The sequence below is a fragment of the Endozoicomonas sp. genome (assembly GCF_965196975.1).
GTDB lineage: Bacteria > Pseudomonadota > Gammaproteobacteria > Pseudomonadales > Endozoicomonadaceae > Endozoicomonas.
Genome location: NZ_OZ239981.1, coordinates 2,732,219 through 2,962,904, shown reverse-complemented (window position 1 = coordinate 2,962,904; position 230,686 = coordinate 2,732,219). Strand labels below are relative to the sequence as shown.

At 47.2% G+C, this 230,686-nt stretch carries 208 protein-coding genes, 5 tRNA genes and 1 pseudogene (2 of these 214 cut by a window edge); 101 read left to right on the top strand and 113 right to left on the bottom strand.

Features of this window, described 5'->3' with window-relative positions; all coding sequences use genetic code 11:
• The 3 genes in view from sctV to ACOCLE_RS13390 are tightly spaced (at most 45 nt apart) and all read right to left on the bottom strand, a layout consistent with a single transcriptional unit that may run on beyond the window.
• On the bottom strand, positions 1 to 153 hold the 5' portion of the coding sequence (sctV, locus tag ACOCLE_RS13400) for a type III secretion system export apparatus subunit SctV (RefSeq protein ID WP_419537104.1). Its footprint begins 1,929 nt before the window's first position; the window shows 153 of its 2,082 coding nt (coding positions 1-153); its start codon is at positions 151 to 153; the stop codon falls past the left edge of the window.
• Positions 154 to 198: 45 nt separating this feature from the next.
• Positions 199 to 492, bottom strand: coding sequence for a hypothetical protein (locus tag ACOCLE_RS13395; RefSeq protein ID WP_419537103.1), 294 nt, complete (start codon positions 490 to 492; stop codon positions 199 to 201).
• Positions 493 to 503: 11 nt separating this feature from the next.
• The gene (locus ACOCLE_RS13390) at positions 504 to 902 is read right to left on the bottom strand and encodes a hypothetical protein (protein WP_419537102.1); all 399 of its coding nucleotides are present in this window, start codon (positions 900 to 902) and stop codon (positions 504 to 506) included.
• A gap of 274 nt (positions 903 to 1,176) precedes the next feature.
• Here ACOCLE_RS13390 and sctC point away from each other — a divergent pair, with 274 nt between their 5' ends.
• Genes sctC through ACOCLE_RS13375 form a run of 3 tightly spaced genes read left to right on the top strand, consistent with a single transcriptional unit; the run spans position 1,177 to position 5,818 of the window.
• Positions 1,177 to 3,285: a type III secretion system outer membrane ring subunit SctC gene (gene sctC / locus ACOCLE_RS13385; protein WP_419537101.1), complete on the top strand. Its 2,109-nt coding sequence runs from the start codon at positions 1,177 to 1,179 to the stop codon at positions 3,283 to 3,285.
• Positions 3,286 to 3,304: 19 nt separating this feature from the next.
• Entirely contained in the window at positions 3,305 to 4,846 is a 1,542-nt protein-coding gene (gene glpD / locus ACOCLE_RS13380) for a glycerol-3-phosphate dehydrogenase (RefSeq protein ID WP_419537100.1), read from the top strand.
• Between the two features lie 54 nt (positions 4,847 to 4,900).
• Positions 4,901 to 5,818 (top strand): gluconeogenesis factor YvcK family protein, encoded by a 918-nt coding sequence (locus ACOCLE_RS13375; RefSeq protein WP_419537099.1) that lies wholly within the window; start codon positions 4,901 to 4,903, stop codon positions 5,816 to 5,818.
• A gap of 7 nt (positions 5,819 to 5,825) precedes the next feature.
• Here the strand turns inward: ACOCLE_RS13375 and ACOCLE_RS13370 are convergent, their stop codons facing one another.
• The 11 genes from ACOCLE_RS13370 to ACOCLE_RS13320 form a co-directional block, all read right to left on the bottom strand.
• Positions 5,826 to 6,467, bottom strand: coding sequence for a sugar transferase (locus ACOCLE_RS13370; protein WP_419537098.1), 642 nt, complete (start codon positions 6,465 to 6,467; stop codon positions 5,826 to 5,828).
• 32 nt (positions 6,468 to 6,499) lie between these two features.
• On the bottom strand, positions 6,500 to 7,696 hold the full coding sequence (locus ACOCLE_RS13365) for a glycosyltransferase family 2 protein (RefSeq protein WP_419537097.1): 1,197 nt from the start codon (positions 7,694 to 7,696) through the stop codon (positions 6,500 to 6,502).
• On the bottom strand, positions 7,693 to 8,787 hold the full coding sequence (locus ACOCLE_RS13360) for a glycosyltransferase (protein WP_419537096.1): 1,095 nt from the start codon (positions 8,785 to 8,787) through the stop codon (positions 7,693 to 7,695). The genes ACOCLE_RS13365 and ACOCLE_RS13360 overlap by 4 nt, the downstream gene beginning before the upstream one ends.
• The gene (locus ACOCLE_RS13355; protein WP_419537095.1) at positions 8,784 to 10,292 is read right to left on the bottom strand and encodes a GumC family protein; all 1,509 of its coding nucleotides are present in this window, start codon (positions 10,290 to 10,292) and stop codon (positions 8,784 to 8,786) included. The genes ACOCLE_RS13360 and ACOCLE_RS13355 overlap by 4 nt, the downstream gene beginning before the upstream one ends.
• Positions 10,279 to 10,791 carry a hypothetical protein gene (locus ACOCLE_RS13350; protein WP_419537094.1) on the bottom strand — a complete coding sequence of 171 codons (513 nt, stop codon included), beginning with the start codon at positions 10,789 to 10,791 and terminating at the stop codon, positions 10,279 to 10,281. Before ACOCLE_RS13350 ends, ACOCLE_RS13355 begins: the two co-directional genes overlap by 14 nt.
• A gap of 218 nt (positions 10,792 to 11,009) precedes the next feature.
• Positions 11,010 to 12,140 carry a glycosyltransferase gene (locus tag ACOCLE_RS13345; RefSeq protein WP_419537093.1) on the bottom strand — a complete coding sequence of 377 codons (1,131 nt, stop codon included), beginning with the start codon at positions 12,138 to 12,140 and terminating at the stop codon, positions 11,010 to 11,012.
• The gene (locus tag ACOCLE_RS13340; RefSeq protein ID WP_419537092.1) at positions 12,133 to 12,816 is read right to left on the bottom strand and encodes an acyltransferase; all 684 of its coding nucleotides are present in this window, start codon (positions 12,814 to 12,816) and stop codon (positions 12,133 to 12,135) included. Before ACOCLE_RS13340 ends, ACOCLE_RS13345 begins: the two co-directional genes overlap by 8 nt.
• 4 nt (positions 12,817 to 12,820) lie before the next feature.
• A complete protein-coding gene (locus tag ACOCLE_RS13335) occupies positions 12,821 to 14,311 on the bottom strand; it encodes an O-antigen ligase family protein (RefSeq protein ID WP_419537091.1) in 1,491 nt (496 codons plus the stop codon).
• Between the two features lie 12 nt (positions 14,312 to 14,323).
• On the bottom strand, positions 14,324 to 15,754 hold the full coding sequence (locus tag ACOCLE_RS13330) for a lipopolysaccharide biosynthesis protein (RefSeq protein WP_419537090.1): 1,431 nt from the start codon (positions 15,752 to 15,754) through the stop codon (positions 14,324 to 14,326).
• A 6-nt stretch (positions 15,755 to 15,760) separates the two neighbouring features.
• Positions 15,761 to 16,855: a glycosyltransferase family 4 protein gene (locus ACOCLE_RS13325; RefSeq protein WP_419537089.1), complete on the bottom strand. Its 1,095-nt coding sequence runs from the start codon at positions 16,853 to 16,855 to the stop codon at positions 15,761 to 15,763.
• Positions 16,848 to 18,953: a putative bifunctional diguanylate cyclase/phosphodiesterase gene (locus tag ACOCLE_RS13320; protein ID WP_419537088.1), complete on the bottom strand. Its 2,106-nt coding sequence runs from the start codon at positions 18,951 to 18,953 to the stop codon at positions 16,848 to 16,850. Before ACOCLE_RS13320 ends, ACOCLE_RS13325 begins: the two co-directional genes overlap by 8 nt.
• A 353-nt stretch (positions 18,954 to 19,306) precedes the next feature.
• Here ACOCLE_RS13320 and ACOCLE_RS13315 point away from each other — a divergent pair, with 353 nt between their 5' ends.
• Genes ACOCLE_RS13315 through ACOCLE_RS13300 form a run of 4 tightly spaced genes read left to right on the top strand, consistent with a single transcriptional unit; the run spans position 19,307 to position 23,688 of the window.
• On the top strand, positions 19,307 to 19,639 hold the full coding sequence (locus ACOCLE_RS13315; RefSeq protein WP_419537087.1) for an STAS domain-containing protein: 333 nt from the start codon (positions 19,307 to 19,309) through the stop codon (positions 19,637 to 19,639).
• A complete protein-coding gene (locus tag ACOCLE_RS13310) occupies positions 19,605 to 20,177 on the top strand; it encodes a hypothetical protein (protein ID WP_419537086.1) in 573 nt (190 codons plus the stop codon). Before ACOCLE_RS13315 ends, ACOCLE_RS13310 begins: the two co-directional genes overlap by 35 nt.
• Positions 20,174 to 22,984, top strand: coding sequence for an SLBB domain-containing protein (locus ACOCLE_RS13305; RefSeq protein WP_419537085.1), 2,811 nt, complete (start codon positions 20,174 to 20,176; stop codon positions 22,982 to 22,984). Before ACOCLE_RS13310 ends, ACOCLE_RS13305 begins: the two co-directional genes overlap by 4 nt.
• Positions 22,981 to 23,688 (top strand): CpsD/CapB family tyrosine-protein kinase, encoded by a 708-nt coding sequence (locus tag ACOCLE_RS13300; RefSeq protein WP_419537084.1) that lies wholly within the window; start codon positions 22,981 to 22,983, stop codon positions 23,686 to 23,688. Before ACOCLE_RS13305 ends, ACOCLE_RS13300 begins: the two co-directional genes overlap by 4 nt.
• Before the next feature lie 15 nt (positions 23,689 to 23,703).
• Here the strand turns inward: ACOCLE_RS13300 and ACOCLE_RS13295 are convergent, their stop codons facing one another.
• Positions 23,704 to 24,306 carry a substrate-binding periplasmic protein gene (locus ACOCLE_RS13295; RefSeq protein ID WP_419537083.1) on the bottom strand — a complete coding sequence of 201 codons (603 nt, stop codon included), beginning with the start codon at positions 24,304 to 24,306 and terminating at the stop codon, positions 23,704 to 23,706.
• On the opposite strand from ACOCLE_RS13295, the gene ACOCLE_RS13290 reads away from it, so the two are divergent.
• Complete coding sequence (locus tag ACOCLE_RS13290) at positions 24,305 to 25,585, top strand: ISKra4 family transposase (RefSeq protein WP_419532972.1); 1,281 nt, start codon at positions 24,305 to 24,307, stop codon at positions 25,583 to 25,585. The two genes, ACOCLE_RS13295 and ACOCLE_RS13290, sit on opposite strands and share 2 nt — an antisense overlap.
• Here ACOCLE_RS13290 and ACOCLE_RS13285 read toward each other — a convergent pair.
• The 14 genes from ACOCLE_RS13285 to hemA form a co-directional block, all read right to left on the bottom strand.
• Positions 25,580 to 25,879, bottom strand: coding sequence for a hypothetical protein (locus ACOCLE_RS13285; RefSeq protein WP_419537082.1), 300 nt, complete (start codon positions 25,877 to 25,879; stop codon positions 25,580 to 25,582). The two genes, ACOCLE_RS13290 and ACOCLE_RS13285, sit on opposite strands and share 6 nt — an antisense overlap.
• A 36-nt stretch (positions 25,880 to 25,915) precedes the next feature.
• Positions 25,916 to 26,587 (bottom strand): SanA/YdcF family protein, encoded by a 672-nt coding sequence (locus ACOCLE_RS13280; RefSeq protein WP_419537081.1) that lies wholly within the window; start codon positions 26,585 to 26,587, stop codon positions 25,916 to 25,918.
• 88 nt (positions 26,588 to 26,675) lie between these two features.
• Positions 26,676 to 27,854, bottom strand: a complete 1,179-nt coding sequence (locus ACOCLE_RS13275; RefSeq protein WP_419537080.1) for a hypothetical protein — start codon at positions 27,852 to 27,854, stop codon at positions 26,676 to 26,678.
• A gap of 83 nt (positions 27,855 to 27,937) precedes the next feature.
• The gene (gene trmA / locus ACOCLE_RS13270) at positions 27,938 to 29,035 is read right to left on the bottom strand and encodes a tRNA (uridine(54)-C5)-methyltransferase TrmA (RefSeq protein ID WP_419537079.1); all 1,098 of its coding nucleotides are present in this window, start codon (positions 29,033 to 29,035) and stop codon (positions 27,938 to 27,940) included.
• 93 nt (positions 29,036 to 29,128) lie between these two features.
• On the bottom strand, positions 29,129 to 30,436 hold the full coding sequence (locus ACOCLE_RS13265) for an NCS2 family permease (RefSeq protein WP_419537078.1): 1,308 nt from the start codon (positions 30,434 to 30,436) through the stop codon (positions 29,129 to 29,131).
• Between the two features lie 580 nt (positions 30,437 to 31,016).
• Positions 31,017 to 32,006 (bottom strand): GIY-YIG nuclease family protein, encoded by a 990-nt coding sequence (locus ACOCLE_RS13260; RefSeq protein WP_419537077.1) that lies wholly within the window; start codon positions 32,004 to 32,006, stop codon positions 31,017 to 31,019.
• A gap of 268 nt (positions 32,007 to 32,274) precedes the next feature.
• Positions 32,275 to 32,742, bottom strand: a complete 468-nt coding sequence (gene rimI / locus ACOCLE_RS13255; protein WP_419537076.1) for a ribosomal protein S18-alanine N-acetyltransferase — start codon at positions 32,740 to 32,742, stop codon at positions 32,275 to 32,277.
• Positions 32,743 to 32,789: 47 nt separating this feature from the next.
• Positions 32,790 to 33,794, bottom strand: a complete 1,005-nt coding sequence (locus ACOCLE_RS13250; RefSeq protein ID WP_419537075.1) for a hypothetical protein — start codon at positions 33,792 to 33,794, stop codon at positions 32,790 to 32,792.
• Positions 33,795 to 33,832: 38 nt separating this feature from the next.
• A complete protein-coding gene (locus ACOCLE_RS13245; protein ID WP_419537074.1) occupies positions 33,833 to 35,386 on the bottom strand; it encodes a 2-isopropylmalate synthase in 1,554 nt (517 codons plus the stop codon).
• A 441-nt stretch (positions 35,387 to 35,827) separates the two neighbouring features.
• Complete coding sequence (hemH, locus tag ACOCLE_RS13240; RefSeq protein ID WP_419537073.1) at positions 35,828 to 36,850, bottom strand: ferrochelatase; 1,023 nt, start codon at positions 36,848 to 36,850, stop codon at positions 35,828 to 35,830.
• A 213-nt stretch (positions 36,851 to 37,063) separates the two neighbouring features.
• Positions 37,064 to 38,239 carry a Na+/H+ antiporter NhaA gene (gene nhaA, locus ACOCLE_RS13235; RefSeq protein WP_419537072.1) on the bottom strand — a complete coding sequence of 392 codons (1,176 nt, stop codon included), beginning with the start codon at positions 38,237 to 38,239 and terminating at the stop codon, positions 37,064 to 37,066.
• 212 nt (positions 38,240 to 38,451) lie between these two features.
• Positions 38,452 to 39,327: a peptide chain release factor N(5)-glutamine methyltransferase gene (gene prmC, locus ACOCLE_RS13230; protein WP_419537071.1), complete on the bottom strand. Its 876-nt coding sequence runs from the start codon at positions 39,325 to 39,327 to the stop codon at positions 38,452 to 38,454.
• A 3-nt stretch (positions 39,328 to 39,330) separates the two neighbouring features.
• The gene (gene prfA, locus ACOCLE_RS13225) at positions 39,331 to 40,416 is read right to left on the bottom strand and encodes a peptide chain release factor 1 (protein WP_419537070.1); all 1,086 of its coding nucleotides are present in this window, start codon (positions 40,414 to 40,416) and stop codon (positions 39,331 to 39,333) included.
• A gap of 46 nt (positions 40,417 to 40,462) precedes the next feature.
• Positions 40,463 to 41,767 (bottom strand): glutamyl-tRNA reductase, encoded by a 1,305-nt coding sequence (gene hemA / locus ACOCLE_RS13220; RefSeq protein WP_419537069.1) that lies wholly within the window; start codon positions 41,765 to 41,767, stop codon positions 40,463 to 40,465.
• Between the two features lie 635 nt (positions 41,768 to 42,402).
• Here hemA and ACOCLE_RS13215 point away from each other — a divergent pair.
• The 7 genes from ACOCLE_RS13215 (at position 42,403) to ACOCLE_RS13185 (ending at position 49,836) form a co-directional block, all read left to right on the top strand.
• Entirely contained in the window at positions 42,403 to 44,229 is a 1,827-nt protein-coding gene (locus tag ACOCLE_RS13215) for a tetratricopeptide repeat protein (protein WP_419537068.1), read from the top strand.
• Between the two features lie 122 nt (positions 44,230 to 44,351).
• Positions 44,352 to 44,951: a lipoprotein insertase outer membrane protein LolB gene (lolB, locus tag ACOCLE_RS13210; protein WP_419537067.1), complete on the top strand. Its 600-nt coding sequence runs from the start codon at positions 44,352 to 44,354 to the stop codon at positions 44,949 to 44,951.
• A gap of 154 nt (positions 44,952 to 45,105) precedes the next feature.
• Positions 45,106 to 46,029: a 4-(cytidine 5'-diphospho)-2-C-methyl-D-erythritol kinase gene (gene ispE, locus ACOCLE_RS13205; protein ID WP_419537066.1), complete on the top strand. Its 924-nt coding sequence runs from the start codon at positions 45,106 to 45,108 to the stop codon at positions 46,027 to 46,029.
• A gap of 69 nt (positions 46,030 to 46,098) precedes the next feature.
• Positions 46,099 to 46,173 (top strand) — tRNA-Gln (locus tag ACOCLE_RS13200).
• Positions 46,174 to 46,317: 144 nt separating this feature from the next.
• Complete coding sequence (locus ACOCLE_RS13195; protein WP_419537065.1) at positions 46,318 to 47,259, top strand: ribose-phosphate pyrophosphokinase; 942 nt, start codon at positions 46,318 to 46,320, stop codon at positions 47,257 to 47,259.
• Between the two features lie 172 nt (positions 47,260 to 47,431).
• Positions 47,432 to 48,097, top strand: coding sequence for a helix-loop-helix domain-containing protein (locus ACOCLE_RS13190; protein WP_419537064.1), 666 nt, complete (start codon positions 47,432 to 47,434; stop codon positions 48,095 to 48,097).
• Positions 48,098 to 48,510: 413 nt separating this feature from the next.
• Entirely contained in the window at positions 48,511 to 49,836 is a 1,326-nt protein-coding gene (locus tag ACOCLE_RS13185; protein ID WP_419537063.1) for a sodium/glutamate symporter, read from the top strand.
• A gap of 63 nt (positions 49,837 to 49,899) precedes the next feature.
• On the opposite strand, the gene ACOCLE_RS13180 is transcribed toward ACOCLE_RS13185, so the two are convergent.
• Entirely contained in the window at positions 49,900 to 50,208 is a 309-nt protein-coding gene (locus tag ACOCLE_RS13180) for a PadR family transcriptional regulator (protein WP_066013070.1), read from the bottom strand.
• Between the two features lie 54 nt (positions 50,209 to 50,262).
• Here ACOCLE_RS13180 and ACOCLE_RS13175 point away from each other — a divergent pair, with 54 nt between their 5' ends.
• The 4 genes from ACOCLE_RS13175 to pth all read left to right on the top strand — a co-directional run bounded on the left by ACOCLE_RS13175 (position 50,263) and on the right by pth (position 53,174).
• On the top strand, positions 50,263 to 50,967 hold the full coding sequence (locus ACOCLE_RS13175) for an ABC transporter ATP-binding protein (RefSeq protein ID WP_419537062.1): 705 nt from the start codon (positions 50,263 to 50,265) through the stop codon (positions 50,965 to 50,967).
• Positions 50,967 to 51,764 (top strand): ABC transporter permease, encoded by a 798-nt coding sequence (locus ACOCLE_RS13170; RefSeq protein ID WP_419537061.1) that lies wholly within the window; start codon positions 50,967 to 50,969, stop codon positions 51,762 to 51,764. The genes ACOCLE_RS13175 and ACOCLE_RS13170 overlap by 1 nt, the downstream gene beginning before the upstream one ends.
• Positions 51,765 to 51,935: 171 nt before the next feature.
• Positions 51,936 to 52,553: a 50S ribosomal protein L25/general stress protein Ctc gene (locus ACOCLE_RS13165; RefSeq protein ID WP_419537060.1), complete on the top strand. Its 618-nt coding sequence runs from the start codon at positions 51,936 to 51,938 to the stop codon at positions 52,551 to 52,553.
• A gap of 21 nt (positions 52,554 to 52,574) precedes the next feature.
• Complete coding sequence (pth, locus tag ACOCLE_RS13160) at positions 52,575 to 53,174, top strand: aminoacyl-tRNA hydrolase (protein ID WP_419537059.1); 600 nt, start codon at positions 52,575 to 52,577, stop codon at positions 53,172 to 53,174.
• Positions 53,175 to 53,194: 20 nt separating this feature from the next.
• On the opposite strand, the gene ACOCLE_RS13155 is transcribed toward pth, so the two are convergent.
• Both ACOCLE_RS13155 and ACOCLE_RS13150 read right to left on the bottom strand, forming a co-directional pair.
• Complete coding sequence (locus ACOCLE_RS13155) at positions 53,195 to 54,196, bottom strand: D-alanine--D-alanine ligase family protein (RefSeq protein ID WP_419537058.1); 1,002 nt, start codon at positions 54,194 to 54,196, stop codon at positions 53,195 to 53,197.
• Positions 54,197 to 54,786: 590 nt separating this feature from the next.
• Positions 54,787 to 55,986 carry a hypothetical protein gene (locus ACOCLE_RS13150; RefSeq protein ID WP_419537057.1) on the bottom strand — a complete coding sequence of 400 codons (1,200 nt, stop codon included), beginning with the start codon at positions 55,984 to 55,986 and terminating at the stop codon, positions 54,787 to 54,789.
• Between the two features lie 247 nt (positions 55,987 to 56,233).
• On the opposite strand from ACOCLE_RS13150, the gene trpR reads away from it, so the two are divergent.
• From trpR to ACOCLE_RS13115, 7 genes are all read left to right on the top strand, one after another.
• Entirely contained in the window at positions 56,234 to 56,506 is a 273-nt protein-coding gene (gene trpR / locus ACOCLE_RS13145) for a trp operon repressor (protein WP_066013060.1), read from the top strand.
• Positions 56,507 to 56,579: 73 nt separating this feature from the next.
• Positions 56,580 to 57,842: an amino acid permease gene (locus ACOCLE_RS13140; protein ID WP_419537056.1), complete on the top strand. Its 1,263-nt coding sequence runs from the start codon at positions 56,580 to 56,582 to the stop codon at positions 57,840 to 57,842.
• Positions 57,843 to 57,989: 147 nt separating this feature from the next.
• Positions 57,990 to 59,081: a redox-regulated ATPase YchF gene (gene ychF / locus ACOCLE_RS13135; protein ID WP_419537055.1), complete on the top strand. Its 1,092-nt coding sequence runs from the start codon at positions 57,990 to 57,992 to the stop codon at positions 59,079 to 59,081.
• Between the two features lie 166 nt (positions 59,082 to 59,247).
• Positions 59,248 to 59,324, top strand: a tRNA-Met gene (locus ACOCLE_RS13130).
• A 102-nt stretch (positions 59,325 to 59,426) separates the two neighbouring features.
• A tRNA-Gln gene (locus tag ACOCLE_RS13125) sits at positions 59,427 to 59,501 on the top strand.
• A 91-nt stretch (positions 59,502 to 59,592) separates the two neighbouring features.
• Positions 59,593 to 59,669 (top strand) — tRNA-Met (locus ACOCLE_RS13120).
• A gap of 31 nt (positions 59,670 to 59,700) precedes the next feature.
• Positions 59,701 to 59,775 (top strand) — tRNA-Gln (locus ACOCLE_RS13115).
• Between the two features lie 34 nt (positions 59,776 to 59,809).
• Here the strand turns inward: ACOCLE_RS13115 and ACOCLE_RS13110 are convergent.
• Positions 59,810 to 61,027: a dipeptidase gene (locus ACOCLE_RS13110; protein WP_419537054.1), complete on the bottom strand. Its 1,218-nt coding sequence runs from the start codon at positions 61,025 to 61,027 to the stop codon at positions 59,810 to 59,812.
• A gap of 238 nt (positions 61,028 to 61,265) precedes the next feature.
• Here ACOCLE_RS13110 and ACOCLE_RS13105 point away from each other — a divergent pair, with 238 nt between their 5' ends.
• Positions 61,266 to 62,138, top strand: a complete 873-nt coding sequence (locus ACOCLE_RS13105) for a hypothetical protein (protein ID WP_419537053.1) — start codon at positions 61,266 to 61,268, stop codon at positions 62,136 to 62,138.
• Between the two features lie 33 nt (positions 62,139 to 62,171).
• On the opposite strand, the gene ACOCLE_RS13100 is transcribed toward ACOCLE_RS13105, so the two are convergent.
• Entirely contained in the window at positions 62,172 to 62,651 is a 480-nt protein-coding gene (locus tag ACOCLE_RS13100; protein WP_419537207.1) for an Lrp/AsnC family transcriptional regulator, read from the bottom strand.
• Positions 62,652 to 63,014: 363 nt separating this feature from the next.
• The gene (locus ACOCLE_RS13095; protein ID WP_419537052.1) at positions 63,015 to 64,220 is read right to left on the bottom strand and encodes an OmpP1/FadL family transporter; all 1,206 of its coding nucleotides are present in this window, start codon (positions 64,218 to 64,220) and stop codon (positions 63,015 to 63,017) included.
• Between the two features lie 202 nt (positions 64,221 to 64,422).
• On the opposite strand from ACOCLE_RS13095, the gene ACOCLE_RS13090 reads away from it, so the two are divergent.
• The 4 genes from ACOCLE_RS13090 (at position 64,423) to brnQ (ending at position 69,531) form a co-directional block, all read left to right on the top strand.
• Positions 64,423 to 65,346 carry a LysR family transcriptional regulator gene (locus tag ACOCLE_RS13090; RefSeq protein ID WP_419537051.1) on the top strand — a complete coding sequence of 308 codons (924 nt, stop codon included), beginning with the start codon at positions 64,423 to 64,425 and terminating at the stop codon, positions 65,344 to 65,346.
• Between the two features lie 226 nt (positions 65,347 to 65,572).
• Positions 65,573 to 66,349 (top strand): TSUP family transporter, encoded by a 777-nt coding sequence (locus tag ACOCLE_RS13085; protein WP_419537050.1) that lies wholly within the window; start codon positions 65,573 to 65,575, stop codon positions 66,347 to 66,349.
• A gap of 12 nt (positions 66,350 to 66,361) precedes the next feature.
• Complete coding sequence (gene cls / locus ACOCLE_RS13080) at positions 66,362 to 67,906, top strand: cardiolipin synthase (RefSeq protein WP_419537049.1); 1,545 nt, start codon at positions 66,362 to 66,364, stop codon at positions 67,904 to 67,906.
• Between the two features lie 293 nt (positions 67,907 to 68,199).
• A complete protein-coding gene (brnQ, locus tag ACOCLE_RS13075) occupies positions 68,200 to 69,531 on the top strand; it encodes a branched-chain amino acid transport system II carrier protein (protein ID WP_419537048.1) in 1,332 nt (443 codons plus the stop codon).
• 49 nt (positions 69,532 to 69,580) lie between these two features.
• On the opposite strand, the gene ACOCLE_RS13070 is transcribed toward brnQ, so the two are convergent.
• Entirely contained in the window at positions 69,581 to 69,871 is a 291-nt protein-coding gene (locus ACOCLE_RS13070; RefSeq protein WP_419537047.1) for a PA4642 family protein, read from the bottom strand.
• 287 nt (positions 69,872 to 70,158) lie between these two features.
• On the opposite strand from ACOCLE_RS13070, the gene ACOCLE_RS13065 reads away from it, so the two are divergent.
• From ACOCLE_RS13065 to ACOCLE_RS13055, 3 genes are all read left to right on the top strand, one after another.
• The gene (locus ACOCLE_RS13065; RefSeq protein WP_419537046.1) at positions 70,159 to 71,472 is read left to right on the top strand and encodes an amino acid permease; all 1,314 of its coding nucleotides are present in this window, start codon (positions 70,159 to 70,161) and stop codon (positions 71,470 to 71,472) included.
• 155 nt (positions 71,473 to 71,627) lie between these two features.
• Positions 71,628 to 73,355 carry a hypothetical protein gene (locus ACOCLE_RS13060; protein WP_419537045.1) on the top strand — a complete coding sequence of 576 codons (1,728 nt, stop codon included), beginning with the start codon at positions 71,628 to 71,630 and terminating at the stop codon, positions 73,353 to 73,355.
• A gap of 245 nt (positions 73,356 to 73,600) precedes the next feature.
• Positions 73,601 to 75,220: a hypothetical protein gene (locus tag ACOCLE_RS13055; protein WP_419537044.1), complete on the top strand. Its 1,620-nt coding sequence runs from the start codon at positions 73,601 to 73,603 to the stop codon at positions 75,218 to 75,220.
• Between the two features lie 96 nt (positions 75,221 to 75,316).
• Here ACOCLE_RS13055 and ACOCLE_RS13050 read toward each other — a convergent pair whose 3' ends face one another.
• Positions 75,317 to 75,874: a hypoxanthine-guanine phosphoribosyltransferase gene (locus ACOCLE_RS13050; RefSeq protein ID WP_419537043.1), complete on the bottom strand. Its 558-nt coding sequence runs from the start codon at positions 75,872 to 75,874 to the stop codon at positions 75,317 to 75,319.
• Between the two features lie 494 nt (positions 75,875 to 76,368).
• Between ACOCLE_RS13050 and upp the strand changes: the two genes are divergently transcribed.
• Positions 76,369 to 76,995, top strand: coding sequence for a uracil phosphoribosyltransferase (upp, locus tag ACOCLE_RS13045; RefSeq protein WP_419537042.1), 627 nt, complete (start codon positions 76,369 to 76,371; stop codon positions 76,993 to 76,995).
• Positions 76,996 to 77,018: 23 nt separating this feature from the next.
• The gene (locus ACOCLE_RS13040) at positions 77,019 to 78,308 is read left to right on the top strand and encodes a uracil-xanthine permease family protein (protein WP_419537041.1); all 1,290 of its coding nucleotides are present in this window, start codon (positions 77,019 to 77,021) and stop codon (positions 78,306 to 78,308) included.
• Between the two features lie 84 nt (positions 78,309 to 78,392).
• Here the strand turns inward: ACOCLE_RS13040 and ACOCLE_RS13035 are convergent, their stop codons facing one another.
• A complete protein-coding gene (locus ACOCLE_RS13035; protein WP_419537040.1) occupies positions 78,393 to 78,716 on the bottom strand; it encodes an STAS domain-containing protein in 324 nt (107 codons plus the stop codon).
• A 663-nt stretch (positions 78,717 to 79,379) separates the two neighbouring features.
• Here ACOCLE_RS13035 and ACOCLE_RS13030 point away from each other — a divergent pair.
• On the top strand, positions 79,380 to 80,408 hold the full coding sequence (locus tag ACOCLE_RS13030; protein WP_419537039.1) for a hypothetical protein: 1,029 nt from the start codon (positions 79,380 to 79,382) through the stop codon (positions 80,406 to 80,408).
• Positions 80,409 to 81,256: 848 nt separating this feature from the next.
• Here ACOCLE_RS13030 and ACOCLE_RS13025 read toward each other — a convergent pair.
• Both ACOCLE_RS13025 and ACOCLE_RS13020 read right to left on the bottom strand, forming a co-directional pair.
• Positions 81,257 to 82,537: an ISKra4 family transposase gene (locus tag ACOCLE_RS13025; RefSeq protein WP_419532972.1), complete on the bottom strand. Its 1,281-nt coding sequence runs from the start codon at positions 82,535 to 82,537 to the stop codon at positions 81,257 to 81,259.
• Positions 82,538 to 82,601: 64 nt separating this feature from the next.
• Positions 82,602 to 83,942: a PhoPQ-activated protein PqaA family protein gene (locus ACOCLE_RS13020; protein ID WP_419537038.1), complete on the bottom strand. Its 1,341-nt coding sequence runs from the start codon at positions 83,940 to 83,942 to the stop codon at positions 82,602 to 82,604.
• 178 nt (positions 83,943 to 84,120) lie between these two features.
• Here ACOCLE_RS13020 and ACOCLE_RS13015 point away from each other — a divergent pair, with 178 nt between their 5' ends.
• Positions 84,121 to 85,152: a threonine aldolase family protein gene (locus ACOCLE_RS13015; protein WP_419537037.1), complete on the top strand. Its 1,032-nt coding sequence runs from the start codon at positions 84,121 to 84,123 to the stop codon at positions 85,150 to 85,152.
• 141 nt (positions 85,153 to 85,293) lie between these two features.
• Positions 85,294 to 86,721 carry a Na+/H+ antiporter NhaC gene (nhaC, locus tag ACOCLE_RS13010; protein WP_419537036.1) on the top strand — a complete coding sequence of 476 codons (1,428 nt, stop codon included), beginning with the start codon at positions 85,294 to 85,296 and terminating at the stop codon, positions 86,719 to 86,721.
• A 42-nt stretch (positions 86,722 to 86,763) separates the two neighbouring features.
• Here nhaC and ACOCLE_RS13005 read toward each other — a convergent pair whose 3' ends face one another.
• On the bottom strand, positions 86,764 to 87,768 hold the full coding sequence (locus ACOCLE_RS13005) for a phospholipase A (protein ID WP_419537035.1): 1,005 nt from the start codon (positions 87,766 to 87,768) through the stop codon (positions 86,764 to 86,766).
• Between the two features lie 127 nt (positions 87,769 to 87,895).
• Positions 87,896 to 88,936 carry a hypothetical protein gene (locus tag ACOCLE_RS13000; RefSeq protein WP_419537034.1) on the bottom strand — a complete coding sequence of 347 codons (1,041 nt, stop codon included), beginning with the start codon at positions 88,934 to 88,936 and terminating at the stop codon, positions 87,896 to 87,898.
• 97 nt (positions 88,937 to 89,033) lie between these two features.
• On the opposite strand from ACOCLE_RS13000, the gene ACOCLE_RS12995 reads away from it, so the two are divergent.
• Entirely contained in the window at positions 89,034 to 90,314 is a 1,281-nt protein-coding gene (locus ACOCLE_RS12995) for an ISKra4 family transposase (protein ID WP_419532972.1), read from the top strand.
• Here ACOCLE_RS12995 and ACOCLE_RS12990 read toward each other — a convergent pair.
• The 3 genes from ACOCLE_RS12990 to ACOCLE_RS12980 all read right to left on the bottom strand — a co-directional run bounded on the left by ACOCLE_RS12990 (position 90,309) and on the right by ACOCLE_RS12980 (position 92,655).
• Positions 90,309 to 90,572, bottom strand: coding sequence for a hypothetical protein (locus ACOCLE_RS12990; protein ID WP_419537033.1), 264 nt, complete (start codon positions 90,570 to 90,572; stop codon positions 90,309 to 90,311). The genes ACOCLE_RS12995 and ACOCLE_RS12990 overlap by 6 nt on opposite strands.
• A 341-nt stretch (positions 90,573 to 90,913) precedes the next feature.
• On the bottom strand, positions 90,914 to 92,236 hold the full coding sequence (locus ACOCLE_RS12985; RefSeq protein WP_419537032.1) for an MFS transporter: 1,323 nt from the start codon (positions 92,234 to 92,236) through the stop codon (positions 90,914 to 90,916).
• Positions 92,236 to 92,655, bottom strand: coding sequence for a nuclear transport factor 2 family protein (locus ACOCLE_RS12980; RefSeq protein WP_419537031.1), 420 nt, complete (start codon positions 92,653 to 92,655; stop codon positions 92,236 to 92,238). Before ACOCLE_RS12980 ends, ACOCLE_RS12985 begins: the two co-directional genes overlap by 1 nt.
• A 386-nt stretch (positions 92,656 to 93,041) precedes the next feature.
• Between ACOCLE_RS12980 and ACOCLE_RS12975 the strand changes: the two genes are divergently transcribed.
• Both ACOCLE_RS12975 and ACOCLE_RS12970 read left to right on the top strand, forming a co-directional pair.
• Complete coding sequence (locus ACOCLE_RS12975; protein WP_419537030.1) at positions 93,042 to 94,415, top strand: hypothetical protein; 1,374 nt, start codon at positions 93,042 to 93,044, stop codon at positions 94,413 to 94,415.
• 48 nt (positions 94,416 to 94,463) lie between these two features.
• Positions 94,464 to 95,129: a metallophosphoesterase gene (locus ACOCLE_RS12970; RefSeq protein WP_419537029.1), complete on the top strand. Its 666-nt coding sequence runs from the start codon at positions 94,464 to 94,466 to the stop codon at positions 95,127 to 95,129.
• An 8-nt stretch (positions 95,130 to 95,137) separates the two neighbouring features.
• On the opposite strand, the gene ACOCLE_RS12965 is transcribed toward ACOCLE_RS12970, so the two are convergent.
• The gene (locus ACOCLE_RS12965) at positions 95,138 to 95,806 is read right to left on the bottom strand and encodes an NAD(P)H-dependent oxidoreductase (RefSeq protein WP_419537028.1); all 669 of its coding nucleotides are present in this window, start codon (positions 95,804 to 95,806) and stop codon (positions 95,138 to 95,140) included.
• Positions 95,807 to 95,963: 157 nt separating this feature from the next.
• Here ACOCLE_RS12965 and ACOCLE_RS12960 point away from each other — a divergent pair, with 157 nt between their 5' ends.
• From ACOCLE_RS12960 to ACOCLE_RS12950, 3 genes are all read left to right on the top strand, one after another.
• A complete protein-coding gene (locus tag ACOCLE_RS12960) occupies positions 95,964 to 96,332 on the top strand; it encodes a winged helix-turn-helix transcriptional regulator (protein ID WP_419537027.1) in 369 nt (122 codons plus the stop codon).
• Between the two features lie 49 nt (positions 96,333 to 96,381).
• Positions 96,382 to 96,885, top strand: coding sequence for an 8-oxo-dGTP diphosphatase (locus ACOCLE_RS12955; protein WP_419537026.1), 504 nt, complete (start codon positions 96,382 to 96,384; stop codon positions 96,883 to 96,885).
• A gap of 143 nt (positions 96,886 to 97,028) precedes the next feature.
• Positions 97,029 to 97,493, top strand: a complete 465-nt coding sequence (locus ACOCLE_RS12950) for an Hsp20 family protein (protein ID WP_066012993.1) — start codon at positions 97,029 to 97,031, stop codon at positions 97,491 to 97,493.
• Positions 97,494 to 97,496: 3 nt separating this feature from the next.
• Here ACOCLE_RS12950 and ACOCLE_RS12945 read toward each other — a convergent pair whose 3' ends face one another.
• On the bottom strand, positions 97,497 to 98,312 hold the full coding sequence (locus tag ACOCLE_RS12945; RefSeq protein ID WP_419537025.1) for a TatD family hydrolase: 816 nt from the start codon (positions 98,310 to 98,312) through the stop codon (positions 97,497 to 97,499).
• A gap of 69 nt (positions 98,313 to 98,381) precedes the next feature.
• Here ACOCLE_RS12945 and ACOCLE_RS12940 point away from each other — a divergent pair, with 69 nt between their 5' ends.
• The gene (locus ACOCLE_RS12940; RefSeq protein WP_419537024.1) at positions 98,382 to 98,924 is read left to right on the top strand and encodes a hypothetical protein; all 543 of its coding nucleotides are present in this window, start codon (positions 98,382 to 98,384) and stop codon (positions 98,922 to 98,924) included.
• A 46-nt stretch (positions 98,925 to 98,970) separates the two neighbouring features.
• Positions 98,971 to 99,522: a copper chaperone PCu(A)C gene (locus ACOCLE_RS12935; protein WP_419537023.1), complete on the top strand. Its 552-nt coding sequence runs from the start codon at positions 98,971 to 98,973 to the stop codon at positions 99,520 to 99,522.
• Positions 99,523 to 99,616: 94 nt separating this feature from the next.
• Here the strand turns inward: ACOCLE_RS12935 and ACOCLE_RS12930 are convergent, their stop codons facing one another.
• Entirely contained in the window at positions 99,617 to 100,009 is a 393-nt protein-coding gene (locus tag ACOCLE_RS12930) for a DUF2750 domain-containing protein (protein ID WP_419537022.1), read from the bottom strand.
• Between the two features lie 123 nt (positions 100,010 to 100,132).
• Between ACOCLE_RS12930 and ACOCLE_RS12925 the strand changes: the two genes are divergently transcribed.
• Both ACOCLE_RS12925 and ACOCLE_RS12920 read left to right on the top strand, forming a co-directional pair.
• Entirely contained in the window at positions 100,133 to 100,597 is a 465-nt protein-coding gene (locus ACOCLE_RS12925) for a methyltransferase family protein (RefSeq protein ID WP_419537021.1), read from the top strand.
• Positions 100,598 to 100,680: 83 nt separating this feature from the next.
• Positions 100,681 to 101,292, top strand: coding sequence for a hypothetical protein (locus tag ACOCLE_RS12920; RefSeq protein ID WP_419537020.1), 612 nt, complete (start codon positions 100,681 to 100,683; stop codon positions 101,290 to 101,292).
• A 20-nt stretch (positions 101,293 to 101,312) separates the two neighbouring features.
• Here the strand turns inward: ACOCLE_RS12920 and ACOCLE_RS12915 are convergent, their stop codons facing one another.
• From ACOCLE_RS12915 to ACOCLE_RS12895, 5 genes are all read right to left on the bottom strand, one after another.
• Complete coding sequence (locus ACOCLE_RS12915; RefSeq protein WP_419537019.1) at positions 101,313 to 101,903, bottom strand: hypothetical protein; 591 nt, start codon at positions 101,901 to 101,903, stop codon at positions 101,313 to 101,315.
• Positions 101,904 to 102,014: 111 nt separating this feature from the next.
• Positions 102,015 to 103,520 (bottom strand): IS66 family transposase, encoded by a 1,506-nt coding sequence (gene tnpC, locus ACOCLE_RS12910; RefSeq protein ID WP_419532963.1) that lies wholly within the window; start codon positions 103,518 to 103,520, stop codon positions 102,015 to 102,017.
• A gap of 85 nt (positions 103,521 to 103,605) precedes the next feature.
• Positions 103,606 to 103,833, bottom strand: a complete 228-nt coding sequence (locus ACOCLE_RS12905) for a TetR/AcrR family transcriptional regulator (protein WP_419537018.1) — start codon at positions 103,831 to 103,833, stop codon at positions 103,606 to 103,608.
• A gap of 249 nt (positions 103,834 to 104,082) precedes the next feature.
• Positions 104,083 to 104,277 (bottom strand): DUF4250 domain-containing protein, encoded by a 195-nt coding sequence (locus tag ACOCLE_RS12900; RefSeq protein ID WP_419537017.1) that lies wholly within the window; start codon positions 104,275 to 104,277, stop codon positions 104,083 to 104,085.
• Between the two features lie 106 nt (positions 104,278 to 104,383).
• Positions 104,384 to 105,412: a rhodanese-related sulfurtransferase gene (locus ACOCLE_RS12895; RefSeq protein WP_419537016.1), complete on the bottom strand. Its 1,029-nt coding sequence runs from the start codon at positions 105,410 to 105,412 to the stop codon at positions 104,384 to 104,386.
• A 142-nt stretch (positions 105,413 to 105,554) separates the two neighbouring features.
• Here ACOCLE_RS12895 and nfsA point away from each other — a divergent pair, with 142 nt between their 5' ends.
• From nfsA to ACOCLE_RS12870, 5 genes are all read left to right on the top strand, one after another.
• Complete coding sequence (nfsA, locus tag ACOCLE_RS12890; protein ID WP_419537015.1) at positions 105,555 to 106,292, top strand: oxygen-insensitive NADPH nitroreductase; 738 nt, start codon at positions 105,555 to 105,557, stop codon at positions 106,290 to 106,292.
• A 159-nt stretch (positions 106,293 to 106,451) separates the two neighbouring features.
• A complete protein-coding gene (locus ACOCLE_RS12885; RefSeq protein ID WP_419537014.1) occupies positions 106,452 to 106,577 on the top strand; it encodes a hypothetical protein in 126 nt (41 codons plus the stop codon).
• A 62-nt stretch (positions 106,578 to 106,639) separates the two neighbouring features.
• Entirely contained in the window at positions 106,640 to 107,845 is a 1,206-nt protein-coding gene (locus ACOCLE_RS12880; RefSeq protein WP_419537013.1) for an MFS transporter, read from the top strand.
• Between the two features lie 136 nt (positions 107,846 to 107,981).
• Positions 107,982 to 108,626: an IS66 family transposase gene (locus ACOCLE_RS12875; RefSeq protein WP_419537012.1), complete on the top strand. Its 645-nt coding sequence runs from the start codon at positions 107,982 to 107,984 to the stop codon at positions 108,624 to 108,626.
• A 33-nt stretch (positions 108,627 to 108,659) separates the two neighbouring features.
• Positions 108,660 to 108,968, top strand: a complete 309-nt coding sequence (locus ACOCLE_RS12870; protein WP_419537011.1) for a LysR substrate-binding domain-containing protein — start codon at positions 108,660 to 108,662, stop codon at positions 108,966 to 108,968.
• A gap of 79 nt (positions 108,969 to 109,047) precedes the next feature.
• Here the strand turns inward: ACOCLE_RS12870 and ACOCLE_RS12865 are convergent, their stop codons facing one another.
• The 5 genes from ACOCLE_RS12865 to tnpC (ACOCLE_RS12845) form a co-directional block, all read right to left on the bottom strand.
• Complete coding sequence (locus ACOCLE_RS12865) at positions 109,048 to 109,755, bottom strand: hypothetical protein (protein WP_419537010.1); 708 nt, start codon at positions 109,753 to 109,755, stop codon at positions 109,048 to 109,050.
• Positions 109,755 to 110,156 carry an SMI1/KNR4 family protein gene (locus ACOCLE_RS12860; RefSeq protein ID WP_419537009.1) on the bottom strand — a complete coding sequence of 134 codons (402 nt, stop codon included), beginning with the start codon at positions 110,154 to 110,156 and terminating at the stop codon, positions 109,755 to 109,757. The genes ACOCLE_RS12865 and ACOCLE_RS12860 overlap by 1 nt, the downstream gene beginning before the upstream one ends.
• A gap of 112 nt (positions 110,157 to 110,268) precedes the next feature.
• Complete coding sequence (locus tag ACOCLE_RS12855) at positions 110,269 to 111,609, bottom strand: DEAD/DEAH box helicase (RefSeq protein WP_419537008.1); 1,341 nt, start codon at positions 111,607 to 111,609, stop codon at positions 110,269 to 110,271.
• A gap of 7 nt (positions 111,610 to 111,616) precedes the next feature.
• Positions 111,617 to 112,975 (bottom strand): DEAD/DEAH box helicase, encoded by a 1,359-nt coding sequence (locus ACOCLE_RS12850; RefSeq protein ID WP_419537007.1) that lies wholly within the window; start codon positions 112,973 to 112,975, stop codon positions 111,617 to 111,619.
• 375 nt (positions 112,976 to 113,350) lie between these two features.
• The gene (gene tnpC / locus ACOCLE_RS12845) at positions 113,351 to 114,856 is read right to left on the bottom strand and encodes an IS66 family transposase (protein ID WP_419533942.1); all 1,506 of its coding nucleotides are present in this window, start codon (positions 114,854 to 114,856) and stop codon (positions 113,351 to 113,353) included.
• 350 nt (positions 114,857 to 115,206) lie between these two features.
• Between tnpC (ACOCLE_RS12845) and ACOCLE_RS12840 the strand changes: the two genes are divergently transcribed.
• Positions 115,207 to 116,250, top strand: coding sequence for a transposase (locus ACOCLE_RS12840; RefSeq protein WP_419533005.1), 1,044 nt, complete (start codon positions 115,207 to 115,209; stop codon positions 116,248 to 116,250).
• Here ACOCLE_RS12840 and ACOCLE_RS12835 read toward each other — a convergent pair.
• The 4 genes from ACOCLE_RS12835 to ACOCLE_RS12820 form a co-directional block, all read right to left on the bottom strand.
• Positions 116,139 to 116,630, bottom strand: coding sequence for a LysR family transcriptional regulator (locus ACOCLE_RS12835; RefSeq protein WP_419537006.1), 492 nt, complete (start codon positions 116,628 to 116,630; stop codon positions 116,139 to 116,141). The genes ACOCLE_RS12840 and ACOCLE_RS12835 overlap by 112 nt on opposite strands.
• Positions 116,631 to 116,935: 305 nt before the next feature.
• On the bottom strand, positions 116,936 to 118,300 hold the full coding sequence (locus ACOCLE_RS12830) for a nucleobase:cation symporter-2 family protein (RefSeq protein WP_419537005.1): 1,365 nt from the start codon (positions 118,298 to 118,300) through the stop codon (positions 116,936 to 116,938).
• A 24-nt stretch (positions 118,301 to 118,324) separates the two neighbouring features.
• Positions 118,325 to 118,489, bottom strand: a complete 165-nt coding sequence (locus ACOCLE_RS12825) for a hypothetical protein (RefSeq protein ID WP_419537004.1) — start codon at positions 118,487 to 118,489, stop codon at positions 118,325 to 118,327.
• A 61-nt stretch (positions 118,490 to 118,550) separates the two neighbouring features.
• Complete coding sequence (locus tag ACOCLE_RS12820) at positions 118,551 to 118,838, bottom strand: amidohydrolase family protein (protein ID WP_419537003.1); 288 nt, start codon at positions 118,836 to 118,838, stop codon at positions 118,551 to 118,553.
• Between the two features lie 139 nt (positions 118,839 to 118,977).
• Between ACOCLE_RS12820 and tnpC (ACOCLE_RS12815) the strand changes: the two genes are divergently transcribed.
• Positions 118,978 to 120,483, top strand: a complete 1,506-nt coding sequence (gene tnpC, locus ACOCLE_RS12815; RefSeq protein ID WP_419532963.1) for an IS66 family transposase — start codon at positions 118,978 to 118,980, stop codon at positions 120,481 to 120,483.
• On the opposite strand, the gene ACOCLE_RS12810 is transcribed toward tnpC (ACOCLE_RS12815), so the two are convergent.
• Entirely contained in the window at positions 120,450 to 121,328 is an 879-nt protein-coding gene (locus ACOCLE_RS12810) for an IS66 family transposase (RefSeq protein ID WP_419537002.1), read from the bottom strand. The two genes, tnpC (ACOCLE_RS12815) and ACOCLE_RS12810, sit on opposite strands and share 34 nt — an antisense overlap.
• A gap of 467 nt (positions 121,329 to 121,795) precedes the next feature.
• On the opposite strand from ACOCLE_RS12810, the gene rsuA reads away from it, so the two are divergent.
• Positions 121,796 to 122,497, top strand: coding sequence for a 16S rRNA pseudouridine(516) synthase RsuA (gene rsuA / locus ACOCLE_RS12805; RefSeq protein WP_419537001.1), 702 nt, complete (start codon positions 121,796 to 121,798; stop codon positions 122,495 to 122,497).
• A gap of 66 nt (positions 122,498 to 122,563) precedes the next feature.
• On the opposite strand, the gene metG is transcribed toward rsuA, so the two are convergent.
• Positions 122,564 to 124,609 carry a methionine--tRNA ligase gene (gene metG, locus ACOCLE_RS12800; protein WP_419537000.1) on the bottom strand — a complete coding sequence of 682 codons (2,046 nt, stop codon included), beginning with the start codon at positions 124,607 to 124,609 and terminating at the stop codon, positions 122,564 to 122,566.
• A gap of 527 nt (positions 124,610 to 125,136) precedes the next feature.
• On the opposite strand from metG, the gene ACOCLE_RS12795 reads away from it, so the two are divergent.
• Positions 125,137 to 125,574 (top strand): DnaT-like ssDNA-binding domain-containing protein, encoded by a 438-nt coding sequence (locus ACOCLE_RS12795; RefSeq protein WP_419536999.1) that lies wholly within the window; start codon positions 125,137 to 125,139, stop codon positions 125,572 to 125,574.
• Positions 125,480 to 126,283: a replication protein P gene (locus tag ACOCLE_RS12790; RefSeq protein WP_419536998.1), complete on the top strand. Its 804-nt coding sequence runs from the start codon at positions 125,480 to 125,482 to the stop codon at positions 126,281 to 126,283. Before ACOCLE_RS12795 ends, ACOCLE_RS12790 begins: the two co-directional genes overlap by 95 nt.
• 80 nt (positions 126,284 to 126,363) lie before the next feature.
• Here ACOCLE_RS12790 and ACOCLE_RS12785 read toward each other — a convergent pair whose 3' ends face one another.
• Positions 126,364 to 126,984 (bottom strand): LysE family translocator, encoded by a 621-nt coding sequence (locus ACOCLE_RS12785; RefSeq protein WP_419536997.1) that lies wholly within the window; start codon positions 126,982 to 126,984, stop codon positions 126,364 to 126,366.
• Between the two features lie 117 nt (positions 126,985 to 127,101).
• Positions 127,102 to 128,400 carry a ferric reductase-like transmembrane domain-containing protein gene (locus ACOCLE_RS12780; RefSeq protein ID WP_419536996.1) on the bottom strand — a complete coding sequence of 433 codons (1,299 nt, stop codon included), beginning with the start codon at positions 128,398 to 128,400 and terminating at the stop codon, positions 127,102 to 127,104.
• Between the two features lie 192 nt (positions 128,401 to 128,592).
• Between ACOCLE_RS12780 and apbC the strand changes: the two genes are divergently transcribed.
• A complete protein-coding gene (apbC, locus tag ACOCLE_RS12775) occupies positions 128,593 to 129,684 on the top strand; it encodes an iron-sulfur cluster carrier protein ApbC (RefSeq protein WP_419536995.1) in 1,092 nt (363 codons plus the stop codon).
• Here the strand turns inward: apbC and ACOCLE_RS12770 are convergent.
• A complete protein-coding gene (locus ACOCLE_RS12770; protein WP_419536994.1) occupies positions 129,681 to 130,256 on the bottom strand; it encodes an NAD(P)H-dependent oxidoreductase in 576 nt (191 codons plus the stop codon). The two genes, apbC and ACOCLE_RS12770, sit on opposite strands and share 4 nt — an antisense overlap.
• Positions 130,257 to 130,388: 132 nt before the next feature.
• On the opposite strand from ACOCLE_RS12770, the gene ACOCLE_RS12765 reads away from it, so the two are divergent.
• Positions 130,389 to 131,072 carry a class I SAM-dependent methyltransferase gene (locus tag ACOCLE_RS12765; RefSeq protein ID WP_419536993.1) on the top strand — a complete coding sequence of 228 codons (684 nt, stop codon included), beginning with the start codon at positions 130,389 to 130,391 and terminating at the stop codon, positions 131,070 to 131,072.
• A 117-nt stretch (positions 131,073 to 131,189) separates the two neighbouring features.
• Positions 131,190 to 131,678 carry a CBS domain-containing protein gene (locus ACOCLE_RS12760; protein ID WP_419536992.1) on the top strand — a complete coding sequence of 163 codons (489 nt, stop codon included), beginning with the start codon at positions 131,190 to 131,192 and terminating at the stop codon, positions 131,676 to 131,678.
• Positions 131,679 to 131,930: 252 nt separating this feature from the next.
• Here ACOCLE_RS12760 and ACOCLE_RS12755 read toward each other — a convergent pair whose 3' ends face one another.
• The 3 genes from ACOCLE_RS12755 to ACOCLE_RS12745 all read right to left on the bottom strand — a co-directional run bounded on the left by ACOCLE_RS12755 (position 131,931) and on the right by ACOCLE_RS12745 (position 134,579).
• Positions 131,931 to 132,503, bottom strand: a complete 573-nt coding sequence (locus tag ACOCLE_RS12755; protein WP_419536991.1) for an OmpA family protein — start codon at positions 132,501 to 132,503, stop codon at positions 131,931 to 131,933.
• 210 nt (positions 132,504 to 132,713) lie between these two features.
• On the bottom strand, positions 132,714 to 134,081 hold the full coding sequence (locus ACOCLE_RS12750; protein ID WP_419536990.1) for an MATE family efflux transporter: 1,368 nt from the start codon (positions 134,079 to 134,081) through the stop codon (positions 132,714 to 132,716).
• 72 nt (positions 134,082 to 134,153) lie between these two features.
• Complete coding sequence (locus ACOCLE_RS12745; RefSeq protein WP_419536989.1) at positions 134,154 to 134,579, bottom strand: MarR family winged helix-turn-helix transcriptional regulator; 426 nt, start codon at positions 134,577 to 134,579, stop codon at positions 134,154 to 134,156.
• Positions 134,580 to 134,904: 325 nt separating this feature from the next.
• Here ACOCLE_RS12745 and ACOCLE_RS12740 point away from each other — a divergent pair, with 325 nt between their 5' ends.
• Complete coding sequence (locus ACOCLE_RS12740; protein ID WP_419536988.1) at positions 134,905 to 135,294, top strand: nuclear transport factor 2 family protein; 390 nt, start codon at positions 134,905 to 134,907, stop codon at positions 135,292 to 135,294.
• 148 nt (positions 135,295 to 135,442) lie between these two features.
• On the opposite strand, the gene ACOCLE_RS12735 is transcribed toward ACOCLE_RS12740, so the two are convergent.
• Positions 135,443 to 135,574: a hypothetical protein gene (locus tag ACOCLE_RS12735; protein ID WP_419536987.1), complete on the bottom strand. Its 132-nt coding sequence runs from the start codon at positions 135,572 to 135,574 to the stop codon at positions 135,443 to 135,445.
• Between the two features lie 87 nt (positions 135,575 to 135,661).
• On the opposite strand from ACOCLE_RS12735, the gene ACOCLE_RS12730 reads away from it, so the two are divergent.
• Positions 135,662 to 136,942, top strand: a complete 1,281-nt coding sequence (locus ACOCLE_RS12730) for an ISKra4 family transposase (protein WP_419532972.1) — start codon at positions 135,662 to 135,664, stop codon at positions 136,940 to 136,942.
• Positions 136,926 to 137,063 (top strand): hypothetical protein, encoded by a 138-nt coding sequence (locus ACOCLE_RS12725; protein WP_419536986.1) that lies wholly within the window; start codon positions 136,926 to 136,928, stop codon positions 137,061 to 137,063. Before ACOCLE_RS12730 ends, ACOCLE_RS12725 begins: the two co-directional genes overlap by 17 nt.
• A 718-nt stretch (positions 137,064 to 137,781) precedes the next feature.
• On the opposite strand, the gene ACOCLE_RS12720 is transcribed toward ACOCLE_RS12725, so the two are convergent.
• The 3 genes from ACOCLE_RS12720 to tnpC (ACOCLE_RS12710) all read right to left on the bottom strand — a co-directional run bounded on the left by ACOCLE_RS12720 (position 137,782) and on the right by tnpC (ACOCLE_RS12710) (position 140,977).
• Positions 137,782 to 138,642: an IS3 family transposase gene (locus ACOCLE_RS12720; RefSeq protein WP_419533453.1), complete on the bottom strand. Its 861-nt coding sequence runs from the start codon at positions 138,640 to 138,642 to the stop codon at positions 137,782 to 137,784.
• Entirely contained in the window at positions 138,639 to 138,947 is a 309-nt protein-coding gene (locus ACOCLE_RS12715; protein WP_419533454.1) for a transposase, read from the bottom strand. The genes ACOCLE_RS12720 and ACOCLE_RS12715 overlap by 4 nt, the downstream gene beginning before the upstream one ends.
• Before the next feature lie 524 nt (positions 138,948 to 139,471).
• The gene (gene tnpC / locus ACOCLE_RS12710) at positions 139,472 to 140,977 is read right to left on the bottom strand and encodes an IS66 family transposase (RefSeq protein WP_419532963.1); all 1,506 of its coding nucleotides are present in this window, start codon (positions 140,975 to 140,977) and stop codon (positions 139,472 to 139,474) included.
• A 132-nt stretch (positions 140,978 to 141,109) separates the two neighbouring features.
• Here tnpC (ACOCLE_RS12710) and ACOCLE_RS12705 point away from each other — a divergent pair, with 132 nt between their 5' ends.
• Entirely contained in the window at positions 141,110 to 142,387 is a 1,278-nt protein-coding gene (locus ACOCLE_RS12705) for a GntP family permease (protein WP_419536985.1), read from the top strand.
• 74 nt (positions 142,388 to 142,461) lie between these two features.
• Here ACOCLE_RS12705 and ald read toward each other — a convergent pair whose 3' ends face one another.
• A complete protein-coding gene (ald, locus tag ACOCLE_RS12700) occupies positions 142,462 to 143,583 on the bottom strand; it encodes an alanine dehydrogenase (RefSeq protein ID WP_419537206.1) in 1,122 nt (373 codons plus the stop codon).
• Between the two features lie 364 nt (positions 143,584 to 143,947).
• Here ald and ACOCLE_RS12695 point away from each other — a divergent pair, with 364 nt between their 5' ends.
• The 3 genes from ACOCLE_RS12695 to ACOCLE_RS12685 are packed head-to-tail and all read left to right on the top strand — an operon-like array spanning position 143,948 to position 146,913.
• Entirely contained in the window at positions 143,948 to 144,640 is a 693-nt protein-coding gene (locus tag ACOCLE_RS12695) for a hypothetical protein (protein ID WP_419536984.1), read from the top strand.
• Between the two features lie 47 nt (positions 144,641 to 144,687).
• Entirely contained in the window at positions 144,688 to 146,193 is a 1,506-nt protein-coding gene (tnpC, locus tag ACOCLE_RS12690) for an IS66 family transposase (RefSeq protein ID WP_419532963.1), read from the top strand.
• Positions 146,194 to 146,244: 51 nt separating this feature from the next.
• Positions 146,245 to 146,913: a hypothetical protein gene (locus ACOCLE_RS12685; RefSeq protein WP_419536983.1), complete on the top strand. Its 669-nt coding sequence runs from the start codon at positions 146,245 to 146,247 to the stop codon at positions 146,911 to 146,913.
• A 225-nt stretch (positions 146,914 to 147,138) separates the two neighbouring features.
• On the opposite strand, the gene ACOCLE_RS12680 is transcribed toward ACOCLE_RS12685, so the two are convergent.
• The gene (locus ACOCLE_RS12680; RefSeq protein ID WP_419536982.1) at positions 147,139 to 148,485 is read right to left on the bottom strand and encodes an 8-oxoguanine deaminase; all 1,347 of its coding nucleotides are present in this window, start codon (positions 148,483 to 148,485) and stop codon (positions 147,139 to 147,141) included.
• A 597-nt stretch (positions 148,486 to 149,082) separates the two neighbouring features.
• Between ACOCLE_RS12680 and ACOCLE_RS12675 the strand changes: the two genes are divergently transcribed.
• The 7 genes from ACOCLE_RS12675 to ACOCLE_RS12645 all read left to right on the top strand — a co-directional run bounded on the left by ACOCLE_RS12675 (position 149,083) and on the right by ACOCLE_RS12645 (position 157,714).
• The gene (locus tag ACOCLE_RS12675; RefSeq protein ID WP_419536981.1) at positions 149,083 to 149,538 is read left to right on the top strand and encodes a hypothetical protein; all 456 of its coding nucleotides are present in this window, start codon (positions 149,083 to 149,085) and stop codon (positions 149,536 to 149,538) included.
• Between the two features lie 119 nt (positions 149,539 to 149,657).
• On the top strand, positions 149,658 to 150,959 hold the full coding sequence (locus ACOCLE_RS12670) for a TolC family protein (protein ID WP_419536980.1): 1,302 nt from the start codon (positions 149,658 to 149,660) through the stop codon (positions 150,957 to 150,959).
• On the top strand, positions 150,956 to 152,500 hold the full coding sequence (locus tag ACOCLE_RS12665) for an efflux RND transporter periplasmic adaptor subunit (protein WP_419536979.1): 1,545 nt from the start codon (positions 150,956 to 150,958) through the stop codon (positions 152,498 to 152,500). Before ACOCLE_RS12670 ends, ACOCLE_RS12665 begins: the two co-directional genes overlap by 4 nt.
• Positions 152,501 to 152,511: 11 nt before the next feature.
• Positions 152,512 to 155,640 (top strand): efflux RND transporter permease subunit, encoded by a 3,129-nt coding sequence (locus ACOCLE_RS12660; protein WP_419536978.1) that lies wholly within the window; start codon positions 152,512 to 152,514, stop codon positions 155,638 to 155,640.
• A gap of 54 nt (positions 155,641 to 155,694) precedes the next feature.
• Entirely contained in the window at positions 155,695 to 156,141 is a 447-nt protein-coding gene (locus ACOCLE_RS12655; RefSeq protein ID WP_419536977.1) for a DUF411 domain-containing protein, read from the top strand.
• A 158-nt stretch (positions 156,142 to 156,299) separates the two neighbouring features.
• Entirely contained in the window at positions 156,300 to 156,893 is a 594-nt protein-coding gene (locus ACOCLE_RS12650; protein ID WP_419536976.1) for an HAD family hydrolase, read from the top strand.
• Between the two features lie 29 nt (positions 156,894 to 156,922).
• Positions 156,923 to 157,714, top strand: a complete 792-nt coding sequence (locus ACOCLE_RS12645; protein ID WP_419536975.1) for a sporulation protein — start codon at positions 156,923 to 156,925, stop codon at positions 157,712 to 157,714.
• A 14-nt stretch (positions 157,715 to 157,728) separates the two neighbouring features.
• On the opposite strand, the gene cueR is transcribed toward ACOCLE_RS12645, so the two are convergent.
• The 3 genes from cueR to ACOCLE_RS12630 all read right to left on the bottom strand — a co-directional run bounded on the left by cueR (position 157,729) and on the right by ACOCLE_RS12630 (position 160,077).
• Complete coding sequence (gene cueR / locus ACOCLE_RS12640; RefSeq protein ID WP_419536974.1) at positions 157,729 to 158,115, bottom strand: Cu(I)-responsive transcriptional regulator; 387 nt, start codon at positions 158,113 to 158,115, stop codon at positions 157,729 to 157,731.
• A 160-nt stretch (positions 158,116 to 158,275) separates the two neighbouring features.
• Complete coding sequence (locus ACOCLE_RS12635) at positions 158,276 to 158,680, bottom strand: fatty acid desaturase family protein (protein WP_419536973.1); 405 nt, start codon at positions 158,678 to 158,680, stop codon at positions 158,276 to 158,278.
• Positions 158,681 to 158,796: 116 nt separating this feature from the next.
• The gene (locus tag ACOCLE_RS12630) at positions 158,797 to 160,077 is read right to left on the bottom strand and encodes an ISKra4 family transposase (RefSeq protein WP_419532972.1); all 1,281 of its coding nucleotides are present in this window, start codon (positions 160,075 to 160,077) and stop codon (positions 158,797 to 158,799) included.
• Here ACOCLE_RS12630 and ACOCLE_RS12625 point away from each other — a divergent pair.
• The gene (locus ACOCLE_RS12625; RefSeq protein WP_419536972.1) at positions 160,076 to 160,516 is read left to right on the top strand and encodes an NAD(P)/FAD-dependent oxidoreductase; all 441 of its coding nucleotides are present in this window, start codon (positions 160,076 to 160,078) and stop codon (positions 160,514 to 160,516) included. The two genes, ACOCLE_RS12630 and ACOCLE_RS12625, sit on opposite strands and share 2 nt — an antisense overlap.
• 20 nt (positions 160,517 to 160,536) lie before the next feature.
• On the top strand, positions 160,537 to 161,838 hold the full coding sequence (locus ACOCLE_RS12620; RefSeq protein WP_419536971.1) for an NAD(P)/FAD-dependent oxidoreductase: 1,302 nt from the start codon (positions 160,537 to 160,539) through the stop codon (positions 161,836 to 161,838).
• A 107-nt stretch (positions 161,839 to 161,945) separates the two neighbouring features.
• Here the strand turns inward: ACOCLE_RS12620 and ACOCLE_RS12615 are convergent, their stop codons facing one another.
• Positions 161,946 to 162,437 carry a hypothetical protein gene (locus ACOCLE_RS12615; RefSeq protein ID WP_419536970.1) on the bottom strand — a complete coding sequence of 164 codons (492 nt, stop codon included), beginning with the start codon at positions 162,435 to 162,437 and terminating at the stop codon, positions 161,946 to 161,948.
• Positions 162,438 to 162,549: 112 nt separating this feature from the next.
• Between ACOCLE_RS12615 and ACOCLE_RS12610 the strand changes: the two genes are divergently transcribed.
• Positions 162,550 to 162,942 carry a hypothetical protein gene (locus ACOCLE_RS12610; protein ID WP_419536969.1) on the top strand — a complete coding sequence of 131 codons (393 nt, stop codon included), beginning with the start codon at positions 162,550 to 162,552 and terminating at the stop codon, positions 162,940 to 162,942.
• Between the two features lie 35 nt (positions 162,943 to 162,977).
• On the opposite strand, the gene ACOCLE_RS12605 is transcribed toward ACOCLE_RS12610, so the two are convergent.
• Positions 162,978 to 163,742, bottom strand: coding sequence for an SDR family NAD(P)-dependent oxidoreductase (locus ACOCLE_RS12605; protein ID WP_419536968.1), 765 nt, complete (start codon positions 163,740 to 163,742; stop codon positions 162,978 to 162,980).
• A 304-nt stretch (positions 163,743 to 164,046) separates the two neighbouring features.
• Between ACOCLE_RS12605 and ACOCLE_RS12600 the strand changes: the two genes are divergently transcribed.
• Positions 164,047 to 164,565 (top strand): porin family protein, encoded by a 519-nt coding sequence (locus tag ACOCLE_RS12600; protein ID WP_419536967.1) that lies wholly within the window; start codon positions 164,047 to 164,049, stop codon positions 164,563 to 164,565.
• A gap of 50 nt (positions 164,566 to 164,615) precedes the next feature.
• Here the strand turns inward: ACOCLE_RS12600 and ACOCLE_RS12595 are convergent, their stop codons facing one another.
• The 4 genes from ACOCLE_RS12595 to cutA all read right to left on the bottom strand — a co-directional run bounded on the left by ACOCLE_RS12595 (position 164,616) and on the right by cutA (position 166,868).
• Positions 164,616 to 165,200: a DJ-1/PfpI family protein gene (locus tag ACOCLE_RS12595; RefSeq protein ID WP_419536966.1), complete on the bottom strand. Its 585-nt coding sequence runs from the start codon at positions 165,198 to 165,200 to the stop codon at positions 164,616 to 164,618.
• A 30-nt stretch (positions 165,201 to 165,230) separates the two neighbouring features.
• The gene (locus tag ACOCLE_RS12590) at positions 165,231 to 165,548 is read right to left on the bottom strand and encodes a DMT family transporter (RefSeq protein WP_419536965.1); all 318 of its coding nucleotides are present in this window, start codon (positions 165,546 to 165,548) and stop codon (positions 165,231 to 165,233) included.
• 149 nt (positions 165,549 to 165,697) lie between these two features.
• On the bottom strand, positions 165,698 to 166,492 hold the full coding sequence (locus ACOCLE_RS12585; RefSeq protein WP_419536964.1) for a hypothetical protein: 795 nt from the start codon (positions 166,490 to 166,492) through the stop codon (positions 165,698 to 165,700).
• A gap of 40 nt (positions 166,493 to 166,532) precedes the next feature.
• Positions 166,533 to 166,868 (bottom strand): divalent-cation tolerance protein CutA, encoded by a 336-nt coding sequence (gene cutA, locus ACOCLE_RS12580; protein ID WP_419536963.1) that lies wholly within the window; start codon positions 166,866 to 166,868, stop codon positions 166,533 to 166,535.
• A 351-nt stretch (positions 166,869 to 167,219) separates the two neighbouring features.
• Here cutA and ACOCLE_RS12575 point away from each other — a divergent pair, with 351 nt between their 5' ends.
• On the top strand, positions 167,220 to 168,605 hold the full coding sequence (locus tag ACOCLE_RS12575) for a DEAD/DEAH box helicase (protein ID WP_419536962.1): 1,386 nt from the start codon (positions 167,220 to 167,222) through the stop codon (positions 168,603 to 168,605).
• A 52-nt stretch (positions 168,606 to 168,657) separates the two neighbouring features.
• Here ACOCLE_RS12575 and ACOCLE_RS12570 read toward each other — a convergent pair whose 3' ends face one another.
• Entirely contained in the window at positions 168,658 to 169,035 is a 378-nt protein-coding gene (locus ACOCLE_RS12570; protein ID WP_419536961.1) for a YybH family protein, read from the bottom strand.
• Between the two features lie 157 nt (positions 169,036 to 169,192).
• On the opposite strand from ACOCLE_RS12570, the gene ACOCLE_RS12565 reads away from it, so the two are divergent.
• Positions 169,193 to 170,236, top strand: coding sequence for a transposase (locus ACOCLE_RS12565; protein WP_419533005.1), 1,044 nt, complete (start codon positions 169,193 to 169,195; stop codon positions 170,234 to 170,236).
• A 24-nt stretch (positions 170,237 to 170,260) separates the two neighbouring features.
• Here ACOCLE_RS12565 and ACOCLE_RS12560 read toward each other — a convergent pair whose 3' ends face one another.
• The gene (locus tag ACOCLE_RS12560) at positions 170,261 to 171,004 is read right to left on the bottom strand and encodes an NYN domain-containing protein (protein WP_419536960.1); all 744 of its coding nucleotides are present in this window, start codon (positions 171,002 to 171,004) and stop codon (positions 170,261 to 170,263) included.
• A 259-nt stretch (positions 171,005 to 171,263) separates the two neighbouring features.
• Here ACOCLE_RS12560 and ACOCLE_RS12555 point away from each other — a divergent pair, with 259 nt between their 5' ends.
• Entirely contained in the window at positions 171,264 to 171,647 is a 384-nt protein-coding gene (locus ACOCLE_RS12555) for a group II truncated hemoglobin (protein ID WP_419536959.1), read from the top strand.
• Positions 171,648 to 171,663: 16 nt separating this feature from the next.
• Here the strand turns inward: ACOCLE_RS12555 and ACOCLE_RS12550 are convergent, their stop codons facing one another.
• The 6 genes from ACOCLE_RS12550 to ACOCLE_RS12525 form a co-directional block, all read right to left on the bottom strand.
• Complete coding sequence (locus ACOCLE_RS12550) at positions 171,664 to 174,003, bottom strand: hypothetical protein (protein WP_419536958.1); 2,340 nt, start codon at positions 174,001 to 174,003, stop codon at positions 171,664 to 171,666.
• A gap of 173 nt (positions 174,004 to 174,176) precedes the next feature.
• Positions 174,177 to 174,755: a lysophospholipid acyltransferase family protein gene (locus ACOCLE_RS12545; RefSeq protein WP_419536957.1), complete on the bottom strand. Its 579-nt coding sequence runs from the start codon at positions 174,753 to 174,755 to the stop codon at positions 174,177 to 174,179.
• Between the two features lie 109 nt (positions 174,756 to 174,864).
• Positions 174,865 to 175,902, bottom strand: coding sequence for a 2,3,4,5-tetrahydropyridine-2,6-dicarboxylate N-succinyltransferase (gene dapD, locus ACOCLE_RS12540; protein ID WP_419536956.1), 1,038 nt, complete (start codon positions 175,900 to 175,902; stop codon positions 174,865 to 174,867).
• A 23-nt stretch (positions 175,903 to 175,925) separates the two neighbouring features.
• Complete coding sequence (locus tag ACOCLE_RS12535; protein WP_419536955.1) at positions 175,926 to 176,369, bottom strand: ArsC family reductase; 444 nt, start codon at positions 176,367 to 176,369, stop codon at positions 175,926 to 175,928.
• 66 nt (positions 176,370 to 176,435) lie between these two features.
• Positions 176,436 to 176,870: a DUF1499 domain-containing protein gene (locus tag ACOCLE_RS12530; protein ID WP_419536954.1), complete on the bottom strand. Its 435-nt coding sequence runs from the start codon at positions 176,868 to 176,870 to the stop codon at positions 176,436 to 176,438.
• An 87-nt stretch (positions 176,871 to 176,957) separates the two neighbouring features.
• The gene (locus tag ACOCLE_RS12525; protein ID WP_419536953.1) at positions 176,958 to 177,638 is read right to left on the bottom strand and encodes a type 1 glutamine amidotransferase domain-containing protein; all 681 of its coding nucleotides are present in this window, start codon (positions 177,636 to 177,638) and stop codon (positions 176,958 to 176,960) included.
• A gap of 164 nt (positions 177,639 to 177,802) precedes the next feature.
• Here ACOCLE_RS12525 and ACOCLE_RS12520 point away from each other — a divergent pair, with 164 nt between their 5' ends.
• Positions 177,803 to 178,780, top strand: a complete 978-nt coding sequence (locus ACOCLE_RS12520; protein WP_419536952.1) for a pentapeptide repeat-containing protein — start codon at positions 177,803 to 177,805, stop codon at positions 178,778 to 178,780.
• A gap of 21 nt (positions 178,781 to 178,801) precedes the next feature.
• Here the strand turns inward: ACOCLE_RS12520 and ACOCLE_RS12515 are convergent, their stop codons facing one another.
• Positions 178,802 to 179,302 (bottom strand): aminoacyl-tRNA deacylase, encoded by a 501-nt coding sequence (locus tag ACOCLE_RS12515; RefSeq protein WP_419536951.1) that lies wholly within the window; start codon positions 179,300 to 179,302, stop codon positions 178,802 to 178,804.
• Positions 179,303 to 179,677: 375 nt separating this feature from the next.
• Here ACOCLE_RS12515 and nhaD point away from each other — a divergent pair, with 375 nt between their 5' ends.
• Positions 179,678 to 181,009 (top strand): sodium:proton antiporter NhaD, encoded by a 1,332-nt coding sequence (nhaD, locus tag ACOCLE_RS12510; protein WP_419536950.1) that lies wholly within the window; start codon positions 179,678 to 179,680, stop codon positions 181,007 to 181,009.
• 27 nt (positions 181,010 to 181,036) lie between these two features.
• Here the strand turns inward: nhaD and ACOCLE_RS12505 are convergent, their stop codons facing one another.
• From ACOCLE_RS12505 to gatC, 6 genes are all read right to left on the bottom strand, one after another.
• On the bottom strand, positions 181,037 to 181,636 hold the full coding sequence (locus ACOCLE_RS12505; protein ID WP_419536949.1) for an acyloxyacyl hydrolase: 600 nt from the start codon (positions 181,634 to 181,636) through the stop codon (positions 181,037 to 181,039).
• Between the two features lie 163 nt (positions 181,637 to 181,799).
• Complete coding sequence (locus ACOCLE_RS12500) at positions 181,800 to 183,008, bottom strand: phosphatidylinositol-specific phospholipase C1-like protein (RefSeq protein ID WP_419536948.1); 1,209 nt, start codon at positions 183,006 to 183,008, stop codon at positions 181,800 to 181,802.
• Positions 183,009 to 183,083: 75 nt separating this feature from the next.
• On the bottom strand, positions 183,084 to 185,696 hold the full coding sequence (locus tag ACOCLE_RS12495; protein WP_419536947.1) for a parallel beta-helix domain-containing protein: 2,613 nt from the start codon (positions 185,694 to 185,696) through the stop codon (positions 183,084 to 183,086).
• A 259-nt stretch (positions 185,697 to 185,955) separates the two neighbouring features.
• Entirely contained in the window at positions 185,956 to 187,404 is a 1,449-nt protein-coding gene (gene gatB / locus ACOCLE_RS12490; protein ID WP_419536946.1) for an Asp-tRNA(Asn)/Glu-tRNA(Gln) amidotransferase subunit GatB, read from the bottom strand.
• Positions 187,405 to 187,415: 11 nt separating this feature from the next.
• Positions 187,416 to 188,867, bottom strand: a complete 1,452-nt coding sequence (gatA, locus tag ACOCLE_RS12485; RefSeq protein ID WP_419536945.1) for an Asp-tRNA(Asn)/Glu-tRNA(Gln) amidotransferase subunit GatA — start codon at positions 188,865 to 188,867, stop codon at positions 187,416 to 187,418.
• Between the two features lie 130 nt (positions 188,868 to 188,997).
• Complete coding sequence (gene gatC, locus ACOCLE_RS12480; protein ID WP_066014381.1) at positions 188,998 to 189,285, bottom strand: Asp-tRNA(Asn)/Glu-tRNA(Gln) amidotransferase subunit GatC; 288 nt, start codon at positions 189,283 to 189,285, stop codon at positions 188,998 to 189,000.
• A gap of 440 nt (positions 189,286 to 189,725) precedes the next feature.
• Between gatC and ACOCLE_RS12475 the strand changes: the two genes are divergently transcribed.
• From ACOCLE_RS12475 to ACOCLE_RS12445, 7 genes are all read left to right on the top strand, one after another.
• The gene (locus tag ACOCLE_RS12475) at positions 189,726 to 190,763 is read left to right on the top strand and encodes a rod shape-determining protein (RefSeq protein ID WP_419536944.1); all 1,038 of its coding nucleotides are present in this window, start codon (positions 189,726 to 189,728) and stop codon (positions 190,761 to 190,763) included.
• 320 nt (positions 190,764 to 191,083) lie between these two features.
• Positions 191,084 to 192,019 (top strand): rod shape-determining protein MreC, encoded by a 936-nt coding sequence (gene mreC / locus ACOCLE_RS12470; protein ID WP_419537205.1) that lies wholly within the window; start codon positions 191,084 to 191,086, stop codon positions 192,017 to 192,019.
• Positions 192,016 to 192,501 carry a rod shape-determining protein MreD gene (mreD, locus tag ACOCLE_RS12465; RefSeq protein WP_419536943.1) on the top strand — a complete coding sequence of 162 codons (486 nt, stop codon included), beginning with the start codon at positions 192,016 to 192,018 and terminating at the stop codon, positions 192,499 to 192,501. The genes mreC and mreD overlap by 4 nt, the downstream gene beginning before the upstream one ends.
• Before the next feature lie 158 nt (positions 192,502 to 192,659).
• Positions 192,660 to 193,292 carry a Maf family protein gene (locus ACOCLE_RS12460; RefSeq protein WP_419536942.1) on the top strand — a complete coding sequence of 211 codons (633 nt, stop codon included), beginning with the start codon at positions 192,660 to 192,662 and terminating at the stop codon, positions 193,290 to 193,292.
• A gap of 68 nt (positions 193,293 to 193,360) precedes the next feature.
• Positions 193,361 to 194,641 (top strand): ISKra4 family transposase, encoded by a 1,281-nt coding sequence (locus tag ACOCLE_RS12455; protein ID WP_419532972.1) that lies wholly within the window; start codon positions 193,361 to 193,363, stop codon positions 194,639 to 194,641.
• Between the two features lie 399 nt (positions 194,642 to 195,040).
• Complete coding sequence (gene rng, locus ACOCLE_RS12450; RefSeq protein ID WP_419536941.1) at positions 195,041 to 196,528, top strand: ribonuclease G; 1,488 nt, start codon at positions 195,041 to 195,043, stop codon at positions 196,526 to 196,528.
• Between the two features lie 233 nt (positions 196,529 to 196,761).
• Positions 196,762 to 200,730, top strand: coding sequence for a YhdP family protein (locus ACOCLE_RS12445; RefSeq protein WP_419536940.1), 3,969 nt, complete (start codon positions 196,762 to 196,764; stop codon positions 200,728 to 200,730).
• Between the two features lie 66 nt (positions 200,731 to 200,796).
• On the opposite strand, the gene ACOCLE_RS12440 is transcribed toward ACOCLE_RS12445, so the two are convergent.
• From ACOCLE_RS12440 to ACOCLE_RS12420, 5 genes and pseudogenes are all read right to left on the bottom strand, one after another.
• Positions 200,797 to 201,405, bottom strand: a complete 609-nt coding sequence (locus ACOCLE_RS12440) for a YceI family protein (protein ID WP_419536939.1) — start codon at positions 201,403 to 201,405, stop codon at positions 200,797 to 200,799.
• A gap of 145 nt (positions 201,406 to 201,550) precedes the next feature.
• Positions 201,551 to 202,249, bottom strand: a pseudogene (locus tag ACOCLE_RS12435) (efflux RND transporter permease subunit); the annotation flags it as partial.
• 6 nt (positions 202,250 to 202,255) lie between these two features.
• Positions 202,256 to 203,761 (bottom strand): IS66 family transposase, encoded by a 1,506-nt coding sequence (tnpC, locus tag ACOCLE_RS12430; protein ID WP_419532963.1) that lies wholly within the window; start codon positions 203,759 to 203,761, stop codon positions 202,256 to 202,258.
• A 47-nt stretch (positions 203,762 to 203,808) separates the two neighbouring features.
• Complete coding sequence (locus ACOCLE_RS12425) at positions 203,809 to 206,208, bottom strand: efflux RND transporter permease subunit (RefSeq protein ID WP_419536938.1); 2,400 nt, start codon at positions 206,206 to 206,208, stop codon at positions 203,809 to 203,811.
• Between the two features lie 3 nt (positions 206,209 to 206,211).
• Positions 206,212 to 207,327 carry an efflux RND transporter periplasmic adaptor subunit gene (locus tag ACOCLE_RS12420; RefSeq protein ID WP_419536937.1) on the bottom strand — a complete coding sequence of 372 codons (1,116 nt, stop codon included), beginning with the start codon at positions 207,325 to 207,327 and terminating at the stop codon, positions 206,212 to 206,214.
• A 272-nt stretch (positions 207,328 to 207,599) separates the two neighbouring features.
• On the opposite strand from ACOCLE_RS12420, the gene ACOCLE_RS12415 reads away from it, so the two are divergent.
• Together ACOCLE_RS12415 and tldD are read left to right on the top strand one after the other, a co-directional pair.
• On the top strand, positions 207,600 to 208,199 hold the full coding sequence (locus ACOCLE_RS12415; protein WP_419536936.1) for a TetR/AcrR family transcriptional regulator: 600 nt from the start codon (positions 207,600 to 207,602) through the stop codon (positions 208,197 to 208,199).
• A gap of 124 nt (positions 208,200 to 208,323) precedes the next feature.
• Complete coding sequence (gene tldD, locus ACOCLE_RS12410) at positions 208,324 to 209,763, top strand: metalloprotease TldD (RefSeq protein ID WP_419536935.1); 1,440 nt, start codon at positions 208,324 to 208,326, stop codon at positions 209,761 to 209,763.
• Between the two features lie 25 nt (positions 209,764 to 209,788).
• Here tldD and ACOCLE_RS12405 read toward each other — a convergent pair whose 3' ends face one another.
• The 5 genes from ACOCLE_RS12405 to ACOCLE_RS12385 all read right to left on the bottom strand — a co-directional run bounded on the left by ACOCLE_RS12405 (position 209,789) and on the right by ACOCLE_RS12385 (position 217,600).
• Positions 209,789 to 210,439: an NUDIX hydrolase gene (locus ACOCLE_RS12405; protein WP_419536934.1), complete on the bottom strand. Its 651-nt coding sequence runs from the start codon at positions 210,437 to 210,439 to the stop codon at positions 209,789 to 209,791.
• 28 nt (positions 210,440 to 210,467) lie between these two features.
• A complete protein-coding gene (locus ACOCLE_RS12400; RefSeq protein ID WP_419536933.1) occupies positions 210,468 to 211,523 on the bottom strand; it encodes an AI-2E family transporter in 1,056 nt (351 codons plus the stop codon).
• Between the two features lie 97 nt (positions 211,524 to 211,620).
• On the bottom strand, positions 211,621 to 213,114 hold the full coding sequence (locus ACOCLE_RS12395) for a carboxypeptidase M32 (protein WP_419536932.1): 1,494 nt from the start codon (positions 213,112 to 213,114) through the stop codon (positions 211,621 to 211,623).
• Positions 213,115 to 213,234: 120 nt separating this feature from the next.
• Entirely contained in the window at positions 213,235 to 216,363 is a 3,129-nt protein-coding gene (locus ACOCLE_RS12390) for an efflux RND transporter permease subunit (protein WP_419536931.1), read from the bottom strand.
• A gap of 1 nt (position 216,364) precedes the next feature.
• On the bottom strand, positions 216,365 to 217,600 hold the full coding sequence (locus ACOCLE_RS12385) for an efflux RND transporter periplasmic adaptor subunit (protein WP_419536930.1): 1,236 nt from the start codon (positions 217,598 to 217,600) through the stop codon (positions 216,365 to 216,367).
• 999 nt (positions 217,601 to 218,599) lie between these two features.
• Between ACOCLE_RS12385 and ACOCLE_RS12380 the strand changes: the two genes are divergently transcribed.
• Genes ACOCLE_RS12380 through ACOCLE_RS12365 form a run of 4 tightly spaced genes read left to right on the top strand, consistent with a single transcriptional unit; the run spans position 218,600 to position 222,002 of the window.
• Positions 218,600 to 219,313, top strand: coding sequence for a response regulator (locus ACOCLE_RS12380; RefSeq protein ID WP_419536929.1), 714 nt, complete (start codon positions 218,600 to 218,602; stop codon positions 219,311 to 219,313).
• Positions 219,314 to 219,324: 11 nt separating this feature from the next.
• Positions 219,325 to 220,716 carry an ATP-binding protein gene (locus tag ACOCLE_RS12375; RefSeq protein ID WP_419536928.1) on the top strand — a complete coding sequence of 464 codons (1,392 nt, stop codon included), beginning with the start codon at positions 219,325 to 219,327 and terminating at the stop codon, positions 220,714 to 220,716.
• Complete coding sequence (gene nfi, locus ACOCLE_RS12370) at positions 220,709 to 221,410, top strand: deoxyribonuclease V (protein ID WP_419536927.1); 702 nt, start codon at positions 220,709 to 220,711, stop codon at positions 221,408 to 221,410. Before ACOCLE_RS12375 ends, nfi begins: the two co-directional genes overlap by 8 nt.
• Before the next feature lie 22 nt (positions 221,411 to 221,432).
• A complete protein-coding gene (locus ACOCLE_RS12365; protein WP_419536926.1) occupies positions 221,433 to 222,002 on the top strand; it encodes a hypothetical protein in 570 nt (189 codons plus the stop codon).
• 154 nt (positions 222,003 to 222,156) lie between these two features.
• Here the strand turns inward: ACOCLE_RS12365 and tnpC (ACOCLE_RS12360) are convergent, their stop codons facing one another.
• Positions 222,157 to 223,662, bottom strand: coding sequence for an IS66 family transposase (tnpC, locus tag ACOCLE_RS12360; RefSeq protein WP_419532963.1), 1,506 nt, complete (start codon positions 223,660 to 223,662; stop codon positions 222,157 to 222,159).
• A 129-nt stretch (positions 223,663 to 223,791) separates the two neighbouring features.
• Here tnpC (ACOCLE_RS12360) and ACOCLE_RS12355 point away from each other — a divergent pair, with 129 nt between their 5' ends.
• Entirely contained in the window at positions 223,792 to 225,024 is a 1,233-nt protein-coding gene (locus ACOCLE_RS12355; protein WP_419536925.1) for an AMP-binding protein, read from the top strand.
• Between the two features lie 88 nt (positions 225,025 to 225,112).
• Here ACOCLE_RS12355 and ACOCLE_RS12350 read toward each other — a convergent pair whose 3' ends face one another.
• The gene (locus ACOCLE_RS12350; RefSeq protein ID WP_419536924.1) at positions 225,113 to 226,726 is read right to left on the bottom strand and encodes a glycosyltransferase; all 1,614 of its coding nucleotides are present in this window, start codon (positions 226,724 to 226,726) and stop codon (positions 225,113 to 225,115) included.
• 618 nt (positions 226,727 to 227,344) lie between these two features.
• The gene (locus ACOCLE_RS12345; protein WP_419536923.1) at positions 227,345 to 228,052 is read right to left on the bottom strand and encodes a hypothetical protein; all 708 of its coding nucleotides are present in this window, start codon (positions 228,050 to 228,052) and stop codon (positions 227,345 to 227,347) included.
• A gap of 278 nt (positions 228,053 to 228,330) precedes the next feature.
• Between ACOCLE_RS12345 and ACOCLE_RS12340 the strand changes: the two genes are divergently transcribed.
• Entirely contained in the window at positions 228,331 to 229,548 is a 1,218-nt protein-coding gene (locus ACOCLE_RS12340; RefSeq protein WP_419536922.1) for an acyl-CoA dehydrogenase family protein, read from the top strand.
• 5 nt (positions 229,549 to 229,553) lie between these two features.
• A protein-coding gene (locus ACOCLE_RS12335) for an acyl-CoA dehydrogenase family protein (protein ID WP_419536921.1) crosses the window boundary here: on the top strand, positions 229,554 to 230,686 show its 5' portion. It continues 58 nt past the right edge of the window; only the first 1,133 of its 1,191 coding nucleotides appear in the window; the start codon lies at positions 229,554 to 229,556; the stop codon falls past the right edge of the window.

Here is a 230,686-nt window from a genome sequence, read left to right as displayed (position 1 = left end):
AATGGTTGATATCCCCATGTTTAAAGCAATGAGAAAATCCACCAAGGGTGTTGGCATGGGCAGAATAATGAGCCCGATGATTGACACCAGCAAACCCGCCAGTACCAGATCGTTTCTACCGCCTAAGTTCAGCCCGGGTAACAGTTGTGACATGAGAGGTGTGCCGCCGCTATGGTGGGGCGGCTATGATCTTGAAGATCAACGGCTAAGCGCCGCTTTTTTCTTCTTGAGCAGGGCTCGCCCCTTAATCCATTTAATGGCCCGGATATCAGTGCCGGGCCTCGCATATTTTAGAAAATTATCGGCTGCACGAATCGATTCTTCAGGTTGCTCTGCCTGCAAGTAGGCATAGCTTAGCATGCGATAAATATCGGGGTTTTTCTTATCGATGGATTGGAGTGCTTCCAGTAAAGCAATGGACTTTCTGGGTTGTAAATATTCCAGATAATAAGAGGCCTGGGACAGTAACCAGGTTTGCAGTGACTTTTCCATACAATTATTCCTTAACTGGCAATTAGAACATTGCGGCACATCATCAAATATTCACTATCTGATTTTGCCTTCTCAATAACTGCAAGTGCTTCTTTAACCGCTTTCGACTTAGCGCTGTTTTCGGGTTGCTGTTTCAAAAAGGATGAGAGAGAGTCAATTGCTTCCTGTGTAAAGCGATAATGCTCTTCTGGACTGGAATAAATATTCTGGCCGGAAATGTTAGTGGCAAACTTCAGTTCACGGTTTTGGAAATTTCTGCTCATATCCAGAGCTTTCCATGTGTAATCAACAACTTTATCACCGGAAGGTTTGAAGTTTGATTTAGACTTTGGGAAATCAGAATCAACTAATCCACTGTGTATTCTTGAAATACCAGAAATACCATTGTCAAATGAAACCGATCCTGCCATTCCCTAGCCCTCCTGATGATTTATTCCTTTAGTGCGTTCGGCGGAAAAATTGAATGGTTAAATTATTTTTTTAACGCAAACGTTTTTTTTGACGAAATACTGGTGAATTCAGTTTGTTTTCCGATAAACTGGTATGTAACGAATTTTTATTGACACTTTCGAAATCACAAGGCATCTATTCATTAAGGGCTGTTGAATAAGCTGGAGCAGACATGAGCATGGAGGCACGCGTCTGATGGGCTTTATAAGAAATACCCTGATAATCCTGTCCCTTTTGCTGGCGCTTACTTTTCAAGCGCTGGCGAACTGGTCATCCGAGGAGCCTCAGACACGAAAGCATGTAGTGCGTCCTAAGGAAACTCTGGAAGTCATTGCGGGCAGTTATGGGTTTGAAGTGAATGAACTGGCCCGCTACAACAAGCTTGATACCTCGCAGGATTTGCGGGTTGGGCAGGTTATCTATTTTCCATCGGACATTGTGCAGGATCAGCCTGATCTTCCTTCTGTGGATCAGGGGAGGCCGATTGATGCCAGAGTATTTCCCAATGCAGTTGGTGCCAATGTTGATACAGAAAGCGCACGATTAATGCCTCTGTTGGACGCAGAACAGTTAACCGGTAAAGAATCGGATGTATCCAGATATAGTGATCAAGTTCACTACGCAGCCTCTTCTGATTTTGATTACAACTTTTCTCAGAAAAATACCCGTCAAATTGAAACACAAGACGGACGTTACCCTTCAAAGCTTTATATGATGCAGTCCCAGACACAGTCTGGTAATAGCATGGTTATTTCTGCAGAAGAGGCCATCAGGGATGCTATTGACGACTTTGAGGGAACTATTGGTGATGATGAGTCACCAGCATTGGCCGCTTTTGGGGTTCGTCCTTATGCTTATTTTGGTAATGGGGACAGCCTGAAAGAAGTATTACAGAACTTTGCTGCCAGTTATTACATGCCAGTTATTATTGCAGATACGGTTGAAGGCCAGGTCAATGGCAAGATAGGTCCTATGACGCCAGTAGATTTCCTGGATCACTTGGCCAATATTTATGGCTTTATCTGGTATTTCGATGGTCATACTTTATTTGTTTATGATGGTAGCGCCTCCAGCCAGCAGATTATCAGCTTGAGTTATTTGCCTATCAAAGAGCTGAAGAAAACGCTGAAAAAAATTGGTATCTGGGATGGTCGCTTTTTCTGGAAAGAGCAACCGAAAGAGGGGCTGGTCTTTATCTCAGGACCTCCACGCTATATCGAACTGGTTTCACAAACAGCCCTGTTATTGGATGCAAAAGAGGGCGAACGTCAGAAGAGTAAACTTACTGTGCGCACTTTCCCTCTCAAGTATGCCTGGGCGACGGATAAGTCATTTACGTTCAGAGGACAGCAGCTAACAGTCCCAGGCATTGCAACAATCCTTACCAGAATCATTAAAGGAGGAGGTGTTGCTCAGGTAACAAAACAGGGATTACCTAACCCTTCAGTGACACCAGCTGAGAGCGTAAGTACATCTGGTGAGTCCAAGCCAATGGATAACTCAGAATCTGCCGGTGGAATGGAGCAGCTAAATGCCGGAGCAGTGGCCGATGATGTGTATATCAATGCGGACCCAAGGTTGAATGCAATCATTGTGCATGACCTTGAGTCAAAGATGCCTATGTATGAAGAGCTGATTGCTTCACTTGATAAGCCAACGTCTCAAATTGAAATCAGTGTTTCGATAATTGATATTAATACACAGGACCTGAAAGCTCTTGGTGTTGAATGGGATAGTTCGGGAAGTACCAGTGATACTACCTTTGATTTTAGTCCCAGCATATCATCAAACTACACTACCATTGTTTCCAGTAACCTTGGCTCATTTAATGCCCGGCTGAGGCTACTGGCGGATGAAGGAAAAGTCAAAGTTGTTTCAAGACCTTCCATCCTGACGCTTGATAATATTGAAGCAATCCTTGATAACAGCAGCACATTCTACGTATCGGTTGCGAGCAATGAGGATTCTGAATTATTTCCTGTGACTTCAGGCACAGTTGTTCAAGTTACTCCGAGAATTGTGCGTGAAGACCAGGGACGGCGTATTCACATGAGTGTCAATATTCAGGATGGCACTGGTAGTCAAGGCACAGAAGAAGTCGGTCAGAAACTACCTGAAGTGACGAATAGTTCTATCAACACTCAAGCTATTATCAGTGAACAGGAAAGTTTATTGATTGGTGGTTTTTATAAAGAGCAGGATGAGCAAAAGCTATCTAAGGTACCTCTGCTTGGAGATATTCCGGTCCTTGGCCATCTGTTCCGAGCAGAATCAACGTCCAAGATTAAACAGGTGCGTTTATTCCTGATAACGCCACGGATCATTGGCACTACCGAGACCTAATTGATATTCAGGAGAGATCATGGTGGGATTGGCTAGACAGGCAATAGACTATGATCTCCTCGTTATCGGTGGCGGTATTAACGGCGTTGGTATTGCTTACGATGCTTCAGGACGTGGACTCAAGGTTTGCTTATGTGAGATGGGGGATCTGGCTGGAGCCACGTCTTCGTGCAGTAGCAAATTGATTCACGGCGGTCTTCGCTATCTTGAGCAATATGAGTTTCGACTGGTCAGAGAGGCGCTTGCAGAGCGTGAAACGCTACTGAAAATGGCGCCTCACATATCCTGGCCTCTGAGTTTTCATCTCCCTCATCAATCGGAGCTACGGCCAGCCTGGATGGTTCAGCTTGGGTTATTCCTTTATGACCATCTAAGTCGAAGAAACACATTGCCTGGTAGCCGCCGAATCAGCCCTAATGCCAATAGTCCTCTACAAGACACATTTGAAACAGTGTTTGAATACTCAGATGTCTGGGTTGATGATGCACGCCTTGTACTACTGAATGCGCAGGGTGTTCGAGAGCGTGGTGGTGTGATCTATACCAGGACCAAAGTTGTATCAGGCTTTCGTAGCAATAACGTGTGGCACATTACTCTTGAAGATTTACTAACTGGAAAAATTACAGAGGTAACTTCAAAATCACTGGTCAATGCTGCTGGTCCATGGGTTGCGGATGTTCTTACAGGGCTTTCAGTAACGTCAGAAAAGAGGGTTCGCCTTGTGAAGGGCAGCCATATCGTTGTTCCTGCTGTGTACCAGGGGGCTCAGGCGTATATCCTTCAGAATAAGGATAAAAGAATTGTTTTTGTTATTCCTTTCCTTGAAAACTACTCCCTGATTGGTACAACAGAAGTTGAATATTCTGGCAATCCGTTATTGGCTGCTTGCTCTGAACATGAACGGGAATATCTTTGTCAGATAGTGAATGATCACTTTAAGAGCACGACGTCAGTCAAAGACATCATTTGGGAGTATTCAGGTGTTCGACCACTGTTTGAAGATGATTCAAGCGATGCTCGAACTGTTACCAGGGATTACTCTTTTGAGCTCAATGATGACAATGGAATGACCCCCTTGCTTTCTATTTTTGGGGGCAAGCTGACAACTTACAGAAAGTTGGCTGAACATGCCATGAATCGGTTGGCAATTTATTTTCCAAAGGCGACGGGAGAGTGGACGAAAGAAAGCCTCTTGCCTGGAGCGGTAAAGACTGAAAAATACTTAGTGAACGTGAAAGAGTCTTTCCCATGGCTCCCTGAGCAGATAGCCACACGTTATGTGTATAGCTATGGAGCTCTTGTTCATGAACTATTGGATGGAGTGACATGCATTGGAGATTTGGGAATCGACTTTGGGGCAGGTCTGTTTCAATGTGAAGTTGATTACCTGATCAACAAAGAGTGGGTCATGGAAGTAGATGATTTGCTGTGGCGAAGAAGTAAGCTGGGACTTTCTCTGAGCCCCCAAGAATCTGATGTGCTGGCCGATTACATTCGAAGCAATGTTCAGCGTGCTTTGTCCACTGGAATGTTAAACAGGATCAATCAGGCCCATGTTTAAACATGATACGGTGGTCACGCTAAAGCATATTATGAACTCACAGAAGAATTTACCATGTATTCTGTAAAAACACTTTATCAGTGTCGCCGGATTGTTGCTATTGGTGGTGGTCATGGCCTTGGACGTGTCATGGCAAGTTTGGGCTTTCTTGGTGAGCGTCTGTCAGGAATCGTTGCGACAACTGATGATGGGGGATCAACAGGTCGGCTCAGGGACGCCAGTGGCTGTATTGCCTGGGGGGATCTCAGAAATTGTCTTAACCAACTCTGCTCGGATAGTCCAAACCTTGCACGCATCCTGTTTGAATATCGCTTTAAAAACAGCGGAGATATCAGTGGACATAACCTGGGAAACCTGATTCTGTTGGCAATGGATCAAATGTGTGTTCGCCCACTGGATGCAATAAACCTGATTCGCCAGATGCTGCAGGTCGGTGCAGAGTTGATTCCTATGTCAGAAGAGCCAGCTCGACTGGGTGCAATTGTAAATGGTCAGGAAGTTGTTGGTGAAACGGCTATTGACTCATTGGAGCAGTGTCCCGAGAAACTAATGATTCTCCCTGAAATACAACCAACGGATGAAGCTGTTGCCAAGATAAAAGAGTCAGATATGATTATTCTCGGGCCTGGTAGTTTTATGACCAGTGTTTTGCCCGCGCTTTTAATGCCTGAAGTTGCTGAAAGCATTGTTGGAAGCAGCGCCTTGAAAGTCTTTGTTGGTAATATCAATCAGGAAATGTCGGTTGTTGGTAAAATGTCCATTAGCGATAAACTGTCATGGATGAATGAAATGACAGGTGTGTATCCAGACGTATTATTATGGCCTGCTGAAAATGAGCAATCCGAGAACTTACAGTGCAAGGTCTATACAATGCCATTGGCGGATACCTTCCAGTCAGGTGTCCATAGCCGAGAGGCTTTAAGGCAGGGGCTGGATGAGATTGCTGGTGTTCTGTTTCATCAAGTGACTTAAAGCAGCTCTACTGTCCCCTGCCTGTCACCATAACGAAAATGGTTTTGAACATCACGTAAATGTCCATTTTCAACCATTCCCATGGGTTGCTCAGGGCCAGAGCATAGGCATGGTCATAGGCAACTTTATTCCTTACATCATTCAATGTTTCATCATAACCCATATTTACCTGGGCAAGACCAGTAATACCAGGAACCACATCAAATGTTCTTTCACTGTAAAAGGGAATGTTGGTTTCCAGTTTATTATACATGCCGGGCCGCTCAGGTCTTGGGCCAACTATAGACATGTCACCTACCAGTACATTCCAGAGTTGTGGGAGTTCGTCAAGACGCGTTTTTCGCAGGAAATTACCAATTTTGGTAATTCTCGGGTCGTTTTTCTGAGCCCAAACGGGGCCAGTTCCTGACTCGGCATCATTGCGCATGGTTCTGAATTTTTTCATCATGAATAAGCGAATGTAGTTTTCCTTTTGATAACCAATACGCATCTGCTGATAAATAATTGGACCTGGGCTATCCAGACGAATAGCCAGTGCGATAAATGGAAACAAGGGCAGGGTAATTAATAACCCTGTCAGTGCGATGAGAATGTCCATTACTCGTTTTCCCGCTGAGGCGAGAGGATGGACATAAGTTGACTCTTTCATAAGTACACTCCTTAAGTACGTGGTAAATATCCTTATGTTTCAGTATTTACTCTTTTCCATTGGCCCTTACTTTGACCGGATAGATAGTTAATCAAGCCGATAGCCATGGCCATATGGCCGGATACCAGATAAAAAAGAACTCTTAATTTTTTCTGAGCTGGCTGTGAGCGTCGGAGAATATAAACAGCAGTTACTCCATAAACACCCAGCTGAATGAAAAGAATAATTTGAAAAAGGGTGTATGACTGAGCCAGCAAAGCGGAAGACATCAGCGTCATGAACAGGAATACAGGCATGAATGGGCGCAGAAATTTACCTGAGAAAAAGTTGAATGCAATCTTTCCATACTTTGGATGAAGCAAGCCCGCGTGACGAATAGCCTGTTGCACATTGCCAGCAGCAATTCGCTTTCTTCGTTGAAAGTCCATTTCATTACAAGCCTGTTCCAGCTCCATGGCAATTATTCTTGGATCATATAGACAACGGTAGCCTTTCATAATTATTTGAACAGGAAGGGTGAAGTCATCGTTGATGGTATCTGCGGGGATCAGGTCGAACAAATCGCGCCGAAACGCATAAAATGCACCATGAACACCCAGTGTTGCACCGAGTGTGCTTTCCCGCGTTTTAATGCTTCGTTGATACTGCCAGTATGCCTGTTCTCCAACACTGAGTGATTGCAAAAAGTGATAGCTGCCACAAATTACCCCGGTATCTTCATTGCTGAGATGGGCAGCAACGATTAACAGGCTATCAATGGATAAAAGTGATGAAACATCAGAGAGGGCAACTACACTGCATCGGGATAAACTGATGGCCTCATTCAAAACCGCTACTTTTCCACAGTTTTCAGGTTTTTCTACGATAGTAAGGTTTAAATGGGAGCATTCGGGCTCATTAAGTGCCTCTTTTGCCAGCTGGGCGGTATTGTCTGTGCAGCCATCGCAAACCAGAATAACTTTTAACTTATAGTCGGGGTAATCAAGGGCGGCGAGGTTTCTTATTTTCTCCTGAATGGTGTCTGCTTCATTATGGGCTGGCATGATCAAACTAATGCTTGGCAGCATGTGATCAAGTGGTGTGACCTGATAGTTTCGGTGATAAAAGGAGGGTAATGTGTTTTCAAGGCCCTGTGTTACCAGCTTAAGAATCAATGGATAACCAATATGATGATAAACAATCACCATACCAGCCATAAAAAAGATAATTAAGGTCAGCCAATCAATCATATTGGCCTCCCGGAATACAGGTTATTGTATTGCCTGGTCATTCTCTCCAGATTGCAATGATTGGCCACAAAGTTACGTGCAGATTTCTGCTTCTGAGGATTGATACCTGAAGTGAGCTGTGTTTTGAGGGCTGCTTCCAGCTCCTGAGTACTTCCAGCTTTTATCAGGATCCCACTGTCTGGATCAACAGCTTCACGACACCCGCCGACATCCGTCATGACAACAACTCTCTGGCATGCCTGAGCTTCCAGTGGCGAGAGTGGGAGTCCTTCTTTTTTCGATGCAAGACAGAAAATATCAATGGCATGATAGAAGTTGGGCATGTCATCAATGACACCTAAAAAGTGTATCCGCTCCTCTAGGTTAAGCCGTGTGGTTAAACTTCTCAGCTCATGCTCAAGTTCTCCTCCACCGGCAAGGGCAAGGTGCGTGTTTTCAGGTAGCTTTGAGAAGGCATGAATCAAAAGATTATGGCATTTAACCTCGGTAAAACGAGCTGCACAGCCAATAATGGGAACCCCTGTAGGTAAGTTCAGATTCATCCTTGCTGTTACCTGATTTGAAGGCTGGAACTTGTCCGTATCAATTCCATTAAGAATTACTGATGGCGTAAACAGTGGAATATGTTGTCGAATACTGGTTGCAACCAGCTCTGCATCTGCAGCAACGGAAGGCTTTAGCAGATGGAAGCAGGCTGCTACCAGCCAGCGTCGTTTTTGATTGTTAAGGTGCCATGCATCGTGTTCAGTATGTACATGGCCACAGCCAGCCAGTTTGGCAGCAATACCGCCATAAAGCAGGGGGCCGACATGGTGAGTATGAATCACATCGATATTGAGCTGTCGTAAAAGTTGCGATAGCTTTGTAATGGTTGAAAAGCTTAATCCCGGAGGTTTAGTAAGAAAGTGAACTCTTTCCAGTTTCTGAAGTCTTGACCAATGCTTAACAGCTTCAGACAGTTTTCCCTCAAGACTGATTATGTGAACATTCTCTGGGTATTCAGCTTTGCGCTGTAAATCCAAAGCCATTGTCTCAATACCACCCGGGGCAAGGTGTTGGACTATCTGTGCCACGATGAGAGGGGCTGTCATGATGGTACTCCTCCCTCATCGAACCAGTCCTTTTCTGGGTCGTAAATCAAAGACGGCGCTTTAGGCATTGATGGTATTCTTGCCAGAACAGGGACACCCGCAATTCGCTCAATACTGTCCTGAAGTCGTAAAGTGGTATCGGAGATTTCCGAAATGGCCGCCAGCCCAGTGCCGATACCCAAACCTGCAAATATACCAGCAATAATAAATAACGATGCGGGAAGCTGATTAGGGCTGCTGGGAGTAAAGGGTTCATCGATGATTTTGACTTGCTCTGATTCTTGATAAGAACTGAGATCCTCCGTTACTTTTGCCATGACGTATCGATTAAGAAAATCATCATACAGTTTCTGCTTAATACCAAAATCGCGCTGAAGCTCTACCAAGGTCCTTTCTACTTCTGCAAATTGCTGTACTTTATTCTGAAGCTGATCGGTTTGTTCTTTTATATTTTTTACTTCGTTCTCAAGACTGTTTACTTTGGCCTTGGCATCCTGAACCGCCTGAAGCTGAGAGGCCAGTATCGTGGTCTGTCCTCCCTGAGGGTTATCCATTGAGACGGAGGGAGTTGATGATGCAAGATTCCAGAGGCGTTGAACGTCTTCAGTTTTTAGCTGGCGACTTTCTGTAATCATTCTCTGTCGTTCAGCTTTCATTCTGTCCAGCTCTCTTACCAGCGTCTGAACTTTACTGTGTTTTTCGGTATAACGAGAGCGAAGCATGCTCAGAGTGGCACGGGTATTAATAATGCGCTCTTCTAATTTTCCGATTACGGGGTTGGTTTGCGCCAGATTACCATTAAACTCTTCCATGGCTGCTTTGGCTCCAGCGAGCTCTGTCTCTTTTTCCATGAGAAGCTGGCGGAGTTCTGCAAGCCGGGTAACATTTGCCTTGTGGAGTTCAGGGAGCTCCAGGGCGAATCTCGCCTTATATTCAGAAAGTTTCAATTCAGCCTCAGACAGCTCCTTGTGTCTGCGGTCAACCTGATCCTTGAGAAACTGGGTAGAGGCTACCTGCCATGATTTCTGTGGTGCTTGCACAAGGGTAAGGAAATGTTTGGTAACTTTAGTTAATAACTCCTTAATATCGGTTTTGTTTTCACTGCGATAATAAATTTTAACCAGGTCACCACCAAAGACGATGGATAATGAACGTGAAAGTTCGTCAATGGCCTCATCGATTTCCTCTTCAGAGGATTTATGGTCGATAAACCCAACGGCTTTGGCTACCCCTTTTAAAACCTTACGGCTCTTTAGCAGTATCTTAAGAGCCAACTGCCTTTCTTCCAGATTGGTAGAAATCGTAAAGTCTTCCAGAATTGGGTTAAGCTCGGTAGTGTTTTGCAGGAGTATGGTGGTGTGTGCTTCATAATATTTTGGAGCCATAAAGCTGGCAATAAATCCAACCACAGGCATGATCAGAATAGGCACACAAATGGTATAGCGTCTGCGCCAGGCTGCGCTGAGAAGTCGAAACAGGTTTCTCAGGATTTCACTGGACACCATAATCTCCTTTGATATTACTTCCCACCGCATGAATAGTGGCTGAATCAAGTTCAAGTTCAGGCTGGTAAACCAGTTCTATTTCTTTGCTGTATTGCGCCAGAATTTTTTTCAGACTCTGTAGCCTCGTCCATGAGTCATTAAGAGTTTTGAATGGCTCACCGGCAGAAGAAGGGGCAACTGAAATAATAATGTTAAGTTGCTGGCTTTCCGGAAGTGACTTAAAAAATAGGTCGATGATTTGTTTATGCTGGCCGTTAGCCTGCAGCTCCTGCTGAGTAAAATTAATAGACAGTTGGCGACGATACATGTTTTTAGAAATGGGCAATGATTCTTCAGCTTGATTCATCCGGGAAATAGCTTCAGAAATCTGTTGCGCTGATTGTTCCTGCTCTCTTTCCATTATCGTCTTGAAGTTCAGATTTGAATTACAACCAGAAATCAGGAGCGTACTGACAAACATCGCTACGACAAGGGTATGGAGTCCATATCGCTTAATCACGGTGACTTCCCTGTTATCAACCTTAAATCTTAGATTGCCAATTACTCCGAGAGATCTTTGTCATTGATTGACAGTTTTTTGTCTTTCTGCGGGTAATTGATTTCCTGATCAGCAAAAATGTTTATTTTTATGACATTTTTTATAATAAACACATGTGCTTATACGTTATTACTATTAAGTGTAGCTGTTGTTTTAGGAGGTAATGGGGCGAGGTTTTATTATCGAGACAGGTGGTTAATTAGAGCCTCCAGTTGAGTGGCTCTGTGCTGCCAGGATTCATTTGATACCGTATCCTGACGTATACTTTTTTCTTTCTGTTGCTTGTTGGCCCTCAAAATAACTCGGGAAAACGGCTCTTTGGGGGACTGAATAGCAACCAGATTCTCATATTCTCTGACTGCCGGGAAAGGCGTTGCCGCAATGGGGGTACCGGATGCCAGATATTCTCTGAGTTTCAGAGGGTTGCAGGCTTCTATCTGCTTGTTGCCGAGGAAGGGAAGCATGGCCACATTCCAGTGTTGCACATAGGAAGGCAACTGGTTATGGGGTCTTGGCCCCAGAAAATGGACATTGGGCAGAGCCTGCAGCGAGGAGACATTCGTTTTGATGTCGCCAATAAAAACAAACTGCCAACTGGGTAAGGCAATGGCTGACTGAGCAAGCATATCGGTATCCAACCAGGGAGAAATACTGCCGTAGAAACCTGCTATTGGCGCATTTTCAGGCAAGTCATGGGGCTTGATTGTTGGCGATGAAAAGAGTGGGTAATCAACACCATGAGGCAAAATAATGGTGTTAGGGTTGGTGAATTTTCTGGCCAGTGTTTTACTGACGACAAGGATCAGGTCAACCTTTTTCGCCAGTTCCTGTTCTAAGGGTTTGACCGTTTTATGATCAACTCCGTCAAGGCCTTCAAAATCATCACCACAATAATAGATAGAAGCACGCTCACTTAAGCTGCCTATCATATCAACGGCAGTCGGTAATGAGAGCCATAGAATAACCTTTTCAAAACCCTCCTGCTCTATTGCTCTGTTAATATCCCTGAGCAGCAGTCGTTTGTTGAGTTGACGAATCAGTTTAGAACTATGGAAAGGAAGCACTTTTGGATTAATGATGATCGGTGTTATTTGCTCTGAAGACTGTTGAGAGGGTTTATCAGAGCGCTTCAGCATGGCCATGATCTTTTGATAGACCCTTTTCATATCACTGAAAGAAAGTCGTGGTGACCTCATTCCTATGGAATTTACCCAGATTACTCGATGCCTTTTCATTAAATGGCTGATAAGGTGCTGGGTGCTGGACGGTAAGCCTCCCCAATCTTCTCCAAATACAATCAGATCAGCCATTGTTACTCTCCGATGGCAAATCCAGCGATTTGATGACCCTGGCAGGAATACCTCCAGCAAGAACACCAGGAGGTAAGTCTCTGGTTACAACACTGCCTGTGGCCACAATCGTTCCGGCGCCAATAGTTACTCCACTCATAACCGTTACTCCAGCTGCCAGCCATACATCGTCTTCGATAATAATGCTGCCAATCTGATCATCAGTATCTGGTTCTCCCCGGGCTCTGGCTGCCGGGTCAACGGGGTGCCCAGGGTAACCAACCAGTCTGACTTTCACGGCCAACCGAACGTTGTTGCCAATTTCAATTCGGTTGCCGACAAAAATTTCATTTTGCCAGCTGATGCCTACATTGTTACCAATTTTCAGCTCTGGTTTTGTTTGGGCTGAGGCTCTTCCACTGATGGTGGTATGGCCAGACAGTCTGCAATCGTCACCCATGGTGATGCTTAATGGTCCCAGCAGAAGAGGCATGCCGGAATAGAGATAGAGCTTTCTGGGAGTATTGGCAAGTCGGGATTTGAACAGTGGTGTCCAGTATAAAATACGACACAGGCTGCTGATGATACCGGTAAGCATTTTATGCTGGTGGTAAAGGTATCCATGAACAGGCTTTATTACCGGCATTTCAATGTTTCGAATGGATTTTAAGAGAGAGAACAGAGCTCTTCCCGCCACAGAATCACTGTTTTTTATTCGAGCCTTTAGGCTGTCTAACATTTGGCAAACCCTTGCCGTGTCTGGTTTCTCCTGATCCATTAACTATAGACGTTTTTTGTAGGTCTGCTTTCTCAGGTGGGTAGTGATTGTCCATATAGTTGGCAATGGCAATACTGATGGATGTGATTATATAGACCGGCCATAGAAAGCCCTGGCTCAAGAAGGTTCCCGATACGCAAAAACCAACCAGCCCTGCGTAGGTGCCCACTGCAATGGCCGTCATGTGTGGATCATACTCCGGCGAACCTTTATTTCGATCCAGCCGTCTCAGCGAGCTCAGTATGGACATGAAAATAGTGAAAATCATAAAACCAAACAGGCCAAAACCGACAAACCCCGACTCTGACATGACCTGGAACCAGGTGCTGTGGGTAACGTGGGCCTGGCCCTCCGCTCGACTATGGGTCGCATAGTCCCAGTAATTATCGAGGAAGAGAGATAAGCCCACACCGGTCATTGGGTTTCTCAGTGCCATATTAAATGCAGCCTCCCAGGCATGGATACGTCCCATGGCTGATTCATCAACACCATCCTCAGCTGCTCCTCCCGATTTGCGGTCACTGATTCCTGCAGCTGCGACCAGAATCATCAATGCAAAACTGCCAATACTGATGAGTAACAGCTTTGATTTGATGATCCGTAACCCGAAGATACCAAACACAGCGACGGTAGCCAGCAAGCCACCACGACTTTGAGTCGCAATGATGGAGGAAACGAAAACAACAACACCAATCAAGCCCAGAAGTGTTCGTATTTTTCCTGTTCCTCTGGTTGTCGCGAAGGCTACGGCATAGCTCATGGGAAAGCTGAGAACCAGCGACAGGTCATTGGGGTCCCCCAAACTGGTGCCCGGGATGGTGACACGAGTTTCTTCTACCATACCTATACCGTTGGCATTGTTGTAAAGCGTGACGCCACCCACTGCGAGACCTGAGCAGATAATCAGAAAGTGAGCCAGTTTGAAGTGCCAGTGTTCGGTCATCAGCCATGAGATGGCTAAAACCATAATGCCGATCTTCATATATACACTGGTAAAACTGCTGAAGGCTGAAGGAGGATAACTGGAAAATGCAATACCAATGACGACCCAGCCGAAGAAACGGGCAAAAATAGTATGCTCATGTCGCCAGTAGACCTGAACTTTCTGAGTCAGGATGATATGCCAGGCCAGAACAAAGTAGGAACCAAGTGCTGTGAGCAGTGGAATTTTGATGGGGTCCAGTTGTGGGAATACCTCATGAAGCCTGAAAAAAGAGAAGAGTATGAAGGTTAGGCAAACCACAAATGGTTTTCTGAGGATAAACATCAGTCCTAACGGGATCACTGCCAGCGGCAGTAAGGCTATCGGGTGTGGAAATATTAAGCTTGGAAGAGCTGCAAGAGCACAATACGCAGCAACAGTTACCGTCTGGTAGCGATTAATAAACAGTCGTTCAATGTTTGGTAGCTGCATATTGTACAACCCCTAGTGCCTTAAATACCTGAGGGTTGTAAAAAGCTGACGTCGAAAGAGAAGTAACTGGACCACTGAAAAAATCATGGCCCCCGTCAAAATCATCATGAACAGTAACGTCGCTTCATGAACCTGACCAGCCAGTTGATTACGAAGTAACATTAGGCCTACTAACATAAGAATAGAGCTGCAGAAGCTGGGTAGAAGGGCACAAAGAAACGATGAAATTTTCAACTCAAAGGCGGGTAACATGAATTTCAAATGAATAGTGAAACTGATCAGGTTAATGGTTAACCATGCCCAGCAAGCGCCTTCTACTCCATATTGGATGCCAAAGAAAAAGATTGGTAGTGTAAGGACTGTCAGGAGGAGGGCACGACTGTTTTTCCCTGGTTCTCCAACCGCAGTGATGCCAGTAGCCATCATTTCCGATAACATTCGGAATGGGCTGGTTAGACATAGAATTTGAAACGGAACAATGGCTGCAGCCCACTTTTCCGAGAGTATCAGTGTGATCAATTCGGGTGATATGGCACACATGCCGAGGTACATTGGAAAAAGTACCAGACTGGCGAGTTGAACAGACTTATGCAGATACTGGCCGGCAACCGCGCGTTCATTTTGCAGTTTGGCAAAGGATGAAAGCCCCAGATGGTTGAGAAGCTCTCCTATCTTGTCACTTGGCAGGTTGGCCAGGTTCCTGGCAACGGAGAATACCCCCAGATCGGCTTTAGTAAGCAGGCGACCTATGCTGATGTTTCCAAATACATTCACAAAATAGCGTAACACATCGTTGACTGTGGCTATGCCACTAAACCCCGCCATTTTGGAAAAACCATGAAAGCTTAATGCTGGCCAGACCCAACAGGGGGCTATGCAGTTATAACCAATAGCCAGAGCCAGTCGCATGAACAAGTGCCCCAGAATCAAGGACCATACACCGAGACCGGAAGCTGCCATGGCAATGGTAACAACACTGGTCATCAGTGCCGTATAAAACTGAACCTTTTCCCGTTCTTTGAACAGCATCCGGCGGCTGGCCATGGCATATGGCAGTGTATGGAACACCATCATAAGGTGCTGACAGGCAACAGCCTGCACCAGAACGGTTACCCTGGGTTCATCGAAGAAACTGGCAATAACCGGAGCCATGGAAAAGAAAAAACTGAAAAATATCAGGCATGAAACAATGTTAATGGTGAATGCCTGCCTGAGTTGGATTGTGCTGAGTTCCTCTGCCTGAATGATTGCTTTGCCAATACCAAAGTCACCCATCAGGGCAAATATTCCAATAAATGCCATGGTCATGGCCATAAGGCCATAATCATCAGGAGTCAGGAGACGGATCAGAATCAGTGTATTGAGCCAGGTAAAGACCTGTGCGGCAAAGCGCAGTACAGCCCCAACTTTTAATCCTTTAATAACATTCTGGCCAAGTTCCATTTCGTTTCATCCAACTGGTTGGGAGCGTTCCTGTGTTTTGTTGCCTGAGGCTGATACTTGTTTGGGCGTATTTGGCCAATCGTACCCTTTTGACAGCACAGCCTGTTGGTAAACCTCAAGAACCTGCGGGAGGATAGCTCGACTGGAGTAGGTGTTGATGATGGTTGCAACACAAGCTTCTCTGAGTTGCCATTTCACTGCTTCGGGAAGGGAAAACCAGAACTGGAGCAGATTACTCATGCCGTTAAGATCACCAGTCGGAGAAATCCAGCCATTGAAACCCTGAACAATGAGGTCGGGTAACCCCCCCAGAGGAAAACTGAGAACAGGTATACCGTGAGCCATGGCTTCAAGCGCTACCATGGGCAAGCCCTCAAAACGAGACGTGATACATAACAGACCAATTTCACGCCAATGCGCATCCATGGAGTTAACCTGCCCCATGAACATGACATTATTGACTCGCTGTTTTCGAAGTAGATTTTCCATTGGCCCGCTTCCATAGAGCCTGAAGGGAAGCAATGGTTGATGCTTGGCCAGTTGCAGGAAGAGGTCAGGGCCTTTCTCGTGACTTAACCGTCCAACAAAGGCGATTGCTTTTCCAGAATATGAGTGATTTTCTGGGACATCCACAAAGTTATTGATGCGATGAGGTGCACTGATGTAACGCTTGGCAATATCGTCACTAACCGCAATATTTATGGAGAGTGGGCTGCTCAACTGATCCAGAAGTGTATACAGACGAACAATACCCTCGCCAGGGTCGCCATTATGAAAGGTAGAAACGACAGGCGTTCTAGTTAACAAGGCCGCCAGGCGACCAAAAACACCGGCTTTGTACCCATGGGTGTGAAGTAAAAGGGGCTGTGTGGATTTGAGTGTTGAAATCAGTTGAGGCAAGTTCCCATTAAGGTAGCGGAATCTGATTTCAGAATCTTTTAAAGCCTGTATAAGAGGATGTTCTGTCTGATATTGCTGGTAAAACCAGATTTCTACAGGCCAGCCACCATTTTTCAGTGCTTTACCAAGTTGATAAACATGGGTCTCAATACCGCCGGCCTGCCGGGAGTCCAATAATATGGCTATGGGGTGGTCAGTCATGGCTACCTCCCTGATGATCATCACCTTCGCTTTTTTTATTAGCGTTATGTGGTGAGGTATGCTGGTTTGATATGTGATCAATGAAGCCTTGTGCGGATAATGGCTTTCCATAGTAATAGCCCTGGCCTTCCAAGCACCCTTTTCTGGCAAGATAGACTGCCTGTTCCATTGTTTCTACACCCTCAGCCAGTACTTTCAGGCCGAAACTCTTGCCAATCTGAACAATCGCTTCGACGATGCCACAGTTTTCCCGGTTATCAGGAAGTCCTTCAACAAAAGACTTATCAATTTTGATTTTGTCGAATGGAAACTGTTTGAGGTAACCCAGTGAGGAATAACCGGTTCCAAAGTCATCCAAAGCCAGTGTTACCCCTATTGCTTTGATTTTTTGCAGCTGTGCTTTTGAGGTTTCCAGATCATCAATAATGGACGTTTCGGTAACTTCCAGCTCCAATGTTTCTGGTGGGATTTGATACTTTTCCAGAAGAAACGCAAGACGATCGACGATACCTTGATCCTGAAGCTGAACGGCTGAGAGGTTGATCGCCATCCGAAGATCTTGATACCCAGACAGGTGCCACTGGTGTAACTGCGAACATGCATTTTCCAGAACCCAGTCTCCGATGGGAATGATATCCAGACTGTGTTCTGCCATGGGGATAAACATATCCGGAGAAATCAGCCCCTTCTCAGGATGGTTCCAGCGAAGGAGCGCTTCTGCACCGATTAGCTTGCCTTTCTGGTAATTAAACTGTGGTTGAAAGGCAAGACTGAGTTCCTCATGCTCCAGAGCCTGGTGCAGGTCCATCTCCAGTCGTTTACGCTGACGAATCTCAGTATCTATGGTGGCTACATAGAATTGATAACGATTGCGGCTTCTCGATTTTGCCATAATCATGGCAAATTCGGCCTGTTGCAGAAGGGTGTCTACATCTTCACCATCATCCGGAAACAGTGTAATCCCGACTGTGGCACTTATGGTCAGCTGTTCTCCATTGATTTCAAAAGGCCGATCTAACTGTTTTATAAGGGCTTGCGCCATTTCAGCGGCTTCGTATGGCTGTTCGATCTGCGACTGAATAATGGCAAATTGATCCTCACCCAGTCGGCCGATGTAAGCTTTGTTTCCAATATGGTTTCTAATACGGTCAGAGACTTTGACCAGAACATGCTCGGCAGCATTAAAATTTACCTGGGCATTCAGTGACTTAAAGTCATCGAGCCCCAGGCAGAGCAGAGCGATATTTTCGTTTTTTTGGGCGGCTTTTTTGATCATCGTACTGATCTGGTTTTGTATGGTGCGTCGGTTTGGCAGTCTGGTCAGGTAATCATACTGAGAGAGCCTCATAATACGGGCTTCTGCTTTTTGGCGTAGCGTGTGGTGATAGTCAATGGACGTTAATAATTTATTGGCTGTTTTCACCCAGAGTCCTAACTCATTATTTTCATTGCCTTTAGGCATTGGTAATTGCTGCTGCCCTGGCTCCTCCGGATCAATACTTGATAAATGACGAATCAAACGGTTCAGGGGTTTGGTTAGAAAAGTTGAGTATATAAGATACAGCAACAGAGCCATGGCTGTGGCTCGAATGATTCCAGCAAAGACAACAACAATGGATCTTTGAATAAAATCCTTGCCTTCATGAGCCGTATCAATCGAAAGAATCAGCTCTCCAAAGTATTCTTCTTTGGGTTCATGGCCATACAAAGGCTGACGGTATATGCGAATGGGAGCAAACAGGTAGTCTGACAGCAGGCGGTATCTAGAAGCAAAAATGGGCCTTTCTACCATGGCTAGATCAGATGCACCATCAAGTCGAATCGCAGCCACCTGAACGGATCTCATTTCCAGCAAACCATTAAGTACTTCCTGACCCATGCTGGTATCCAGACGATAAGCTGCTCTGCTGGCGGGCTCGTGAATCATCGCCAACATTTCTAATGCTTTTTGGTCTATCGCTTTGCTGGACAAACGAGCGTCCAATAATACCTGGAAGAGGCTTAATAGAATTCCTAGTAGGCAGGCGCAGAGAAACACCGCTTTGAGCAGTTTGATGGACAAGTGTTCTTCAGAATGAATGCCCTTCTGTGTATCCATAAAATGACTTCGAATGTTAGCCATTGATTCAGAGTCATTTGGATACTGCATCATGTCTGAATGCGTTTAGGCATATTGACTGGTCTAATACTGATTTTAATCAGCTCTGTTAATTAACTATAGGGTTTTGTGTGGTTTGTGTTTTATAAAAAAATGGAATGTTTATTTTTTTTTAATTTCTAATTTATTATTTTTGGTTTTTTTCTTATTTTTTATTGGGTTGTTTTTTTTTGTTTGTTTTAAAAGGATTGGCTGTTCTTTTAACTAGTCTAATTAAATGTGTCTTCTTAAAATTTCTGCTTCACTTTATTTGATAATTAATAAAAAGTGCAGGAAGTTGGGAGTAGTGAGTAATGGATTACGCGACTTATCAAGCCAGTAGCTGTGATGTTATTGAATTGCATAATAAATTCAATGCGGACACAGTTAATGAGGTTAGAGGTCATTTTGATCATTTAATTAAAGACTGTGCGGGTGACGTGCTTGTTGATATGAGCTCAGTTAATGAGCTTGATTCTTCAGGTATTGGTGCACTGGTTTTTCTTTATAAGCGACTGAAGATAGAAAGTAGAAATCTTGGATTGCTTGGTGTTAATGGAAAGCCTGACGAGTTATTGACAATGCTCAGGATTAACCAGACGATCAAGCAATATGAGAGTATTGAAGAGTATCTGTCGAAAAAATAAGATATTTTTATTTTTTTCTGCTTTAAAACCGGATGGTAAACTCGTCGGTTGCCTATTGCTGTATCTTTTTTTTCCTTTTTTATCATCCTGTGTGATTCTCTGGCCGTTACATGCTGATCGTGATTACAGTCTTTCGGAAGATCAGAAACGGAATATTAGAGATGTTGACCGTAATTATGTCATCAATTTATTTGAGCTGAACAAATCAAGATACCTTGATCTAAAGAAATCAGGTGGTGAATATTGCCTGCCTGGACAGATGAAAATCATTAAGGATCAGCATCAATTAATTATTTTTGAGATAGATGGGGATCTTCTTGGTGATGCCAGTAATACGTTGAGTGAATCATTCCGGACTCTGGAGAAGATTCGCTTAATGATGGAAGGGATGGCGGAGGAGGGAGGATGTCCCTTGAGGTATGCCGCAGGGCTTATTGAGCAGGAGAATAACGCCCTAAGTGCTGAAGATTCTGTCCTAGGATTGCCGGACTGGCCAAGGCCCGTAAATTTAAGAACCATTATGCGGGGGGCGAAATGAATATCCCTGTTCCAAGCTCATTTGCCAGCAGGCATATCATTAAGAGCCTGGTTCTTATAATGCTGACTGCCATGTCTTGTGTTTCTGTTCTGGCGGACTCTCCTATCGATAAAGGCGGTGCTTTTCATATAGAACTGGCCACTAAAGAGAAGACGTTGCCTTTTCTGGTGATTAATGAAGGCATGGAAGTCCAGTTATCTGATGAGCTTGTTATTAACCTCTCAGGTATGGGAAAGGATGAAGCTTTATCACAAATACGTGCGGCCGTATCAAATTTATATGATGTTAAGGCCGTTCACTATTATGAACCAAAGAATTTGGCTGCTATTTCTGTCATAGGTGATATTCAGAACCCAGGAAAGTACCCGGTTCCTTTGGCGCTACCCTTAGACCATCTTAATTCTTATCATGCTATTTTCGACAGCGCTCACTTTGATGCTGATTTCACGTTGATCAGAGGTAATCAACGTATTTCTGTCTCCTCGGAAAAACTATCTGAATGGGTTCTAAATGCAGGTGATGCTGTTTTAATTACTTTGCACGAAAAAGAGGCAGAAAAAACGAACGATCAACAGGAAAAAGAGGCTCTTGATGAGGACCGCTTAGATCCACTCAGTGAGTCCGAAACCCTGAGTTCAGAAGCAGAGTCTCAGAATCCTGAAAGTAATACCAGTGAGGTTTCACAGCGGGAATCGGGAACAGCGGATAGGTCCGATGTTGATGTGGATATGTCATCAGTTCGTATGAGGGATCCAGGGAACTATCAGCTGCAGTCTGGAGACATTCTGGTCATTGGCCTCCCCGGAGAGGAGGGCTTTAACAAGAATTTCCTGATTGGTAGAGATGGTACGATTCACCTCCCAGAAATTGGCCAATTGAGAGTGGCAGACCTCACCCTCAGAGAGGCTGACAAGGCCATTTACACGGCTTTATCCGATGTTTTTCTCGGGCTTGATAAACTGACCATCCATTTAAAAGAGAAACGATTACTGATTACCGTGTTGGGTTTTGTGAACAAACCTGGAGAGGTTGAACTGCCCAGCACTGGTAATATTCAGATGGCAATTACTGAAGCAGGAGGTTTTGTTGACGGTGCTCAGCTTGATAAATTGCAGCTGCGAAGGGATGGTAAGAAAAATGTGTTCAACTTTAAACGTTACCTTGATTCGGGTGATCCCACAGTTCTCCCTGAGATAAAGTCGCTGGATGAAATCTTTGTGCCTACCTCTCCCGGTCTGAGCAGTGTCCACGGAGAACCACGAAAAGTTGATGACAAGGCACTTGACTCTGTTTCTGACAGAACCGTGATTAAAGTATTTGGTGAAGTGCTTAAACCGGTAAGTTTTCCTTATCTGGATGGCATGAATATTGTGGATGCCATTCTGAAAGCAGGGGGGGTTACCCGATATGCCAATGTGGAGCAGATTCGACTACTTTCCGGTTCAGAGCCAAAACTGTTTAACTTGAAACAGTTTCTCGATAGCGGAAAAGATGAGGATCTACCGATGCTAGAGCCGGGCGCAACCATTTATGTTGCCCAGCAGGTTGACTCTGTTTCGGGTGGGGCGCGCAAAGTGTATGTGATGGGCCAGGTTCAGAAACCGGGCGCTTTTGAGACCTCAGAAGGTGTTGGCTTCCTTGATGTTATCGCAAATTCAGGGGGGCCGACCCAATACGCCGACATTCGTTCAGTAAGAATTCTTAAAAGAGACGGTGCCGTTATTCCTTTTAACTTTCAGGATTTCACTGAAGGGCGTACCAGCACTATTCCTTCAATTGATTCAGGGGATGCCGTGTTTTTCCCTGAGAAAGGCCCTGAGGATGATAAGTCCTGGCTGAAACTGGGAACCGATAGCTCGCTAAAAATCATTGGTGCAGTCAGAAAGCCGGGGCGCTACGAATGGGCACCTGGTGTGGATTTTATGGATTATCTCAGTAATGCGGGGGGGCCTACTGAAAAGGCAGATCTGGCTCATGTGAAAATTATTAAACCAGGCCCTAATAACGAACGCATTAACATTGAGTTCAATATGCAAGATTTTATTGAATTTGGTGGTCAGTGGTCTGATATGCCAACGCTTTCCGGTGGGACAACCATTGTGATTCCCGAGTTGCCAGAAAACCCAACATCCAACACGTCAAGCTGGGTCAAGCTGCCAAAAGAAAGTGCCATTTATGTGATGGGAGCCGTGATCACGCCGGGAAGATACGCATTCAATGATGAGATGGGGTTCCTGGATATTCTAACGGCAGCTGAGGGGCCGTCTGAAGAAGCAGATTTGAGCCAGATTCGAGTGGTCCATCGTAACGAGGGAGCGCCTAAGGTCAGCAAACTTAATCTGCTCAGATACTTTGAAACAGGGGATGATACGCTACTGCCCAAAGTGAAACGAGGTGACACTATTTTTGTGGCATCACGAGCTCGCAAGTGGGTTGAGAAAAACCCTGAAGACACTGTCAGGATTATGGGGTCGGTGTTTAAGTCCGGTCGTTATGAATTTACTAATAACATGACCATACTGGACTTGCTTGCAGAAGCCGGGGGTCCTAAAGAAACGGCCTATATCGAGAAAATATTGATCGTGAATAATTCGTGCTGCGAGAACAGGGCGACCACTTTCGATCTTGTGGATTTCATGAAAGACCCTGATACAGCACGATTACCCGTTTTAAGAGCGGGGGATACGGTTTTTGTTCCGGAGCTTTCTCAGTCTAATTGGAATGCTTTTAATGATCTGGTGGCTGACACGGCGGGTATACTTAATGTCCTAATGATGCTGACGAACCTGGGGTGGCTGAGACCATGATTAAGCTACCCATTAATTATCTTGAGATTGAGGAGATATACAGCAACAGTATCGGTAAGGGGATGCGCTCTGTTGCCATTACTTCTGCGAATTCAGAAGAGGGGTGCAGTACACTGGCTTATGCTCTGAGCCAGCGTAGCGAGGTGGATGGCAAGCGAACACTGCTGGTGGAAGTAAATATGCTGCACCCTGAGTTAGGCGATATCTCTGGTCATCTTCATACGGACTGGTTACCTAATCCTCAGTCTGCTGACGGTTGTATTATGCGAACCGATGACGTCAATCTTGATATTCTTCCTGCTCCCTGCGATACCGATGTGCTCCGGTTCCGGAATATTACCAATATGAGTAAGCTTATGGAGCACTGGCTGGAAAATTATGACGCCGTTATTTTTGATACTTCCCCAGTCAATGCCAGAAACCGCAACAACATTCCAGCCGAATCCATTTGTGCAATGGTTGATGGCACCATCATGATGGTGATGGCTGGAGTAACCCGGCAGACACAGTTCAAGGCAGCACTGGATAGATTGAATCAGAATGATGTTTCATTGATCGGAGTCGTATTTAATGACTATCGAAATCCTCGGCTTGCTGATGAGATTTGCCGGGAGACCCATCGATTAGATAACTGGTTTCCTAATTTCATGCATAAAATCAGGCGTCATATTAAAAAGTCACCATTCTTTAATATAGATCTCTAAAGGAGTTGGGCCGTTTTATTCATATTTTTTCAGTATGCTTTCAATAACGCCATCTCTTTTTAACCTTTGCAAGACCTTGTCTATCTCCTTTCCCTGCTGATTTTTGTTGATGTTAAACATGAACGAGACTGGGACACAGTCAAATACAGAGCCTGTTTCAAATTGATCCGGGAACTGGTTGTTTAACAAATAATCAGCAACGGTTCTGTCCATAAGCGCTAGATCTGTGCGTTTATAGGCCAGCATTTTTAATACACCCTGCTCATTACTACCGTCAGCACGATAGATACTTTTGTTGGCAAAGAAAGGTTCAAAGCTTGGAAAGGTAAAATTTTGGACAACCCCAAGGCGCTTGCCAACTATTGAGTCAGGTGAAGGGGTCTTGAAGGATTCATTTTTGCGAAAAATGGTTATTTCGCAATGCTCTGCAATAGCGTTTGTAAAGTAGGTTTGCTGTTTATACGGCGTCCGCCATGCCGGTGATGTCCATGCTTCTACATCAAGTTCATTGTTAATGACTTTGCTGATTAGCCGGGTGCTCTCTCTGAATGATTGAAACAATAGTGCTCTATTTTCACAGCTACTATGGGAACACCACTCATAATAGTTAACTGTCATGCCCGCTTCTGTTATTTCCAGCTCTACCAAAAGCATCGTTTTGCAAATTGAAGTTTCTATAGATTCAGGCAACATGCTGAATCTTGAAGATAGTTTACAGCGTGCACTCAATGAAGCCGGGCAGCTTGGAACAAAAGAGTTATTGGGGCTATTTGAATCACCCAATAAAGAACCTATCGTCGTTAATCAGCAGAAGTGGAACTACAAAGGAAAGGTTCTTAAGCACTATGAAACCTTATACGGTCGTATACCTTTGGAGCGCTCCGTATATCAGGGTGTCAGAGGTGGCAGTACTCTGGCAGCACTTGATCTTCGTGCCGGTATTATTGGTTCAGCTACCCCCAAATTTGCCAAGTCTATCGCCTGGAAATACAGCCAGATGCCAGCGCCTGCGGTAAAAGAAGATTTTGAGACCAACCATCAAAGGACGCTTTCAAATTCTTATATCAAGCATTTATCGGACAGAGTAGGTGCATTAATTGAAGACCAGCAAGACACTCACTACCACCTTCCTCCACTAAAAGAGCCTGTTGAAACAATAGCCATTGGTCTGGATGGAACCTGCATGCTGCTTTGTGAAGAAGGCTGGAGGGAAGCCATGTGTGGGACATTGAGCCTATATTCTGCAGATGGAGACAGGCTCCACACGATATATACAGCCAGTTCGCCAGAGTATGGTAAACAAAGCTTTATGAGCAAGCTCGACGAGGAGATTGCAGATCTAAAACGACTCTACCCAAATGCCACATACATCGGGGTAGCTGACGGGGCTAGAGAAAACTGGAGTTATTTGAAACAACATACCTCTGGGCAGATACTCGATTTTTATCATGCATCTGAATATTTAGCTGGAGCAGCGGAAGCACTGTTTCCAACCAGTAAGGCGAAGCGACACCAGTGGCTTGAAGACAGGCTACATAGTTTGAAAAACAAGCGTGGAGCAGCCAAAAAAATCCTTCAGGAAATTGAATCAGCCGAGCTCCCGAAAAAGACAATCGCACTGACAGAGAAGCGCTACAAAGCTGTGAGCTATTTTACAAACAATCACCAGTTAATGAATTATCATCAGGCGCTTAAACGCCATTGGCCAATAGGTTCAGGAGTTACTGAAGCGGCTTGTAAGACTCTGGTAAAGCAACGATTATGTGGTTCTGGAATGAGGTGGAAAGCAACAGGAGCGGAAGTGCTTTTGACAACAAGAGCACTGATCCAGAGTAAGGGGCGCTGGGAACAACTTTGGTCTGAGTTCATGACTGGAAAGGTTGAAGCTAACCTATGAGTCAGTTATCAAATTGAGAGAGCACCCGATTAGCCGGTTAAATGGGTAATACGAATATTCAAAGGTAAACCTGCTATTTTCACTGACTGCTTTCAAAACCTCTTTAACTATGCCCTTATCTTCATCTCTCCAGAAAAGAGGAGGGTAGTTTTCTGATAGCAGGCCAACCCGAATAACTTCTTCCTTGACTGTGTGAGACTGGGCATGCATCCCTAAAGAAAGTGTGAAGAACAAAAAAATGTTAATAACCTTATTGGTTGCTTTAACATCAGGGGACTTAATATCTCTATCCATGAGAGCCACTCTGTTATTCTTGAATAGTAAGTATGGTTACGTGGGAGGCGTGACACCAATCTCAATGGTAGGGCCAAGGAATTTAGGACCAGTATTGAGAAAATGTACTTCGAGAACTGCCAATACTCTGGCAAGCACCTCTCTGGCTTTATTGCTGATATCGGTGTTGTACCCTTCGCCTGCATTGTAGGCAATCGCATCAATATCATGGTTCATGGCAATGTAAAGTGCCCGTTTATTATGTGGAGCCTGAGAAATAATGGTGAAGCTTTCCAGATCAAAGACGTGATGAGCTCTGAGTACAGAGTCGAGGGTTCTGAAGCCAGCATAATCACGGTATATTCTTTCCGGAGGGATGCCTTTCTTTAAAAGGTCACGCCTGATCGTACTTGGTTCATCATAGAAGCGAGTACTGTTATCGCCACTGATAAGTATGTAATCAATTTTTCCTGCTTGATAGAGTTGATAGGCTGCATCAACCCTCAGGCGGTAATGATCATTGAAACCACCGAGGCGAGAGTATTTGCTGGTACCCAGTAAAACCCCAACCTGGTTATAGGGAAGCGTTTTCAGACTGGAATAAACAGCATTATCTGTGGCTCTGGCTACCATGAAGTTACACAGCACTGTGAATGACAGTAATGCTAACGTCGAGAGTGCAGCCAGCCGGGTAAACATCAGTAAATGGGGTAATCGGGCACCCATCATCAACCTTCAACAAGAGTCACATCATGTTATGAGTAGACCATATTGTTTGGCTGCCATAAAGCAAATGGGTGAAAATTCTTCCCCTTTTTTAATCAGACTTTCGTCTTAACCCATCAATCATCAGCTTTGATATGGTTTTACTGGGAGCATCAGGAATACCGAGTTTTTCTGCGATAGCGGGTGGTCTGTAACCCAGAATGTGAGCCCTGATCATGACTGCCAGAGGTTTTGATGTTGATGCCCTGATGGCGAGATGCTCTGTTAACATGAGATTTTGATAATTTTGATCAGTAACATAAACCACAGGCTTGCCTCTGTAGATGGCTTGCTGAGCTACTGATGACTTGTGCACGATAACAGCTGAAGCAATCGTACTTAGCGTTGCTGTTGAATAGGTACCATAGCGCAATAAATGGACATTGCCAGCTGAATGAGAGTCAATAATCCGCTTTTCCAAACCGCCATCAAACTTAGGGTGGTGTGTGACCAGGAATAGGATGTCTGGTAGCATTTTTGTTGCTTCAATAAAGGTCTGAAATGCCCTTGGGTAGCCTTTACTGTAATCGCCAGCAAATAACACTACTGCCTGATTAGGGTGAATATTGAGTGTGTTGCGCAATAAAAAAGTATCTGTTTCGGCATAGATCCTGTCCCAGTCTTCCATTGTCGGCTGACCGGTAACCGTTATCTTTGCTCCCAGAGATTGTGCAATATTCTCAAAGCTGGTGGCCGTTCTTTTACTGGGTACGTGAAACTCATCTATATAACTCAGCTCTTCGAGAAAAGGTTGTACATAATTGACAGAGTCGACGGGCTCAAAGTTATCATAAAAAGCGATGACTCTAGCGCCCCTTCTATCCCATATGTTGGCAATTTGAGCCTGAGCCCTGCTGGCCATACCGGTATACACAATTTTTGCAGAAATCCTCTCGGTGAGTCGATACACCAGAGTTTGATTCAAGGGGTGGTTGCGGTTATCAAAAAGTGCTTCGTTATGGGTCAGGTCATCAATCTGAATCAGAGCTGGGTCATTTTTAAATACCTCGGCAGCCCTGCCCATGGCAAGTATTCGGTAGGGTATATTGGCGCCTTTTAATTTTTCCTGAACTCGAATAAAGGCGTTGCTCTCTCCCTGATCGTAGGCCACAAAAAGAATAGCGGTTTTAATATAGCTTTCTTCACTGCTATGTGACATGGGAGTAAAGAACAGCCAGAGAAAGGAAAGAATGATTGATACTGGCAGGTAATTAAACTGGTCGTTTTTCACGTGATACTTCCCCGGTGAACTTCCTTAAAACTTTTTCTTCCTAAGAATTAAAGTAGGAGTCCCACCGGGGAGTGTAAATCGGACTACTTCCGAATCAGATGAACGCCCATTTCAGCATGATGAGTGTATGGAAACTGGTCAAAAAGGGCTATTTTTTCAACTTTATGAGTCTGGCAAATGGTTGACAGATTTTTCTTGAGCGTTTCAGGATTACAGGAGATGTACAGAATATTGTCGAAATTCTGCACCAGCTTTTCTGTTCCTTCATCAAGACCTGCTCGGGGCGGGTCAACCAGAATGGTTGAGAAATGGTAGCTGTCCAGATCGATTTCACTCAGGCGGCGAAATGCACGTTCCTTGTTCATGGCTTGAGTAAACTCCTCACTGGATAGACGGGCGATTTCAACATTCTCCACATCGTTCAGCTTAAAGTTTTCCCGGGCCGAGTTTACAGAGGTTTTGGCAATTTCAGTCGCCAGCACCTTGGTAAAATGTCTGGCTAGTACACAGGTAAAATTACCATTCCCACAATAGAGCTCTAAAAGATCACTGTTACTGGCGGACGTAATCTCTTGTGAGGCACGACTGGCCCAGGCAAGCATAAGCTCATTAACACTGGCATTAGGCTGGGTGAAGCTGTTTTCTACTTGGGTGTACTGAAATGGTTTGCCTTCCACGGTCAATGTTTCAGTGACGTAGTCTTTGTCCAGCACCAGTTTCTGCCTACGGGCACGCCCAATAATACGAATGCCAAACTGTTCCTGAAGTGCGGTTGCTTCCTGTCTCCACTGATCATCCAGCTGCCGGTGATAGATCAGTGAAACCAGGGCTTCCTTTGTCTGGGTGGTGAGAAATTCAACCTGAAAAAGCCGTTTCTTCAGGTGACTGCTGGCAATGATCGCTTCCATTAAAGGCATCATTAACCGGTTGATGGTTTCGGAACCGCTGGGAAAGGTGGTTACTTCAAAGGGCTGCTTGGTTTGTGGATCGAACATCCGGTAGTAGCAGTGATCTCCCTCATGCCAGACATGAAACTCTGCTCTCATCCGGTAATGTTCCGGCCTGGAACGGAAAAGTTCCAGCTCAGGAATGCCAAAATCGGCAAACTCGCTGCAAATGCTGCTGGCCTTTTCTGCCAGCTGCTCTTCATACCTTTCGGGTTGGACTGTTGGTAGGGACATAGCACTAGTGATCAAATAAAAACGGCCCATATTATGGGCCGTAATAGCATGCGGGTGAAGCGTGGTTTATGACTGGGCGCTTAATCGATGTGTTTACATAACGATCTTGGCCAGACACAGTGCGCCAACGATGTAGGAAGCAACAGATACCTGACGATAGTTACCACTCAACAACTTCAATATGATGTAAGAGAGCATACCGATAATAATGCCTTCTGCAATGCTGTAAGTCATTGGCATAAACAGCAGTGTCAGGAATGCCGGGATGGACTCACTGTAGTCATCAAGGTCGATGTCCTTGATAGGTGACATCATAAACAGACCGACCAGCACCAGAGCTGGAGTGGTTGCTGCTCCGGGCACCATCAGGAACAGTGGCGAGAGGAACAGGGCGACCAGGAACAGGCCTGCTACGACCAGAGCGGTCAAGCCAGAGCGACCACCTGCAGATACACCAGTGGCGCTTTCCACGAAGGTGGTTACGGTGCTGGTACCAAGGCATGCACCCGCGGTAGTCGCAACAGCATCAGCAAACAAAGCCTGCTTACAGTTAGGTACTTCGCCTTTTTCGTTCAGCATGTTGGCTTTGGTGGATACGCCCACCAGAGTACCTACTGTGTCGAACATATCCACAAACAGGAAGGTAAACAGGATGATGGCCATGTCTGTAGTGAACACCTGGTCCCACTGAAACTGGAATAAGATCGGTGAAATATCAGGAGGTGTCAGGCCGTTGCTGAAGTCTGGCATGGAGGTCACGCCCAGTGGGAAGCCGATCAGGGTGGTAGCTACGATACCAATCAGCAAAGCGCCACGGACATTTTTAACCAGCAGGACACCGGTAACCAGAATGCCGATGAGAGCCAGCAGTGGTTTTGGGTCAGTCAAAGTGCCAACCGTTACCAGCGTTGCAGGGTTAGCTGCGACAATACCGGCGTTCTGAAGACCGATAAAGGCAATGAACAGGCCGATACCGCAGGAAACGGCTTTTTTCAGGCTAAGTGGAACGCTGTTAACAATGGCCTCACGGATATTGAAAGCGGTCAGAATCAGGAAGATGATGCCTTCGAGGAAAACCGCAGTCAGCGCCATTTGCCAGGAGTAACCCATGCCAAGCACAACACCGTAAGCAAAAAAGGCATTCAGCCCCATGCCTGGAGCCAGGGCAAAAGGCAGCTTTGCCCATACCGCCATTACCAGGGTACCGATAATCGCGGAGATGGTGGTGGCTGTAAACACGGCACCAAAATCCATGCCGGCATCTTTAAGAATCAGAGGATTGACCACGAGAATATAGGCCATGGTCATGAATGTGGTGAAGCCTGCAATCACCTCGGTTTTGACATTCGTGCCATGAGCTTTCAGGTCAAAATAATTCTCTAGAAAATCCCTGCCGGACATAAGTTACCTTTAGTGTTTACATCAGCATTGTGTTCTTTCAATCAGAAGAGGCGTTCTAAATATTTGCCTGTTCCGATGGTCGGAAAAGTGGCGAAATATATATTCTTTTTTGATCTTTAATAATACGTATTTATGTCGTCATGAGGCTGCTGCATACAGTGATATAAGTGGTTAATTAATGATCAGTTTGCGGTTGTGGCCATGCTTAACAGTCTGGGAGATGTTTTCCTGAAGGGATTAACAGAGTTATCCACAGATGCTGTGGTTAACTGGGCGCTCTATGGCTCTATGGCTCTATGGCTCTATGGCTTTTTGAGAGGATTGTGTTGAGGGTGCGAACTTTGGATGAGTTTTCGAGCTTTTTGCATTCTTAATACAATCTGGTCACTTTGATGACAAATCAGGATCATTCTTTGCTCAAGTTGCTGAAGAGCGCAACTGGCTTTTCGAAGCCTGTGGGTCAGTGCTCGCTGAAAGTATTCTTGTGAGTGAGGTTTGGGTTTGTCCATAATCCCAAGTATAGATGTGTGCGAAATCTTGCAATAGGCACTCTCAATAAAGAAAGTGCTGAAGCTCTGTGTCAGGCTACTGCGCTCAGGCTCTGGCTGTTCATGCTCGTAGCTCTCGTATAAAGCTCTGTCAGCAATTGTTCAATTTGTTGGCGATCGGATGCCTGACTGTCTGAAGTTTTTTGAGCTCTGGCTTTTCTATGTCGCTCAATAGCCTCACGGATGCGTCTTTCCCTTGGGTCGAGTTCAATAATGATCTCTTCGGGCTCTACTGCTGTCACTGTAACCGGCTCAGGCTGTTCAGTGATTTCAATCTCGGCTGGTTCTGGTCTGGCTGGCTTGCTATTAAGCAGCTCTACAGCGCTGCTGTCTCCAGATAGAACGGCATTGGCTGCAGCCTGAATGGCTTCCAGCTGAGCAGAGATATCATCACTCAGACAGATGTTGTTCATTTGCACAACAGCGTTTACCTGAGAGCAATTTTCCGGTTTTACTGCAAGCCTGTCTTTCTGTGTTTCGGTTGTTTTTTCAGCTGGTTGATCGGTAGAAACTTCCAGTCTGACTTCCGTCCTCCTAATGCTTTCACCAGAGTTCGGAGTGCTGGTTAACGGTTTCACAGGGCTCGGTTGCTGTGGTGTTGCCGTTTTTTCTTCAGTCTGCTTTTTAGACTCTGGTGCAATATCATCAAAGTCATCCATGTCACCATCGAACTCGGCAAAGATGTTGGCAAGCTCTTTTTCCAGATTGGACTTACGGGTCCGAGTCTTCTTTTTAGGTTGGATCTTAACGGTGCTGGTTTTGTAACCTCTGAGGCTGCGAGCGTCCAATGTTTCAATCGCTTCCTGCTCAAGTCCGTTAAGCTCATTGCGGTCTTCTACGTAATCCCATTCTTCAACGACAAAGCCATCCCGGCCATGTACACGAATCTCCTGGTATAACGGATAGTCAAGATTCTGCTCGGCTGCAGCCACCATTTTTTCCCATTGGTCAACCAGGTCATTGCGGGTGGACCCAACATAGACTTGAGAGGTGGTTTTGTTGGTGACGGTGAAGATAATCAACGCTTAAGACCTTGCTATGACTGAAACAGGGGCGCGATTATACCTATCAATTTCTCAGTGTGCAGGGGGGGAAAGCTCGTATTTTGTAGTTTTTTTTAACAATGTCTGGCTCGATTTTGGAGCTTGGCTGGTTGCTTTGTCGTTTGGGCGAAATCCCATTGCGGGAGTACGATTAAATTGTCGTTTAATGTATTGGATTGATGATTGTCTTTAGGAATAATTCACTTTTATGGAATCTATTATTATTAGTTTTAGTTATTTTTTTAAGCTAGCTGAGGAACGTTTCAGGTTCCATTGCCATGACGATGGCATCTTCCCAGCCCTTGCCCATGGGATAGTAGTTTTTTCTGATTCCAATCTCTCCGAAACCTTCGTCAAGATAAAGGTTGAATGCTTTGATATTTGAGCGGCGAACTTCTAATAGTATGGTGTTGCAGTCAGACTGTGATGCTTTTTGAATCATATGTTGCAACAGTTGCCGACCAATGCCTTGTCTCTGAAACTTTTTGTCTACGGTCAGAATTAGGATGCTGGCTTCACCGGCAGCCATCATCATGATGCAATGCCCTACAATTTGGCTGTCCAGTACTGCCAGTTCGCAGGTGTAGCCTGATTTTAGGCTGTCAGAAAAGTGTGCTTTTCGCCAAGGATGCTCTGCTGATTGCTGTTCTACGGTATAGACCTGCTCCAGGTCTTTCTCCAGCATGGGGCGAAAAGTAAGTGAGTGTTGTGTCATGGCTGATGATTTGTCTGAATCGTTTGATCTGTAGGGCTGGATGATTCTCAGGCGCTTCCGGGTGTGTTTGGTATTTTAGCGAGTAAGGGAGCCAGGTCCTGCCATGCTTCTCTTTTGAGTATGGACTGCTTCATAAGTTCATTCAGCCCATGAGTTACGGCAAACCATTGGCCAGTATGAGTACCCTGTTGGATACCTCGGAGTTGCTCGAAATCTTTCTCTGGGTCCATGACAAACCTGGCGGCTGACTGGCCAAATAAAAGAATAACCTTTCTGCGGGAAAGACCGTATTGATTGCTCAGATAAGCACAGACTGCATCGGCAGCAGCGTAGTCATCCTGACTCAGCCGGCTTAAAAGACCGCGGCTTTCTGTCATTGGCCAGACAAACTCACGAAATGCCTGGGATCCTTCAGAATTGAGCTTGAGTGCTCTCAGGATGTCATCTAATAATCGTTGATGGTAGCGACTGAATTGATTGAGCCCGGAGTGTGGCATTTCGGCAACCACCAGGCAGTCATCGCTGACTGGTTTTATCACCAAACGGAACTTACTGGCGGAACCTGTCAGCTGTTTTACGGGCTCTGGCGAAGGTTGGGCTTCCTGTTTGGTTTCCTCAGCAGGTTTTGAGGGCGTAATAAACTGCCCAAGGATATCCGCTGGCTTTGTCGGTGAGTATCCTGCCTGAGAATGTTTTCTTGCTTCATGTTGGTTTAACACTGAGCTGCTTTCAGAGCCAGAAACAGAGTTTACTGATTCTGTTTCAGTAAGTGCCCGGGCATCCTCTTCAATCCAGTCAAAGGGCCTGGCTGGTTGAGCGTTGGTCAGCTGGTATCTGGGAAACCAGGTCTGTATTCCCATCGCTCCCAGGTAGTTTTGCCTGATTTTCTCACGCCGGGCAGTCTGCATCTTTACAGCAGAAGTGTCGACAGCCTGATCACAGCTGGATGGTGAAGGTTGGTCAACGGTTTCGCCCTGCATGTTTGCTCTCAAAGGTTGTCGCTCTTCTCGAGAGTAAGAGCAGGAGGAAGGGTAAAATGCCAATAGTATCACTGAAAGATTCTGTTGGCATTTTAATCAAACCAAAATGATCAAACATTGCCTCCCGTTTGTGGGTTGGCTTTGGTTAAATCTGCTTCCAGCAGGTTAAGAGCATGTATATAGGCTTTGGCAGAAGCAATAACGATGTCGGTGTCAGCCCCGGAACCATTGACTATCTGCCCGTTTTTCTCAAGCCGGACAGAGACCTTACCCTGGGAGTCAGTACCTGTTGTGATGGCGCTGACGTTATACAGTGCCAGTTTAGCCTGGGAGTTTGCCGACTTTTCGATGGCTTTGAAAATGGCATCAACAGGACCATCACCACTGCTGGAAACAATCCGTTGTTCTCCGTTGATTTCCAGAGTGAGTGTTGCTTCCGGTGTTTCGCCAATTCTTGAACCAGCGTTCAGGTCAATCAATTTGTATTTTTCAACCAGCTCAATGCTGCTTCGGGCATCGCTCACCAGTGCCTGAAGGTCATCGTCGTAGATTTCCGATTTTTTGTCCGCCAGAACTTTAAACCTCTGGAAGGCATCGTTCAGCTCTTCCTGACTGTTAAACGAAATGCCCAGTTCTTCCATTCGGGTTTTGAAGGCGTTGCGGCCAGACAGTTTGCCGAGTACCAGTCGGTTGGTATTCCAACCCACTTCTTCTGCACACATAATTTCATAGGTTTCCCGGTGCTTCAGAACCCCATCTTGATGTATTCCGGACTCGTGGGCAAAAGCGTTGGCTCCCACAATGGCTTTATTGGGTTGAACCGGGAAGCCGGTGATGGATGAAACCAGTCGTGAGGCCGGTACGATCTGGGTAGTGTTGATGCCGGTGGTTACCCCCAGGCAATCCGAACGGGTTTTCAGGGCCATGACAATTTCTTCAAGAGAGGCGTTACCAGCTCTTTCCCCTAATCCATTGATGGTGCATTCGACCTGACGTGCCCCATTCACAACTGCGGACAGAGAGTTCGCTACTGCCAGACCAAGATCATTGTGGCAGTGTACGGAGAAAATGGCTTTATCAGCGTTTGGGATGCGTTCGATCAGGGTTTTGATGGTTTCTCCAAACTGGTGTGGCAGGGCATAGCCAACGGTATCCGGAATGTTGATGGTGCTCGCGCCTGCATCAATGGCGGCTTCAATAATACGACATAAAAAGTCTATTTCTGAACGGCCGGCATCCTCACAGGAGAATTCAACATCATCAATCTGGTTTCTGGCTCGCTTTACTGCAAATACTGCCTGTTTGATTACATCGTCCGGGCTCATGCACAGTTTGTGTTGCATGTGGATGGGAGAGGTTGCAATAAACGTATGAATTCGGCCTCGTCTGGCTGGTTTCAGAGCTTCGGCAGCACGGTCAATGTCTTTCTCCAGAGCTCTGGAGAGACTGCATACGGTGCTCTCTGTGATATTGGCAGCAATGGCTTTAACGGCTTCAAAGTCGCCTGGGCTGGCCATGGCAAAACCGGCTTCAATCACATCTACCCTCAGTTTTTCCAGAGTTCTGGCGATGCGCAACTTTTCATCACGGGTCATTGCTGCGCCTGGGCTTTGCTCTCCATCGCGCAGGGTGGTGTCAAAAATCACAACCTGATTGTTGTTCATGATGTATCCCTTGCCTTTGCTGGTCGAAAGGCTGATCAATTTTTATTGGCTATGCTGCTTTAGTCGGTTTTAAGTACGCAGCATTCTGGTTCAGCAAAGCCACAAACTGAGTAAGCTGGCTTGCTGTCTGGCCATTAGAGCCATGTATAGGGGGAGATAGAAATAATATGCCCTAAGGCAGTAGTAGGAGTAGCAGGCGAGCGGGGGCAAAAAAGGTTTTGGGCAGGTGAATAAGGCCTGCGTCGTGAGAAGCCTTTGTTTCGTTCTTTACATCGATATAATTTCTTTGCCAGTTTATCACGCTATTCATTGCGCCCATCTCTTGAGGGAGAGTTATTTTTACGTAAATCGGCTAGGTAGTTGTACTATAAAGGCAGACATTGTTGGATACAAGACGGATTTGGAGGGGTGGGCATAATTAATGCCCATCTTTATTAGTAATCAATAAGTTAGAGGGTGCTCTGTCCATTGTTGTAACAGGTTTATCCAGGCAGGATGGTCATTCAGGCAGGGGATCAGCTCCAGAGATTCGCCACCGGCTTTAATAAATTCTTCTTTGGCGCCAATGCCGATTTCTTCCAGTGTTTCCAGACAGTCGGAAACAAAAGAAGGGCAGATGACCAGTATTTTTTTGGCGCCTTGATCGGCCAGCTGTTTTATGACATCCAGTGTGTTGGGCTCCAGCCACTTGGCTTTTCCAAGTCGGGATTGAAAACCAACGCTGTATTTATCTATCTGAATGCCTGCTTTTTCAACAAAGGCTTCCGTTGTCTGATATACCTGGTGGCGATAGCAGGTTTTGTGGGCAATCGAGGTTTTTTGACAGCAGCTCTTGTCTTTCAGGCAATGACTGCCGGTAGGGTCATCTTTTGTAATGTGGCGTTCTGGAACACCATGATAGCTGAAAACCAAGTGGTCGAAATCTTTTTCCAGCCAGGGTTTTGCGCTTTCGACCAGAGCTTCAATGTAGCCATCGTGATCATAGAAAACCGGATGGATACGAAGCGGAATGGTGATCCCCATCTCCTGCATCAGGCTTTTGGCCCGCTCGATCACCGTTTTTACCGATGACATAGCGTAGTGAGGGTAGAGTGGAAATAGCAGAATTTCTTCAATGCCTGGCTGCTGTGAAAGTCTTTTGAGGGCTTCTGCCATATCAGGCTTCCCATAACGCATGGCCAGCTCGATAGGGATGGTGGTTTGTTCTCTGAGTTTTTCCGTAAACTTTTCACTGTTGACGATCAGTGGTGAGCCTTGCTCTGTCCAGATTGCGCTGTAGGCTTCAGCAGATCTTGCGGGGCGAGTAGGTAGGATAAAAAGGCTGAGGATCAGCCTGCGAATAACCCATGGCAGGTCAATCACATGCTTGTCCATCAAAAATTCATTGAGATAGTTTCGAACATCTTCAACAGATGTGCTGTCCGGTGACCCCAGGTTAACCAGTAAAACGCCTCTGTTTTCCATAGGCTAGTGAACTCTCTGTATGATTTGTCAGAAGTACCGCCAATTCCTTTTCATTGTTCAGGTTGGGCTATATGGTGGAGTACTTCAGGATTGATAAATTGAAAGCGAGTTTAACAGCTTTAGAGAGACTTTGGTGAGAATGGTTTCATTTCTTGTTCATTGTCAATCCCGGTCTCTGTCCAGAGGCCGGGAACTGCATTTTGCTCGAGAAACTCAGGCTTTTTTGCGTCCAGCCCAGTAAAGGATGGCAAAACCAAAGGTGGCAGAAAGTATGGAACCAGCCAGTACGCCAATACGATCTGAGATCAGATAACTGGTGTTTACGTTTTCAAAGGCCAGTGAGCTGATAAACAGGCTCATCGTGAAACCAATGCCGCAGAGTATGGAAAGGCCATACATTTGTATCCAGTTGGCACCGGTGGGTAGTTTTGCCAGTCCTGATTTAACGGCCAGCCAGCAGAAGCTGAACACACCAATCTGCTTGCCCAGGAAGAGGCCGGTTACAATGCCCATGGGGATTGGGGTGAACAGACTTTTGATCTGTTCGGCATTAAGCTCAAGGCCTGCGTTGGCAAACGCAAAGATGGGAAGGATGATGTAGTGAACACCGCTGTGCAGTTTGTGTTGCAGGGCTTTAAGAGGTGAGCGGCCTCTCCGGTCAACGGCTTTCAGTGGAATAGTAAAAGCCAGGAGTACGCCAGCCAGGGTGGCATGAACACCAGATTTTAATACGCATATCCAAAGCAGTGCGCCCACAACCATGTATGGTCCGATTTTAGTGACTCCCCGATAATTAAAGAAAGCCAGGATCGCGAGCAGTACACTGGCGATACCCATTGACATCAATGAAAGCTCTTCAGTGTAGAAAATGGCAATGATGATAATGGCGCCAAGGTCGTCAATAATGGCCAATGCCAGAAGGAATGTCATCAGTGATGCAGGTGCGCGTTTGCCAAGTAAGGCAAGAATACCTACGGCAAAGGCAATGTCTGTCGCGGCGGGTATTGCCCAGCCCTTAATGGCGATGGGGTCTGAGTAGTTGAAAGCCACATAGAAGAGTGCTGGAACCAGCATTCCGCCGATGGCGCCAATGCCCGGGAGCATAACCTGGGCAGGGGTGCTGAGCTCTCCGGCAAGAACTTCCTGTTTGACTTCGAGGCCGATCAAAAGAAAGAAAACGGCCATCAAACCATCATTAATCCAGAGAAGCAGAGGTTTGTGAATATCCAGAGGCCCTACGGTAAAGCGGATAGGGGTGGATAGCAGTAAGTCGTAATACTTTGCAAAAAAAGTGTTGGCAGCAAGCATCGCCAGTGCCGAGGCGATAAAAAGCAGTACGCCGATGGCGTAGTCCTGCTGCAAAAAGCTATGAAATCGTCTGGCAAACATGTTTTCTCCAAGTGCCCGTAGCTAACCGCCCGTAGCCCATCAATTACACTAGTGTGCCCGTAAGAATTTTATGCCTGTTTTTGATTAAAAAGTATACGTTGGCATAGCGGGCAAAAAATGGCACTCAGTTTATATGCACTGAATGCCGCTTGGTATTAAGGGCTACTACTTATGACGGCAGTATGGAGTAAGCCTGTAGTGGTATTGGTATTTCAGGCAGCAGGTTTACGGGCAAGGGTCACGCGGTCATGTCCGGCCAGATCAGTTTCTGTACGAATTTGTGTGAAGCCTGCTCTGGAAAGGATTGCCTGGACGGGACCGCCCTGGTCATAACCGTGTTCCAATAGAAGCCATCCTTCATGCTTCAGGCTTTGAAGTGCCTGTTCTGCAATAGTGCGGATATCGTCAAGCCCGTCAGCGCCAGAGATCAGTGCTGACCTGGGTTCGTATCGGACATCGCCATCGTTCAGGTGGGGGTCATTGCTGCGGATGTAAGGGGGGTTGCTGACGATCATATCCATTGAACCCTTGGCCAGTGGTGAGCACCAAGAGCCTTCTAGAAATACCGTGTTCCGAATATTGTTGATCGCGGCATTTTCTGTGGCAACAGCAAGAGCCTCTGGACTTTTGTCGATGGCTGTTACTTCCCAGTCTGGTTGCTCTTTTGCCAGTGCAAGGGCTATTGCTCCGGTTCCGGTCCCGAGGTCAGCCGCTTTTACTTTTGGCGCTTTCATTTGGCCTGGCTGGCTCGCATGGTTAAGCGCCAGGCCCAGTGCCAATTCAACGAGGAGTTCGGTATCGGGTCTGGGAATCAATGTGGCTTCGGTGACTTTCAGCTTAAGACTCCAGAATTCGCGCTGCCCTGTCAGATAGGCGACGGGGTGTCCTTCTTTTCGTTGATTGATAAGCTTCAAAAAACGATCCATCTGCTCACCGGTCAGCAGGGCTTCGGGCCAGGTGAAAATATAACTTCGTGGCTTGTCGAGCACATGTGACAGCAGTATTTCTGCATCAAGTCGTGGGGTAGGGCTGGCAGAAAGCATGCGGGATGCTTCTGCCAGAGAGGTGTCTATTCGGGATTTTTCCATGATTTATTCACCGGCCAGGCTGGCAAGCAGTTCAGCCTGGTGCTCCTGCATCAGTGGGTCAATCACTGGATCCAGTTCGCCTTCAACAATTTCTGGCAGCTTGTAAAGCGTCAGATTGATACGATGGTCGGTAACCCGACCTTGTGGATAGTTGTAGGTACGAATGCGTTCAGAACGGTCGCCACTTCCTACCAGGCTCTTGCGGGTATCGCTGATTTCTTTTGCTGCCGCTGAGTCCTGGGCATCCTGGAGCTTGGCTGCCAGCCAGGTCATTGCTTTTGCCTTGTTCTTGTGCTGTGAGCGTTCATCCTGACATTCAACCACAATGCCGGTTGGCAAGTGGGTGATTCGAATGGCTGAATCGGTCGTGTTGACGTGCTGGCCACCTGCCCCAGATGAGCGGTAGGTATCGATTCGCAAATCTTCCTTGCGAATCTCAATAGCCTGTTGTTCATCAGGTTCTGGCATCACCGCAACGGTACAGGCTGAGGTATGGATTCTTCCCTGGGATTCAGTCTCAGGAACCCGCTGTACGCGATGGGCACCCGACTCAAACTTCATTCGGCCGTAGACGTCGCTGCCAATAACACGGGTGATTATCTCTTTGTAACCACCATGTTCACCATCGCTTGCACTGATAACCTCAATGCGCCAGCCACGTTTTTCAGCGTACCTGGAGTACATTCTGAAAAGGTCGCCAGCGAATATGGCCGCTTCATCGCCACCCGTTCCAGCACGAATTTCCAGGAAGGTGTTCAAGCCGTCTCGTGGGTCTTTGGGCAGCAGCAGAACTTCGAGGTTCTTTTCCATCTCTGGCAGTTGCTCTTCGCAACTGGCCAGTTCCTCACGAGCCAGCTCCACCATGTCAGGGTCACCTTCTGTCATCATGGCTTCTGCTTCGGCTTTGTCACTGAGTAACTGGTCATACTCTTTGTAGGCTTTAACTACTGGTTCCAGTTCCGCATATTCCTGGGAGAATTTGCGGAATTGGTCCTGATTGCCAATAACCCCAGGGTCGCTTAGCAGTGCGGAAAGCTCTTCAAAGCGTTCACCAAGGTTTTCCAGTTTAACGAGAATGGACTCTTTCATGATGTCTACAAAAGGTGTCTATAAAAGGGGTGGATTCAGAATACCATCAGGCATCCTGTGTTGAGTCGGTCTTGTGACTGGAGTTTAGGCCCAGAAGTTTCTCTGCCCACTCCAGCTTTTCCTGCTGTCCCTTTGCGGCAGCATTTTTCAGCTGTACGCTGGGGGTGTGCATGAGTTTGTTGGTCAGGGAACGTGCAAACTGCTGCAGTACTTCCTCTGGTCTGGCTCCTCTGGCCAGCCACTGCATCGCTTTTTCCAGCTCCAGATCTCTTATCGCTTCAGTACTCTGGCGATAGTTGCGCAAAAGGCTGACGGCATCCAGAGCTCGCAGGCGTGTCATGAATTCAAAGGTGTCAGCCTCGATCATGCGCTCAGCCTGTTGTGCTGCATCTTTTCGTTGCTGAAGATTGTCTTCAATAACGTCCTGTAAGTCATCAACTGTGTAGAGAAAGACATCAGCCAGCTCACTCACCTCGGGTTCAATGTCCCGTGGCACAGCAATATCCACCATAAACATTGGTTTGTGCTTTCTCTGTTTCAATGCGCGCTCAACAGCGCCTTTGCCAAGAACAGGCACAGGGCTGGCAGTAGAGCTGATAACAATATCACTTTCATGCAATATTTGAGGCAGGTCAGAAAGCAGTACAGGCTTGCCCCCAAAAATATCCGTTAACCGTTGTGCTCGCTCTAGCGTCCGGTTAGCCACGATAATATTAGCAACTCCTTGCTGGCACAGGTGGCGGGCTGTCAGCTCAATGGTTTCGCCAGCACCAATAAGTAACGCTGTGTTTTCACTGAGGTCAGAAAAAATTTGCTTTGCCAGCCGGGTAGCAGCATAAGCTACTGAGACTGGCTGCTCGTTAATGGCAGTTTCTGTTCGGATCTGCTTGGCGGTAGTAAAGCTATGTTGAAAAAGGCGGTTCAGGCTCGGGCCCGCAGTGTCCGCTTCCTGCGCACTGGCATAAGCAGATTTAAGCTGCCCCAGGATCTGGGGTTCTCCGAGCACCATGGAGTCAAGCCCGCAGGCCACTCGCATCAGGTGTCGAACAGTCTCTTCATCATGGAAGAGGTAGCTGTGTTGTGCCAATAGCTGATTGCTGGTTTGATGATAATGGGTCAGCCAATCAATCAGTTTTTCGTAGCAAAGCCTGATAACCTCAATCTCAGAACTGTGGATGGCACAGTAGATTTCAGTCCGGTTACAGGTAGACAGGATGGCAATTTCTTCAATGCCAGTGTGCGTTCTGGCATTTTGAAGAGCCTCAGGCAGCTGGTCAGCAGAAAAGGCAACCTGTTCCCTCAATGTGATTGGCGCTGTCCTGTGATTAATGCCAGCGGTAATATACCCCATCAGACCTCTGTTGCTGTCCTGGTTCACTGCTACTATAGGTTGGCTGACACATCAGCACCCTGAATATGAAGTATTTTACGCCATATGGATGGGTGGTTGTGCAGCTCAATTTTTAAATTTGAAAATGTCTCGGGTAACTCCTTCCAGCTGACGGGAGGTAGTACCTGACATTTTCCGCCCATGGTTTTTTTGCTGGGAAGCTCTTGTTGGTTGGAGCGTTCTGCAAATCCTGCTCATGGTTTTTCTGGCTTATGCCATGTCCGATACCTCAATCGCAGTTGTCAGATTCAGGCTCAGGCCACCGTTGGGGGGAGAGAATCTTTTCAGAAGGTTGCTGGATTGATGGGTATTTCGGCCGATCAATTCTGCAATGGAAAGCGTGTAACTGCAAACTCTCTTCACGTTTTTAATGGATATTTTGTAATGTTTGCTGGTCTTTGTTGAGGGTGATGGTTCTTGATGTGAGAGAACTGCGTCGGTTTGTCGATAGGATTACACCTGAATGGCAACAGCATCTATATCTGAAAGATCCAAAGTTGTCAGGCTGCTGAAAATGAGTGGATGTAGCCAGCGAAATGGCTGCTTTATATATGACGGGTATATCAACCAGAATTAGGGGAAAGGGCATACCATCCATGATTAGAATGATTGCCGGGGCTGAATCTTTCATCATCGGGGCGGGAGTGGGTAAGGGCAGTAAAACACTTGCTCTTGTTTTTGCTATGTTTCTGGCGGGTTGTGCCAGTCAAGGTGTTCGGCAAGTCGAAAGTGGGGTTGAAACCGCAGGGGACAGTCAATCACAGATTCACGCTGACGAGCCTGTTACCCCGTTTGAAGCTGAGACGCTTTATGATTTGCTGGTTGCTGAAGTGGGTGGTCAGCGCCAGCGCTATGACCTGGCCTTGGGTAATTACTTGAAACAGGCTCATAAGACCAGAGATGTCGGAGTGGCTCAGAGAGCCTATCAGATCGCAGTTTATGTAGGGGCCAGACAGGCTGCATTGGATGCTTCGTTGCTGTGGGTTGAGTTGCAACCTGAAAACCTGGATGCATTGCATGGTTCGTCTCTTGAGCTGGTATACGCAGGTCAGTTTGACCGGGCATTTGCCCAGATGAGTACGCAGCTTTCTCTGGGAGGAAGCCCAGCCTTTGATGTGCTTGCCAGTGCAGCCGGTAACCATCAGGCAACGTCGGTAGCAAATGGTCAGCCAGATCTTATCAGTCAGTTTGACCAACTGTCTCAAGCTTATCCGGAATATCGTTTGCTGAAGTTGGGTAAGGCGATTCTGCTTCAGCAAACCGGTGAGTTTGAGTCTGCCCTTACCCTTGCTGATGAGCTTCTGAAACAGGATCAAGGGTTTGTGCCTGCCATGATGGTAAAGGGGCGGGCTTTAAATAAATTAAAGCGGGACGCTGAAGCTGAAGTGATGCTCTCTGAAGCGGTGCAGCGTTATCCGGATAAAAACCAGCTTCGTCTTCTTTATGGCAGGGTTCTGGTTCATGCCGGTAAGCTGGATCTGGCAAAGAAACAGTTTGAAGTCCTGCTTGAGAGAGCGCCTGATGAAAGTGATATCGTCTTGTCGCTGGCGCTTATCAAGCTGGAAAATAGTATGATGGAGGAGTCTGAACAGTATTTTCAGCAGCTGTTAGCCATTGGTGAGCGGAACAGTACAGCTCACTATTATCTTGGGCGTTTAAGTGAAAAGCAGCAAAAGTATGCTGTTGCCAAAGAACACTACCTTTCAGTTGGTCCGGGAAAGGAGTTTATGGCTGCACAGGTGGCGTTGACCCAAATGTTGGTCGGGCAGAATAAGCTTGATGAAGCGCTGGTTCATGTTGGAGAAGCGAGAAACCGTAATCCTGCGCGAATGGAGTCGCTTTTTTTGCTGGAAGGGGAGCTTCTGGTTAGTGATCGCCAGCTGAGTAAGGCACTGATATTGTTTGAGCGGGCGCTTAAAACAAATCCTGAGTCAGCCAACCTCCTTTATTCAAGAGCTATGGTTTATGAAAAGCTGAACGATCTGTCAGGATTGGAGAAAGACTTGCGTGCCATTCTTGCATTTGACCCTGAAAATGCTGCAGCCTTAAATGCTCTGGGATACACCCTTGCCGATCGGACCGACCGATATAAAGAAGCGGAAGAGCTTATTCTGCAGGCATATGAACTGAACAGTGATGATCCGGCCATTCTGGATAGTATGGGGTGGGTTCAGTTTCGTCTTGGGAACTATGATCAAGCTGAAAACTATTTAAGGATGGCATACGCTCAGTTTCCAGATGCTGAAATCGCAGCCCATCTGGGAGAAGTGCTTTGGGTAAAAGGTGATAGGAATGCTGCCAGGTCTCTTTGGGCAGAAGCGCTAAAGAAAAGCCCTGATAGTCAGATTTTGAAGAATACAATGGATCGGCTTACTGGCGCAGGTCTGGAAAAACCGGCAGAGACAGTCAGCACGGCGCAGTGACATTAAACCACTGAGTGTCACTGCTTCCGTTATACCGTTATGTTAATGGCCCGGGTTGTGCAATTCTTCCCTCTCAAGACAGTTTGGTGTTCTTAGGTATGGATGTTAATAAACCTTTTTTAGTGTTGAAGGCTGTATTGGCTCTTTCTTTTTTTATTCTTGCCGGCTGTGCTTCCCGAACTGTTGATACAGGCAGGGAGGTGAGTGACGAAGTAAAAGAGCAGCGCTGGGAGCTTCATCGCGAACGCTTAAGCCAGCTTCGAGCCTGGCATATGACTGGACGTCTAAACCTCAAGGTACCGGGCCGATCTGGCACGATGTCTCTTGACTGGCGACAGCAAGTTGATCAATACAAGTTGATTCTCGATGGCCCTTTTGGAACGTCAGTTGCCCGTATCTCTGGGGATCGTGATGGGGTGTCGGTCACTGCATCCGATGAAACCCGTTATGGCCCATCGCCCGAGCTACTGCTTTACTCCATGACTGGCTGGCAGTTTCCAGTCAGTAATCTAAGGTATTGGGTCAGGGGGCTTCCGGCGCCGGGAAGTGACGCAAAGATTCAACTGAATAACCTCGGTTATCCTGAGCAAATTGAGCAGCAGGGTTGGACCGTGGACTATCAACAATACGGATTGAATCACTCTGTGCGCTTACCAGCAAAGCTGACTGTGAGTCACGGAGATGTTCGCCTGAGCCTGATGGCCAATAACTGGAAGTTCTAGGGGAGCTATTTTCGAATAGCTTACCAGTAAATGTTTCTGGCATTTATTGTGCAGATTCTGCTCATGATTCCTTTTGAAGGATTTGCCGCTGCAGGACGTTACAAGTCATTATTAGCAGTTTCTTAGCGTAACCGTATTTTTTGGAGTCTTCTGGATGCTGACAGAACTGGTGTTGCCAGCCCCTGCCAAATTGAACCTTTTTCTGCATATTACTGGCCGTAGACCCGACGGCTATCATAACCTGCAAACGCTCTTCCAGTTTCTGGACGTTGGTGATCAATTAACAATTACCAAATCTGACTCAGGTATTGAGCTGGTTTCCAATCTTGAAGGGGTTGAGCCAGAGGATAATTTAATTGTTAAGGCCGCCCGTCTTCTGCAAAAGGAGGTGGGGTGTCAGCATGGTGCAGAAATTCTTCTTCATAAGAAGCTGCCGATGGGGGGAGGCCTTGGAGGTGGGAGTTCCAATGCAGCAACCACCTTGTTGGGACTCAATGCTTTGTGGGGGTTGAATCTCACTATTGATCAGCTGGCTGCGCTTGGTTTGAAATTAGGGGCAGACGTGCCAGTTTTTGTGCGGGGTCACAGTGCTTTTGCGGAAGGTGTTGGTGAGATTCTCACGCCTCTGGATCCTCCGGAAGATTGGTTCCTTGTTGTAGCTCCGGATGTTCAGGTAAATACCGCAGCGATGTACGGACATAGTGATTTGACAAGAGATTCATTGCCGATTAAAGTTTGCGCCGCTCTTGATCAGGGCTCGGAGCAACAGAGGCGAAATGATTTCGAACCTCTGGTTCGTTCGCTGTATCCCGAGGTTGATAAAACGCTCTCTCTGTTGGATAATCTCGCAGATTCGAGCATCGGACGGGCCATGATGAGTGGTTCCGGGGCATCAGTGTTTGCCCGGTTTGCCAGTCGTGAACAGGCGTTGACGGCACAGGCTGAACTGACTCTCAGCGTTACTCGTCCTGAGATTGCAGATGATACATCAAAGCTACACAGCTTTGTGGCGCACGGCATTAATCGTTCGCCCCTGCATACAGCTTTGCAGCAGGCAGGTTTCACGCTTACAGCGTAATCCTGCAAACTTTGATGTTAACTACGATAAATCGGCCTGGATTGTGCACGGATTGATAAAGAGATTTACTGGGGTGTCGCCAAGCGGTAAGGCATCAGGTTTTGATCCTGACATGCGGGGGTTCGAATCCCTCCACCCCAGCCAGTGTTTTGTTCGTGTGCTCAATGGCATCGAAAGTCGTCTCCTGCCATCTATTGATGCTGATTTTTCAGGCAGTGCTCTGTCTGAACCCTCTCTAGTTACTCGATTTTTCCACCTACGCCCAGTATCCAAGCAAGGTAATTTCCCGTGTCGAAAATGATGGTGTTTGCCGGCAACTCAAATCCGGATTTGGTTCACAAAGTTGTCAATCACCTGCATATCCCACTTGGCAAGGCTTACGTTGGCCGTTTCAGTGATGGCGAGTGCGCCGTAGAAATCCAGGAAAATGTCCGTGGACGGGATGTATTTATCATCCAGTCAACCTGTGCGCCAACCAACGATAACCTGATGGAACTGCTGGTGATGGCGGATGCCATGCGCCGCTCTTCTGCGGTTCGTGTTACTGCAGTTCTTCCATATTTTGGGTATGCCCGTCAGGATCGTCGTCCTCGTTCCAGTCGTGTGCCCATCAGTGCCAAAGTTGTAGCGGATATGATTGCTGGTGTGGGTGTGGATCGTGTCTTGACGGTTGACCTGCACGCGGACCAGATTCAGGGCTTCTTTGATATTCCTGTGGATAACGTCTACGGTTCACCAATCCTTCTTGATGATATTGAGCGTCGTGATTACAGTGATGTCATGGTGGTTTCACCTGACCATGGTGGTGTGGTTCGTGCCCGTGCCGTGGCCAAGCGTCTTAACTCTGATCTGGCTATTATCGACAAACGTCGTCCAGAGGCTAACAAGAGTGAAGTGATGAATATCATTGGTGATGTTTCTGGACGCACCTGTATTCTTGTTGATGATATGGTGGATACTGCAGGTACTCTGTGTCAGGCTGCAGCAGCCCTGAAAGAGAAGGGCGCAAAGGCCGTTTATGCATACTGCACACACCCAATCCTCTCTGGTCGTGCTCTGGAAAATGTAGCTAACTCTCAGCTGGATGAACTGGTGGTAACCAACACCATTCCTCTGAGCCCGGCAGCCCAGGCTCTGGACAAGATTCGTCAGCTGGATATGTCTCCTCTGCTGGCTGAGTCTGTGCGCAGAATCAGTAATGCAGAATCCATCAGCGCAATGTTTCAGTAAATCCTGAGCGAGGCCTGATGTTAAAAAAGGATGCCAGAAATGTGCATCCTTTTTTTGTGTCTGCTTTTTCTTATCAGCAGGTTTTATCTTTCTCGATAGCTATTTAAAACCATCCAGTTCTACAATCACACTATAATAAACGTGTTTACTACGGAACTGGCAGTGATCATGCATGAGCAATGTTAAACCAGTCATACCCAGCATCTCAGCCATACTTGACCAGGTTGTTGCAGATGGTATGCAAGAACCAAAATCACCACTTTCACCAAATGCTGAAAGTGTACTCTACTTAGGAAGAAAGATAGCACCATCCTCGCCATCATCCACAGCCACTGTTTTTAGTGATGAAACAAACCCGCCCCCACAAGAAACTAAAGTAAAAAAGCGCAAAGCCTCCAAAATAACCAAACGACGAAACGCCGGATTATCAGCGGGCGATAAAAAGCGTAGAAGGCTGGAAAGTAATGATAGAGAGCGTGCAAGAATGCATACCCTTAATAAGGCTTGTCAGTCTCTAAAGGGGGTTATTCCCCCGAAATACTTTGAAAGTCTTTCGCATCTTCGAAGGCCGGATTCCAATTTAGCCACAATACTGGCCGCAACAGAAGCAATAACTGACCTTCTATCATCAAAAAAAGATGCTGTTGAGAAACACTTGCCATCATTACTCTGCGAATCAAGGGAGGAAGAAATAAAACCAGGCCCTTCAGACAGCTGTTTACATTCAGCTAATGCTTTGGAAGCAGCACAAATCAAAAGAAATGTTCAGAAGGCAACCGCTACGATGACACCTAAATTAGTTCCTTATGAGCAAGTGCTGATCAGCTGGGAGAAGTAAAGCTCGTTTGGAATAAAATAATTTCTAAGATTTTTGGTAGTTTGTTAGTTTTTATGCATAAAACAGGGTTGTGTGATTTTCTAGAGTTCATGAGATAGATGCTGTGTTGTGAAATACTGCCGCAGTCGATTCGGTTTTATTTTGTTGCAGTGAGTATGTCTTGTGTTTTTAGGAGGCAGATTTCGTAGATTACAGGGGTAGGTTAGGTATTAATCATTAGGTTATAAAATTGCCAGCCTGTTATTATTCAGGCTCAAACCTGTTCGGCCTTAATTCTTCTAAGGCTTTGTCTGGCATCCCATGGCCAGATGCACGTCATCAAACTGATGGCATCAATCACTTCAGGCGTGTCCTGCACGCACTGCAATCGAAAAATTCAATTCTATAAGGACAGTGTAATGACAAAATGGGTCATGCTTACTGACTTTGCCCTTGTTGGCGCTCTTCTGCTTCTTGGAAAAATACTGAGGGTTCATTGTCGGCCATTGCAGCGTATTTATATGCCAGTTGCTGTGCTTGCCGGGATGGTTGGCCTGATACTTGGGCCATCGGGTGTTGATATTCTTCCCTGGGGAAGGGATTTTGCTTCCAATGCCAGCCTGTTGACGGCAGTGCTGTTTGCAGCATTGGGTCTGGCAACAGATCTCCCTTCTCCCAGGTGTGTTGCCCAGCGTGCGGGGAGTCTTTGGGCTTTTAACCAGGTTGCTACCGTTTCTCAATGGCTGTTTGCGGCGATGCTGGGGTTGTTTCTGGCAACGTTTTTCTGGCCTGGGCTGAATCCGGGGTTTGGTCTGATACTATCAGCTGGCTTTATGGGGGGGCATGGTACTGCCGTTGTCGTTGGAAATATATTCAGTGACCTGGGGTGGGCAGATGCCTTAACGCTGGGGCTGACATTTGCCACCGCTGGTATTTTTATCTCCATTTCTGTTGGAATGTTGATTTTGCAGCTTGCTGTAAAGTTGGGAGTTATTCGAAATTTTACCTGTTTTAACAGGATGGATGATTACCAGCGTAAAGGATTGATCGCACCAGACAAGCAGCAGGCCGTGTTAAAGGAAACGCTGTCTGCTTTGTCAGTAGACTCGTTTGCTATTCATATTGCACTTATTGCTGTCGTCACCGCATTTGCATATCACAGTGCGAATTATCTCTCTTCATTTTCAGAGCAGATCCAGATACCTAATTTTGTTACGGCGTTTATCGGTGGAATGATGGTTCGCCTGGTGGCCCAAAAGACTGGCTGTAGACGCTACCTTTGTGAGAATGTGTTTAATCATGCAGGTGCTACCACGACTGATTTTCTGATTGTTTTTGGTATCTCTTCGATCAAGGTAATGGTGCTGGCCAGCTATCTGCTGCCGATGCTGATTCTGCTTGTTTCTGGAACGTTGTTTACCCTGTTTCTGGTGCTTTGGGTTGCTCCGAGGATGCTTGGTGAGGAGTGGTTTGAAAAAGGGATTTTTTCATGGGGCTGGCTGACAGGAACAGTGGCCATGGGCATTGCACTGTTGCGAATCATTGATCCAAGGATGAATGGGGGCGTTCTGGATGATTATGCCATTGCGTATGTGCCAGGCAGTATTACTGATGTGTTTATTATCTCGATGATGCCGCTGGCGATGGTGCATGGTTTTTATATGGAAGCGGTAATGGCGTCTGCAGTTTATCTTCTGCTGGTCCTGTTTGTCTGGAAAGTCTTTCTTTGTAGATCTCAAGGCCAGCCCGTCATGGAGTAAGTGCAGGTCAACCTGCTGTTTGTCGGCTTTCGCTGGTAAGAAGGCAAACAGCTTTTTGAGTATTCAATCTCTTGTTTTTTCTGCCAGCTCCAGAATTTTGTTATTCGCTTCGAAAAGCACCTCTTTGCCGAGCTGGGTGATGAAGTAGTACTTACGTTGCCTTCCTTCGCTGACCATGACTTCTTTTTTGATCAGACCTTCTTCTTCCATTTTGTGCAGAAGTGGATAGATGGTTCCCGGGCTTATCCTATAACCATGGTCGTTCAAATGGTCGATCAGCCAGGCACCAAAAAAGGGTTCCTGGTTTGCATGCCTGAGAACGTGTATCTGGATAAAACCCAGAAAAAGTTTTCTTAAAATCTTTTCTTTCATAAAGGATTCAAATAACGTTTGCAAATATCAACTTCTGATATTTGGGTGAGCGCGATGTGTGAACCAGTCATGCTTTGTCAATTGAAAGGGGCATTTATTGGCAGCGCCTCAACACCTTTGCTTTCTGGTGTGGATTTAACCATAGCAACGGGGGAAAGTCTGGTTTTTCATGGCCCTTCGGGCGGTGGCAAAAGCTCGTTACTTAAGTCTCTTTTGGGAGGGGTTCATATCTTCCGTGGAGAGTACCGTTTTCGAGGTCAGTCTGTGGATGTTCGCATGTTGAAAGAGATTCGGCAGGCCATGGCTTATATACCTCAGCAGCCTGATATCGGTAAGGAGGCTGTGACTGACTATCTGCAGCGGCCGTTTTCCTGGAAGGTATCGTCTGGCAAGTCTTTTAACCAGAGAGAGGCAGCTGACTGGTTTGACCGGTTTGGGCTGGAAAATGCACTGCTTTCATCATCCTGTGATCGACTGTCAGGTGGTCAGAGGCAGCGACTGGCTATTGTTCGTGCGCTGATGACCGGTAGAAAGATTGTGCTGGCTGATGAGCCGACCTCTGCGCTGGATGATGAGGCGTGCCAGAAAGTGGTCTCGACGCTTTTGGCGGGAGAGTTTACCGTTATTTCAGCGTCCCATGACCCTCGTTGGATGAATCACTGCAGCCGCCGGGTGCTGGTTGCTGCTGGCCAGGTTGGTGAAGGTCAGAATGGTGCAGATAACTGCAAAGCCGGTCGTGATGAAAAGGTAGGTGTGTGATGAATGAGGGGGAAGTAGGCCTGATTCAGCTGTCCTTGTTTTATGGCATTCTTATACTGCCATTGGCTCTGTTGTGGTGGCTTGGGCTCAGGCAGCTGGTCCGCGGACTTATCGTTGGTGTGGCCAGAATGACTCTGCAGCTGGGCCTGATCGGAATATACCTTAAGTTTCTCTTCGATCAGGACAGTCTCTGGCTTAATGTTTTCTGGCTTCTGGTCATGGTTACGGTTGCTAATCTGCACATTTTGACCAGGGCGGGTATATCTAAAAAGCATTTGTTCTGGGTGTCCCAGTTCAGCCTTCTGGTTGGGGTGGGTATTGTGCTGTTCGGGATGATTCTGGTTGTGCAGCCTGAGCCCTGGTATCAGACCCGCTATCTTATCCCGCTGGCGGGTATGCTGCTTGGTAACTGTCTGACAGGCAATATTCTGGTGCTTGATCGTTTTTACAGCGCTGTTAGTGAGCGCTATGAGCAGTTTATGGGTGACCTGCTGCTGGGTGCAGGCGTGTACGAAGCGCTGCAGCCATTTGTCCGAAATGCTTTGCAGGCGGCATTGAGTCCAATCGTTGCAACCTTGACCACATTGGGGGTGGTGGCTCTGCCCGGGATGATGACGGGACAGATTCTGGGAGGGGCAGAGCCGGTTGAGGCGGTCATCTACCAGATAATGATTATGCTTGGGATTGCCAGCAGTATGGTGGTTTGTGCAGTATTGAATATTATGCTGAGTATCCGTCTCGCATTTGATGGTTATGGGCTATTAAATCGATCGATTATGCTGTCGCCGGAAAGATAATGCAGAAAGAATGGATTTTCAGTAAATACCCAGTCTGATGCGGGAAACATATTTTGCTTTTTTACGTCATGCCGGTATGATATCGCACCTTTGAATCCCTTTGTGGGGTTCTGTTTGAAAAGCCTGACTCTGCCTGGTCGCAAGGTGGTGGCAGGTATATTGGAGATAATCATGTCTGAAGCAATCGTTTTAAACGCAACAGCGCGTAAGGATATCGGGAAAGGTGCGAGCCGCCGCCTCCGTCGTGCTGACCTGGTTCCAGGTATCATCTACGGCGGTGAAGCTGAGCCTGTACAGATCACTCTGGAAGGTAAGGCTATTCGTAAGGCTCTGGAAGTTGAAGCTTTCTACTCTCAGGTTCTTACCCTGACTGTTGACGGTACCAAGCAGCAGGCTATCCTGAAGGATCTGCAGCGTCATCCTGCTAAAGAATTCGCTATGCACATGGACTTCCTGCGTGTTGATGCTGACCATGAGATCACTACTAATGCTCCTCTGCACTTCATCAATGAAGAAGAGTGTGTAGGTGTGAAGGCCGGTGGTGCGATCGTACACAACCGTGTAGATCTCGAAATCAAGTGTCTGCCAGGTGATCTGCCAGAGTTCATCGAAGTTGATATGGCCAAGGTTGAATTGGGTGGCCACGTTCACCTGAGCGATCTGACCATTCCTGCGGGCGTTGAAGTTCTCGCTCACGGTCAGGATCTGGACATTGCCAGTGTTCAGGCTACTCGTGGTGGCTCTGAAGAAGAATCCGAAGAGTCTGCTGAAGAAGCTGGCGAAGAGTAAGCATAAGGAGGCTGAGGCATTATGGCAAAATCTTCGGAACAGTCGATTCGACTGGTTGTGGGGCTGGGAAATCCTGGAGCACAGTATGAAGACACCCGCCATAATGCCGGCTTCTGGTACGTTGAGCAGTTAGCAAGAAGCCATGGTGCAATCCTGCAGCCAGAAAAGAAGTTTTTTGGCATGACTGCCAGGGTACAGATTGGCGGACAGGAAGTTCGCCTGCTTAATCCTACAACGTTTATGAATCGAAGTGGTCAGGCTGTTGGTGCCATGGCGACTTTTTTCAAAATCCCTCCTGAATCTATCCTTGTCGTTCACGATGAGCTTGATCTGCCTGCAGGCGTTGGTCGCTTGAAGCAAGGCGGTGGCCATGGTGGTCACAACGGTCTCAGAGACATTATTTCTTCTCTTGGAAACAGTCGTGAGTTTTTGCGGCTTCGTCTTGGTATCGGTCATCCCGGAAACAGTAAAGATGTGGTGAACTATGTGTTGACCAAACCATCGGTTGCAGAACGGCAAAAGATTGATGCTGTCATTGATGAATCTATCCGGGTAACACCTGAAGCTTTGAATGGCAAACGATCCAAAGCGGTTCAGGAATTGCACACTTTCTCTGCTTGAGATTTTTTCTCTGGTGCCTGCTACTGAATTGATACATTCAACTCAGGGATTGGCCAGTAATCATTTTTATTAACCTGTTTCTCCTTTCTAAGCATGGCGTTGTCGATCAAGCGGCATATTAGGTCTTCGAACTCTATTCCGGCATGCCTTGCTCCATCAGGAAACAGGCTGGTCGGTGTCATTCCGGGTAGATTATTAATTTCTGAAAAGATGGGCTCCCCATTTTCTGGGACAATGAAATCCGACCGACTGATATCGCGGCAGCGAACCAGTTGGTGTGCCTGCAGAGCAATCTCCTGAACTCTTTTTCTCTGATAATCAGTAATGCGGGCGGGAATAATGTGTTCACTCAAGCCTGGTGTATAGCGGTGGGTATAGTCGTACCAGGCATTATCAGGCGTAATGATTTCCGTGGTTGGAAGCACCTGTGTGGTATCCAGCTCAAGTACTCCGGCGGTGACTTCTCTACCCTGAATGAATGTTTCCACCAGTAGTTGCTCATCTTTTTCAAAGCCGCTTCTGAGCCGTTCTGATAGCTCTTTCTCTCCCTGGGCAAATTGAATGCCGATACCGGAGCCCTGGGCGAAGGGCTTGATAATAACCTTCTCACCTAGAGCTTCAAGGCATTGATTGACGGACAGGTTTAACGGGTCTGTACGAGAAACGACACAGTCTTTTGCCATGGGAATACCCGCAGCCTGTAAAATACGCTTGGTTGTGACCTTGTCCAGAGCGCACGCACTTCCTAAGACCGTTGAGCCAACGTAAGGGATGCCCATGATCTCAAGAAGCCCCTGCAGACAGCCATCCTCACCCATTGGGCCGTGGGCGACTGGAAAAACAACATCGACCTGATGAAGAGTCAAGTTAGCAGGCAGCATTTCATCCAGCTCAAGAGTTACTACTTTTTGATAGTTTCTCTCTAACGGAGGGCTGATACGCCCAGCTGACAGTCTGGAGACGTTGGCTTCAGGGGATAGGCCGCCGCAAATTATTCCTACGGTTATACTTCTGTCTGGCATCTAGTGATCCATAGCTTAAGAATACTGTTCATGAAATGTAGTTGTTTTTGTAAGACAGCATATTGATTATTTATTTCTGATCTTATAAGGCTTTGAAAGGGGGCTTAGTAATCAGAGGACCACCAGTCGTAGAAGCCTTTAACTAACAGAATGGTCGAGAATACCCCTGCCGCAGTCATGTAGTGCTTGAAAAAAATACTTTTATTTGGGTCGCTGGCATGTAATCACAGGTATCCTATAAGAGAGTCCATATAGTCCTGACCCGATATTAGTAACAACATGATTGAAGAAATAGGTGCCTCGTGTTCAGCATCAACAAATTTCCAAGAGTGGTCCGACTTGTCTTTTACTGGAAAGTTCCTTGTGAAAATGTTGGTAATGCTTCCGGATTGGTGCTCAATTAAAAAGAATGAAGGAACTTTCTGTTTATAGAGCGTTTATTGTGATGTCCCTTTGACTCAGGCGTAGCAAGTTTAGACGTATGTGGTGGTTATCCAGCAAACAGCGTTTCTTTTGTTTGTGAATAACCGATTGATTGATCAATATTTCTTATATAAATCCACTTATAAAGTAGGCTGGCCTCATGATGACTAATATTCAGAGGTTGCCCAGCGATAAAACCCATTTGCCAATATTCCTCCGAATATTAGCTTCATTATGAATGGGCTATAACTTGGCGTGGCCTTACTGAGAAGGAAACTGATGAGTCCTGTTGTACCTGCTATACCTAAGCCTGTTATTGTGCCAGAGGCAAATGCTTCTGCGCTGGTGGGGGTGCTTGCCATGCCCAGCGTATGGCCTATTGTGCCTGTTGCAGGGCTTAAGGCTTTCCAGAGAATGCTGATGTTTGGGTGTCGCTGAGAGTAGTCCGGAAGGTTTTGTAATGGGGGGATTTCGTCGATTAGCTGCCAGTCATTGATTATTGCGTGAAGGGTGTGTTTATTATCACTCTTACTCAAAAACGCGCTGGGTTGAATATCAAAGTATTTATTGCCATTGCTGTTTTCAGCATGCTGCAGCTGCTGTGCAGCTTCCATTAATTGAAGCATGCTGTTTTGATCTGGTTCCGTTTTTATTGTGGAGCTTTGAAAAAACTTATTGTTTCTCAGGGGGATAGAGATTGAGTTAATGAATGTATTTTCATCGTAAGAGTGCTCTTTCTCCTTAATTTCTGCTACCGCTAAGTTATCAGGCAAGGCACTCACCGCTCTTTCGCTTAATGAAAGTATTGCTAAAGCAGGATGTGGGCTGAAATGTCCATTCTCGACTTTATGACACAATATGGCATCAATAGTATTGCTTCCATCGAAATTAAGTTCATTGAAAACTCGGGTCGTAACTAATTTGGCCAGCATGGTGTATTGTTGAAGTTTCTCTACTTCAGGATTGGATGCATTATGAGAAATAAGAGAAAGATAGGCGATTTTTTTGATTCTCTGATCATGGCAGAAATAGTTTCCCGATGTTTTAACTACTTTTTTAGGCAGTGATATGGGAGGAGCACAAGGATCTACGAAATAATCTGCAGGGGCAACAATTTTATTTTTATCAAGCAAAATGCCTTTTGTCATTCTTTTTTCTCGGGCTAAGGGGGATCCCGGGCAGTGGTCAAAGTGGATGCTTACAACAGGTGGAGCTTCCATGTACTTTTCCAGGTGATATCCGAAGGCTTCAAAAACGGAAAAATCGGGTTGTCCATTTTGATGGCCCTCGTCTCCAAAGGAGAGTAGGGGGATTGAGAATAATAGGAGTGTGATTTTAAACAGCGAAAGTTTGGTAAATCGATTCACAGGTTCCCTACCTTATTTGAAATGCGGTGTCGTGAAAAATTAGATGTATCCATCAAACAGAGTTTTAGTTATTCATATTTAATGTTTAAGTTCTTTTGACATTTTTTTTGTCGAAAAATTCTATTTGCGACTGGGGGATATTTTAGTTATTTAATTTTTTCTTGTTAGTATTTTCCGCAATATCGACAACGTGTGTACTTTTGTACTGTTACATCAGTACAGGTGGCTGAGATAAATTGAACACGGCATGAAGACTGAGTCCTGGTTTCAGGTAATCAAACTGCTGAAGGGACAGCAGGATGTGGACGCGCTCCATGAGGTTATGGGGGTGTTACTGACTCGAGAAGAGCGGGAGGCAATTGGCTCAAGGTTGGCCATTATGCGGGCCCTGCTTTCGGGAGAAGAGTCTCAACGGGAGATCGCCAGGCGGATCGGGGTGAGCATCACCAAGGTGACCCGCTGTTCAAATTATCTCAAAACGCTGTCTGATGCTGAAATGTCTATGATTGAACAGATCTAAATAGTCAGTGTCTTATTAGAAAACAGACTTGAGCTGAATAAACAAACAGTTCCATAAAGCAGTAGGAATAATAATGTCTGAAGCAGTTATAACGGAAAGTTCTTCGGACTCTGCCAGGAAGCAGGGTTCGGTTCTTGGAGGAACGGTGATCGTTGCCGGAACCGCGATTGGTGCCGGAATGTTTTCACTGCCGGTAGCCACCAGCGGTCTCTGGTTTGGTTACTCAATGCTGCTGATGGTCTTTACCTGGTATTGCATGTACAGTGCCTCACTCTACCTTCTGGAAGCCAATCTGCGTTTCCCGCTGGGTGCGAGCTTCGATTCTATTGCCGAGGGCACCATTGGTTCTGTTGGCCGTGTTGTTAACGGGGCCTCTGTTGCCTTTCTTTGCTACATCCTGACTTATGCCTACATCTCGGGTGGCAGCTCCATCATTACGTATTCTCTGGAAGCTGTAGATGGCATCTCACTCTCCCCGCCGATGGCCAGCTTTGTTTTTGCCTTGGTGCTATCGGCTATTGTAATGACCGGAACCCGTGCGGTAGATCGTGTGAGTACGGTGCTGATTGGCGGAATGGTAATAACCTTTCTATGGAGTATCAGCGGCTTATTGGGCAATGCTTCGTCTGACTATTTGATGCCGGGTCTGTCCTTTTCTGAGGTTTTTCCTTTTTCATTCGGAGCATTGGGCTTTCTGACGGTCAGCTTTGGTATGCAGACTGCGGTACCCAGTATTACCCGTTACCTCAATAAAGATGGAAAGCAGGTAAGGTTTGCTCTTTTGACGGGCTCTCTGCTGGCTCTGGCGTTTTATGCTCTGTGGCAGTTCAGCTTCTTCGGAAATCTGCCTCGTGAAGCGTTCCCTGCCATTATTGCTGCTGGAGGCAATATTGGCGATATGCTGGGTGCACTGTCCGAGTCTGGTCTTGATATGAATATTTCGAATGTGCTGCAGTGGTTTGCCAATATGGCGGTGGCCAGCTCATTCCTGGGAGTAGCGCTGTGCCTGTTCGATTACATCGCTGACCTGTTTGGCTTCGACAATAGCTTTGTCGGTCGTTTAAAAACCGCTGCGATTACCTTTATTCCACCAACCCTGCTGGGGGTATTCCTGCCAAATGGCTTTATCACCGCCATTGGCTTTGCCGGGCTGGTACTGGTTGTATTCTGCATTCTCTCTCCAGTAGTCATGGCCTGGGTTGGCCGTCAGCGAGGAGAGGGTGGCTATGAGGTACCTGGTGGGACCTTGCGAATGGCCCTGATCTTCCTGTTCGGTATTGCGGCGATGGTGCTGGCGGGGCTGGATTTGATGGGGGCTCTGCCAAAGTTTGGCTGACTCTTCTTTTATGTGATTTTATTGATCGCCCAGAGAGTAACTCTCTGGGCGTTTTTTTATCTGTGGGCACTAAAAGTTCTGAAATTTTTTCCCCCAGTCTTTATAATTCGCCTCCATTAGATATCTTCAGGAGCGAGCAGAAGCGCTATGGGTTTCAAATGTGGCATCGTTGGATTGCCAAACGTTGGTAAATCAACGCTATTTAATGCCTTAACCAAGGCGGGTATTGATGCAGAAAACTTCCCATTCTGCACCATCGAGCCCAATGCCGGTGTTGTTGCCATGCCAGATCCCCGTCTGGATAAGCTGGCGGCAATCGTTAAACCTCAGCGAGTGTTGCCGACCACCATGGAGTTCGTGGACATCGCGGGTCTTGTAGAGGGGGCTTCCAAAGGGGAAGGTCTGGGTAACAAGTTTCTGGCGAATATCCGTGAAACGGATGCGATTGCCCATGTGGTTCGCTGCTTTGCCAATGACAACGTCATTCATGTGGCCAACAAGATTGATCCCCGTGCTGATATTGAAATCATCAATATGGAACTGGTGCTGGCGGATCTTGAAAGCTGTGAAAAGCAACTGCAGCGTGTTGCCCGTTCTGCCAAGGGTGGTGATAAGGATTCAGTAGCCCAGAAGGGGCTGCTGGAAAAAGTCATTCCTCACCTTGAGGCGGGTAGCCCAGTTCGCTCTCTTGAAATGAGTGATGATGAGCGGAAGCTGGTTCGTTTATTCCACCTGTTGACCATCAAACCCACCATGTATATTGCCAATGTGGATGAGGATGGTTTTGAGGATAACGAATACCTGGATACCGTTCGGGAAATTGCGGCCCAGGAAGGGGCGGTGGTGGTGCCGATCTGCAACAAGCTGGAATCGGAAATCGCGGAACTGGATGATGAAGAGCGTGCGGAGTTCCTGACCGATCTGGGGATGGAAGAGCCAGGTCTGGATCGTGTAATCCGTGCGGGTTATGAGTTGCTTGGTCTGCAAACCTACTTTACTGCTGGAGTAAAAGAGGTGCGGGCCTGGACTGTGAAGATTGGAGCAACGGCCCCACAGGCTGCCGGTGTGATTCACACTGATTTTGAGCGTGGTTTTATTCGTGCGGAAGTCACCAGCTATGATGATTTTATCAAATACAATGGTGAGCAGGGTGCCAAAGAAGCAGGCCGTCTGCGCGTAGAAGGCAAGGCATATATTGTTCAGGACGGTGATGTTATGCACTTCCTGTTTAATGTCTGAAACTTGCTGAAAAAATGCTAAATGAAGGCATGCGAAAGCGTGCCTTTTTTCGTTGTGCTACCGAATCGCCTATTTGCCGGTCGTCGTATTATGAATCTGCTTTGCTTATATGCTTTTTGCTTGACAGGTTCGGGTGAAATCACTAAAGTGCGCACCATCTTTCGGCGGCTAGGTAGCTCAGTTGGTTAGAGCACAGCACTCATAATGCTGGGGTCGGCAGTTCGAATCTGCCCCTAGCTACCATCTAATCTTTTCACTAGATACATGATGGTTGCTAAAACGAGTTTTCGTATAGTAGCATCGGAAGTCCTTTGTGAGCGAAGAGTTAACTGTTCGCTTCTTTGCTGGGGTGTCGCCAAGCGGTAAGGCATCAGGTTTTGATCCTGACATGCGGGGGTTCGAATCCCTCCACCCCAGCCATTTATCCTGTTGTTGTGAAGTCGATGTAACAAAGGCTGGCATGTTTCTTGACATGAACGTTCGGAATCACGACAATAGCGACCGATTTAGTGGCTAGGTAGCTCAGTTGGTTAGAGCACAGCACTCATAATGCTGGGGTCGGCAGTTCGAATCTGCCCCTAGCTACCACTTATTCGGATATGCATCCTGCATAAATAATTGGGGTGTCGCCAAGCGGTAAGGCATCAGGTTTTGATCCTGACATGCGGGGGTTCGAATCCCTCCACCCCAGCCATATCAAACCTTCCTGATTGCTCAGGAAGGTTTTTTTATGCCTCTGTTTTTTCTTCTGGAAGGTGTTTCATCAGAAACTTCTGAACATTCTCACCCATTACTTTTCTGATTTCTGTTTCAGAGAAGCCTTTTCTCATCATCAATTCTGTCAAAACAGCCAGCTCAGAAGCGTCCAGGCTAACCTTTGTTCCTCCATCAAAATCTGAGCCCAGGGCAATATGATCCTCTCCCGCCAGATCAATCGCATAACGCAGAGTATTAACAATCCCTTCTGGAGAGGTGTCGCAGATGGCGTCCCAGAATCCAATGCCAATTAATCCGCCTTTCTCGGCGATACGCTGGATCAAGTTATCTGAAATGTTTCGGGGGGAGTCGCAGGTGCCGAGAATACCGGTGTGAGAGATCACCACAGGACGTTTTGCCAGCTTCAGAACTTCATCAACCACGGATTCTGAAGAGTGGGCCAGGTCGACGATCATATTTAACGCTTCCATTCTGGCCAGAGCCCGGCGGCCAAAGAGGCTCAGACGGGAGCCGCTGACGCCGTGCAGAGAGCCGCCCAGTCGGTTGTCAAAGAAGTGGTGAAGACCAATCATGCGGTATCCAGCTTCGTAAAGGCCTTCCAGGTTATCAAGGTTGCCTTCAAAGGCGTGGGCTCCTTCCAGTGCCAGCAGTGCTGCAACTTGTTGGCTGCCTTTTTGGCGAGCAGTAAGAACCATTCCCAGATCCGACTGATTGCGAATAATTTTCAGGTCTTCAGGATTGCTCTGTTCGAGTTTATGCAGCTTTCCAGACTGGTAAAGAGCCCTTTGATAAAGACTGTTCCAGGTGGCCGGTGGCCAAGCTTGAATCATTGCCAGCAGGGTGATGCCGTCGGGTGCATCACTTTCATTTCGACTGTAATTCTGCCCTCTTGGGGATTTGGTCGGGACGGCAAATGTCTGTATGGCCACATTACCTTGCTGGAGCCTTGGGAGGTCCACGTGTCCATAGTTTGCTTGCTGACTCAGGTCTCGATTCCATAGCAGGCTGTCTGCATGTAGGTCCGCAACGGTCAGCTGCTGATGGAGCCTGGAGGCTTCCTGAGAAATGGGGTAAGGGGGGTGGGCGTTAATTTGGTTGGTGCCTTTTTCAATGGCGGCGGGGGCAAAGATCAGGGTGAATCCCAGCGCGATAATGATGAATATAGAAGAGATGGAGGCGGTGAGTTGCCACCCTTTGCTGATGCGGCGGTTTTGGTTTTCTTTCGTCATAGCCTGAAGCCTGTATACGACAAGTTGTTATTTTTATTAAGTGGTGTCAGGACGCGCAGTCAGTGTATCAGTGGAGTACCAGGGATAGCTAATGGAAAAACTGTGTTTTGGGTTAATAAACTCTGTATAGATAACCGCCTTTTTAAATTGATTTGAGATATTAAAAGGCGATTTTTTTAATCCCTAAATACACTGATAGCTGTGCATATAGTTTTGTCTATTCAGTTGGAGTCGTCTGATGCGGACATTGATATACCAAAAGAAGATTTTCTGGGCCATGGCCTTTCTATGTCCTTTCCTGGTCGCCAGTGCTTTTGCTGGTCATCATGGTAAGGGGCCTTTAACGTTGCCAAAAGAGCGAACACTGTCGGAAAGGGTTGAGGCTCTGCAAAAAGTCAGGCTCGCTGAAAGGCCTCAGCGCTATGCTGAAGAGCTGTTTATGATGCAGGCACCTGATTACAGTAAGCGGTTGTTTGTAGACAGTGGCAGCTTTGTTGCAGTCTCTCAGCATGTAGGTCAGCAGGCGACGGAAGATGTTATTAACTCCACACTGTTTGCACAGTTAGCTGCCAGCCATGACTACGACAAAAATACCCAGCTGACCCAGTGGTATGAAAGGTACACAGATGTTATGAGTCTACAGGGCTGGGATATCAGTGATTTTGAAGAAAGTTCGCTGTCTTCTGCTTCCACTGATCTAAGCGTCAGTGAGGTCATTTTCGATATATTGAAGGCAGCGCTGAAAGACCCTTCTGAACAGGCAATGGTGAATGCTGCTGTGGCTGCATTGAAAAAACTGGAGAAAGAGGGGCCGTTTATTTCATTGTTTAATCATTCTGCCATTGGTGCCAACCGGGCAAATTTTCAATCATCTTTTGTGACTCATGATGAGCATGGGTTGGTCAGTATGAACCTGGGGTATTTTGTGGTGGGCTTCAAAGACATCAGCTCTACCATTCTGTTTCTTCGAGTCAAGGAAGGCGAGTCCTGGATAAAGAGCCACAGTGAAACGATAAAGCTGGATTATGATGTCTTTAATCAGATACGTGGTCAGATCATTGAAAAGCTGGGTGATAATGCGCGGTCTCAAGTAGCTGGTATTGATATATAGGGCTTGAATATCCTTTGCTCTTAGACCTTGTTATTAAGGTCTGAGATGGTTCAGAGGGAAAGCTGTTTTTCTAATCGGTTGCCGGAGAACAAAGCTGGAATGTACGCCGGTAACGCCCTGAATTCGTGTCACCTTGTTAAGTAGAAAATCCTGATAGTAGTTCATGTCAGGCACCATCACTTTGACCATATAGTCTGCTGATTGTCCGGTAATCAGCAGACATTCAATCACTTCGTCATAACTGTTGATGGTTTCTTCAAAGTGCTCAAATCGCTCTGGCGTGTGTCTATCCATACTGATATGAATCAGTACGGTAAGGTTTAGTCCCAGCTTTTCCGGGTTTAGCAGTGTTACTCTGTCTTTTATTAATCCAGACTCCTCCAGCTGCCTGACCCTGCGTAAGCATGGGGAAGGCGTCAGTCCAATCAGGTCCGCCAGGTCCTGGTTACTGATGTGGGCGTTTTTCTGCAGTTCCTGAAGTATCCGGATATCGTAGCGATCGAGCTTCATGATATTTTCTTTTAATAATAGATAAGTTGTTGGCAAATTATTGCGCTATTTCGGGGTTTTATCCATTAATTCGCAATCTTTTGCCAAGCCGTTTTTTCTATACTTATCCCGTACTAAAGAGTGTCGCCAAAAGTGACACCCAGTCATCCTGGCCAAAAGCCTACGATGAAATAAGTATTCCCAATCAGGAATGCGGGTCAGAGTAACTCACAAGGTTCGATGATAGAGAGTAGAGAGCGTATTAACAGGCTAGGTGTTATGAGCTCAAACAAGATTACAGACCGCTGATTATCTGGGGAGATGATCAGCGGTTTTTGCTTTTTGATATGAATACTTCTTTATTCTGGGCGTTGCCAGATATATGGATCAGAAGCGATAGTTGTACTGAAGGCTCAGAATATGAACGTCTGCAGCAGGTACTTCGGCGTGCATCATGCCCACTGGGCTGTGTTCATTGATGTCGACTTTCTGGCTTTTCAGATAGGCGTAACCGAAATCAATACTCTGTGCTCTATCTACTTTGTAGCTTCCGCCTACACTCAGCCAGATGCGGTCTGCATCGGGAATCCGGAAGGTACGGTACTCATTTCGAACCGGGCTGTTATCTCTGGCAATACCGGTTCGCCAGGTCCATTGGTCGTTGTGCTGGTAAGTCATACCCACCGCGTAGCGCCAGCTCTCTGTCCACTGTTCCTGAATGGTGGGAAACGCCTGGCCATTGTCCAGATCGGTTGCCAGCTTATCAAAACTGGACCAGCCGGTGTGTAATGCACTGGCGTGGATCGCCAGCTGGTCATTGAGCTGATGGTGAACCGACAGTTCTGCGATAGAAGGCAGTGTCAGATCAACAGAGCCACCAGTATTCCAGCTTGGATTGATATCGGATGAGACTTTTCCTTCCAGTGTCATTTTGACTTCAGAGCGATAACTCAATCCCATCCGGGTGGCTTCAGTAGCCTGCCAGAGAATGCCGGCATTCCAGCCATAGCCCAGGTCATCGCCGGTCAGTTTTGACAACGTCATGGGGCCATGGGTTGATGTCAGTGTTGCATCGGCATAAACAATGTTTACACCAAACCCAATACTCAGGTCATCTCTAACCTGGTAAGCAACGGATGGATTCAGATTGTAGGTCATCAGCTCGGTTTTATCCGCTGCTGGAGTGATACCGGAGGCGCTGCCGTAATGGGTTGCCAGACCGAAATTGCTGAAGCCTCCAATGCCAACTGTCCAGCGCTCATCTATCGGGCGTACGTAATAAAATGTAGGAACCACTGCCTCATCAGCAACATGCTTTGCTATTTCGTAGCCATCCCGCCTCACATCCACTTCTGGTTTGATATAACTGACCGCTGCCGTAAAAACCTGCTTGTCCAGCAGGGACATGCCTGCTGCATTTCTTGCAATGACGGATGCGTCGTCAGCTATCGCTGCTTCACCTGCAAATGCGCGGCCCAGGCCTGCAGCACTGTGCTCATTGACCTGGAAGCCGGCGGCATTGGCGAGCATGGGGAGTGCTGCCAGTACTGCTGTTGAAAATGATGTACGGCTAAAATGTGTTCTGCGTGACATATAGGAATGGTCTTTTAGATGTATGTCTGCTCCTGCCGAGTTTTGTCGCCGATGGCAGGATGCTTGAAGGTGCAGGCACTTTACCCAGACAAAGGTTTTCTTCCTATTGATTTATCTGGCTACCAGATTTGCGTTTTATGCATATCTCAAATGATGTCCGTTTTGCTTATACTGTCGCTCCCTTTGCCGAACCGGCCGCTCTATGGATATCGATGAGCTAAGGCGCTATGACCTGAACCTGCTGGTTCACCTGCATGTCCTGCTTGAAGAGTGCAGTGTGAGCCGTGCTGCCCGACACCTCAACCTGAGCCAGTCAGCCATCAGTCGCTCCCTCCAGCGTTTGCGCGAGCATTTTCAAGATGAGCTCTTTATTCGCCGCCCTCACGGACTGCAGCCCACTGCACGGGCTCTGGCCTTACAAAGTGAGCTTGCAGCCTTGCTTAAGCAGCTCTCACTGCTGGTGCGGCCGGGTCACTTTGAGCCCGCGCTCTGCAAGCGCCAATTTACCCTCAGCGCCATGGATCACATCGCTATTCAACTGATCCCGGGCCTTCTGGCCTGGCTTGGACGAGTGGCGCCGGATGTACGTTTAGGGCTGCACCCCTGGAATAACGACAGTATTCGAGACATGGCTTCTGGCCGTCTCGACCTGGCGATCAACTTTGTTGCCCAGGATCGACCCGACCTGTACCAGCGAATACTCTGCCCAGCAACACCGGTGGGTATGGTCAGTCATGATCATCCTCTGGCCAGCAGGCAGGCGCTGACAATGGCAGAACTGATTTCGGTGCCGCACGTGATGGTGGATATCGCTGAATTTTCCGAAATGGGGCGATTTGATCGTGAGCTTGCCCGTAAGGGGCTATCGAGAACCATTATTCTGGAAACCAGTGATATCCAGCTTGGTCTGGAAGTGGCAGCGAGTAATCAGGCGCTGATGATCGGTACTCGCGAAATGTCAAAGACACTGACCAGAAGACACAGCCTGGTGTTACTGGAGCTACCCGCGGGGGTTACCTTCATGCAGTTGAACTATCTGCTGACCTGGCACCGGTTACAGCATCAGGATCCTGCCCAGTGCTGGTTTCGGCAGGTAGTATACGATCATTGTCTTGCATTGCGTTGAAGCACTATAGCACTTCAATTTCCTGAACCTGCTATGAGATCTTGAGTCTTTCGGCCTATCACTTATCTGGCCATCAGTCCTACTTATCAGAAAGGTCATGAAGTGAATTGATTATAGATAATGGGATTTTGTTGATTACCGATTCAATTTTGTCTGAATATTTTTTCCTGGACGTTCTATTATTACGCCTCCACGAATCATCACCCTTTATTTGCAAGGATTCACCTTGGACGCAACCATCACTCTGGATCTTGTTATTTTCCTTTTTGCGGTAGCTACTGCTGCCGGTTTTGTTGATTCCATTGCCGGAGGCGGTGGCTTGATAGCAATGCCAGCTCTTCTGGCGGCAGGACTTTCACCGGTTCAGGCTCTGGCCACCAATAAGCTTCAGGGCACCGGAGGCACTCTCTCAGCCAGCTTCTATTTTATCTCCAGAGGAGCGGTCAATCTCAGGGAGATGCGTCTGGCGATAGTGATGACATTTATTGGCAGCACCATGGGTACGTTGCTGGTGCAGAGGATTGATGCGGGAGTGTTGGAGCAGGCCATTCCGTTTCTGCTCATTGGTATCGTTCTCTACTTTCTCTTTTCTCCACGACTGAGTAGTGAGCAATCAGGACAGATGATCTCTTTGTCAGTATTCTCATTTACCGCAGCTGTGGCGATTGGCTTTTATGATGGTTTTTTTGGTCCCGGTACTGGCTCGTTTTTTACGATCGCGTTTGTCAGCTTGCTGGGTTATTCCATTACCAGTGCCACTGCTCATACCAAAGTTCTGAATTGCACCAGTAATTTAGCGTCCCTGTTGTTTTTCATCATTGGTGGGCACGTGGTGTGGACTGTTGGACTGGTCATGATGCTTGGTCAGGTTCTTGGAGCCCGGCTTGGTTCCGGGGTGGTGCTCAGTCGAGGGCAGACATTAATTCGTCCAATGATCGTCTGTGTTTCGCTGGCCATGACCGCGAAACTTCTTTGGGGGAATTATGGACATTTGTTGCAGTGAAAGGCATCTTGTTTGAAACCATTGCCCTTTTTCCCTGAAGAGGTTGCCAGTTGTCGGGCAGTCTTTCAGGAAAGTTCGGAACCTTTATTCATGGAAACAACCTGGTATAGCTGGCTGTTTGGTGCCGCTTATTTGAGCGCCATTGTTGCTTTTGCTGTTGTGGTGATCATGACACGAAGACCCGTGGGCGTTTCTCTGGCCTGGCTGGTGCTGCTGTTTGCACTGCCCGTTGCAGGGTTTGTTCTTTACCTGCTATTTGGTTCTCCCCGACTGGGAACCCGCCGGTTAAAGCGCATGCGTGCACTTTATCCCGATTATGCGCAATGGTATCAGCACTTGTCCCGGATTATCTCAGGCAATGAGCCATCCCGCTGTCCGGTGACTTTGCATAGTGGGATTTTCTCGTTGGCAGAAAAGAACATGAGTGTTCCTTTGCTTCCAGGTAACCATCTGCAGTTATTTTCTGGCTTTGAAAGTATCATTGAGCATCTGTTGCGAGATATAGAAAATGCGCAGCACAGTGTGGTCATTGAGTTCTACATATGGGAGCCAGTCGGTCGTGCGGAGGATGTGGCTGAGGCAGTTATTCGTGCTGCCAGGCGAGGTGTTGATTGCCTGGTTGTGCTGGATAATGTTGGTAGTCGGGGCTTTTTGAATGGTTTGTGGGCTCGTCGTTTTCGTCTGGAGGGAATCAGTGTTACGGCTTCCATGTCGGTAGGCCCATTCCGGATGCTGGTTGAGCGTATTGATATACGTAACCACCGGAAAATTCTGGTTGTGGATGATCAGGTAGCCTGGACAGGTAGTTTCAATCTTGTCGACCCCTCACTGTTTAAACAGGATGCTCAGGTGGGGCAGTGGGTAGATGCCATGGTCAGAATTGATGGTGTGGCTGCCCATGTTTTGGGTGCCATTGTTCAGTGGGATAAGGCTCTGGAAACCGGTCAGGGGCATCCATCGTTCAATCGGCAGTATGAGTACCCTTCAGCGGCGCATCGTGGGCGGGAAGGTGCATTTGTGCATGTTCTGCCTTCTGGTCCGGATGTGGACCGGGAGATGTTGCAACAGGTTCTGTTGACCGCTATTTATGAAAGTCGAGAAGAGCTCCTGATCAGTACACCGTATTTTGTGCCCGATGAGTCATTGCTGACGGCGTTGAAATCGGCAGCAATGCGCGGTGTTGATGTCCAGTTGCTGGTTCCAGCAAAAAATGACTCGAGAATGGTTCACCATGCCAGTCGTTCCTATTATCAGGAGCTGCTTCAGGCCGGGGTTACTATTCAGCAGTTTAATGGGGGGCTGTTGCACACCAAGTGTGTTCTGGTAGACCGTGAAACGGCATTGTTCGGTACGGTAAATCTGGATATGCGGAGCGTCTGGCTAAACTATGAAGTGACCTTGATTGTTTATGATGACGGTTTCGGTCAGCAGATTTTCCATGTTCTGCAGTCGTATATGAAGCAGGCCAGTCAAGTAGATATCAGCCTTTGGGCAAAGAGACCCTTTCGACGAAAGCTGCTGGAAAATACTCTGCAGTTACTAAGCCCTCTTTTGTAATGCAATTATGCGAGCAGCGCTAACAGTGATTACTGTTGACGTTTCATGATTCTTGCAGGAAATGTTCCTATATTGTTGTTTAGATCTCAATAAATCCTGTCTTTTTCTATTTTTTAGGTGAAAACACTGATACGGCTAAGGCCTTATATGTGAAATAAAGGCTTTAATCGGGAGGCCATTATTTCGCCTCTCCAAGCTCACTTCTAACAAAATATTCTTTCTGATCATTGGGTTAACCTGTGTCGCAGGGTTGGCCAGTGCTATTCATTAAGAATGGAAACAGGGGACAGGTTTTGCCGCAGACGTTAAAAGCCACAGACATCATGGCCACAGGCCTGATGACGTTTGCTCTCTTTCTGGGAGCAGGAAATATTATCTTTCCTCCATTTCTGGGGCATATGGCAGGTACTGAGCTGATTGTCGCTATGCTCGGCTTTCTCCTGACGGGCGTTGGCCTGCCACTACTGGGTGTGATTGCCTGTGCCCGTGCTGGTGGTGGTTTGGAAAAGCTGACGGCTGTTTTCCCTCCAAAAATTGCCTTAACGTTTGCAGTTATTCTCTTCCTGGCTATTGGACCTCTGTTTGCTTCTCCAAGAACCGCCGTGGTTTCTTATGAGCTGGGTCTGCTGCCCTTTATTGGTGAATCCGGTACCCTTTCACTGGCCCTGTTTTCTATCGCATTCTTTGCTGTTGCACTTTATCTGGCGTTGTTTCCAGGCAGGCTGGTTGAAACGGTTGGTAAACTGATCACACCTCTACTGGTGGTTGTTCTGGCAGTTATTGCCGTGGGTGCTTTCCTTTATCCACAGGGCGAGGCTGGCACTGCTACTGAGTCCATGATCAGTCAGGGGTTCTTTAATGGGTTCCGCGAAGGTTACCAGACCATGGACACTCTGGGTGCTCTGGTTTTTGGTGTGGTCATAATCAATGCCATTCAAAGTAAAGGTGTAACAGATACACGACAGGTTGCGCGTTATACATTTATTGCAGGCCTGATTGCTTCTGTTGGTTTATCACTGGTTTATCTGGTGCTGGGTTACATCGGTTCCACCAGCCATCAGCTGGTGGCCGCCCCACAAAATGGTGCGGAGATTATCAGCCTGTTTGTTAATGCGGTATTTGGTTCCTGGGGTAAAGTGGTTCTTGCTATCACGGTTATTCTGGCCTGTTTGACTACGGCCATTGGTCTGCTCAGTGCTTGCGGTGAGTATTTCTCCCGTGTTTTCCCTGCTTTAAATTATCGTAGCTGGGTCATCCTCTGTGCTCTGGCCAGTGCACTGATTGCCAATGTTGGATTAAATACGCTGCTGAAAGTTACCATTCCAGCGCTGCTGATTATCTATCCTATAGCGATCGCCCTGATTGTTGTGACCCTGTTAACATCGTGGCTGGCGAAACCAGAGCGGGTAATGACATGTGTGCTTATTCCGGTTGGCCTGATTAGTATCGTCGAGGGCCTGCATGCTGCTGGCCTGTCTTTTGTTGAGCCAGCCTACGCATTGCTTGCGTATCTGCCTCTTCAGAAAGAAGGTCTGGTGTGGTTGTTGCCCGGTGTTCTGGGTGGCGTTCTGGGGATGCTAACGTCCGTTCGCTCTTCTGATGTGGTAGAACCGGTTAACAATTGAGCGTTCTTTGATAAAGCTACCTGAATTTGGTTTCAGGTAGCTTTTCCGTTCATTTGGCCCCTGCTTCGACCAGTGTGTTGAGGTAGGGTTGGCCATGGTGATGGTGAGCAATGATCTCTGCTAATGTTTTCCCATTGCTATCCCTGGCGTCGAGATGGAAACCTGCGTCGAGAAAAAAAGGAACAAAACGGGCGAAATCATCTGGCCGCAGGTAGCGGTATGCCCTCAGAAGAATGTGATGGTCTCTATTCCCCCCATCCGCCGGCTGGAGTGCCAGCAGGTTTTTTAAGCGCTCATCACTTAACTCCTCACCAATAACTTTTTGTTTGTCTTTTTTCATTACACTCTCAGCCTTAATTCTTTTTTATGGGTGCTTCACTGTTGTGTGATAGTGGTTGAGCCAAAGAAGCGGGTAATGACGTCATTTTACAGAGGCAGGAATAAAGTTATATAACTTGAATAGGATATTTTTTTCTTATTTTAAATCTAAAAAGAATATAAGAGAAAAGAGCATTTGCTCAAAAAACTCTAAATAAGCGCCTGCTGACTATAATAGTTTCTGTAAAAATGGAAATTTTGACATAACTGCCTGGATGCACCGATTTTACCAGTAGTTTGGGGCATTGTATGTCGGATAGCTCAGTAGACAGTCTTGAAAACTTGGGGTCCATGCAGGATAAAGAACCGGATCAAACTTCCGTTATGAAATGGACATCCAGGGATACAGGATGGATGCTGAACCTGTTTGGCACCGCAATTGGTGCTGGTGTTCTTTATCTTCCAATTACTGCGGGATCGGGTGGAATCTGGCCGCTGATTATCATGGCCGTTCTGGCGGGTCCGATGGTCTTGCTGGCTCATCGTAATCTTGTCCGTTTCTGTCTTTCTTCATCCAACCCTGAGGGGAACATTACCAGTACCGTTCGAGAGCATTTCGGTGAGCGAACCGGACGTTTGCTGACGCTCGCTTATTTCCTATCTGTCTATCCAATTTTGCTTTTGTATGCCATTGGCATAACTAATGTCGCCATCAGTTACATGGAACACCAGTGGCAGATGGTGCCTCCAGATAGAAGTCTGCTGAGTCTGGGGCTGGTTAGCCTTCTGATGCTCGCTATGCACACTGGTGAAACCTGGATGCTTCGAGCGGTAAAGCTGATGGTTTATCCGCTGGTTTTTACCCTGATCGCCGTTTCTATTTATCTGATTCCCCAATGGAACAGCGCTGTTTTTGATCAACCGGTCAATCTTAAAGATTCATTGTTGACACTGTTCATTACCACGCCGCTCTTGATATTTTCATTTAATCATTCGCCTGCCTGTTCTGCGTTTGCGCATGCCTACCAGGGGCGACTTGGCAACAGTCGTGCATGTCACGAAAAAACCGATCAGGTGTTAAAGCGAAATGTGCTCTTATTACTGGTGGTTATACTGCTTTTTGTTTTTTCCTGCGTATTGAGCTTAACGCCTCAAGAACTGTTGCAGGCCAGGGAAGAAAATTTACCGGTGCTTTCTGTACTGGCTTATCGATCTGATAATATGGTCTTCTCCATTATTGCTCCTGTGATTGCGTTTCTGGCCATTGCCAGTTCTTTCTTTGGTGTATACCTGGGAGCCTTGGAAGGGCTTCAGGGGTTTATTACCCAGCAATGGGTTCGTCATAATATTCAGCGTCCATTACCTCATGGGGCTGTGCATAGGGGGAGTATCCTGTTTATTCTTCTGACCTGCTGGGTGGCAGGTTATGCCAACTGGGATGTCATTGATATGGTGGAAATGCTGGTCGTACCAGTGTTGGCGACCATTCTCTACTTGATGCCGGTGTATGCGTTTTATCGTATCAAATCGCTTAAACCGTTTCGAAATCTGATTCTGGATGCCTTTATTTTTCTGGTGGGGGTCATGGCGATTACCGGTTTTCTGGTTGGTAAAATTATCTGACTGTTTTTTGACAAGTGATATTTTTATCATTAAAACAATGCGTTGCTTTGATTTGAGTTTTTGTATCTAAAGTCCTTTGTCTTCCCTCCTTTATTGAAGTGCTGAAAAGCTAAAATGAAATTATTCAAAACAAAAAGGAATTTGGAGGGAACCAAATGGCCGGTTCAGGTCCCGTTAATAATCAAACGCCATTTACCACTCAAACAACCTTACCTTCCGCCAATGCGGGTGGAGCAGGCCAGGCTCAGGAGGGAACTTGGAATTCGGTAAAAGTAACCACTTCGAATTTTAAGGGAGAGCCTGTTTTCAGGGAAGGGACTGATTTTAAACCAACTTCAATGTTTACCAGAGCAGTTCGGTCATTTAATCAAGTTAACCTTTTACCGGGTAAAGGGAATGGAGTGTTCACTTCAAAAACATGGGGGGCAATTCCTAAAGAAGCAGCTCTTGCACAAGTCAGCGGTGCGACTAAGGAAAGCGTGGATACGCTGGAAGGGCTAATTGATAGGCACAACAAACTAGCGGCAAAACTGGAAACACTTGAGACTGATAAGAATGCATTTCAAGGGAAAGTGGATGAATTTAAAAAGGAATGGGGTAGCACTCTGAAATTCCTCGACAAGGTAAAAGATGGTAAGGATTTCAAACAGGGAGCTAAGGTAACTATTCCTGATGAACAGGGTAATCCTAAAACTGGTCAGTTACTTTCAAGATCAAAGGGAGCCAATTTCGATAAGGCTCAACAGATGGCGAATGAGGTCCGCAGTCGACCAGAGTTTAAAACACATTTTGATAATAAACACTTCCTTGGCCAAGTTAAAGATGAAATAGCTCAAATTAAAGAAGAGTTGCATCAGTTGAAAGATCAACACTTATCCGCTTTCAAGAAAGCCCGTTCTGAAGTTCATGAAGGTAATAAAGATTTACTGAGAAATGCCAGGGATTTAAATAAGCAGCAGGTTAAGGCTGATTACAGTTACAAAAAATCAGAAGCCAAAGAAAGTTATCAGGAAACTAAACAGAATATTAGAGATACGGCTCAAAAAACAGACGAAAGACTTACTGAGGTAAGACAAGGTAAGAAAGAGAATAATGACCTTATCAAGGGTGATAAAAAGAAACTATCTGATGCCAATAGCAGGTTAGGCAGAGGTCTTGCATGGCTTGCCAAAAAAGCAATGCCAAAAGTTCAAGAAGAAGCATACTTTACGGGTTCTGGAAAAGACTCGATGGATACTTATAAGGAGGCTGTAGGCAAAGAGCTTAAGACTCATGAAGATACTCGGGCATCACAGAAAGAGGCAACTGCGGCGCTTAAAAAAGGGAAGAAAGAAGCCAAAAAACTTGAATGGGAAGCTCATACCAGGCATAAGGGAGCCAGCCCGTTTGCTGAGACAATGGCTGAAATGGGGATTTATACCAAGGCAGGCATTGGTACCGGTGGTGAGCTCGAAAGGCTAAAGGATGAGAAAACAGAGGCTTTGAAACAAGAGAAGAAGAATTACAAAAAGAGTAGGGCTGCTGCCAGAAAAGAAAAGAAAGCTGATACTGCTGCATTTAATGACTTGGTGAGTGGTAGAGCAAAACAGACTAAGCAAGCATCTGAAGTTGCAACTTCTAAAGAGCCAACGGCACCTGTAAGCAGTCAGGGAGTTGATCGTGATTCTGGTGTGGGGGATTTAGTTGATCATGGCACGGTACTGAATAAGTTCAATAATAATTTATACAGCACTCCCGAAGAGTGGCAGGCTGATATTAGCCAGATTGATAATCCTGGCTCATTAAATGCCCTTGAAGACGTGGTACAATCTTGGAATACCCAACAGGATGGCTGGGGAGAGATTCTTGAATTTATACAAAAACAGAGAGGCATCCAACAGTAGTGTATGCATTTGTAAATGTTTTCCTGACATAAAAAAGGCTCCTGATTTGGAGCCTTTTTTATGCTTGTTATTTTCTGACTTTTTAAATATTTGTCTGTTTTTTGACAACTGTTTTTTTAATAAAAACATCATCTTATTTTTTTGTTTTTTGTTTTATAGAGATGATTAAAGTATTTCAGATTTGTTGAGTTGGAGTGGCTAGAATTAAAATAACGTCAATCCAAGGAGTGGAAGGAGTAAGCGAAATGATGCAGGTTCAAAATCAATCTTCAGTTGGGGTTTTTTCTCCCGAACCAAGACTAACAAAACAAGAACAGGCTCAGCTAGAAACCGTAAAGGGATATTTAGCCCCACTAGGTTCAGTAGAGTCAGTTGAAGTAAGTCCAAAGGTTTCCGGGGTAAGAATTGACGAGAATAAAAAATCGAAAGAATTTGCAAAAGTTCCCTTGGGAACCAGAACAGCAAAGTTGTCTAAAAATATTGAGGCTAAAATCAAGAAAAGTAAGCATAGCTGGGTTGCTGAAAAGATTAAACATTTTGCTGCAACGGTGTGGAAGAAATTAACTGGCCAAAGATGGAAAAAAGTACCAGAAGAAAAAATGGCTAGAATTCTTGATACTTTAAGCGATAAGAAAGGGCCTGATGGTGTATCACCAAAAGATCAGGTAAAAGGGAAGTTGGAAGAGTATAATGCTGCTATTAAGGAGCGTAAGGCGTTAAAAGAGGAATGGCGCCAGCTAACAAAAAGTACTCTTGAGTATAAGTATGACTTCCGTGAAGCTTTACAGATGTTTAAGGCAACAGCAGGAAAAGGTACTGAAATACCACACCAGAAAGGCTTGATTTTTGCTGTACCCACTTCTGATGATGGTAAACAGAAAAAATACGTACAGCTGGATGCTGGTTCTGAAGCGGGTAATTTGAAAGTCGCTGAGCAGATTGGTAAAGAGCTTGGTGAGCATCCAAGTTTTCAGAAGTATACATCAGAGAGAAAAAGGATAGAGGGTATTCTCGAGGAAAGGGATAAGCTTCTTGAAAAGCTTGAAAGGTTGGAAGGTGAAATTCCTGGACTCGTCAAGAAAGATGCCAAACAGCGTCGAGACACCAAGGTCATTGCTGAGGCTCGCACTGCATCTGAGGCAAAGCAAGCCAAATTTACAGAGATTGATGATCAAACTCGTAAAGACTATGACGCAAAAGAAACAAAGCTCAAGTCTGATAAGGCAATGGTTGCAAAACGTAAAGATTTGAACACCGGCGCAGAGCAAAAGCTTGAGAAGGTTCGGGAGAACCTTGAGCAGTTCAGGTCTGAGTTGAAAATGGTTAGCACAGATCTGGAGCAGCTTGAGAAAACTCAGGGTAAGGTTTCAAAAGACTCTGCTGCAGATATCCATATTGAGCGCCTCGTCAAGCAGAAGAAGCATCTTGAGAAAAGCATTAATGACCTTGAGAAAAAACAGGATCACCTGCTGAGTCAGGTTAAGAATCGCTCCTCAAGAATCAAGACTGAAGAGAAAGTTATAAAAGAAGAACAGCGTGAGCTGGATGGCGCATACAAGAGAGCTGACGCTGAGAAAAAGAAAGTGGCTAAGGATAGTGTGGCTGCTCTCAACAAGGAAGTAAAACGTCACAAAAAGAATTATAAAGATGAGGTCGCTGATGTTCGTTCAGTGGTATCAGGGAGACCTGGTGCAGAGAAAGACGCGGGTAAGGCTACCGGAAAACTACCAGCAGGCGATGTGGTTGAGGTTTCCGATATGGATCCATTATTGGCGGATGATCAGCTTGATCAGTCTCATCAAGAGGCTTTACTTAGAGAGCAAGAGGTAAAGGACAAAATGGATAAGTGGGAGAAGTTTGAATAGCCTAGTCCTTTAACCAGTCAGGTATTGATTTATCTGATCTGAATAAAAAAGCCTCCAATACTGGAGGCTTTTTTATTTTAAAGGCATATAAGTTTATCAGTGGCCTTTCAGCGCGTAGATGCCATTGGCGTTCCGCCAGTAGCCCTGGTAGTCCAGACCGTAACCAAAGATATAGCGATCTTCGATTTCAAGGCCAGTAAAGTCAGCCTTCAGGCCAGGACGGGCTTTGCGGTCGTGCTTCTTATCCACCAGAACTGCTGTCAGCACGCTTGCGGCGCCTTCTTCCTTGCAGAAGTCGACAATAGCGTCCAGAGTATGACCTTCATCCAGGATGTCGTCGATAATGAGAATGGTACGTCCTTTGATGCTCTGAGTTGGACGAACCTTCCACTCAAGACGTCCACCGGTCAGCTGATCCCGGTAACGGGTTGCGTGTACATAAGAGGCTTCCAGTGGAAACTGCATATGAGTGAGCAGTTTGCCGGTAATGACCAGGCCGCCATTCATTACGCAGAACACCAGCGGATTGCTGTCAGCCAGCTTTTCGGTGATGCTGTGGCCCATGGTGGCGATGGCGTCTTCAATCTGCTGTTCGTTATAGAGGCAGTCGGCTTCATCCATCACTTGCCGGATATGGTCGAGATCAACAGACATGTTGTGCAAACCCTGATCGTATGATTGGCTGCCGGCCATTCCAGTAGATACTCTTTTCAGAGATAAGACACTGTCGCGTTCGGCGTTCCGTTTCTGGTCAAAAAACTGTTCTGCACTCCCCAGTGGAGAGTTGGAAACAATTTTCATGAAAAGCAAAGCAGGAAAAAATACCGTTGTTGCCGTCAATGGGCAAGTGAAAACTACACGGTCGTTATGGTTGTAAAAACCTATGGGCAGGTTATGCATCCTGTGGGACAATAAGAAGGTTTAGGCTGCAGCCACTGATTTATAAGGTCTTCATCTTCCCATGAACTGAAGGTGAACCCTGAAGGTATAGCAACGAACCCTGTTCAGTTCGCACTATATCATGTTCAGCAAAAGCGATAGTTGAAAGCTTTTGAATGATCGTTTTCTCAATGAGTGCTTCCTCAGAGACGTTGTTGTCTCAGCCATTCACTTTCTTGATTCATTCTTCACCATAGTTGAGGTCATGCATGAGCGTACAGGAAATCAAGCATCCGCTGGTACAACACAAGCTGGGACTGATGCGTTCCCACGATATCAGTACCAAGGGGTTCCGAACCCTGGCCAGTGAGGTTGGCAGCCTGCTGACGTATGAAGCAACCAAAGACCTTGAGCTGGAAGATACGGTGATTGAAGGCTGGAATGGTCAGGTGACTGTTCAGCAGATCAAGGGTAAGAAAATCACTATCGTACCTATCCTCCGTGCGGGCATCGGTATGATGGATGGGGTTCTCGATATGATCCCAAATGCCAAGGTCAGTGTAGTGGGGCTTTACCGCGATGAAGAAACGCTGGAGCCTGTGCCTTACTTTGAAAAGCTGGTCAGCAACATTGATGAACGTATTGCCCTGATTCTGGATCCGATGTTGGCAACCGGTGGTTCCATGCTGGCGACGATTGATATGTTGAAAAAGGCAGGCTGTAAGGAAATTCGCTGCCTGGTTCTGGTCGCAGCACCAGAAGGCATTGATAAGATTCAATCTGCTCATCCGGATGTGAAAATTTTCACGGCATCTGTTGATCAGGGGCTGAATGAAAACGGTTATATCATCCCAGGTCTGGGTGATGCCGGTGACAAGATTTTTGGTACAAAATAAATAACGTATAAGGATATTCAGGAATGAATCATTCAGCAGAGTTGGGGGAAACTCTCCAGTCAGAGGTGTCGCTCTGGCGGCAGGCACTGATGGGGGGGCAGATGCTGTTTGTTGCCTTTGGTGCACTGGTTCTAGTGCCGTTACTGACAGGGTTGGACGCCAACGTAGCGTTCTTTACCGCGGGTATCGGGACTCTGATTTTCCAGTTAATCACCCGTCGGCAGGTGCCTGTTTTTCTGGCATCGTCTTTTGCATTTATTGCGCCGATCACCTTCAGTATTCAGTCCTGGGGACTTGCTGCCACCATGGGCGGTATTATGGCAGCGGGTCTGCTGTATGCGGCATTGAGTATCCTGGTCAGGCTTCGGGGATCCGGTATTCTTTATCGGCTATTTCCACCCGTGGTGGTCGGGCCGGTGATTATGGTGATTGGTCTTGGCCTGGCGCCTGCTGCGGTTGGGATGGCGACATCACCCGTTGAAGGGTTGATTTCTGCCGATCAGGCTCTGTTCCTTGCTGCAATCTCATTGCTGGCAACCCTGTTGGTAGCGACCATGGCGGGTGGGATTCTCCGACTGATCCCTATCATCTGTGGTATCGGTACAGGTTATGTTGCTGCTCTGATGATGGGCGTTGTGGATTTTCAGCCACTGATTGACCGTCCCTGGTTTGCTATTCCAAATTTCACGACACCGGAATTTAACTGGAATGCTGTGCTTTACATGATTCCGGTTGCGATTGCCCCAGCGATTGAACATATTGGTGATATGCTGGCAATCAGTTCAGTAACCGGGAAAAAGTACCTGGAAAAACCGGGGCTGAAAAACACACTTCTTGGTGATGGTCTGGCGACAACGGCAGCAGGTATGCTTGGTGGGCCGCCCAATACCACCTATTCAGAAGTTACCGGTGCGGTGATGCTGACTAAAGCCTACAACCCAGTGATTATGACCTGGGCGGCGGTGATTGCCATTGGTGTGGCATTCATTGGAAAGATCGGAGGCTTCCTGTCTACCATCCCAGTGCCTGTGATGGGTGGTATTATGATGTTGTTGTTTGGTTCTATAGCCGTTGTTGGGCTCAATACACTCATTAAGGCGAAGGTAGACCTCAGTCAGCCTCGAAATCTGGTCATTGTCTCTATCGTGCTGGTGTTTGGTATTGGCAATATGGGCATTTCTCTGGGTGAGTTTTCATTGAAAGGTGTTAGTCTTTGCGCCTTGACTGCAGTTATTCTCAACCTGTTGTTACCTCACCGTTCAGGAGAAGACCGCTATCAATCTTCTGAAGTGGGTAAAGAAGACCCCGCATAAGTTTTCTAGAGCTACTTACTAAAAAACCGATATCGATTATCCGATATCGGTTTTTCTTTGCCACTATTCGAATTAAGCAGGTGGCTATGCACTCTCAGCCTGGGTACTCATTTGAATAAAGTGAATAATTCCGCTCAGCTCTATCAATGAAGCGACCTCATTGGACACGTTATAGAGCGATAGATAGAAGTGTCCTGCCAATTGTACCTGGCAATGAAGCAGTAGCCTCAATCCATCACTATTAATACTTTTGAGTAAGGTACAATCAAGCACGATATGGTTATTATTGAGTCGAGTTGCATTTCTTATAGCATTTTCTAATATCTGAATCGTGCTGGTATTGATATCACCATCCAGTACCAGTAAGGTGCAGTTTTGATGACTTTCGAGATTAATGGTTAATTCCATACTCCTTCTCCCGGCTCAGTCCCTTAATTGGGGAGATATTAAGGGAGGAGGCGCTGATATTGAATGACATTCTGGTTAGTAAGTCTGACAAACGAGCCGGGCTTGGGTTCAATGGGGTGATGTAAAGCTTAGAGGCGGTAATAACCAAAGTTCAAAGGTCTATTCGTACGTATGCTCTATAATTAGAGGAATCAGTAAATTACTCATTTTAAGGGGATATATTATTAATCCCTGATATTGGTTAATTTATGGCTGCTCAGGATTTTCAGGGTCAATGTCACGGATGAGATTTTTAATTAATTGATAAATATAAAGTTTATCTTGTTAGTTGCCCTAACTGAGCTGTCATACAACGTTGAAGCTGATCCCCATAAAATAATTGGAACTTCTGATTGGCAAGGATGTCGCTATGTTCCAAAGAATGCGAGCGGGGATGAGGGTGTTTTTTACTCTGATGGGCTTCTTTTGTAGTTATGAAGTGAATGTCGCTTCCGAATTTGCCCTGGCTGCACAGTATCGGTGCCTACAGTACAGGAGCATTTCCAGCAGTGAATGTGAGCCAGATATGTATTCACTGTGTGAATGAACTCTTCAGAAACATGAATTGAATTAAATTCAATAGCTAATATTAAGACAATTATATTTAAATGGACTTAGGGAGTAATGGCCATGGCGGTTGAGCGCGGTGACAATAACCAACAAGTGAATACAGGGGCTTCTCAAGGCTGGGGCGCTTATTTTGGAAATGCCGCAAAAACATTTTATGGTTTTGCTTCTGCATCAATAAAATCAACTTTTAATTACATGACTTCGCCATCACCTGATTCCAATTCGCAGAGTTCTGAGCCCATTTCAGGTAAAAAGGTTAGCGTTATAGAAAATGATGATTCTAATAAATATAAAGAGTTAGAAAATCAAATGAATGAGATGCACGGTTCCGAATATTTTACCCAGAATTTTGTGGATGATCTAAGCCGTGAAATTGATCTTCAGCTAGGTGAAGAAACTGGGGTCGATCAAACTGCTTCCGATGACGATAGCATTTCCTTTGCTGATGAAGATGAGCTGAGTCGCGAAACTGACCTTGCATTAGCTGAAGACGTTGCAGGCGGTCGAACTGTTTCCGAGGAAAGTGGGGTCTTTGATTTAGATTTATCTGTTGGAGATGATGATGTGTTCATCAACGATGATCATGGGAGTTCTAACAGTGAAAATACTATCAAAGCTGTGAAACGTCCACGCTCTGATGACGCTTTTGAGTCGTCGATACCTCTAGAAAAGGCAAAAATGGACCCCCCAATGTGGGATAGAGGCGGCAAGCAGCCTGAAGCTTTCAGACCTATCCAGAGAACCGGTGGCGAGCTGGGGGAGATTGGCCAGTTTAATGGGGATAGAGAGGATCATAACAAACGTTGGGAGGCACTTAAGGAGCGGTATGTGAGTAGTGATTCCAACGCTGACAGGGCGCAGGGCGTTGATTCTGAGAAAGTTATGCCTCCCCAGACTGAGGTTGCGTCAGAAAATAGTACAGAGCAGATCACAGGAAAAGAAAAGAGCCCGCTGGAAATGACTTTTATGGAAAGACAGGAGAAAGCTGCAGATAAAAGGAAAGACAGAGAAGCTCAATATACAACACGAGCAGAGTCAGAAAAAGAATGGATTGAAAGTTTCCGGGGGAATAAGAAAAAATAAGGTAGATAGGATTAGTACCAAGAGAAATAATCCGAAGAAAGAGTGAATGGAATACTGAAAAAAGTGTAGAGCGAAAACTATACGCTAATGGATGTACTAACCAGTAAGAACTGAGTAAATATTCAACGGTATTCCATTCAGTCTCTAATATTTTGCGCAATTGCCTATCGATGGCAACACTACAATGATCGCCTACCTGAAGAGTAGATGAACAGGCTGCCATGACTCCTGAAGATTGATCTAAAGACTGATACAAGAAATCTGACATTCTTTCACAATCATAAAAATAATTTCAACGGGTAAAGTATTCCATTCGAGCTTTCTGACTACACTGCTGTGCTGGGGATGTGGACGCCAGCACAGCGTTGCAATTTAATGCAATAATCCCACTATTGCTCGTTGTTTCGCCTCACTCTGCTCTTCATCACCATACTTATTCCGGTAATTGGAAAGCACGGCTGGTCATAAACCAAAGGCTTCTAGCAGTATTAGAGTTGCGTAGAGAAGCAGAAAGCCTCTGGTATGAACAATTATCCTGAAATAGATTAGTGCAGAACCTAAGGGGATAAATTATCTTGAAGCATCATGGCCAAATTCGTTGGAGTGCAAAACATAATTTAATTGCTGAGTTAAATACCCTTTGATTCAGAGACAACCTCCTTATGTGCATTTGGGTACTTGTCTGGAGTTACCATAACTCTGGTGGTAAATACCAGGTCTGAAAATGGTGCATTGTTAAAATGCATTTCAACAAAGCTGGCAGTCCATCCTTTCACTGCTTGAGGAAGCTTTAAATGACTGCTGCAGATTCTGCCATGGCAGGGTGCTCTCTCAATTTGATAACTGACTCATAGGTTAGCTTCAACCTTTCCAGTCATGAACTCAGACCAAAGTTGTTCCCAGCGCCCCTTACTCTGGATCAGTGCTCTTGTTGTCAAAAGCACTTCCGCTCCTGTTGCTTTCCACCTCATTCCAGAACCACATAATCGTTGCTTTACCAGAGTCTTACAAGCCGCTTCAGTAACTCCTGAACCTATTGGCCAATGGCGTTTAAGCGCCTGATGATAATTCATTAACTGGTGATTGTTTGTAAAATAGCTCACAGCTTTGTAGCGCTTCTCTGTCAGTGCGATTGTCTTTTTCGGGAGCTCGGCTGATTCAATTTCCTGAAGGATTTTTTTGGCTGCTCCACGCTTGTTTTTCAAACTATGTAGCCTGTCTTCAAGCCACTGGTGTCGCTTCGCCTTACTGGTTGGAAACAGTGCTTCCGCTGCTCCAGCTAAATATTCAGATGCATGATAAAAATCGAGTATCTGCCCAGAGGTATGTTGTTTCAAATAACTCCAGTTTTCTCTAGCCCCGTCAGCTACCCCGATGTATGTGGCATTTGGGTAGAGTCGTTTTAGATCTGCAATCTCCTCGTCGAGCTTGCTCATAAAGCTTTGTTTACCATACTCTGGCGAACTGGCTGTATATATCGTGTGGAGCCTGTCTCCATCTGCAGAATATAGGCTCAATGTCCCACACATGGCTTCCCTCCAGCCTTCTTCACAAAGCAGCATGCAGGTTCCATCCAGACCAATGGCTATTGTTTCAACAGGCTCTTTTAGTGGAGGAAGGTGGTAGTGAGTGTCTTGCTGGTCTTCAATTAATGCACCTACTCTGTCCGATAAATGCTTGATATAAGAATTTGAAAGCGTCCTTTGATGGTTGGTCTCAAAATCTTCTTTTACCGCAGGCGCTGGCATCTGGCTGTATTTCCAGGCGATAGACTTGGCAAATTTGGGGGTAGCTGAACCAATAATACCGGCACGAAGATCAAGTGCTGCCAGAGTACTGCCACCTCTGACACCCTGATATACGGAGCGCTCCAAAGGTATACGACCGTATAAGGTTTCATAGTGCTTAAGAACCTTTCCTTTGTAGTTCCACTTCTGCTGATTAACGACGATAGGTTCTTTATTGGGTGATTCAAATAGCCCCAATAACTCTTTTGTTCCAAGCTGCCCGGCTTCATTGAGTGCACGCTGTAAACTATCTTCAAGATTCAGCATGTTGCCTGAATCTATAGAAACTTCAATTTGCAAAACGATGCTTTTGGTAGAGCTGGAAATAACAGAAGCGGGCATGACAGTTAACTATTATGAGTGGTGTTCCCATAGTAGCTGTGAAAATAGAGCACTATTGTTTCAATCATTCAGAGAGAGCACCCCCATGGCAGGTAAATTTCACTTTGGTACGGGTATAAGGCGAAAGATCAGTATTTGATGCCACCCTGCGAAAGTCTCTTCCTGACGAGTTGGTCGCCTGCCAGAGCCAGGCCTCTTTTGGTCGCCTTGACGTGTTTACATTGAGAAATTTTCCTTCCTGCTCCCAGGTAACTCGGGGTAATTTTCGGCCTTGAAGAAAAGCACCGTAGAAAGATTCGGTCAGATCGGTTATCAAGCCTGGATTATCACGGTTGATGTAATGCCCCTGGTTTGGGAGAACTCTTATCCATTTATCACCCGGTAAATCGTCAAAAAACACTTTGCTTGTGTCGGGTGGAATGAAGTGGTCGCCGGACGCAGTGACAAAGAGCATGGGAAGTTTGAGAGATTGTCTGTACTGGTAAGGGTCAACGATAGAAATCAGTTGAGCCATTTCGGGCTTTTCGAACAAAGCCTTAAGAGGTAGATAAGGCGATATCGCTGGGTTGCCTTGTGGATAAACCTGAAAAATATGATCAATCATCTTTTTCAGGTTCATAAAATCGGCAACCTGGGGAATCAACCCAACAATCCGTTTATCCTGAGTGGCCGCTAACGAGGCTGTCCAGCCCCGTTTCGAGCCGCCTGCAATAACGAAACCATCGAGGGTCACTTTTTGCTGTTGCAGAATTTCTTCACTGGCGTTCATTCCGTAAATTGCAGCTTTGACCATGGGAAGCCGAAGAAGCCAATTGTAGTTTTCCTGCGGATTGCCCAGAAATTGCTTCCAGGTAAACACGATCAGATTATCTTCTTTTAATGGGGGAGTATCCTTAAACTGCAAAAACTGGTTTGGAACATCTTTCAGGTCAATAACAATGGATTTGGTTCGAGCGGCTATTCGGGCGAAATCCAGTTCAGGCTCTTTTTGAGTTTGCTGTAACTCGCTGGGCGCGTGAATGATTCCATCATTGATGTATAGCAGTGCTATATCGTGCTTCAGTTGTTCAGGCTTAAAGATGGTTAATCGATGTTGCCACAAAGGGAAATCAACGGAAGCCTTCTCTCCCTGCTGCCAACGAAGGGAGACCAAGTCAGCATGGATGACGTCCACTTCAGTGGATAAGTCTTTATGCTTGACGGTTTTTGACCCGGTCTGGGTTATCGTCCATCCAGATTCAGACTCTTCTTTAAGAAGATAGCAGGGAAGAACATGCTCCATATGATTGGTCAGCCATTTATGATCACACTTTAAGGGAGACTCCCTAAGATGATTTCCGGCCGAGATCTCTGCCATCAAGACCATCAGGATACTGAGTAATGAGCAGCGTATTATTTTTTTCATTCCATGTATTTCTTACAAAACCAATTGAGCCAAGCGCTGAGAGTTGCAATGTATAAAATAGCGTAATTCTGGCTTAGGCGTAGCTGGATAATGATATATGGCTATTTGCCCGCTAAGGCGGTTTCAGTACTATTGGTTTCTTCCTTGATCAATGTTTAGAAAGCAGGACCTAAGCTCCATGGCACGATTCTTTACCAGTGATAACGCTTCCGGGGTTTGCCCGGAGGTCATGAATGCTTTGATGGAAGCCAATGCTGGTCATACCGGAGCCTATGGCAATGATGCCCTGACCCAGGAAGCGATAAGTATGGTCAGCCAGGCTTTGGACAGGCCATGCGAAGTATTCTTCGTTTACAACGGAACGGCTGCGAATACTCTGGCCTGCAAGGCGGTTCTGCGAAGCATTGACAGCATTATCTGTCCGGATACCGCCCATATAGTAACCAATGAGGTTGGGGCACCGGTTAACGCTACGGGGAGTCGGATAATCACCGTTGAATCCTCTCATGGAAAAATTACACCTGAGCAGATTCGCAAAGCCAACCAGAATGAACGCTGGTGGGGAATGCATGCAACTCGTCCAAGGCTGGTCAGTATCTCCCAGTCGACCGAATGGGGGACGGTATATTCCCTGAGTGAGCTGGCAGCGATTAAAGCGGTTTGTACAGAGCTGGGCATGTTGCTGCATGTTGATGGCTGTCGTATTTACAATGCTGCAGTAGCGCTGAATTGCTCTCTCGTTGAAATGTGTGAGCATATAGACATCCTCTCCCTTGGAGGGACAAAAAACGGCTTGATGTTTGGAGAGGCTCTCGTATTTTTCAATGCTGAAGCTGCTGATGGCTTTCTGCATTTGCGGAAACAGGGACTTCAGCTCCACTCTAAAATGCGTTTTATCAGTGCCCAGTTCAAAGCGTTGTTTACCAATGAGTTATGGAAGAGGAATGCGGCTCAGGCCAATCGCATGATGGGCCTGTTGGTTGAAGGATTAAGTGAATGCCCGGACATTGAGTTAGTCTGTCCCGTACAAACTAATCAGGCATTTTTCTCGATTCCGACCGATCTGGCTACTCAATTACAGGCCTTTAAAGACTTTTATCAAAATGGACCACAGCCTGGTGTGTATCGAATGGTCACGTCATTCGATACCACTGAGGAGGATGTAGAGTCCTTTGTTCAGGAAGCTAAGGCACTGAATAAACAGAAGTGAATAACCCGATTTTTATGCCTTATATTGGCATGATTTTGACCATATAAGGCATGCTCCAGCAGGTGAAGCGATGCGTACAAACCGCTATTATTGCTCCCCTGTATTTCAGGATCGTTGCCCCGAATCCAAAGGAGTTTTGGTTTGACTGTATCGACACAGCCAGAAGCGTCATGGAAAGAGCCCAGTTTCCTTCATGCTTTTGTCACCCTTGCTGCCATTATTGGCGTCATTAGTACTGGCCTGTTTTTTCTGGAAACCAGCCTGCACAGCTTGATTCTGGTCTCTTTGATGATCGCCTCCATCAGTGCATTTTCCCTTGGCTACGATTTTCGAGCTATTCGGCATGCCATGAACTCCGGTATTACCGGTGCTCTGACGGCTATTTATATTTTCATTCTCATTGGTGTACTGATAGCGGCTTTTATTCAAAGTGGTACGCTGGCGACGCTGATTTATTATGGTATTGAGTTTGTCAGTCCCGCCATTTTTCTACCTGCCGGGCTGGTTCTCTGTAGTCTGATGTCTCTGGCCACTGGTACCAGTTGGGGAACGGTTGGCACTATCGGGGTTGTCCTGATGGGAATTGGAACCACCATGGGGATACCGGCTCCTCTGGTTGCCGGTATGATTATTTCCGGTGCCTGCTTTGGGGATAAAATGTCTCCAGTTTCTGATACCACGAACCTGGCCTCGATGACGTCCAGAGTTGACCTCTACTCCCACATCCGGAGCATGCTGTTTACGACAGGGCCTGCCTATATTCTGGCACTTGCTGTCTTCTCTTTTATGGGGCTGAGTTACGCTGAAAATCAGTTGCCGGCTGATCAGTTGGCAGCAATGCAGAGCGCTTTGGAAGAGACTTTTCACATCAATCTGGTCACTCTATTACCTCTGGTTGTCATGCTGGCTCTCAGTATGGCTCGTGTAGCAGCAGAGCCCAGTATGGTGATGGCATCTTCTGTTGCGGTGATGCTGGCTGTCTTTATGCAGGATCAGAGTCTGGCGACGGTACTCAACAGTCTTTATGGTGGGGGCACTGTCCGTACTGGCCTGGAAAGCATGGACTCATTGCTGGGAAGAGGGGGGATCACTTCGATGATGTGGACTCTGTCATTATCCCTGATGGCGCTGGCATTGGGGGGCATCCTTGAGCGCTGCCGCTTTCTGAGGGTGCTGATTCATACGATAGTTACCCGAATAAAGAAGACATCCGCTCTGGTTGCTACTACCGTCATTGCCTGTTTCACCGGAAACATGACCATGGGTGAAGCATACATGTCAATAATATTGGGTGGACAGCTGTTCAGCGATGCTTATGATCGAAAGGGTGTGGATCGTCGTGTATTGTCACGCTCTCTGGAAGAAGGGGCCACACTGACCACTGCACTTATTCCATGGACGACCGGAGGTGCTTTTTTTGCCTCGACCCTGGGCGTTTCGGTGATTGAGTATGCTCCCTGGGCTCTTTTGAACTGGCTTAGCCCGATTCTTGCCATTGCATTTGCGATGCTGGGTTTTGGTCTATTCCGTAAAGATCCAGAGCTTCAACAAACCAGCCCTGCTGTTTGATCAGTAAAAGGGAAGCGCTGATTTCTTCCCTTGTTCTCCAATCTATAACCAGTCGGTCAACATGACACCAACGCTCAGTCGATTAGCACTGTCATTGTAATCAATCAGGCTTTCACCGTAGCCATTGAAATATTGAATATAACCCCGGAACCTTTTGTTGATAGGAAAGGACCAGTCCAGCTGAACTGCACCTTTGTTATCACTGCGCAGGTTGTTTCTTAAGGTCATACCCAGGTTATGCTCCTGAACCTGATAGCCCAAGTGGAGTTCTCCATAACCCATGTATTTTTCAATATCAGGGTTATCATCTCCTTTGGAGCTGTTCTCCTGACCTGGCTCTTTTTCTGATTCGGGAATTCGCCACCAGGGTTTGATGCTCAATGCAAAATTGTTTTTTGAAAAAACAAACTGGGCATAGATGCGGTTCCAGCTGCGGGAGAGTTCGCCACTGCGCCCATTGGACTGATGCGTTATGCCTGCAGCAATGCCATTCAGGTCAAATCCCCAAAGCTGATACTCGGTGGGGAATACCATAAATACTTCCGGTTCGTGATTGGTTTCCCGAAAGGGGGCAGAGTTACTGTTGTATGCCTGCCACCATGAAGTGTTGGTGTAAGCTACATACAAGTCCCCATAACCATTGAATATCCCCTGAGCCAGAGGAGCCTTAACACTGAGTTGAAACTTGATCTCAGTGCTGGAGAAGTCATCAATATTCCGAACTTCAAAGGGGGTTTCATTAGGACTTTTATTGTAAGAAACAGGTAGCAGATAGTTTGGGCGGTGGGGGGTAATAGCAAACCGGTTATCCAGGGTTTCTTCTTCTTCCTGAACCCGCTGTTCAACGACACTGTCTATTTCTACAGGTTCTTCTTCCGTACTTATTTGGCACTGTTGACGGATCTCTGCCAGTGTAAGTGACCCATCACCCTCTTTGAGTTGTTTGAATAAACAGTCTTCATAAGTGTCAGAGTAAGCAGTTACTGGGAGCAGGCACAGTGTGAGTACTGAAAGAACAGTACCTTTTTCCCGGGTCAAAGATGTCATTCTGAAACCTTATATTTATTATTCAAGGCAGTGTATGTATTTGTGTAATTATTATCAGGCCATGGTTGTGTGATTACAATAAAAGAGTTAGTCCGTTTCTGGCGCACCCCTTTAGTATAAATGTTGGTTAGAGTACAGTTTTACTCAGTTTTTCTGTTAATAGTGTCGTTATTACTTTTTCCGGAACATTTGGGATCTCTTCATCGTTGCCGGCACTCTCTGCTTTAAGAATACCTAAATCCAGTTCGTCGTCTCCATGGGGAATTTCCTGTAAGTTAGTTGTGAATTGAATATTCTGCTGATCCACTCTTTCTTTGCACTCATTCAGACATTTGAACCAGTGACGTGGGTTCGTGACAGGGCTATTTTCGCTGCCTTCAAAGTACGGACAGCCGGCAACATTACTACGAATGACACAGGGAACCCCATTTTTCCGTACTGAGACAGTGATTTTTGATGCATCACCCTCATCCCGGGTATGGTGAACATTAAATCCAGCTTGATAGTCTGGGTTTTCCCGCTCCCAGCAGGCAGTTAAGAAAGCAGACGTTGTCTCAAAAAGAAGTTGGTTTCTAAATACCCCAAATTGTTCCTTTAAACATACAGGTAACTGCAGGGATAACTCATCATCCTGTCCCTTCCAGGTAAGACTAAATTCTACATAAAGGTTTGATGGAGAAAACTCGTGAGAGTTTCCAGCTGGGTACATGTGAATTGCTGGCATAAACGGTCCAACATCCATACCTAACTCGTTGAAGCACTCAGTCATTATCGTTAAAACTTTCATTTGCTTTTCAATATCAACCTGATTTGTAAATATCTCTAACCACTGAGTTAAATCTAACTCACATAAACTAGGCTCCGTTACTCCAAGTCTATCGAGTTGACTTTGTTCTCTGATAAAGAATGCTTTCAACTGTCTTATATTGTCCACCCACTGCTCAAAGGTAAGATCTTCATTTTCCTCCGGATTAATAAAATTACTAAACACCTGTTCACAGTACTCGGTAAATTCTTGCTTCTCATCATCAGATGCTTTATCAAACTCCTCCTTAAAGAAGTTAAAAAACTCTTCTACAGCACCAATATTTTCAAGAAAAAGACTTGAGCTATCCGATTCATGCTCATTATCAAGGATTTCAGGATGGGGATGCTCCGGCTGGCTCATTTTTACATCCGGGGGGGTGCTCTCTCTGAATGATTGAAACAATAGTGCTCTATTTTCACAGCTACTATGGGAACACCACTCATAATAGTTAACTGTCATGCCCGCTTCTGTTATTTCCAGCTCTACCAAAAGCATCGTTTTGCAAATTGAAGTTTCTATAGATTCAGGCAACATGCTGAATCTTGAAGATAGTTTACAGCGTGCACTCAATGAAGCCGGGCAGCTTGGAACAAAAGAGTTATTGGGGCTATTTGAATCACCCAATAAAGAACCTATCGTCGTTAATCAGCAGAAGTGGAACTACAAAGGAAAGGTTCTTAAGCACTATGAAACCTTATACGGTCGTATACCTTTGGAGCGCTCCGTATATCAGGGTGTCAGAGGTGGCAGTACTCTGGCAGCACTTGATCTTCGTGCCGGTATTATTGGTTCAGCTACCCCCAAATTTGCCAAGTCTATCGCCTGGAAATACAGCCAGATGCCAGCGCCTGCGGTAAAAGAAGATTTTGAGACCAACCATCAAAGGACGCTTTCAAATTCTTATATCAAGCATTTATCGGACAGAGTAGGTGCATTAATTGAAGACCAGCAAGACACTCACTACCACCTTCCTCCACTAAAAGAGCCTGTTGAAACAATAGCCATTGGTCTGGATGGAACCTGCATGCTGCTTTGTGAAGAAGGCTGGAGGGAAGCCATGTGTGGGACATTGAGCCTATATTCTGCAGATGGAGACAGGCTCCACACGATATATACAGCCAGTTCGCCAGAGTATGGTAAACAAAGCTTTATGAGCAAGCTCGACGAGGAGATTGCAGATCTAAAACGACTCTACCCAAATGCCACATACATCGGGGTAGCTGACGGGGCTAGAGAAAACTGGAGTTATTTGAAACAACATACCTCTGGGCAGATACTCGATTTTTATCATGCATCTGAATATTTAGCTGGAGCAGCGGAAGCACTGTTTCCAACCAGTAAGGCGAAGCGACACCAGTGGCTTGAAGACAGGCTACATAGTTTGAAAAACAAGCGTGGAGCAGCCAAAAAAATCCTTCAGGAAATTGAATCAGCCGAGCTCCCGAAAAAGACAATCGCACTGACAGAGAAGCGCTACAAAGCTGTGAGCTATTTTACAAACAATCACCAGTTAATGAATTATCATCAGGCGCTTAAACGCCATTGGCCAATAGGTTCAGGAGTTACTGAAGCGGCTTGTAAGACTCTGGTAAAGCAACGATTATGTGGTTCTGGAATGAGGTGGAAAGCAACAGGAGCGGAAGTGCTTTTGACAACAAGAGCACTGATCCAGAGTAAGGGGCGCTGGGAACAACTTTGGTCTGAGTTCATGACTGGAAAGGTTGAAGCTAACCTATGAGTCAGTTATCAAATTGAGAGAGCACCCATCCGGGGTTTCAAGTACATCAATGCTATGAGCTTCTACATGAGTATTGTCAGATAAAGTAACCCCTTCCAGTTTTTCAGAAAGCCCTTTTGTTGGTATAGGATCGTCCACAGAACTTTTCCGAAAACCAAATGCCATTTCAGCCTGCTCATTATGATCTTTTGGAGGCTGTGTTGGCTCTGGGTTACTAACAACAAATCCGGATTTGCCACTCTGGTTTGTGGATTCCATATTTTTTACCAAATTTTTTATTAATACTGAGCTTTGGACAGCCTTTTGCCTTGTCGGTTTCTTAGGAATCAGAAAAGCCTGGAATTTGGAAAAATACCCTGTATTACAGGAGAGAGTGAAGCGATTTTCTGATTAATATTTTATTGAGGCTTTGATAAATACATCAATACTCAAGATATTAATGTCCTCCAGGCTCCTGAGGGAAGAGTATCAACTGATTTCTTCAAAGTCAGAGCCTATTTATCCTAATCTGAATAACGTCGTCTAAAGTATGAATTTCAGGGGGGCTTTTCTTAGATGAAACTGATTAATTTCTCACCCCCTGTAATTTAAAAGACGATTTACTGACTGGACTTGGTTTCGTCAGCCTCATTATCAGTAACCAACTGAACATTTGGCCAGGGAATAAATAAGGCTATCAGGCTGATTACCGCAATGATAGAAAGATAAATAGCAGGCCCTGATGAATTATCAGAGTATTTAGCTAACAGTGTTGATGTAAATGGCGCAATACCACCGAAAATAGCAAATCCTATATTGTAACAGGTAGCAATGCCTGTATAGCGAACTTCTGTTGGAAAGAAGCTGATCAGTAGTGGTGGCAAAGCTCCTGATGCTGTTGCAGCTAAAAGTCCGCAGATCAGCATGATCTTATTAAGCTCGGCGGCTGGTGAAGAAAAGTACTGGAATGCAGGCCAGGATATAGTGGCAATAACAACCGCCATAACCCCAAGAATAAGCTTGTGATTAACCAGGTCGGATAGCATTCCGAATATCAGGCAGAGCGGTGACAGCATCAAAAACGCCAGGGTGGTGTGCCATGCAACGGCTTCTTTGGGGAAGTTCAACAGCGAAGAGAGGTAGCTTGGCATATAAATGCCATAGATGGTTACGGCTGCCCCACACAGTCCAATGGTCATGAATCCACAGATAACCCCTCGGATATGCTGCTTAAAAAGAAGAGCAATGGGGATGGAGGTCTGTGCCTTGCTCTGGTTCAGAGCTTCAAATAAACCGGATTCGGAAAAATGCTTGCGGATGTGATAGCTGATGACTCCAAGAGCACCGCCAACCCAGAAAGGGACACGCCAGCCCCATTCTCTCATGTCTTCGGCCGAGAGGTGCATTTCCAATATACCATGAATGAATGTACCAAATGATACGCCAATCATATTTGCAAGAAATAGAATGCCTATTACCAATCCACGCCTTTCTGGCGTACTTTCACTCAGATAGGTGATAGCCCCAGGAATTTCTCCTCCCAGTGAGAAACCCTGAAGCAGGCGTAATAGGATCAGTGTGATTGGGGCTGCTGCGCCGATACTGTTCCACCCTGGTAGGCAGCCCATTAAGGTTGTAGTTACCGCCATCAAAAAGATGGAAAACGTAAAGGTTTTTTTACGGCCATAGCGGTCACCAAAATGACCGAAGATGATACCGCCCAACGGGCGGGTAAGATAACCAATAGCAAACGTTGCAAACGTGCTGAGTAATGACGCGATATGGGTTTCTGCGGGGAAAAAAATATCGGCAATATAACTGGCCATCAAACCATATATCAGGAAATCATAGATTTCCAACATGCCTCCCAGCGAAACGGAAGATGCAAGCTTGTATTGGCTGGAAGAGGCTGAAATACATCGTTTGGGGATGGTTTGAGTCATTAGTCCGGTAAAAAGTGGGTTGGTGAAACGTGCAGATGACTGATAAACCACCTGCCATTGTGTTGTTTTAGCAAATGAGTGGCTCTCAGGGACTGTTCTTCTTCAAGCTCTTCCTCCCCCAGCTTTCTTAGCGTTGATAGCACCCATAGGCTGCCAGAAACGATGGTACTTTCATCTGCATAAACTTCTTCAACCCGGAAGTTGACTGACTTGATATCAAACAGCCGGAACAGCTCTTCATACCAGAGTGTCAGCTGATCAATTGACGTGATGGTGTCACCTTCAGCGTTCCAGAATAAAAGGCTGGAATCACGGTTGTAATGACCAATGATGGAGTCCAGATCCTTATTGCAATAGCTGCGGGCTATCTCCGTGAAATACTGGTCTATCAGCTTGGTGGCCAGGTTGAGGTCAGCCATGGCTGTTTTCCCCCCTGTCTATTGATTCAATGCCAAATGGTTATCGGGATTGGAATATCGATTAAGGATAGCCCTCGTTTTGAGTGCCGCTTTAAAAAAAGCAATGTGGTTATGAATTTAAAAATGGTCGAGATCACTGCGGATGAGGGCAGACATTATATATCTTTACGGAATAATGACGCTTTCATGTGGCTGACTAAACCCGCAGCATCTATCTTTCTTAGCATCCCTGAGGCCTGTTGCTGCATGCTTTGGAGACAGATATTGGTGTTGGTCATGTGGCGGCAGGTGTAATCAATCTCCTGTCTGATTGAGGCTACTCATTCCCACGGAGTCTACCTGTATCCGTTTTCGATCGGAGCAACCTCCAGAAAAGAAAACTCACCATGAGAACAAAGACCTTTTCCTGGGTTTCGCTGGTTTTTTTGCTGGTGGCCAGCCTGTCGATTGTGGCTGAAAACCGGCTGGACCCTATAAGGCAGTATATCCAGAAACATTTTGAAGGCCGTCTAGACATTACGCAGGAACAGATAGAGCAACTCTCATGGGTGTTGGACAATCCCATATCTACACCTGAGCTGTCTGAACAAATACCGTCAATACCAATCCATCGGGAAGTGCCAAGAGCGTTATCCCGGTTGTATTGCCTGCAACTGTTGAGAAGAGGGTCACATGAAGACTATGAGACCTTTATTAGGCCTCAGGTCAATCCTGAAGCTCCCAAGCTGACTGAAGCGTCATTTCGTCAGCTTTCTAGGGAGATTGCCAGGCTGGATTCTGTCTCTTATGAAGTAATTCAGGCGGCAGCCATTCTGGATGCGGTCACGCTATCTCCAGAGGCTCGCAAGCGTGCAACTAACGTTCTGGGTAAGCCTTTTCCTGAAGATACGGTGGACTTTCTCTCTGTCACTGCACCCTATGCTGAGAAGATTTACCCGCTGGCTCGCTCGATTATTACAAAGCACCCCTCTGCAGCCCGGTTATTCGAAATTGTCTATCTGCCCCATAGCCACCTTCGCCATATGATGTATAACGAGGGCTCTTTGTCCATGTATACCGTGCTTAACACCGGGATACAGAACAAGAGCATCAGCAAAAATGACCTGAACTTATGGTACGACCATTGGGTCGTCAATATTGCCGGGTTCCGCGGTCATTCAGAGCCTGCAGGATCCGTTTACCTTACCCAGAATACCTGGCGCTCCATGAATCAACTGAAGTTACTGCTGGATAGACTCTTCCGGGAGCCGAAGATGAACCCCATGCAGGCCTATCTGCAAAAGCGGGGACAGTGGCTGCACCTGAATACGTTGACCAGGAACCCTAATGAATTCCTTGCCCTTGCCTCACTGGGGGCTTCTGCAAGGTTGTTTACTCCGGCCGAAGGAAGAGAGTTGTATGCCAGTTTTAAAGGTCTGCCAGAGAATGAACAAAAACAGTGGATTCAGCACAGCAGGCATCAGTTAACCGCTTTGGATACGCCATCTCCAACCTACGGGCCGGCAGTCTATGCCAATGCCATTGCGGTTGCCGGGTTGCCGGAAACCGTTCGTAAAGTGTTGCCAGTGATGCTCAGGGTTTATGAAGCAGCGGACCATATGAGGGCGGAAGGCCGGTTAGCAGCTAATGTGCCATTGTCCTTCCGTGAGCTGGCCCGGGAGCCAATGCTAACCCACATTTTGACCAGTCAGCGCCAATTTACCACCTCCATCAATCCTGATGATGGAGTGGCTAAACTGGTAATGAGGGCTGAACCATAAACTTGGACGTATAAACCTAAACTCTAATCAGAAATCCAGGGAGGATTTATGTTTTACCAGCACTTTCGTCAGAATGAAGTTGGTCGTGATTTTGTTATTGGCGATTTGCATGGAATGTATGATCTCCTGTTGTCCCTATTGGCCAACGCCGGCTTTGACCGGCAAAAAGACCGTTGTTTCAGTTGTGGCGACCTGATTGACCGGGGACCCGCTTCTGAGAAATGCCTTTCCCTGATGGATGAGCCGTGGTTCCACTGCGTCCGTGGCAATCATGAGCAGTGCATGATTGATACGGTAAGACACCCATCATCCCGTGAGATTGCAAAATGGGTGCTTTGTGGCGGTGACTGGCACCTGCAGGTTTCATCAGAAAAAATGAATCGGTATGCGGACAGGGCCTCAGAGCAGCCGGTTCTGATCTCGGTTGACCTGCCTGGAGACAGGCTGGCGGCAATTTGTCACGCAGAATACCCGTTGCCTGTCTGGGATCCGGGGAAAATAGAATCTGACCCGGAGCTGGTATGGGCGATGCAATGGTCCAGGTCCCGGATTCAAAGTGGTGACGAGTCAGCGGTTAAAGGCATTGACCACATATTCTGTGGCCATACCATTGTTGATCAACCCGTCACTCTGGGAAATACCCATTTTATTGATACGGGCGGATTTGAGAGCAACAATCTAACGCTGCTATGCCTCAGCGAACTTGCTGAGTGAGCTGGCGCTCAGTGCCATTCGACAACGGCTTCCTGCCCGTGACGAGTTTTTGGGTAAGGCTCGTTTTCCCGGTAGCCGAAAGCGACCATGACACTGACGCCAAACTCGCGGCTGTCCAACAGGCCTTCCTGTGCCATTAGTGGCTCCAGCTTTTCCCGGTCAAAACCTTCAATCGGGCAGGAGTCAATGCCAATCTGAGCAGCTACGCTCATCATATTACCGAGTGCGATATAAGTCTGTTTACAGGCCCAGTCAAACATGGCTCTGGGAGATTCGGTCAGCCGGAAGTCACTGTTTTGAAAGTCACGGTAGAACTCGCTGATCATATCCACAACATCTTCAGGCAGCTGTTTCACATGACGCATATGGTCCAGGATATATTCAGACTCATAATGCATGCTGTTTTCTTTGCGGGCCAGAATGATGACAAAATGACTGGCTGTTGGTAACTGTCCCTGGGCCCCCCAGCTGACGGTTTTGATCTTTTCCCTCAATTCCGGATTCTGGATCACCAGAAACTTCCAGGGCTCAAAGCCAAATGAACTGGGGGAAAGGCGTCCGGCTTCCAGAATGAAATCAAAATCCTCATCGGATATTTTCCGACTTGCATCAAAGCTTTTGCAGGCGTGACGGAAGTTGAAAGCATCCAGAATTTGTTTACGCAGGGCAGTGTTCATTGTTCAGACCATATACAACAGTAGTCGAGGGCTGCATTCTATTGTCGTCAGGATAAAATAGGAAGAAAGCACAAAAATGATAGGTAGTATATTGAATTGTATTTAAGTACCAATTTTATACTATTGAGTGGCTTTATCGACATCAGGAGTATCAGGGGTGCGTGGAGAACAGGAATATCTTGCGGGTGGCAAACCCTGTCCAGTGGAAGTGACGCAGGAAATTATTGGGGGTAAGTGGAAGGGCGTGATTCTCTATAAGCTGTTGGAGTCTGGCTGTCTGCGGTTCAGCGAGCTGAAGAGACGCCTGCCACGAATAACGCAGAGGATGCTGACTCTTCAGTTGCGAAGTCTGGAGGACGATGGGCTGGTGACACGAACGATTTATCCGGAAGTACCACCCAGAGTGGAGTATCAGCTGACGGAACTGGGCAAAACCCTCAGGCCGGTTATCGACAGTCTGATGCAGTGGGGGTTGTTTTACGAGGAGGCAAAAGCTGCCACAGATAGCAATAATGCTGCCTCCTAACGTGAAGCTGAGGTATGTTAAATATCTTTAAACAGGCAGGAATTGATTCATGCAAACATTGCAGGATATTGACTGGGACTCCTGGCAGGCCAAAGACCCCGCTACGCTGACGTTTGTTATCAAGGATGAGCAAATTCTGCTGATTCGTAAAAAGCGTGGATTAGGGGCTGGAAAAATCAATGGGCCAGGAGGGCGGCTTGAGTCTGGTGAAACCCTGCTGGAGTGTGCGATCCGTGAAGTGCAGGAAGAGCTGTGCATCACTCCGGTTAATCCTGAGTTCTGTGGGGAGAGCCTTTTCCAGTTCACTGATGGTTACTCCATTCATGTGCATACCTATGTGGCAAGAGATTTCACCGGCTCACCGGAAGAGACGGATGAAGCCATACCGTTGTGGTTCTCCCTGGATCAGATCCCCTATGACGAGATGTGGGCAGACGACATTATCTGGATACCTGAGATGTTGAAGGGGAACACGTTCAAAGGACGCTATCTGTTCGATGGTGACCGGATGCTGGACCACCATCTGGACGTTTTTTTAAAAAAGATGGGTTAAAAAAAATCTGTCTGCAGGGTTGAAATTGGAATAAACGTACACATATTAGAGTTAACAGTGGCTCAAAGCAGCACTGTGAACCACGGCTTGTTCATTATGAAAAGCCGACTTAATCAACATATTGCTCTATTGAGGATATGACTATGCGTACTTTCGATTTTGATTTCACTCCCCTGTACCGCTCTGCTATCGGCTTTGACCGGATGGCTCACCTTCTGGAGTCCATGAACGCCGGGCACTCTCAGACTCCCAAAAATAATGGTTATCCTCCTTACAACATCGAACTGCTGGATGAGAACGAATACCGTATCACCATGGCGGTTGCCGGCTTTGCGGAAGATGAGCTGGAAATAGAAAGCCGTGAGGGCGTACTGATTGTTCAGGGTAAGAAAAAGCCAGACGATGCAGAGCGAAAATACCTGTATCAGGGCATTGCCGAGCGTAACTTTGAGCGCCGTTTCCAGCTGGCCGACTACGTTCGTGTAACCGGTGCGACCATGGACAATGGTCTCCTGCATATCGATCTTGAACGTGAAATTCCAGAGGCGATGAAGCCAAGAAAAATCAATATCGGCCAGAACAAGTTACTGGAAGCCGAAGGCGCTTAAACGTCATATTCTGAATAGCGTACGACAGTTATGAGAGGTGGCTTCTGCCACCTCCATTAAAGAGATTCCTCTCAGCTCTGCCAGGCACTCAGCAACCTGCTTCACTCTTCCTGGCTCATTTCTTTCTCCCTGATAGCCATTCAATGGCATATCCGGTGCATCGGTCTCAAGAACAATACTGTCGATTGGCAGGGTAGCTGCCAGATGTCTTGTTTTGCTGGCTCTTGGGTAGGTTATGCCACCACCAAATCCCAGTTTAAATCCCAACTTCAGGTATTCTTTAGCCTGTTGTTCACTGCCGGAAAAGGCGTGAATAATTCCGGTGCTCTCGGGTTTGAATTTTCGCAGTACTTTCAGTATCTCATCATGGCTTTTCCGGCTATGAATAATCAGCGGCATCTGGTGTAGACAGGCCAGTTTTACATGACCAGTAAACAAAGTGAGTTGTTTGTTCTTTGCCTGTGGGGTGATGTTACGGTCAAAAAAATCCAGCCCCGTTTCTCCTATGGCAACAACTCTTGAGGGACGTTGTTTTAGCAGCTTATCCAATACGTCAAGTTGCTCGAGACTGTGCTCAGCAATAAACCAGGGGTGAAGCCCAAGGGCCGTTACGACGCTTACAGAGCTCTCTTTAGAAATCACTTCTGATTCTTTGATGAGAGAGAGCCATTCTTGGTGTTTTGTCGCGGGAATACAAAGGTGACTGACGCTTTCCTTTTTTGCCTGACTCAATACCTTTGCACGATCAGTATCAAAATCCGAAAAATTAAGATGGCAATGGCTATCAAAAAGTGAGAGTTGATCGTTCCCTTGTGCCACGGTCTGTGCTTCCTCAAAAAGTGATTTCAGGAGAACGTTCTTCTGTTCTCTATAAGTAAAAAGCCTATAATGCGTACCTGCAAGTTAATTTTGATTCTAATAATGATGAAAAACGTGTCAAAGCACCTATCCCAGTTTCTCCTCTCGATAGCACTATTGCTCGGCTTACTGCTGGTATTTTATGTATCACGTTCGCTGAATAAGAGTGACACGCCTGTTGATAAGGCCGCGTTCCAAACCGTCAGTTACTGCAACACGTTCAAAGGGTGCCAGACCAGGGTAGGGGATGGTTCGATAACGCTTAGCATTTTGCCCGCGTCAATGCCGACGGGGCAGCCACTGGATATAAAGGCAGAAGTTTCCGGGCTTGCTGCTGAAAAGGTCAGCATGGAATTTGTCGGACGTGATATGCCCATGGGATTAATGCCCTTCAACTTGGAGAAACAATCTGGACACTTTTCAGGCACTGACCTGTATACTGGCACCGGCAGTATCACTTTTTGTACAACTGACAGCAAAATGGTCTGGGTCGCAAGGTTGAAAATTGAAACCAGAGAAGCGGTTCATACCATTTTTTTTGAGCTGGATAATGTAGAAGCAAGCTCACAGTAGATTGCTATTCTCCCATAATACTTCTAATGACGAGTGGAGTTGAGTAATGGAAGGTGGAACGATTTTGTATTCCAGAGTAGTCAGGGCTATGCGAACAGCCGTCAATAGTATGATGGCTCTGATGGTGCTAATAACGGCGCACACTGCTGTGGCTGCACAGAATGGACACAGTCATTCGCATTCCCATGCTCACTCAAAAGAGCATTCTAAACAAGAGTTGCAGTTACTGAATGCCAGTGCCCGTGCGACCAAGCCTGGGATGTCTTCATCGGCGGCTTATATGACCATTCAAAATGGCACTGATAAGGCAGTTCAGATTCGATCACTGACTAGCCCTGTAGCCAAGAAAACCGAGCTTCATACCACAGAAATGAACAATGGTATGATGAAAATGCGTCGTGTGGATAACTTAACTATCAATCCAGGCGATGAAGTCGAGCTAAAGCCGGGTGGCTATCATGTTATGCTGATGGGGCTTAAAAAGCCCATCGCAACCAACAGTAAAGTCCCGGTGACGATCACCTTCAGTAATGGCGATAAAAAGACCGTCGTTGCTCATGCAATGGATGAAATCAAAGGCCAGCATATGGCGCATTGAGTTTGGTTAATAAGTGGGGGATATTCCTTGCAGTTTATTTCAAAGGCACAGGAACCAATGTGTCTCTGTGCCTTTGAAGTTAATAAGAGCAAGATTATCCCTGCTCTAACTCTCCAAGAATGGCATCCTGCAATTCAGAAGGAGTTACAACAAGCCCCTCTTCTTCATCCACTGGGAATACTGCCAGCATGGTGTTATCGCGTTCCAGGCCTGGAGTCCAGCGCTCCAGCCATACTTCCAGAGTAATGGCCTTTGGCTGGCAGTCAGACCAGTCATCCACCGCCCAGGCTTTTGCGAAATCCGGATGGGGCCAGACAGGCAGACACTCTTCACCATCACTGGATGACAGCTCTACCCAACCCTCCGGGCTGTGCAGGCTCCAGATCTCTTCCCAGTCAGCCACCTTTTTCAGAAAGTAGTCATAACGCTCATGGTCAGGCAGTTTCTGAATGGATTCAAACTGTTTGTCGTTGAGTTTGTAAGTCATCAGTCATCAACGCTAGTGCAGTAAATAGTGGGAGGAGTGTATTACCTGCGTAGGATTGAAAGCAAATGGTGCGGTAGAATGGAGTTCTAAATTCTGGATAAAAGATAAGACAAGGAATATCCCGTGAAAAGCCTTGAACTGAAAATCCCCCCATTACTATTGGTTTTACTGTTTGGGGCTGCCATGTGGCTTGCCAGAAAGCATACCCCTCTGGGGTTTGATCTGAGTCGTGATATTCGGTTGGGGCTTTTTATACTGTTTTCCATGCTGGCATTTGGTGTGGCATTGGCCGGAGTGATCAGTTTCAGAAAACAGAAAACGACGGTTAACCCAGTCAGTCCTGAGGCGGCATCATCCCTGGTAATTACTGGTATCTATCAGTATACGAGAAACCCCATGTATCTTGGGTTTGCTATTTTTCTTATTGGCTGGGGGCTTTGGCTGACCAATATTCTAGCGCTATTACTGGTTCCGTTTTTTGTCCTTTACATGACCCGTTTTCAAATAATGGCAGAAGAAAAGGCTTTGGAAGCACTATTTGATGAACGTTTTCTCAGTTATAAGAAGTCTGTCAGACGTTGGTTGTAGGAATATCATGCTTCCAGCTGGCCATTGCACGTCTAATGAGGGTATAGTCGGCTCCCAAATTTATTTGGCTCGTTTTTTGAACTATGAAGTTGTATGGTCCTCCGCTAGTAGGTTTTTTATTAGCGGCAGTCGTTTTTGTGGTCAGGGAGCTTTGTCCATTCTGGTCAACTGTGGCTCTGACAGGTGAGATTCTTTTTTTCCTTTCTGGCTTGATCGCGGGTATACGATTACCAGACTTGGATTTATTGGCACCTGGTCTATCTCATCGCTCTGGAATCACCCATTCTTGCATACCAGCCCTTATTTTCTGGTACTTTGGGCTTTCACCTATAGCTGCTGGTTTAGCTTTGGGTATTGCTTTTCATCTGTCATCAGATCTGCAGCCAAAGTCGTGGACTGGTGGTGCGCTGATCAAGTTTCCTCTTATTGGCAGTATCGGTATGCTTTCGCCGTTTTGGTTGATTGCCAATGTGATTGGTTGTCTGGCGATTGCCATGGAGGTCGTTTTAGGTGAGCCGGTTGATGCCCGGCAAATGATATTAGCGCTTTGTATTGCAGGTGCTGGCTGGTATTTCTGGCGTGAAGAAAAGCGTCCGTTGCTACCTTTAATGATCTTGGGCTTTGGTATTTTACTGGTTCATGCGGTAAGGGGAGGAACATTATCCGTAAAGCTGGTCTGGCAGTATTTTGCTTAGTCATACTGCCGTCGTAAATTTTATGGCCCTATCAATTCAGGTTTGAATTCATAGAATTCAAGACCTGCCTGCTCGGATAAATTGCACCAGGTTGATGTGGCAAAATATATTCTATTGCCGAGTTCTTCGGCATTCCGTATACCGTTTACACAGGGGTTGCCAAAGCCATTATTCGTGAGCGTGTGTGGGATACCATCATTATCAAAATAGATCAGGTCTCCACCGGCAATAAACTCGTGGAGTCTGCCATTTCGCGTCATTTCTTCTCTTGCCCAGCTAAACAGGCTGGATGTCGGGCTGCTATCCCGGGAATGCTCCCAGAATGGAACGGGAACAGAAAAACCAGGATAGAGTAACATACGACTGGAGTCAGCTTCTCCCAACAGGTCGTGAACACCACTGAAGGCATCAAAAAAACCCCAGAAAAGGCGACCCTCTTTACTGAGTGACGTCCAGGAGTAAATATTGCCGGGATTTCCCATTCCGGCTTTGCCAAAGAGGGGTTTTACCCCCATATTGTTGGGTACGCTTTGCCACTTACCGTATTCATTGGCGATTTGAAAATGCTCGTAACCGTAGAGAAGCTCAGGTTCTGTTTCTCCTGAGGCCATTTCATCCAGTTGCTGGAGTGGGATTCGAAAGATGGAGGTCGCACGCCATTGGTTTTGTAAGAAGGTCTGTTCTTTACTCCGGGTTTCTGTGAGCTGATTGTAGAGTTGTAACTATTCAGCACCCAGCAAAGGCGTATTGTTGTAATTTCGAACCGCTTTAAGAAGCGCCTGAAATATGTTCAACCCCTGCTTTTTAGCAGATGATAAATAGCTTCGGATTCGGGTAAACATGGTACCTCCGTCTTCGCTTCTGAAGCAGCCTGAGATCTTCTGCTTAAGTTTGGCCATCCTGGCATCACGTTCACTGCCATTGTTATCGAAGGGAATTGAAAAGTCCGACATGAAGCGCAACGTTTCAACCTTAAACTCAATAAGCCTTTTGAACAGGTTGTAGGCCTTGGTATTCCTGACCTTCTTACGTCCAAGCACCTGTCGTTGTTTTTCCATATAAGCGGTTTCCTTCGTGAGAGCCCTTTGAAGGATTTGGTCGTATATCGTCTCAATGCGAAGCTGTATTGCACCAGGCATTTGAGTCAGACCGGCTGCTTTGTATTTCTTGCAGAAGTGCCAGGAGAGCGTAAGCAATTTCATCAGCCGCAGAGCCAGCTTATTCGCATCCCTATCGACAACTCCCTGAAGCTCTCTCAGATGATGGGCATTACAAAGCACATGCACTGCCGCATAGGCAAAGTAGGACTTCCAATGATCGTGAACCAGAATGCCTGCAAAAGTCAGCAGGATGCCCATTGCATCCATTGCTTCACAACCTCGCCTTTCTGAGAGGTAGTAAAGCGTCCATTGGTCATCTCGCATAATGTGTAACCACCACAGTGAACCGTCAACCCGCATGCCAGTTTCATCCGCTCCTGCAACCGGACTTTCTTGTAAAGCATCGCGGATACTCTGCTCAGTAGAGGCCAGGTTCTCATGGGTATAGGCAACAAAATTGGCAACAGAGCCTGCGCTGACACTCATGCAATAAATAGTATTGAAATACTCAGACACCCGGTGATATGGGATGAAGTGATACTGGTTTAAATGAACAGCCATTGCCTGAGTCACTTCTCCGTATTGAGCAGCGGCTTTCACTCCTTGGGGAAACTCAGCGGTGTTCCGTTTACCACAAGGACATACTTTAACGTCTGCCCAGTACGCGGTAACTTCAAATTCTCCGGGTCTACCTGGATCAAAAACCTGTCGCTCAATGTATTTGGTGGGTTTAATATCGATAAGCGAAGACTGGCAACAGCAACATTTTTCAACCTTCAGATGCCTGACATAATCGGGTAAGGCGACACGTCTCAAACAAGAGCCTTGATGACCTTTCTGGCCACCTGGTTTATTGCCTGAAGATGGTCTAAGGCTTTTGGGGTTCGGTGTTTCCTGTGAGGAGCAGGGGGCTTCTTTGGAAGATGTATCACCTTTATCACTCCCTTTTTTACTGGGCTTTTGATAACCATCTGACGATGGTGGCTTACTACTGTTTTGACTGTTTTTATTAACCCTTTCTTCCAGTTCGCTGCAACGTTCCCGTAAAAGCGCATTCTCGGTCCGAAGCTCTTCATTCTCTTTAAGGAGAGCTTCGGTAAACGGAGTAGCTGGGAAGTCTGGTTCCATACTGGAGATTTGTTAGAAAAATTGAGTATAAGATGATGGTCGAAAAATCAGAAAATTCCAGATTTATATGAAGGGTGCTGAATAGTTACAAGAAAAGAATACTGTCTACCAGTGTGCTGGCCAGGTTGTTGTGGTAACGCATAGCCTGCTCACATTCCGTTAGGCGCTCACCGGCATCTCGAATGAGTACCTGGTGTAACAGGTCGTCACCGTTTTTTATATATCGATAGAGAGTCGTCCGACTGACATTACCCTTTCTGGCAACATCATCCAGTGTCGTTCGGTTAACCCCCTTTGCAAGATAGCAGACCATGGCACTATCCAGTATATGGTGAAAGGTTTGCTGTGCCTTTGGACTCATTGTTGGCTGGAACTCTAACTATCAGGTTATGAAGACATTGTATTCGCTATTTATTGTTTCTATATCATCCAAAAATATTACAAATCATCTTTTTTTGTAATATTTTTGGAAGGTCGAATAGGGGAATCGCAATATTGGTAAAGAGGAAAGAGGAAAGAGGAAAGAGCTTATTGGCAAACAACAAGCTCTATAGAGCATCTGTTAGTCTTGAACAAACTGATTATTGACCGGCTGATAATGAAAACGGATTTTATGAAGCTGGTTCTCGATTTCCTGTTTGCTCATGTCCATCTCATCGGCCAGCTGATCCAGCGAGTTACACGTAAGCCTTAGCTTTTCGTTGACAATACCCAACAGGATAAAAGGGTTGAGATGCTCGGGGTGTCCGAGTTCCATGGTGACTCTCCGTTCAAGTCAGCTGTTGATAAAAAATACCACTCTCTTCATTGCCTAATGTGGGGTGGTATTTTTAGTTCGTGGCTGTCCTTAAACCATAGCTTAGCTAGTCAGTTTTGCCTGCCTGGGTTCTCAGCTGTTGTTGCCGTCGTTCGTCTTCCTTTACCTGACGACGGTGAACAACGGTTTCGGCAACCTCTGCCCCCATATGGGCTTCACCTCGAGATCTGGCCAGCTGCATCTGCTTTTCACGCTCCATAAACCGCGCTTTCTGCTTTTCGGTCAGCTTGTCAAAACAGTGTGGGCAGCTGACACCCTGCTGAAACTTTTCACTTTGTTTGTCTGCTTCAGTAATGGGTAAGCGACAGGCGTTGCACTGGTCGTAGGAGCCCGGCTCAAGGTCATGGTTAACCGTTACCCGGTCATCAAAGACAAAGCATTCGCCTTCCCAGAGTGACTCCGCCTTCGGTACTTCTTCCAGGTATTTCAGGATGCCGCCTTTCAGGTGGTAAACCTCTTCAAAGCCTTTTTCCTTGAGCAGGGCAGTGGACTTCTCGCAGCGTATGCCGCCAGTGCAGAACATGGCCACTTTTTTATGAGTCCCGGGATTCATGTTGGTGTCAACGTATTCCGGAAACTGCCGGAAAGAGTCTGTTTTTGGGTTGATGGCGTGCTTGAAGGTCCCGACCTGTATTTCGTAATCGTTCCGGGTATCCACAACAATGACATCCGGATCACTGATCAGGTTATTCCAGTCTTTGGGGTCGACATAGGTCCCCACGACTTGCTTAGGGTCGATGCCTTCTACTCCCATGGTGACAATCTCATTCTTGAGTTTGACCTTGGTTCTTTTGAAAGGCATGGATGCGCTCAGGGATTCTTTGAATTCAATGGGGTTCAGGCGGGTATCCTGATTAAGCCAGGCCAGCAGTGCATCAATGCCTTCCCGTGTACTGGCTACGGTGCCGTTAATGCCTTCCTGAGCCAGCAGCAGCGTTCCTCTGACATGGTTTGCTTCCATGGTTCTGAGCAGCGGTTCCCGCAGGCTGGTGAAATTCTTCAGGGTAACGAATTTATAGAGGGCACAGACCACAATGGGGGCGTCTGTTTGAGCGTCTTTTGGAGCGTGAGTCATTGTCTTTATTGTCCTTTAATCAGCGATCCGGAGCGTAAATCCAGAGCCAGGCTGGGAAGTCTAGCAGAGGCTTAAAGCCTTGAAAAATCCAGCCACTGCTATGATAGTGCAGAATAATAATGACCGGATAAAGAATAACACCATGACTCAACCCGTACTTGAACTGCTCCGATCACACCGCTCCATTCGCAAATTTACTGAGCAGCCGGTTGAAGAGAGTTTGTTAAGAGACTTAATTACCGCAGGGCAGAGCGCTGCCACATCCAGTAACCTGCAAGGGGTGAGCGTTATTCGGGTTCGCAACCCTGAAACCCGCAGAGCAATGGCAGAACTGGCGGGTGGACAGGCCTATGTTGAGGAAGCCGCCGAGTTTCTGGTGTTTTGTGCCGACCTGAAGCGTGCTGACTGGTGCTGTGAACAGTCAGGAAAAACCATGGCGGATGGGATGACCGAGCATTTTATTATTGCCACGGTTGATGTTGCTCTGTTTGCTCAGAATGTGGTGGTTGCTGCTGAGTCAGAAGGGCTGGGCATCTGCTACATTGGTGGCCTGCGCAATGACCCACAACAGGTCAGTGATCTGCTGGCGCTGCCGGAAAATGTCTATCCCGTTTTTGGGCTCTGTCTGGGCTACCCTGATCAGGATCCGGAGCGTAAGCCCAGATTGCCGCTGGATGCTGTGCTGATGGAAGAGCATTACCAGCCAGTGAATAAGGCACTATTGGCTCAGTACGATGACACCATGAGAGCCTATTACCAGCAGCGAACTGGAGGTAAGTTGGATCGGGTCTGGTCTCAGGATATATCGTCTTTATTGGAGGAAAAATCCCGGCCTCATATGAGGGAGTTCCTGAAGAAAAAAGGGTTTAAGATGAATTGACCTCCAATGGTCAATCCAGATAGGTATATGCTACATCTCCGGGTGAGCCAATTCGCAATGGTTTACCCATACCGGTAGCGATAGACTGCGCGATCTTTTTTAATCGCTGCCGGCCATTCCAACATGTTCTCTCAATCCATCCGGGCTCAGCTCTGTCGTATGACATTGCTGCTGGCCGTAACCCTGCTTGTGGTTCATAACACGCCCGGTCTGATTGATCTGCTGGCAGGTCAGGCTGCTTCTTCTGGCTGTCATCAGCACTCAGATACCTCATCCAACCCTTAAACTGACTGTCAGGGATTCTTACGCATTGCTGGATTCCCTTACTACTGAATATTGAGACCTTTATGAGTATTTTCCGGTTTCCCCTACTGGTATGGCTGGGTATAGGGATTCTGATTATCTGCCTTGGCATACGTCAGTCGTTTGGTATTTTCATGCTGCCGGTTTCAGAGTATTTTGGCACCGGGCGGGAATTTTTCAGTTTTGCCATTGCATTGCAAAACCTGATGTTCGGCGTGTTTCAGCCCTTTGTTGGTATGGCGGCGGATCGCTTTGGTGCTAAAAGAGTGGTTTTCCTGGGTGCGATTGCCTACGCGCTTGGACTTTATCTGACGTCTATTGCAACAGCTACGGGCATTCTTTACCTCTCCCTGGGGACACTGGTTGGTCTTGGGCTGAGTGCCACCAGTTATGTGATTGTGCTGGGTGCCGTTGCCAAGGTGGTTCCGGCAGAGCACTCGGCCAAGGCATTTGGTTTGACGACGGCAGCGGGTTCGTTCGGTATGTTTGCCATGATACCGGGTGCCCAGTACCTGCTGAGTGAATTTGGCTGGCAGCAGGCGCTGGCGGTGTTTGCAGCACTCTGCTCAATCATGGCGGCTTTTGCCCTGTTTATGAATACGGCCAGAGGGCAGCAGGCCGCCACCCAATCAGATCAGCCTGAGCAAACTTTGAAGCAGGCACTGAAAGAAGCGCTTGCCCACAGAGGCTACTGGCTGATACATGCCGGCTTCTTTGTCTGTGGTTTCCATGTGATGTTTATTGCGACACATCTGCCCAGCTACCTGGCCGACAAACACCTGCCGGCTTCCAGTGCCGCCATGGCGCTGGCTTATGTTGGCATCTTCAATATTTTCGGCTCTTACTTCTGGGGTGTGATGGGTGATCGCTTCAGTAAACGACATGTGATGTCAGGACTCTATCTGATGCGTACGCTGGTGATTGGCGCCTTTGTTGTTCTGCCGGTAACGGTGGATACCGCCGCTATATTTGGCGCAGCGATTGGTTTCTGCTGGTTGGGCACGGTGCCGCTGACCTCCGGGCTGGTTCGACAGATCTTTGGTTCCCGCTATATGTCGACATTGTACGGTCTGGTGTTCTTTACCCATCAGGTAGGCAGCTTTCTGGGCGCCTGGGCTGGTGGAAGAATCTATGACTTTACCGGCTCCTATGAACCAATCTGGTGGTCTACAGTGGCACTTGCCTTTCTGGCAGCACTGATTCACTTGCCAATCGATGACAGGCCTGTGGTTCGACTGGCAACCGCGTAATAACTCATGCCTGTGAACCTATCGGCCCAGTCGATAGGTTCTATCAAATCTTCACAATAAATATCGTCAATAATCCCTTCCGACTTTCCAATAAAGCTGAATAACAACCCTCTCAGAAAGGCGAGGTTGTGAAGCAATGGATGCAATGGGCATCCTGCTGACTTTTGCAGGCATTCTGGTTCACGATCATTGGAAGTCCTACTTTGCCTATGCGGCAGTGCATGTGCTTTGTAATGCCCATCATCTGAGAGAGCTTCAGGGAGTTGTCGATAGGGATGCGAATAAGCTGGCTCTGCGGCTGATGAAATTGCTTACGCTCTCCTGGCACTTCTGCAAGAAATACAAAGCAGCCGGTCTGACTCAAATGCCTGGTGCAATACAGCTTCGCATTGAGACGATATACGACCAAATCCTTCAAAGGGCTCTCACGAAGGAAACCGCTTATATGGAAAAACAACGACAGGTGCTTGGACGTAAGAAGGTCAGGAATACCAAGGCCTACAACCTGTTCAAAAGGCTTATTGAGTTTAAGGTTGAAACGTTGCGCTTCATGTCGGACTTTTCAATTCCCTTCGATAACAATGGCAGTGAACGTGATGCCAGGATGGCCAAACTTAAGCAGAAGATCTCAGGCTGCTTCAGAAGCGAAGACGGAGGTACCATGTTTACCCGAATCCGAAGCTATTTATCATCTGCTAAAAAGCAGGGGTTGAACATATTTCAGGCGCTTCTTAAAGCGGTTCGAAATTACAACAATACGCCTTTGCTGGGTGCTGAATAGTTACTTGCAGACTTAAGTAATTATCGTCAGCTGGTGTTCAGTCCCCACGGCGATAATCTGATTACCTCAGAATACCTTCGCTCTTCCCAGCGCATTTATATTGATAACTACACTACGTTGATCCAAATGACATTGGCGGGGTTCGGCTGGTCCATCCTGCCCAGGCCGATTGTGAATGACTATGTTGCCAGAGGGCAGATGGTAGAATTGCCATTGGAGTCTTACCCATATACAAAATGGGAAGTTGGCGTTGATTTGCTATGGAACGTAAGAGCTCGGCTTGGACCTGCTGCTGAGTGGTTGAAAGAAATTTTTTCTACCCAATGTTTTCACACAAAGTGAAGAGAGTATTCAGTTAAGTTTCATTTTATGGGGAAGATTGGATGCAGATGCTACTGCATCAAATCAGTTCTCCCTTGTACTAATCGATATTGACTAATACCTTTATCAATGTTTCGCTCAGCTTATTACTGGCCTTGCTCAGGTTGTTAAGGAACTGCTCAACATTATCCAGTTCGATATCAATATGATCGGTTACGGATTTAATGGGCAGGAAATCGATGCCGTAAAGGTGGGCAGTTGAAGCAACGGCGGCACACTCCATCTCTTTGGCCATACCCCGGTTTTGAATAATCCACTGCTTGTCTACATCGGGCATATCGAGGGAGTTGCCAGTCGTTACCACGCCAAGTTTATGCTCAATACTTTGGAAGTATTTGGGGCGGTAAGCGGTTGGATAAGAGCCCATGGCAAATCGGTCAAAGCCCTCCAGTGGCACCCGGTGGTCATGATACACCACGGGCTGGTCGGAAGTGATGATATCAGCGATGTCAGCATCGGCTGAAAAAGCACCACAGGTTCCCGCGTTAATAATCAGGTCCGGAGCAAACTCAAGAATAGCGGATTGAGTATTCAGAGCAGCAAACTCTGTGCCTATCCTGTCGACACCATGCTCAACGGATTTGCCGTTCAGAGAGATAACGATGTCCTTACCTTCAAACTCACCTTGAAAGCGGGGGAAGTGGCTTCTCAACTGAGGATTGGCGGGAGTTTCTTTCAGGCCGAGTTTTTCAATGACTGGCCCGGCCTCCGCTTCCATGGCCATAATGATCAGAATTCGTTTAGACATTAACTCTCCAGCCAGATATCCCGGACCCATAACCAGATGGATGGCCAGCTGTCGTCGGTGACTTCTCCGTCGGCCCAGCGAACCACTTCCCCCTCTTCAGAAATGCCATAGTATTCACCATCGCATTCACAGATGGGAATCAGTTCTCTTGGCAGCCCCTCAGCCCAGGCATTGGCCGCGACTTCAGGCAGATAGGTGTGCGACTGTGGATCTGTTACCGTGACTGGCTCAATGGAGCCATAAATGACATCACTGACCTGAAGCAGAAACTCCCTGAGTTCATAGGGAAGGGAGATCAGGATCTGTTCTTCCACTTCAACCAGCTGGTCTTCATCCGGTAATTCCAGTGGGACTGAGACATCAAGCGCGCGTTCCCGCAGTTCTTCAATAACATCTTCCATCGTATGCGACCTTTTTCACCCGCTTTCTACTGTGGAAATACCCGGCCAGCAGAGGCAGGGTATTTCCAGCTTATTGCTTTTTCATCTGGCTGACATCAGTCAGCGGTTCTAATCAGGACTTTCGTTTTTTCCCGGAGGAGACAGAAGGCCTTTTCTTTCCTTTAGGCATAGTACCTGAAGGTTTTCTGGCTCTTCCATTCCCCGATTTATTGCCTGAATGATGTTTTATAGCAGGCTTTCCAGCTTTCAGGTCAGGTTTTGTCCGTTTATTTCGGCTTTTACTAACAGGTTCATTGACTTCAGCTGGACGAACCTCGCCATCCTCAAAGTAGGGCAGAGGCTCAATGTCCAGTGGTTTTTTGATCAGTTGCTGGATGGCGGACAATAACTTTTTCTCTTCAGGGTTAACCAGAGAGATAGCTCTGCCTTTCTGTCCGGCACGACCGGTTCGGCCAATGCGGTGAACGTAATCTTGCGGAACTTTAGGAAGATCATAATTGATGACCAGTGGCAGCTGTTCGATGTCCAGCCCTCTGGCGGCAACATCGGTCGCTACCAGAACGTCAAAATAGTTATCTTTAAAGTCTTCCAGTGTGCGAATACGCAGATACTGACTTTTATCGCTGTGAATGGCCTGAGCGTTGATGCCATCTTCTTCCAGCAGCTCGGCAACCTTGTTGGCGGCTTTTTTGGTGCGGACAAACACCAGCACTTTCTTCCAGCGGCCACCGTGGATGAGATAGCTGAGAATCTCCGGTTTGTCCTGCTGGTCTACCGGGTAGAAAGACTGGGTCACTGTTTTTGCCGCCGAGTTTGGGTTCTCCAGTTCAATTTTTACCGGGTGACGCATGAATTCATGGGCCAGCTGTTTGATGTCCTTGGAAAAGGTGGCGGAGAACAGCAGGTTCTGACGTTTTACCGGCGCGTTTTGCAGAATGCGTTCAATATCGTCACGGAAACCCAGATCCAGCATGCGATCGGCTTCATCCAGTACCAGGATTCTCAAACTGTCCAGATGAACATGCTTGCGGTTGATCATGTCCACCAAGCGACCAGGGGTCGCTACCAGAACATCAACGCCCTCATTCAGAACCTGCAACTGCTCTTCAATGTCGACACCGCCATAAACGGCAGCTGTCTTAATGACCGTATGGGTACCATAGGTCTGAAAGCTGTTGTAAACCTGAATTGCCAGTTCACGGGTAGGGACCAGCACCAGTGCGCGGATGGCTTTGCTGGCTCTCATATGGGCCAGCCGGTGGAGGATTGGCAAGGTAAAACTGGCGGTTTTACCGGTACCGGTCTGGGCCGATGCCATCAGGTCACGGCCGGTCAGCGCCATGGGAATTGCTTTGGCCTGAATCGGCGTAGGGGTCTGGTAGCCAGCTTCATTTACCGCTTGAGTCAATGACTCATCCAGCCCAAGAGCGGAAAAAGGGGTATTGTTGCTCATGTGTGTATTACTTCCTGCGCTTGGGTGGTTCAAAACCGGAATCAGTTGAGGTCGTGGTTGTTGATGCAGCGGGTTTAGGATCGGCCGCCGGTGTACGGCGTTTGCCCACATTCTTCTTCACACGCTGGCGTTGTTTATCCGCCGGGTCTTTTTTGCCAGCACCTTTCTTACCGGCAGGCTTTTTCTTGCCAGCGGCCTTGCCAGAGCTCTTCAGCTTTTTGGGGCCTTTATAGCTACCCATCAGCTCTTTGATGGCACGCTTTTCAAAGCGCAGCCGGAGATAGCGTTCAATGCTGGACATCCGGTTCCACTCATCAGGGCCAATCAGGGAAATGGCCAGACCCTGCTCTCCTGCACGACCTGTTCGGCCAATTCGGTGTACATAGTCATCACCGTTACGGGCCATCTCTAGGTTAATGACCAGCTCGATACCTTTGATATCCAGGCCGCGAGAGGCGACATCTGTGGCAATCAGGATATTGATTTTTCCCTCTTTCAGCAGGTTCATGACATGCTTGCGTTCACGCTGATCCATATCACCGTGGAGAGTCCCTGCTTTTAAGCCTTTTACCCGGATTTTGCCAATAAACTCATCGGCTCTCGCTTTGGTGTTGGTGAAAATCAGGGCTTTTTCATAAGTTTCATTCTTAAGCAGCCAGATCAACAGTTTCTCTTTGTGCGCCGTGTCATCGGCGAGAATCATCTGCTGCTGGATATTGGCATGCTTTTCCCGGGCTGAGTTGAGTTTCAGACGGGTTGGGTCGTTCAGAACCTGAGACGCCATGTCACCAAGGCCTTTTGATTCCAGGGTTGCTGAAAACAAAAAGGTCCGGCGCTCTGTATTGCACTCTTCAACGATTGTGAGTACATCGGGGCCAAAGCCCATATCCAGCATACGGTCGGCTTCATCCAGAATCAGATATTCCAGGTCGCTGAAATCATGATTGCCATTTTTCATATGCTCTATCAGGCGTCCGGGTGTGGCAATAATGATTTCCGGGTTTTTCCGCAGCGTGTTCACCTGATGACGGTAGTCTTCACCCCCAACAATCAACCCGGCTTTGATGAACGTGTAACGAGCCAGCGCTTCACACTCTTTCAATACCTGAAGGCCCAGCTCCCGGGTAGGAACAAGCACCAGCCCACGGGTACTGGTTTTGGGCGAAGGGGTTGTGTGCATATGGTTGAGCATGGGCAGCAGAAACGCTGCAGTTTTACCACTGCCGGTTTCTGCGCTGACCATCAGGTCCTTGCCGGTCATGGCCAGGGGCAGGGTTTGTTCCTGAACTGGGGTGGCCTGTTCAAACCCGAGTTCAGAGAGTGCCTTTTGCACCCGTTCATGGAGAGCCAGCTCAGAAAATAGCAATGGGGAGTTCCTCGACCATAGGGGAAATACGGTTTTCTAGAAGGGGGATAAATGGTGATGCATTTTATGACTGATAACGTGAAAAGCCAATAGGTATAACAATGAAGTGCAGTGTAGTTGGCCTCACGAAGAATAGAGCCTGAGCGGTTCAGGCTCAGAGAGTTTTGGTAAATGAACTATTCGAATAACCAAATGTCTTAATTGATTATTTTAATTATTAATAATGTTGAAATATTAAATTCTGATGCTTCGAAACTGTCAAAAACGAGGTTTGTAACAATGTTGTCTCCACATGCTGATCGTTGTCCACTTCCGGCTGACTGGAAAATACCTGCACAACAAAAAGATCTTGAGGTAAATATTAATAGTTCGTAACTATTCAGCACCCAGCAAAGGCGTATTGTTGTAATTTCGAACCGCTTTAAGAAGCGCCTGAAATATGTTCAACCCCTGCTTTTTAGCAGATGATAAATAGCTTCGGATTCGGGTAAACATGGTACCTCCGTCTTCGCTTCTGAAGCAGCCTGAGATCTTCTGCTTAAGTTTGGCCATCCTGGCATCACGTTCACTGCCATTGTTATCGAAGGGAATTGAAAAGTCCGACATGAAGCGCAACGTTTCAACCTTAAACTCAATAAGCCTTTTGAACAGGTTGTAGGCCTTGGTATTCCTGACCTTCTTACGTCCAAGCACCTGTCGTTGTTTTTCCATATAAGCGGTTTCCTTCGTGAGAGCCCTTTGAAGGATTTGGTCGTATATCGTCTCAATGCGAAGCTGTATTGCACCAGGCATTTGAGTCAGACCGGCTGCTTTGTATTTCTTGCAGAAGTGCCAGGAGAGCGTAAGCAATTTCATCAGCCGCAGAGCCAGCTTATTCGCATCCCTATCGACAACTCCCTGAAGCTCTCTCAGATGATGGGCATTACAAAGCACATGCACTGCCGCATAGGCAAAGTAGGACTTCCAATGATCGTGAACCAGAATGCCTGCAAAAGTCAGCAGGATGCCCATTGCATCCATTGCTTCACAACCTCGCCTTTCTGAGAGGTAGTAAAGCGTCCATTGGTCATCTCGCATAATGTGTAACCACCACAGTGAACCGTCAACCCGCATGCCAGTTTCATCCGCTCCTGCAACCGGACTTTCTTGTAAAGCATCGCGGATACTCTGCTCAGTAGAGGCCAGGTTCTCATGGGTATAGGCAACAAAATTGGCAACAGAGCCTGCGCTGACACTCATGCAATAAATAGCATTGAAATACTCAGACACCCGGTGATATGGGATGAAGTGATACTGGTTTAAATGAACAGCCATTGCCTGAGTCACTTCTCCGTATTGAGCAGCGGCTTTCACTCCTTGGGGAAACTCAGCGGTGTTCCGTTTACCACAAGGACATACTTTAACGTCTGCCCAGTACGCGGTAACTTCAAATTCTCCGGGTCTACCTGGATCAAAAACCTGTCGCTCAATGTATTTGGTGGGTTTAATATCGATAAGCGAAGACTGGCAACAGCAACATTTTTCAACCTTCAGATGCCTGACATAATCGGGTAAGGCGACACGTCTCAAACAAGAGCCTTGATGACCTTTCTGGCCACCTGGTTTATTGCCTGAAGATGGTCTAAGGCTTTTGGGGTTCGGTGTTTCCTGTGAGGAGCAGGGGGCTTCTTTGGAAGATGTATCACCTTTATCACTCCCTTTTTTACTGGGCTTTTGATAACCATCTGACGATGGTGGCTTACTACTGTTTTGACTGTTTTTATTAACCCTTTCTTCCAGTTCGCTGCAACGTTCCCGTAAAAGCGCATTCTCGGTCCGAAGCTCTTCATTCTCTTTAAGGAGAGCTTCGGTAAACGGAGTAGCTGGGAAGTCTGGTTCCATACTGGAGATTTGTTAGAAAAATTGAGTATAAGATGATGGTCGAAAAATCAGAAAATTCCAGATTTATATGAAGGGTGCTGAATAGTTACGTCTGCAAAAGAGATTGACGACAGTTGACTCAGTGGGTGATGAATATGGGCAACTTCCGCTATTTGCAATGTCCCCAGCCGACAAAAACCAATATCGGTGGGATAATTCGGAAGCGTAATCAACAGAGCCAGCTTTACCCTCCCATTGTGGAGACTGGTCAAAGCATCATTCAGGTTCATGCTTTCAATGTGAAGTAGGACTTTCGCATTGACAGGCAGCTGTAAAAATTGCTAGATCAGCAAAAAATAGCGGATGTCGTCGTGCGTAGAAAGATAACAAGACCTACAACAGCTGGGTGTGATTTGCCGAAATATACAGGGTTTCTATTGTGTGAGCCGAAATCAGCAACCTGTACTCGCCTTAGTGAGATCGGAGATATGTCACACCACAGCGTTAACCGTTTTCTACAACGTGAAGACTTTGCTCCCAATGACCTTTTCATGGAAGTAGCCGCAAGGCTGATTCTTGATGGGGGCACGCTATCGGTTGATGATACGGTGCTGGATAAGCCGTACAGTAACTACACGGCATTCATCGGCTATCATTACTCGGGCAAGCATCATAAAGCCGTCAAGGGCATTAATCTCATAACGCTCTATTACACCGATATCAAAGGCTATAGCCTTCCTGTCAATTTCCGTATCTATGACTCTGCGGACGGAAAGTCCAAAAATGATTATTTTCTCGAGATGCTGAAAGAAGTACTTGTATGGGGCTTACGACCTGCATTTGTTACGGGGGATTCCTGGTATAGCAGTGCCGCAAACCTGAAGACTGTGAAAAACAACGGTCTGGGTTTTATGTTTGCCGTTAAAAGCAACCGTACTGTTTCTATCCAAAAGGGTGACTACCAACAAGTGCAGAGCCTGGAGATTCCTGAAGAGGGAATAACCGTTTGGCTACGTAATTTTGGTTCTGTGCGTTTGTACCGGACGCGGCTAAAAAACGAGCTGCGCCATTACGTCGTCTACACACCCCATGCTGGATCAGAGGTATCACCACAGGTAGGCTTTAATGAACTTCACCTGCACCATTGGGCGATCGAAGAGTATCACCGGGCGCTGAAACAACTCTGCAGTATTGAGCGCTTTCAGGTGAGAGGAAAGCAGCAGGTCAGGAACCATATTTTTGCCTCTATCTTTGGGTATGCCTGCCTTCAGGCCAAGAAAGTATCTGAATCTCTCAGTAGCATCTATCGCGTTAAGAATGATGCGCTCAAGGATGCTATTTGGGACTTCATTAAGAGCTTCTCTGATGGTAAAGACTGGCTGAGACCATCTTTTATCAGAGCTGTCAATGCGTAAGTTCTATGAAGGTTTACGTAAGGAAACTGCTCACAGAATGCCCGAACCGTCGGTGCAACGAGTGTATAAGGGATTGCAGGATCAATAATAATGGACAGGTTATCTTCAATCTCTGCCGCACAGGCATTTAACTTGCCTTCAAGGTTATTAGCCTGACTGATGATATTGTTGATGTGCTTCAATAAGTCCTGACCAACCGATGTCAGAGCCAGAAACTTACTACCCCGCTCAAAAAGAACAACCCCCGCTTCCCATTCAATATTGCAGATCGTCGACGATACGGTTGACTGGGCCTTTCCCAGCCTTCTGGCCGCTGCTGAAAAGGAGCCACACTCTGCCGCTGTTTTTATGATTAACAGCTGATCCAGCGTCAATGCCATTTCTTTTCCCCAGCCGGTAGGAGTGACTATACCCAAAGGATTTCAAGTTGCTACGCGGCGACAAGTAAGCAAAGCCCCGTGAGCTTACAAACAGTAAGTGATCGGGGTGAGCGAACGTAGCCAACAAAGTAGCAACTTGAAAGGCGACGGGTATATCAGCACATTGGTTTTAAAGGTCTGGCTGGCAAGAATAGTGGGTTATCAATACCATTACTCTGACGTATGTCAGTTGCTGCAATGCCCCTTTTACCCACACACAGCGCATGAGGAAAAGGGACAGCGATTGAGCCAGAATATATCCCAATTTAGAGATCAGCCACTAACGGCGCACCATGATTCGCTGACTGTCGGAACATATTAAAGAGGTAGTTCAGCAGCAAGGCCGAAACACCCGCCAGAGTGATTGGATTGTTCAGCAACATTTGTAAGCTGCCAGGCAGGAAGTTAAAGAAAATCGGATTAGTAATGGAAAGCATGGCCAAACCCAGACTGATAGAAACAATCAGAAGGTTGCTTTTATTGTCCATATCCACCTGACCGAGGATTTTCAGACCGGTACAGGCAATGCTGCCGAACAATACCATGGATGCACCTCCCAGAACCGGTAGAGGGACACAGGCCGCCAGGGCAGAAAGCTTGGGAAAGATCCCCAACAAAATCAGGAAGACACCGCATAATGCCACCACCCAGCGACTGCGCACACCAGAAACCCTCAAGACCCCGGTATTTTGCGAATAGGTCGTGTAGGGGAAGGAGCACATAATCCCGCCAAGCATCGTGCCAAGGCCTTCTGCCCTGAGGCCTGCTGCAATATTTTCAGGTTCCACCTGTTTTTCGCAGACTTCTCCAATGGCAATATATCCCCCGGTGGATTCAATCATGGTCACCAGCATTGCCAGTAACATACTGATAATGGCGGCCAGCTTGAATTCCGGTAACCCAAGGGCAAACGGGGTCACAATACCAAACCATTCTGCGCTGGCGACGCCGTCAAAGCTGATTTTTCCCATCAGAAACGCCAGAATCGAGCCGGCAATCAAACCGATCAGAATGGCAACACGTGGCAACGCGCCTTTTCCCCACATCATGATGGTGGCAACCAGTATCATGCTGAAGGCTGCCAGCACAAAATCGTCCATGGCAACATCCTGAGCACCGGGACCTTTTCCCCCTCCCATCCACATGGCGGCAATGGGCAACAGGGATACCCCAAGCACCGTGATCAGTGTGCCGGTCACCACGGGTGGAAAGAAACGCAACAACTGGCTCCAGTATCCCGCAATCAGAAAAGTAAAGGCGCCAGCAGCAATGGTTGCCCCGAACATGGCATTAAACCCATAACTGGAACCGATCATGATCAAGGCAGGAATAGCGACGACCGTGGTACCCTGGACAACCGGGAGACGGATGCCAATATGGTTTCTGGCAACACCAATACCAAGGCATTGAATAATGGTGCAGATACCACTGGTTACAAGACAGGCACTGATCATAAAGACCAGCTCACTGGAGGACCAGCCCAGCGCACCGGCAATGACCATGGGGGTCACCACCAGACTGGCATATGCAGCCAGCAGATGCTGGATAGCCAGTGCCGTCGAAGGGCCAGGGGGGAGCATTTGTTCTACAGGGTGTACTGCCTCTTGCTTACTCACTCTCTGTCTAAACATGCTTGTTCTCTCTTATGAGCGTATTTATACGTCACCACTGGAGATGCAATAGCCAGACACTTCCCCAGTGGATGCAATCATCACTTCAGACCCAGGAGGCTGACCAAGAATAGACGGCCCTACCGGCAACTGCTCCTGCGTTGCTCTAGCTCTAGCTCCTGCATCCATGCAGTCGTGCGGTGGCAGCACATTGGTCTAAAAAATCCTTTTTCTGCCATCCTCGCTAGGGGCGCTATTCTCGGACAGCCTCCTAAAGGCTCCGGGCTTTCAGTGCCAGTGCACGCTTTCTCAGTTCAGTCATTACCTCCTGCTCATTAATCCCTGCGATTTGTTTATTTTCCATCAGGATCTGGCCATCAACGATGGTGTGCACGACGTCATCTGCGCGGCTGGAATAGACCAAAGCAGCTTCCGGGTTATAGACAGGGGTGGTGTGTGGGCGATGAATATCCACCACAATCAAATCTGCCGCCTGACCTTCGGCCAGATAGCCGATCTCATTTCGATTCATGGCAATGGCAGACTGACAGGTTGCCATTTCCAGCATCTGCTGCAGTGGCAGTAGCTCTGGGTTTGTGTTGTTATTTTGTAACTATTCAGCACCCTTCATATAAATCTGGAATTTTCTGATTTTTCGACCATCATCTTATACTCAATTTTTCTAACAAATCTCCAGTATGGAACCAGACTTCCCAGCTACTCCGTTTACCGAAGCTCTCCTTAAAGAGAATGAAGAGCTTCGGACCGAGAATGCGCTTTTACGGGAACGTTGCAGCGAACTGGAAGAAAGGGTTAATAAAAACAGTCAAAACAGTAGTAAGCCACCATCGTCAGATGGTTATCAAAAGCCCAGTAAAAAAGGGAGTGATAAAGGTGATACATCTTCCAAAGAAGCCCCCTGCTCCTCACAGGAAACACCGAACCCCAAAAGCCTTAGACCATCTTCAGGCAATAAACCAGGTGGCCAGAAAGGTCATCAAGGCTCTTGTTTGAGACGTGTCGCCTTACCCGATTATGTCAGGCATCTGAAGGTTGAAAAATGTTGCTGTTGCCAGTCTTCGCTTATCGATATTAAACCCACCAAATACATTGAGCGACAGGTTTTTGATCCAGGTAGACCCGGAGAATTTGAAGTTACCGCGTACTGGGCAGACGTTAAAGTATGTCCTTGTGGTAAACGGAACACCGCTGAGTTTCCCCAAGGAGTGAAAGCCGCTGCTCAATACGGAGAAGTGACTCAGGCAATGGCTGTTCATTTAAACCAGTATCACTTCATCCCATATCACCGGGTGTCTGAGTATTTCAATACTATTTATTGCATGAGTGTCAGCGCAGGCTCTGTTGCCAATTTTGTTGCCTATACCCATGAGAACCTGGCCTCTACTGAGCAGAGTATCCGCGATGCTTTACAAGAAAGTCCGGTTGCAGGAGCGGATGAAACTGGCATGCGGGTTGACGGTTCACTGTGGTGGTTACACATTATGCGAGATGACCAATGGACGCTTTACTACCTCTCAGAAAGGCGAGGTTGTGAAGCAATGGATGCAATGGGCATCCTGCTGACTTTTGCAGGCATTCTGGTTCACGATCATTGGAAGTCCTACTTTGCCTATGCGGCAGTGCATGTGCTTTGTAATGCCCATCATCTGAGAGAGCTTCAGGGAGTTGTCGATAGGGATGCGAATAAGCTGGCTCTGCGGCTGATGAAATTGCTTACGCTCTCCTGGCACTTCTGCAAGAAATACAAAGCAGCCGGTCTGACTCAAATGCCTGGTGCAATACAGCTTCGCATTGAGACGATATACGACCAAATCCTTCAAAGGGCTCTCACGAAGGAAACCGCTTATATGGAAAAACAACGACAGGTGCTTGGACGTAAGAAGGTCAGGAATACCAAGGCCTACAACCTGTTCAAAAGGCTTATTGAGTTTAAGGTTGAAACGTTGCGCTTCATGTCGGACTTTTCAATTCCCTTCGATAACAATGGCAGTGAACGTGATGCCAGGATGGCCAAACTTAAGCAGAAGATCTCAGGCTGCTTCAGAAGCGAAGACGGAGGTACCATGTTTACCCGAATCCGAAGCTATTTATCATCTGCTAAAAAGCAGGGGTTGAACATATTTCAGGCGCTTCTTAAAGCGGTTCGAAATTACAACAATACGCCTTTGCTGGGTGCTGAATAGTTACCTGAGAGGTAGTAAAGCGTCCATTGGTCATCTCGCATAATGTGTAACCACCACAGTGAACCGTCAACCCGCATGCCAGTTTCATCCGCTCCTGCAACCGGACTTTCTTGTAAAGCATCGCGGATACTCTGCTCAGTAGAGGCCAGGTTCTCATGGGTATAGGCAACAAAATTGGCAACAGAGCCTGCGCTGACACTCATGCAATAAATAGTATTGAAATACTCAGACACCCGGTGATATGGGATGAAGTGATACTGGTTTAAATGAACAGCCATTGCCTGAGTCACTTCTCCGTATTGAGCAGCGGCTTTCACTCCTTGGGGAAACTCAGCGGTGTTCCGTTTACCACAAGGACATACTTTAACGTCTGCCCAGTACGCGGTAACTTCAAATTCTCCGGGTCTACCTGGATCAAAAACCTGTCGCTCAATGTATTTGGTGGGTTTAATATCGATAAGCGAAGACTGGCAACAGCAACATTTTTCAACCTTCAGATGCCTGACATAATCGGGTAAGGCGACACGTCTCAAACAAGAGCCTTGATGACCTTTCTGGCCACCTGGTTTATTGCCTGAAGATGGTCTAAGGCTTTTGGGGTTCGGTGTTTCCTGTGAGGAGCAGGGGGCTTCTTTGGAAGATGTATCACCTTTATCACTCCCTTTTTTACTGGGCTTTTGATAACCATCTGACGATGGTGGCTTACTACTGTTTTGACTGTTTTTATTAACCCTTTCTTCCAGTTCGCTGCAACGTTCCCGTAAAAGCGCATTCTCGGTCCGAAGCTCTTCATTCTCTTTAAGGAGAGCTTCGGTAAACGGAGTAGCTGGGAAGTCTGGTTCCATACTGGAGATTTGTTAGAAAAATTGAGTATAAGATGATGGTCGAAAAATCAGAAAATTCCAGATTTATATGAAGGGTGCTGAATAGTTACCCATTTTTTAGGGCAAGTGATGTTTCATCTCCAGTTTCGAAAAGCCTCTCAGACCGAAAAATAACCCTATTAGAACCTACAAACTATTTATCAGGAACAACATTACGATCAAGCATAGTAACTGTGCAGGATGCTTTGGAAGAGCAAAATCAGCAGTACCTTGAGTAATTCTTTTGATATTGTTTCTGGATATGTATGCTTAACTACTTATACATTATTTGTAAATGTATAAGTAGTTGCCAAATATATGCATAAATGATTTTCGATAGTCTCTAATTTTTTATGTTTACACTTTATATTTTACCATTCTTGATGTTTAGGTAGTGATCCTACAGTTTTCTTATTACCATCTGCCCTTTTCAAAATTAGCCATCCCTCATGCGTTTAGATAAATACCTCTGTGAAAGTACCGAACTCTCCCGTGCCAATGCGAAAAAATGTTTGCATCGAGGGGAAGTGACCTGCGATGGCATTGTAGTAAAAAACAGTGCCTATAAAGTGCCGGATGATTGTGAAGTCCGTCTTCTGGGTGAGCTGGTGAAAGCGCGTGGACTTCGTTATATCATGCTCAATAAACCAGTCGATACACTCTGCTCTAATGTGGATGAGGTCTATCCGTCGGTCCTCTCCTTGCTGGATATTCCCAAAGCTTACTCACTGCATATTGCTGGCCGTCTGGATGCGGACACCACAGGGCTGGTACTGATTACTGATGATGGGCAATGGTCACATCGGCTAACCTCGCCCGTGAAAGTGTGTGGCAAGCGCTATCGCGTTCAACTGGCCGACCCTCTGCCAGAGGAAAAGACGGCAGAACTGGTTGAGCAGTTTGCCAGCGGGGTCGGGCTGAAAGGTGAGAAGGCACTGACCAAGCCAGCTTTACTGGAGGTTCTTGCACCTTCAGAGGTGCTGTTGACCATTACTGAGGGTAAATATCATCAGGTTAAGCGTATGTTTGCGGCTATCGGCAATAAGGTGGTGGGTTTGCATCGTGAACAGATTGGGACTATTACTCTTGATTCATCCCTGAGGCCAGGGGAGTGGCGCTACCTGAGACAGGATGAAATTGAATCAGTCTGATTGACTGACTCTGGAGAACACAAAAAAAGCCCCAATGACGGGGCTTTTTTATATTGGTGATGACGATTACATCACACGCATGCCTGGTTGAGCACCTTCATGAGGCTCAAGAATCCAGAGATCCTTCCCACCCGGGCCTGCAGCCAACACCATTCCTTCGCTCACACCAAATTTCATTTTGCGCGGAGCCAGGTTTGCAACCATTACCGTATGTTTGCCGACCAGGGCTTCCGGTGCATAAGCAGACTTGATGCCGGCAAAGACATTGCGAGGCTCAGATTCACCAATATCCAGTGTCAGACGCAGCAGCTTTCCAGCTCCTTCCACCAGTTCGGCATTCACAATTTTTGCGATACGCAGATCGACTTTGGCAAAGTCATCAAACGCGATTTCGTCAGCAATGGGGTCTTTCTCCAACCACTCTGGAGAAGTCTCAGCTTTCTTATTGGATGATTCCATCTGGGCTAGCACCTCCTTGCTGGCTTCAATCATAGACGCTACTTTATCGGCTTCTACACGGGTCATCAATGGTTCAAATTTATTGACATTGTGATCCAGCAGCAGTGTCTGGCTGTCCTGCCATGTCAGTGGGGCAACATTGAGGAATGCTTCAGCTTTAACCGCCATGGCTGGCAGTACAGGCTTGAGGTAGATCATCAGCAGACGGAAGAGGTTGATGCCGGTGCTGCAGATGTCATGCAGTTCCTGATCCTTGCCTTCTTCCTTGGCAACGACCCATGGTTTCACTTCATCAATCCAGGCATTGGCTTTGTCTGCCAGCGCCATGATTTCACGCATGGCCTTGCCGAACTCACGACCTTCATAGTGATCGGCAATGCGAATTGCGGCTTCCTGAAACTCGGCTGTCAGTTCTGGTGCACTATTATTGGCGGACAGTTTGCTGTCAAAGCGTTTCTTGATGAAGCCTGCGTTTCGGCTGGCAATATTCACCACCTTACCCACCAGGTCGGAGTTTACCCGCTGGATAAAGTCATCGGTATTCAGGTCCAGGTCATCAATACGGCTGGACAGTTTGGCAGCGTAGTAATAACGCAGGTACTCTGGATCCAAGTGCTCCAGAAAAGTGCGGGCCGTAATGAATGTGCCGCGTGACTTGGACATCTTTTCACCGTTCACGGTCAGATAACCATGTACGTTCACACGGGTTGGGGTTCGATAGTTGGCACCGTGGAGCATGGCTGGCCAGAACAGGCAATGGAAGTTTACGATGTCCTTGCCAATAAAGTGGTGCACTTCGCACTGGCTGTCTTTATTCCAGTACTCATCAAAGCTCAGGTCATCACGACGCTGGCAGAGGTTTTCAAATGCTGCCATGTAGCCAATTGGCGCATCCAGCCATACATAAAAGTATTTGCCGGGTTCCCCAGGGATTTCAAAGCCAAAGTAGGGCGCATCACGGGAGATATCCCAGTCCTGCAGACCAGCGTCCAGCCACTCGGCCAGTTTGTTGGCAATTTCGTCTGAGATGGTGCCAGAGCGGGTCCACTGCTTCAGGAAGGCATCAAAGTCAGAGAGCTTGAAGAAGAAATGTTCACTCTCTTTCTCAACGGGGGCCGCTCCAGAAATTGCAGAACGGGCGTTTTTCAGTTCCGCCGGTGAGTAGGTGGCACCGCACACTTCACAGTTGTCACCATATTGATCAGAGGCGCCACATTTTGGGCAGTCGCCCTTAATATAACGGTCTGCAAGAAACATCTCTTTTTCAGGGTCATAAGCCTGAATAATGTTTCGGCTGACAATATGACCCTTTTCCTTCAGGGCAAGGTAAATCGCTTCAGAGAGCGTGCGGTTCTCTTCGGAATGGGTGGAGTAGTAATTATCGAACTCCACATGGAACTCACCAAAATCGCGAACCCGCTCCACGTTGATACGAGCCACGGACTCTTCGGGTGAGATGCCCTGCTTTTCGGCATGAAGGCTGATGGCGGTGCCATGGGCATCGTCAGCGCAGACGTAGGTGCACTGATTTCCAGACAGCTTCTGGAAACGAACCCAGATATCCGTCTGTATGTATTCCACCAGATGCCCCATATGCAAAGGGCCGTTGGCGTAGGGCAGTGCACTGGTGACAAGTATTTTGCGTTGGCTCATTCGATTCTGTCTTGAAGGTCGGGTAAAAACGGGAGTGGGCCATTATACAAACTGTCCCCGAGAAAGCCTATTCGGATGAATACTCCGTTATGACCTTCCTGATATATGGAAAGTTTCAGGCATAACCTCAATTTGTCTGTCTTGGGGGTGTTATCAAATGGTCGGGTGGTTCATTGAAAGCATACAAGCGTCCATGCAGGGTTTAATGGCTTGAATATGGAACCACCATGCACTTGATCGGGTCTGAAAGTTTGATGGATCAGAAGGTAAAATTAACTTTGTTAACTAAGCATTCTGGCGCTGAGAGTAAAATGTGATTTTATCACTCTCACTGATCCTTGATAGAATGGATTTCAGGGCGAGGTAAGGTTTTGCTGCCCGTTATTGTGTCCTTTACTCATTGTCAGATCATGGCTTCGGAAGCACACTTCACCCATTATAGCTGACGACAGCGTAGCACTAATAAAACCGGTGTATGTTGATGGTCAAGCTAGACCAGAACCGGGAAGGCAGGTATTGTTGATTACATGACTGACGAGAACAAACATTATATTCGCCAGCGCAATGCGGGCGCATTACCCTGGGAAATTGAGCCAGATACCCAAAAGCAGGAAGAGCACCCTGTTTTCGGACAGATGGACGCTCAGCCTGTGACCCGTGAGGGTGCCCGAGTCCAGCCTTTGCCGGAAGATTTTGCACCATCCCGGGAAATTCTGGAGTTTCTTCAGGCCCATCAGGGAATACCTCTTGATTTTATTGCTACGCAGCTGATTGATTTCAAGTTGTACTGGCATGAGACTGGTGAGGCTCGCAAGGCTTGGCAGAATAAGTTCAAATCCCACGTTATTTACCAGTGGAAGCGGAATCAAAGTGAAACAGGGCAAAGATCTCATCGATCAACAGCTGAAAAGCTTACAGACCGGAGCTGGGACGACGGCTTCCAGTTCGAAGACGGCGACGAGTGATCAGCAGTCCATAGCTCAGCAACCGCAAGCGGCCTACGATCAGGCTACTTCTGGCCCTGGTGCGCAACAGGCTCGCTCAGGGGCCGATCATGTAGATGCCATCAATGCGGTATTCACGCTACTGGAAGATGCCTATCCCCTGAAGTTCAAGCGGGCTTTTCAGACCCATGAGGATGTCATCCGTGCCAAGCGGGTCTGGAAAAACTCTCTGCAGGAGTTCAGCCCCCGTCGTATTTTGATGGCGGCAAAAAAAGCGCTGGATACTGCCAAATTTTTTCCAGATCTCAGTGATATTCGTGAGCTTTGCAAGCTGCGATATGATGAAGTTGGATTGAAAGAACCTTTGCAGGCCTATTATGAAGCCTGTTATGCCCCCCAGCAGAGCAGAGATTATCCATGGTCGCATATTGCGGTCTATCTTGCCGCTCGTGAAACGGGATGGATGATGCTGCGCAGTGAAGAGCAGCGGGTGGCCTTTCCTGTATTTGAGCGTAACTACGAAATACTCTGTAACCGGGTACTGGAAGGTGAAGATCTGGAGGCCAGCATTCTGAAAGGGATTGAGGACAGCCGCAACAAGGAAGTGACCCGTATGGCAGAAGAGGCTGCGCAACAGCATCAGCGGGAGACAATGATCTCTCAGGGAATTGACCCGGATAATGGTGTATCAGCCCGAGATCGGTTAAAGAAAGTGTTTGACCAAGGCTGATACTTACCTCATTGAATGAACCTCCCTCATGACAACAGAGGGAGTGCTGATCTATCTGGAAATAACCATACTACTGTCAATCAGGAGCTTTTCAATGCCAGGAAAGATCCAGCTCCCATCATTATGGATCCCGACGCTTTGTTCAGCCTGCCCATGGCTTTCGGGGATTTAAAGTATTGCCTTGCTTTTGCAGCGGTTCCTGCAATACACATCAAGCCAATCATCAGACCTATCAGTGTTAAGACCGAAGCAATGGCGATATCACCCACTGAAAAAACGGTGACATCCATGAATGTGGGCAGGAAAGCGATATAAAAAAGAATCACTTTGGGGTTTGATGCCGATATCAGAAAGCCCTGAAGAAAGCTGGCTGCCTTACCCTGTGCAGGGAGAGTATTGCCCTCAATGCTCTCTGAAATAGGGGACTTCCATATTTTGTAACCAATATAGAAGAGGTAGGCAGCACCAACCCACCGGATGACGGTAAAGACTTCTCCCCAGTTTTGGGCAATAACCGCCAGGCCAAAGCATGCCAGAATCAAATAGATAATGTCGCTGATGGCCATACCCAGAGAGAGATAAAAACAGCTGCGAGCTCCACTGATCAAGGCTCTGGCCAGTACTGCAAACACACTGGGGCCGGGGGTGACCGAAAATATGAGAATAGCTGCAAAAAATGCCAGGCCACTTTCCAGAGACATAAACCACCTTCCAGAGAAATGATGTCTGAGTGTCTTATAGTCGTAGAGCATTCCATTTAGGGCAAACTCAATTATCTCCAGATAATGGATTTCGCTGAGCGGGCGGGTTGACCATTACTAACGAAATTCAAACCGTTCTTGCTCGAAGCGTTTATTGGCCAGTCCATACTGAGTGAGAGTCCTTCTGAGAGACTCTCCGAAGCTTGTTGTTCCACAGAACATTACCGCTGCTTCGGGCAGTGTATGTCTGGCTTGGAGTGTGCCAGGATGTAAACGGCTGCCATTGTCGGAAATGCATGGAACTACAGTCATACCTACTACATTGTCGGCAATTCTCTTCAGCTCAGGCAGAAAGATGGCCTCTGCTTCGGAGTGGACACAATAATAGAGTGTGACAGGGTAGCTGACGCCGGGACTGTTTTTTTCAAGAAATCGGCTCATCGCGACGAACGGAGCAATGCCCACGCCTGTACCAATCCATATCTGTTCACGTGAATCGTCTGAGGTAAAACCACCATATGGGCCTTCCAGTATTATTGAAGAGCCAGATTGAAGAGAGGTGATCAGGTGTTCGGTGTAATCCCCCAGTTTTTTAATGGCAAACTCCATCTCACGAGTGTCTGGGGAGTAACGCAGAATGGTAAAAGGGTGCGCTTTCTCACCATCACGAAAGTCAATAAATGCAAACTGTCCCGGTAGATAATCAATGGTGTTATCAAGCTTCAGGGTCACAACCATAATGCCTTCTGCGGGTCTTTCTATCTGAATAACTTGTCCGCTGTGTTTTTTCTTACGGCCAATCTGCTCGGATAACGAAACCCAAGCAGCCCAGAAGCCTGTTATTGATAGCGAGAGTACAAGTATCGCTATTACTCCGTTTCCTCCACTATGTGGTGTGAGCATAATGCTGTGAGCAGCTCCGAGAAGATAAACAATGCCCAGTAGCTTATGGCTCAGGCTGAATTTTTGATACTGAAATCGATGAATAAGACTGATGGTGATGAGTATCAGCATGGCATAAAACGCCCATTCCCCCATACTTACCGCTTCACCACGGAATTGACTGAAAATGCCCACCTCTCCTGCGCCACCCGTGCGAATCGGCCGGGAGACCAGCTCTGCAGAGACCATCCACGGACCCGACTTCACAGCCAGCCAGTGGAGAATCATAAAGATTCCTGCGGTGATGCCTGCTCTTTTGTGCAGGTGATAGAGCTTATCAAGACCGTGCAGCCGGGTTTCCAGCCAGCCAGGCCGAAGAGCGATAACCATGCAAAGGGTCATTAACCCAAAACCAACAAATCCGGAGAACAGAACGATCTGATGACGCCAGAAAAAGAATCCGGGGTTTTCCGGTATAAATAACAGTTGGCAGGCAATATAGATAACACTGAACAGCAGAATTAAACGCTTCATCTTATGCGCCTTTGCATGGGTGAGAGTGCATTGCCATTGTATGAACCAACGATGATTTGAGTGTGTCAGGGGTTTGAGTATTTGTACTAAATTGTACGGCTCTACTTTGCTTCTAATGGTTTACCTCTTGAATTTGTCGCCTTAAACCCTCATTAAGTCGCATAGTATTTTCCCGCCGACTGGAGTGTGGCCATGAATCCAAGCCGAGCTGATATTGAAGCGGCTATCCGCAGCTATCAGGACCCTTATCTGAAAAACAATTTGCTGGATGCTGGCTGTCTTGAATCTCTGAATATTGATAATGGCAAAGTCAGTGCGTCCCTGGTGCTGGGTTACCCAGCCAAAGGTCTGTGCGATGGGGTTGCCCAGATGCTGTCCAGTAAAATCGAGGATGTTGATGGTGTTGAGTCTGTTGAGGTTGCGGTGAACTGGAAAGTTGATCCTGCTCCGGTTCAAGGTGAGCTGGAAACCATGGCCGGTGTGAAGAACATCATTGCCGTGGCTTCCGGTAAGGGTGGGGTCGGTAAATCCACCACCGCAGCGAATCTGGCTCTGGCGCTGGCTGCAGAAGGTGCGCGGGTGGGTATTCTGGATGCCGATATCTATGGCCCGAGTATGGGACAGATGTTTGGTATTCCGGATGGTACCCGGCCGGATGTGAAGAATGACAAGTTCTTCATGCCGATTGAAGCCCATGGTATTCAGGTGATGTCCATGGCATTCCTGGTTACTGAAGATACCCCGGTGGTGTGGCGTGGTCCAATGGTCAGCGGTGCCCTGATTCAATTATTGACCCAGACTATGTGGAATGACCTGGACTATCTGGTGATTGACCTGCCACCGGGTACCGGTGATATTCAACTAACCCTGGCTCAGAAGATCCCGGTATCTGGCAGTGTGGTGGTTACAACGCCTCAGGATCTGGCACTGATTGATGCCAAGAAAGGTGTAGAAATGTTCCGCAAGGTCGGCGTTCCTGTGCTGGGTGTGGTGGAAAATATGGCCGTTCATATCTGCTCAAACTGTGGCCATACTGAGCACCTGTTTGGCGAAGGTGGCGGTAGCCGGATTGCGGAGCAGTTTGAAATCGATCTGTTGGGCTCTTTGCCGCTCTCTATGATGATTCGTGAACAGGCAGACCAGGGCGCACCCACAGTGGTTTCTGAGCCAGAATCCCAGATCGCCATGATCTATCGGGATATGGCCAGGCACATGACCGCAAAACTATGGTTACGTCATCAGCAGGCTCCTGCAGTGCCCTCTCTGTCAGTGGTCGATGACTAAAAACGTTTAATTTTCTGGCGGACTTTGTCCAGAAACTGGCTTAACTGCGACTTGGAAATTTTATCCATACTGTATAGGGCCAGCCAGTCAATATCCCTGCATTTGGTGACGGCCTTTAAGCTCAGTCTCATCATCTTGCGGGGGGGATTACCGATCAGGGCCATCCGCCAGCGTGATGCGCCCTGGGTCGTAATGATCAGAATCTTCTTCAGGTTCGTTAATTTTGGTTTTACTCCATCCGGGCCAAAATCAGCGACGATAGAAGGAAGCCAGACGCGATCCAGCCAGCCCTTCAGGATTGCCGGTGGTCCCATCCACCAGGTGGGATAGATCATGATCAGGGCTTCAGCCCATTGCAGCTGCTGAACATATTTCTCTACAGTTGCCGTGTTGTCCTTGTCCATATAGGTTCTTCGCTCTGCCGTGCTCATTCTGGGCTCAAAATCTTCCTGGTAAAGGTCCAGGGTTTGTACCTCAAATGATTTTGCTTCCAGTTCATGAGACACCGCTTTCAGGATACTGGCGTTGTAACTCTCGGGAACAGGGTGTGCAAAGACAACCAGTGTTTTCATTCCAGCATTCACTCCATGCCAAATCGTTATTAGTCTGGCCTGATTGTAGCTCTTATTGAGTGGGACGTAAGCCGCTGCACCCGTGCGATTGTCTATGCTTGTTTGCTTATCCACCCTAAAAAGACTAACAGCATGGACAATTTCTTCCAGCAGTGGCGTACCTATCGATCCATTGTTACTCATGGATATATGGGGCATAAGGGGATTGCCGACAGTATTCTCAGGCAGTTGCAGCAGCGGCCACAACAAGGTTTGGATATTCTTGACCTGGGCTGTGGAGATGCAGAGGTGTTTTTCAGACTGCTACCGGAGCTGACGGTCAATGCTTACAAGGGCGTTGATAGTTCTGCTGCGGCTCTTGACGTGTTGACTGAGCGTTTTAACAGCAGGGATGTTACTTTTCAGCTTTACTGTCAGGATATGATGGATTTTTTATCGTCGTATGATGGTCAGTTTGACATTATTCTCGCCGGTTTTTGTATGCATCACTTGTCGTTTGATGAGAAAAAACGCTGTTTGCAGATGGCGTACTATTGCCTTCGTGAGCATGGGGTGATGTTTATCTATGACATTTTTTTGCAACCTGGTGAATCCAGAGATCAGTACCTTTCCCGTTATCTGGCATATATGCATTCCAACTGGGAAGCCATGTCCGCCCATGAGTTGGATGCACTGGACGCGCACATTACGGGCTGTGACTTTCCTGAGGAGGTGCAGACTTTTCAGCGATGGTCTGAAAACATCAGGTTTGAACAGATTGATAGTCTGTGGGAAGGAGAGTGGCATTCCCATAAGCTGCTTCAGCTCAAACGGTGATGATTACAGAGCGGCGGTCACTCTCTGTTCATTCTGATCGTTGACTCAGGTCAAGATAGTGGTTTGCCGCAATAGGTCATACTGATCCCAACAGCGTTACTTTCGGGAGCCAGGGATATGAGCAATGACAACCCATTAGTTAGCATGACGGCTGAACAAATCATGTGCCAGAAGGTGATTACCGTACCTTCTGATTGGTCAGTGGATCGGCTGGCGCGTTTTTTGACGGATAAGGCAATTTCCGGTGCGCCGGTAGTGAATAATGCTGGACAGCTGATTGGCGTTGTTTCATTTTCTGATATTGTCCGACAGGCAGGTAGTGGCCTGGTTGATCTGGCAAAGCGGGATGATAACTTTTACAGCACCATGATGGATGAGACACTGTCACCAGAAGACCAGCGCTCTTTCCATGATCTGGTGGATCAGTCCGTTCTGGTAAACGATATTATGACGCCGATGGTGTTTGAGGTGTCTCCGGATACACCGTTGATCCGTGTTGCTGAAGCGATGGTTAAAGGGCGTATTCACAGGGTTATGGTCACCAGGGATCGCTCATTGAAGGGTGTCATCAGTGCCCTGGATCTGCTGAAGGTGATGACGTTATAAGTGGTTTTTGAAAACCGCTTATCGGTTACTCGAACGTCTGCAATCGTACTTTTTCAGGATACAGTACTTTCCTGTACATTCCCTGAAAATTGCTCCTGCATTTTCAGGATACAGTACTTCCCTGTACATTCCCTGAAAATTGCTCCTGCATTTTCAGGATACAGTACTTCCCTGTACATAAAAAAAGGTACCGCCTAATCGGTACCTTTCTCGTAGAGTGCTAACCGTCTTATTCAATCGAAGCAGAGATGATTAACGGAAGATTTTCATCTCAACGCGACGATTTTTCATGCGGGTTTCTTCTTCATCGTTGCTGGCGACAGGGTTTCTCTTACCCTTGCCCCAGGTGGCGATTCGGCTTTCTTCAATACCTTTTTGCATGAGATAGGCTTTAACGGCGAGAGCCCGGTTTTCAGACAGGTCTTGGTTCACCTGATCTGGACCTATGTTGCAGGTATAACCCGTTAATTCGATTCGCTTGGATTTACCCATGCGTTCTGCAACGGCATCCAGCATCATGCGATCGTTCATATCCAGATCATCAGAGCCAAAGTCGAAATGCACAGTTTTTGGGGTTTGATCGGCAATAGCGCAATGCAGGCCAGACACCATAGCACCAGCTACCATTGCTGCACCACCGGCAGCCAGATTGCTCAGGGCTGTTGGAACGCCGAGAGCAACTCCGCCTTTCGCAGCGCATTCGGGCCAGTTGGTGGTTGATTTGTAATCACCAGCGACCATCTCGCTGCTGGTTTTCATCATGCCGCAGCCTGTCATCAGAAGGGCTGCTGCCAGAAGGGCGGTTATTCTGAGTTGCCTTATCATGGTACTTCTCCATCCATGGTTTAAAGATTTGTGATTCCCTTTTATGGGAATTTCTACTGAGTATAGTGTTGTTGTTTTTCGTTGCGGGAGTAAGTTGGAAAATCTTTTTGGACCGCTTCAGCGAGACTGATTTTTGACAGAGTCTGCAGGTTTTCAGGGATGAGCGGTAGCTCTGAGGGAGCTACCTGTATGAGAGGGGATGAATTGGAACTAAGTGGCAACGGTGGGTCTTTCTTTCAGGTCTTTTAATAAAAGCCACAATACGGCTGCCGCCAGGAAAACATTGGAAATTGGCATGGAAAGCCATACGCCAATGGCTCCAAACAGGGGGGGGAGAGTGAGAAGCAGAGGTATCTGAACCACCATATTGCCTACTGTAATGAAGGTTGCCGTTCTGGATTTTGCCAGTGATTGAAAATAGGCTGCAGCCACGACTATAAACCCATCCAGAAACATGGTCATCAGATGCAGCCGCAGCCCTAACACCGTTTCACTCATCAGCTGGACATTATCCCGGTTGAATATTGAGGCAATGGTTTGTGGAAAAAGGTTGATAAACAGTACGGTACCAATGCCCAGACCTAGTGCTGCTGTTGAACCCATGCGGATAGCCGCACGGATATTCTTATTATTATTGGCTCCCTTGTTGAAGCTGACGATGGGCTGAATGCCATTGGCAATGCCTTCTGCAGTCATGTAGTAAACGGCCTGAATATAACCCACGATGGTAAATGCAGCCAGTGTGGTTACAGAACCATGAATAAGAAACAACTTGTTATGAACCGCCAGAACAAAGCTCATATAAGCAAACATGGTCAGGCTGGGAAGACCTGTAGCCAGAATATTCCAGCTGTCTTTCAATTCCATACCAAGATCTTGTAGCTTTAGTCTGAGCTTGGCTTTGGGGCTGAAAAAGTAGGCCAGACTCCAGATGGCTGTGACGGACTGTGCAAAAATAGTGGCCAGGGCCGCTCCGGCAATGCCCTGTTCCCAGACAATGATAAACAGATAGTCCAGAATGATATTCAGTACTGCACCTGTTGAGATAATCAGGGTAGCCAGTTGTGGGCGCTCATCGTTACGAACCATCATCGGCAAGCCTGCACCGGCTGTTGCCATGGTGGCGGCCAGACTGATGTAGAACAAGTAGTCACTGCCCATATCAAAAACAGAGCCAGTGGCGCCCATCAGCTGTAATACCGGGTCACCAATGTAAAGTAGAGCCAATGTTTGCAGAAGACTTGCCAGCAGCATCAAAACCACACCATTACCAAGAATAGTTCTGGCTCTTCTTAAATCTCCCTGGCCACGGGCAATAGAACTGTGAGCTGAAGAGCCCATGCCAATCATCATTCCAATACCGATAATGATGCCAAAAACAGGCCAGCACAGGTTCATGGCAGCAAGACCTTCGGCTCCCACAACCTGACCAATGAAAATCCCATCAATGGTGGCATAGAGACCGTTGACCAGCATACCGGCAACGGCTGGTATGGTGTATCGCCAGAAAAGCTTGTTGACTGGCTGGTTGGCCAGAGACTCTTTATTGCCTGCTGACCCTTCGCCAGTGTGTTCCATTGTATTGCTTGAATGTAAATCCATGGGTATCAACTTATCTTGTTAGCTTAGCTAACTAAATGGGTAAAAATTTTACAGCTGTTCACACACTTGAGCTAACAAGTGTTCCAGGGTTTGATAATCGGTTTGCTTCATCTGCTTTTTGATGCGTTGGGTGAAACGGTCAAAAATTTCGTTGTCCAGAGTCATCAGTGCTTTTCCTTCTGCACTCAGGCTGACCAGCACTACACGACCATCATCAGGAGAGGCAGTTCTTTTCAGTAACCCTCGCCGTTCAAGCTTGGTGATCATGTTGCTTGCAGAAGGTTTAGAGACCCGCATCATATTGGCAATATCGGAAAGTCTGGCTTGTTCAAGTTGTTGAACTGTCTGCAGGTAGTCATACTCATTAAACGACAACTGCATAAAGCGACTGCCAACTTCATCGCTGCGCCACATTTTATTCAGGTGGCGCTCGATACGGTCCAGAGATTGGCTAAGTGATGGTTTGGTGGACATGATAATTTTGTTAGTCTAACTAAATAAATGTAAGTATAAGCATTTTCGAGGCTGATTTACATCAGTCAAAGTCCGTACAAGGCTTCCATCCACTGATCGATATTTAAATAGAGAGGTGTTACTTATGTCTTCAGATCCAGTGATCTGCAGGATTTTGTTGATAGCTCTTCTGTTAATTTGCAGCGAATTCAACTTTTATTGATGGCAAGCAATTGTCATTTTTGTCCTTTGGCTATTATCCCATTTTTCATGGAGCCGAACCTAAGGCTCATAACAATTAGGGTGAGAACCCTTCTATCGGACTTAAGTCAGAGGTTTCAATAGAATGACCACTTCACGTCAGCAATTAATTGATCTGACCTTCAAGTTTATGGAGGCATTCAATACCAACAATCTTGAAGATGTCATGGATTTTTTCTCGGAAGATGCAGTTTATGACGAATTTAATAGTAGGAGAAACATAGGCAAAGAGGCTATTTGTCGAGCTCTGGAACCTCAGTTTTCTGGAAAGTTTGGTGTTATGCAGTTCGTTGATGATGACCTGTTTGTTGATCCTGCTTCTGGCAAAGTTATGGTCAGCTGGCAGTGCAAGCTGGAGGTTAAGGGGCAGCCAACATACTGGAATGGTCTCGACTTGCTTCACTTCAATGGTGATAAAGTGGTGCAAAAACTCACCTATGCAAAAAGCAAAGTTCCATTGTTTTATGACTGTTAAAACAGTGCTTTGGTCTTATTGATTATGCAAACCTCTGGGCGATTTTATAACAGCACTAATGCGTTGCTTATGGTCGCTCTATCAGGAATGGCGCTGCAGGGCATAACCAAGAGCGGCATTGGTGTACTTTTCACCAGACAAAATGATCTTAGGCTTTTATGGCTTCTTCCTGCATTGTTGTTTTTTTCTCTGCTTGCTTTTGCTCTTTTCCCAGAGCATAGCCCAGGATGGAATTGCTGATGAGCGTGTGAGTTGAGTTTGAATAAGGTAGGTTCTTCACAGCAGGGTGCTCTCTCTGAATGATTGAAACAATAGTGCTCTATTTTCACAGCTACTATGGGAACACCACTCATAATAGTTAACTGTCATGCCCGCTTCTGTTATTTCCAGCTCTACCAAAAGCATCGTTTTGCAAATTGAAGTTTCTATAGATTCAGGCAACATGCTGAATCTTGAAGATAGTTTACAGCGTGCACTCAATGAAGCCGGGCAGCTTGGAACAAAAGAGTTATTGGGGCTATTTGAATCACCCAATAAAGAACCTATCGTCGTTAATCAGCAGAAGTGGAACTACAAAGGAAAGGTTCTTAAGCACTATGAAACCTTATACGGTCGTATACCTTTGGAGCGCTCCGTATATCAGGGTGTCAGAGGTGGCAGTACTCTGGCAGCACTTGATCTTCGTGCCGGTATTATTGGTTCAGCTACCCCCAAATTTGCCAAGTCTATCGCCTGGAAATACAGCCAGATGCCAGCGCCTGCGGTAAAAGAAGATTTTGAGACCAACCATCAAAGGACGCTTTCAAATTCTTATATCAAGCATTTATCGGACAGAGTAGGTGCATTAATTGAAGACCAGCAAGACACTCACTACCACCTTCCTCCACTAAAAGAGCCTGTTGAAACAATAGCCATTGGTCTGGATGGAACCTGCATGCTGCTTTGTGAAGAAGGCTGGAGGGAAGCCATGTGTGGGACATTGAGCCTATATTCTGCAGATGGAGACAGGCTCCACACGATATATACAGCCAGTTCGCCAGAGTATGGTAAACAAAGCTTTATGAGCAAGCTCGACGAGGAGATTGCAGATCTAAAACGACTCTACCCAAATGCCACATACATCGGGGTAGCTGACGGGGCTAGAGAAAACTGGAGTTATTTGAAACAACATACCTCTGGGCAGATACTCGATTTTTATCATGCATCTGAATATTTAGCTGGAGCAGCGGAAGCACTGTTTCCAACCAGTAAGGCGAAGCGACACCAGTGGCTTGAAGACAGGCTACATAGTTTGAAAAACAAGCGTGGAGCAGCCAAAAAAATCCTTCAGGAAATTGAATCAGCCGAGCTCCCGAAAAAGACAATCGCACTGACAGAGAAGCGCTACAAAGCTGTGAGCTATTTTACAAACAATCACCAGTTAATGAATTATCATCAGGCGCTTAAACGCCATTGGCCAATAGGTTCAGGAGTTACTGAAGCGGCTTGTAAGACTCTGGTAAAGCAACGATTATGTGGTTCTGGAATGAGGTGGAAAGCAACAGGAGCGGAAGTGCTTTTGACAACAAGAGCACTGATCCAGAGTAAGGGGCGCTGGGAACAACTTTGGTCTGAGTTCATGACTGGAAAGGTTGAAGCTAACCTATGAGTCAGTTATCAAATTGAGAGAGCACCCTCACAGCAAGCACTTCAACACCAACATCGAAGTGATGAACGGTATCGATCATATTCTCCTGTTTGAACGATGGGTTATTGGTTGTGATTCTTAAGTGAGTTATCGTTGATTTCTCAGGGGTAGAGTAATTGAGATACCGTATTGTCAAGGGGGGGGTGGATATATCGACAGTCTTTTAATGAGTTATAATGGGCAACTGATCGTTGAGGACTATTGGTGGGCAAGGATCGGTTAATGATCCAATTTTAAAGTGTTTTTCCGAGTTATCAGAGAATGAGCTGTCTGAAAATATTAAGTCAATAAGAATTCATGATTGGTTGAGCATGCGTTCTGGTCTGAATTTTAAGGGTGTAGATATCAATCCAGATAACATCAAAGAAAATAATTATGTCGAACCGTATTTAAAAACGACCAGATCATTAGCTTCGGGAAAACCATTTAAATATTAGTAGAGCTCAGACCCTGATACTTTGAATCATATTCTTTATAGGGTGTCTGGACAGACTCTGGAGGAATTTACTGGGTATTATTTCTTTAAACCTTTGGGTGTTGATAATATCCGATGGAAACAGTCCATTAGTGGACTGAAAAAGCCAAGTTCAGGATTGTATCTAACGTCAAGAGATACGTTAAAAATTGGGTTGGCAGCTGTGTCTAGAGGAGGTTATCAGTCCTAAAATATTCAATGGTACATAGGGTTACTTCTGGTAGACTGAACATTTCAGAGTTGGTCGTCATCAAGTTAAAACAATTTCAGCTCGTGGTGCAAAGGGGGAGTTTATTTTTTGGTGTTACCCACGAAAAGTGGACACCTATTGTTGGTTTCTACGCTCAAACTCAACAGGACTTAAATATCCCAGTGATGAATGCCGTCTGATTCGGTTATAAAATATTTCGATGTATTCAAAGATTCCAGATCTGGCTTCTTCAATACTCTGAAATCGTTCGGCATAAACTAATTCAACTTTTAACCGGCTAAAGAATGACTCCATAGCTGCATTATCCCAGCAGTTACCAGGTCTGCTCATACTGGGCTCTCCACCATATCGCCGAATCAAACTCTGGTAACGAGTAGCCCGATATTGAACACCACGATCTGAATGGATAAGCAGCCCAGGCTCTGTTGATCGCTGGGCAAAAGCCATCTCAAGTGCCCGGGTGACCAACGACTCAACCATGGTGGTATCTAAAGCCCAGCCGATGATCCGGCGAGAATAAAGATCCATCACAGTTGCGAGATACAACCATCGGCTTTTTACCCGGATATAGGTGATATCAGTTGTCCACTTCTGGTTTGGCTTATCGGCCTGAAAGCAGCGGCGCAAGCGATTTTCAGCAACACCGTACAGCGCTTCAGCACTGGGCGAATATTTAAATGCGCGTCCATTACGCGCCTTGAGCCCAACCTGTTTCATCAGCCGGGCAACCATATTCAAGCAACATTGTGTTCCTGAGGCTTTCAGCTCCTGTGTGATCCTGGGTGCACCGTAGCGAGCTTTGAAAACCTTAAACGTATTAACAATGGCTGTTTTGATCTTATCCGAGCGCTGCTTTCGTACGCTTTCACCGGACATCTGCCAATAATAGAACCCAGAACGAGAGACGCTCAGAACGCGACACATCAACACCAGAGAGTAGCAACCGCGATATCTGGCAATCAGGGCGTACTTCACTCTTGGTGTTTCGCGAAGTACGCAGACACCTTTTTTAGAAACTCATTCTCCTGCTTGAGGCGGTGGTTCTCACGTTTGAGGTTTTTTACCTCATCGGATTCTTTGCGAGAATAGTCGACACCTTCAAGTGAATTGAACTGTTTTTCTGAAAGACGGGAAAACTGTCGTTTCCAGTTATAGATCTGCTGAACACTGATCCCAAGCTGTTCAGCAACCTCTGAAGCTTTTCTATCAGGTAATCCCGCCATGCGAACGGCTTCTTTGCGGAATTCTTCAGTATAAGCAGGATGTCTGTGTTTACTCATGACTCACCTCATCGTTAGAAGATAATCTAACTTAATGAAGTGTCCAGTATTCGTGGGTAACTCGATTTTATAACGCCTGATTTGGAATTGGTGCTTGTGATCACAAGCAGTAATGATAATAACACCCGAAAAGCTCCTTTTAGCGTTGTGCCAGAATTAATTTTTCCTGATTTTTTCTAATTCTTTTTGAAAGAAATAATTCATTATATGGTTTTGGGTGAGTAAGAGCTGGGAACTATTTTCGAATCACTCAGAGTACACTGAGTATTTTAAATGAATATTAAAATAATTTTAAGTTCTAATAAGCCTAACGAATATTAATAGCAGTTAAATGGAGTAATGTCTTCAGCTGGTCTACATTTAGCATTCTTTGGAGCTAGTGAATTTTTCGTAAATCCATTGATGTATATAAGTTAGCTTACCTTTTTATTAATCGAATCACAGCGTTCCCAAGTGAATTCATGACAGATGTTAATAACAATAGCGGGATTTGCATTTTCTGTAGGGCTATTAATTTATTGTAACTATTCAGCACCCAGCAAAGGCGTATTGTTGTAATTTCGAACCGCTTTAAGAAGCGCCTGAAATATGTTCAACCCCTGCTTTTTAGCAGATGATAAATAGCTTCGGATTCGGGTAAACATGGTACCTCCGTCTTCGCTTCTGAAGCAGCCTGAGATCTTCTGCTTAAGTTTGGCCATCCTGGCATCACGTTCACTGCCATTGTTATCGAAGGGAATTGAAAAGTCCGACATGAAGCGCAACGTTTCAACCTTAAACTCAATAAGCCTTTTGAACAGGTTGTAGGCCTTGGTATTCCTGACCTTCTTACGTCCAAGCACCTGTCGTTGTTTTTCCATATAAGCGGTTTCCTTCGTGAGAGCCCTTTGAAGGATTTGGTCGTATATCGTCTCAATGCGAAGCTGTATTGCACCAGGCATTTGAGTCAGACCGGCTGCTTTGTATTTCTTGCAGAAGTGCCAGGAGAGCGTAAGCAATTTCATCAGCCGCAGAGCCAGCTTATTCGCATCCCTATCGACAACTCCCTGAAGCTCTCTCAGATGATGGGCATTACAAAGCACATGCACTGCCGCATAGGCAAAGTAGGACTTCCAATGATCGTGAACCAGAATGCCTGCAAAAGTCAGCAGGATGCCCATTGCATCCATTGCTTCACAACCTCGCCTTTCTGAGAGGTAGTAAAGCGTCCATTGGTCATCTCGCATAATGTGTAACCACCACAGTGAACCGTCAACCCGCATGCCAGTTTCATCCGCTCCTGCAACCGGACTTTCTTGTAAAGCATCGCGGATACTCTGCTCAGTAGAGGCCAGGTTCTCATGGGTATAGGCAACAAAATTGGCAACAGAGCCTGCGCTGACACTCATGCAATAAATAGTATTGAAATACTCAGACACCCGGTGATATGGGATGAAGTGATACTGGTTTAAATGAACAGCCATTGCCTGAGTCACTTCTCCGTATTGAGCAGCGGCTTTCACTCCTTGGGGAAACTCAGCGGTGTTCCGTTTACCACAAGGACATACTTTAACGTCTGCCCAGTACGCGGTAACTTCAAATTCTCCGGGTCTACCTGGATCAAAAACCTGTCGCTCAATGTATTTGGTGGGTTTAATATCGATAAGCGAAGACTGGCAACAGCAACATTTTTCAACCTTCAGATGCCTGACATAATCGGGTAAGGCGACACGTCTCAAACAAGAGCCTTGATGACCTTTCTGGCCACCTGGTTTATTGCCTGAAGATGGTCTAAGGCTTTTGGGGTTCGGTGTTTCCTGTGAGGAGCAGGGGGCTTCTTTGGAAGATGTATCACCTTTATCACTCCCTTTTTTACTGGGCTTTTGATAACCATCTGACGATGGTGGCTTACTACTGTTTTGACTGTTTTTATTAACCCTTTCTTCCAGTTCGCTGCAACGTTCCCGTAAAAGCGCATTCTCGGTCCGAAGCTCTTCATTCTCTTTAAGGAGAGCTTCGGTAAACGGAGTAGCTGGGAAGTCTGGTTCCATACTGGAGATTTGTTAGAAAAATTGAGTATAAGATGATGGTCGAAAAATCAGAAAATTCCAGATTTATATGAAGGGTGCTGAATAGTTACAATTTATTTAACAGTCCGGTGGCACTGGCCATCCTTTCTGGCATTGCTGCTTGCCAGCTATACCGCTGGTTTGAGTTTTGGACTCTCTCCGGATCAGGTTGCTTCTACTGTGATGGAAGGTTTTGGAGCCACAATCGGTGATATTGGTTTAACGATCGCTCTTGGGGCGTTATTGGGTTACATTCTGGAGTATTGTGGAGCTACCATCAGTATTGCCAAAGGGATTATCTGTATTTTGGGGGGGCGTTTTCCTGGTATTGCTCTGGCAATCACTGGGTATATCGTCTCTATCCCCATTTATTGTGACTCTGGTTTTATTATTCTTAATTCCATACGGCGTTATCTGGCTAAAACACATAATGTTTCTCCGGTTTTCCTCAGCACCGTACTCGGTAGCGCTCTCTATGCCACTCACACATTGGTATTACCCACTCCTGGGCCACTGATTGCAGCAATTAATTTTCAATTAACTGGCTACTTACCCATTGTTTTGATGTTAGGGCTGGTATTGTCATTGTTGGCCACAGTTACGGGTTTTCTCTGGGCATTATGTATTCGTAAACTGGTACCTGCGAGGCTAGAGTCTGAATTGGTTGAAGAGCCTCTTGCAAATGAGAGTTCAGAAATCCCCTTTCATAAAGCAATTGCTCCAATCATGATGCCGATGCTGCTGATTTCAGCTGGAGGTATCGCAAGTCATGGCGGGAGTATCGTCAGTCAATGGGTTGGTTTTTTAGGTCAGCCAGTAAATGCCTTGCTGGCCGGTTTGGCAGCAGCATTACCACTATTGAAATATGGTCCGGAAGACAAACTTCAAGTGTGTATCTCCAGGGGGTTGGAAGCTGGAGGTAAAATTGTGTTGATCGTTGGCTGCGGTGGAGCATTTGGTTATGTGCTTCAAAACAGTGAGTTAACCGAGTTGTTTACCACAAATCCGGGGTTTGTAAATTTGGGGCTGTTTTTACCTTTTGTGATGGCTGCAATTATAAAAACTGCAGAAGGTTCAACCACTGTGGCATTGATAACGGCTTCTGTATTGATTAATCCGCTCCTACCTGCATTAGGCCTTGATACTACAACTGGCAGGTTATTTGCCCTGTTTGCATGCAGTGCAGGAGCAATGACTATCGCTCATGTGAATGACAGTTATTTCTGGATCATCACTGAATTTACTGGAATGGACACGGCGACAGCTTTGAAATCCATTACAGTTGCAACTTTTTTGCAAGGAGTCGTCGTGTTGATGGTCGTACAGTTCCTGGCCTTTTTTCTCGACGTATTAACACTGCAAACTTTGCCATTTCTGGTGAGTTACCTGTAAAAACGCAGTTACCACTGGAAAGTGGTAACTGCGTAACATAACCGTCATCATGCCTGATGAGATAAGGCTGCTGATTAAATCTCAGTCAGCATCTGATCAGCTGATTTATATGGCAGGCTCTGTGCCAGGGCAACACTCTCACAGGTAACAGCACCCTTGCAGACATTCAGGCCTTCCAGCAGGTGTGGATTGTCTTCCAGAGCCTTACGGGGGCCTTTGTTGGCAATCTGAAGAACATAAGGCAGTGTTGCATTGTTCAATGCCAGGGTGGAGGTGCGGGCCACGGCGCCGGGCATGTTGGCAACACAGTAATGAACCACTTCATCAACGATAAAGGTTGGTTCTGCATGAGTAGTGGCTACTGAAGTTTCCGCACAGCCGCCCTGATCAATGGCTACATCAACAATAACAGAGCCAGGCTTCATCTTACTGACCAGCTCCCGGGTGATGAGCTTGGGTGCTGCAGCGCCGGGCAATAGAACTCCACCAATGACCAGGTCAGCGGACACTACATGCTGTTCGATAGACTGGGAGGTGGAATACACGGTGCGAACACGGTTGCCATATTGGGCATCCAGGCGGCGCAGGGCATCCACTGAACGGTCAAGTACCACGACTTCTGCACCCATGCCTACGGCCATTGCTGTTGCATTCTGACCAACAACCCCGGCACCAATAATCACGACTTTGGCGGGCTCAACTCCGGGAACACCGCCAAGCAGCATACCGCGTCCAGCCATGGATTTTTCCAGGCAGCGTGCACCAGCCTGGATGGACATGCGACCGGCAACTTCAGACATAGGAGCCAGCAGAGGCAGTCGGCCCTGGGCGTCAGTCACCGTTTCATAGGCGATACAGGTGGCGCCTGAATTGATAAGGTCAGTGGTCTGTGGCACATCGGGTGCCAGGTGCAGGTATGTGAACAGTGTATGGTGGGGTTTCAGTCTGGCGCGCTCTACGGCCTGAGGCTCTTTTACTTTAACGATCAGTTCAGCGGCCTCGAAAACCGCTTCAGCCGTTTCCAGAATAGTGGCGCCTGAGGCCTGGTAATCTTCGTTAAAAAAACCTACGCCATTACCAGCATGGTCCTCAACAAAAACCTCATGTCCGTTTTGAACCAGCTCTTTAACAGCAGCCGGTGTGAGGCCTACGCGGTACTCGTGATTTTTGATTTCCTTGGGAATACCTATCCGCATATTCAACTCCATGATCATATTAACGTGGGTTATAACAATATTTAACATTAATTTTCACAGGATTTTATCTTGAATATGTATTTTTTTTTAGGTTTTTATCCTGAAAAAAACTTTTGGTTTATTTTTTTGTTCTGTGTTCAGGAAAGTGTAACAAATAAAGCCTTTTAGTCGCCTGAGACTGTATTTTTGTTGAATATATTGAACATCTCTCTGCGACTGGGCAGTATTGTCATAAAAAAGGCACCAACAATAACAAAGAGAACAAGTTAGGCATTAGTTGGCACTTTGCCCGGCAAGGGCCTTTGCCTCAGACATATCAAGACTGAACGCAGTGCTTGCTCTCAAAAAAACAGGGGACTTATCAATGCCTGACTTCAAAACAGAGCTCGCTGATTATCTTGAACGTTATCCGAATACTGAGTACATCGATACCTTACTGCCTGATATTAATGGCTTTATCAGGGGAAAACGTATTCCTGCATCTGGCTTCAAAAAACTGGAAAAAGGCTGTTACCTGCCTTGCTCGGTATTTTCCCTGGACATTACCGGTGTCACGATAGAAGAAGCCGGGTTGGGAATGACCATTGGAGAGCCTGATCGCATCTGTGTACCAGTGCCTGGAACACTAGCTCCGTCTGCTGCAGATCCAGAGAAAATAGCTCAGGTACTTTTAACTATGCAGGAAGAGGACGGCAGTGGTTTTCCCTATGAGCCGCGGAATGTCTTGAACAATATTGTCCAGCGATTTAAAACCCTTGGCTACAGACCCGTTGTGGCTCTGGAGCTTGAGTTCTATCTGATTGATCCGCAGCGTTCATCAGAAGGAAAAATACAGCCGCCTGTCGGTTTTGTAACAGGTATCCGTGAAACCATGAGCCAGGTCTATTCCGTTGATGGGCTGGTGGATTTTGCCGGATTTCTGGACGATGTTAATCAGCTGGCCAAAGCTCAGGGGGTTCCTGCTGATTCTGCGGTTGCAGAAGCGGCACCCGGGCAGTTTGAGATTAACCTCAAGGTAACTATTCAGCACCCTTCATATAAATCTGGAATTTTCTGATTTTTCGACCATCATCTTATACTCAATTTTTCTAACAAATCTCCAGTATGGAACCAGACTTCCCAGCTACTCCGTTTACCGAAGCTCTCCTTAAAGAGAATGAAGAGCTTCGGACCGAGAATGCGCTTTTACGGGAACGTTGCAGCGAACTGGAAGAAAGGGTTAATAAAAACAGTCAAAACAGTAGTAAGCCACCATCGTCAGATGGTTATCAAAAGCCCAGTAAAAAAGGGAGTGATAAAGGTGATACATCTTCCAAAGAAGCCCCCTGCTCCTCACAGGAAACACCGAACCCCAAAAGCCTTAGACCATCTTCAGGCAATAAACCAGGTGGCCAGAAAGGTCATCAAGGCTCTTGTTTGAGACGTGTCGCCTTACCCGATTATGTCAGGCATCTGAAGGTTGAAAAATGTTGCTGTTGCCAGTCTTCGCTTATCGATATTAAACCCACCAAATACATTGAGCGACAGGTTTTTGATCCAGGTAGACCCGGAGAATTTGAAGTTACCGCGTACTGGGCAGACGTTAAAGTATGTCCTTGTGGTAAACGGAACACCGCTGAGTTTCCCCAAGGAGTGAAAGCCGCTGCTCAATACGGAGAAGTGACTCAGGCAATGGCTGTTCATTTAAACCAGTATCACTTCATCCCATATCACCGGGTGTCTGAGTATTTCAATACTATTTATTGCATGAGTGTCAGCGCAGGCTCTGTTGCCAATTTTGTTGCCTATACCCATGAGAACCTGGCCTCTACTGAGCAGAGTATCCGCGATGCTTTACAAGAAAGTCCGGTTGCAGGAGCGGATGAAACTGGCATGCGGGTTGACGGTTCACTGTGGTGGTTACACATTATGCGAGATGACCAATGGACGCTTTACTACCTCTCAGAAAGGCGAGGTTGTGAAGCAATGGATGCAATGGGCATCCTGCTGACTTTTGCAGGCATTCTGGTTCACGATCATTGGAAGTCCTACTTTGCCTATGCGGCAGTGCATGTGCTTTGTAATGCCCATCATCTGAGAGAGCTTCAGGGAGTTGTCGATAGGGATGCGAATAAGCTGGCTCTGCGGCTGATGAAATTGCTTACGCTCTCCTGGCACTTCTGCAAGAAATACAAAGCAGCCGGTCTGACTCAAATGCCTGGTGCAATACAGCTTCGCATTGAGACGATATACGACCAAATCCTTCAAAGGGCTCTCACGAAGGAAACCGCTTATATGGAAAAACAACGACAGGTGCTTGGACGTAAGAAGGTCAGGAATACCAAGGCCTACAACCTGTTCAAAAGGCTTATTGAGTTTAAGGTTGAAACGTTGCGCTTCATGTCGGACTTTTCAATTCCCTTCGATAACAATGGCAGTGAACGTGATGCCAGGATGGCCAAACTTAAGCAGAAGATCTCAGGCTGCTTCAGAAGCGAAGACGGAGGTACCATGTTTACCCGAATCCGAAGCTATTTATCATCTGCTAAAAAGCAGGGGTTGAACATATTTCAGGCGCTTCTTAAAGCGGTTCGAAATTACAACAATACGCCTTTGCTGGGTGCTGAATAGTTACACCTCAAGCATGGCGAAGATGCGGTTGCGGCCTGTGATCATGCGATTATGCTGAAGCGATTGATCCGCGAACTGGCGGGTCGTTATAACTATGAAGCCACCTTTATGGCCAAACCTTATGAAGAGCAGCCGGGCAATGGGCTGCATATTCATGTCAGCCTTCAGGATGATGCCGGTGGTAATGTATTTGCCAATGCAGATGGGGAAGACAGTAAGCTGCTGCAGCATGCCATTGCCGGTTCCATTGACATGATGCCAGAAACCGTGGCGTTGCTCAGTCCAAATGTAAACTCCTATCGTCGTCTTGTACCTGATATGTATGTGCCGTTGCATGCATCCTGGGGACACAATAATCGAACCGTATCGTTAAGAATTCCTGCCAGTGGGAAGGCTGATCGCCGAATAGAACATCGCCTTGCTGGGGCTGATGCCAATCCGTACCTGACATTGGCAGCGGTGCTTGCCGGCATGTTGTATGGCATTGAGAATAAGCTGGCACCGCCAGAAGAAGCATTACCAGGGGGGGATAACGACTACCCTCTGTTACCTCATCGCCCTGCTGAAGCATTATCCAGGCTGTCAGAAGGAGAGCTGCTTTCTGAATATATCAGCCAGCAATATATTGATCTCTATACACTCTGCAAGCGCGAGGAGTTACAACGCTTTGAGCGTCATGTAACCGCACTGGAAACGGAGTGGATGTTGAAAACGGCCTGATTTGATGTTGTTAGGTTTGTCCCGGAATAACTTCGTCATTTTACCAGGGTTTGTAAAAAAGCCGCCGCCCGCCATCCGCTGCCCGCAAAAGCACAGTCGGCTTCGGCTTTTTCGGGGAGCGGGCAGCGGGTAACGTTTGTTGAAATGTGGAGGTTATTTAAGGACAGTTACTTAGTATTGAAAAGGGAAGCACCTGGCTTCCCTTTTTTTATTGCTGAATAGATTTTATTGGTAAAGTGCTTTTGCCGCTTTGTGATGACTCGTCATCAGCTCCTGTAAATCTCCACCCAGCCATTCCCGATCTTTCACCAGCCACTCACCATTGACCATAACGCTATTGGCGTTGCTGGCACCACAAACGACCAGTGCCGCTAATGGATCATGGGCACCACTGAATCGAGGTTCATCCAGTTTATAGAGTCCAATATCCGCCTTTTTACCCACAGCGAGTTCACCGATATCCTCACGCCCCAGCACCTCGGCACTGCCTTTGGTGGCCAGGTATAGAGCATCGTAATGGGTGAATTCATCCGCCTGATATCGAAGGCGCTGGATCAGTAGGGCCTGACGAACTTCCTGCATGAGGTTGCTGTGATCATTGGACGCACTGCCATCCACGCCCAGCCCTACGCGACAACCGGCCTCCCTGAGCTCTTTGACCCGACAGATACCGGAAGCAAGAATCATATTGGACGAAGGGCAGTGACAGATGCCGGTTCCTGCTTTGCCCAGTCGCTGGACTTCTTCATCATTGAAATGGATCCCGTGAGCCAGCCAGGTGCGGTTATGCAACCAGCCAACTTCCTCGAGATAGTCCAGCGGTCTCAAGCCAAACATTTTCAGGCAGAAGTTATTCTCATCCTCGGTTTCTGCCAGATGTGTGTGCAGATGAACATTGTATCGACTGGCCAGTTTTGCACTCTCTTTCATAATGTCAGTAGTGACAGAGAAGGGTGAGCAGGGAGCAAGCGCAATTTCAACGAGCTGGCGATGATCATTCTGATGGTATTCCCGGATAAGACGTTCGGAGTCGTCCATAATGGCCTGTTCACTCTGAACCACTGATTCCGGTGGTAAGCCACCCTCTTTCTGGCTCAGTGTCATTGAACCCCGAGTTAAAGTCGCCCGAACCCCCAGGGAGAGAGCCGTTTCAGCCTGAATATCAATGGCACTTTCCAAACCCCGAGGGAAAAGGTAGTGGTGATCAGCCATCGTCGTACAGCCAGAAAGTAGAAGTTCCACCATAGCCAGTCTGCTGGACTGCTGATGCATTTCAGGTGTTAAACCAGCCCAGATGGGGTAAAGGGTCTGCAGCCAGGGAAACAGCTTCTTATTCAGGGCGGGTGGGCAGCAGCGGGTCAGGGTCTGGTAGAAATGGTGGTGGGTATTAATAAGGCCGGGTAACAGGACCTGATCCCGGGCATCAACCACTGTTCTGCAGGGAGCACCGGGCTCCTGACCTGCTCCCAGTACTTCAACAATTCGGTCACCTTCGATCACAATACCGTTACTGGCGTCCAGGTCATTGGCAGTGAAGACAGCCAGTGGCTGCTTGATCCAGATTCTTTCCATTTAGGCACCTCAAGTGCTTTTTATACATTGTTGGCACTGTGCAGGAACCGGTTGAAATGATTGCCACAGTCACCCTGCACACCTGATGTTTCCGAGGGCCTGTTGACGTTTTGTTGCGTGCTCAGCGGATCAGGGCGCTCCTATGACGAGGCGTTGCATTGCAGTAAGGCTGGTTGCCTTTCAAAATGCCGCAACGAAGTCATAGGGGTGCCCTGATCCGCCCGCAGGGTGGCCCAGAAAAGCGCCATCTGCTTTGTCAGACTTGTTTGATGTAGAACAACTACACGCTGCACAAGTCTTTCGCGCATATGACGCTTTTCTGGGTCAGACTGCGCGTCTCGCTGAGCACGCAACGAAACGTCAACAGGCCCTAGAACATCCGATTGAGCGCATAACAGTGACTTGCGTGTTAATCTGTCAGGCAGGCTCCACCTTAGCAGTTGATTATTGTTTTTGCACGATGCTTGATCCTGTGTCAGTTGCCTTGCGTCAATACTCATTCATTCATTGTTAGGGCTGATCAAGATTGACTTACTGCCGATGATAATGGTTATATTCGTCCCAATAACCACTTAAGTCATCAGCTCAGATAGTCACATGTTTCAGACTTTGCATCGTCGTCATCGCCGCTCATTGAGCATGGCCTTTATGGTCATGATGCTGTTGTCTGTTCTGCAATTTTGTCTGATGACAGTTGCAGAAGCGCAGGTTGCGCATCATCAGGACGAAAGCTTTTCAGTTGATGTTGTCACAGCAGAATTAAGCCATGCTGAATCGGCGGCAGATGTCGAAATCCTCCATGACTGCTGTGCTATGGATGCGGAACCGATGGCGGCAATGGAATCTGCCTGTCCAGACTGTGAAAATGACGGTGAGGTGCTGCAAACCTCTGCAGCTCCTGACCTGAAGCCTCTGTTCTCACTGCTTTATATTGTTGTTCAGGAAACGCTGAACCAGACGACGAATGTCCGTTTCTGGCAGCAGTTTACCGAGCCGGATATTCTTTCATCCCTTCCCGAGATCTACCTCGCAAAAGCGTCATTCCTCGAATAGTTGTTCCTGAAAACTCCAGTCGAACGATTTCCGGTTATCCCGGCAATCGCTGTGGCCGGCTGAGCACTTAATATCGCTATCGCGCCGGTCTTCAAAGATTGTTTTTAAGGAACATTGTCATGTTACTTAACAGGAATATCGGGCAACCCCGATATGGTCAGCAGCTTGCTGCAGGGCTGGGCGTTTGTCTGCTGATGATCAGCAGTGCCGCAGTCAAAGCCAGCGAAGGGCTGACACTGGCAAAAGCCGAGCAGCTTGCTCTGGCGATGGACAATGGCGTAAAGCAGTTCACCGCCCAGTCCAGCATGATTGAACAGGAGTCTATCGCCGTCGGAGGGTGGATGGACCCAAAGCTATCCATTGGCACCATGAACCTTCCGGGGAGTGACCTGGATCCCCTGAACCAGGGAATGCTTGAGTTTAAAGTGGAGCAAATGCTGCCCAGGGGCAGCAGCAACCGGATTCAGCAGCATCAGCTTCAGCTGAAAAAAGAGGCCATGGATGCCGCCGCTGAAAATCGTCTATTACTGGTTCGGCGAGATGTCCGGCTTGCCTGGTACGATACCTGGTACTGGCAGCGAGCCCTGGGGGCGTTAACGTCTGATCGTGATCTTTATGAGTCACTGATTGCGGTAACGGCGTCGATGTACAGCCAGGGAAAGAAAAAGCAGCAGGAGGTTTATAACGCCCGGGTGGCACTTGCCCGTCTGGATGATCAGGCTTTGTCGTTTTCTACCGGTCATGCAGAGAGCCTTGCCAGACTGAACCGGTGGCTGGGTGAAAGCACTGTTTCTCTTGTCAGTACGGAGTTACCGGAGCTCCTTGAACTATCAGTTGATGCGTTAGCAGATACTACTGGAGCCACTACTTTCCAACACCCTCTGGTGCGTGAGTCTGAACGGGTAATTGAGCAGGCTGAGCAGGGCGTGGCTCTGGCCAGAGAGCGCTTTAAACCCCAGTTTGGTATTGAGCTTGCCTATGGTCGGGAGCAGGGGGATATGGCGATGATGGGAGACGATCGCAATAAATACTCCCTGATGCTTATGATGGATCTTCCTCTGTTCACTGAAAATCGGCAGGACCGCCAGCTTCAGGCCAGTGAGTACCGTAAGGAAGCAGCCCTGTCAGTAAGGCAGGATCTTGTTCGACAGCTGGTAGGTCAATTCAATGCTGAGGTTGCCCGTTATCAAGGTCTCAGTAAGCGCCTTGAACACTATACCAGCAGTTTGCTGCCTGACGTTGAACGTCAGGCCCGGGCTGCATTGACTGCCTATCAGTCAGATACCCAGGACTTTAACAGCGTGATCCAGGTGTACCGTACTCTTCTGGATAGCCGTCTTTCACATATACGACTTAAGGCTGATATTGGGCAGAGTCTTGCCCGTATTAACTATCTGATGCCAGGGAGCGACAACCAATGAGCAGGAAGATAACAGGTTTACCCCTGGCTATTGTGGCCTTTATCGCGGGAGCGGGTGGCTATCACTTCTGGCTGAGTTACGCTGGCTCCACTGTATCTGAAGTTCAGGAACAAGAGCCTCTTTATTGGGTTGCTCCGATGGATCCTAACTACCGCAGAGACAAACCCGGTAAGTCACCCATGGGTATGGATCTGGTTCCAGTGTATCAAGAAGCGTTGGATAAGGAGCAGTTTCCCGGAACGGTATCGGTTTCTCCAGTGGTTGAAAATAACCTGGGTGTCAGGAGTGTTGCAGCAAGACGGCAGCTGCTTACACCCCAGGTACAGACCGTTGGCAGGGTGTTGTACGACGAAGATAGTCTTGTTCAGTTGAACAGTCGCGTGGATGGCTGGGTGGAAAACCTTGCAGTGGCTTCCAGTGGAGAGTTTGTTGAGAAGGGCAGTCGTCTGTTTAACCTCTATTCACCGACGCTGGTCAATGCCCAGGAGGAGCTGCTGGCGGCAATGGCTTCCGGAAGTTCGGCCCTGATCCGGGCATCCCGGGAGCGGCTAATATCTCTGGATGTTCCACAACAGACCATAGACCGGATTGCTCAGCAAAAAAAGATACAGCGAACGCTTCCCTTTTATGCGGCCCGGGCAGGTTATATCTCGCAACTTGCTATTCGTGATGGCTCTTACGTCACTCCGGCAAAAACATTGATTGAGCTGGCCAGCCTTGATGAGGTCTGGGTGATGGCCGATGTCTTTGAGCGCCAGTCTCATCTTGTAAAAAAAGGACAGGCAGCCTTTATGTCCATTGACTATCTGCCGGGCAAACTCTGGCAGGGCACCGTGGACTATGTCTATCCAGAGCTGGACCCTCGGACCCGCAGCCTGAGAGTCCGGCTTAAGTTTCCAAACCCTGACTCTGATCTGAAGCCCAATATGTACTCTCAGGTTCGCATCGACCTGGAAAGCTTTTTCACATTAACAGTGCCGGCTGAAGCGGTGATTGAGACAGAAGAGTTGCAGCGGGTTGTCAGAGCGCTGGGCGATGGCCGGTACCGTTCAGTAAAAGTATCGACAGGCCGTCAGGTTGGTGATCAGGTAGAAGTTCTGAAAGGGTTGTCGGAGGGGGATCGTGTGGTCACTTCTGCCCAGTTCCTGCTGGATTCGGAGTCCAGCATTACTGCAGACCTGACCCGCTTTGAAACTGAGCAGGTTATGGACCATTCCGGTCATGATATGGGTTCCATGCCAATGGATCACAGCGCCATGGATCATTCCGGCCATGATATGGGCTCCATGCCGATGAACCACAGCACCATGGATCATTCCGGCCATGATATGGGCTCCATGCTGATGGATCACAGTACCATGGATCATTCCGGTCATGATGATATGGGCTCCATGCCGATGGATCACAGCACCATGAATCATTCCGGTCATGATATGGGTTCCATGCCAATGGATCACAGCGCCACGGATCATTCCGGTCACGATATGGGCTCCATGCCAATGGATCACAACACGATGGACCATAAGGCCATGGGGCATTAAGGAGGCAGGATATGATCAAAGCGATAATTCATGAGTCGCTGGGGAATCGTTTTCTGGTACTCCTGGCAGCGCTTGCACTACTGGTGGGTGGTGTATGGGTGACGAACAATACGCCAGTGGATGCCTTACCCGATCTGTCGGATGTTCAGGTCATTATCAAAACGGATTATCCGGGACAGGCGCCCCGGCTGGTGGAAGATCAGGTGACCTATCCGTTGACCACCGCCATGATGTCGGTTCCCGGGGCCGAGGATGTCCGCGGTTCCTCAATGTTTGGTACTTCTTACGTGTACATTCTGTTTGAAGATGGAACGGATATTTACTGGGCCCGATCGCGGGTGCTTGAGTACCTGAACCAGGTGCAGGGCAATTTGCCGGCAGAGGCCAGAACGGCACTTGGGCCTGATGCTACAGGGGTTGGCTGGGTTTATAACTATGCCCTGGTGGACCGGACTGGTCGACATGATCTGGCTCAATTACGCAGCCTGCAGGACTGGTATCTGAAGTACCCATTGCAATCGGTGGCTGGCGTGAGCGAAGTGGCGACAGTGGGTGGGATGGTGCGCCAGTATCAGGTAATGGCGGATCCTTACAAGCTGAGAGCCTACGGTATCCCTCTTCAGAAGCTGAAGGAGGCGCTGGCAAAGGGTAACCGTGAAGCGGGTGCCTCAGCCATTGAGCTGGCAGAGGCGGAATACATTGTTCGTATTACAGGCTACCTCCAGGGTGTAGAGGATATTCGTCGTGTGCCACTGATGGTGACGGCTGAAGGCACCCCATTAACGGTGGGGGATGTCGCCACGGTACAGGAAGGGCCTCAGATGCGTCGGGGCATTGCTGAACTGAATGGCGAAGGTGAAGTCGTCGGCGGCATTATCGTAATGCGCTATGGCGAGAATGCCCGGGAAGTGATTAGCGCAGTCAGGACCAAACTCAGTGAACTGCAGAAAGGTCTGCCAGAAGGCGTAGAAATTATCACGACTTATGATCGTTCAGGTCTGGTGGATGATTCGATTACTACCCTGACGAGCACGCTGCTACTCCAGCTGGTGATTGTGGTGGCCATCTGTGCGCTGTTCCTGATGCACTTCCGTTCATCGCTGGTCATTGTCATCAGTCTGCCACTGGGGATTCTGGGCGCGTTTGTCATTATGTACCTCCAGGGGTTGAACGCCAATATCATGTCCCTTGGGGGTATTGCCGTTGCCATTGGCTCCATGGTGGATGGCTCTATCGTGATGATAGAGAACTTTCACAAGCATATGCAGCGGGTCAGGATTACAGCTGCCAACCGATGGGCAGTGGTCAGGCAGTCGTCACTGGAAGTCGGGCCACCGTTGTTTTTCTCCCTGTTGATTGAAGCGGTCAGCTTTATGCCGGTGTTCAGTCTGCAGGCGCAGGAAGGGCGAATGTTCTCTCCTCTGGCGTTTACCAAGTCCTATGCCATGGCCGTGGCAGCCGGATTGACCATTACACTGGTTCCGGTACTGATCGGTCTGCTGGTCAGAGGGCAGGTTCGTGATGAACAGCAGAATCCGGTGAACCGCTGGATGATGTGGGCTTATCGACCACTGGTGAAGCAGGCTCTGGACCGTCCGAGAACTCTGCTCATCGGGATGCTGGTGATTCTGGTGCTTGGGCTGTTGCCAGCGGCCAAGATTGGCAGCGAGTTTATGCCGCCACTGGATGAAGGTGACCTGATGTATATGCCAACCACTTATGCCGGCATATCAGTGGGTAAGGCCCGGCAGTTGCTGCAACAGACCGACCGATTGATTAAAACCGTACCGGAAGTGGAAACGGTGTTTGGCAAAGTGGGCAGGGCAGAAACCGCAACCGACCCTTCACCGTTGACCATGATCGAAACGGTGGTTCAGCTGAAACCACGCAGAGAATGGCGGAAAGGGGTGACGCCAGATACGCTGCGTGCGGAGCTGGAGTCACTGGTCAAACTGCCGGGTGTCAGTAATGCATGGGTTATGCCTATACGAACCCGTATCGATATGCTGTCGACGGGGATAAAAACGCCTGTTGGCATTCAGGTAACCGGTCCAGACCTTGAGGTAATAGAAGACATTGGCCGGGAACTGGAGAACATTCTGCAGTCTGTGCCGGGTACGTTGTCGGTCTATGCGGAGCGGGTGGCGGGTGGCCGTTACATCAATATTGATATCGATCGCACCCGGGCTGCCCGGTTTGGTTTGAATATCAGTGACCTTCAGGACGTTGTGGCCTCGGCCATTGGTGGAATGAATGTGACGACCACCGTTGAGGGGCTGGAGCGGTATCCGGTTAACCTGCGTTACCCTCAGTCTTTCCGTAACTCGGTAGAGCAGTTGAAATTACTGCCGGTGGTTACCCCGACCGGTCAGAGCATCGCACTGGGTTACGTAGCGACCATCAGGATCGAAGATGGTCCGGGTGCGATCCGCTCCGAAAATGCCCGGCCAGCGGGGCGTGTGCTGGTGGATATTGAAAATCGTGACCTGGGCTCTTATGTGGATGGGGCAAAAGCACTGGTGTCTGCAGAACTTGAGCTGCCTGCAGGCTACTCTCTTGACTGGACCGGGCAGTACGAATACATGGAAAGAGCCAATAAACGACTGTCCATTATTATTCCGGCCACCCTGTTCTTTATCACGATCATACTGTTCCTGACGTTCAGGCAGGCTTTTGAGGTGATCACCATCATGGCTACGCTGCCATTTGCCATGTTGGGAGGGGTCTGGTTGATGGCCATTCAGGGCTATAACTTCTCCGTTGCCGTGGGGGTTGGTTTTATTGCCCTGGCGGGTGTGACGGTAGGCAATGCCATCATGATGCTGGTGTATCTGAATCAAGCCTTGGCTTCACGTCGACAATCAATTGATCAAATAACACCACAGGATATTCATGATGCCGTCATGGATGGAGCGGTATTACGCCTTCGCCCCATTATGATGACGGTCATGACCATTTTGGTGGGATTGATTCCTGTCATGCTGAATGACGGGACGGGCGGAGAAGTCATGCAGCGTATTGCCGGACCCATGATCGGGGGTATTGCCAGCTCACTGCTGGTGACGCTGGTCATGGTTCCTGCGGTGTATTTTTTGTGGCACTGTCGTTTATTGAGCAGGGCGCAGAATACCATTATTTAACACATAGCCTCGTTAGAGGCTGTATTACCAAAGAAAGAAAATGGAGTAAACCTGATGAAAAAGACCAAGGCAATGGTACTGGGCGCTACATTACTGCTGAACTCTCTGGCCAGTTATGCCGCTGATAAATTTCCAATGATTATGACCTATAAGTCGCCCACCTGCGGCTGTTGCTCCGAGTGGATCAAACATATGGAAGAGAACGGCTTTCAGGTGATGGCCCATGATGTTCAGGATATGGGGAAATATAAGCAGAAGGCGAACCTTCCTTATGGTACGGGCTCTTGTCACACTTCCTTTGTGGGTGGCTATGCCATTGAAGGGCATGTGCCAGCATCGGATGTGGTTCGACTGTTGACGGAAAAACCGGATATTCGTGGAATTACGGTTCCCGGTATGCCCATGGGCTCTCCAGGCATGGAGTATGGTGACCACAAAGACCCATACCAGACCATCGCCTACAAAAAAGATGGCAGCATGAGTGTTTTTGCTTCGCACTGATCTCAGCTTATCTTTCAGCAATAAAAAAACGGGCGAATGCGCCCGTTTTTTTATTGGATGGAGTTTTTCGGGAATTTGAATGACAGGCATTGAGGTTTATCATTCACCGTTTTATTCGGTTGCCTGTTGCAACCGTTATCAACGGAATACAGTGCTTCATGCTCGATAAACTTGCCAGTTACGATGCCATTATTTTTGATATGGATGGCACACTCATTGACTCCATGCCAACCCACCTTGAGGCATGGCGTAGGGTGTCTGAGAAATATGGATTTCCTTTTGACCGGGAGTGGCACTACTCTCTGGGAGGTGTCTCTACTGCGCGGACGGCTGAACTGGTCAAGCAGCGTTATAATCTGTCGCAGGATTCCAGTGTTCTTGCTGAAACCAAATGCCTCATCTGGGAAGACATATACAGTGGCCCAGTCCTGATTGATGAGACTTACGCTGTGTTTACCCACTGTGAAGGCAATAAGAAACTGGCGGTAGGTACCGGTGCTATTCGCCCTCATGCCGAGGAGCTGCTGACTGGTGTTGGGCTGCTGGAACGCCTGGACGCTCTGGTTACGGTCACCGATGTTGAAAATGGCAAGCCACACCCGGAAACCTTTCTGAAGGCTGCTGCTCTGGTGGGTGTCGCGCCGGAGAGATGCCTGGTGTTTGAGGATACTGAACTTGGCAGGGAGGCCGCTACGGCTGCAGGTATGGACTGTGTTCTGGTCATCAATGGTCAGTTGCACTGGCCAAACTGATTATTCTGTTTTTTAGTTGTTGTATCTCTATGTCACTACTGAAAAAAGCAATGGCGTCACTGTCTATCGGCGCCGCAAAAGTGGATGCTGTGCTCGAGCAGCCAGAACTGATTCCTGGTAAGCGGGTGGATTTCACCATTCGGGTGAAAGGGGGAGTAGCTGAGCAACAGATTGATAACATCTATCTGAATATCTGCTGCCAGTATTTTGAAGAGCTTGAAAAGCGTAAAGGAGGCGACGAAGGGACCGTTACTGAAAAGGTAAAACAGACGTTCTCTTTGAGCCAGTGGTCATTGCCAGAAACCTTTATGATTGCTCCGGATGAAGAGCGAATATTCAATGCCAGTTTTATTTTGCCATATAACACACCCATTACCCTGGGAGAGGGGAAGGTATGGCTGGAAACCGGGCTGGACATCCAGTTTGCTATTGATCCTTCGGATACTGACCTGCTGGTGGTCAGGCCGGATGCATTGATGGCTGGCCTGTTTGATGGACTCACCAACGCAGGTTTGCAGTTGCGTCAGGCTGAATGTGAAGCAGCCAGCGGCTTTGAACTGCCGTTTGTTCAGGAGTTTGAGTTCATTCCGGTATCAGGACAGTTTCTCGGGCGCTGGCGGGAGCTGGAAATCGTCGCCTGGCGTGATGAGCAACAGCTTAAACTCTGGTTTGAAGTCGATCGTCAGCAACGTGGTTTGAAAGGTATGTTATCCGGATTGCTGGGTAGAGGTGAGTTGAAGCGGCATCTTGAAATTTCAGCCGACTCTTCACCTGAGTCAGTTGCTGAACAGGTGCTGAACTTTCTTGATCAAACCACATAAGGGCACATTTGACACTAACCAGCCAGCTTTTCCAGAATTGGACAGGCTGGCTGGTCATCACCCTGACAGCAGCTGACCAGGTCCTGCAGACTTTCTTTGATCGTTTGCAACTGCGTGATTTTGTTTTCAACATCAGCGATTTTCTGCTGAGCCAGTGCTTTGACATCGCTACTTTTTCGTTCTTTATTTTTATAGAGTTCAAGCAAACCAGCGCATTCTTCAAGTGTGAAGCCCAACTCACGGGCGTGGTGAACAAACGACAATTCCCTTATATGGCTATCATTATAGTCACGGTAGCCGTTTTTCAATCGTTCTGCTGGGGTGATCAGCTTACGGTTTTCATAGTAACGAATCGTTTTTGCTGTTAAGCCAGTAATTTGTGCAGCCTTGGATATATTCATTGTGTATTTTGATATTAATTGCCTTTTCAGAAAATTATCTTGATTTTTGTAAGCAATGACAATGTTTGCTCTGTTTGGGTTATATGGCTGAAATTAGCCCTCGATATGAGCATTATTTATCCAGCGTCCCTCTGAATAAATAATGCAAAAAGAAAAATAATTAATTAAGTGGCTCCATGACCCTATCTAGAGGGCTGATTTCTTTAAAATAGTTAAGTGCTTCATTAAGTGCAGTGAAAAAGTTACTTTCATGATAGGGGAGTCCATGTGTCTGGTAGTATTTTTTGACAATTTTACGAGCTTTTCCTAGTTTGGATGCTGGAAGGGAGGGATAGAGATGGTGCTCTACATGATTATTAATACCACCCCATATAAAGTCAGAGAACCACCCCTCACCAAGGTTACGAGTTGTACAGCCAACTCTTTCCATCAAAGGAAGGTTTGCATAATCAATAGAGGTTGCCATGCCTGCATGGTTTACAATCAGAATGATTCCAACATATATACCAGCCAGCAATGTAACAAGGAGATAGTTTAATACTGCTGTTTCAAGACCGATTATCAATGATGGAATAACGATCCATAGGAAAAAATGGCCTAATAAAAAAAGGATGTCTGTTAGTTTGTTATAGTTTTTAAAAAGGTATTTTATTCGGGTGCTCTCTCAATTTGATAACTGACTCATAGGTTAGCTTCAACCTTTCCAGTCATGAACTCAGACCAAAGTTGTTCCCAGCGCCCCTTACTCTGGATCAGTGCTCTTGTTGTCAAAAGCACTTCCGCTCCTGTTGCTTTCCACCTCATTCCAGAACCACATAATCGTTGCTTTACCAGAGTCTTACAAGCCGCTTCAGTAACTCCTGAACCTATTGGCCAATGGCGTTTAAGCGCCTGATGATAATTCATTAACTGGTGATTGTTTGTAAAATAGCTCACAGCTTTGTAGCGCTTCTCTGTCAGTGCGATTGTCTTTTTCGGGAGCTCGGCTGATTCAATTTCCTGAAGGATTTTTTTGGCTGCTCCACGCTTGTTTTTCAAACTATGTAGCCTGTCTTCAAGCCACTGGTGTCGCTTCGCCTTACTGGTTGGAAACAGTGCTTCCGCTGCTCCAGCTAAATATTCAGATGCATGATAAAAATCGAGTATCTGCCCAGAGGTATGTTGTTTCAAATAACTCCAGTTTTCTCTAGCCCCGTCAGCTACCCCGATGTATGTGGCATTTGGGTAGAGTCGTTTTAGATCTGCAATCTCCTCGTCGAGCTTGCTCATAAAGCTTTGTTTACCATACTCTGGCGAACTGGCTGTATATATCGTGTGGAGCCTGTCTCCATCTGCAGAATATAGGCTCAATGTCCCACACATGGCTTCCCTCCAGCCTTCTTCACAAAGCAGCATGCAGGTTCCATCCAGACCAATGGCTATTGTTTCAACAGGCTCTTTTAGTGGAGGAAGGTGGTAGTGAGTGTCTTGCTGGTCTTCAATTAATGCACCTACTCTGTCCGATAAATGCTTGATATAAGAATTTGAAAGCGTCCTTTGATGGTTGGTCTCAAAATCTTCTTTTACCGCAGGCGCTGGCATCTGGCTGTATTTCCAGGCGATAGACTTGGCAAATTTGGGGGTAGCTGAACCAATAATACCGGCACGAAGATCAAGTGCTGCCAGAGTACTGCCACCTCTGACACCCTGATATACGGAGCGCTCCAAAGGTATACGACCGTATAAGGTTTCATAGTGCTTAAGAACCTTTCCTTTGTAGTTCCACTTCTGCTGATTAACGACGATAGGTTCTTTATTGGGTGATTCAAATAGCCCCAATAACTCTTTTGTTCCAAGCTGCCCGGCTTCATTGAGTGCACGCTGTAAACTATCTTCAAGATTCAGCATGTTGCCTGAATCTATAGAAACTTCAATTTGCAAAACGATGCTTTTGGTAGAGCTGGAAATAACAGAAGCGGGCATGACAGTTAACTATTATGAGTGGTGTTCCCATAGTAGCTGTGAAAATAGAGCACTATTGTTTCAATCATTCAGAGAGAGCACCCATCCTAAAAGTATTTCTGGCAGTTTATTACCCAGAATGAAAAAAATCTTTCCTCAACTGGATCAGGTGACTGTTGATTATGAATGGGGCGGCTGGATTGGTATTTCGGCTAATCGCATCCCGCAGATAGGCCGCCTGTCACCTACTACCTATTATGCCCAGGGTTATTCAGGCCATGGAGTTAATGCAACTCACATGGCCGCTCAGCTGATTGCAGAAGCTATTGATGGGCAAGCCGGTCGGTTTGATGTGTTTGACCGCATTCGTCACCACCGCTTTCCTGGAGGAGAGAACCTTCGCTCCCCGATGCTGGCCATCGGTATGCTGTGGTACCAGATGAAAGACCTTTTGCCTTAAAAATATAAAACAGGGAATGAATGATGAAACTCAAAGCACCAGTGCATACTGAAGCGCATGCGAACTCTTACTACGCCGCTTCACTGAACTTTGAAACAGAATACCCTGAACTGGAAGGTAGCCTGTCCGTAGATGTCTGTGTTGTTGGCGGTGGTTTCTCTGGCGTTGCCACAGCCCTGGAGCTGGCCGAGCGGGGTTATCGTGTTGCCGTTCTGGAAGCCCGTAAAATCGGTTGGGGGGCAACAGGGCGCAACGGTGGTCAGCTGATTCGGGGGATTGGTGAAGAACCTGAACAGTTTAGAAACCAGATCGGCAGTGATGGGGTGGAGGCAATCCATCGGATGGGGTATGAGGCGGTTGAGCTGGTGCGTGAGCGTGTCCGTAAATACGACATTCAGTGTGACCTGAAAATGGGGTATGTGGATGCGGCGATCAAGCCAAAACAGATGGATGAGATTGCGGAAGATTATGAGTCTCTGAAAAAACGCCATTATGCTCATGAGCTTCGGCTGCTATCACAGGATGATATCAAACAGTATGTGAACACTGACCGGTATATTGGCGGAATGCTGGATTCGGGAAGTGGTCATCTCCATCCGCTGAATCTCTGCCTTGGTGAGGCTCGCGTTGCAGAAGGATTGGGCGTTCAGTTTTTTGAAAATTCGCCGGTTGTGAAAATCCATAAGGGTGACCTGCCCGGGGTTGAAACGGCAAAGGGTTCGGTAACCTGTCAGTTTCTGGTACTTGCAGGGAATGCCTATCTTGGGAACCTGGAACCCAAAATCGGCGGGAAAGTGTTACCGGCGGGTAGTTATATCATCGCCACAGAAAGGCTGGAGGAAAAGGTCTGGAAAAACCTGATACCACAGGACTCAGCTATCTGTGATGTCAGTATTGCGCTTGATTATTTCCGCCTTTCTGATGATAAACGACTGTTGTTTGGTGGTATGTGCAACTACTCCGGGCGTGATCCCAAAGATATTGTCGCTTCACTCCGGCCAAAGATGTTGAAGGTCTTTCCTCAGCTGGAAAATGCTTCCATCGAATACCAGTGGGGAGGAATGATCGGCATTGGTGCCAACCGTATGCCGCAGATTGGTCGACTGGGATCAAACATTTACTTTGCCCAGGCCTATTCCGGCCATGGGGTGAATGCCACCCATATGGCCGGCAGGGTGCTGGCAGAAGCTATTTCCGGTCAGGCAGAACGGTTTGATGTGTTTGCCAATATTCGCCATATGACCTTCCCCGGTGGACGGTATTTCCGCTCACCTTTATTGGCGCTGGGGATGCTGTGGTATCGGCTGAAGGAGGTTGTTTAGTTTGAGTTAACTGGGTTTAGAATGTTGGAAAGCTATTTGGGACGCTCTTTTTCTCCACTAGCCCTGTATATGTGAAGAGGCTTAGACCAGGAGAGCGTCCCTCCAGTTTAATGAACTGTCCTGTCCGCAGGTGAAGGCTGGATAGATATATGGTTTTGGCTTTCGGGTAAGCGTTGTAGATCCGGCCAGCTGAGACTTAGCCACTCTTTGGCCTCATCGAGATGATGCTGACAACACTTACAGATACGATGTTTTCTGGAAAATTCCAGCAGTGGTATCACGGTACATTTTATAGCCCTGAGTAATGGGATCTTAAAGTCCTCAGACAACCCTCCTGACTTGACCAGCGTGATAATCCTCCGGTAAGGGAAAACCAGAAACTCACTGGCTTTCTGAGGCATTTTCTGGCCTTCATACAGGGCTGCCAGATTATGCATGGCGGCGATCCATGCCATCATTAACTGAGGATTATCCAAATTCTGGAACCACTCATGCTCCAGCATCTGCGCGGCCTCCAGGTAAGCCGCTTCAGCTGACCGCCATTTGCATTGATGAAAATTAACGTTCCCTTGATGAAGCTTCTGTTGCCACTGGCTCACGGTTAAGATCTCTTATTGTTTATTTTAATGATAATGATTATCATTTGTATCTCAAAAAGTGGTTGATGTAAACTTTTCACGCTAAATCGTTGTTGAACAGCAGGAGGTGATTGTGTCAGACCAGAGGATTACCGATTCCTATGCGCTGCGCTGGAGGCGTGCACGTCCGGAAGCGTTGGGTTATATCATTCGATATGCAGAAATGCCTGATAACCCTGAACTGTTGCCTTCCTGGGTAGACCAGACCGTCAGGGTACCAAAGCTCTCTGTAAGTGAGCGCTGGCAGCGAATGCAGGAGTGCATAACCCTTTTGCTGGAAACTTATGCAGACACGCTGAACCCTGTTCACTGGCGCAGTACCTGTCTCGATTTTCTTCACAGTTTACTGGCAGAAGTCGATTCGCTTGCTGGTATGGCGAAACAGCAGGAGCAGCAAAAGAGACTGCTTTGGGAAATAAAGGTAACTGGTTTTCACTTTGACCCCTGTGCGAAAAGAGGCGTGTGAATATTGAGCCCATGGATAGAACCGGAAAATGATGATTAAACCAGCAGCCTTCCTCCATCCACTGGCAGTGCCTGCCCGGTAATAAAGGATGCCTCATCAGAACATAAAAAGAGAGCGGCTCCAGCCACTTCTTCAGGTGTGCCGAATCGACCAACCGGGTAGCGTAACTTCAACTGAGCTGTGAGCTCATTATCCGGCTTTACCACTTCGTCAGACATGGGGGTTTCAATGATAGCGGGGCAAATGGCATTCACTCTGATGCCTTGAGCTGCATATTCTTTGGCGGCCACTTTAGTTAATCCGATGATTCCGTGCTTGCTCACGCAATAGGCAGAGGTTGCAAGACTGGCAATCAGGCCTGCAACGGAGGACATGTTGATAATCACGCCAGAACCCTGTTGAAGCATGATCGGGATTTCCTGTTTCATGCACAGCCACATGCCTTTCAGATTGGTATTCATCACCCGATCCCAAGTATCCTCATCGTAGTCAGCGGTTGCTACTTTGGCAGGTCCAAAGATGCCGGCATTGTTGATTGCATAATCCAGTTGGCCAAATTCGCTGATGCAGGTATCAACCATGGTCTGGATATCGTGCCTGCTGGTGACATCCGTTTTTACAAATTGTGCATTCCCACCAAGGTCAATAATCTCTCTGGCAGTCTGTTCCCCTTCATCACTGCGTCGTGCAGCGATAACCACATTGCAGCCTTCACGGGCGAATGCCAGTGCAATGGCTTTTCCAATACCGGAGTTGCCTCCGGTGACCAGGGCCGTTTTACCTTCGAATTTTTTGTTCATTGGTGATTTGTCAGGAAAGAGATGAGTTCACAGATAAAAGTAGATGAGTGTCTGCAGGTTTTCCGAGCATTCAGAAAGTTTTTGGCATTTGATAAATGCTGATGATGCTTTATTAATCAGAGGGTAAATCTAAAAATGTAAGAAAATGAAGGGCTTTAATTCTAAAAAATAGATATTGGCCAATAAGTGTAAGTTTTCAGTATTTCTTTTGATTAAATATCTTTACTTTTTTATGGCTATTTATAAGATTTGAGTCCGGTGAAAGTGTGTTTTCTTTTATTTTCTTTTGATAAGGATTGCTGCAGTGAACAAGCGTTCCGCCCTTGCCCTGATGCTCTCAGCGTTCAGCCCTTTTGCTTTAGCAAACATCTATGTTGGCGGCAGCGTATCTGCCATGGATTACTCTGAAGGCGGTATCGAAGATGTCGCTCCTGTCGCACTTTCTGGCCTGGTGGGAATAAAGGCGAATGAGCATTTCTCAACAGAGGTGCGGGTCGGGTTTGGCGTAGGCAATGACAGTGCGAAATATCAGGGTGAGAGTGTTACTCTGGATGTGGATAATTTCGTGGGTGTCTATGGCCGTTTGGGAATGCCAGTTGGCAAGGTTTATCCTTATGTTGTTGCTGGCCTGACTCAGGTAGAAATGACCATCGATATGGCAGGTCAGTCTGTGTCTGAAACGGATTCCGATGTTTCCTACGGTGCGGGCCTTGATTACAACCTCAATAAGGCACTCAAACTGAATCTTGAGTACATCAACCTCTATGATCGAGGTGACACTATGATCAACGCCATCAATATTGGTGCGACCTATCACTTCTAAGCGGCAGTGGTCATGAGCTCATTGTGAACACTGTCTGGTTCTTTGTGTTATCAAGCCTTCTGCCAGTCAAAGTCCATTTGTCTGGCAGTCTTTTCTGCCAAAGCTTCACTGTGCATACGGCTGACAATATGCAGGCTCATATCAATGCCTGCGGATATACCCGCTGATGTGATAACAGAGCCTTCATCCACCCAACGGATGTTCCTGATAACGTTTAAATCGGGGAACTGCGTTTGCAAATCCGGAATATCTTCCCAATGAGTGGTGACATTCTGCTGGTTGCTGAGTAAGCCGGCTGCCGCCATCAGGAAAGCACCGGTACACACTGAAGCGGTCAGCCTGGCCTGTTTTCCTTGAGAATGAATCCATTGTAAAACACTGGGCTTATCCATCTCTGCGTTATGGACACCACCAACAACAATCAGCAGGTCAATCGAAGAGTGGTTATGAAAGCCATAATCCGGTTGAACCCGGTAACCCCCTCTGGCAGTAACCAGCTTGCCAGACTCACTGACCAGAAAAGGGCTAAAGGCTTTTCCATTGGGGGAGAGGCGTGCCGCTGTGGCGAACACTTCATAAGGGCCAGAGAAGTCCAGAACTTCAGCCTGGTCGTAAATAAAAATCCCTGTATTCATTATTATTCTTTATTACTGTGATGAAAAAAATCAGTACGCCAGCTTAAGAGTCACCACGCCAGCAATAATCAGTAACACGCCCATATAGCGCATAAGGCTGGCGGCTTCGCCATAGAAAAAAATGCCGACAAAAAAGGCACCGGCAGCACCCAGACCAGTCCATACGGCATAAACAGTACCCATTGGAATAGCTTTTTGAGCCAGCCACATGGTATAGCCACTGAGTCCAATGCATATGATTGCAGTAAATATACCCAACCATCGAGTGTCCGGGTTTTGTGCCATTTTCAAGCCAACGGGCCAGCCAATTTCAAACATGCCAGCCATCAGAAGATATACCCAAGCCATACTCACTCCTCTTACTGTGAACATTCCGCTTGCCGGGTTTTAATAATCACGCGTTGTCCTTATTGGCTTAGCAAACCCATAGCGGTCGTTATTGGTTATGGCCTTCTATAGAGTCAGTAATATAGTGCAAAGTTCCTGATTGCCAAACACTAATTGTCATTGGTGATCCAGTTTATCTCCTTGGCGGTCATTGCACCGACCAGTACCTGAGCAAGGCTTCTGGGCATCTGGCTGGATGAGCCTGTCATTGGAATATGGCCGCCCATAATTTCAGCATATTGCTGGGGGTAAAGGGGGATTTTATCGGGTTCAGCGTAACCATTGGGCAGGATCGGAGTGCCGGTGGCAAGGTCATATTTATCGGTGGCGCCCAGGGTATGCATCAACTCATGGGTCATGACAACGGCATTACTGTTGGTATAGCGTCGATCACCATAGGCATTCACAATACCCACCATGCCTTTTTGCAGGCCGACAGAGTGCTCAAGAACCGGTAATAAATCTGGGTCATGATAGACGACATAAAGGTGGATGTCGGCTCCGGCAAGGCGACTGTCTCTTTTCATCTGCCAGTGCCAGAAGCGGAACTTCAATGACCAGACAAAGGATGAGAGCATATTTCTGTTGGATGGGAGTGGAGGTGGCAACTCATGGACCATATCCCCTAATTGGACAGACACAGGTTGGGAGGATGATTGCCCATAAAGCGTGATGCCATAACGGGCAGCTTGAGTCGCAAGAAACAGTTCAATGTCATCGAAATGCCATTCTTTCAGGCGTTTAAGGTATTGCTGGGTTTTATTACTGCTATCGCCGCTGATTGGATGAACGGCGACAAACAGCGGAGCGTCCCAGTCGGTGCTGCGAATCTGGGTCAACCAGGTATTCATTCCAACGACAAGCAGAATCAGAAGTAGAATGGTCACCCTGATGGTCTTGAACATTGATAAATCCTTTTTTTGATGAGTCGTATCCGATCGTTTTTTACTGGCTGCTGAGCGCAGTTTCTTCCCTGACCCAGTCAAGGTACTCTGGCAGGCCATTTTCTATGGGGATCTGAATAACCTGTGGCACATCATAGCTGTGTTCTGCTTTCAGGTATTGCTCCAGTGCTTTATAACGTTCACAGGTGGTTTTAATACGAAGCAGTACTTCCGGGTCTGATTGAACTTCACCTTCCCACATATAATGGCTGTGAATTGGGCTGCTCTGAACGCATGCACCAAGTCGCTTTTCAATGATCGTTTGGGCATGGGTGTCGGCTTCCTGTTGATTAGGGCAGGTGGTCAGCACCATACAAAACTCGTTGTTTTGATTCATGGAGGTTTGGCAACCGGTTAGCAGTGAATAAAGCAGAAATAGAGAACGGATTACTTTCTCTATCTGATAACTTAACAGCTTCATGGTAAAGAGAATAGGTCAGACAGAGAACACTGGCGACCACTGCTCTGAAATGCCTTTTGATCTTTCTAATGGGTAGATGGCTGTGAATTAAGAACAACCCTATCTCAACAGAGTCTGAAGCTTAAAATGCTCTTAAGTAGTCTCTGTGGTTACCCCTACAAGATAAAAAACAATTTTGCGCTGTCAGTTGACAGCCTGTATGCTACCCAACCCCCTCCTCCAGTTAGGCCATCGTTATAATTTCGTGGCCCTTAATGAGACATTTCCATGACCTTCGCCAACCTCGGGCTTTCCCTTCCGATTCTGCAAGCTATTACTGAACAGGGCTATGAGCAACCTTCTCCCATTCAGGCGGAAGCGATACCCGCTGTTCTGGCAGGTCAGGATGTAATGGCTGCAGCTCAGACAGGCACTGGTAAAACAGCGGGTTTTACCCTGCCGATACTGGAGCTGCTAAGTCGAGGCGAGCGGGCAAGGCCCAATCAGGTTCGTGCGCTGGTTCTGACTCCGACCCGTGAGCTGGCCGCTCAGGTGGCTGATAGTGTTGCCACCTATGGTCGGCATTTACCAATACGTTCCTCGGTGGTTTTTGGGGGAGTTAAAATCAACCCTCAGATGATGAATCTGAGGCGTGGTGCTGACATCCTTGTGGCCACACCTGGACGATTAGTCGACCTCTACAACCAGAATGCGGTGAAATTCAAACACCTGGAAGTGCTGGTTCTGGATGAAGCAGACCGTATGCTGGATATGGGCTTTATTCACGATATTCGTCGTATTCTGGCGTTGTTGCCCAGGCAAAGACAGAATCTGATGTTCTCTGCCACTTTCTCTGATGAAATACGTCAGTTGGCTAAAACCATTGTTCATCATCCTGTTGAGATTGATGTATCCCCCCGGAATACCACAGCAAGAACGGTCAAGCAGTGTGTTTATCCGGTGGATAAAAGTAAAAAGCCAGCACTGCTGACTCGCTTGATTAAAGAGAACGGTTGGAAGCAGGTGCTGGTTTTTACTCGAACCAAACACGGTGCCAACCGGTTAACCCGCCACTTGGAAGGTAAAGGGATTCTTGCGGCAGCGATTCATGGCAATAAGAGTCAGGGGGCTCGTACCAAAGCCCTTGCTAATTTCAAAAATAATGAAATAACGGCTCTGGTGGCAACAGATATAGCTGCCCGGGGACTGGATATTGATCAGCTGCCGCAGGTAGTGAACTTTGACCTGCCCAATGTGCCGGAGGATTATGTGCATCGGATTGGGCGCACAGGCCGTGCAGGGGCGGATGGCCATGCTGTTTCGCTGGTCTGTGCCGATGAAACTAAACAGCTTCGGGACATTGAACGGCTCATTAATCAGGTGTTACCCAGAGAGATGATCTCCGGGTTTGAGCCGGTAAATGAGGTGCCCGTGACTCAGTTGTCCGGTAAATCACCGAAGCCTAAAAAGCCCAAGAAGCCAAAGACTTCCGACAGGTCCAGTCAGGAAAGTGGAATGAAGGGGCAGACACCTGAAGGTAAGCAGAAAGGTAGGCGAAGTCATGAAGGGAAAAGCTCCGGAGAGACGGGCTCAGGTCGTGTGTTTACAGAAAGCCGCCACAGACCCAGAAGGCGTAAAGTAACTCGCCCGCATAATACTTCTGCCTCGGTGTAAGTTAGTCTGGGTTAACTAGGGTTAATATCACTGTTTTTTGAAGCTATCAGGTTTAGCCTGTGGCTTCAAAATCATCTTCTCTGAGCCTGGCGGTTCCGTCTTTTTGCAGTACCCATAGCTCTTTGTGGATGACACCCGAGGCTTTGTTCATTTTCCAGCCGGAGGTGAGCAGGGCACTTTGCTCATCAATCGTCTCAAATTTCGGGTTGATGTACTCCACACTGTTAAATCCATCATCAATCAACTTTTGCCAGAAAGACTCAATCTCACTATGACCCGTGAACGTGCCGAAGGGGCGTGCATGCATAATGGCATCTGGTTCATATTGGTTTGCACAGCCTTTGGCATTTCCAGAATTGAATGCCGCTTTCCACTCACTGCTGGCCTGTTTTACGGCTTTGATCAGAGGTGTATCCTGCTCATTGGTCATATCAAACACTCTTTTTCAAAGTTAATAATAAGTTATAGCAGTTTAAGGCTGCTTTGTGAGTAGCCAGCAGTATTTCGACAACAAAGGATTATAGGACTTTCGCATTGACAGGCAGCTGTAAAAATTGCTAGATCAGCAAAAAATAGCGGATGTCGTCGTGCGTAGAAAGATAACAAGACCTACAACAGCTGGGTGTGATTTGCCGAAATATACAGGGTTTCTATTGTGTGAGCCGAAATCAGCAACCTGTACTCGCCTTAGTGAGATCGGAGATATGTCACACCACAGCGTTAACCGTTTTCTACAACGTGAAGACTTTGCTCCCAATGACCTTTTCATGGAAGTAGCCGCAAGGCTGATTCTTGATGGGGGCACGCTATCGGTTGATGATACGGTGCTGGATAAGCCGTACAGTAACTACACGGCATTCATCGGCTATCATTACTCGGGCAAGCATCATAAAGCCGTCAAGGGCATTAATCTCATAACGCTCTATTACACCGATATCAAAGGCTATAGCCTTCCTGTCAATTTCCGTATCTATGACTCTGCGGACGGAAAGTCCAAAAATGATTATTTTCTCGAGATGCTGAAAGAAGTACTTGTATGGGGCTTACGACCTGCATTTGTTACGGGGGATTCCTGGTATAGCAGTGCCGCAAACCTGAAGACTGTGAAAAACAACGGTCTGGGTTTTATGTTTGCCGTTAAAAGCAACCGTACTGTTTCTATCCAAAAGGGTGACTACCAACAAGTGCAGAGCCTGGAGATTCCTGAAGAGGGAATAACCGTTTGGCTACGTAATTTTGGTTCTGTGCGTTTGTACCGGACGCGGCTAAAAAACGAGCTGCGCCATTACGTCGTCTACACACCCCATGCTGGATCAGAGGTATCACCACAGGTAGGCTTTAATGAACTTCACCTGCACCATTGGGCGATCGAAGAGTATCACCGGGCGCTGAAACAACTCTGCAGTATTGAGCGCTTTCAGGTGAGAGGAAAGCAGCAGGTCAGGAACCATATTTTTGCCTCTATCTTTGGGTATGCCTGCCTTCAGGCCAAGAAAGTATCTGAATCTCTCAGTAGCATCTATCGCGTTAAGAATGATGCGCTCAAGGATGCTATTTGGGACTTCATTAAGAGCTTCTCTGATGGTAAAGACTGGCTGAGACCATCTTTTATCAGAGCTGTCAATGCGTAAGTTCTAGATTAGTCAGATAAAGCTTTAATGACCGCCGTTCTGGATATGGTTTCCCCGTCGTTTATCACGAACACACATCTGATTATTGTCCATAACCTGAGTTTCAAACAGGTCAACAGCTCTGATCAGGTCTCCTAGTTTTTTGTAACCGTAATTTCGGGGATCAAAAGAGGCCTGGTTGGAGATAACCGCACCAATTCTTCCAAGGTAAGCCCAGCCATCATCGTCCTGCTCGGTATCGATCGCATTGCGGATCAGGTTCATCAGCTTGGTATCGGCTTTCAGCTCATGACCACTTTTTTTACTGTTTGAGGTGACTTCCTCCGGATCATTTTCGGGTTCATCCAGGTATAGAAAACGGGAGCAGGCATTAACGAAAGGGGATGGAGCCTTTCGTTCTCCAAAGCCATACACCACCTTGCCTTCAGATAGAAGGCGCATGATCAGTGGGGTGAAGTCACTGTCAGAGGAGACGATGCAGAAAGCGTCCATGTTCTTGGTGTAGAGAGTATCCATGGCATCGATGGTCATGGCCATGTCAGTGGCGTTTTTGCCTTTGGTTAAATCAAACTGCTGGATTGGCTGGATCGCGTATTCGTGAAGTTGCTCCTCCCACCCTTTGACTGTATGACTCTTCCAGTTGCCGTAGGCTCTTCGGATGCTGACAACACCATACTTGGCCATTTCAGAAAGAATTTTCTCAATTTTTCTGGCGGGAGCATTATCGGCATCAATAAAGAGGGCGATCTTCTGGTTGGACTCTGCCATTGGCATTTCCTGCTACTTATTATTTTTGTCTTTGGGTAAACAGTGTCCTCTGATTTTATGAAATTTGCAAAAGTGCGCCATCGTATTTGTGGTGAAAGATGTTGTAACAGCTCATAGTCCGTTTGTGCTTGAGATTGCTGAAGGTCCTGATTATGCTGCATTCCGTAGCAGAATCCGCTGTTTGTGATGGCTATGAGTGAGCCCTGGGTTGGCTCCAGTAGATGTATAGGACCATTTAGGCAGATAGAGACGAATAATAATGACTGAACAGACGCCTTATCACCTGTTGGGTGGCGACAAAGGCATTCGAGCACTAGCCAATGCATTTTATGACGCTATGGATGACCTGCCGGAAGCTGAGCATATTCGGAAAATGCATGCCCGTTCTCTGACCGATGTTAAAGGAAAGTTATATGAGTACCTCAGTGGCTGGTTAGGAGGCCCTCATCTATACCTCGAAAAGTACGGAACCGTCTGTTTAACCGATCCGCACAAGCCTTATGACATCAGTGAGTCTGCACGCGATCAGTGGCTCTATTGCTGGGACAAGGCACTTGATCAGGTAGGTGCTACTGATGAACTGAAAGGCATGTTGAAAGAGCCAATCTTTCGATTGGCGGATTTTATGGTGAATCAGCGTTAGTTTTTTGCTAGAGAAGTTAAGCTGTGAGCAATTGATTTATTGGGGTATCTCTCATGCATTTACCCCAAGACTCCAGTGCTTTTGAAAGGCGGTCATAGAGCTCTCGATGCCTTTCACTCTTTAAGTGCGAGCTAAAATCCTGAAGTAGAATAAGTACTATTGCTGTGTTCCTTAATACGGTTTGAATATTGTCTAATTGCCTGTTTATTTTCTGATTGTCTTCTTTTTTGTAGTCCGTTTTCTTTAGATTCTGTTTAGTATTTAAAATGCTATTTCTGGCCTTCAAGAAAATGGACTGAAGTTTTTTGAGCTTATTTATTTTCCCTTGAATATGATCTCTGGCGTCAGCAGGATCCCAGACATATGCTTTATATCTGTATTGTCTTATTAGTTCTTTCGTATCTTCCTCTAAGGTTGGAGAAATTTCTTGCATTTCGACATCCGAGAGATCGCTATTCCCGAGTTTAAGGACTTTTGTCAGGCTGGTCATAGGGCTTCTAATGACTGTCACCAAGCTTTCCCAGGCTGGAGCATCGTCATCTTCTTCGATAGGTACTTGAATTTTTGCAGGCTTTGATGATAAAGCTTCAGCTCTATCTAACAAAGTAATCAGCGCGTTTCTGGCCTTCAATAGCTCCTGTTCTCGGTCAGAAAAGCGCATAGTAATCTTAGGCTTTTCATATCTGGTTAAAGATTTTTCATATCCAAAAATCTCATCTGCTTTCAGGCTGGCATCAATTTTTTTTTGCTCTTTTGGAATATCTATCGGGTCCTCATTCATTTTACCGGTATAAGATGACTTGTATGAACCAAGGTGACGCCGACACGCTTCATAAAGCCTGCTCAGCTCATCTTGAGCTGACATTACATCCACTAGCTCCCAGCGGCAGCTGAATTCATCTTTTTTGAACGTAGTAATATCAAGATGTTCAACCAGTCTTTGCCTTTCTTTCTCAAGTACTGACCCGATTGTTATTTCTAGTTCTGGGATTCCTGTTTCGTCTAGAAGGTCTTTGCTCTCCTCTCGAGAGATCTTTTTATAGGCATCAGATAATGAGGGTGTGCTTTTCCTCTTTCTAGATGAAAGGCTCGCTACTTCTTGCCTTTCTTTCTCAAGTTCTGGGAATCCTGTTTCCATTAAAAGTGTTTCGCTCTCCACTTGGGAGGTCTTTTTATATGTTTCAGGTAATGAAGGTGTTCTCTTCCTGGATGACACATCCGCTGTTGCTGTAAAGTCTTGATATTTTGGATTCGGCCTGCGCATTCTTTTTGGACGATCACTAGTGCTGGTTTGAGGACATGCATTTTTGCCTTCTTCCTCAAAACTGCTGGTGGAGGAGGCAGGGCTGAATCTTGCACTCTCCTGGGATGTTTTCTCTGTCGTGTGATCCGTATCTGGCCGTTGCTTGCCCTTCCTTTTTCTCCTATTTTGGGTGTTAGAGCTTTGAACATCCCAGCAATAAGTCCTGTAGTCAGAATTAGTCTCTGCTTCTGAGTTAGCTGCTTCATCTGAATGATTAAAACGGGCCGTGATTGCTCCAATATGGAACAGGGTTAAACTCGATGATGACGATAGAGCATCAATATCTGGGGTTTGAAATGCTGCTTTTAATTTTCGAAGCTCAAGAATCCAGTGGAAAAGCCCAGGATCTTTCTTCTTGATTAGAGTATCAGATAGCCGCCCTCTATCATCGTTTTCTTCCGAATGTCGGAAGTTCCAATAAGCCAGAGTTGCTTCTGATGCTGGAATACCCGGAATGATTTCAGTTTCTTTCATCCATTTAGGACAAAAATCGCCTGATTCCTGCTGCATAACACAGCTTTCATGATCTTGGTCGAATAATGATCTGTCTTCTGGGTTGGGAAACCAGCTTTTAGACTGGTAACAATCCTCTATATGATTGAGCTCTCTTCCTATATCGCGTACCAGATTAAATTTTCCTCCAGTCAATAACCGATTTATAGTATCCTCTACCTCTAGCTTCTGTTTATCTGAAAAGCCCTTTTCAGCCATGATATGATCTATTTTTATTAATAAAATAATCAGTCTATTGTAGAAAATTCCATGTCCATTAAGTATTTCGACAAGCTTATCATTGAAGATGCAGTGATTTTGAATAAGGGTTAATTCATTTTGTAGAGCTTCAGGTAAATTGGTTATAAAAAGCTCCGTAGGTGATTGTTCAGTGCTTTGATGCTTCTTTATTGTTTTAAATTCAGCAATGCTTTTTCTATCATATTGTTGTTCAGATTCTGGTAAATATAATTTATTTGCTTCCTTTTTTATATTGTTTGGATTTTTATCAGGCGTTGTATATCTTGTTGGGGTCGATGGTGGTATTGCTGGTAATATCATGATTTAAAGAAGTATTTTTCCAGTTTTTATGTGGGTTTTAACAGGGATTAGATAGGCTTGATAATAAATAGTTCCATGGTTCTATAAAATAATTAAAAATTATTGATCAAAAAATTATAGCTGCATGCTGAGTCACTTAAGCATGTAGCTATAAATAGTTGATTATCATCTAGCTAGGCAAACTGCTTCGGATTTTTACCGGTCATATGTTGATAAAATTCCTGTATTTTTTCCAAGTCCGACTCATAGTTCCCCGTAGTAAAGAACATGGGGCCAAAGCCGCCCACCTTCTTTTTAAAGTCCAGAAAACCCAGTGCAATGGGGACTCCAGCACCGTGAGCAACGTGGTAAAAACCACTTTTCCACTGTCGAACCTTGCTGCGTGTGCCTTCAGGGGGGATCGCAACCGCCAGCTCTGCACAGTCCTGAAAGGTGTCCACCATTTGCTGAACCAGGCCATTGGCTTTGCTACGGTCAACCGGAATTCCACCAAGCCATTTCATGATGCTGCCAAATGGCCCTTTGAACAGAGTACTTTTGCCCATCCAGAAGACTTTCATGCGAAAGCAGAAGGCAAAGGCAATGGTCAGAACAAAATCCCAGTTGCTGGTATGAGGAGCTGCAATGATCACGTATTTCTGGGCATTTGGGCGTTGGCCTTCCAGTTTCCAGCCGAACAGTTTCAGACCGAGGCGAGATAAAAGGCGAAAACAGCTGTTCACGATAGGCGTATCAAAAATCGTATGACGCATTATTATTATTTAAACCTGATCCAAATAAATAGCCCCGTTATTATGCACCGGGGCTATCAGAGTGCGCTACCCTTTTTCAGTAGGCGCCTTTTTAACACACGACCATGGTTTAGTTGTGGGAGTGCAGTTCATCATTCAGCTCAATGGCTGATTTATTGGTCAGGCATTCCAGTGCTCCGGTCAGGGAGTTTCTGCGGAATAGCAGGTCGGATTTGCCGGAGAGGTCTCCGGCCTTAACAACTTCAACGACTTTTTTCTGGTCATCAAGAACCTGAACCTTACTGGCAGCCGTCAGGTAAAGGCCGGCTTCAATAATGCAGCGGTCACCCAGCGGAATGCCCAGGCCAGCATTGGCTCCAATCAAGCAGTTTTCACCGACGGAGATAACAATGTTATTGCCTCCGGAGAGGGTGCCCATGGTGCTGCAGCCGCCACCGAGATCAGAACCTTCACCAACCATGACTCCGGCAGAAACACGACCTTCAATCATGCTCTTGCCTTCGGTACCGGCGTTGAAGTTGATAAAGCCTTCATGCATTACGGTCGTACCTTCACCAACATAGGCTCCCAAACGAACCCGGGCAGTGTGGGCAATGCGAACACCCGCAGGCACAACGTAGTCGGTCATTTTCGGGAATTTATCCACGGAGTTGACACTCAGAACCCGACCTTCTGCACGGGCCGTCAGCTGGCGGGCAGGCAGTTCTTCCAGATCAATTGCGCCTTCATTGGTCCAGGCTACGTTAGGCAGCAGTGGGAAAATACCCTGAAGGTTGGTGCCGTGTGGCTTTACCAGACGATGTGACAGCAGGTGTAGCTTGAGATAAGCCTCAGGTGTGCTGGTAGGAGCATCATCAGTTTCCAAAATGGTGATTACCCGTGGTTGCTCACTTTCTTCCAGGCTGCGCGTTATGGTAGCCAGTTCAGTTTGCTCGATATCAACAAACAGATCCTCCAGTGCATGCAGGGTTTTGCTATCAAGCTCAATAAACTCATTACCACCGGTGTAGTCAACCAGTTTGGCAATGCTATCCAGCAGCTCAGGAGCCGGGTTAAGGATCGGCTTTGGGTAGAATACCTCCAGCCACTGGTCTTTCTGATTTTTGCTGCCCACACCAATGGCCAGACTGAAATGCGGCTTGCTCATTATCATTCCTTCTTGATCGACTGTTATGAAAGTAAATTGCGGTATTGTTCTTCTGAAAAGCCCAGCATTTTCTGGCTGCCTGTATCCAGTAAAGGGCGTTTAATCATGGCAGGCTGCTCCAGCATCAGGGTGATTGCCCGCTCTGCATTAATGGCTGATTTTTCTTCTTCAGGAAGTTTCCGCCAAGTGGTTCCCCGGCGGTTTAACAGGGCCTCCCAGCCCAGTTCATCAGCCCACTGTTCAAGCATATCTTTTTGCAGACCATCTTTCCTGTAGTCATGAAAGTGGTATCCAATACCAGCGCCTTCCAGCCAACGCCGTGCTTTCTTAACAGTGTCGCAGTTTGGTATGCCAAATAAGGTGACCACAGTTCCTCCCATGTCAATAAAATCTGGTTCACAGGCAATGACCATGCGCTGCAAAAACTGAGGCTTGAATGCGCAGTATTGACCGTAAAAAATGAGCAAAGCTTACACGCTTCTGGAGGTGTTTGCCTAGGCAGAGTGCTCTATTGTCAGGTGTTGGGTTTATTTTTACTCTGCTTCAGTGCTTTCTTCATCGGCAAGTGCTGTTCTTAACAGTTCGATGCGGCGGCGATTTGTGCCGAAATCATAATGGCCGACTCGAGAAGAGGAACGGACATCCACGGTGCCGTTTGGGCGGATAATCAGTATCAGGTCGTCCTTAAACTTCAGCCAGGGAGTGGTGAATACGGTAATAATAATCTGGTCATTACTGCTGATAACCTCTGCATTGGGCCAGTTCTGTAAAGTGACCATCAGTTTATCCTTGATTTGAGAGGTATCAGACCCATAAAAGAAGAGGGGGGCAATATTCTGTTTTCCAGAAGCCAGACTGCTGACGCAGTTTGGGCTTTCCGGGCAGGTGAGTTCCGGGGAGTCAGCCTTTAGCCAAAGGCTGGGTAGTAACAGCAGTAAAGGCAGGAATCGATGCGCGGATTTATTCACTGTTCTAGGTTCCTTGCAAATATGGAGCAATAGATACATGGCTATATGAGAAATACTGGCCTCGGACGGCCGGTATTTCTGATGCGCTTACTGTTTCAGTAGTGCAACCACTGCATCTGCAACAGCTTCTGAAGAGGCGGGGTTCTGCCCAGTGATCAATAACTTATCCTGAATCAGATAACTGTTCCAGTCGGGTCCGCAGCTGTATTTTGCACCCTGTTTTTTTAGTTCATCTTCTAGAGAAAAGGGCACCACATTTTCCAGTTGTACTGCAACTTCTTCGCTGTTGCTGAACCCGGTTATTTCCTTGTCTTGAATAAGAGGTTCCCCTTTCTGGTTTGTGGCCTTGAGCAGAACAGCCGGGGCATGACATACCGCAGAAACGGGTTTTCCCTGTTGGTAAAAATGTTCAATCAGGGAAATTGAGTCGGGATCATTTGATAGATCCCACAAAGGTCCATGGCCACCGGGGTAGAAGACTGCATCAAAATCATCTGCAGTCACTGTGGCTAACTTGTCCGTTTTGGACAGTTTTGCCTGCAACTCAGGGTCTTGCTCAAATCGTCGAGTAGCATCGGTTTGAAAGTCGGGTAATTGGCTTTTTGGGTCCACTGGTGGCTGGCCGCCAGCTGGTGAAACCAGAGTGATATCAGCGCCAGCATCCAGAAAGCGATAGTAAGGGGCGGCAAACTCCTCAAGCCAGAAGCCGGTTTTTTCACCCGTGGCTCCCAATTCATCATGGGAAGTCAGCACAAACAGAATTTTCATGGGAGGCGCCTCGGTTGGTCTTCAGCTGTTCAGTTTGTTGAAAAGTGAGTGATCTGTAAAGCCATGAATAATTTAAATCCCGTAGCTGGCAGGCCGATATATCCCACAGTGTGATTATGATGATTGTGATCATTGTAAGTGTCTGAAAAAAAAGGATTTCTGGTTTGAGTCAACTGAAGGGACCAGGGCATCAATGCTCTTATTTTGGAAAGTCTGGCCGTTGTAAAGATGGTGCTGAGCCAGGCAGTCAGCTTTGCTTCTGGCATGATCCTGATGTGGATAAAAGCGGGGAAGGCATAAAAGAGAAGCTGGAAGAAAGGGCTAAAACGGGTTTGCCTATGGAAGGCTTTATTCTTCGCAAGGCTAATCTGGATAACGTGAACCTGGTGAATCATGGCAGTGGAAAACCGTATCAGTTAATTGACTGTGATCTCAGTCGCGCCAGTTTGTGCAATGGCCATTTTTATCGTGTGGACTTATCCGGTTCCCGATTGTTAAAAGCAAATCTTTCAAATGCGAATCTGCACCGGGCAAATCTTGATGGCTGCAACCTGTTGGGGGTGAACCTTAAGAACAGTCTGCTGGATCATGTTCGTTGGGGAGAAAAGCTGTATCAGGAAAGAGAAGCTGCTGCTAACCCTGAAAATGCTATCGCTCTGTATGAAGAAGCGGAAGAATCCGCCAGAAATATTCGCCGGCACTGTGAGCACCTTGGCATGATGAGGGTTGCTGGGCACTTTTACTATCAGGAACGGGTATTTCACCGCCTACAGATGCCCAAATACTCACGGCAACGAGCGGTTTCTTACCTGGTGGATAAAATCAGCGGTTATGGAGAATCGCCTCTACGCGTGGTGGTCTTTTCCATGGCGTTGATCGTATTCTGCTCTTTTATTTATCTATTTACCGGTGTTCAAGATGGAGACACCATTCTTCGGTTTGATGAAAACGTGGGGTTGGCTCAGAATCTCCGGTATTGGCTTGATTGTCTTTATTTCAGCGTAGTGACGTTTACAACGCTTGGCTATGGTGATTTAACCCCATTGGGGCTGTCCAGGATTTTTGCTGCCTGCGAGGCCTTCACGGGCAGCTTTTCTCTGGCACTCTTCGTGGTATTGTTTGTTAAAAAGATGATTCGATAAGCTCGAATATCGAAAAAATAGTTAATTGTCAGTTGCGTAAGCAACTGCCTCGTCAGGGTCGCAACTGATGGCTGCATGTGGTTGCCCCTGCAGCAGCTTTTTAAATTGCTCTCTTTGAATGTGCACCAGTTCCCGGTGGTTCCCTCCTTGAAAATAGAGATCCTGAACAGCGTTAAGTTCATCGTCCCAGCAGGTTTTCATACCGTAGGCAATGCCCATGGCAGGTACTGACCCCATCTCGCAGTCCGGGAAAAGCTCCTCAAGGCTGTGTTCAGTGACAAGATGGAGATGCCGGTTCAGCTTAGTATTGATCCAGCGCAGCATTAATTTGTTCATGGAGGGAACAATGGCCATTACGTACCCTTCCTCATCCCGAAGAACGATGGCTTTAGCCATGTTTTTAACGGGAACGCAGGCTACATGTGCAGTGTTGAGTGCGCGGTCTGAATAAGGGTGACTGACCACTTCATAATCTACCTGGTTATGATTTAAAAAAGCCTGGAGTTTTGGAGCGATTGACATCAGACACTCTCTCAAAAAACATTCTCGGAAATATTGAACAGCTGTTTTATAAAGTCTATACGCAATCTTGTTGAAATATTGTTCAATATAAGGCGCTTTTTAAGCTAAAAAAGTATTAATAGCTTTTTTTCATATCACTATTTGCTTACAGGTTTTGTTTTACGTACTGATTTTCCTGCTTATCCAGCTACTCTGTTATTGCTGGTTTCATTTGATGCTTTTTTGCACTCTGCTCTCGGTATAGGTATCCTTCGGCATTTTTAAATTTACCAATTCATCACTGGCTTCAGATTGAGCCTGTGGGACTTAATAATGACGACAATAATGAAAAGACTCCTGCCGATGGGAGCGTTAACCTGCCTACCAACAACTGCAATGGCTGGCGACAATGTGCTGGGAGTAACATCCAGCCCGCTAGCATGGGCCTGTATTGCTATTTTTGTGATTGCTTACTGCCTGGTGATGGCCGAAGAGCAGCTCCACCTGCGCAAGTCTAAACCGGTTATTATGGCGGCGGGAATCATCTGGGCGCTCATTGCTTTCATTGCTGCCCAGAAGGGCGTTTCCCACGAAGAACTGAAACAGGCCGTCATGCACGATCTTGAAGAGTATGCGGCGATGTTTCTCTTTCTGCTGGTGGCCATGACATACATTAATGCCATGGAAGACCGGCAGGTGTTTGCCACGTTACGAAGCTGGCTGATCAGCAAGGGCTTCAATTACCGAAGCCTCTTCTGGATAACGGGCGCCATGGCATTCTTTATTTCCCCGGTGGCCGACAATCTTACCACAGCACTGTTGATGGGAGCTGTGATAATGGCTGTTGGTGAGGGCAGTCCGAAATTTATTACACTGGCCATGATCAATGTGGTCGTTGCTGCCAATGCGGGCGGTGCTTTCAGCCCCTTTGGGGATATTACCACGCTGATGGTTTGGCAGGCCGGTAAGGTTGAGTTCTTTACCTTTTTCAGCCTTTTTATACCGTCGGTTGTTAATTACCTAGTGCCGGCCATCATCATGAGCTGTTTTATTGAGAAAGGGCGTCCGGCTGGTGTGCAAGTGGATAGCACCATTCGTCGTGGTGGTATCACCATCTGCTTCCTTTTCCTGGTGACGATCTTCCTTGCCGTCAGTTTTGAGAAAGCATTAGGTCTGCCACCATTTATGGGGATGATGACGGGTCTCGCCTTGCTGATGTTTTATACCTATTTCATGCATATCCAGGGACTGACCAGTAACCGGCGGTTGACTGCACGGCCTCGGGCAAAAGAAGAGAAAATAGATATATTCCAGGAAGTGGCCCATGCCGAGTGGGACACACTGCTTTTCTTCTTTGGTGTTATTTTCTCAGTGGGTGGCTTGCGGTATCTCGGTTACCTCGACCTTGCCTCGGAAACGATGTATGCCGATCTTGGGGCCACGTGGACGAATATTATCGCCGGAGTGATCTCTGCCATTGTCGATAACATTCCGGTCATGTTTGCCATTCTCGGAATGGACCCTGAAATGAACACCTTCCAGTGGTTATTAATAACGCTGACGGCGGGTGTCGGTGGTAGCCTTCTGTCCATAGGTTCTGCAGCGGGAGTTGCCTTGATGGGAACATCAAAAGGTGGTTATACCTTTATGACCCATCTCCGATGGAGCTGGGCCATTGCTCTTGGGTATGCTGCCAGTATCTGGGCACATTTTCTGGTCAACAGCTAACCGGGAATTAAGATTCTCAGGGTTTGGCTAAAAAAGATACGTCATCTGGAGGGTTTGAAAATCAAGCCCTTCGTTTTCATCATTCAGATTGGCATTTGAGTAGTGCATCCAGCCATAGCTGACTTCAAATGGGCTGCTCTCTCCCAGACTCAATCCAATCATCACCCTGGTTTCAAACTGCCAGTGACCACCCATGTTGATTCCGGATAAGTGCTGTTGCTCAATATCCTCTTCGCTCTGGTAGCTGACGCCAACACCAAGATCAAGAAACGGTGAGGTTTCACCCAGTAAAGGGTTGATGCTGGTGAAGCGAAAAACAGGGCTCAGGCTCATTTGTTTTACGCTATCAGCACCTATCCGGCGGCTGTCTTCAGTGGCATTTAAACGGCTCTTCCATTGGCTTAAAGCCAGTTCCGCATAACTTTGTATTAGAAGGCTATCAGAAGACCAGAGCTCATCAGAAAGCTTCCAGGCCAGACCCAGCCGATATTGATCAATTTCTGCATTGCGGTCGGCAAGAGGTGAAATAAACTGCCCGTAAGAAAAGCTGACTCTGTCTGGCTGCCAGGCAGCATGAGATACACCTGTTGTCAGTGCAAATACGAGCAATAAATATCCACGATTCATTTCTAAGCCCTGTTTTTAAGGTGTGCCTAGTTGATATCGTGAACATTGTTCTTATCTTGAGGAGACCTGAGGGTAGAACTGTTTCAGGGGCTATATAAATGAATCGGGTCACCTGAGTGGCCCGATGCTGTCATGTTGATTTGATCTGTCCAGTTAAAGCAATTTACCACTCTGAATCTTCACAGTTATTAGGAGCGCTAATAGGGTTACATCTCGTGATATATCCTCCTGGAATACTTACCTGGTAATCACTAAAGCGTAAATCCGGAACTGGATAGTCGGTACTGATAAAGTGGGCTCCTGACCTTAATGCCTCTTCGCTACGTGTAGTGTTGTTAGTGCGTGCTTCTACAGTGTCCGAATCGGCCCGGGTGCGAACCATATACCCTTGTGCAACAAAATTCTGAATCTGGTCAAAGCTCGATTCCGGATCATTGAATTTTAGAAATGCAGCTTCAGGAGAGCCGGGTTCAGAGTCTGTAAACATGACTCTGCCAGTCAATGAAGGGTGCCCTGAAATATAGGCGTCACGCTTTGAACCAGCATTGTCGAAAGCAAACAAGACCTTTCCTTTTACCTCGGATAAAAGAGGCCACTCTCTTGCCAGAACTGCCGCATTTAATGTTTCATAGTCTCCGCGTACAACATCCGGAGTGATGAGTTGTGACTCTGGGAAAACAGAGCGAATTTCAATATCAATCTGGTTAAGTGCTTCAGTATTAAAAGGCAGCGGTTCGACAAAACCGATACCTAAAGGGTCGGGTATGATTTCATCTTTTGCTTCTACCAACACGGTTATGGGGAGATGATCTGGGTTATTGTCAGACCATGTTTTAATTTCGGTCAGGCAGGCGATGAAGGTATAGCAAGTGCTTTCGTAATCGAGATCCTGAATGTGTAAAACTTTCAGTCCGGATTCAGCCAGAGCATCAATGCCGGAATCAACATTCTTTCCAAGCAGTGCAACAATATTTCGATTTTTATAACGACCACCTTCAGGGTCATGGAATACATCCAGCTCAATTTGACGGACACCCTGAGATTCAAACTGTTCGGTCAGCGAAACATGGGCGTAGTCAAGGCTAAGCATTAGATCGTTTATTCCAGCTGCTTCTGCTGCTTCCGCTGCATCACCTGTTAAATTGTTAACAATCAGAACAACATCCTCTGGCGGCCCTGGATGATAACTGTTATGCGTTCCTAAATACTGGACTTCATTCATTCTTACGGTGGTGAGTTGGCCTTCGGAGCTGGTTTCAGTAACTGTGGCAGTATCGGAGCTGTCATCTCTGCAGGCAGATAAAAAAATGATGGCCCCTGTGACCACCAGTGATTTCAGAAAGCCCGCTTTTAAAGAGCGTTTATGTTCCATTAAACGTTTCCGTTATTATTTGAATTATCGGGAAAAAAGTAAAAAAGGGCCGGATGCCGGCCCAGATAGAGCGAACTATTCAGGTGAACAGTTTTCAGCAGGTAAACGTGTGATCCACTCCCTGACTAAGTCAACGCCGGCATCATGGGAGAGACTTCGACCAATTTCAGGCATTCGGTCTCCGGGTTCGGTGCTGGCCATACGGAAGTGAATGATAGAGTTGTCGGGATCACCAGGTACAACGTCATAATTGAAACCGTCTCCTCCATAGGCAACAGGTGATTTACAGGTGCCGTGGGCTGTCTTGTCACTGGCGTAGGTGCGCCAGTACTCCAGTTTTAGCCCCGTATTCGAAGCATTGCCTTCAGGACGATGGCAATGCGCACAGTTGATGTCCAGGTAGCCCTTAGCCAGATCCATCACCTCTTCATCAGTCTTATTGTTTCCGGACAGGTCTCCATTACCGAGCAGGGCAAATGGTGGGACGGTCTGAATGCTGGATAGATCAGCGGGCAGTCCTGATAAAATGCCTTCCGTTGACCAGGTGGATAACTGATTCCTTACGCCAAAAGAATAAGCGTAATCACCATTCAATTGGCGGGCCTTTGGGCCAATGGGGACAAAGCGGGAAACATCGTCTTCGCCCTTGTACTGATGGCATTGCTTACACTGATTGATATTGGGAACAACGTAGTCAAACGACAATGTTTGTCCTTTGTGTACCACTGATTGCTCAACAATACTCCCTGCTTTGGCGAGCGATGCATCATCTTTGGCGGCATTCCAGATGTAGGGTAGGGCACTCCAGCCTGTTTCCCGATGGATCAGTAGCCGGGTTTCGAGCAGCTCTTCATTAGCATTGCCGGGGGTTGCTGTGTCATCCGGCATGGCAAAGGTTTTTACCAGTACTGACCCTACAGGAAACTCAAAGACTTCCTGATTGCTGTACTGGGCGGACTGGCCATCCGGGACAAACACATAACGATATTTTGTGGTGTAGTCGGTAAACAGGGCTGAGTTCAGGTCGTAGGGCAGGCCCCCGCTATTAGCATTTTCTGTTGGGTTACCGCTGTCGGCAAACAGGTTGTAGTCTGACAGGTTCGGACAATTGGCACCGAGCAGAGCATCCCAGTTGACGTCATTTCCACTGACACTGCACAGCGCAGTATCACCATCTCCAACGAGGCCGGCATCACCTGATCCGGCATTACCACCATCACCGACGATGTTACCACCGTCACAGCCTGTTATTTCATCATCAATGCCGCAGCCAAATACCTGATCGCCAAAAGTCACGCTATGAATGGGAAGCGACAGTTGAGTACAGTTTAACAGTGGTTCCTGCTGAATAGCGGATGGGTACAGAAGCAGGTCTGGTGTTGCAAAATCACCGCTATGGTCTCCTGCAAAGAGCTGACCGATACTTATATTGCCATTATTGCTGACGCAGATATCATCGCTGCCATCGGCTGCGAAATCGGGTTCCAGAATACTGGCTCCCTGCCCGCTTCTGGCAACGGCTTCGCCTAACCCATCGTACAGAATGGTTGGGAAGCTCCCATAATTTCCAACATAGGCATTAATAATATCCTGAATAAGGTAACCATTCGGATTACTGCCACTATTGCTGATATCGTTATCGTGGATATTGATATTTCTGGGTACTGCACGCCAGCCATCCATAATGGCATTTGCGTGATTCGCCATGTTGTCTTCAGCAATGAAGAAGCTGGTAGCCGTAATGGCAACGGTGTCGTGATTTCTGATGGTGTTGTTAAATATTTCGACATCGCTGGTGGAGAGAATAATTACCCCTGTGCCGGGTGGAACAATATGCACCCCGGCGATATAGCCGGTGTCGTTGGCAAAGTTGGGTGTATTGTTGCCTTCCACCAGATTGTTGAAAATCCGGACACTTTTGCCGTACAGGTGGTTGCCAATTGGCAGGTCAAAAACAAGAATCCCCCCGGTATTGCCAGTCGCTTCATTATCATAGACATCCGCATATTTGGAGTTTTCGATCTCAATACCTGCGACATTCTCTTTGGCAATATTTCTTCGTACAACAATGTACTCAGACTGGCCAACGTAGATACCAGCATCGGCAGATCCCCTTACGTAGGAATCTTCAATGAGGATGTTCTGGCATTCGACAGGATAAAGGCCATAGGCTCCGTTATCTTTGTTTAGCTCGCCTTCCCAGACAGCAGCCACCCGTCGCATAATAATACCGTTTGTATCTTTGAGTTTTATGCCGTTGTTTTTTGCTTCGTATACACCCAGATCCTGAAGTGTAATGTTGATGGCATTTTGTACAAAGATACCGTCGCCTGAGTCCGCTTCAGAAAAGTCGAGAATGGTTCTATCCATTCCGTAACCCATGATGGTGACGTCTTTAGCAGTAGCCCCATTACCATCAAACAGTAGGGTTCGATCAAGTTTAAAATTACCTTCCGGTAAGACAATAACGTCACCAGCTCGTGCATTGATAAATGCTTCGGTAATACTTGCCCCAAGGTTGTCACCCACTTCAACCATAATGGCGTCTTCTGGAAAGCTCGGTGTGGTTGATTCCTGGGTTGTGGTGTCGGTGACGGCTTCCCCGTCATTATCACGACACCCCGTAAGGTTGATTGCCAAGACTGATGCCAGCAAGGCTGGTATCAGCCAGGACTGCTTAATTCTCATCTTGTTCTCTATTATTTATTTTTGTTTTTGGAGCTGCACTGACAGTGCTTGAAAAATAGTACAAACGTACGTTTGTCTAAAGGAATCACGCTATCACTTTTTTGGGTGATTGGCGATACGGAAATAATATTCAGATTTTATGAAGAAGACTGAGCACTGATTGCTCTCTGTTTTTTTGGGGAAAAGGAAGGGGATATATTACGTGCTGAGTAAGTGTCGTATAAAGCCACCAGCCAGGAAGCTGGTGGCTTAGATAGTATTAGCCATCCAGCTTCTGTTTTAGAATCTGATTAACCATACCAGGGTTGGCCTTGCCTTTAGAGGCTTTCATGCACTGACCTACAAAGAAGCCAATCATCTTGCCGCGTTTATCTTCCGGAGCTGCACGATAATTCTCAACCTGCTGGGCATTGCTGGCCAGAACTTCATCGATCATGGCTTCAATAGCGCCGGTATCGGTCACCTGCTTGAGACCCTTTTTCTCGATGACTTCATCGGCAGTGCTGCACTCACCCTGCCAGAGTACTTCAAAGACCTCTTTGGCAATCTTGCCAGAGATAGTGTTGTCTTTGATGCGCTTGATCAGGCCGCCGAGCATATCGGCAGTAACAGGGCTCTGAGTAATGCTGATACTGTTCTGATTCAGGGATTTGGAGAGTTCACCCATGATCCAGTTAGCAGACAGTTTGGCATCATCACTGGCACGGACAGTGGCTTCAAAGTAGTTTGCGGTTGCCTGGTCAGCGGAAAGAATTTCGGCATCGTAGTCGCTCAGGCCAAAATCAGCGATAAATCGTGCTTTCTTGGCATCGGGCATTTCAGGCATTTCAGCCTGCAGCTTTTCAAGACGACTGTCGTCAATGATAACAGGCAGCAGGTCAGGGCAGGGGAAGTAACGGTAATCGTTCGCTTCTTCTTTGCTGCGCATGGAGCGTGCTTCGCCGGTATCACCGTTATAAAGACGGGTCTCCTGGATAACGGTTCCACCATCTTCAATCAGGTCGATCTGGCGCTCTACCTCTTTGAGGATGGCGGCTTCCATAAACTTAAAAGAGTTCAGGTTTTTGGTTTCGGTACGGGTACCAAATTCTTTTTGTCCTTTTGGTCGAACGGATACGTTAACGTCAAAGCGCATTGAGCCTTGAGACATATCGCCATCGCAGATGCCCAGCGTGGTCACAATGGAGTGCAGCTTTTTGGCAAAGGCTACTGCTTCTTCAGCATTGCGGATATCCGGCTCTGTTACGATCTCAATCAATGGCGTGCCGGCACGGTTCAGGTCAATTCCTGACATTCCATGAAAGTCTTCATGAAGGCTTTTGCCCGCATCTTCTTCCAGGTGGGCATGGTGGATACGAATACTTTTGGTAGAGCCATCAGCCAGTGTGATATCCACATGACCAGCGCCGACGATTGGCTTTTCCAGCTGGGTGGTCTGGTAGCCTTTTGGCAGATCCGGATAGAAGTAGTTTTTACGTTCGAAAACGTTGACCTTGTTGATTTCAGCATCAATGCCCAGGCCGAACTTGATGGCCATATTGATGGCTTCTTCGTTGACGACGGGAAGGATGCCAGGCAGGCCTAGATCTACCGCACAGGCCTGGGTGTTAGGGGCAGCGCCAAAAGCGGTGGATGCACCGGAGAATATTTTGGTTTTAGTAGCGAGCTGGACGTGAATCTCCAGTCCGATAACGGTTTCCCATTGCATATTACTGTGTCCTATACCAATACCGGAGATTTCTGATGCCAGTCTGTCGCCTGCTGGAAGCGGTGACCAATATTCAGCAGACGGGCTTCATCAAAATGCTGACCAATGACCTGCAGGCCAACCGGGCGATTATTTGCCATTCCCGCTGGAACGGACAGTCCGGGAAGACCGGCCAGGTTAACCGACAGTGTATAGATATCGGAGAGATACATCGCTACCGGGTCATTGCTCATGGAGCCAAGATCAAAGGCCGATGTCGGCGCATTGGGACCCATGATGACATCACACTCCTTGAAGGCGTTGAGGAAGTCATCGCGGATCAGGCGGCGGATCTGCTGAGCCTTGCGGTAATAGGCATCGTAATAGCCTGCAGAGAGGGCGTAGGTACCAACAATGATACGACGTTTGACTTCTTCACCAAAACCTTCGCTGCGGCTGCGAATGTAGAGATCCATTAAGTCTTTTGGGTCTTCGCAGCGATACCCGAAACGAACGCCATCAAAGCGGGACAGGTTGGAAGACGCTTCTGCCGGAGCAATGACGTAGTAAGCCGGAATGCACAGCTCGGCATTGGGCAGGCTGACTTCTTTTACCTTTGCCCCCAGCTTCTCGTATTCAGCAATGGCATTTCGGATCTGTTGTTCTACTTCACTGTCCAGACCGGCCGTGAAGTACTCTTTTGGCAAACCGATGGTCAGGCCTTCCAGAGAGTCATTCAGTGTTGCGGTGTAGTCCGGTACTTCACGGTCAAGGCAAGTGGAATCCCGGTTATCAAAGCCAGCCATGGTGTTCAGCATGATGGCGGCATCTTCAGCGGAACGGGTCATCGGGCCGGCCTGATCAAGGCTTGATGCATAGGCGACCATACCCCAGCGGGAAACCCGGCCGTAGGTTGGCTTAAGGCCAGTAATACCACAGTGTGACGCAGGCTGGCGAATGGAACCGCCAGTATCTGTGCCGGTAGCGCCGGCCGCCAGCAGGGCTGCTACGGCTGCCGCTGAGCCGCCGGAGGAGCCGCCGGGTATAGCGGATTTGTCCCATGGGTTTTTGACCGGGCCATAATGGCTGTTTTCATTGGAAGAGCCCATGGCAAACTCATCCATATTGGTTTTGCCCAGCATGACAGCACCGGCATCCTTGAACTTACCGGTGACGGTGGACTCATAAGGCGCAACAAAGTTGTCCAGCATTTTTGAGCCACAGGAGGTCTTGACGCCTTCTGTGCAGAAGAGGTCTTTATGGGCAACAGGAATACCGGTCATGGCGCTGGCATTGCCCGCAGCACGGCGTTTATCGGCTGCTTCTGCCTGCCCCAGGGCTAACGATTCAGTCACCGTAATAAAGCTGTTGATGTCACCATCGAATTGCTTGATGCGGTCAAGGTAAGTTTGTGTCAGCTCGACACTGGATATTTCGCCACTGGCTAATGCCCGGCTCTGTTCTGCAATGGTTTTATCGTACATGGGATTCGGTCGGTTGGAAGACGTATTGTATAGAAGAGGCTCAGCTTCTACCGGACTCAGAGCAGTTACTGTGAAAATAATGCCATTCTGGCGTTTCCAGCATATTCACTGCCGCAATGTTTTTAATGCATTACTCAATAACTCGGGGAACCAGGAAGAGGCCTTCTTCAACGGCAGGTGCGCAGCTCTGCAATTGTTCCCGCTGGTTTTCTTCAGTGACTTCGTCTGGGCGCAGGCGCTGGATGGCATCCAGAGGGTGTGCCAGAGGTTCTACGCCCTGTGTATCAACGGCCTGCATTCTATCGACCAGTTCCAGTATGCTGCTGATGGTAGCAGCTGTTGCTTCCACTGCATCGTCGTCAATGGACAGACGTGCGAGATGCGCAACCTTTTTGACTCCAGAGGCGTCGATGGCCATTGGTAGGGGTTCTCCATAAATGAATAACAATGAGCGAGGCTCTCACCCACTGGAAAATCAGGTTTATGAAAATGACGGACATATTCCGGTAGAGACATTTTCACAATAAAATAAATAAGAAGCTAATGTATGGGCTACCCGGTTATTTCTCAAGGGTTTATATAGTGATCTATGGGATGTTTATCTGAAACATCTCTATAGGAATGGTAAATGGAGTGCCGGTTAGTGTAAAAATAGGATATTGCAGTTTGAAAAAACACACGGACAGTCACCCGGTCTTTCGGTAAATCCCAGTATAAGGAGCCGATGTTTGAATACTTTTCCTAATATGAATGATTCAGGCTCAGTTCCCACAGCGCACAATTGCTGCTTGCCCTATGGAGGTAGCATTGTTAGAGTTTCTGGAATTACCCAAGCCTTGAATCAAGGTACACCATAACATGCTGAAAAGGTTACGTGGCCTGTTTTCCAGCGATCTCTCGATCGACCTTGGAACTGCCAACACACTGGTCTATGTCCGTGAAAAGGGCATAGTGTTAAATGAACCCTCCGTGGTTGCGATCCGCAATCTTGGCGCCCAGAAGAGCGTTGTTGCTGTTGGTGCCGACGCCAAGCGGATGCTGGGACGAACCCCAGGTAATATCACTGCCATTCGTCCAATGAAGGATGGTGTGATTGCTGACTTTGATGTCTGCGAGCGCATGCTGCAGCACTTTATCAATAAAGTGCATGAGAACAGTTTTATTCAGCCCAGTCCTCGAGTTCTGGTCTGTGTGCCCTGTAAATCAACCAAAGTTGAAAAGCGGGCGATCCGTGAGTCGGTGCTTGGTGCCGGTGCCCGGGAAGTTTATTTGATTGAAGAGCCTATGGCGGCCGCTATCGGTGCCGGACTTCCGGTTGAAGAGGCCAGTGGTTCCATGGTCGTAGATATCGGTGGTGGTACCACGGAGATTGCGATTATCTCCCTCAGTGGCGTCGTCTACTCCGAGTCTGTACGCATTGGTGGTGACCGTTTTGATGATGCGATTGTGACCTATGTCCGCCGCAATTACGGAAGCTTAATTGGTGATGCTACTGCTGAGCGGATCAAGCAGGAAATCGCTATTGCCTACCCCAGTGATGAACTGCTGGAAATCGATGTTCGTGGCCGTAATCTTGCAGAGGGTATTCCTCGTAGCTTTACCCTGAACAGTAGTGAAATACTGGAAGCCCTTCAGGAGTCGCTGACGGCGATTGTGCAGGCTGTAAAGAGCGCTCTGGAGCAATCTCCGCCGGAACTGGCTTCTGATATCGCTGAACGTGGTCTGGTTCTAACCGGTGGTGGTGCATTGTTGCGGGATCTGGATAAACTGATCAGTGAAGAAACCGGCTTACCGGTGTTGGTTGCTGAAGACCCTCTCACCTGCGTGGCTCGTGGTGGTGGCAGGGCTATTGAAATGATGGATAAGCATCGCATGGATCTCTTATCCACAGATTAACCAGCAGATTCGTTCTCTGTGTTATTCAAAATTCTATGTAGAATGTCAGCAATACTTCTCGACGAGGTATTGCTGATTTGTTATTTGAGCCTGCTATCAGGTAAATTTGTCTGTTGCTTTGTGATCAATGACTCGCTTCTGTTGTCCCAATATTTGGGAAAAGGGTTGTTGATAAACGATTGAGTTCTTCAAGTAGTTGATCGCTGGAAAATGTCTGATCAATAGAAAGGCCTATACAATGGTACTGCTTTTGTTTGAGATCGCCTGAGTATGAACTTTTTCAAGGCAGTTAATTACTGAGGCCTGGTAAGGAGCAGGTTATTAAACCGATTTTCAGTCAACGCCAGTCACTGGTTACGCGTTTTGTTCTGCTGATCATTTTATCGCTGGCGATATTGTATTTTGACCATAGTTATCGAGCCTTATCACAGGTCCGTCAATGGCTAACCGTTGCTGCTACACCGGTTCTGTTTCTTGCAGATTTACCCGGTCGTATCTGGGGGACTGCTTCACAAGTCGTCATGTCGCATAATGATTTGTTACAGGAAAATGCCCGCCTGAAAGCCAGAAACCTTATTCTTGAACAAAAAGTACAGAAACTGGCCTCACTGACAGCCCAGAATATCCGCCTGCGGGAGTTGCTGAATTCTTCAGAACTAGTGGATGAGCAGGTGCTTGTTTCAGAGGTTGTTGGTGTTGATCCTGATCCGTTCAGGCATCGTGTTGTCATTAATAAAGGTTCTTTCGATAAAGTCTATGAAGGTCAGGCTATTCTTGATGCACATGGTGTTATGGGGCAGGTGGTTGAAGTTAGCCCTGTAAGCAGCCGAGTGTTAATGCTGACGGATTTGGCCGCAAGGGTACCTGTTCAGAATAATCGAACCAAATATAGGGCTATTGCTACTGGAACTGGTAGAACAGACCGTCTTGAATTATTGCATATCCCGATAACCGAAGATTTTCAGGAAGGAGACTTGTTAACCAGCTCAGGTTTGGGCGGAATATACCCTGAAGGTTATCCTGTGGGTGTCGTTACCCATGTAGGGCACAATCCCGGCGATGCTTTTGCATCCATTGAGGTGCGCCCTCTTGCAGAGGTTAACCGAAGTCGTGTTGTTTTGCTTGTCTTTCGTGAAATCTCAGATCTGATTGAACCAGAAAAGCTTGCGGAGTCATTGTCAGAGTCGCTAAAACCATTAGAAATGGAGCGAGAGCAGGAGTTAATAAGAAAAGCCAGTGAGGGGCAGGAACAATGATTCAGCAGGCTAATGCCCACTGGGTGGTATGGATGACCCTGCTGATGGGGGCGATGTTCAGTATTATGCCATTGCCGGAGTGGCTATCATTGATTCGTCCTGCGTGGGTTCCGCTGGTAGTCATTTATTGGGTTCTGGCGTTGCCGGAGCGGTTTGGCCTGCTATTTGCCTTTATTACCGGTCTGCTTCTGGATGTATTTCAGGGCAGTCTGTTTGGTCTTAACTCTCTGGGAATGGTGATGGTAGCTTTTATCGTTCTTAGTCTTCATCGTCGACTCAGGCTGTTTCCTGTCTGGCAGCAGGCTTTTATGGTGTTTCTGATGGTTGGTTTTTATCAGTTATTGCTTCTTTGGGTGCGCAGTGCCGCAGGGGATACGATTCCATCGGTTTGGTATTTACTGCCTTCTGTTTCCAGTGCGGTCATCTGGCCATGGGTTATGTCTGGCCTGCGATTCCTGAGGCGTTATTTTCGAGTGGTATAGTCTCCTGACTGGATAAACGTAGGTATCAAGAAAAATACCGATCATCAGTCATTCTTGTGAATGCACACACAGTAAAAGCTTTAAACGAAGGTAATCACAAAGACCCAAAGCTTTTGGTAGCCTCTCTGCGCTTTGCGTAGAAAGCAAATGCTCACATAGTGCCTCTGTGGCTCAACGGAAGATTGAATATGATTTACCTGGCTTCCCAATCTCCACGCCGAGCTGAACTGCTTGAGCAGATAGGCGTCTCTTTTCAAAAATTGATCTGTGAGATTGATGAGACGCCGTTTCCTGGAGAAGCTCCCTCAGAATATGTGCATAGAATGGCGCGTGAGAAAGCGGCTGCGGGCTGGCAGGAAATATTGTCTTCAGGTTCTGTAAAAATGCCTCTGTTGGCAGCTGATACAACGGTTGTCTGTAATGGATGTATTCTTGGAAAACCTCTGGATTCAGACGATTCTCGTCGCATGCTGACCATGCTCTCCGGAAAGACTCATCAGGTTATGACCGCAGTAGCTGTAACTGATGGCAAGGAACTCCTGTCAGAGCTTTCGGTAACTGATGTGGTCTTTAACAAACTGACTGATGAGCTGATTGAAGGCTATATAGCCTCTGGGGAGCCTGAAGATAAAGCCGGAGGATACGGTATTCAAGGCTTTGGCGCTGTTCTGGTTGCCCGTATTTCCGGCAGTTACTCTGCAGTTGTTGGATTGCCGCTTATGGAGACATCACGCCTTCTGAGAAGTTTTGATGTTCCATTTTGGAAAAGTTCCACCGGGTGCTCTCTCTGAATGATTGAAACAATAGTGCTCTATTTTCACAGCTACTATGGGAACACCACTCATAATAGTTAACTGTCATGCCCGCTTCTGTTATTTCCAGCTCTACCAAAAGCATCGTTTTGCAAATTGAAGTTTCTATAGATTCAGGCAACATGCTGAATCTTGAAGATAGTTTACAGCGTGCACTCAATGAAGCCGGGCAGCTTGGAACAAAAGAGTTATTGGGGCTATTTGAATCACCCAATAAAGAACCTATCGTCGTTAATCAGCAGAAGTGGAACTACAAAGGAAAGGTTCTTAAGCACTATGAAACCTTATACGGTCGTATACCTTTGGAGCGCTCCGTATATCAGGGTGTCAGAGGTGGCAGTACTCTGGCAGCACTTGATCTTCGTGCCGGTATTATTGGTTCAGCTACCCCCAAATTTGCCAAGTCTATCGCCTGGAAATACAGCCAGATGCCAGCGCCTGCGGTAAAAGAAGATTTTGAGACCAACCATCAAAGGACGCTTTCAAATTCTTATATCAAGCATTTATCGGACAGAGTAGGTGCATTAATTGAAGACCAGCAAGACACTCACTACCACCTTCCTCCACTAAAAGAGCCTGTTGAAACAATAGCCATTGGTCTGGATGGAACCTGCATGCTGCTTTGTGAAGAAGGCTGGAGGGAAGCCATGTGTGGGACATTGAGCCTATATTCTGCAGATGGAGACAGGCTCCACACGATATATACAGCCAGTTCGCCAGAGTATGGTAAACAAAGCTTTATGAGCAAGCTCGACGAGGAGATTGCAGATCTAAAACGACTCTACCCAAATGCCACATACATCGGGGTAGCTGACGGGGCTAGAGAAAACTGGAGTTATTTGAAACAACATACCTCTGGGCAGATACTCGATTTTTATCATGCATCTGAATATTTAGCTGGAGCAGCGGAAGCACTGTTTCCAACCAGTAAGGCGAAGCGACACCAGTGGCTTGAAGACAGGCTACATAGTTTGAAAAACAAGCGTGGAGCAGCCAAAAAAATCCTTCAGGAAATTGAATCAGCCGAGCTCCCGAAAAAGACAATCGCACTGACAGAGAAGCGCTACAAAGCTGTGAGCTATTTTACAAACAATCACCAGTTAATGAATTATCATCAGGCGCTTAAACGCCATTGGCCAATAGGTTCAGGAGTTACTGAAGCGGCTTGTAAGACTCTGGTAAAGCAACGATTATGTGGTTCTGGAATGAGGTGGAAAGCAACAGGAGCGGAAGTGCTTTTGACAACAAGAGCACTGATCCAGAGTAAGGGGCGCTGGGAACAACTTTGGTCTGAGTTCATGACTGGAAAGGTTGAAGCTAACCTATGAGTCAGTTATCAAATTGAGAGAGCACCCGTTCCACCGGCTAATGATCGGCTGAATATTGGTTTCAGCAAGGAAAACTTAGTAAAGAATAAAAATAGAATATACCTCAGCAACAGAGCCTTAAAAATGGCTAAAGGGTTTGAAATAGGGGTATTTTCGATCGCCAGTGATATCTAAAAGCATCTTGGAACGGTTTTTGGTATAAAGTTTGTCAGGAAGCAAAAATCAGATGCTATTTACTGGTATGATCGAACGGTTGATTTTTTGTTTCTACCTGTACACCAGCTGAGTAAAGGAATGGTGAAAGTGTATTGACCTGTAGTGCCTGGGATTTATCCAGAAACCTGTCTGGAGTGAATGAGGCATTACAGGTCAATGCATTAAAGGAATTGAGGAACTGGGATGAGTGAAGAAATTCTCATGAATATCACGCCCATGGAATCACGGGTGGCTCTGGTTGAGAATGGGGTGCTTCAGGAGATCTATGTAGAGCGTGCCCGGAGTCGCGGGATAGTTGGGAATATTTATAAAGGAAAAGTGGTTCGGGTTCTGCCTGGAATGCAGGCTGCCTTCGTTGATATTGGTCTTGAGCGGGCTGCGTTTATTCATGCCAGTGAAATTGCACCCAGGCAGGACAAGAGTGGGGAAGAGACACAGGAACGCCCCATTTATGAGTTGGTGCATGAAGGCCAGTCTTTAGTTGTTCAGGTGACAAAAGATCCCCTGGGCACCAAAGGTGCCCGTTTGACGACTCATATCTCAATTCCTGCCCGCTACCTGGTGCATATGCCAAAAAATAACCATGTGGGCATATCTCTGCGTATCGAAGATGTTGAGGAGCGTGAGCGTCTTCGACAAATGGTTGAGTCCTGCCTTGGTGGCAATGATGGCGAGTCTGCTGATGACTCCGGAGCTGGCGGTTTTATTCTCAGAACTGCTGCTGAAGGGATCGGTGAAGATGAAGTGCGTGCTGACATACTGTTTCTGCGCAGACTTTGGGAAACCATCGAAGAAAATATCAAGGAAAGTAAGGCGCCTGCCAATGTGTATGAAGATCTGCCGCTTCATTTAAGAACAATGCGTGATCTTGTAAATCCTAATATTGAAAAAATACGCATTGATTCACGGGAAACCTTTGAGAAAGTTTCGAAGTTTGTAAAGAAACTTGTGCCCGAGATTGATGGCCGTGTTGAATATTATCCTGGTGAACGCCCAATATTTGATCTGTTTGGTGTTGAGGATGAAATTAACAAGGCATTAAGCCGAAAGGTTCAGCTTAAGTCCGGTGGTTATCTGATCATTGATCAGACTGAAGCCATGACGACCATTGATGTCAATACTGGTGCTTTTGTTGGTCATCGTAATCTTGAAGAGACCATCTTTAAAACCAATCTTGAAGCCGCTGTGGCTATTGCCCGCCAGCTCCGTTTACGGAATCTTGGGGGAATCATCATTATTGACTTTATCGATATGGAAGACGCTGAACATCAGCGGCAGGTTCAGCGTGCTTTTGAAAAAGCAATGGAACAGGATCATGCCAAGACCAACTTCACAGGAGTCAGTGAGCTTGGGCTGGTTGAGATGACCCGTAAGCGAACTCGTGAATCATTGGAAAATGTCTTGTGTGAACCCTGTCCAACCTGTGAAGGCCGTGGCACATTGAAAACGGCAGAAACGGTATGCTATGAGATTTTCCGGGAAATCCTCAGGGCTGTCCGGGCATACGATGGCGACAGTTATATGGTGCTGGCATCTGAGGCTGTGATAGATCGTTTGCTGGATGAAGAGTCTAATAATGTTGCGGACCTTGAAGAGTTTATCCAAAAGCCGATTCGTTTTCAGGTAGAGCCGATCTATACCCAGGAACAATTTGATGTAGTTCTGGTGTAACAGATCTTTTTACGTTTTTTAGATGCGGTTTCTCATTCAGGGTGAGAAACCGCATTTCATTTTTAAATGACCACAATTGAGACTGGTATTTCGTTGATCATCACTTATGTTATACGCCTGTTCTATTATGGACGGGTTAATCTTTTGTCAGGGCGGAACCACGGTTGTTGAAGCGGATTGTAAACAGCCTCAAACGGAGTACTCCTTGCATTCAGGGGACAGATTCTGAAAAGGTGTCATCTGGTGGCCTCTGTTTGCTTGATAGTTTGATGAAATGGAGCTGGCGGCTCCTGCTTACAGGATTGACTGTTCTGGTCATTCTGGTGGCTGGTGGGCGACTGATGTTTAGCGCACTGCCCGTTCTTCAACCTGAGCTTTCACGTTTTCTCAGCGAGCGATTAAATGCTGACCTGCAAATTGAGTCCATGTCTGCCAAATGGAATGGTGGGGAACCATGGTTATCATTGCGAGGATTGACGCTTAGGGGTAAAGAGGCCGATCTGACTGGGTTCAGTATCAAACAGCTGGATATGGAACTGAGTCTCAGGCAGTCATTACTGCATTGGACTCCCGTGTTCTCTTCACTGGAAATTAACGGTGTAAATGTTGATCTGGTTCAGGGGGATGGTGCCCAGTGGTCACTGTCTGGTATTCAACAAGTTGCCGGTTCATCACTACAAGCCCCTGAGTATCGTAAAGGATCTGCACTGGAATGGCTTGCACTTCAACAGATGGTCGATATTCGTAACATCCGGTTGAATATGCGAAAAGCCAATGGGGAGAGTAGCGATATTAATGGTCGGCACTTGACGGTATTAACTGACGGTGATCGAAAAGATTTGTCCGCCCGCCTTGAAGTGGGGGCGGGCTACCTCGAAATCGATGGGGCTGGGATTGCCAGCCGTGGTCTGTTTTCAAAGTGGGATGGAACGGCTGTAGCCATTAATCTCAACGCTGAACAGCTCTGTGCTTTATGGGCGGGTTGTTATGATGATGTGCTGGCCGCAATGATGCAAATGGATGCCCGGTGGCGTTATGACCATGGATTCTGGCAGGTTCAGGGAGAGGTAGCTTCTCCTGACGTGACCTATCTGGACAACTCTGGAGCTTTGAACCATCTTTCCGGGCAGACCCATCTATTTATGCAGGGAGAGCGAGAATCCAGCTGGCAGATCTGGCTGAATGGGCTCAAGCTGGAAAACCGCCTGCAAAATGGGATTGTTTATCAATGGGAAAACAGCTGGTACCTGACTGGAGGCCGTAAAGAAGAATATACGGTAACCGTAGCTACTCAAAGTCTGGATCTGGATTTACTCAAGCGCTGGTTACTGGATACTGATGCGCTGCCAAAATCAGTAGCCAAACTGGTTGATACTTTGAACCCCATTGGGCAGTTGAGTGACTTAGCGATCCGTTTTTATCCCTCTCGCAAACCTTTTGATTTCGACCTGAGTGCCAGGCTCGACAATGTTTCTGTTGATGCCTGGCAAGGTGCCCCTTCTGGCGGTAATGTCAGCGGTCAATTAAGAATGAATCTTCTGCAGGGTTATCTTGACCTGAATACGCGCGATTTCCAGTTGGGTTTTCCTAAACTGTTCCGCGAGACCTGGACATTTGATACTGCAAAAGCCCGTCTTTACTGGGATGTTATTGATGACTTCTATATTTTGAAGTCAGATGATCTTGCCCTGATGGGACCTGAAGGTGACCTGAAAGGCAAATTAAGGCTCGATATTCCCTTGAAGTGGCATGAAGGCGATACCCTCGATATGGCATTGACGGTTGGGATGAGCAACGGTGATGCTCGATATACGGGTAAGTATCTGCCAGCCTTTATGCCGATGGATAGTAACCTTGTTCACTGGCTGGATACCGCCATTCGAAAAGCGGATATTTCTGCCGGTGGGTTTATTTATAGCGGTGCCCTTGTGGGTGATGAGGATGGCATCGGCCCTCAGGATTCCCGCTGGGGACTGTTTTTTGATATCCATGATGGAGAACTGGACTATGCGCCTGACTGGCCTGTGATTACTGGCCTGACAGGGCAGGTTTATGTCAACGACGACCGGGTGGAAGTGCTTGGGCAAAGCGCGAAGTCAGCGGGTGGAAAGCTGGCTGATATTATCGCCAGAGTTCCCTTGGAGGGTGAGTCAATACTCAGGATCAGCAGTCATCTCAATGCCAATGGCGAGACTCTCAAACACTTCCTCACCCGGACACCTATTGATGACTGGATGGAAGGAGAGGCCAAAAAATGGCAACTGCAGGGACGTTTTGATGCGGGCATGAATCTGACGCTCCCTCTGGATGATCTGGAACAATCAGAGGTAGATATTCGATCAGCCGTGAAGTCATTCAACTTTGCCATTCCTGAACTGGGCATTGATGTCAATGATATTGGAGGTGACTTATCCTTCAGTACCAAACAGGGTTTGAATGCACGGGAGTTATCGGGCCAATTATTTGGGAATCCCGCTCGTTTTCAGATTCGCTCGGCCGTTGTCAATCAACAACCGGTTACAACGGATATTGATTGGTCAGGCAAAATCTCTGTGACTTCACTTCATGACTGGCTGAAACTGGATTGGCTCAGTTTACTGGAGGGTGAAACAGACTATCGAGCCAGTTTATCTCTGGGGATATTGGATAATAGCACTGAGCTGAGAGTTGACAGTGAGTTGCTTGGTGTTGAAGTAGAGCTGCCAGCGCCTGTAGGTAAAACAGTAGACACACCGCTTCCTCTTGACCTTTCCCTGATAAAAAAAGAAGGGCATGAGATCCTGAATGTAACTCTGGCCAACCTTGGGCGCCTGGAGATGAAAATGACTCCGGAGTTTTCCCCTGAGTCTGCTCTGATTACTTTAGGGGCGGATTCGGTAAACTCTGGCTCGTTTTCTGATAAGGGAGCTGTTGGAAATAAATTTCTGGTTACAGGCTCTTTACCTCAGCTGGATTTTGCTCCCTGGAAGGCGCGCTTTGAAGGTCAGCCCGGTAAGCCTGGTGAGCAACAACTGGCTTCACGCATTGAGCTTGAAAATGTGCGTATTGGCTCCTTGAAGTATGGAGATTACAACTGGCCGAATGTTGCGGTATCTCTTCAGCAGGCGATCCAGAGACAGGGTGCAAAATCAGAAAGAAAGGGAATGCAGTTAAGTGTTGATGGAAAAACGCTGAAAGGTGATTTATGGATTCCCGAACACCGAGCTGTGCCGTGGGCATTGAATATTGATTATGTGCATCTGCCCGAGTCTGCATTACTGGACTCCTCTTCTGAGGCTTCTTCTAAAAATAGCGTTTCCGAAGCTGAAGACAGTCTGGCGGAGGTCAATCCAGCAACGTTACCCAATCTCGACGTGAAAGTAAGTCATTTACAGGTTGGCAGCCGAACACCAGCAAGCATAGGCTTTAAACTTCGCCATGCTCCCCACGGCGTTAAGATTGATAATATTACTGGTGAGCTGGCGGGTATGTCACTCAGTGGGCTGGCAGATTGGGTGCAGATGGACGGAGAGCAGCGTAGCTGGGTTCAGGGAGGACTGAAAGGTACAGGTATCAGAGAACTGCAGAAAGCCCTAGGCTTTTCCGGTTTTCTGGAGGCAAGAGAGAGCCGTTTTGATGCCAGTTTGAATTGGGATGGGTCTCCTCTTGGGGGCACGATTGCGTCCATGAAAGGTCGTGTTGATGTGCTGCTGAAAAAAGGGCGGCTGCGCAAAGTTGATAATGGCTCGTCGGGTGCGCTCAAGCTGTTTGGTATTTTCAATACAGAAGCGCTGACGAGAAGGATGAAGCTGGACTTTTCAGATCTTTATTCATCGGGTATCAGCTTTGATCAGATTCGGGGAAGTCTGAATTTTAATCGTGGGGTTATTACGTTCGACTCACCCATGGTGATTGAAGGACCATCATCTGATTTCAAACTGGATGGCACAATAGATACGAACAGTGAGCAGTTGGACCTGAGTTTGGTTGTTACTTTACCAGTGTCATCCAATTTACCAATTCTCAGCGTATTACTGGGAACTGCTCCCCAGGTGGCTGGCATTATTTATATTGCAGATAAGCTGGTGGGAAAACAGGTGGATCAGTTGGCAAGCATTCGCTATCGGATTCATGGTTCATTTGACGATCCAAAAATGACATTGGATAAACTGTTTTCCAACCAACCGAGAAAGAGTCGCAGTAAGAAAGAAGTGGCGGGATAGGCATATTTCAGAACTAAATTCTTAAGACTTTCTTCGAATCCCCACGGCTTGGCGTGGGGATTGAAATCATGATTCCGACAGGTTTGACTTTGTATCCTCAAAACGCAGCCTGAAGGTTACCGGCACCGACTGTGAAATGCTCTTCACGCCAGCCAGATCAATCAGTTTCTGAATACCAGGCATCAGTCCATAGTCACTGACATCCAGCAGTATGGGTTTGGCAGTGGCGACTTCAACGGTTTTCTCATTTAGCAGGGTAACATTGACGAGCTCACGGAGCCGTTTGGTTTTGCCATGCAGTTTAACTTTTGCCGAAACTCGCACCTTTTCCGTTTCACCCATACTCAGGCGTTCATAAATATCTTTACTCAGGTTGATCTCAACATCGGCGGTAGGGTATTTCGACGTATCGAAAAAAATATTCCTGAGCCGGTTGTCCCGTTTATCAATACCGGTGTTCAGGCTGGCAAGGTCAATGGTCAGCTTTGCTTTTCCATCATCAGTGACATTGGCATCAAAAGATTCAAAATGACCTACGGTGCCAATCTGGGCGGCTTTGATAAAGGTGAAATACAGTTCTGACTGGCTTTTGTCGAGATTCCATTGAGCCTGAGCATTGCCATGTGCCACCAGGCCGAAAAGTGTCAGTACTTTCAACAGCGTGTTAAACCGCATAAAACGTCCCTGAGTTGTCTTTTTTTTATTAACTGAGGGTGAATCCTAAAGGGAGAGTGGTGAGGATTACAACGGTAGAAATGGTAATTGTTGAAAAAATATTCGCTCCCATGAAATGAATGGGAGCGAATATTCTCACCTGGTTTTATGCGGCTTTAACGTCAACTTTGAAAAAGACGGCATAGAACAGTGGAATAACCACCAGAGTCAAGATGGTGGCAAAGAGCAGACCAAACATAATGGTTACTGCCATGCTTTTGAAGAACGGGTCAATCAACAGCGGAGCCACACCCAGTATGGTGGTCAGAGCACCCAGCAACACAGGGCGTGCACGGCTGAGGGCGGCATCGATAATGGCATGGTATGCGGGTTTTCCTCCTTTGATTTCCACATCCGCCTGATCCACCAGAACAATGGCATTCTTCACCATCATGCCAATCAAACTTAAAAAGCCCAGAATGGCCATAAATTCGAAAGGTGTCTGGAAAATCACCAGACCGATAGTGACACCGACCAGTGCCAGTGGGGCGGCCAGCCAGATGACCAAAGGCTGACGCAGCGCATTGAACATAAAGATCACCGACAGAATCATCGCGGCAAAACCATAGGGTGCAGAAATTACCAGTCCCTCGTTAGCATCCTTTGAGGCTTTGTATTCACCATACCAGATCAGCTCATAGCCAGGAGGCAATTCAATCGCTTCGATGTTGCTGCGGATGTTGTTAAATGCATCTGCTGTCAATACGCCGGGTGCCGGGTCCGCCTGTACCAGAATGGTCGGTACTCGGTCGATACGACGCAGGATCGCATCCTGATAAACGACATCAACTGATTCTATCAACTGACGTAACTATTCAGCACCCAGCAAAGGCGTATTGTTGTAATTTCGAACCGCTTTAAGAAGCGCCTGAAATATGTTCAACCCCTGCTTTTTAGCAGATGATAAATAGCTTCGGATTCGGGTAAACATGGTACCTCCGTCTTCGCTTCTGAAGCAGCCTGAGATCTTCTGCTTAAGTTTGGCCATCCTGGCATCACGTTCACTGCCATTGTTATCGAAGGGAATTGAAAAGTCCGACATGAAGCGCAACGTTTCAACCTTAAACTCAATAAGCCTTTTGAACAGGTTGTAGGCCTTGGTATTCCTGACCTTCTTACGTCCAAGCACCTGTCGTTGTTTTTCCATATAAGCGGTTTCCTTCGTGAGAGCCCTTTGAAGGATTTGGTCGTATATCGTCTCAATGCGAAGCTGTATTGCACCAGGCATTTGAGTCAGACCGGCTGCTTTGTATTTCTTGCAGAAGTGCCAGGAGAGCGTAAGCAATTTCATCAGCCGCAGAGCCAGCTTATTCGCATCCCTATCGACAACTCCCTGAAGCTCTCTCAGATGATGGGCATTACAAAGCACATGCACTGCCGCATAGGCAAAGTAGGACTTCCAATGATCGTGAACCAGAATGCCTGCAAAAGTCAGCAGGATGCCCATTGCATCCATTGCTTCACAACCTCGCCTTTCTGAGAGGTAGTAAAGCGTCCATTGGTCATCTCGCATAATGTGTAACCACCACAGTGAACCGTCAACCCGCATGCCAGTTTCATCCGCTCCTGCAACCGGACTTTCTTGTAAAGCATCGCGGATACTCTGCTCAGTAGAGGCCAGGTTCTCATGGGTATAGGCAACAAAATTGGCAACAGAGCCTGCGCTGACACTCATGCAATAAATAGTATTGAAATACTCAGACACCCGGTGATATGGGATGAAGTGATACTGGTTTAAATGAACAGCCATTGCCTGAGTCACTTCTCCGTATTGAGCAGCGGCTTTCACTCCTTGGGGAAACTCAGCGGTGTTCCGTTTACCACAAGGACATACTTTAACGTCTGCCCAGTACGCGGTAACTTCAAATTCTCCGGGTCTACCTGGATCAAAAACCTGTCGCTCAATGTATTTGGTGGGTTTAATATCGATAAGCGAAGACTGGCAACAGCAACATTTTTCAACCTTCAGATGCCTGACATAATCGGGTAAGGCGACACGTCTCAAACAAGAGCCTTGATGACCTTTCTGGCCACCTGGTTTATTGCCTGAAGATGGTCTAAGGCTTTTGGGGTTCGGTGTTTCCTGTGAGGAGCAGGGGGCTTCTTTGGAAGATGTATCACCTTTATCACTCCCTTTTTTACTGGGCTTTTGATAACCATCTGACGATGGTGGCTTACTACTGTTTTGACTGTTTTTATTAACCCTTTCTTCCAGTTCGCTGCAACGTTCCCGTAAAAGCGCATTCTCGGTCCGAAGCTCTTCATTCTCTTTAAGGAGAGCTTCGGTAAACGGAGTAGCTGGGAAGTCTGGTTCCATACTGGAGATTTGTTAGAAAAATTGAGTATAAGATGATGGTCGAAAAATCAGAAAATTCCAGATTTATATGAAGGGTGCTGAATAGTTACCAACTGACTTACCGAAATAAAGCGCTGGGCCGTTGAGCTGAACACTTCGGTATTTTCGATGGCTCGTTGATGGTTGCGTTCAGCCTCTGGTGAACGAACCACAATCGGAATCAGTTCATCGCCTTCGCGGTACACTCCGACATTACGTCCGGTCAATGTTTGTGCAATGGCCTGATTGATTTCCGGTGTAGTCAGGCCAAAGCGTTGAGCCTCTTCCGCAGAATATACCGGTCGAAGGACTGGTACCTGTTGACGCCAGTCGTCCTGAACGGCAATCAGATTGCTGTCGTTCAGCATGATTGTTTTGGCCTGCTCTGCCAGGTGACGCAACACCCGGCTGTCCGGGCCTTTGAAACCGGCTTCGATTTTCTTGCCGCCACCACGACCCAGCATGAACTTCCAGACTTTAATGGAAGCATCCGGGTACTTTGCATCCAGTTCTGTCTGCAGTTCACTCAATAATGGCGCGATCCTGGTGTAATCATCAATATCAATCAGCAGCTGACCATAGCTTGGGTTACGGGCCTCTGGTGAATAGGTCAGCATAAAGCGAAGGCCGCCACCACCAATAAAACTGGAGATATTGGTGATACCCTCTTTGGCTTTGACATCCTGCTCGATATTGGCAACCAGCGCTTCGGTACGTTTGATGTCAGAGCCTTGTGGCAGGTAGACGTCCACAACAAACTGAGGTCGCTGTGAATCCGGCATAAAGCCGGGAGGCACAAACTGCACACCCCAGATTGCTGCCGCTAATGTGCCCATTAGCAGTGCTGAACTCACCAGACGATGCTTCAGCACCCATACAAGCAGTGCCTTATAAGCGGTTACCATCCGACCAGGCTTCTGATCAGCCTTACTGGCTTTTACCTTTAAAAAGTCGTGACAGAGCATTGGGGTGACGGTGACTGCAAATACCCAGCTGAGCAGCATGGAGTAGAGTATTACCCAGAACAGGGAACCTGCGTATTCGCCCATATCCGACGGTGACAGACCAATGGCGCTGAAGGCACAAATGCCCACAACGGTACCACCGAGTAACGGCCACTGGGTCGATTTTACAATCTCTGACGCCAGTGCTCCGCGGTCTTCCTGAGGACTTTGCTGCAATCGCACCAGAATACCGTCGGTGACCACAATGGCGTTATCCACCAGCATGCCCAGGGCGATAATCAGGGCGCCCAGTGAGATACGCTGCATGGCAATATCTTCAATCAGCATGATGCACAGCGTACCGGCCACGGTAAGCAGCAGTACAAAACCAATAATGATGCCGGAGCGAACCCCCATAAAGAGCAGCAGCACCACAAAAACAATGGCAACAGCCGCAATCAGGTTGTCAATAAAGTTGGCCACTGACGCACGCACTGAATCGGATTGCATGGAAATGACATGCAACTCCATCCCCAATGGGCGCTGATTTTCCAGCTCGGTAATCCGTGCCTTAACCGCATCACCCATATCCACTACATTGCCACCGGTGACATTGGAGATACCAAACCCAATAGCCCGTTCGCCGTTATAGCGCATCAGCATGGGTGCCGGTTCCTGATAACCCCGGGTAACGTCGGCAATATCACCCAGACGGAGTACGGTATTGTTCTCACCAACGCCAACCTGCAGGTTTTTAAGATCATCAAACGAATGTACGCTGGCGGCGGGAATCACCGGTATGCGCATGGCGTCCGTTTCAATACTGCCAGCCACTGCGACCAGATTCTGCTTTTGCAGTACCTGAAAGACTTTTTCTGCAGACAGACCATACTTGGCCATGCCTTCACTGGATATTTCGACGAAAATGGTTTCCTGTTGCTCCGCCAGAGTGGCTGTTTTGGCGACTCCCGGAACCAGTACCAGTTCACGACGCAGGGTATCGACATAATCCTGCAGCTGCCGGTCGCTGAATCCTTCGCCGGTCACGGCAAAGAAGAGGGCGTAGACATCCGAGAAATCATCATTAACGATGGATGGGCCGGCACCGGGCGGCAGTTGCCGTTGAACATTGCTGATTTTTCGGCGCAGTTTGTCCCAGACCTGCTGTAAATCCGCAGAGCTTTTGGCAAACTCCAGCTGGATTTCAACGGTAACCTCAGACATGCCCTGTTTGGAAACAGACTTTACTTCTTTCAGTTCCTGGAGGGACTGAACTGCCCCTTCAATCAGGTCCGTGACTTCATCGGATACTTCCTGAGCGGTGGCGCCATAATAAGGTGTATTAATGACCGCCTGTCGAATCACGAATTCCGGGTCTTCAAAGCGACCCAGTTTCAGGTAGCTGATATATCCGCCGATCAGGGTCAGAGCGATAATCACCCAGACACTGGTGCGTTTTGCGATGGTATAACGTGCGATATCCATGCATCAGGCTCCGGCATTTTTCTGGGTAGCGCCATTCGCGTCTTGTTGTGAAGAACCATCGGTATAGGGGCGAACTTCCATACCTTCTTTAAGGCTGGAGACACCCGCGATGATGACCCGTTCACCCGTAGTCAGGTGTTGTTTAATCACGATGCGATTTTTGTTCAGGCTTCCCACTTTCACAAAACGCTTTTTCACCTTGTTGTCACTGCCAACTACCCAGACAAACTGGTTGCCCTGATTATCGGGAAGCACCGCTGTCAGAGGAATGGTAATGGTTGAGAGGGTGCCCTCAGTCTGGGCACTGGATGAGGTGACTTTGACGGCCATGCCCGGAAGAACTCTGAAGCCCTTCAGGTCATCAAAGCCCAGTACCACCGGGTAAGTCTGGGATACCGGATCCGCTTCTGTTGCCCAGGTGCGAAAAACCAGTGGAAATAACTGACCGGGGATAGCGGACAATTCAGCGTTGGCTGTCGCCTGATTCTGTCCGGAAAGCATCACTTTATGGGGAAGGTTGATCACAACTTCCAGGTCGCTCAGATCATGAAGTACCAATACCGGATTATTGGCCTGGATCTGGATATGGTTGTCCGCCAGTTTACGGCCGATGATCCCATCAAAAGGGGCTCTCAGCTCAGTGTACTCAAACTGTCGTTTTGCTTCGTCGACGCGGTTCTGGGCCAGATTGAATCGGGTGGCGATGGCATCCAGATCACTTCTGGAAATCGCCCGGCTTTTCTCAAAAATCGCTTTGGCGCGGGTATAGTCATCCTCTGCGCTCTGCAGCTCCAGTTCGGCAGATTCAAGCGCTGTTCTGGCATCCCGAGCATCCAGTCTGGCCAATAAGTCCCCCTGTTTGACGTGATCACCTTCTTTAACCCGGATTTCGGTGAGCAGCCCTCCTATACGAAAGGCGAGGTTGGCTCGTTCAGCGGAACGGACCACACCATTAAAACTGAGTTCATCACTGATGCTGCTGCTGACGACTTCTGTCAGGGCAGGTTGAATAACGGCCGTTTTGGTTTGGGTAACTTCTTCTTTACCGCACCCGCCAAGAAGGAGTGATGTCAGGGCTATGCCAGCTGCCAGTCTGGTGACTTTGATTGATGCCAACATGTTGGTCTGTCTCTAAAAAGTTCTGATCCGGTGTGATCAGTTAGAAGGAGAGTGATTTCTGGAAGTCCTTTTTGAGAGGCTTACAGCTTAAAAGTAAACTTGTGAGTTTATATTATGCTTGCGTTCATAAAATGTAAACTCTATAGTGTACTTCGTGTGTTGCTTTATTTGCCCCGTTCTCACGCAAAGCGTGGGAACAGGGGAGTTCAACTCTTTTAAAAAAGCGAAAAAGCTGGCGCGCAAGGTGAGGTATAAAAAACGGAGAGACAGTTGTGACACGCTCTGAGCGAAAACGTCGGGCAATCATCGATGCGGCGAAAGAAGAGTTTATCCAATACGGTTTTCTGGCTGCCAATATGGATAGAATCTGTACGTCAGCCGAGGTTTCCAAGCGTACGCTCTATCGTCACTTTGAAAGCAAGGAGCTGTTGTTTGAGTCCGTGTTGACCATTCTTCAGACCTCCGCGTATGAGGCGGTACGCTATCCCTTTGATCCAGAGCTCAGCCTTCATGACCAACTGACATCCATCAGCGTTAAAGAAGCCGAAATCCTCTATAAAACCTATGGTATTCCGCTGTCACGGACTATTGTGATGGAGTTTCTCCGTCAGCCGGACATGGCGCGAAATCTCATCAATACTCTTTACAGCACCAAAGCCGTGACTCAGTGGTTCAGAGAAGCCATGGAAGCTGGAAAATTAAACGAGACTGATCTCAGTGTGATCACCAATATCTACATCAGTCTTTTTCAGGGAATGCTGTTCTGGCCACAGGTTGTTAAGGGAGAGCCAGTTCCAGAGGGGAAGGCGCTGGAAGATAAAATTGAGATTGTTGTATCAACGGTGCTGGGCGCCTGCGAAAGGGTATACTAACCCTATGAATTTATAATTAGAAATTTCAAACTTCCCTTGAGTTATCCCGTTCTCAGGGAGTACGCTTGCAATAAGAATAAATCAGTGTGAAGCCACGCTGCTGACAAAAGTGGTGACAAAATCTATGACCGATATTATTACAACAGCCCGTGACCAACTGCTGACCCCGGCCAATATCGGCGACAGCGAACTCAGCAGAATTCTGGATACCATTCTGGGTCACAATGTGGATGCTGCGGACCTCTATTTTCAATCCATGCGCCATGAGTCCTGGGTGCTGGAAGATGGCATCGTCAAGGAAGGCAGCTTCAATGTAGACAGTGGTGTTGGTGTTCGCGCCATGAGTGGCGAGAAGACCGGTTTTGCTTACTCCAACGAGATTATTCTCCCAGCACTGGAACAGGCTGCCGGTGCCGCCCGAAGCATTGCCCGGGTTGGCCAACAGAAGCAGGTTCAGGCCTGGCAGCGCAGCCAGCCACTGTCACTCTACGGAACCGCCAACCCACTGGACTCGCTAACCAGTGAAGATAAGGTTGATCTTCTGAAGAAGCTGGACCAGGAGGCACGTAAGGCTGATCCAAGCGTTAAACAGGTGACTGTAAGTCTGGCCGGTGTTCATGAGGTGGTGCTGGTAGCCGCCTCCGATGGGACTCTGGCGGCGGATATTCGTCCGCTGGTGCGCCTGAACGTCAGTGTCATCGCTGAAAAAGAAGGACGTATTGAACGTGGCTCAGCCGGTGGTGGTGGCCGTGGTGATTACCTTCAGTTCCTGCTGAATGATACCGGCCTTGAGTATGCCCGCAAGGCAGTGCGCCAGGCCATGACGAATCTTGAAGCGGTTGCAGCTCCGGCAGGCACCATGCCGGTAGTATTAAGCTCTGGCTGGTCCGGTGTTCTTCTGCACGAAGCGGTAGGTCATGGACTGGAAGGTGACTTTAACCGGAAAGGTTCCTCCGCCTATGCGGGGCGAATTGGTGAACGGGTTGCCTCGCCACACTGCACCATTGTTGATGATGGTACCCTTGGAGGCTGTCGTGGTTCCATGAATATGGACGACGAAGGTGTACCCACAGAAAGCACGGTTCTGATTGAGAACGGCATTCTTAAAGGCTATATGCAAGATAAGCTGAATGCTCGATTGATGGGGGTTGCGCCAACGGGTAATGGACGTCGTGAGTCTTATTCTCACCTGCCCATGCCAAGGATGACCAATACCTATATGCTGGCAGGCAAGCATGACCCTGAAGAGATCATCAGTACGGTCAAGAAAGGTATCTATGTAGAGAATATGGGGGGCGGTCAGGTAGATATCACCTCCGGTAAATTTGTTTTCTCCACCAGTGAAGCCTGGTTGATTGAAAATGGTAAAAAGACCGTGCCAGTCAAAGGCGCAACGTTGATAGGCAATGGCCCTGATGTGATGAACAAGGTTTCCATGGTCGGTAACGATCTGGAGCTGGATCCTGGTGTGGGTGTCTGTGGTAAGGATGGCCAGTCTGTCCCGGTCGGCGTTGGCCAGCCTACGTTAAAGATTGATGAGATCACTGTGGGTGGTACCGCTTGATAGGTAATCTGAACGACCAACCGTATTAATCAAATACGGTTGGTAGCTCTGGCTTGTTTCTGTGTTCCCGTAACAACTGAATATCTTCCGGCAGTGTTCTTCCCCTGGAGAGGTCTGGCAGATCATCAACATCAAAAAAGCCGATATCTGAGATTTCAATATTCTCTTTGGGGGCTCCTCCCGTCAGTTCACAGAGAAAAATCAGCTTGTAAATATGATATGGGCTTCGTGGGCAGTAAGGGTGGTGCTGGGTATCTCGAAGCGCAACAAGTTTTAGAGCTTTAGCGGTATATCCTGACTCTTCCATGACTTCCCGTTCAACGCCATAGGCGGGTGGCTCGCAAACATCTCCCCATCCGCCAGGCAAAGCCCAGCCACCATCAGCCCGTTCTTTTACCAGCAGTATTTTATCATCGAGGAATACACCCCCGCGAAGATCTACCTTTGGGGTGGCATAACCATGATCTGGCAGAAAGTAGTTGTCGACTTTTTCTATGGGGGCCTCGGATAGAAGTGCCGTCATTTCATGAGCAATGGTCTGTAATTGATGGTATCGCTCAAGGTCAAATTCATCCCGTGAGAAGGTAAGTCCGTTCTGAGCAATGGCTCGAATCTTTTCTGCCCAGTCGGTCCATGGATTCTTATCTAACTCATCAGCTTCAGGCTTATCAACCATCACCGGCTCCCTCTTATCATCGTATTCATTAGATGTTCTTTTGCACGCTTTGCTCTGCACTGTCATCAGGCCCTAGAAGAATAGCTACATTTCGCCAGCGCTTTGAAGATTCCATCATGATTTTTATGAACATGGTGAGTGGAACGGAGAGAATCATCCCTACTGGGCCCAGTAGCCAGCCCCAGAAAATCAACGACAGAAAGACCACCAGGGGGGACAGTCCCAGCCCCTGTCCCATGACGTTAGGCTCAATGATATTGCCGATCAACACGTTGATTGCCAGGTAGCCAGCCATTACCAGCATGGCATCGCCATAGCCAAACTGGAGAAGTGTGAGCAGGATGCCGGGAATGGCGGCAACAATGGAACCGACATTGGGTATAAAGTTGAACAAAAAGGCAACCAGTCCCCAGAGAATATAAAAGTTGACCCCTTTTGCCCAGAGCATTACGCCAACCAGAATGCCTGTGAACATACTGATCAGTGTTTTCAGAGCGACATAGCGGTTAAAGGATCTAAGAAACCGGCGCATGCTCTGTAATTCGTGGTCTGGAGATGACAGTGCAATGCGCAGTTTACCTGGCAACAGAGGCGCTTCCAGAAGCATGAATATGGTGGCGATCAAAATCAGCAGGGCAAAGCTCATGGTGCTGCCGAGTTTGCCAATCATATTGGTCAGCAGGCTGACCAGAGCGGATGGATCAAAGGAGTCAGTAAATGTGTTCAGGTCAACATGGATGTTTTTTTCGGCGAGATAGATCTGTGCACTTTTGAATGTCTCGGTCAGTTGCTCGCGATAACCGGGCAGGGCGGCAGTAAATTCTTGAACGGTGCTGGCCACATTGCCAAGAAAGAACAGCGCAAAGATAACAAAGGCTGTTAACGTAAATATGATTCCAAGGATGCGGGGAACTTTGAATCGAGCCAGAAGATCAACCAGCGGGTTCGCCAGCAAGGCGAGCAGTGCAGACAGTAGCAGTGGAATAACCAATGTGCTGCCCAGTTTGATGCCCGTCATGATGATAATCAGTGCTGCAAGCCCCTGAAATATATGACGGACATGTGTCGTTTTGATGCCCCGCATCAGGTTAACCTCGATGATAATTTATAAAATCTACTGCCAGAACAGTAGATTTCATCATAGTTAACTTGAGCGTGCTATTGATAAAAACGCTATTTATTCAGCCGAGATATCTTTCTTTCAAGTGTTGTTTGAAATAACTGGCCGTTAATGGTTCTCCAGTTGCCCTGGTCATCAGTTCTGCCGTGGAATACTGTCTTCCCTGTGACCAGATGTTGGTTTTCAGCCAGTCAAAAATGGGTGAGAGATTGCCATTTTGAATCTGGGCTTCGATATCGGGCATTGTTTTTTTCTGGGCAGCAAACAGCTGTGCAGCCACCATGGCGCCGAGAGTGTAGCTTGGGAAATAACCAAAAGATCCCATGGGCCAATGAATGTCCTGCATGCAGCCATTTTTATGATCACCCGCTACATCCAGTCCCAGGTATTCTTTCATCTTTTGCTGCCAGAGCTCAGGAATGTCGCCTACCTCAATCTTACCTTCTATCAGGTCGTGCTCGATTTCATAGCGGAGAATGATATGAGCAGGGTATGTGATTTCGTCAGCATCAACCCGGATAAAGCCGGGGCGAACCTGAGTATAGATCTTTTCAAGATTATCCAGATCCATGTATGGCTGTTGTTTGCCATCGCAAAGGTGTTCAACGATCAGGGGCTGTATCAGTGACAGGAATGCTGGGCTGCGCCCCAGCTGCATTTCAAAGAACAGGCTCTGCCCTTCATGGATTCCCATAGAGCGATATAGAGCAATGGGAAGTTCTCGATTCTGTTCTGGCAGGTTTTGCTGGTAGCGGGCATGGCCCGTTTCATGGACGATGCCCATCAGTGCTTCAACGAAATTACCTTCTTTATAACGGGTGGTCAATCGGACATCTTCACTGACACCGCCGCAGAATGGGTGAGTACTGACGTCCAGTCGGCCATGGTCAAAATCAAAGCCAAGCAGCTTCATCACTTCCAGCCCCAGCGCCTTTTGTTTTTCGATCGGGAAGGGGCCTTCAGGTTGAAGGATGTTCACTGAAGACTGGTGGTCCTGAGCATCTTGAATATAGCCCGGCAACCAGGTTTTCAGATCACCAAACAGCTGGTCGAGTTCCTGAGTGCTGACACCCGGTTCATATAGTTCCAGAAGGGCATTGTAAGGGGAGACATTGCTTTTTTCCGCCCGAATGGTCGCTTCCTGACGTGAGAGGTTGACGACCTCTTTCAGGTTTTTGGAAAAGCCTTTCCAGTCATTCTCAGGGCGCTGACTGCGCCAGGCATGTTCACAGTGGGTGGATGCAATAGTTTTGGCTTTCACCAGATCGTCAGGAATGGCACTGGCATGTTGCCACTCAACAGCCATCTCTTTGATGGACCGGATGGAGTCTGGGTTGGTTTCCTGGGTCTGTGCTTCCTGTAGCCAGGACTCTACTTCAGGTGCAGTCAGCAAATTATGCAGAAGGGTGTTCAATTCGGCCAGAGCCGCGCCACGGGCCTGATTTCCTCCGGCAGGCATCATGGCGGCCTGATCCCAGCCAGCGATGGCTCCCAGATGCTGAAGGTGATACATCTGCTGGAATCGGTCAACCAGGTTCTCATAAGCAGTGGTCATCGTTGAACTCCATAAACTTTATTATGTGATTTATTGTATGCCTTGATAGGGCTTTGGGATAGGTGGTTTGTGGCAGGCAATAAAAAAGGCCTCCGTCAGGGAGGCCTTTAGATGATGGAGTTAGCTGTTGGCTTTATCTGGATCAAAGTGTTCGCGCAGCTTTTGCAGCAACAGATAGAACACTGGGATCAGCAGGGTACCAAAGATGGTAGCCGCCAACATACCGGAGCTTACGGTGACACCGATAATCTGTCGGCTGGCTGCACCAGCACCGCTGGCCAGAACCAGAGGCATTACCCCGAGAATAAAGGACAGGGCGGTCATCAGTACCGCACGGAAACGCAGGCCGGCGGCATTGATGGCTGAGTCGAAAATACTGTTACCTTCGCGGCGTTGAACCATGGCAAATTCCACGATCAGAATCGCCGTTTTCGCAGCAATACCAATCAAAAGAACCATCCCGATCTGTGCATAGATGTCATTGGCAAGCACTGGATTCCACTGACGCATGACATTGATACCAACAAAAGCTCCAAAGGTAGCAATAGGTACTGCACTGATAATAGCCAGTGGCATTGTCCAGCTTTCGTACTGGGCGACCAGGAAAAGATAGGCAAATAGGAAGCATAGGGCAAACAGGATTGGAGCAAGATTTCCTGCTTCGATCTCCTGTAAAGACTGTCCTGACCAGGAGTATGTATACCCTTGAGGAAGGTTGTCCGCCAGTCGAGCCATTGCTGCTATAGCGTCACCGGAGCTGTAACCCAGGGCAGCCTGGCCACTGATGTTGGCAGATTGATAGAGGTTGTAGTGGCCAATGCTGCTGGGACCGAGTACCGGCTTCAATGTAGCAACAGTCGTTAATGGCACCATTTGTCCCTGGCTGTTACGTACGTAGAACTTGCTTAGATCAGCTGGGCCTGCCCGGTCAGCGCTCTCAGCCTGCAAGTTGACCTGATAGTTCTGGCCAAACAGTGTGAAATTATTCACATACAGCGAGCCCAGCTGGGTTTGCAGCGTCATGAAAATCTCAGATAACGAGACATCCTGAGCTTTGGCTTTCTGACGATCCACTTCAAGCAGGTATTGCGGCACATTAGCCTGCCAGGTTGAAAATACCCGGGAGAGTTCCGGCTGCTGGTTGGCCTGGTAAATCAGACCATTCATAACCTGGCTTAGCTCCTGGGGGGAGCGCCCCATGGTATCTTGAAGTCGGAAGTCAAAGCCGCCGGATGAACCAAGCCCCGGAATTGGCGGGAATGCAAACGCCATGATCTGTGCTTCCTGCAGTGACCATAATTTAGCCTGGGTTCTCTGTAGAATAGCGTCCTGGTGCAGCTCGGGACTCTTTCTCTCTGACCAATCGTCCAGCACAACAATAGCCAGAGCCGCGTTGCTGCTGGAACCACTGAAAATACTAAAGCCGGAAATCGTGATGACGCTGTCCACACCCTTTTCAGAGCGAATCTGGTCTGTGATTTCTCCCATCAGCTCCTGAGTGCGATTTAATGAAGCCGCATCAGGCAGCTGAATGTTGATCGCAAAGAATCCCTGGTCTTCATTGGGGACGAAGCCACCAGGTGTCGAAGTAAACATAAAGCCAGTACTGGCCAGCATGACAGCCAGAAGGCCAACGCCCAAAATAGAGCGGCGCAGTAAAATTTTGACCCAGCTTTGGTAACCGCCGGTCAATTTGTGGATAAAAGTGTCTACCGGTTTGAGCCAGACAATCTGGTCGAGACTTCCTTTCTTCAGTAATACAGAGCACAGTGCCGGGCTTAAGGTTAACGCGTTTACCGATGAGATCAGTACGGCTACCGAAATGGTCACGGCAAACTGGGTATAAAGGCCGCCGGTAATGCCAGGCATAAATGCCACGGGAACAAAAACGGCCAGCAGTACCAGCGTGGTGGCAACAATGGGGCCGGATACCTCTTTCATTGCCTGACTGGTCGCGTCTTTTGGCGCCATGCCTTCTTTTGTAATCAGTCGTTCTACGTTCTCAATAACGACGATGGCGTCATCCACCACAACACCGATAGCCAATACCAGACCAAAAAGGCTGATGGTATTGATGGAGAACCCTATTGCCTGCATAACCGCGAAGGTACCAATCAATGACACCGGAATAGCGATGGCAGGAATCAGGGTTGCGCGCCAGTTCTGTAGGAAGAGAAATACAACCAGGATTACCAGAAGTACCGCTTCAAAAAGTGTTTTGACTACCTCATTGATGGACTCGGAAATAAACTCTGTGGTGTCAAACTTGATGGTATAGTCCATGCCCTGGGGGAAGTTCTTCTTCAGTTCTTCCATCTGGGCTTTTACACCTTTGGCCACGTCCATGGCATTGGCGTCGGGTTGCTGGTAAATAACCAGGAATGCCGTAGGTTTTTTGTTCAGGCGGGCATCACCCTCATAGTTCTGGGAACCTAGTTCTACTTTTGCTACGTCTTTAATTCGGACAAAAGAGCCATCCGGGTTGGCCCGGATAATGATATTCCCAAACGCTTCAGGCGAGTCAAGCTGTCCCTGGGTACGAATTGTGTAGGTAAATTGTTGATCAGGTTGGTTGGGAGCCTGGCCAAGTTGTCCAGCGGCAACAATGGCGTTCTGTTCATTAATGGCATTACTGACATCGGATGTGGTGACACCCAGTGCAGCCATTCGGCTGGGGTTCAGCCAAACGCGCATACTGTAGGTCATTGCACCCATAACCTGAGCCTGCGCTACACCCTTGATACGGGTCATTGGGTCTAACAGGTAGTTACTGGCATAGTTGCTCAGGTAAACTTGATCAAACTTGCCTGATTCGGAAACCAGGTTTACCCCGAGCAGCATGTTGGACGATTGCTTTCGTACATTGATGCCCAGTCGGCGAACCTGTTCAGGCAAACTTGGCTCGGCAGCGGCTACGCGGTTCTGCACATTGACCATCGCAATGTCTTGGTCTGTGCCTGATTCAAAGGTTACTGTGATGGACACACTGCCGTTGTTATAGGCGGTAGAGTCCATATAAATCATCCCTTCAACCCCATTTACCTGCTCTTCAATGGGGCGCATAACCGCTGACTCCAGGGTTTCAGAATCTGCGCCTGGGTAAGTGGCACTGATGGTTACCTGGGGAGGAGTGATTTCCGGGAACATACTCACTGGCAGCGTTGTCAGCGAGATCAGACCGACCAGTGTGATCACAATCGAGATAACGAATGCGAATTTGGGCCGGTTAATAAAAAACTGGCTTATCATCTCAGAGACCCTGCTCCTGTGGTTTGGCGGAAGCTGGTGATGAAATAGTACCGGTGGTCGGATTTACGGTAACCAGGGTCGGGGACACTTTGCCGCCCGGGCGCACTTTCTGAAGGCCTTGAACGATAATGTGCTCACCTCGCTTGAGTCCTGATTTGACGACCCACATGGCATTGATACGACGACCAACTTCCACTTGCCGGGTTTCAACGATATTTTCCGGAGTCACAACCAGAACAAAATAACCGGATTGATCCTGTTGAACCGAGGCCTGAGGAATTAGAGGCATCAGCGTTTTTTTATTGCTTTCGGCCTGCAGCGTGACGTACAGACCCGGCAGGATAATACCCTGAGGATTCGGAAAGGTAGCTCGGAGTGTCAGGGTGCCCATGGTCTCATCTACCTGGGTATCAGCAAAAGTGAAGGTGCCTGGCTGGTCGTATTCAGTACCATTTGGAAGCCTGAGAGAAAGCTTGAACATGCCTTTTTCTTCTACCGGGGCTTCATCAATGCTGGTCTTTTGTGTCGTTCTGGCGCCCGGGTGCTCTGCCAGATGACTGATCAGCTGCCGTTCATCTACCTGAAAAGTGACATAGATAGGATCCATGCTGGTCAGGGTAGCCAGAGGCTGGCTGGAGGGGCCAACCAGGTTGCCAACGCTGTAGGTTGATTTACCGATTTCACCCTTGAATGGTGCTGAAATCTGGGTGTAACCAAGATTCAGTTGAGCCGTTTCCAGGTTGGCTTTTGCTGCTTCAACAGCGGCGACAGCCTGGGCTTCTGAACTGGTTTGATTATCGTAGTCAGCTTGACTGATAGCGCCCCGTTTTACCAGGTCCCGGCTGCGCTCAAGATTTTTCTGGGCATTAACGAGAGATGCTTTGCTGCTTGCCAGCTGTGCCTCGGCACCTTTGAGGGCTGCTTCAAATGGAGCTCTATCAATCTCGTAAAGCAGCTGTCCCTCTTCAACCATACCACCTTCGGTAAAGTTTCTGTTGACGAGAAAGCCTTCTACACGGGCACGGATATCAACTTCATTGATGGCTTCTGAGCGACCAACGTATTCATAATAATCCCCCACTTCTTGATCGATAACACTGAAAACGGAAACTGCAGGTGGGGGCATCTGGTGCTGTGGCTTGTCATCTGAGCAACCGGCCAGAAGGAAAATTGAGGTGGCTAAAGCGCCAATCGGAAGCCATTTTCCGAGTTTAAGATCAGTGATTTTAGCGATCATTGAAAGCTCCGTAAGGGGTCGGATTCTTGCAGGACCCACAAAAGCAATGTGACGTGCCTGACATCAGTTTAAGCACATCTCTATTCTGATGGCTGCCAATACCGCTATCAGAGGCAGCCTGTTTATACCGTTCGCGCAAACCCTTTTAGCTCGACGTTTGGGGCAGATACACTTGACCGTATTGCCTGAAGGCGGTCCTTTGTCTATCTCTCCTCAAACGCCACGCACTTAATTGAGTGGGAAAGTCTGAGTGGTACTTGTTGCGTATATACCCTGTATTACTCTGGGGAGCAGAGCATTTGTCTTTGACTTTCTATAAGGAAAAGCTCCGTGCAAAGCATCGGACAGCATACAGGGTTATGGGTTGTGACGGATAGTATGGGTTTTATCTATCTATAGCCATGTGGAAAACCGAAGTTGGCGAATTTTTTACTGTTCAAAATGGAATAACGCAGTGCTTTACACTGCTTTTACCCGATCTATTGACCCAGTTGATATGTAAGTCAATAAACTGAAGCTGTAATTCAGGAACAGCAACGAATTGGCAGAGATTGGAACCATAATGACCATCAAAGGTCTTAGCACCGATCGGCAGCCGGTTAACAAAGCATTCCTGATCGATGAATGATATGATGTCCCGCGCCTCGGGCAGGGTCTGGTCTAATGTTTGTTAAGACGATACGCCAGAACTGTGGTATACCATTTACACCTGAGGCAAGCAGCCGAGAGCAGCATAATTTCGATTTGAGAGCATTGGTTACATGTAAATATGGGAACTCTCAATCTCGATAGCTGAAAACGCTGGCCAGTTTAGAATAGTCAATCAGCCTCATCTTTTGTATGAAAAGCTGTTTTAAGCCTCTGGATTAAATGACTTAATGGAGGTAGCCAGAAAACCCGGGCGGGGGGGAGTCTGGCCATACAATCAGTTACCCATGAGCTGTACCTTTAACCCCGCTTCCCCCAAGGCGGGGTATTTTTTTTTATGGAGCACTTTCTATGAGTACAACAGGCAAAACCAATGCCAAGCTGTTGCTGATTGATGATGATGTCGAGCTCTGTGAATTGCTGGTGGAATATCTGGCAACAGAAGGGTTTACTGTCTCTGCCGTTCATGACGGTGAAGCGGGGGTTGATGCCGCTCTGTCCGGGGTGTTTGATCTGGTGCTGCTGGATGTAACATTGCCTAAATTGAATGGGTTTGATGCACTGAAGCAGATTCGTCAGCAATCGGATATTCCTGTTTTGATGTTGACTGCCCGGGGTGACGATGTTGATCGAATTATAGGGTTGGAAATTGGTGCGGATGACTATTTGCCCAAGCCCTATAATCATCGAGAACTGGTGGCCAGAATCAAGGCGATTCTGCGTCGTGGCCGCACACCATTGATTCCTGAAGGAACCAGCCGGACCCTGCAGATTGATGATATTGCATTAAATCTGGCTAATCGTGAAGCAGCGATTTCCGGGGAGCCGCTGGAGCTTACAGCAACCGAGTTTCTGGTGCTGAAAACGCTGATTGAGAAGGCGGGTGAACTTATTTCCCGGGATGATCTGACACAGATAGCTCTTAATCGTAAGCTGACACTTTATGATCGTGCCATTGATATGCACGTGAGTAATGTCCGCAAGAAGATCGGTACACGACCTGATGGTAGTCCAAGGATAAAAACCGTTCGTGGTTCTGGTTATTTTTATATCCTTCCAGGCTGACGGTGTTGCGAGTGCGATTTAAAATCCCCCGGCTGGTGGTATGGCCATGGCACAGCGTCTTCTGGAAGATTTTTCTGTGGTTCTGGCTGACCATGATTGCCATGCTGGTTACGCTGTTTCTGGCTTTTGCCGTGACAGTGGACCCATCGGACTTTCTGTCAGAGCGACGGGCGCTGTTTCGTGAGCTGGAAATAGCAGCCCGTAAAATGGAACTTCTCTCTCGTACCTCTGTTCATTTACCCATTCCGCGGTTTCCGGGTAGCGGTTACTACCTGTTTGATACGGAGGGGAATATTCTGGGCAGTGCGTCGATCTCTGAAGAATTGATTTCTGCTTACAACAAAACCCGGAATCGCAGCGATCCGACAATTACCTTTCGAAGAGGGGTGGTTGTGGTTGGTCCACAGCGAATTACCTTGAATGATGCCCCCTATGAACTCTATCTCACGAAAGAGATGCCTATGCTGGTGCACTGGCGGGTTCAACAGGTTGTCGCACGACAATGGCATCTTATTATCCTGGCATTAGGTGTCAGCTTCTTTCTCTGTATTGTTCTGGCCCGCTATCTGGTTGGCCCGATTCGAAATTTGCAACGGGCATCCAGAAAACTGGCTCGAGGAGACCTGAGCGCCAGGGTTGGCGGCAAGGTTGCCAGACGGAGGGATGAACTGGGTGAGCTGGCCAGGGATTTTGACCATATGGCTGAGCAGGTAGGGTCTCTGGTGTTCAGTAAAGAGCGATTACTGCGTGATGTATCCCATGAGCTGAGATCGCCGTTAACCCGGTTGCAGATCTCTCTGGCACTGGCCAGACGGAAAACACCCGATGCTGAGGCAGAGCATGCCCGTATTGAAAGAGAGATCGAGCGTCTGGACCAGTTGATAGGGCAGATCATCCACTTTTCCCGTATTCAGCATAATATTGCCAACATGGCCTGTGAGAAGATATCTCTCGAAGGCATGCTGAAAAAACTGGTGGACGATGGCAACTTTGAAGCGCAGGCTCGAGATAAGGCGGTAGTGTTCAAAGAAACCGCTAAAATTGAGTTGGTGGCTGTTCGCGAGTTCCTGTCCAGTGCGGTGGAAAACATCATCAGAAATGCGATCCGCTTCACTCCGGAAGGGTCGGAAGTTGAGGTTCGCCTGTTTCGCGAAAATGATGTGGCACTTATTCGTATCAGGGATCACGGTCCAGGTGTGCCCGAAGAGGCACTTGAAGATCTGTTTGAACCTTTTTTCCGGGTGGATGAAACACGGGGTAAGGAAAATGATGGAACGGGTCTTGGAATGGCGATTGCCAGTACTGCGGTATCCCAACATAACGGTGCTATTGTTGCCTGTAATGCCCATCCGGGTCTTGAAGTCACCATTCGTCTTCCGTTGCGGAATGGATTGAGTGTCTGAGTTTGTTAATCTTCGCTGGGACCTGTCGTATGCTGAAGCCAGGGCGATGCAGACGACACTGGCCAGTCAGGTTGTCCAGCGTGATGATCTACCTGAGATCAGGCGCGTTGCCGGTGTTGATGTTGGCTTTGAAGATAAGGGGCGGGTTACCCGTGCAGCTGTTGCTGTGCTGGCTTTTCCCGGCCTGGAACTTCTGGATTATACCATTGCCAAAGTACCGACTCAGATGCCCTATATCCCTGGATTGCTTTCGTTTCGAGAGTGTCCGGCGATTCTGGAAGCACTTGCCCAGCTGAGAGTACAGCCTGATCTTCTGCTTTGTGATGGTCAGGGAATTGCCCATCCACGACGGTTTGGCGTTGCCTGTCATGTTGGGGTAATCACCGGACTGCCAGCCATTGGTGTTGCCAAGAGCAGACTTTGTGGAAAAAGTGATGCTCTGTCAGAAGAGAAAGGTGCCAGAGCTGACCTCTGGGATAATCATGAAGTGATTGGTTGTGTGTTGCGCACTAGAAGAGCAACCCGTCCACTGTATATCAGTATTGGCCATAGAATATCGTTGAACACGGCGGTGCATTATGTCGAAGCATGTCTTACACGCTACCGGTTACCAGAAACCACCCGATGGGCAGATGCACTGGCTTCAAACCGGGGGCAGGCAGTTGCCAGGGCAAATCAGGTTCTGGCTCGCTAATTTTTTCTGTGGACTTGCTGTTTTGCTCTTGGGAGGGTGTGCTGGAAATGACCGGGAGGCTTATAGCCAGCAGAGCTTTCAGCAGCTGGTGAATGAAGGTTTTCTTTCACCACAGATTCGCAGTCTGGATATGCTGCCAATGATGATGGTACAGCTTTATCTGGATACTCCCCAGATTTTTATCCAGGGGGATGGCAAGCCTCTGATGTTTCATATCAATGGCACGGTGGATGCTGACGTCTTTGGGGGTATGGTCACCAAAAAACTGCCGGTTCAGATTACTGGTTTTACCCGATTAAGGTATTCAAAGGAAGATGAGGCTATTTATTTTGATCAGATAGAGTTTATGGAAGCTCAGATTGATCTGGAAGTGGCCCTGTTCAAAACCATGATTGTGGACAGCTTTCAGAAGGCTCTGCTAAAAGAGCTTACTGCGATGCCATTGATCTCGTTAGTAAAAACACCCGAGCTTGCTGCAACCATCGAATCGCTTTCCAAAAACAATGCCGATGGACGCATTCAATTTGATATCCGGGAAGGCAGCCTTGTGATTGAGGAAGTTCCGGGTCAAAACGATAGCTCTACCGGCTGAATCTTGACCTCAAGGAACTTCCTAAGGGGAGGGAAGTTATAAACCTTACAGGCGGTGCTTAAATTGAAAGCATCGACCCACATCGCATATTGGCAGGTACTGCAATATCCATCTTTTCAGGATAGGCAAGGTTCAGGCTGTTCATAATTTGTAACTATTCAGCACCCAGCAAAGGCGTATTGTTGTAATTTCGAACCGCTTTAAGAAGCGCCTGAAATATGTTCAACCCCTGCTTTTTAGCAGATGATAAATAGCTTCGGATTCGGGTAAACATGGTACCTCCGTCTTCGCTTCTGAAGCAGCCTGAGATCTTCTGCTTAAGTTTGGCCATCCTGGCATCACGTTCACTGCCATTGTTATCGAAGGGAATTGAAAAGTCCGACATGAAGCGCAACGTTTCAACCTTAAACTCAATAAGCCTTTTGAACAGGTTGTAGGCCTTGGTATTCCTGACCTTCTTACGTCCAAGCACCTGTCGTTGTTTTTCCATATAAGCGGTTTCCTTCGTGAGAGCCCTTTGAAGGATTTGGTCGTATATCGTCTCAATGCGAAGCTGTATTGCACCAGGCATTTGAGTCAGACCGGCTGCTTTGTATTTCTTGCAGAAGTGCCAGGAGAGCGTAAGCAATTTCATCAGCCGCAGAGCCAGCTTATTCGCATCCCTATCGACAACTCCCTGAAGCTCTCTCAGATGATGGGCATTACAAAGCACATGCACTGCCGCATAGGCAAAGTAGGACTTCCAATGATCGTGAACCAGAATGCCTGCAAAAGTCAGCAGGATGCCCATTGCATCCATTGCTTCACAACCTCGCCTTTCTGAGAGGTAGTAAAGCGTCCATTGGTCATCTCGCATAATGTGTAACCACCACAGTGAACCGTCAACCCGCATGCCAGTTTCATCCGCTCCTGCAACCGGACTTTCTTGTAAAGCATCGCGGATACTCTGCTCAGTAGAGGCCAGGTTCTCATGGGTATAGGCAACAAAATTGGCAACAGAGCCTGCGCTGACACTCATGCAATAAATAGTATTGAAATACTCAGACACCCGGTGATATGGGATGAAGTGATACTGGTTTAAATGAACAGCCATTGCCTGAGTCACTTCTCCGTATTGAGCAGCGGCTTTCACTCCTTGGGGAAACTCAGCGGTGTTCCGTTTACCACAAGGACATACTTTAACGTCTGCCCAGTACGCGGTAACTTCAAATTCTCCGGGTCTACCTGGATCAAAAACCTGTCGCTCAATGTATTTGGTGGGTTTAATATCGATAAGCGAAGACTGGCAACAGCAACATTTTTCAACCTTCAGATGCCTGACATAATCGGGTAAGGCGACACGTCTCAAACAAGAGCCTTGATGACCTTTCTGGCCACCTGGTTTATTGCCTGAAGATGGTCTAAGGCTTTTGGGGTTCGGTGTTTCCTGTGAGGAGCAGGGGGCTTCTTTGGAAGATGTATCACCTTTATCACTCCCTTTTTTACTGGGCTTTTGATAACCATCTGACGATGGTGGCTTACTACTGTTTTGACTGTTTTTATTAACCCTTTCTTCCAGTTCGCTGCAACGTTCCCGTAAAAGCGCATTCTCGGTCCGAAGCTCTTCATTCTCTTTAAGGAGAGCTTCGGTAAACGGAGTAGCTGGGAAGTCTGGTTCCATACTGGAGATTTGTTAGAAAAATTGAGTATAAGATGATGGTCGAAAAATCAGAAAATTCCAGATTTATATGAAGGGTGCTGAATAGTTACGTTCTGTATTGATCAGTTTCTGAATTGTCAGTACCCGGCCATGTTGGAGGGCGAAGAGTTGCCAGATCTGGAGGCCATCGTAACCTTTCGTGGACAGGGATCAGAGAGCTGCCTTTCCTGGGATGCGTTTCTGCAAAAGTCAGAAAATGCTTCTTCTGAACAAGTCCGTTTACGTCAGCAGCAAGTAGCGCCTGACTCCATGTCTGACCTGCTGTTTACCTCGGGTACAACGGGTAAGCCGAAAGGGGTGATGACCAGTCATGGTCAGAACCTGCAGGTGGTAGAGGACTGGAGTGGTGTTGTCGGGTTACAGGAAGGTGACCGTTATCTGATCGTTAACCCGTTTTTCCACTCATTTGGTTATAAAGCCGGCTGGATGGCTGCTTTAATGAGGGGGTGTACAATCCTTCCGCTTCAGGTGTTTGATGTCCCCACCATTCTTCGGATGGTTTCTGACGAGAAAGTCTCAGTACTACCGGGGCCGCCGACACTCTACCAATCCATTCTTGCCCATCCAGAGCTGGATGCATTTGATATTTCCTCATTACGGGTTGCGGTTACGGGTGCTGCAGCCATTCCAGTTTCCATGATTCACCAAATGCGTGATGAACTGGGTTTCGATACGATTATTACGGCCTACGGCCTGACAGAAGTCTGTGGCTTTGCCACCATCTGCCGTGCGGGTGATGACCCAGAGTTGATTGCCAATACTTCCGGTCGTGCCATGCCGGGTATTGAGGTGCGTTGTGTTGATGGTGAAGGAAAGGAAGTGACTTCAGGTTCTCCGGGTGAGGTGGTGATCCGGGGGTATAACCTGATGCAGGGATACTTTGAAAACCCAGAGGCTACTGCAGAAACCATTGATTCTGAGGGCTGGTTACATACTGGTGATATCGGCGTGATGGATGAGCAGGGGTACCTGAAGATTACCGATCGTATGAAGGATATGTTTATTACGGGCGGTTTTAATGTCTACCCTGCCGAAATTGAAAACCTGATGAGTAACCATAAGGCGATTGCCCAGGTTGCCGTGGTAGGCGTTCCGGATGAACGAATGGGCGAAGTGGCAATGGCCTATATCATTCCGGTAGCTGGAGAGGACCTGAGCAAGGAAGAGGTGGTGAGCTGGTGTCGGCAGGAGATGGCCAACTATAAGGTGCCAAGACATGTGAATATTGTCGATAGTCTGCCAACTAATGCATCGGGTAAGGTGCTGAAATTTGAGTTAAGGAAGGCTTATCAGACATCATTTGGCATGAACAATATCAATTGAGCTTATAACCTTTAATTTTCAAACAACAGCACAAGTATCGAGAAACTAATCGTAGCTTAGGTGGGGGATATAGTTAACTAGCATGAGTTTAACTCATTAACACTTTCTCAATAGACTGGGCGTACTGCTCTGGAGAATGGAACTCTTGTGTATGTTCTGTTATGTGAGAATGATCAAATACCTCATTGCTTGTTAACTTTGCTCCAACAGTCTCCAAAAATTTACGATTAGTTACTTCTGAGTATTCTCCATATTTTGCATCAGAATGTACTATCGTTCTGCACTTGCCGCAGTCTTGTGACGACTCCGTAAGCCCTCCTATGTCAGATGTGATGACATGCATCCCCATAGAACCACATTCACCGGTGATCAAACCATAAGTTTCAGAAAGAGAAGGAATGACTCCAATGTTTGCTATGGCCATCAAAATTTGCTTGTGTCTTTGATCTTCTGTTAGTAATACAATATTGTTTCTTTCCTTATGTATTTTAATAACCTCTTTAATAAATTGAGTCTCACTTGTTCCTCTGGAAATTATAAAAAAAAGGCAGTCAAGTTTTCGGATCATGTTAAGTACATGTTGTGTTCCTTTTTCAAAGCATGGTCTTCCCATAAATAGCAGAATAGGTTTATCTATATATTCGTCAATATCTTCTCTTTCAGGCGGTAAAACAGGAAGTGATCTTGCAAAAAACTTGGCTTTAAAAGCAGACTTTATTTCAGAAGGTGTCATTCCTTCTGTAAAAACTCCATAATGTTTAGCAATCCTTGATAGGTTGAACTGTGCTAAATCGGAATAGCTTTTAATTGAACTTATAACTTTACCATGAATCGGTAAGCACTTTTTAAATAGGTCGTGCTCTTCCATCAGAGCCTTGCGTGCAAAATCTGAAACAGTGATTATATGATGAGAATGCTTAATGGCTCTTTCCCTTATGGGCTTATCTTTCTCAGGTAGTGATTCTATTTCTTCTCTAGTCATTGCCTGATAGCCTTCAGTGGTATAGACGGGGTCTTTTTCTATCATGCAGTCACTAAATCCCATATGAGGAATGAGTCCATGAACCCAGTTGATTTTTTTTATGCTATCGCCAGTTTCTATGGCTGAAAGGGAACCGCCAAAATAGTGATCGTGGACATATACATTCTCCTCCTGCATCGTTGGCAATATAACTTCATTCACAAATTGAGGAGCAATTCTGTTGAATGCGCATAGTTTCATGGATATTGCAGCCGCTGCTTTTAAATCTGGGTCGTTCGGATCAATATTCTGTCCCTCCTTAAATGCAAAATCATTCATTAGGGTGTCCCTATGGGAAGGTTCAATTCCATAGGGGTTTTCATGATGTTCAAAGTATTTTTTATCTTTATTGGTCGGCTGAAGCCTGTAGACATCACCATGCATGTCGCTACAGCGCTCAACTAAAATTTGCTCTCCAGACTTCAATAAGTATCCATGAGTGATTGACTTCTTTGCCTCTTTTTCCTCCATGATCTCGACTAGAGGGAGGACTGTTACAACTCTGCATCCTCTTTCCGTAAATATTTTACAGAACGAGTTGGCTGCTGCGCCAAGACCGCCAAAACAGTATCTATAGCCTTCTGTTGAAATTGTGATATGAGATTGACCTTTTTTTGCTGATTCTGGTGTTTCACACTTTTGTAAGTATGGATTTGGCATCAGTTTTGCGGATGATAACACTTATGACTCCAATGGGAAAAATGCTTTTCAAAAGTGATTATTTAGAAAATTTGGTTTTTTTATCATTGCTCGAGGTATCAAATTCAGGTGTTTTTTTTAAGCGACGTTGTTTGTTTGGTACCTGAGAGCAAAGACATTCCTTTAGTCTATTATTTTCTTATAAAAGTTCATGAAGTAATATTATATTATTGATTTTTCGATTTTATTTAATAATGCTGATCCTTTTGATGTAGTTCTATGGTGCATGATTAATTTTAACACTAGTGCTATTAGTTATTATAAAATAGAGCATTAGTCCATTTAACTAGTCAGGTGAGAAATGCGACGCAGACAGGTGGTTTCATGTTTAAGTGACCCCATTTGATATTAGTATTATTCTCTGTTCAATGAAAAAATGATGTTCATTGAATTTCTAAGTGAAAACACCCCGCCATGAATGAAAAATAACCCTGAAGTATAGAAGGATTTATTTCTTGTTTATGAAATAGCTCTTAAAGATTAAGGGGGGGTTGATGATTTTGAAAATCGTAGGGGTTTTAATTTATGCGTTTAGTTCTGCTTTATAGAAAGCCTTGGTATTGCAAGGCTTTCTACTATTTTGTGGCTGACATTTTGAATTTAATTCAAAGGTTGAAAAGAACCCATCATGACCCTGAAGGTATCCATCCCTGGGTAGAGTGGATAGAAGGATCTCTGGCTTGCAAAATTTCGGGTAAGGTCATATTTGAAGTCACTCAGGATAAAGTCAGGAGCCTCTGCAATCCATTTATTACCAACTTTTCTGAAGGTAAATACTTCGCTCCGAGTTTGATAGCCAGAGTATGAGTCAGGAAAAGTTGTTAGTACCGTTACAATTTCTCCGTCATCATCAGCACGCATGCGGAACTTGGGGATTAAATTGATTTCGTAAGGGCGGGATACTCCAACGTTAAATTTTGACTTTGAAATGATTCGAACAAAAAACTCTTGAGGGGACAGTTCATTTGCCTTTACCCGCCCTTCAGGGAAAATAATCTCAAATAGGTGACTGGAGTTATAGCGTAGTACCTGATGCTTTAACAGCTTTAATGAGTCTTCTGCAAAGAAGCTTGAAAACTCGTCAAAGTCAAAGGTGTTTAATGTTCGGATCATCTCAATGATCGTAGTTTTTAGCTCCTCCTTATCATCCTCCGACAATGCAGCATCCTGGGCTGGTACCGGTGATGTGATTTCAGTCGAGTCCGATTTTTTTGGGCGGGAGTCGGTTTCTGACTCACCAAGACACGACTGTACTGTGACGAATACAGCAATCAGCCCAATGAGACATGATTGAATGGCTCTGGACATTTGAACCTCCTGACAAAGTATTGAGTTTGATTTCAATCGCTGCAGCTAAAATTTTTTAATTATTAAAAGTAAATAAAAGTTCAACTCTGAATCTAAAAAAATGATGGTCCTTTAACTGCCTTTTGAAGCTGGTTGTATAGACACATCAAATTAGTATGGTCATAAGATAGTCAGGAATTCCGGATTCTGCAGGTAGATATATCGTCCGTTCGAACGATTACGCTGTTGACGATTCAGGCGAGAGTATGCAGCGATAAGAATCATAAGAGGCGCTGGCAATGGAGTTCGCTTTTACCGATGAGCAGGAGATGATTCGGGAGTCCGCCGACAGCTTCCTGCAGGATGTCTCAACATCGGAGGCAGTTCGTGCAGCCATGGCTACCGATCAGGGTTTTGACTCTGAACTCTGGCAACGGCTGAGTCAGGAAATGTACTGGCAGGCGCTGCATATCCCTGAGGAATACGGTGGTCTTGGCCTGGGGTATGTGGAGCTGGCGATACTGTTTGAAGAGATGGGGAGAAGACTGTTCTGCTCACCTTTCTTTTCAACCGTTGCAATGGGTGTCAATGCGCTTCTGGTTGCCGGCAACGAAGAACAGAAACAGCAATGGCTGCCACAGATTGCTGAAGGCAGTCTGACCGCTACACTGGGTCTGGCATCCAGTCAGCAGAATCGTGACAACCGCCGCTGGGATGCCAGCAGTGTTCAGGCCACTGCCCGCAAAGAGGGCGATGGCTATGTGCTTTCAGGCTCCTGGCATTATGTGCCGGATGGGCACACTGCTGGACTGCTGATTCTTGCTGCCCGTGAAGAAGGCAGTAAAGGGGAAGCCGGTATACGCCTTTTTGCAGTATCTGCTGACAGTGAAGGTGTTCAGAGTCACTGGACACCCACCATGGATCAGACCCGCAAACAGGCAAAGGTTGAGATTGATAATCTCTTTGTTTCTGCAGCCAGCTGTCTCGGTGGTGAAGGGACGTCAGACTGGCCAGCCCTGGAACAGGTGCTGCAACTCGCATCGGTGGCCATTGCAGCAGAACAGGCCGGTGGTGCCCGTCAGGTGATGGAGCTGACCATTGATTACACCCGCGAGCGGGTTCAGTTTGGCCGTACTATTGCCAGTTTTCAGGCAATCAAGCATCGGGCTGCGGATATGATGCTGCAGGTTGAGTGCGCCAAATCTGCCGTGTATTACGCGGCCTGCGTAGCCGATGAAGTGCTCAAGTCTCTCTCTTCATCAGAGCAGGTCTCTGAGGTGAAAGACGAGTTGCCAGAAGCTGCGGCGCTGGCCAAAGCTTACTGCTCGGATGCCTTTTTCCACTGTGCGGCTGAATCTATTCAGCTTCATGGTGGTGTCGGATTTACCTGGGAATATGACCCGCACCTTTATTTCAAACGCGCTAAGTCCACCGAAACCTTCCTGGGGGATGGCGGTTTGCATCGGGAGCGTATTGCACGTCAGTTGTTGGATGATTCAGGACAGGTGAAGGGGTAATTATTATGAAAATCAGTTTCAGTCCTGAAGATGAACAGTTTCGTGCAGAAGTGGCTACCTGGTTAAAGGAAAACCTGACCGGTGAGTTTGAGCAGCTCCGCTTCCGTGGTGGCCCGGGTGATGAACATATGTTCCCGGAAGAGCGGAAAAAATGGGAACAGCACATGGCCAAAGCGGGCTGGCTCTGTGTGGGCTGGCCTGAAGAGTATGGTGGCCGGGGGCTCTCGATAAACCAGCAGGTTATTTTTAATGAAGAGTATGCTCGTGCCGGTGGCCCAGGTCATATGGGGCATATTGGTGAAGGTCTGGCGGGCCCAACCATTATTGCTTTCGGAACTGAAGAACAGAAGCAACGCTTTCTTCCTGGTATTGCCAATGGTACGGAGTACTGGTGTCAGGGATATTCCGAGCCCAGTGCCGGATCTGATCTGGCTAATGTCAAAACTAAAGCAGCACTGAATGAGTCTACCGGTCAGTGGGAGATCAGTGGTCAGAAGGTCTGGACCTCGCTTGCTCATGAGTCCGACTGGTGCTTTGTGATTGCCCGTACCGAACCCGGCAGCAAAGGTCATAAAGGGCTCTCCTTCCTTTTGGTACCTATGGATCAGCCGGGTATTGAAGTCCGACCTATTGAACAGTTGACGGGCACCTCAGAATTTAACGAAGTCTTCTTTGACAATGCCGTAACGGATGCCAGCAATATTGTCGGCAAGCCCGGTGATGGCTGGAAGATAGCCATGGCGCTGCTGGGCTTTGAGCGTGGTGTTTCCACTCTTGGGCAGCAGATGCAGTTCCTCAACGAGATGGATGAGATCATCCGGATCGCCAAGAAGAATGGCGCTGCAGAAGACCCTGCCATACGACAGCGCATTGCCGATGCCTGGATGGGGCTGCGCATCATGCGTTACAACGCGCTTCGCATGCTGTCCGGTTCACAGGATGGCTCTCTGCAGAAAGAGGCAATGATCTACAAACTTCACTGGGCTACCTGGCATGCCAATCTGGGCAAACTGGCAATGGATGTGCTTGGGCCTGAGTCAGAACTATTGGAAGAAGGGCCTTATGAATTGACCCGTCTGCAGTCTATGTATCTCTTTACCCGTTCTGACACCATTTATGGTGGCAGTAATGAAATTCA

Excerpts from the sequence above, each read along its gene's own strand:
- ACOCLE_RS13175 (WP_419537062.1), top strand. The coding sequence starts at position 50,263 with ATGTGTGAACCAGTCATGCTTTGTCAATTGAAAGGGGCATTTATTGGC.
- ACOCLE_RS12500 (WP_419536948.1), bottom strand. The coding sequence starts at position 183,008 with ATGGAACATAAACGCTCTTTAAAAGCGGGCTTTCTGAAATCACTGGTG.
- prmC (WP_419537071.1), bottom strand. The coding sequence starts at position 39,327 with ATGGAAAAATCCCGAATAGACACCTCTCTGGCAGAAGCATCCCGCATG.
- ACOCLE_RS12955 (WP_419537026.1), top strand. The coding sequence starts at position 96,382 with ATGCAAACATTGCAGGATATTGACTGGGACTCCTGGCAGGCCAAAGAC.
- ACOCLE_RS12820 (WP_419537003.1), bottom strand. The coding sequence starts at position 118,838 with ATGGCAACCTGTCAGTCTGCCATTGCCATGAATCGAAATGAGATCGGC.
- ACOCLE_RS12380 (WP_419536929.1), top strand. The coding sequence starts at position 218,600 with ATGAGTACAACAGGCAAAACCAATGCCAAGCTGTTGCTGATTGATGAT.
- upp (WP_419537042.1), top strand. The coding sequence starts at position 76,369 with ATGAGCGTACAGGAAATCAAGCATCCGCTGGTACAACACAAGCTGGGA.
- ACOCLE_RS12975 (WP_419537030.1), top strand. The coding sequence starts at position 93,042 with ATGAGAACAAAGACCTTTTCCTGGGTTTCGCTGGTTTTTTTGCTGGTG.
- ACOCLE_RS13325 (WP_419537089.1), bottom strand. The coding sequence starts at position 16,855 with ATGACTGACCACCCCATAGCCATATTATTGGACTCCCGGCAGGCCGGC.
- ACOCLE_RS13360 (WP_419537096.1), bottom strand. The coding sequence starts at position 8,787 with ATGACAGCCCCTCTCATCGTGGCACAGATAGTCCAACACCTTGCCCCG.
- ACOCLE_RS12680 (WP_419536982.1), bottom strand. The coding sequence starts at position 148,485 with ATGGAAAGAATCTGGATCAAGCAGCCACTGGCTGTCTTCACTGCCAAT.
- ACOCLE_RS13165 (WP_419537060.1), top strand. The coding sequence starts at position 51,936 with ATGTCTGAAGCAATCGTTTTAAACGCAACAGCGCGTAAGGATATCGGG.
- ACOCLE_RS12630 (WP_419532972.1), bottom strand. The coding sequence starts at position 160,077 with ATGCCCGCTTCTGTTATTTCCAGCTCTACCAAAAGCATCGTTTTGCAA.
- ACOCLE_RS12980 (WP_419537031.1), bottom strand. The coding sequence starts at position 92,655 with ATGGCTGACCTCAACCTGGCCACCAAGCTGATAGACCAGTATTTCACG.
- ACOCLE_RS13355 (WP_419537095.1), bottom strand. The coding sequence starts at position 10,292 with ATGGTGTCCAGTGAAATCCTGAGAAACCTGTTTCGACTTCTCAGCGCA.
- ACOCLE_RS12730 (WP_419532972.1), top strand. The coding sequence starts at position 135,662 with ATGCCCGCTTCTGTTATTTCCAGCTCTACCAAAAGCATCGTTTTGCAA.
- ACOCLE_RS13140 (WP_419537056.1), top strand. The coding sequence starts at position 56,580 with ATGTCTGAAGCAGTTATAACGGAAAGTTCTTCGGACTCTGCCAGGAAG.
- ACOCLE_RS13290 (WP_419532972.1), top strand. The coding sequence starts at position 24,305 with ATGCCCGCTTCTGTTATTTCCAGCTCTACCAAAAGCATCGTTTTGCAA.
- ACOCLE_RS13015 (WP_419537037.1), top strand. The coding sequence starts at position 84,121 with ATGGCACGATTCTTTACCAGTGATAACGCTTCCGGGGTTTGCCCGGAG.
- ACOCLE_RS12970 (WP_419537029.1), top strand. The coding sequence starts at position 94,464 with ATGTTTTACCAGCACTTTCGTCAGAATGAAGTTGGTCGTGATTTTGTT.
- tnpC (WP_419532963.1), bottom strand. The coding sequence starts at position 140,977 with ATGGAACCAGACTTCCCAGCTACTCCGTTTACCGAAGCTCTCCTTAAA.
- ACOCLE_RS12830 (WP_419537005.1), bottom strand. The coding sequence starts at position 118,300 with ATGTTTAGACAGAGAGTGAGTAAGCAAGAGGCAGTACACCCTGTAGAA.
- rsuA (WP_419537001.1), top strand. The coding sequence starts at position 121,796 with ATGCGTTTAGATAAATACCTCTGTGAAAGTACCGAACTCTCCCGTGCC.
- ACOCLE_RS12860 (WP_419537009.1), bottom strand. The coding sequence starts at position 110,156 with ATGGAAGATGTTATTGAAGAACTGCGGGAACGCGCGCTTGATGTCTCA.
- tnpC (WP_419532963.1), top strand. The coding sequence starts at position 144,688 with ATGGAACCAGACTTCCCAGCTACTCCGTTTACCGAAGCTCTCCTTAAA.
- ACOCLE_RS12785 (WP_419536997.1), bottom strand. The coding sequence starts at position 126,984 with ATGTCTCTGGAAAGTGGCCTGGCATTTTTTGCAGCTATTCTCATATTT.
- ACOCLE_RS12990 (WP_419537033.1), bottom strand. The coding sequence starts at position 90,572 with ATGGAATCCACAAACCAGAGTGGCAAATCCGGATTTGTTGTTAGTAAC.
- ACOCLE_RS13050 (WP_419537043.1), bottom strand. The coding sequence starts at position 75,874 with ATGTCTGTTGATCTCGACCATATCCGGCAAGTGATGGATGAAGCCGAC.
- ACOCLE_RS12965 (WP_419537028.1), bottom strand. The coding sequence starts at position 95,806 with ATGAACACTGCCCTGCGTAAACAAATTCTGGATGCTTTCAACTTCCGT.
- ACOCLE_RS12660 (WP_419536978.1), top strand. The coding sequence starts at position 152,512 with ATGATCAAAGCGATAATTCATGAGTCGCTGGGGAATCGTTTTCTGGTA.
- ACOCLE_RS12935 (WP_419537023.1), top strand. The coding sequence starts at position 98,971 with ATGGAAGGTGGAACGATTTTGTATTCCAGAGTAGTCAGGGCTATGCGA.
- gatA (WP_419536945.1), bottom strand. The coding sequence starts at position 188,867 with ATGTACGATAAAACCATTGCAGAACAGAGCCGGGCATTAGCCAGTGGC.
- ACOCLE_RS12495 (WP_419536947.1), bottom strand. The coding sequence starts at position 185,696 with ATGAGAATTAAGCAGTCCTGGCTGATACCAGCCTTGCTGGCATCAGTC.
- tnpC (WP_419532963.1), bottom strand. The coding sequence starts at position 103,520 with ATGGAACCAGACTTCCCAGCTACTCCGTTTACCGAAGCTCTCCTTAAA.
- ACOCLE_RS12780 (WP_419536996.1), bottom strand. The coding sequence starts at position 128,400 with ATGAAGCGTTTAATTCTGCTGTTCAGTGTTATCTATATTGCCTGCCAA.
- glpD (WP_419537100.1), top strand. The coding sequence starts at position 3,305 with ATGGTGGGATTGGCTAGACAGGCAATAGACTATGATCTCCTCGTTATC.
- ACOCLE_RS12625 (WP_419536972.1), top strand. The coding sequence starts at position 160,076 with ATGACAGTTAACTATTATGAGTGGTGTTCCCATAGTAGCTGTGAAAAT.
- ACOCLE_RS12665 (WP_419536979.1), top strand. The coding sequence starts at position 150,956 with ATGAGCAGGAAGATAACAGGTTTACCCCTGGCTATTGTGGCCTTTATC.
- ACOCLE_RS12715 (WP_419533454.1), bottom strand. The coding sequence starts at position 138,947 with ATGAGTAAACACAGACATCCTGCTTATACTGAAGAATTCCGCAAAGAA.
- ACOCLE_RS13335 (WP_419537091.1), bottom strand. The coding sequence starts at position 14,311 with ATGCAGCTACCAAACATTGAACGACTGTTTATTAATCGCTACCAGACG.
- ald (WP_419537206.1), bottom strand. The coding sequence starts at position 143,583 with ATGCGGATAGGTATTCCCAAGGAAATCAAAAATCACGAGTACCGCGTA.
- ACOCLE_RS13285 (WP_419537082.1), bottom strand. The coding sequence starts at position 25,879 with ATGGATAGAGATATTAAGTCCCCTGATGTTAAAGCAACCAATAAGGTT.
- ACOCLE_RS12605 (WP_419536968.1), bottom strand. The coding sequence starts at position 163,742 with ATGAACAAAAAATTCGAAGGTAAAACGGCCCTGGTCACCGGAGGCAAC.
- ACOCLE_RS12475 (WP_419536944.1), top strand. The coding sequence starts at position 189,726 with ATGCTGAAAAGGTTACGTGGCCTGTTTTCCAGCGATCTCTCGATCGAC.
- ACOCLE_RS12930 (WP_419537022.1), bottom strand. The coding sequence starts at position 100,009 with ATGACTTACAAACTCAACGACAAACAGTTTGAATCCATTCAGAAACTG.
- hemA (WP_419537069.1), bottom strand. The coding sequence starts at position 41,767 with ATGGGGTATATTACCGCTGGCATTAATCACAGGACAGCGCCAATCACA.
- ACOCLE_RS12895 (WP_419537016.1), bottom strand. The coding sequence starts at position 105,412 with ATGACTCACGCTCCAAAAGACGCTCAAACAGACGCCCCCATTGTGGTC.
- ACOCLE_RS12675 (WP_419536981.1), top strand. The coding sequence starts at position 149,083 with ATGTTTCAGACTTTGCATCGTCGTCATCGCCGCTCATTGAGCATGGCC.
- metG (WP_419537000.1), bottom strand. The coding sequence starts at position 124,609 with ATGAGCCAACGCAAAATACTTGTCACCAGTGCACTGCCCTACGCCAAC.
- ACOCLE_RS13390 (WP_419537102.1), bottom strand. The coding sequence starts at position 902 with ATGGCAGGATCGGTTTCATTTGACAATGGTATTTCTGGTATTTCAAGA.
- rng (WP_419536941.1), top strand. The coding sequence starts at position 195,041 with ATGAGTGAAGAAATTCTCATGAATATCACGCCCATGGAATCACGGGTG.
- cutA (WP_419536963.1), bottom strand. The coding sequence starts at position 166,868 with ATGAATCAAAACAACGAGTTTTGTATGGTGCTGACCACCTGCCCTAAT.
- ACOCLE_RS12740 (WP_419536988.1), top strand. The coding sequence starts at position 134,905 with ATGACCACTTCACGTCAGCAATTAATTGATCTGACCTTCAAGTTTATG.
- dapD (WP_419536956.1), bottom strand. The coding sequence starts at position 175,902 with ATGAGCAAGCCGCATTTCAGTCTGGCCATTGGTGTGGGCAGCAAAAAT.
- mreD (WP_419536943.1), top strand. The coding sequence starts at position 192,016 with ATGATTCAGCAGGCTAATGCCCACTGGGTGGTATGGATGACCCTGCTG.
- ACOCLE_RS12515 (WP_419536951.1), bottom strand. The coding sequence starts at position 179,302 with ATGTCAATCGCTCCAAAACTCCAGGCTTTTTTAAATCATAACCAGGTA.
- ACOCLE_RS13215 (WP_419537068.1), top strand. The coding sequence starts at position 42,403 with ATGATTAGAATGATTGCCGGGGCTGAATCTTTCATCATCGGGGCGGGA.
- ACOCLE_RS12560 (WP_419536960.1), bottom strand. The coding sequence starts at position 171,004 with ATGGCAGAGTCCAACCAGAAGATCGCCCTCTTTATTGATGCCGATAAT.
- ACOCLE_RS12905 (WP_419537018.1), bottom strand. The coding sequence starts at position 103,833 with ATGGTCTGCTATCTTGCAAAGGGGGTTAACCGAACGACACTGGATGAT.
- ACOCLE_RS13330 (WP_419537090.1), bottom strand. The coding sequence starts at position 15,754 with ATGGAACTTGGCCAGAATGTTATTAAAGGATTAAAAGTTGGGGCTGTA.
- ACOCLE_RS13110 (WP_419537054.1), bottom strand. The coding sequence starts at position 61,027 with ATGACGAAAGAAAACCAAAACCGCCGCATCAGCAAAGGGTGGCAACTC.
- cueR (WP_419536974.1), bottom strand. The coding sequence starts at position 158,115 with ATGAATATATCCAAGGCTGCACAAATTACTGGCTTAACAGCAAAAACG.
- ACOCLE_RS12865 (WP_419537010.1), bottom strand. The coding sequence starts at position 109,755 with ATGTCTAAACGAATTCTGATCATTATGGCCATGGAAGCGGAGGCCGGG.
- ACOCLE_RS13020 (WP_419537038.1), bottom strand. The coding sequence starts at position 83,942 with ATGAAAAAAATAATACGCTGCTCATTACTCAGTATCCTGATGGTCTTG.
- ACOCLE_RS12395 (WP_419536932.1), bottom strand. The coding sequence starts at position 213,114 with ATGACCACTGCTTATGAGAACCTGGTTGACCGATTCCAGCAGATGTAT.
- ACOCLE_RS13090 (WP_419537051.1), top strand. The coding sequence starts at position 64,423 with ATGGATATCGATGAGCTAAGGCGCTATGACCTGAACCTGCTGGTTCAC.
- ACOCLE_RS13155 (WP_419537058.1), bottom strand. The coding sequence starts at position 54,196 with ATGCCAGACAGAAGTATAACCGTAGGAATAATTTGCGGCGGCCTATCC.
- ACOCLE_RS12420 (WP_419536937.1), bottom strand. The coding sequence starts at position 207,327 with ATGTTGGCATCAATCAAAGTCACCAGACTGGCAGCTGGCATAGCCCTG.
- ACOCLE_RS12595 (WP_419536966.1), bottom strand. The coding sequence starts at position 165,200 with ATGAATACAGGGATTTTTATTTACGACCAGGCTGAAGTTCTGGACTTC.
- ACOCLE_RS12645 (WP_419536975.1), top strand. The coding sequence starts at position 156,923 with ATGTCACTACTGAAAAAAGCAATGGCGTCACTGTCTATCGGCGCCGCA.
- ACOCLE_RS12340 (WP_419536922.1), top strand. The coding sequence starts at position 228,331 with ATGGAGTTCGCTTTTACCGATGAGCAGGAGATGATTCGGGAGTCCGCC.
- trmA (WP_419537079.1), bottom strand. The coding sequence starts at position 29,035 with ATGTCCCTACCAACAGTCCAACCCGAAAGGTATGAAGAGCAGCTGGCA.
- ACOCLE_RS12985 (WP_419537032.1), bottom strand. The coding sequence starts at position 92,236 with ATGACTCAAACCATCCCCAAACGATGTATTTCAGCCTCTTCCAGCCAA.
- nhaA (WP_419537072.1), bottom strand. The coding sequence starts at position 38,239 with ATGTTTGCCAGACGATTTCATAGCTTTTTGCAGCAGGACTACGCCATC.
- ACOCLE_RS12555 (WP_419536959.1), top strand. The coding sequence starts at position 171,264 with ATGACTGAACAGACGCCTTATCACCTGTTGGGTGGCGACAAAGGCATT.
- pth (WP_419537059.1), top strand. The coding sequence starts at position 52,575 with ATGGCAAAATCTTCGGAACAGTCGATTCGACTGGTTGTGGGGCTGGGA.
- ACOCLE_RS13025 (WP_419532972.1), bottom strand. The coding sequence starts at position 82,537 with ATGCCCGCTTCTGTTATTTCCAGCTCTACCAAAAGCATCGTTTTGCAA.
- apbC (WP_419536995.1), top strand. The coding sequence starts at position 128,593 with ATGAATCCAAGCCGAGCTGATATTGAAGCGGCTATCCGCAGCTATCAG.
- ACOCLE_RS13320 (WP_419537088.1), bottom strand. The coding sequence starts at position 18,953 with ATGGATACACAGAAGGGCATTCATTCTGAAGAACACTTGTCCATCAAA.
- ACOCLE_RS13265 (WP_419537078.1), bottom strand. The coding sequence starts at position 30,436 with ATGTCCGGCAGGGATTTTCTAGAGAATTATTTTGACCTGAAAGCTCAT.
- ACOCLE_RS13060 (WP_419537045.1), top strand. The coding sequence starts at position 71,628 with ATGGCCGGTTCAGGTCCCGTTAATAATCAAACGCCATTTACCACTCAA.
- tnpC (WP_419533942.1), bottom strand. The coding sequence starts at position 114,856 with ATGGAACCAGACTTCCCAGCTACTCCGTTTACCGAAGCTCTCCTTAAA.
- ACOCLE_RS12655 (WP_419536977.1), top strand. The coding sequence starts at position 155,695 with ATGAAAAAGACCAAGGCAATGGTACTGGGCGCTACATTACTGCTGAAC.
- ACOCLE_RS12855 (WP_419537008.1), bottom strand. The coding sequence starts at position 111,609 with ATGAGCAACAATACCCCTTTTTCCGCTCTTGGGCTGGATGAGTCATTG.
- ACOCLE_RS12425 (WP_419536938.1), bottom strand. The coding sequence starts at position 206,208 with ATGGATATCGCACGTTATACCATCGCAAAACGCACCAGTGTCTGGGTG.
- ACOCLE_RS12835 (WP_419537006.1), bottom strand. The coding sequence starts at position 116,630 with ATGGCATTGACGCTGGATCAGCTGTTAATCATAAAAACAGCGGCAGAG.
- hemH (WP_419537073.1), bottom strand. The coding sequence starts at position 36,850 with ATGGAAAACAGAGGCGTTTTACTGGTTAACCTGGGGTCACCGGACAGC.
- gatC (WP_066014381.1), bottom strand. The coding sequence starts at position 189,285 with ATGGCCATCGACGCCTCTGGAGTCAAAAAGGTTGCGCATCTCGCACGT.
- ACOCLE_RS12505 (WP_419536949.1), bottom strand. The coding sequence starts at position 181,636 with ATGAATCGTGGATATTTATTGCTCGTATTTGCACTGACAACAGGTGTA.
- ACOCLE_RS12685 (WP_419536983.1), top strand. The coding sequence starts at position 146,245 with ATGCTGAAGCGATTGATCCGCGAACTGGCGGGTCGTTATAACTATGAA.
- ACOCLE_RS12880 (WP_419537013.1), top strand. The coding sequence starts at position 106,640 with ATGAGTATTTTCCGGTTTCCCCTACTGGTATGGCTGGGTATAGGGATT.
- ACOCLE_RS13170 (WP_419537061.1), top strand. The coding sequence starts at position 50,967 with ATGAATGAGGGGGAAGTAGGCCTGATTCAGCTGTCCTTGTTTTATGGC.
- ACOCLE_RS13365 (WP_419537097.1), bottom strand. The coding sequence starts at position 7,696 with ATGATTGATTGGCTGACCTTAATTATCTTTTTTATGGCTGGTATGGTG.
- ACOCLE_RS12770 (WP_419536994.1), bottom strand. The coding sequence starts at position 130,256 with ATGAAAACACTGGTTGTCTTTGCACACCCTGTTCCCGAGAGTTACAAC.
- ACOCLE_RS13185 (WP_419537063.1), top strand. The coding sequence starts at position 48,511 with ATGCTTACTGACTTTGCCCTTGTTGGCGCTCTTCTGCTTCTTGGAAAA.
- ACOCLE_RS12355 (WP_419536925.1), top strand. The coding sequence starts at position 223,792 with ATGTTGGAGGGCGAAGAGTTGCCAGATCTGGAGGCCATCGTAACCTTT.
- ACOCLE_RS13370 (WP_419537098.1), bottom strand. The coding sequence starts at position 6,467 with ATGAAAGAGTCAACTTATGTCCATCCTCTCGCCTCAGCGGGAAAACGA.
- ACOCLE_RS13375 (WP_419537099.1), top strand. The coding sequence starts at position 4,901 with ATGTATTCTGTAAAAACACTTTATCAGTGTCGCCGGATTGTTGCTATT.
- ACOCLE_RS13295 (WP_419537083.1), bottom strand. The coding sequence starts at position 24,306 with ATGACAGTTAACTATTATGAGTGGTGTTCCCATAGTAGCTGTGAAAAT.
- ACOCLE_RS12695 (WP_419536984.1), top strand. The coding sequence starts at position 143,948 with ATGCCTGACTTCAAAACAGAGCTCGCTGATTATCTTGAACGTTATCCG.
- ACOCLE_RS12455 (WP_419532972.1), top strand. The coding sequence starts at position 193,361 with ATGCCCGCTTCTGTTATTTCCAGCTCTACCAAAAGCATCGTTTTGCAA.
- ACOCLE_RS12525 (WP_419536953.1), bottom strand. The coding sequence starts at position 177,638 with ATGAAAATTCTGTTTGTGCTGACTTCCCATGATGAATTGGGAGCCACG.
- ACOCLE_RS13055 (WP_419537044.1), top strand. The coding sequence starts at position 73,601 with ATGATGCAGGTTCAAAATCAATCTTCAGTTGGGGTTTTTTCTCCCGAA.
- ACOCLE_RS12755 (WP_419536991.1), bottom strand. The coding sequence starts at position 132,503 with ATGATAAGGCAACTCAGAATAACCGCCCTTCTGGCAGCAGCCCTTCTG.
- ACOCLE_RS13395 (WP_419537103.1), bottom strand. The coding sequence starts at position 492 with ATGGAAAAGTCACTGCAAACCTGGTTACTGTCCCAGGCCTCTTATTAT.
- ACOCLE_RS13345 (WP_419537093.1), bottom strand. The coding sequence starts at position 12,140 with ATGGCTGATCTGATTGTATTTGGAGAAGATTGGGGAGGCTTACCGTCC.
- ACOCLE_RS13095 (WP_419537052.1), bottom strand. The coding sequence starts at position 64,220 with ATGTCACGCAGAACACATTTTAGCCGTACATCATTTTCAACAGCAGTA.
- ACOCLE_RS12385 (WP_419536930.1), bottom strand. The coding sequence starts at position 217,600 with ATGATCGCTAAAATCACTGATCTTAAACTCGGAAAATGGCTTCCGATT.
- ACOCLE_RS12765 (WP_419536993.1), top strand. The coding sequence starts at position 130,389 with ATGGACAATTTCTTCCAGCAGTGGCGTACCTATCGATCCATTGTTACT.
- ychF (WP_419537055.1), top strand. The coding sequence starts at position 57,990 with ATGGGTTTCAAATGTGGCATCGTTGGATTGCCAAACGTTGGTAAATCA.
- ACOCLE_RS12940 (WP_419537024.1), top strand. The coding sequence starts at position 98,382 with ATGCGTACCTGCAAGTTAATTTTGATTCTAATAATGATGAAAAACGTG.
- trpR (WP_066013060.1), top strand. The coding sequence starts at position 56,234 with ATGAAGACTGAGTCCTGGTTTCAGGTAATCAAACTGCTGAAGGGACAG.
- ACOCLE_RS13300 (WP_419537084.1), top strand. The coding sequence starts at position 22,981 with ATGATTAAGCTACCCATTAATTATCTTGAGATTGAGGAGATATACAGC.
- nfsA (WP_419537015.1), top strand. The coding sequence starts at position 105,555 with ATGACTCAACCCGTACTTGAACTGCTCCGATCACACCGCTCCATTCGC.
- ACOCLE_RS13315 (WP_419537087.1), top strand. The coding sequence starts at position 19,307 with ATGGATTACGCGACTTATCAAGCCAGTAGCTGTGATGTTATTGAATTG.
- tnpC (WP_419532963.1), bottom strand. The coding sequence starts at position 203,761 with ATGGAACCAGACTTCCCAGCTACTCCGTTTACCGAAGCTCTCCTTAAA.
- ACOCLE_RS12620 (WP_419536971.1), top strand. The coding sequence starts at position 160,537 with ATGATGAAACTCAAAGCACCAGTGCATACTGAAGCGCATGCGAACTCT.
- ACOCLE_RS12795 (WP_419536999.1), top strand. The coding sequence starts at position 125,137 with ATGACTGACGAGAACAAACATTATATTCGCCAGCGCAATGCGGGCGCA.
- ACOCLE_RS12920 (WP_419537020.1), top strand. The coding sequence starts at position 100,681 with ATGAAGTTGTATGGTCCTCCGCTAGTAGGTTTTTTATTAGCGGCAGTC.
- ACOCLE_RS12585 (WP_419536964.1), bottom strand. The coding sequence starts at position 166,492 with ATGTTCAAGACCATCAGGGTGACCATTCTACTTCTGATTCTGCTTGTC.
- ACOCLE_RS13005 (WP_419537035.1), bottom strand. The coding sequence starts at position 87,768 with ATGACATCTTTGACCCGGGAAAAAGGTACTGTTCTTTCAGTACTCACA.
- rimI (WP_419537076.1), bottom strand. The coding sequence starts at position 32,742 with ATGACACAACACTCACTTACTTTTCGCCCCATGCTGGAGAAAGACCTG.
- tnpC (WP_419532963.1), bottom strand. The coding sequence starts at position 223,662 with ATGGAACCAGACTTCCCAGCTACTCCGTTTACCGAAGCTCTCCTTAAA.
- ACOCLE_RS12400 (WP_419536933.1), bottom strand. The coding sequence starts at position 211,523 with ATGCGGGGCATCAAAACGACACATGTCCGTCATATATTTCAGGGGCTT.
- ACOCLE_RS13305 (WP_419537085.1), top strand. The coding sequence starts at position 20,174 with ATGAATATCCCTGTTCCAAGCTCATTTGCCAGCAGGCATATCATTAAG.
- ACOCLE_RS12550 (WP_419536958.1), bottom strand. The coding sequence starts at position 174,003 with ATGATATTACCAGCAATACCACCATCGACCCCAACAAGATATACAACG.
- ACOCLE_RS12390 (WP_419536931.1), bottom strand. The coding sequence starts at position 216,363 with ATGATAAGCCAGTTTTTTATTAACCGGCCCAAATTCGCATTCGTTATC.
- ACOCLE_RS12885 (WP_419537014.1), top strand. The coding sequence starts at position 106,452 with ATGACATTGCTGCTGGCCGTAACCCTGCTTGTGGTTCATAACACGCCC.
- ACOCLE_RS12875 (WP_419537012.1), top strand. The coding sequence starts at position 107,982 with ATGGATGCAATGGGCATCCTGCTGACTTTTGCAGGCATTCTGGTTCAC.
- ACOCLE_RS13190 (WP_419537064.1), top strand. The coding sequence starts at position 47,432 with ATGAGCAATGTTAAACCAGTCATACCCAGCATCTCAGCCATACTTGAC.
- ispE (WP_419537066.1), top strand. The coding sequence starts at position 45,106 with ATGCTGACAGAACTGGTGTTGCCAGCCCCTGCCAAATTGAACCTTTTT.
- ACOCLE_RS13105 (WP_419537053.1), top strand. The coding sequence starts at position 61,266 with ATGCGGACATTGATATACCAAAAGAAGATTTTCTGGGCCATGGCCTTT.
- gatB (WP_419536946.1), bottom strand. The coding sequence starts at position 187,404 with ATGCAATGGGAAACCGTTATCGGACTGGAGATTCACGTCCAGCTCGCT.
- tldD (WP_419536935.1), top strand. The coding sequence starts at position 208,324 with ATGACCGATATTATTACAACAGCCCGTGACCAACTGCTGACCCCGGCC.
- ACOCLE_RS12760 (WP_419536992.1), top strand. The coding sequence starts at position 131,190 with ATGAGCAATGACAACCCATTAGTTAGCATGACGGCTGAACAAATCATG.
- ACOCLE_RS13070 (WP_419537047.1), bottom strand. The coding sequence starts at position 69,871 with ATGAAAAAAGACAAACAAAAAGTTATTGGTGAGGAGTTAAGTGATGAG.
- ACOCLE_RS12950 (WP_066012993.1), top strand. The coding sequence starts at position 97,029 with ATGCGTACTTTCGATTTTGATTTCACTCCCCTGTACCGCTCTGCTATC.
- ACOCLE_RS12745 (WP_419536989.1), bottom strand. The coding sequence starts at position 134,579 with ATGTCCACCAAACCATCACTTAGCCAATCTCTGGACCGTATCGAGCGC.
- ACOCLE_RS12900 (WP_419537017.1), bottom strand. The coding sequence starts at position 104,277 with ATGGAACTCGGACACCCCGAGCATCTCAACCCTTTTATCCTGTTGGGT.
- prfA (WP_419537070.1), bottom strand. The coding sequence starts at position 40,416 with ATGAAAGAGTCCATTCTCGTTAAACTGGAAAACCTTGGTGAACGCTTT.
- ACOCLE_RS12915 (WP_419537019.1), bottom strand. The coding sequence starts at position 101,903 with ATGGCCTCAGGAGAAACAGAACCTGAGCTTCTCTACGGTTACGAGCAT.
- ACOCLE_RS12405 (WP_419536934.1), bottom strand. The coding sequence starts at position 210,439 with ATGGTTGATAAGCCTGAAGCTGATGAGTTAGATAAGAATCCATGGACC.
- ACOCLE_RS13065 (WP_419537046.1), top strand. The coding sequence starts at position 70,159 with ATGTCGGATAGCTCAGTAGACAGTCTTGAAAACTTGGGGTCCATGCAG.
- ACOCLE_RS12345 (WP_419536923.1), bottom strand. The coding sequence starts at position 228,052 with ATGTCCAGAGCCATTCAATCATGTCTCATTGGGCTGATTGCTGTATTC.
- ACOCLE_RS12750 (WP_419536990.1), bottom strand. The coding sequence starts at position 134,081 with ATGGAACACACTGGCGAAGGGTCAGCAGGCAATAAAGAGTCTCTGGCC.
- ACOCLE_RS13030 (WP_419537039.1), top strand. The coding sequence starts at position 79,380 with ATGGCCATGGCGGTTGAGCGCGGTGACAATAACCAACAAGTGAATACA.
- ACOCLE_RS13040 (WP_419537041.1), top strand. The coding sequence starts at position 77,019 with ATGAATCATTCAGCAGAGTTGGGGGAAACTCTCCAGTCAGAGGTGTCG.
- ACOCLE_RS13310 (WP_419537086.1), top strand. The coding sequence starts at position 19,605 with ATGAGAGTATTGAAGAGTATCTGTCGAAAAAATAAGATATTTTTATTT.
- ACOCLE_RS12650 (WP_419536976.1), top strand. The coding sequence starts at position 156,300 with ATGCTCGATAAACTTGCCAGTTACGATGCCATTATTTTTGATATGGAT.
- tnpC (WP_419532963.1), top strand. The coding sequence starts at position 118,978 with ATGGAACCAGACTTCCCAGCTACTCCGTTTACCGAAGCTCTCCTTAAA.
- ACOCLE_RS12995 (WP_419532972.1), top strand. The coding sequence starts at position 89,034 with ATGCCCGCTTCTGTTATTTCCAGCTCTACCAAAAGCATCGTTTTGCAA.
- ACOCLE_RS13280 (WP_419537081.1), bottom strand. The coding sequence starts at position 26,587 with ATGATGGGTGCCCGATTACCCCATTTACTGATGTTTACCCGGCTGGCT.
- ACOCLE_RS13245 (WP_419537074.1), bottom strand. The coding sequence starts at position 35,386 with ATGAACAACAATCAGGTTGTGATTTTTGACACCACCCTGCGCGATGGA.
- ACOCLE_RS12440 (WP_419536939.1), bottom strand. The coding sequence starts at position 201,405 with ATGCGGTTTAACACGCTGTTGAAAGTACTGACACTTTTCGGCCTGGTG.
- ACOCLE_RS12570 (WP_419536961.1), bottom strand. The coding sequence starts at position 169,035 with ATGACCAATGAGCAGGATACACCTCTGATCAAAGCCGTAAAACAGGCC.
- ACOCLE_RS13035 (WP_419537040.1), bottom strand. The coding sequence starts at position 78,716 with ATGGAATTAACCATTAATCTCGAAAGTCATCAAAACTGCACCTTACTG.
- ACOCLE_RS13000 (WP_419537034.1), bottom strand. The coding sequence starts at position 88,936 with ATGAGCCAGCCGGAGCATCCCCATCCTGAAATCCTTGATAATGAGCAT.
- ACOCLE_RS12810 (WP_419537002.1), bottom strand. The coding sequence starts at position 121,328 with ATGGAACCAGACTTCCCAGCTACTCCGTTTACCGAAGCTCTCCTTAAA.
- nhaD (WP_419536950.1), top strand. The coding sequence starts at position 179,678 with ATGGCTGGCGACAATGTGCTGGGAGTAACATCCAGCCCGCTAGCATGG.
- ACOCLE_RS12670 (WP_419536980.1), top strand. The coding sequence starts at position 149,658 with ATGTTACTTAACAGGAATATCGGGCAACCCCGATATGGTCAGCAGCTT.
- ACOCLE_RS12545 (WP_419536957.1), bottom strand. The coding sequence starts at position 174,755 with ATGCGTCATACGATTTTTGATACGCCTATCGTGAACAGCTGTTTTCGC.
- ACOCLE_RS12590 (WP_419536965.1), bottom strand. The coding sequence starts at position 165,548 with ATGGCTTGGGTATATCTTCTGATGGCTGGCATGTTTGAAATTGGCTGG.
- ACOCLE_RS13180 (WP_066013070.1), bottom strand. The coding sequence starts at position 50,208 with ATGAAAGAAAAGATTTTAAGAAAACTTTTTCTGGGTTTTATCCAGATA.
- ACOCLE_RS12575 (WP_419536962.1), top strand. The coding sequence starts at position 167,220 with ATGACCTTCGCCAACCTCGGGCTTTCCCTTCCGATTCTGCAAGCTATT.